The following is a 167,370-nucleotide window of genomic DNA, read 5'->3' as shown; positions in this document are numbered from 1 at the left end:
AGGGATCTTCCGAAAATCCCTTGTAAAAAGATCCGTCAGCTCTGCTTTGAATGATATAGACGTAAAAAGCCATAAAACAAAAAAGCCTCACATTTTATTGTGAAGCTTTTTGCGGACCGGACGGGACTCGAACCCGCGACCTCCGCCGTGACAGGGCGGCATTCTAACCAACTGAACTACCGATCCAAAGTTCTTTCAAAAGAGAACTGCTTTATAAGAAAACTCATTAGCAGTTAGTTTTGCCCTTACGTATTCCGTTTTCGGGACGGCAAAGATAAGGGGAAACATTTTTCAAAAACAAATCTTTCTTAAAAAAATTTCAACCCCTAATTTTACACGCTCAACCCAATGCTATGCCCCAATACCCAAACCGGCAATTCCTTGATTTTGAAAAACCTATTAAGGAACTGTACGAGCAGATTGATGATACCAGGAAATTAGCGGAGAAAAATCCGAAGATCGACTATAAGTCCAATATAGAGCAGCTCGAAGCCGCCATTATTGAAAAAAGGAAGGAGATCACACAGCACCTCACGCCCTGGCAGCGGGTGCAGCTGAGCCGTCACCCGGACAGGCCTTATACATTGAAGTACATCGAGAAAATGTGCACCAACTTCGTGGAGCTGCATGGCGACAGAACCTTTAAAGACGATAAAGCCATGGTAGGCGGCTTTGCCGAGCTCGATGGTGAAACCGTGATGATCCTCGGTCAGCAGAAAGGAACCAATACCAAACTCCGCCAGCTGCGGAATTTCGGTATGGCCAACCCCGAAGGCTACCGTAAAGCACTGCGGCTGATGAAGCTCGCGGAAAAATTCAACAAACCCGTTATTGCCCTGATCGATACTCCGGGCGCTTATCCCGGCCTGGAAGCTGAAGAGCGCGGTCAGGGTGAAGCCATCGCCAGGAATATCTTTGAAATGATCCGCCTGAAAGTACCTGTGATCGTAGTGATCATTGGTGAAGGCGCATCGGGCGGTGCACTCGGCATCGGCGTGGGCGACCGCGTTCTGATGATGGAAAATACCTGGTACACCGTTATCTCTCCCGAAAGCTGCAGTTCTATCTTATGGCGCAGCTGGGAGAAAAAAGAAGTGGCCGCAGAACAGCTTCGTCTTACCGCTACCGATATGAAAGGTTTCGGACTGGTAGACGAGATCGTGCATGAACCACTGGGCGGCGCCCACTGGGATTATACAGAAGCAGCAAACATCCTTAAATCATACCTCGTGAAAAATTTACAGGAAATCAAAAACAAAACACCGGAACAGCGTGTGAACGAACGTATCGAGAAATACGGTCACATGGGATTCTGGGAAGAAACCGCAATGGCAGGCGCGCCCGAACTCGGTAAACGCGAAAGCCCTGAAGATTTACTATAAAACTAAACCTCAAACAACAACACAACAATGTCTGTACGTCAGCAATTACAGGGAACCGGTGTAGCACTGGTAACACCCTTCGGATCCAATTTTGAGATCGATTTTGAAGCCTTGGGAAACGTGATCGAGGCCATGATAAAAGGAGGGGTTGAATACCTCGTAACCCTTGGAACAACCGGTGAAACTCCCACCCTTGATAAGCAGGAGAAGTTAGACATTGTACACTATACTTTTGAGAAGGTAGCGGGCCGCGTACCCGTGGTAGTGGGCATCGGCGGAAATAATACCGCCGAACTGATCAAAGAACTCCATTCTTTCCCGCTCGATAAAGCCGCTGCTGTTCTTAGTGCCGCTCCCTATTACAACAAACCTTCGCAGGAAGGACTATTCTACCATTATAAAGCACTGGCCGAAGCTTCACCCAAACCGGTGATCCTGTACAACGTGCCGGGCAGAACCGGCCGTAATATGGCTGCTGCCACCACCATCCGCCTCGCCAATGAAGTAGCCAATATTGCCGGTATCAAGGAAGCAAGCGGCGATATGCTGCAATGCATGCAGATCCTGCGCGACTGTCCCGACGATTTCCTGGTAGTCAGTGGTGATGATGCACTGGCCCTGCCGCAGATCGCCTGCGGCATGCAGGGCGTGATCAGCGTGGCAGGGAATGCCTTTCCCGGCGATTTCTCCGGCATGGTGCGTACAGCCCTCAAAGGCGATTTTGCGGCCGCTAAACGCATTAATGACCGCCTTATGGACGCATATGAGATCATGTTCGCGGAAAATAACCCGGCGGGTGTGAAAGCTTTCATGCATGAGCAGGGACTGATCGGCAATTATCTCCGCCTTCCCGTAGTGCCGCTGAGCGCCGGTTTGCATAAACAGGTAAAAAACTACCTGGGACATTAAGAATTGTGTAACTTTTGGAAAGTTTTAAAACTTTCCAAAAGTTATCTGCCATGACTAACACCCTGCAACCCGCACACCGGTTACTCCCCATCGACCTGCTCCGGGGTATCGTAATGATCATTATGGCGCTGGATCATGTCAGGGATTATTTTCACATAACCGCCATGACCGCCGATCCGCTGGACCCGGCTACAACCACACCGGTGCTGTTCTTTACACGGTTCATCACGCATTTCTGTGCACCGGTATTTGTGTTCCTGGCGGGGACTTCCGTTTTTCTTGCGGGACAAAAGCTCTCCAAACAGCAATTGTCGGCCCTGCTGCTGAAACGCGGACTGGTATTGATGCTGATGGAAATAGTAATATTCAACCTGCTGTTCTCATTCGACCCTTTATATCGTTTTTTAGGTTTGCAGGTGATCTGGGTAACGGGGCTTTCGATGGTGCTGATGTCGGGCCTGATCTACCTGCGTTTGCGTACGTTGTTTATTATCGGGCTGATAGTGGTTGCAGGTCATAATCTCCTCGACCATTTTAATTCAAAGCCTGGAGAAGTAATCCCGTTATGGTGGGGGATACTGCACCAGCAGTATTTTGCCAATTATGCACCGGGCAGGTTTTTCGGGGTGATGTACCCGCTTTTGCCATGGCCGGGTGTGATGATCCTGGGCTATTGCCTCGGCAGCTGGTATACTTCTGCAGATCCGGCACAGCGGATCAAACTGCTGAAGAAAACAGGCTTGCTGGTAACACTTGCTTTTTTTATCCTTCGCTGGGTGAATATATACGGAGATCCCAATCCATGGACATCACAACATGACCATCTTGCTACTGTTTTATCTTTCTTCAACGTTACCAAATACCCGCCGTCATTACAGTATCTCTGCATTACCATCGGCCCCGCACTGATCCTGCTGGCATGGCTTGAAAAAGCAAAAGGAGCATGGACGAATATTGTAGTTGTTTACGGTCGTGTTCCGATGTTTTATTACCTGCTGCATTTTTTCCTGATACACGTTTTATGCACTATCGCTTTTCTTTTATCCGGAAGGCCGATGGCAGACGCTTTTACAGGCATGATGGCATTCCGGCCAAATGATTTCGGTTTCTCATTGGGTGTGGTTTACCTGATCTGGATCTTTGTTGTGGCTGTATTGTATAAGCCTTGTAAATGGTATGGACAATACAAAGCCGCGCACCGTAAATGGTGGCTGACCTATCTGTAGGAACTTTCTCTTTTTCTCTTGCCGGTTTCACGATAACTTGCCATCAAAAAGAATATGCATACAGCTGGTATCGGTTCAAAAGTAGAGCATCCGCATTTCGGGCGGGGAGTGATCGTAGACAGTGGCACTGAGTTTTATGTGATCTGGTTCAAATCGCAGAACGGAACAAAAAACATCGGTAAGGATTTTGCAGAACTGCGCATCATTGAACAGGCAGACGCAACAGAATCACCCGCTGCAGGCATTTCGCTGGCCGATATTGAAATGGCGCTGAATAATATCCTCGAGCAACGCATGCACGAATTTCAACTGGTTCCCATGGCCAATAAATGGAACGACGGTATGCTGGTGATGCAGCCGAAAGATGATTCCTTACAGGCTAAGGAAATGCCGATCGAAACCTTCTTTCATAAAATAGTAATGGTGCGCGACCGACTCCGCCTCATCGAACAGAAGATCAACGCGCATAAAGTGCTGACCGATGAGGAAAAAGTAGATATCCAGCAATATATTACCGGTGTATATGGCTCGCTTACATCCTTCAATATCCTTTTCAAAGAAACCCATCACCAGTTCAGGGGAGCAAAATAAAAAGAACTGATCAGGAATGATTAATCCCTGATCAGTTCTTTGATCTCATTCAGTTTCATCAATGCTTCTACAGGTGTTAAACGGTTAATGTCTATATCCTGCAGTTTCTGCCGTATCGAATCGAAAGTCTGCGAATGTGCATCGAAGATGGAGAGCTGCATTTTCGGAGCGTTGAGTTGCCTGATATTCTGCTGCAGTTTTTCTTTTGCCGATCCGCTTTCCGATTCATTACCGGATTCATCAACATGTTTGGTCTCCAGCTGTTTTAAGATCTCGTTGGCACGGTCGATGAGTGCTGGAGGCATGCCGGCCATTTTCGCCACATGAATACCAAAGCTGTGCGTGCTGCCTCCCGGTGCCAGCTTACGTAAGAAGATAATGCGGTTGCCAACTTCTTTATTGGTGACATGGAAATTGGCTACGCGCGGCAGCTTTTCTTCCAGTTCATTCAGTTCGTGATAGTGTGTGGCGAATAAAGTTTTAGGAGCGGATGGAGACGCATGCAGGTGCTCTACAATACTCCAGGCGATCGAAATCCCGTCGTAGGTAGATGTACCCCGGCCGATTTCATCCAGCAGTATGAGGCTCCTGCGGGAGAGATTATTGATGATGCTGGCCGTTTCATTCATCTCCACCATAAAAGTAGATTCGCCGCCACTCAGGTTATCGCTGGCTCCCACACGTGTAAAGATCTTATCTGTAAGCGGAACGATTGCCGCAGACGCCGGAACAAAACTGCCCATATGCGCCATGAGTGTGATGAGCGCAGTTTGCCGTAAGATGGCACTCTTACCACTCATGTTCGGTCCGGTGAGAATGATGATCTGTCTGCCCGACGGATCGAGGCAGATATCATTGGTTACATAATGTTCTCCGGGTGGCAGGTTGCGTTCAATAACGGGGTGGCGGCTGTCTTTCAGATCGAGTGTGTCTGCATCTGTCAGCTCCGGTTTCTTATAATTATACTGCAGTGCATTTTCCGAAAAGCATACAAGGCAATCCAGTACGGCCAGTATATTTCCGTTTACCTGGATGGGAGGGATGAAAGCCTGCAATGCCTGCAGCAACTGATCATAGAGCTGGAGTTCAATGGCCAGTATTTTATCTTCTGCGCCGGTGATCTTCTCTTCGTATTCTTTCAGTTCCGGTGTGATATAACGTTCGGCATTGGCGAGTGTCTGCTTGCGGATCCACTCAGGCGGTACTTTGTTTTTATGAGAATTGGTTACTTCAAGGTAATAACCGAATACATTATTGAAACTGATCTTCAGCGATGAAATTCCTGTTTTCTCTGATTCCCGTTGCTGTATATTCACGAGGAATTCCTTACCCCCCGCTGCAATGGCGCGGAGCTCATCCAGCTCTGCGTGCACGCCTGCTGCAATCACACCGCCTTTACCGGCTGCTACCGGCGGCGTTTCCTGCAGCTGCTGCAGGATCTGTTCCACGATGGCATCACAAGGATCCAGCAATGATGCAAGATGCTGCAGGTAAGGTTGTTCCTGCCTGCTGCAGGCTTCTTTGATCAGCGCTACCTGCTGTAAACCCCTGGCCAGCTGCATCACTTCACGTGGATTGATCTTGCGGGCGGGGAGTTTACTTACCAGCCTTTCTATATCGCCGCAGGCTTTCATGGCCTGTGCCAGCTGCTGCCGTAGATCGGGCTGAAGAATGAAATACGCCACGGTATCCAGCCTTTCACGGATCTTTTCCGGTGATTTCAGCGGGAATAACAACCACCTGCGCAGCAAACGTGCACCCATCGGGCTGACGGTATTATCGAGTACTTTCAGCAGGCTTGTGGTCTGATCGCCTCCTGCGGGCAGCAGCTCCAGGTTACGGATCGTGAAGCGGTCCATCCATAAAAAATCATCGCGTTCGATACGCTGGATGGAAGTGATATGCTGCAGGTTGGGATGCTCTGTCTCCTTGAGATAATAAAGGATGGCACCCGCTGCAACAATACCCTGCTGCAGGTTCTCGATCCCATAACCTTTAAGCGACTGTGTCTGGAAATGTTTGAGCAGGCTCTCGGTGGCAAATGCCTCATCGAAGATCCAGCTTTCCATGGTATAGGTATAGAACCTTGTGCCATAAGTTTCCTTGAAATGTTTCTGGTAACTCCGCTGAAAAATGACTTCGGCGGGCCTGAGGCTCTGCAGCAGCTTATCGATATAGTCTGCATTTCCTTCGGCCACAAAGAATTCTCCCGTGGAGATATCCAGGAAAGCCGCTCCGGCATGCGTATCAGTAAAATGAATGGCTGCAAGGAAATTGTTGCTGCCCTGTTCCAGCAGTTTATCGTTGGTAGCTACGCCCGGCGTTACCATTTCCGTAACCCCGCGTTTTACGATCCCCTTTACTGTTTTGGGATCTTCCAGCTGGTCGCAGATAGCAACCCGGTAACCGGCTTTTACCAGCTTATGCAGGTAAGTATCCAGCGCATGGTGCGGGAAACCCGCCAGTTCGCTGGCTGAAGCAGAGCCGTTATTCCTTTTGGTAAGCGTAATGCCCAGCACTTTAGACGCGATGATCGCATCCTCTCCAAATGTTTCGTAAAAGTCGCCCACGCGGAAAAGCAGTACGGCATCGGGGTATTTCTGTTTAATAGCCCGGTGCTGCTGCATTAACGGTGTTTCGGCAGTTGATTTTGACATGGGAGGCAAATATAAATATTGGCAGCGGCCTCTAGGTCACATCTTTCCGGGATGGGGAAAACTGGCGTTTCGGAGAGATTAACAGCACCGGCAGGGGGATGGAGTGCTTTTTGCAGGCGATGGATTCAGTAATAAACCAAACCTGAAATACTATGAAAAAGACAATGTCTGTACTGGCCCTCGCGCTGGTGATGATCTTGAGTTCCTTCACCAACGTACATGCTTCGGCCCTTGCCGAAAAAGCGGCCGTGGAATCGAAAGAAGCCATCAAAGCCCGTGTAGCGGCAATGACCGATGCTGAAAAAGAAGAGCGTGCGAAATATATCAAGGCCCGCGTGGAAGAGATCCGTACAATGGACAAATCCATGCTGAACCGGGCGGAACGCAAAGAACTGCGTAAAGAACTGCAATCCATGAAATACGAGGCAAAAGCGATCGGATCGGGGGGCGTTTATATTTCCCTCGCCGGTATCCTGCTGATCATCTTACTGCTGATCCTGATCCTGTAATAAAGGATTGATTATAAATAAGAAAGGGCCGGCAGTATCTGCCGGCCCTTTGTATTATCGGGAATCCATTAGAAGTTCCTGCCGCCGGCCGGACGTGGCTTAGGCATTTCTTTTCGTGGAATTTTTGCCTCACGTTGCGCTGCATTGTAAGCGAAAGCAGCAACGATGGTTGCGATCTGTTTCAGATCTTCTTCGATCAGGTGATCGTATACGTCCATATTGCTATGGTGTGTACGCTGGTTGTACTCGATAGGATCCTGGATGAACTGGAATCCAGGCAGACCGATCGCATCAAACGACTGGTGGTCGGTACCGCCGGTGTTTGCGATGGTTACGGTTGTGGCACCGAGGTCTTTGAACGGAGCCAGCCATTCGGTGAAGATACCTTTAGCCTGGGCATTACCCTGGAGGTAGATACCACGGATCTTACCGGTACCGTTATCGATATTGAAGTAAGAAGAGAATTTCGCATGAGCAGGGGTTGTCTGCATGGTGCTGATATCGCCGAAGGTATTTTTCACATAACCTCTTGAGCCATGAAGACCTTGTTCTTCACCACCCCAGAGACCGATACGGATGGTCCTTTTCGGCTGAATACCCAGTGTTTTCAGGATACGCATTGCCTCCATCATTACAGCAGAACCTGATGCGTTATCAGTTGCACCGGTACCTGTCTGCCATGAATCGAGGTGACCGCCGATCATTACCACTTCATCTTTCAGCGCAGGATCTGTACCCGGGATCTCGGCAATTACGTTATAGCCCTGGAGATCCTTATCGTAGAATTTGGTTTTTACATCCACATCCATTTTAACCGGCGTGCCAGATTTTGCAAGACGCAGGATGGTGTTGAAATCTTCCAGACCCAGTGCCAGGTCCAGGAAGTTCTCAGGGTCAGTGCCTTTGTAAGCACCGCCGCCCTGTGCGAAAATAGTACCGTCGTGGCTGCGAACACCGCCGCTGCTCAGCAGGGCAATTGCGCCTTCGTTCTTAGCCATTTCTTTCAGCAGAGCCCCAACACGCGCAGCGCCACCGCCGCCACGTGCTGCCATTTGTTCACGCATTCTGCGCATAGCAGCTGTATCAGCCGGGTTTGCAGCCTGTCTTGGAGCCTGAGGCTGTTCAGCGGCCATTTTAGCCAGCTCTTCGTCTGTATACCTGAAAGCATCCGGTTTGAAGCTGTGTTTGTAATCGGTAGGCTGATCCAGGATGATGATCTTACCTTTCAGCTTTCCTTTGTAAGCTTCCAGTGCAACTGTATCTTTTGCAGAGATCACGATCACTTCTGCAGATTTCTGACCTTTGGTACCACCACACCATGCTTTAGGGAAAGCCAGCAGGGGTTTATAATAAGGAGCTGTGATAGCTACATAGCTTTTTTCCAGTTCCCAGCCTTTACCGAATTCGCCGAACGGATCCAGTTTCGCACCGGAAACACCCCAGCTTGTCAGTGCATCCTTCGCATAGTTGGCTGCACGGAAATAGCCGGGTGAATTCATCAGCCTGTTACCGCTTTTGTCGGTCAGGTTAAAGGCAATTTCCATTACTTTGGAGTTCTCCAGCCCTTCTTTACGGATCTTCTGCATCATGGCAGCGTCAATTTTCTCCTGGGCAAGGGCCGCAAATGGCAACGAAAGAGCCATTATTGTGGTGTAGCGACTTAGTTTTCTCATTTTTAAGGTGGTTGTTTAATTAAGGTTGGCCAAAATAACGATTCCTGCTTAACTAAGTAGAGCCATTTTATGAGTGGTTGAGTATAACTTTGCGCCATGCGAAAACTGAGCATGGATGAACTGGGCCGGAAAACGGTAGATGAATTCAGGATGGCCGATAAACAACCGCTGATGATCGTGCTGGATAATATCCGGAGCATGCATAATGTGGGAAGCGTATTCAGAACGGCCGATGCTTTCCTGGCAGAAGGGATCTGCCTCTGCGGTTACACGCCGCAGCCCCCGCATCGCGATATCCATAAAACAGCGCTCGGTGCTACCGAAACGGTGGACTGGCTGTATTTTGCCTCTACGCTTGAAGCAGTGAACGCATTAAAAGAAAAAGGCTATAAAGTATATGCCGTAGAACAGGCGCAGGGAAGTATCTCGCTCGAAGCCTATACCGCTCCGCAGGGAAAACTTGCAGTGGTATTCGGAAATGAAGTGGAAGGTGTGGATGCCGCGGTACTGGCGCAATGTGATGGTTGCATCGAAATCCCCCAGCTCGGTATGAAACACTCCCTGAATATTTCTGTTGCTGCCGGTATCGTATTGTGGGAACTGGTGAAAGGAAATGTAAAAAACAGTTAGGGCAGAAGCAATTTTTAATCAACTTTGAACCGGATATACGTTTAAAAAAATTCAGAGATACGGATAATACCCAGCCTTATCTTTCACCCATATTGCCGATGCCTATGCCCAGCTTTAAAAATTACCTGAGTCTTGTAAAATTTTCCCATACGATCTTTGCCATGCCTTTCGCTATGATCGGCTTTTTCCTGGGCGTGGTTGATGTGAACAGGAGCGATGCAGAGATCGATAAAACCGTACTATTCATCAAATTCCTGCTGGTACTGGCCTGTATGGTTACCGCAAGAAGCGCAGCCATGGCTTTTAACCGCTACCTCGACCGGAATTTCGATGCCCGTAATCCCCGCACCGCCATCCGTGAGATACCCAAAGGCATTATCTCCGCAAACAACGCACTTCGTTTTGTGATCATCAATTGTCTTTTGTTCGTGATTGCTACCTGGTTTATCAACAGGCCATGTTTTTATCTCTCGTTCATTGCCTTGTTCGTGGTGTTGTTTTACAGCTATACCAAGCGTTTTACGCCTTTATGCCATCTTGTGCTCGGGCTGGGGCTCTCACTCGCGCCCATCGGTGCCTACCTGGCAGTTACAGGGGTTTTCAGCCTGCTGCCTGTATTGTTTTCATTAAGCGTGATCTTCTGGGTGAGCGGGTTCGATATTATTTACGCGTTGCAGGATGTAGACTTCGACCGTTCGCAGCAGCTCTATTCCATACCTTCGGTACTGGGTAAATCAAAAGCCCTGCGTGTGTCGGAATTACTGCACCTGTTCAGTGCTTCCTGTGTGGTTGCAGCGGGTATTTATGGTGAATTTCACTGGCTGTACTGGGTTGGTATCGCCGTTTTTACAGGGATGCTTGTTTACCAGCACTCCATTGTAAAACCCAATGATCTCAGTAAGGTAAATATTGCTTTCATGACCGCAAATGGTGTTGCGAGCGTTGTGTTCGGGGTGCTGGTGATTGCTGATCTGTTCCTCGGCTGGTAAACTTTAAATCTCATTATGGCAAGGATACTTTGTATAGATTATGGCGGAAAACGAACCGGGATAGCAGTAACCGATCCTTTGCAGATCATTGCAAGCGGGCTCACCACCATTAACAGCCAGGAGCTGATCCCTTTCCTGAAAAATTACATGCTGTCGGAACCTGTAGAACTGATCCTGATCGGCGAGCCGCTTAATCTCGATGATTCCGATACACATGCCACACCACTGGTCCGCGCAGCGATCGAAAAGCTGAAAAAAGCATTTCCCGCTATTCCGATCCGTACTGTTGACGAACGCTTCACTTCCAAAATGGCATCCAGGGCCATGATCGATATGGGACTGAAAAAGAAAGACCGGCGCAATAAAAAACTGGTGGATGAGATAGCCGCAACGATCATGCTGCAGGAATACATGCAAACTTTTGGAAAGTTCTGAAACTTTCCAAAAGTTATATCTCGTATTTTTGCTGTTTCATTGCAGACTCAAATACACTAAGATCGATGATTCTTCCAATTGTAGCATATGGTGCGGCCGTACTCAGGAAAGTAGCCGCAGACATTACTCCCGATTATCCCGGCCTTGAGCAGCTGATCGCTGATATGTGGGAAACCATGTACGCGAGCAACGGTGTTGGCCTGGCCGCTCCGCAGATCAATAAAGACATACGCCTGTTTGTGATGGACAGTGCGCAGATATTCGACAACCAGGATGAAGATGAGGAAAATAATTATCCCGATGCGCCCGGCACCAAAAAAGTGTTTATTAACGCGCATATTAAAAAACTCAATGGCAAGGACTGGGCCTATAATGAAGGCTGCCTCAGTATCCCGAATATCCGCGAAGATGTGAACCGTCCGGAAGAAGTGGAGCTCGAATACATGGACGAACATTTTGTAAAACATACCGAAACGTTCAATGGCATTACTGCACGCATTATCCTTCACGAGTATGATCATATAGAAGGCAAGCTGTTCATCGATTACCTTAAACCGCTCCGCAGGAAAATGCTGCAGGGAAAGCTGAACGATATCAGCAAAGGGAAATCTAAAGTGAGTTACAAAATGATCTACATCAAATGATGCGTGGCTGTATAGTATTGCTTTTGTTGTCTGTACTCCGCTGTGCAGCGCAGGATACTTCCGTATTCATCAATAACCAGCATGTTACACTGGGAGAAGTGGTGGTGCGGAATAATTTCGATTATAAGAAATTACTTACACAGATCAAAGAAGACACTACGTTCTATAAAGCGTTCCGTAACCTGCGTATCCTGGGCTTTTCTTCGTACAACGATATTCAGATGATGGATAAAAAAGGTGCTGTACAGGCATCTCTTTTCAGCAAAACCCGCCAGAACCGTACAAATGGCTGCCGTACCATGGACGTACTCGAAGAACGTACCACTGGTGATTTTTACAACCGGAAAAAAGAATACAACTATATGACCGCTGAACTATATGCCGGTCTTTTCTTTACCAAGGGAACGGTATGCGGAGAAGATAATATAGTGAAAGGGCATATCATGAACACCGGCAACAAATCGGGTATGGATAAACACAAGGAGCAGCTGAAAATGTTGTTCTTCAATCCCGGTAAGAAAATCCCGGGTATTCCTTTTGTTGGCAATAAACTCGATCTGTATGACGAAACCGCGCATAAATACTACGATTACAAACTCGACGTGCAGGAATACCATGGTACATTATGTTATGTGTTTTCCATCACACCCAAAGAAGGAATGACCAAGAGCGACCGTATCGTGGTAGACCAGATGGTCACCTGGTTCGATCAGAAAACACTTGAAGTACTGGGTCGTACCTATTCACTCAGCTATAAAGCGGGTGTGTATGATTTTGATGTCAGCATGGAAGTGGAAATGGCGCGTTTCCAGGGACTTATCGTACCTAAAATACTCCGCTATAAAGGCAATTGGGATGTGATCTTCAAAAAAAGAGAACGAGCACTATTCACTGCTACGCTGTTTGATTTCAAAAAATAAGGGCCGCAAAAACTGCAACCCTTATACCCCCTGATTATCGAAAAAAAATTATAGTCCGTTCAGATATGTAAGTATTTGCGGCAATGTCTTCTTCTCCGGTGTTACTATATAACGTACCACCGTGCCCACGTCATTGATCTCTTTTATGCCCAGGTAGAAATCCGCACCGATCCTCGTCAGAGAAAGTATGGTGATCTTGCTTTTTAATGGAATGCCCGTTACTGCGAAAGAACGTGATGCATAATCCTGTGGTAACTGAACTACTGTGCGGCTATTGGCAAATACGGCAAATACAACTGTATTCTTATTGGTGAAATTTGGTGGCAGAACTGCTGTTATTTTAGTGGCAGGTAATGTACTGTCGAGATACCTGCATGCCGCAACCCAGCGCAGGTGTTTCGATACAAGTTCGTACCCCTTAAAAACAGTACCGTTGGTGCCGCCGCTGCTGCGCTGGTATGTTTTGATCCAGGAGGTATCGGTATCGGGTATCCAGTCGTGCAATGTATCTATGCGTCTTGTCTGTAATGGCAGCGTTTCTTTTGCATAGAAAACTTTCATGCCCTGTTTGGGATCATCGATGTCGGAATAACGGATGGTAAAGCTGGCATTGGGTGCAAGTGAGATCTCTCTTCCGTCCTGGCTTACGCGGATAAAAAAGGCGCCGGAAGTTTCGAGCAGGTGGCCATTGGAGACAGTGGGTTTGAATGCCTTGATGAAATCCCCTTTGCTTTTCAGCCGGAACAGTTCCAGTCTTACTTTGCCTGAGGCTTTGTTGCTGCCGTCATAACAGCTGCCCGGTGTGAATGCGATCTCCAGGCTGTCGCCGAAATGAAGCGTATCGCCGGTGCTGCAATCGAATTCATTGATCACGAGATCCGGTAATAGGATGCCCGGAAAATCCCATACAGCTGCGTTTGCAGGAATGGATCTCTGCCAGGTGGTATCGTTCAGCGGATTGTTCGGGTAAAGCCCGATATCATTGGATACTTCCTTTTTACAGGCCGTAACCAGGATGCCGATCAGTCCCGCAAGCAATAACGTCTTTTTCATTGTCTTGATGATTACTATATACCAGATACGCTGTGCTTTCACTGCGTTGCCTGTTACCTGTTTAAATTAAAACGCAGGCCTACGGCGAGTCCGCCAAGGCTGAAGCGTTGTTTGAATGATGCGTCGGCTGTGGTCATGCTGCCGAGATTATACCGGAAATAAGGCTCGAAGAAAAGATGGGTATTATCGCCGATCCTTTTCATCAGGCTGATGCTGCCGTATAACCCAAGTCCCAGCCTGCTTTTATACATTCCGCCGGCATCTTTGTTCACAGGCACCGCTGCCAGTGAAGTATCCAGTATCACACCTTCGTACCAGGATGAGAGATTGAAGATCACACCGGCATTGATGCCTACCCTGATATCATTATCTTCTGTGCCGAACTGGTAACCTGCCGTTAAAGGAATATCGATACTGCGGAAACGGTTACGGATGGTATTGTTGCGGTAACCGATCTGCTGCAAAGTGCTGGTATCGCTTACCAGTACCGTATCGCCCGGCGCACGGATGATCTGCCTGGTAGTTACAACCGTTGTTGTTCTGATCTCGTTCTCGGTTCGGTACGTGAACTTTTCATTCATCTGTGTATACTGGATCCCCGTTTTCAGCAAAAACTGATCGCTTAAAGGTTTTACGATGCGGATACCTGCTGTAAAGCCCGGCCGCATACTGGTGCTGCTGTCTTTGCGGGCCATATACTGCGCACTGGCCGATACATTCTGTACCGATCTGAACGCCATGTCAGGAGATGCATACACTTCCAGCTGCCAGTCGGTATTGAAAATGCCGGTACCTGTACCCGGGCAACGATAAGTATTCGGGAAACTTCTCGTATGCGTTACGGCATTCACCATTTCCGGTGCTTCAAAATTATTACGCAGGCTGAACCGGCTGCCATTTACCGTTGCTGCTTCACTGAAATTGAAAGCAGAGTAGTTCGCGTATTCTTCTGCAGCGATAACAGGAGTTTGTTCTGTATAGGATGGTGTGTATTCGTTACCGATGGCGTTGGACAGGAGGGATGCAGGTATTTTGGATGTTTGGGGTATGCCGGAGTGAGGAGAAGTGAGGTGAGGTGAGGTGGCTTGCTGCGCAACGATAAGATTAGGTGCCACAGATGTTTTGTTTGCCTGCATGCCGGTTTCATTCAGGTCGCTTTGCTCATGTGTCCCGCTGTCTTTTCCTGCCGCCGCAGCAGTTATGCTTTCATTTATTTTTGGATCAGTATTACTGTTGTTATTATCTGGTGAAATAGCAGTTGCCATGCCGGTTGCATCCTGCCCGGATTTGCCGGTGAACCAGAAATAAGAACCGGCAACAAGCCCGGCTATGATTGCCGCGAGGGCCAGCCATGCAGCGGGTCTGCGGAATAAGGGTACAGCCCTGCGCCGGTCTTTTTCAGGATGGATCTTATCCCAAAGACCTTCCGGCACAGGCGCAGCGTGCTCCCTGAGACTGTTCCTGATAAAATTATCAAATGGGCTATCTGTCATTTTATACAGCAATTTTTTGCAATTGTAAGATTTGATGTTGAAGCATTTTACGTGCTTTTACCAGCTGGCTTCTGCTCGTTCCGGGCTGAATGTTCAGCATTTCGCCTATCTCTTCATGGCTGTAGCCTTCAATCACGTTCAGGTTGAATACGACACGGTACCCTTCCGGCAACTGACTGATCAGTTTCATCAGGTCGTCTTCTCCCAAATGCGTATAAGCCTGCGGCGGAAGCTGAGGCACATGCGGACCATTCTCGTCTATATCCTTAAACCGAAGCTTTTTCTTTTCAAGATGCCGGATCGCTGTATTGACCACAATACGCCGGATCCAGCCTTCAAAAGACCCTTCAAATTTAAACTGTTCTATGTAGCGGTAAATCTTGATAAAAGCGTCCTGCATGATATCTTCTGCTTCCATGCTGTCATTGGCATATCGCAGACATACGCTCATCATCTTACCCGCATATCGCTCGAAGAGCATACGCTGGCAGTTGGCCTGTTGCCTGATGCAACCCCTGATCAGTTCGTGTTCAGTCAAAGTGAACGTATTTAGTCTTGTACAGTTACACCATAGATACAGGTTTATGGCCGGCCGTTGCCCGGAAGTTCAGATTTATCTTTAATGAGCCAGGAACTGGTCGTGGATATAGTCTACCACACTCACCAGGCTGCCTGTCTGCTGATAAACAGCCAGTTGCCTGTCGGCTCCGGTTCCGGTTTCGAAAATGCCGGGGATATTGGCCAGTACATGCCTGCTGCCGAGGTCGTCTACCACATCATCCACAAAATCGAGCAGTTCATAGATCAGGGCGCGGGTATTCACTTCCGTTTCCTTTCCGAAATCGATCAGGGTTCCGTCTATGCCATAACGGCTTGCCCGCCATTTGTTCTCGTTAATCACGGAACGGTGGTACATCATAAAATTCAGGTTCTGGCTGCGGAGTTTATAGATTTTGGCGCAGATAGCCTGGAAAAGTGCTGCAATGGTAATGGTTTCCTTAATGGTCAGCGGCACATCGCAGATCCTGAATTCTACCGTATTAAAGAAAGGATGAACCCGCAGATCCCACCAGATCTTTTTGGCATTGTCGATGCAGTTGGTTTTGATCAGGAGATTCACATAACCTTCGTAAGCTTCGATATTCTCAAAATATTCAGGGATACCCGTGCGCGGGAACTTATCGAATACTTTGGTGCGGAAAGACTTGTAACCCGTTAACCTGCCTTCCCAGAAAGGGGAGTTGGTGCTGAGTGCATACACGTGCGGGAGGAAATAACGGGCGGTATTGGCTATATGCATGGCCATGCGGCGGTCTTCCATGCCTACATGCACGTGCAGACCAAAGATCAGGTTGCTCCGCGCCGCTTCCTGGAGTTCGTTTACAATCTCGCTGTAGCGCACATGGTCTGTGATCAGCTGGTTTTCCCAGTGACTGAACGGATGCGTACCGGATGCGCCCACCCAGAGGCCCAGGTCGCCGGCTATGGCTGAAATGGTGCCGCGCAGTGTGGCCACGTCTTTGTAAGCCTCTTCAATATCCGCGCAGATATCGGTACCCACTTCAACAACGGCCTGGTGCATTTCTGCCTTTACCTTGTCTTTGATGATCTTCTGGCCTTCCAGCACAATCCGCTGCTCATGGCTTTTGAGTTCACGGCTTTGCGGATCCAGTACCATGTATTCTTCCTCTACGCCAAGCGTAAAATGTTTGTAGTTGATGCTCATGTGCTTCAGATCAGTTTTTGTTTGGCGCTGCTTCGTTTTACATATTCTCCCCAGGTGAGGTTATCAGCACCTGGCACCAGCGATTGTGCTTTCTCAATGGCAAATGTAGCGGCCGTTTCCACCACCCATTCAAAATTATCCTGGCCTACGCTTTTCAGATCGGCATCGGGTGCGGGGTTGCAGAAATCGATGGCATAGGGAACACCGTCGCGCAACGCAAGCTCCACCGTATTGAAATCATAACCGAGATAACGGTTCAGCCGTAATACCAGGTCTTCCATCATTTTCAGCTTCTCGGGCGAAGGGGTGAAATCTGCTGCATAACGCAGGTGATGCGGGTTCCGGGGCTCATAAGACATAATGCGTACGTACTTGCCGCCAATGCAATAGCAGCGGTAATATTCCTCAAAAATGATCTCTTCCTGCAACAGCATTACCAGCTGGCCGGTTTCGCTGTGTTTCTCGAAGAAATCGTCCATGTCGTTCAGTTTATATACATTCTTCCAGCCGCCACCTGCAAAAGGTTTCATATAAGCAGGGAAGCCCACATAACTGAAGATATCATCCCAGTTGAGCGGGTAGGCGAGGTTGCTGAACGACTGATCCGTAGTATCCGCCGGCAGGTCGCGGGAGGGTAGTATTACAGTTTTAGGTACCGGCACACCGATCTTGGTGGCCAGGCAGTTATTGAAAAATTTCTCGTCGGCACTCCACCAGAACGGGTTATTGATCACGGCGGTACCGCAGAGCGCTGCATTTTTCAGGTAGGCCCGGTAAAAGGGAACGTCCTGGCTGATGCGGTCTACGATCACGGCATAGTCGGTGGCTTCGCCCTGCATTACTTTATCGATACGCACAGGTTCAGCGGTGATCCCGTCGATCTGTTTCTGGTTGATCCGTTCAACAAAGGCCATCGGAAAACTTCGTTCCTGCCCGAACAATATGCCGATCTTTTTCATCCGTTTCTTGTTTTAATGTTTAAATAGAAAGGTGTGATATGATTTGCTCTGAAGTTAACAACAAATTTCCGATCCGCAAGCAGGAGGCTTTACCGCTACAAAAAGTTAATGACACCATCTACGGAAGAAGTATTTTCACGTCTTTCCCCTTATTTTTGGCTCATGGCCGTAGCTCCCGCTTTTTATTCGATCCGTACAGAACAACTGACCATTTTTTCGGAATACCTCGAAAGGGAAGTACTGCTGGATGTATATATGCCCCTGCAATTACCGGCGCCGGAAATGATGAGTCTTTTACTGATCAACGATGGCCAGGACCTGCTGCAGATGGGCTTCGATACTATGCTCGACGAACTGGTGTCTGCCGGCACCATAGAACCCCTGATGGCGATCGGTATTCATTGCGGGCCCGACCGGAAAATGGAATACGGAACGGCTTATTCTCCCGATTATAAAGGACGTGGCGCCAAAGCTGCCAGCTATCATAAATTCATCTTTGATGAACTGATGCCCTATATCCGCAAAACCTACCAGGCTCCGTCTTTCCGCGACAAAACCTTTGCAGGATTTTCACTCGGTGCCTTAAGTGCACTCGATATCGTATGGAATCATGCGAGTGAATTCAGCAGGGTAGGTGTGTTCAGCGGCTCATTATGGTGGCGCCGTAAAGGTTATGATGACGGATATGACGATGAAAAAGACCGTTTAATGCACCTGCAGGTCCGTAAAGGTGAAATGGCACCCTGGCTGCAGTTCTTTATTGAATGCGGTACGGCCGATGAAACAGCGGATCGTAATGCAAATGGTGTGATCGATTCGATCGATGATGCGCTCGACCTGATTGTTGAACTCAAAGCCAAAGGCTATACCGATAAACATATCCGTTACCTGGAACTGGAAGGCGGCACGCATGACGTTGCCACCTGGACCATTGCCATGCCCGTTTTCCTGGAATGGGGCTGGGGTAAGAAAAAGGATTAAGCCATTTCCTCTGCCCATTTATCGCGCTCATCCGGCGAGAATTTCCATGGGGCAAAGTTGTTCTCCGTATTGCTGAACATACTGTTCCATTCCTGCGGCGCATTACTTTCTTCCATGACCAGCGAACGACGCAGTTCGAGGATGATCTCCAGCGGGGAAATACTTACCGGGCATTCTTCCACGCATGCATTGCAGGTGGTGCAGGCACGGAGCTCTTCTACTGAAATATAATCGTGCAGTAAGCTTTTGTTATCGTCCTGGAAACTTTTGTTGAGGTTGATGTTCCTGCCTACTTCTTCAATCCGGTCGCGTGTTGCCATCATGATCTTCCTGGGACTGAGCTTTTTGCCGGTGATGTTGGCAGGACAAGCCGCTGTACAACGACCGCATTCGGTACAGCTGTAGGCATCCATCAGGTTGCGCCAGCTGAGATCGAAAATGTCTTTGGCCCCGAAGCGTGCAGGCGGTGCGGCATCTGCCGGCGCGAGTTCTGGTTGCATGGCATACAGTACTTCGTTCTGTACAGCAGGCATATTGTGCATTTTACCCTGCGGTGCCAGTCGTGCAAAATAGGCGTTGGGGAATGCCAGTATAATATGCAGGTGCTTGGAATAAGGCAGGTAATTCAGGAACGCAAAAATACCCGCGATATGCAGCCACCAGCAACTTCTTTCGATCAGGATGAGGCTCTGCTCGCTCATCCCGCTGAATACAGGTACGAGAGCTTTGGAAAAAAAGAAACTGCCGGTCTGGTGATAATGTTCGCTGCCTTTCAGCTGCAGGGCCTGGTCTGTTGCATTGAGAACCAGGAATAAGGTCATTAGTACGATCTCGGTGATCAGGATAAAATTGGCATCGCTTCTTGGCCAGCCATCGAGGTCTTTGCTGATGAACCTGCGCAGTTTCACCAGGTTTCTGCGGAGCAGGAAGATCACACAGGCCAGCAAAACGCCCACTGCAAGGAATTCGAATGCATTGATGAGCCAGTTGTAGAACTGCCCCAGCGGTGCAGCAAAAAGGCGATGTGTGCCAAGTATGCCGTCCAGCACAATTTCCAGCACTTCCACGTTGATAATGATAAAGCCTGCATAAACAACAAAGTGCAGTAAGGCCACCATCGGGTTGCGGAACATTTTTTTCTGTCCGAACGCCAGCAGTAATACATTTTTCCAGCGCTCGGCATTATTGCCTGCAGGTACATCGTCCTTACCCAGGAAAATATTGCGCCTGATCTGGCCCGCTTTTTTTGCAAAAAGCCAAATTGCTGCTGCTGATAACGCTAAAAACAGAACCTGTTGAATATATTGCATACAACCTTGTTAATGCTGCTAAGGTAATGGTTTTAACGAACCTGAAACAGCAGATTTAATCCCGGTTTTTACTCTTGCCGGTATTGTTGTTACATTTGAAAAGAAAAAAAATACATGGCCGATAAAAAATACATCCTGAGCAAAGAAGCGGCAGCGCAAAAGCTGAACCGTATGGCACTGGAACTGGCAGAGCACCTCAACGGAGACCAGGTGCCTGTAGTTCTCATTGGTATCCGCAACAGCGGTATGGTGATCGCTGAAAAGACAGGTGAACTGCTGGCACAGTATATCACTGCGCCGATCACTGTTATTTCAGCTTCGCTCGATAAATCTTCGCCTGCAGAAGTTACCCTGAGTAAAACCATGGATTTTAACGGGCTGCATGTAGTGGTGATCGATGATGTTACCAACAGCGGCCGCACTTTATTATACGCACTCAGGCCCCTGCTCGATGCACATCCGAAAAGCATTCAGACCCTCGTTCTTGTTGAAAGAATGCATAAAATGTTCCCGGTTAAGCCCGATTATGTAGGCTTGTCCATCGCCACCACCCTCGCAGACCATATTGAAGTGGAAGTGGAGAACGGACAGGTTGCCGGTGCTTTTCTCATGTAGTATCTTCATCAATCAATCAGAATATAAAACATATAATATAATGGACGCAGCTATACAGGACAGAGTGAATGCCTGGCTTAACGGTAATTACGACCAGGAGACCAAAAATGCCATCAGTAAAATGCAGCAGGAGAACCCGGACGAGCTGGCCGATGCGTTTTACAGGAGCCTGGAATTCGGCACAGGCGGCCTTCGCGGCATCATGGGCGTGGGAACGAACCGCATGAACCGCTATACGGTAGGAATGGCCACACAGGGTTTTGCCAACTACCTCAAAAAAACGTATGGCGATGCGGAGATTTCTGTTGCCATCGGGCACGACAGCCGGAATAACAGCCGTTTTTTCGCAGAAACAACTGCCAATGTATTTGCCGCAAACGGCATCAATGTATTCCTTTTCGAAGCACTGAGACCAACACCGGAACTGAGTTTCGCGATCCGCAGACTCGGTTGTAAGGCAGGCGTTGTCTGTACGGCCTCACATAACCCGAGGGAATATAACGGGTATAAGGCTTACTGGAATGACGGCGGGCAGCTTGTACCGCCCCACGATAAAAACGTGATCCGCGAAGTGGAAGCGATCACCAATGTGGATGATGTGAAATGGGAAGGCGGATCCAGCAGGATCTCGCTGATGGGAGCGGAGATGGATGAAGCGTATATGTCGATGGTGCAGCAACTCAGCGTATACCCCGAAGTGATCGCGCGCCAGCACGACCTGAAGATCGTTTACACTCCTATACATGGAACCGGTATCACACTGGTACCGGGTGTATTGAAGCGTTTCGGTTTTACCAACGTAACCATCGTGGAAGAACAGGCTACACCGGATGGAAATTTCCCTACGGTGGCGTATCCCAACCCTGAAGAAGCAGAAACCATGAGCATCGGGCTGAAAAAAGCAAAAGCCATGGATGCGGATATATTACTGGGTACCGATCCGGATGCAGACAGGGTGGGTATCGGCATCAAGAACCATAAGGGAGAATGGGTGCTGATGAATGGTAACCAGACAGCGGTTCTGGCATTCGCCTACATGATAGAAGCCCGTAAAGCCAAAGGCATTGCACAACCCAATGATATGGTGATCTCTACCATTGTAACCACCCAGATGATCAATGAAGTGGCAAGGCAGAACGATATTGCCTGCTATAATGTGCTAACCGGCTTCAAATGGATTGCAGAGCTGATCAAGGAAAAGGAAGGCAGCGAACATTATGTGATCGGTGGTGAAGAAAGCTTCGGCCTCATGATCGGCGATCAGATCCGCGATAAAGATGCTGTCAGCGCCGTAGCCCTGATGTGTGAAATGGCAGCTTATGAAAAAGACAAGGGCCGCTCACTCTTCGATAAAATGATCGAACTGTACATCCGCTACGGATTGTATTACGAAGACCTGATCAGCATTACGAAAAAGGGAATGAATGGTCAGAAAGAGATCGCAGCTATGATGGAAGGCTACCGCAGCAACCCGCCAGCAGCGATCGACGGTTCAAAAGTAGTGGAGCTGCTGGATTATGAACTGCAGCAGGGCAAGAACCTTGTTACCGGGGAAACCCGTGCATTGAACCTGCCCAAGAGCAATGTGCTTCAGTTTATCACGGAAGACGGCAGCAAAATATCCGCACGACCTTCAGGTACGGAACCTAAGATCAAATTCTATTTCAGTGTGCATACCACACTTGCAAACAAAGAAGATTTCGATGCACAATATGCTTTGCTGAAAAATAAAGTGAACAGCATCATAGCAGATATGAAACTGAAATAATCATTACCAAAAGCATGCTGCAGTTTATTCCGCAGCATGCTTTTGGTATTATCGCTCTATGATCACCTCTTTGAAGGAGCCATTACTTACTGCTACTTCACCCGTCTTGTTCCCCAACGCATCGAAGAGGAAATATTTAAAGATAAATGTACCCTCGATCATATCCTTACGCTGCGCAGTAACAGTTAACTGCCCGTTCTGAAAGAAATGGTACCTGAACTGGCTGGATGGCGTAGTTTGTTTCGCTTCAATGAAATTGCCATTGAAATTGCTATTCAGTGCATGATTCACGCTTACGGCAGTTGTTCTGGTAAAGTCCGGGATGGTGAAGCGGATCTGCACAGCGCTGTCGGCAGTGATCTGGCGTGAACCGGTGATCACCAGCTCATAGCCACCGGCATTGTCCGGCCTCGACACCGCGGTAACGGGTTCGGCAAAAGAAAGCTGGTTGCCGTTTACGGATGCGGTAAATTCCGGGAAAGTGAGTTGCCTGATACCGTCGTCCTTCTTACAGGAACAAAGCAGGAGGGTTAGTATCGCCGGGAAATAAAAAAGTCGTTTCATACAGTAGAATTGGCCGCAAAATGCATCTCAGGGGGCAGATTTCCTGTGAGAAGACGGATAACCGGCAGAAATGGCATGCGGGCGGCTGTCAGAAAGTTTTTGCATACACAGCAGATGTGCGTTAATTTACACAGACCATTATTTCTTTTCACAAATTCCTTCAACCGGTCTGCCAGATGGATGAACCTGTATATTCGTACCGCTTATGAGACAATACGAAGACACATATCAGCACAAGGGCATGCGTCGCCGGCTGGTGAATGAACTGAAAGAAAAAGGGATTACAGACGAAAGAGTACTCGACGCCATCAATACCGTTCCCAGGCATTTTTTCCTCGATTCGGCTTTTGACAAGATCGCTTACGAAGACCGTGCTTTCCCTATTGGCGAAGGACAGACCATTTCCCAGCCTTATACGGTAGCTTACCAGACCCAGCTGCTCCAGATCAAAAAACTGGATAAAGTACTGGAAATCGGTACCGGCAGTGTCTACCAGGCTACCATACTTGCCGAACTCGGCGCCTGGGTATATACGATCGAAAGGCAGAAAAAATTATATGAGAAGAACAAGCAGTTCCTCTTCAAAAGCAAATATCCCAACCTGAAATTCTTTTATGGTGACGGGTTTGAAGGATTGCAGCCTTACGCGCCGTTCGATAAGATCATCATTACCGCAGCCGCACCCTTCATCCCCCCCAAACTTGTGGCACAACTGAAAGTGGGCGGGTATATGGTGATCCCGGTAGATGAAGGTGAGAACCAGCGTATGCTCAGACTCGAAAAACTGGCCGACGGAACACTCCGCGAAGAAGCATTCGAACAATTCTCCTTTGTGCCGATGCTTACAGGAAAGAACGATTAAATCATAAAACCGGCAGACTTCAGAACAGCTGCAAAGGTTTCAACGAAAAAGCCCCGCTGTTTGAAGAGCGGGGCTTTTTATGTAGTGTAACTTAAGTTTAGTTATTGCCTCCCATCATGTCCATACCACCTGACTGATCTGCCTTGTTGTTCTTACGTTTGAACAGCGTAGCATCGAATTTACCGAAACGGTAGTTGAAGTTCAGGCGAACCACCTGCTGGTCTCTTCTTCTTTCGCTGGTCTGGTTAAAGAACACGCTTTCAGAATAAGATTTGAACACCTGCGTACGGAATACATCATTGATGCTGAGCGTGAGTGATCCGCTCTGTCCGTTCTTCCAGGTCCAGTCTTTACGGATACCCAGATCGAACCCATAACGTGGCAGATTGTAGCCCTGTGCAGTAGATTGCTGGCCACCGCCAAACATCATACCGCCGCCACGTCCGCCGCCACCGCCTGAGTTAGGAGGTAACACGGTTTTAGCCTGGTAGTCGCCGCTGAACTGAACAGACAGCGTTTTGGTGATCTTGAAGTTACTGTTCATTTTAGCGAACCAGCTCACGCGTGAGTTATCGAGATTCTGGCCGGGAACAGATGCATTGATCTTGGAGTTGTACAGGTTAAAGCTCAGTGTAAGATCCCACCATTTGGTTACAGGCATTTTGTTGGTCAGTTCAACACCGTAGGTAATACTGTTATCCGCATTGATGTAAGTGTTGAAATAAGCACTGTCGGTCGGGCTCAGTTCGTTCTTGTCCCTGTAAACATACCTGGTGATCAGGTCTGTGGTATACTTGAAGTAAACCGAAGCCAGGAAGTTGGAACCGCGCTGGTATGCATTGTTATAAGAAACTTCGAATGAATTGGTGAACTCTGGTTTCAGTCCTGCATTACCCATGTTGATGTTCTGCGGATCGCTGTAATCCGGGAAAGGCATCAGCTGGAAGAAGTTAGGACGGTTGATCCGTCGTGAGTAGTTCAGCTGGAAGTCCTGCTTGTCGTCGTATTTATAAGTAATGAACGCACTTGGGAAAAGGCTCAGCGGATAGTTCACTTTAAAGGTTGCAGAATCTGCGCCTGTTGTTTTTAACAGGGTACCTGTATAATTGGAACTTTCTGCACGCAGACCTACCTGGTAGCTCCATTTTTTGATTTTGAAGCTGTATGTGCCGTAAGCGGCAAATACCTGGTCGTTGAATTTATAATTGTTGCTGATCCGTGGTACCAGTTCGTATTTGTTGGTTACGCTGCTGTACCTGTACTGGCTGCTGTTATTGGCGAAATCCCTGATCGCGGCCCTTGCGCCGGCTTCAAATTTGGTATCATCGGTGATCGGGTTCTCATAATCAGCCTGAAGGGTATAAAAACGGTTGGTACCGTTTCCTGCAGTCTGCTGGTGCAGCGGTTCTTGTTTAAGAGAACCGTTCGCTAACCTTGTATAAGTGCTGATCGTAGAAAAATTATCGTTCTTGCTCGAGTTATAGTTCATATCGGCAGAGAAGTTCTCGCCGTTTTTGGCAAAATTGTGTTTATAGCTCAGCTGTGATCCGAAGTTCTCGAAGTTGGAGCGGCTGATATTGCTGATATCATTATAAGAGGTGAAAGCATTGCTGATCGTTGAATCCACGCGCTGCATGTTTTCACTGTTGAACTGGCCTTTATTGTAGTTACCAGAGATCGAGATGGTGTTGCGGTTGTCTACCAGGTAATCAATGCCGCCGCGCATGAAACCGAAATAGCCATTGCTGGTGCTGTTGGTGGTATTGTGCACGCTGCTGGGGATAGTGAGGAAGTTATTCCTGTCGATCACACCATCAGAAATGGATTTGCGCTGGTTGTAGTTACCGCTCAGGGTAATATTCACCTTGTTCTGACGCAGGTTGATATCACCGCCTACATTGAATTTGGCCCTTGAATCGATACCTGCTCTCAGACCGCCGTTATAGCCGGTTTTCTTATTCTTTTTAAGCACGATGTTCAGTATGCCTGCGTTTCCGCCCGATGCATCGAATTTTGCAGATGGGTTGGAGATCAGTTCCACTTTGTCGATGATATCGGCCGGGATCTGGTCCATGGTAAGTGTAGTTGGTCTGCCATCGATGAAGAGCGTAGGTGTGGCATTACGCATGGTCACGTTACCATCGATGTCCACGTTCAGTGACGGGATATTCTTCATGATCTCGGTAGCAGTCTGCCCGGTGCTTACCAGGTTCTTGTCTACGTTGAAGATCTTACGGTCGATGCCCATTTCAAACTGGGGTTTGCTGGCCACAACGGTTACATTGCCCAGGTTGGTGGCATCTTCTTCCATTTTAATATTACCGAGGTCTTTATCGGCCATGCCTGCCATCTGCTGCATACCGCCGCCTTCACCCGGCTGAGGCATTTTTATACCGAAACTTACCTGTTTTTCCTGTGCTTTGTAGTTTAATGCGCTGAGTCTCAGCTTGAAATTACCCATTAACGGAAGATTTTCGAAGCTGAAATCGCCATTTGCCTGAGTGATCATCGTGTTCATGATCACTTCCTTCATTTTCTTGGTAGCTGTATCAAATTTGTTCCCAACGATCTGAACGCTGACACCGTCAATGCCCTTGTTGGTCTTGCTGTCTACGATCTTTCCATACATGTGGCCGATATTGCCGCCACCGTTTCCGGCTCCCTGGCGACCTCCGCCGGGAAACTGGGCTGTGGATGCAAGCCACGTCAATACTGTAACAACCGATAATAAAATTTTTCTCATGGGGTCTTTTGTATGTTATTATGTGGTGCAAAATTGCACACCTTAATGGTTTAATGGCTTTTTCATTATACAAGCGGTAATAAGGCCCGCCTGAATGGACAAAGTGCTATCCCGTTGTGGTACAATCAACCGGCTTTGTCGGTGACTATTGTAACAGGGTGATGAGGACCTGCAGCACACCTATCAGGAATCCCAGCACTCCACCCAGGATTTCCACGAAACGGAATTCCCTGGACATGATTCCCTGCAGTACACCTTCCAGCTTATCTGAAGAAAATCCGGAAACCTTGCTTACCACAATGGCTTCCAGATCGAGTTGCTGCTGAAGATTGCCCATATATTGCTTCATCAGCTCCGGGAACAGCTGCTGCAGTTCGGCCAGGAAAACGGATTTGAGCTGGGTAACGGTCTTGTCGCCGATGAACATGCTGATCACAGGCATTTCCTGGGCGAGCCGGTTGCGGAGAAAATTGTCGATATGGCCTTCTACGAGCGGCATTAACTTATCGATATTCTCCTTATTGGTGATCTTTTCCTCGATTTCCCGGAAGGATAGAAGTTCCTGGCTCACCAGCCGGCCGAGTTTTTCGGCAAACTGTTTCTGTCTTTTCGGGAAAATACCCTGGATGGTTAAACCGAAGATCTTCCGGGGTTCACGCGGGTGAAACAGCATTTTAATGGCTATCCAGTTCGTAAACCACCCGATGAAAGCGGAAATAAGAGGAATAAGGACCTGTGCGTATGTCATGCTTAAAATTTAAAAACCTATAAGAACTGTTCTTATAGGTTTTACCAGGGAGAACGATGGGTTTCGAACCCACGACCTTCAGTGCCACAAACTGACGCTCTAACCAACTGAGCTACGCTCTCCGTTTTATCGGATTGCAAAAGTAAGGGAATTCGGCATTTAATAAAATTGATTTTATACTTTTTTTACCGTCCATCAAAACCTTTGTTAATTGACCGGATCCCCCCGCATGTAAGTCTTTTTTCAGTTAATTTTGGAAACGATCATGCGTTTATGCAAAAAACTTTACGATTTATGAAGAGCAGAAAAGGTTTGTTATCCATTGCTATAGTGTTATTTGGCGGATTATTCTTTGCTTTCAGAAGTACAACCTCTGTTGATACGGATACTATCCTCAGCCAGCGTCAGCAACTTCTGGCGGCTGTGGGAACCCTGCTGGAAAAACAGCATTACAGCCCGAAAGACATCAATGATGAGTTTTCAAGAAAAGTATTCAATAAATACCTCAGCGATCTCGACGGTGACAAAACCCTGTTCCTGAAAGTAGACATCGATTCGCTCCGTAAATATGAAAACACCATCGATGATGAGATCCATGGTTCGGCTATCCGTTTTGCCCCTTCTGTGAGCAATACCTATGATATCCGTTTTAAACAAGCCGTTGCTCTATATAAAGAGATCCTTGCCAAACCCTTCGATTTCACTGCCAACGAAACTGTGGTCATGAACAGCGATAACCTTGCTTATCCGGCAACAGAAGCAGAAAGAAAAGACAGGGTAAGAAAGCAATTAAAATATTATACACTCGAACGTTTTGTAGATCTCCAGGAACAAAGGGAGAAAAACAAAGGTCAGAAAGACTTCGTGGTGAAATCCGATGCAGAGCTGGAAAAAGAAGCGCGTGAGAAAGTGCTGAAAGCGATGGATAAACGTTATGACCGCATCAAAAGTACTTTCAATGAAACGCAGCGTTTCTCTGCTTTCCTGAATGCTATTACCGGTGAAATGGATCCGCATACCGATTACCTGCCACCAACGGAAAAAAGATCTTTCGATGAGCAGATGAGCGGCCGTTTCTATGGCATCGGAGCGCAGCTGGCACAGGACGATTACGGTATAAAGATCGCCAGCATACAAACCGGTGGTGCAGCCTGGAAATCGGGCCAGCTGGCTGTAGGCGATGTGATCATTAAAGTAGGGCAGGGTAAAGCGGACCCGGTAGATGTGAGTGGTTTCGCAACGGAAGATGCCGTAAAACTGATCCGCGGTAACAAAGGCACGGAAGTAGCGCTGACCATTAAAAAAACAGACGGAACCATTAAAACCATATATATCCTCCGCGATGAGATCGTACTCGATGAAACATTTGTGAGAAGCGCGGTGATCGGCGAAGGAAAAGATAAAGTGGGTTACATTTTTGTTCCGGAGTTCTATGCAGATTTTGAGAAGGAAGATGGCAACCGTTGTTCTGAAGATGTGGCCAAAGAACTGGTAAAACTGAAAGCCGAAAACGTAAAAGGTATCGTGATCGATATGCGCAGCAATGGCGGCGGTTATCTGTATGAAGTAGTGCAGATGGTAGGTCTTTTCATCAACCAGGGCCCGGTAGTGCAGGTGCGTGAAAAAGACGGCCGTTCTACCATCCTGAGCGACAGGCAGCCGGGTACTTTATATGATGGCCCGCTGGCGGTTATGGTGAACGAACTCAGTGCATCCGCAAGCGAGATCTTTGCAGCCGCGATACAGGATTACAAACGTGGCATCATCATCGGCAGTACTTCAACTTATGGTAAAGGAACTGTTCAGAAATCCGTACCGTTCGGTAACCGTACCGACCTGTACAGTGCCCGTACCGAGTATGGTGCGATGAAACTGACCTTCCAGAAATTCTACCGTATCAATGGCGGATCAACCCAATTGAAAGGAGTAACACCTGATATCGTGCTGCCTGATCCTTACGAATACCTGAAGATCCGTGAAAAAGACAATCCGGCTTCATTACCATGGGATGAGATCGCACAGGCGCCTTTCCAGGCATGGCAGGGGGATCTTCCTTACGAAACCGTGGTGCAGAAAGAAAATGCCAAGATCAAGCAGAATCCGTCGCTCACCCTGCTGAACAGTAACCTGCAGTGGTTATCAAAAACCAGTGAAGAGCCGGCCAGCCTGAATATCGATAAATACAAACAGCTGCAGAAGCAGATCCGTTCTACCGTTAAGCAGAACGAATCCCTGCTCAAAGCCAGCAAAGACCTGACGGTAGATGCGGTACAGGTAGACAGGGACAAATACTACAATAATCCGGATAAAGCCAAAGGCGATCGTTATCTTGCATGGCTGAAAGCGCTGAAAAGTGATATGTACATCGACGAGACCGTAAAAGTGCTCTCAGAAGTGGTACGTTCACAAACGCAGACTGCTGCTGCAACCAATTAGGCAACGGTAGCGGGCTTTAATGCTGTTATGCTGTTGCTGCTGTGCGATTAACCCTTTGTGTATGACGGATGAAAAAAAATGGTATGCCCTGTATACCAAACCGAGATGGGAGAAAAAGATACATAGCGTGCTCCTGCGCAAGGGTGTAGAGAGCTGGTGTCCCATACAAAGGGTAAAGCGCCAGTGGAGCGACCGCAAGAAAATTGTGGAAGAGCCGCTTTTTAAATCCTATGTTTTTGTGCGCATCAATGAGGCAGAACGAGTAAAAGTGCTCATGACAGACGGCGTGCTCAATTTTGTGCATTACCTCGGGAAGCCTGCTGTGATCAAGGAGGAAGAAGTGAACAGCATAAAAAAATACCTCGCCGAAAAAGATGCACGCATTACCGTACTAACCGAAGAAGGGTTCAGGCAGGATGATAAGATCACCGTTAATTACGGTGTCTTCATGGGCAACCATGGTACGGTGATCCGTGGCGGCCGTAAAAAGGTCTACGTAAAGCTGCAGAGCTTAGGCCAGGTGATCGTTGTAGAGTTTCCTGCTGAATATTTATCCGAGGCTGAAGTCTGAGTTGAATAGCTTTATTATAATGCCCAGTCTACTATTTCGTTCGCCCATTCTTTCCGGTAAGGAGTTGTGATACGGATATAGTTATCGGTATAACCTTCCATCATCCCGTTCTTCTCGAACATTTCGAAGAGTACCTTACGTTTCTGGTTAGTGTGCTGTTGTGTAAAGTATTGCATCTTCATATAAGAAAGATTGCGTAATGTTTTGTTACGTTCGTTTCTTACGGATACAGGGATCACAGGTTTGATTTCCAGGGCTTTGGTCTGATCTCTTTCCGAATAAGTAAATACGTGCAGGTAAGACACATCCAGCGAATGCAGGAAATCGAACGTTTCCTTGAAATGTTCATCCGTTTCACCCGGAAAACCTACGATCACATCCACACCGATGGCGCAATGCGGCATAAGGGTTTTGATCAGGCTTACACGGTCGGCATACAATTCACGTTTATAACGTCTTCTCATCAGCCCGAGGATCTCATTGCTGCCGCTCTGGAGCGGAATATGGAAATGCGGCATGAACTTGTCGCTGTTAGCCACAAAGGAAATAATATCGTTGGTGAGCAGGTTCGGTTCAATGGAGGAGATACGGTAACGCGCGATACCTTCAACCTTGTCCAAGGCTGTAACCAGGCCATAAAAATCCTCGGCATGTTTTCCGCCATCCGGTCCCTTGCCGAAATCACCAAGGTTAACGCCGGTGAGTACGATCTCTTTTACCCCGTCTGCCGCCAGTTTGCGGGCATGTTCCACAACACGGTCAATACTGTCGCTCCTGCTTTTGCCGCGAGCCATGGGAATGGTACAGAAAGAGCAGTTATAATCACAGCCATCCTGCACTTTGAGAAAAGTACGGGTACGGTCGTTCTGGGAAAATGAAGCGGTAAAACCGGTCACATCCCCGATATCGCAGCTGCAGACCTTCGCCTCATCGGTATTGTTTTTGGCCAGTTCCCCGATATGTTTGGCAATATTGAACTTTTCAGCTGCGCCGAGAACCAGGTCAACGCCAGGTATGGAGGCGATCTCCTTCGGCTTCAGCTGGGCATAGCAGCCCGTGATCACCACAAAGCTCTCCGGCGAGCGGCGCTGGATCCTTCTTACGAGGTGACGGCATTCTTTATCGGCATTGTCTGTAACGGAGCAGGTATTGATCACATAGACATCCGCAAGATCATCGAAGCCCTTCTTCTCAAAACCTTCCATTTCCAGCATGCGGGAAAGGGTAGAGGTTTCGGAAAAGTTAAGCTTGCAGCCAAGCGTATGAAATGCCACGGATCGTTTCTTGCTCATAGAACCGCAAAGATAATAAGTCTACGGCAGTTGCTGTGGCCAAATCGCCCGGAGGGCTCCTATAACATTTTCTTAAAATAGGTAATTCCCCCGATGCTTTTTTCCTTTTTACGATTTTAAAGTTATGTTTGCGAGTGTTTTAAAACCAAGACCTAATATGCAGTTTAACAGAATCAATAACATTGTTGGCTGGGCCGTATGTCTGCTTGCCTGCACTGTGTACATTTTAACCGCAGAGGCCGGAGGCAGTTTCTGGGATTGCGGCGAGTTCGTCAGCAGTTGTTTCAAGCTGCAGATTCCTCACCCTCCGGGAGCTCCTTTGTTTGTGATCCTGGGCAGGTTATTTATTGTAATATTCGGGAATAGTCCTGATGGTGCTGCCAAAGCCGTGAATATCATGAGCGCACTGGCCAGTGGATTTACCATCCTGTTCCTTTTCTGGACCATCACGCACTTCGCAAGGCGGATTGTACAGGTTAAAACAAGTGATATTCTCACCAGTTCACAGGCCTGGGCCATCATGGGTGCAGGTGTTGTAGGTGCACTGGCTTATACTTTCAGCGATTCTTTCTGGTACAGCGCAGTGGAAGGTGAGGTGTACGCAATGTCATCTTTCTTTACAGCTATCGTATTCTGGGCCATCCTGAAATGGGAAAACCATGCAGATGAACCCGGAGCCGACCGCTGGATTGTGTTCATATTCTTCCTGATGGGGCTTTCCATCGGCGTTCACCTGCTGAACCTCCTTACCATTCCGGCTATCGTGATGGTGTATTATTTCCGCAGGAGAGCTTCTTTCAATTATGAGGTTATCCGCAAATGGTTCCTCCGTATTACAGTGGTAGGCGGTATCGTGGCCTTTATCGGCGCACTGGTACTGGCAAGCCGCGATGTAAATGAAGAAAGAGGTATGTCGTTCGACGGAACCCTCGCCGGTATGGTGATCATGGGTGTGATCGGTGCTATCGCGCTGCTGTTCCTGACGGAGAAATTCAAAAAAGACAAGAAAGCCTATTATGGCGGTATGTATATTTTCTTTGTGATCGGCTGTGCCATCACAGGTATTGTACAGGTAGGTGTGATCCAGTATACCGTAAAAGTGGCCGGTGCATTCGACAGGTGGTTCGTGAATGATTTCGGCCTGCCGTTCTTCTCCGGATTCACATTCTTCTTTATACTGGTAGCAGCGCTGATCTGGTACGGTTTCCGCTTTGCCGCTAAAAAAGGCTGGGCTTATCTCCGCCTGAGCCTCTGGTGCCTTGCATTCATGCTGGTAGGTTACAGTACTTATGTAACTACCATGATCCGCAGTAATGCAAATCCGTCTGTGGATATGTACAATGTAGACAACCCGATGAGCCTTGTAGGTTACCTGGGTCGTGATCAGTACGGCGATTTCCCGCTGTTGTATGGTCAGAAATACACTGCCGAGCCACGTGTGCTGAACAATGCAGGTATGCGTTACCAGAAAGGCGGTAACAAATATGTGCCAATCGGTGAAGACAAGAAATATGGTTATGCACCGGAAGACAAAATGATCTTCCCGCGTGTATGGGATGCAAGTGATGATCAGAACCACGCTTATTTCTATTCTGTTTATCTCGGTATCAATAAAATGAAAGACGGCAGCTACGAGCGTGCGCCGAACCAGATAGATAATATTAAATTCTTTGCAGGTTACCAGGTGAACTGGATGTATTTCCGCTATTTCATGTGGAATTTCGCCGGTAAGCAGAATGATAATCAGGGAATATTCGATGGTAATGTGCGGGATGGTAACTGGATCACCGGTATCGGACCCATCGATTCCATGCTTTACGGCGATCAGAGCGCTATGCCGGATAGCCTCAAAAACAACAAAGCACATAACAAACTGTTTGCACTGCCGTTTATCCTTGGCCTGATAGGCTTGTTCTACCAGTTCAAAAAACGCGGTGATGATGCTGTGGCCAATTTCCTGATGTTCTTCTTCACAGGTTTTGCCATCGTGCTCTACCTGAACCAGGCCGGATTCCAGCCACGTGAACGTGATTACGCTTATGTGGGAAGCTTCTATGCTTTCGCAGTATGGATAGGCCTGGGTGTGCTGAAAGTAAGGGACTGGCTGAGCAAAGGCCTGTCGCAGGCTACAGCTGCATCCCTTGCAACCGTGATCTGCCTGCTGGCTGTACCGGTACTGATGGCACAGCAGGAGTGGGACGACCATGACCGCAGTAAGAAAGTGCTCGCTCCGGACCTGGCAAGGGATTACCTGGAAAGCTGCGCGCCAAACGCCATCCTCTTTACCTACGGCGATAACGATACTTACCCGCTCTGGTATGCACAGGAAGTAGAAGGCGTTCGGCCGGATATCCGTGTGATCAACTACAGCCTGCTGGGTATCGACTGGTACATCAACCAGCTCCGCTATAAAGTAAACCAGAGCGATCCGATCGATGTGATCTGGAGCGCAGACCAGATAGAAGGTGAAAAACGTAACTATATTCTTTACCGCCCCAAACCAGGCATTCCCGAAGACAGGTACTACGATATGTACGACCTGATGAAGAATTATGCCGGCAGCGATGATCCTGCTAAAATGGAAGACAGGGGCGGCGGAGAAATGGTGAATACATATCCTGTACGAAAAATGTCTGTACCCGTAGACAGGGCAACAGTACTGCAAAACGGCACAGTGAATGCAAACGACAGTATCGTACCTGAACTGCGTTTCGAGATCCCGAAAGCAGCACTCATGAAGAACGACCTGGCCGTACTGAACGTGATCGCAGCAAATAAATGGAAAAGGCCGATCTACTTTACCAATCCATCCGCAGAACTCGGTTTCGACCAGTATATCCGCAGGGATGGTATGAGTTTCCGCCTGGTACCTGTTCAGGGCAGCCGCGTGAACACCGACTGGATGCTGGATAAAGTAACCAACAAATTCCGTTTCGGTAATGCGAATGTGAAAGGTGTTTATTTCGACGAAGAAAACCGCCGTCACCTGAACAGCATCCGTTCTGCATACACAGAACTGGCAATGGACCTCTCTTCTAAAAACCGCAAGGACGATGCTAAAAAAGTGTTGAACCAGGTTGATAAAATGATGGATCCGTCTAATTTCCCTTATGGTCTTACCAGCAGGGCAAACCTCCACAACAGGAACTCACTGCTCTTCCTGGAAGCATGTTATATGGCAGGCGATACCGCACTGGCCAATAAAGTATCAGCTTCCGTGAAGACCGACCTGGAGCAGCAGATCAAATACTACAACTCGCTGAGCGGTAAAAAAGCGGATAACATGGCCGATGAAAAAAGAACGGCAGAAAGTTACCTGCAGGGACTTCAGCAGATGAAAACCATGTATAATCCGGCAATCCAGATCCCGGGGAAAATGATGGCGGCAGAAGATTCTACGCCAAAAAAATAAATCCTGATCCAGGAATATAAGTACAAGGCCGGTCTTTTTTAAAGACCGGCCTTGTTTTTTGTGATTTGAGCTTGTTAATAATGTTGTAACATTCTTTTATGTAGCTTACATCTTATTTCCTGCCAGCCAGGAACAGTTTATCCGTTTTTTACGCTTCCGGCAGTCCGGAACCTTACTTCCGGTGGAATAATAACAAGATCGTTCACGCATCAAATATGTAACAATGATTGGTCACAGATTTATCCGGTTTAATCCCGATGCGCAACAAAAAAGCAAATTTGAACAGTTGCTGGATGTATTCACGCAACTGCTTACCTATACCAACGGAGATGCTTCAGAAGCTTTGCAATGGCTCAATGAACTCGACAGGCAGTACAAGCTTTCAGATGAGGATTATGGTATGGGCGATTTTATCGACGACCTGAAAAACAATGGCTATCTGCAGGAAGATCCGCAGAGCGGGCAGTACAGTATTACAGGTAAATCGGAACAGGCCATCCGCAAGAAAAGCCTGGAAGAGATTTTCGGCAAGCTGAAAAAGAGCAGGCAGGGGAATCACCAGACGTTCAAACCCGGCCAGGGCGACGAGCAGAATTCAGACACGCGGCCCTACCGTTTCGGCGATATGCTGGAACAGATCGATTTCACGGAAAGTATCCGGAATGCGCAGATCAGCAGGGGCGTGGAGCAGTTCTCGATGCATGAAGACGATCTGCAGATCAGGGAAAGTGATTTCAAGACCCAGACTTCCACCGTGCTGATGATCGATATTTCGCATTCGATGATCCTTTACGGCGAAGACAGGATTACCCCAGCCAAGAAAGTGGCGATGGCGCTGAGTGAGCTCATTACTACCAAGTATCCCAAAGACACACTTGATATAGTTGTGTTCGGCAATGATGCCTGGAGCATCGAGATCAAAGACCTCCCTTATCTGCAGGTAGGCCCCTATCACACGAATACCGTAGCAGGGCTCGAACTCGCGATGGATCTGCTTCGCAGGCGTAAGAATCCGAACAAGCAGATCTTCATGATCACCGATGGAAAACCCACCTGTCTTAAAATAGGAGGCCGTTATTACAAGAACAGTTTCGGGCTCGACCGAAAAGTGGTAAACCGCTGCATCAATCTCGCCGCACAATGTAAAAAGCTTAAGATCCCGATCACAACATTTATGATCGCTTCGGACCCATACCTGCAAAGCTTTGTACAGGAGTTCACTGAGATGAATAACGGGAAAGCTTATTTCGCATCACTGGATAAACTCGGTGCTTTCATATTTAAGGATTTCGAGAGCGGTAAACGTAAAACAGTGTATTAAACGATCATTATAAGAAAGTATTCAAACAGGAAAGATGGATATAAAAAAAATAACAACATTAGGAGCGTTAAAGAAAAGTGGCTATACATCTAAAAGTGTGAAAGAAGAGATCAGGGCCAACCTGATCCGCAGTATTAAAAACAGGGAAGAACCTTTTACCGGCATCCTCGGTTACGAGGATACTGTAATACCTGATACGGAAAGGGCTTTGCTGAGCAGGCATAATATCCTGTTCCTGGGTTTGAGAGGACAGGCCAAGACCAGGATGGCCAGGCAGATGGTAGACCTGCTCGACGAATATATTCCCGTGGTAGCAGGCAGTGAAGTGAACGATGATCCGTTACAGCCTTTAAGCCGTTTTGCACGCGATCTTGTTGCCGAATATGGCGATGAAACACCCGTACAATGGCTGCACCGCAGCGAACGTTACGGCGAGAAACTGGCTACGCCCGATGTAAGTGTAGCGGATCTGATCGGCGATATCGATCCCATCAAAGCTGCGAACCTCAAGCTCAGTTTTGCCGATGAAAAAGTGATCCACTATGGTATTATACCGAGAAGCAACCGCGGCATTTTTGTGATCAATGAATTACCCGATCTGCAGGCAAGGATCCAGGTGGCTTTATTCAACATTCTCCAGGAAGGAGACATTCAGATCCGCGGTTTCAAACTGCGCATGCCGTTGGATATCCTGTTTGTGTTTACCGCGAATCCTGAAGATTATACCAACCGGGGCAGTATTGTAACACCCCTGAAAGACAGGATCGAAAGCCAGATCCTCACGCATTACCCCAAAACAATTGAAACTTCTCTTGCCATTACCGAACAGGAAGCAAGCATTACACCAGCACAGCAGGAACTGGTAACTGTAAGCGATCTTGTAAAACGACTGATAGAACAGGTAGCATTCGAAGCACGCTCCAACGAATATGTAGACAAGAAAAGCGGCGTCAGTGCAAGGCTTACCATTGCCGCATTTGAGAATGCAGTGAGCAGCGCAGAAAGACGTGCGATCATCCATAATGAACAACAGACCCAGGTCTGGATCAGCGATCTGTCGGGCATTATCCCGGCCATTACCGGTAAAATTGAACTGGTATATGAAGGCGAACAGGAAGGTCCTTACCAGGTAGCGGTGAACCTGCTCGATAAAGCCATCCGTTCACAGTTTGTACAATACTTCCCCAATCCTGAACTGCTGAAGAAGAAAAGGAATACAGGCAAAAGATCGCAGCAGGAAAAGGAGCCGGAGAACCCTTACAAATCCGTGACCAGGTGGTTTGATGCAGGTAATCATCTCGACCTGTTGATGGATATGAAAGATGATGATAAGATTGCAGCACTTTACCAGGTAGACGGACTGTTCGGCATTGTCAAGAAGTTTTATCCGCATGCAAACGAAAAAGAAAATGCATTGCTGATGGAACTGGTACTGCATGGCCTTGCTGCTTATTCCATGGTGAGTAAAAAAGTGATCGACGGACGTATTGAATTCAAAGACCTGATGGGTAGTATGATGAACCTGGGTGCCTTCAGCGCTCATGACGACGAACATTCCGACCAGGATGAAGAAGACGATTTTCAATAACAGGAATAACTATAAATACAAAGCCACAACAATTTGTTGCGGCTTTGTATTTTATCTGAACAGGTATTCCTGTATTAAATCAGCTCTTTTAATTTTTCCACCACCGAATCGATCTCTGCTTTTGTATTGTGCTTGCAGAAAGAGAAACGGACAGTAACCTGGTTTGGGTTATTGTTGATGGCCCTGATCACATGAGAACCCTGGTCTGCGCCGCTGGTACATGCACTTCCGCCACTGGCGCAGATATGGTTGATGTCGAGGTTGAAAAGGATCATCTCGCTTTTTTCAGTTTTCGGGAAGCTTACACTTAATACGGTGTAAAGGCTGCGTCCCAGCGGATCGCCGTTGAAAGATACACCCCTGATATTCTTTTTCAGCTGCTCCATCATATACACTTTCAGGCTTTTGATGTAACTGCTGTCCTCTTCATAACCGGCGCTTGCCAGTTCCAGTGCTTTGGCAAAACCGATGATACCATAAAGATTCTCTGTGCCCGCCCGCATATTACGTTCCTGGCTTCCGCCGTGTACAAAAGGTTTGATCTTTACATTCTCGTTAATATATAACATACCAACACCTTTTGGTCCGTGGAATTTATGACCTGCACCGGTGATAAAATGTACAGGTGTATTCCTGAGGTCGAACGGGAAATGACCTACTGTTTGTACGGTATCGCTATGGAAAATAGCATTGTATAATTTACAAAGCTCACCAACAGCATGAATGTCGAGCATATTGCCGATCTCGTTGTTGGCATGCATCAGTGTAACCAGGCATTTTTCTTCACTTTCGGCCAGCAGGCGCTCCAGGTCTTCAAGATCCACATGCCCGTTCGGCAGCAGTTTTACATAGCTTAATGCTGCTTCTCCATTGTGATAGAGGTATTCAACTGTATGTGTGGTTGCATGGTGTTCGATCACAGAAGAAATGATATGCCTGCAACCCAGATCACGCACAGCGGCAGTAATGGCAGTATTGCTGCTTTCTGTGCCGCCGCTGGTAAAGAAAATCTCGGCCGGGTGGGCATTCAGCAGTTTTGCAACTGATTTACGCGCATTTTCCACTGCCAGGCGTGACTCTCTGCCATAGCTGTAAATAGAGGAGGGATTACCGAAATGAGTGGTGAAATAAGGCATCATGGCCTCTAGCACCTGCGCATCGAGCGCTGTTGTAGCTGCATTGTCGAAGTAAATTCTTTCCATAGCGCGGCAAAGTTACTGATTTTATAAAATAGACAGGGTTACATCACTTCCTGTATATCCTTCATTATTTTGGCTGCAATATTGGCTGCTGTAGTTTCAAAATTGCTTTCTGCATAAATGCGGATGATGGGTTCGGTATTGCTGGTGCGCAGGTGCACCCAGTCGGTATCGAATTCTATCTTCAGACCATCTTCCGTATTAATAGGTTGCGATTTGTATTTATTCTTGATATGATCGAAGATTTTCACCAGGTCAAAACCTGCAGTGAGCTCGATCTTGTTCTTGCTGATGAAATAATCCGGGTAGCTGTTGCGCAACTGACGTACGGATTTTTCCTCCTTTGCCAGATGTGTAAGGAATAACGCGATACCGATCAATGCATCACGACCGTAATGCAGGTCCGGAACAATGATGCCGCCGTTGCCTTCACCACCGATCACTGCATTCACTTCTTTCATGCGGTTTACTACATTCACTTCGCCTACAGCACTTGGACTGTAAGTACCGCCATGTTTCAGGGTTACGTCTTTCAGCGCGCGGGTAGAAGACATATTGCTTACCGTATTGCCTTTGCGGTTGCGGAGTACGTAATCTGCCACGGCTACAAGCGTATATTCTTCGCCGAAGAGGCTTCCGTCTTCACAAACAAAACAAAGCCTGTCCACATCCGGGTCTACGGCTATGCCAAGGCTTGCATCCTGTTTTTTTACTTCGTTGCAGAGCTGGTTCAGGTGTTCGGGCAGCGGTTCGGGATTGTGTGCAAAACGTCCGTTCACTTCACCATTGAGTATGGTAATGTCTTTCACGCCCAATGCTTTCAGCAATTCAGGAACGGCAAAAGCGCCGCTGCTGTTGATCGCATCCACCACTATTTTAAATTTCGCCTTTTTGATCGCAGCAACATCTACCAGGGGGTAGTTGAGGATCGCTTCGATATGCTGCTGCAGAGCGGTGTCATTCTTTGTATAAGTACCCAGCTGGTCTACACCAGCAAACTGGTAGTCGTCCGCCGCAGCAATTTCGAGTATACGTGCGCCGTCTGCCGCGCTGATGAATTCACCTTTTGCATTCAGCAGCTTCAGGGCATTCCATTCTTTTGGATTATGGCTCGCCGTCAAAATAATACCTCCCGCTGCTTCTTCAAATACAACGGCCATTTCTACGGTAGGAGTGGTGCTGAGGTCCAGGTCAACCACGTTCAGTCCGAGTGCATTCAGCGTGCTGATTACCAGACGCTGTACCATTTCCCCGCTGATCCTGCCATCGCGCCCGATCACTACTTTTTTGCTGCCCGGTTGCTGCAGCAGCCAGGTGCCGTATGCTGCCGTAAAACGAACCACATCCAGCGGACTGAGGGTTTCGCCGGGTTTTCCGCCGATGGTGCCGCGTATGCCTGAAATACTCTTAATGAGTGCCATTTACTGAGGTTTTAGAAGGGTGCAAACATAATTGAAAATTTTTGTTTGCCGTTCAGTTGTAATTTCGCAGTACAAAGGGAATGTATGGTGGATAAAGCGTGGTATAAAGACTGGTTCAATTCGCATTATTATCATTTGCTGTACCAGCACAGGAATGATGAGGAAGCAATGGCTTTTATCAATACCCTTATCGGGTACCTGAAGCCGGCTGCTGCAGCCACAATGCTGGATGTTGCCTGCGGTAAAGGCCGTCACAGCAAGGCACTGGCCGATATGGGCTTCGATGTAACCGGTATAGACCTGTCGCTCGCTTCCATTGAAGAGGCAAAAGCCGATGAGTCGCCTAATCTGCATTTCTACCAGCACGACATGCGCCTGCCTTTCTGGATCAATTATTTCGATTACGCGTTCAATTTCTTTACCAGTTTCGGCTATTTTAAAACAGCGCGGGAGCATGACAATTCCATCCGTACCATTGCGCAGAGCCTTAAACCGGGAGGTATTTTCGTGATCGATTACCTGAATGTGCATTACGCAGAAGAAAGAATGCAGCAATCCTTCACCACCACCATAGAAGAAGTGACGTTCCACATTACTAAATGGCAGGACGATGAGCATTTCTTCAAACAGATCCAGGTAACGGATGATACCAATAAAAGCCCCCGCCACCTCTACACCGAACGGGTGGCCAAGTTCTCACTGGGCGATTTTACCGATATGCTTGCTTACCAGAATATGCAGGTACAGGAAGTTTTCGGCGATTACCAGCTGGGGAGATATGATGTACGGCAATCGCCAAGAATGATCATCGTAGCCAGGAAATAAACAGAAACGATCCGTAATTTTTCCGTGTATACGCCTTGCGTTAACTTTACATAGCTATGATCAATTTTGCCTTGCTGAGCTCCTTTTTCAACAACCTGCTGAACCGGCTCGACGAACTGGACAGGCAGCTGTTCCTGAAGATCAACAGGCAGTGGACCAGCAGCCTGCTCGACGCTGTCTATCCCTGGTGGCGCGAAGCAACTGCCTGGGTGCCTTTATACCTTTTCTTTATCGTTTTTGCCCTGTTTAATTTCGGGAAGAAAGCACTGACCTGGATATTTTTCGCAATCGTAACCGTTGTCATTACCGACCAGCTGAGCAGTACCGTGATCAAACACTGGGTACTGCGCCTGCGTCCGTGCAACGATCCCTATATGGCCACACAGGTTCGCCTGCTGCTGGATCATTGCGGAAGCGGCTACAGCTTTACTTCTTCCCACGCCACCAACCATTTCGGGTTTGCCATGTACGTATTCATTACTACAAGGGCCATTACGGGCAAATGGGGCTGGCTGATGTTCGCCTGGGCGGCTACCATCGCTTACGGGCAGGTTTATGTAGGCGTACATTACCCTGTGGATGTTTTCTGCGGAAGTCTTTTAGGTTGCCTGGTCGGCTACCTGACCGCAACTTTCTTCAATAAAAAAACCGGGCTTGCCGATATCGTCAACCCTCAATCCGGTCTTGCATGATCACCAACCGAACTATGCTGCTTGTCCTTGCGTCCTGCCTGCTGGCCTGGCTGCTGGGAATGATATTCATACCTGTTATGGACATCGATGCCGCCCAATATGCTTCCATCAGCCGGGAAATGCTCGATAACGTCAGCTTCCTGCAGGTGTACGACCTCGGTAAGGATTACCTGGATAAGCCGCCGATGCTGTTCTGGCTTTCGGCCATCAGTATGAAGATCTTTGGTGTGCACGACTGGGCGTATCGTATTCCGTCCATGTTGTTCGCCATGCTGGCGGTGTACAGCACTTACAGGCTTGCGCTTCTTTTTTATAACAAAACCATCGCGCAGCTGAGCGCACTGGTGCTGGCATCCTCTCAGGCTATGTTCCTCCTCATGCACGATGTGCGCTGCGATACGATGCTGATGGGCTGGGTGGCATTCAGCCTCTGGCAGATGGCAGAATGGTATGAGAACAGGAAATGGACCCATTTTCTCGGCGCATTTGCCGCTATTGCGGGTGGTATGATGACCAAAGGCCCGATTGCGCTGATGGTCCCGGTATTTGCATTTGTACCTCATTTTGCTTTACGCAGGGAATGGAAACAGTATTTCCGCTGGGAGTACATACCCGGTCTTTTACTGATAGCATTACTGCTTGTGCCGATGAGTATTGGGTTATACCAGCAGTACGACCTTCATCCCGGTAAAATAGTGAATGGCGTGCCCATTCAGTCGGGGCTTCGTTTTTACTACTGGACGCAAAGTTTCGGCCGTTACACGGGCGAGAACCAGTACCATGAAATGAGTTATTTCACGTTCCTGCTGGAAAATATGCTGTGGAGCTTTATACCCTGGATCATTCTGTTCCTGGCAGGACTGGTTTTTGCCTGCCGTGATATCATAAGGAAAAGGTTCAGGCTGGGTAAAACGGAAGAATGTATTACAACAGGCGGATTTATCCTTACGTATTGCGTGCTGGCAAGGAGCCAGGCACAGCTGCCACATTATATTTTTGTTGTGTTTCCGCTGGCATCGGTTATAACGGCGCGTTTCCTGCACAGCCTGTTATTCACCGAAAACCTGAAAGAATGGAAGAAGCCGGTACTGGTGATACATGCTGTGATCTTTGTACTGCTATGGTGCGCGCTTATAGTGCTGATGACATTCGTATTTAAAAATATTCCCCGGGTTATTGCTGCTGCTGCGGCGGCTGGATTGCTGGCGTTATTGTATATGCTTTTCCGTAACCGTAACGGGGGATTGCCTTTATTGCTGAAAACCGCTTTCTTTACCGTGGCGGGAATCAATATTTTCCTGAACAGTTTCTTTTATCCGAATCTTTTGAAGTACCAGCTGGGAAATACTGCGGCGGCAGTTTTGCAGGAGCAGAAAATAGACCCGGCAAAACTGGTGCAGTATAAGATCATGGAAAGCAGGGCACTGCATTTTTATGCACAGCATATCATCCGCAGAAAGGAAACCGCAGACCAGCTGAGGCCGGATGAAGTGGTACTCACCGAAAAAGACAGTCTTTCTACATTGCAGCAACAATTTCCTGCAATGAAGACTATATTTGAAGGAGAATATTTCGGCATAACCATGCTGACGCTTCCATTTCTGAACCCCGCAACCCGGGAAAAAGAAGTGACGCGCTATGTGATCGCAGACCTGGACGGCAAACCCTGATCTGCTATCGCAACCGCAGACGTCTCCCAAAGGAACTCTGCGACTTAAAAAGAATAATGATAAGATGACAGAAATATTGATCATACTCGGACTGGTTATATTGAACGGGCTTTTTTCGATGGCAGAGATCGCGCTGGTCTCCGCACGTAAGGCAAGGCTGGAAGCGCAGGCAATGAAAGGGGATAAAGACGCCCGCCGTGCGCTGGAAATGGCCAGCCACCCGGATACATTCCTTTCCACGGTACAGATCGGGATCACACTGATCGGCGTACTGACGGGCATTTATTCCGGCGACAGTTTCAAGAAGCCGGTAGACGAATGGTTGCAGCAGTTCTCATCCCTCAAACCATACAGCAGTACTATAGCCACCACTTTAATTGTAGTGGTAGTAACTTATCTCTCACTTGTACTCGGTGAACTGGTTCCGAAACGTATCGGTCTCAGCAACCCGGAAGCCATTGCCAAAACCGCAGCAGGCCCTATGCGGATCGTATCGTGGCTTACATTTCCCTTTATCTGGCTGCTGAGTAAATCTTCGTACGTAATTGTAAGACTGATGGGTGTAAAGGCGAATGAGAACCAAGTAACGGAAGAAGAGATCAAAGCCATCATCAGCGAGGGAACCGAGCAGGGAACGATCGAAGAAGCAGAACAGGAAATTATCGAAAGGGTATTTCACCTGAGCGACAGGAATATTACTTCGCTCATGACCCACAGAAGCGATATCGTATGGATCGAAGCCAATAAAACAGTAGGTCAGGTGCGTAAAGAACTGGCCGATGTGATCCATTCCGTGTATCCCATCTGCGAAGGCAATATTGATCATATCAAAGGCGTGTTATCCATTAAAGACCTGTTCTCAGCGCCAGGGGAGAAGAAAGTAGGGGAACTGATGCGCGATGCCATGTATGTTCCCGAAGGAAATACCGCTTACCAGGTGCTCGAGCGTTTCAAGCAAACCAAAATACACCACTGTTTTATTGTGAATGAATATGGTTCTGTTGAAGGTCTGATCACATTGAATGATATTCTTGAAGCGATCGTAGGGGATATCCCCCAGGAAGAAGACGAAGACTACGAAATTGTGGAACGGGCAGATGGCTCATTCCTGATAGATGCACAGATTCCTTTCTACGACTTCCTGAGCCGTTTTGATAAAACAGAATGGATGATGGAAGGCGACCAGGATTTCGATACCCTCGCAGGATTTATCATCCAGAAACTACAGAAAATACCGGCCACAGGAGATACCATGGAATGGAAGATATTCCGCTTTGAGATCGTGGATATGGATAATCACCGGATCGACAAAGTGCTGGTGTCTGCTACAGAACCACTGGATCTCGATACCTTTTAAAAATTAAAACTGGCCAGGTTTTTCGGGTAATCGAGCTTGTAACTTTTTTCCACTCCGTTCGATTTTACGTGCAGGAGATTGGTCTGGCTGGTTTCGTAATCGTATAAAAGTTTACAGTCGATGTCGGCCGTTTTCAGCGCCGGGATCTTTTCAACCTCAAAATAACACCAGGTGCTTTCCTGTTGCTGCTCATAACCGATAAAGCGGGGATAGACAGCCTGTCCGTTCAGTTTCAGTTTTACCGTCTGGGAAATATACGCAGCCAGCTGACGCTCCATCACGGCCTTATTGGGCGGATTGATCAGATCTATTTTAGCTGTAGAATATTTCTGGATGGTTTTTTCCAGATCGTCCGTGTACACCCGGATGCTGATCTCAACGGTTTCTTCCTGTTTATTGTGGTTCAGGTCTACAACCGAAACAAAATAGGGATGAAACAGCGGTAACAAAATGCCCATCAGCCATTGAACCATTATATTTGCCATTCAGTATTGAATTTTTTACGTTCGCAATCACCATCATTAATTTGAATCTCTCAAATGAACGACTTCGGGTTATATTTTAAGATCGGGTACCAGCATATCGCAGATCTGCGCGGGATCGACCATATCCTGTTTGTGATGGCACTCTGCCTGCGCTACCAGTTCTCCGACTGGTCAAAGATACTGATACTGGTAACAGCATTCACCATCGGTCATTCGATCACACTCGCTTTAAGTGTTTTTAACATAGTGCAATATTCCGTGCGCTGGATCGAATTCCTGATACCCGTAACCATCGTGATCACAGCTTTCAGTAATGTGTTTGTGAAGAAATTCGCTTACCGTCAGAAATTCCCGCTGATCTACTTTTTTGCCCTGTTTTTCGGATTGATACACGGACTGGGTTTCAGCAATTACCTGAAAAGCCTGCTGGGGAAAGACAATAATGTGGTGATGCAGCTGCTGGCGTTCAATGTGGGGCTGGAAGCAGGCCAGTTGCTGATCGTTCTGGCAGTGCTGATCCTGACTTTTATTTGCATAAATATATTTCGTTGCAACCGGAGAGAATATTTATTGTACCTTTCAGGAGGTATTTTTGCAATAGCGTTGCAAATGGCAATAGAAAGAATACCATCATAACTAAACTATAATAATAACCATCAATGAGAAGATTGACCTCCCTTGTTGTAATGGTCTGCGGCGCGGTATCGCTGAATGCGCAGAACATTCTCAACAACCCAACGTCCAATCACGGCAACAAATTTGAGCAGCTGGGAACCATCTTGCCTACGCCAAATGAGTACAGAACTGCCAGCGGTGCACCCGGTCCGAAGTACTGGCAGCAACGTGCGGATTACAACATCAAGTGTGAGCTGGACGAAGCGAACCTGAAACTGAAAGGAAGTGAAACCGTTACTTACTTCAACAACTCTCCGGATGTGCTTACCTATCTGTGGCTGCAGCTGGACGAGAATGAGCACAGTACGGTGAATAATGCCAATTATCAGGCATCCAGCTATATGCAGGGTGTAACAACCGCTACTATTGATAAACTGGCGGAAGAGAAAAAGGACAATGGTTACGGTCATATCATTTCAAAGCTGACCGATGCAACCGGTAAGACACTGAAATATACCATCAACAAAACAATGATGCGTGTTGAACTGCCTGCGCCGCTGAAACCGGGCCAGCAGTTTGTATTCAACCTCGACTGGAGCTACAAGATCTCAGATCGTCTTGCTTTTGGCGGCAGGGGAGGTTATGAATATTTCCCTGAAGACGGCAACAGCCTTTTCACCATGGCACAATGGTTCCCGCGCCTTTGCGTATACAGCGATTTCCAGGGCTGGCAGAACCACCAGTTCACCGGCCGCGGCGAATTTGCGCTTGCATTCGGTAACTATAATGTACAGATCACCGTTCCTGCAGACCATGTGGTACTCGGAACCGGCGAATGCCAGAACTATGCACAGGTATTATCACCTGCACAGCTTGGTCGCTGGAATAAAGCACAGACATCCAAAGAGCCAGTAGAAGTAGTAACACTGGCAGAAGCTGTACAGGCAGAAAAACAAAAGAGCAGCCAGAAAAAAACATGGGTGTTCAAGGCGAATAATGTGCGTGATTTCGCATGGACTTCAAGCCGTAAATACGTATGGGATGCGATGCCAGCCTATGTAGAAGGTAAGAAGATCATGTGTATGAGCGGTTACGCTAAGGAAGCTTATGGTTTATACCGTAAATATTCAACCAAAGCCGTAGCACATACGATCAAATCTTATTCCCAGTTCTCAATCCCTTATCCTTATCCTGTTGCGCAGAGTATTGAAGCCAGCAATGGTATGGAATACCCGATGATCTGCTTCAACAACGGCCGTACCAATAAAGACGGTACTTACAGTGAAGCAACCAAGTACAGCATGCTGGGTGTGATCATCCACGAAGTGGGACATAATTTCTTCCCGATGATCGTGAACAGCGATGAGCGTCAGTGGAGCTGGATGGACGAAGGTCTGAACACTTTTGTGCAGTACCTCACCGAGCAGCTGTTCGATAACAAATATCCTTCACGCCGCGGACCGGCTGCCATGATCGTTGATTACATGAAGAGCCCTAAAAATCAGCTGGAGCCGATCATGACCAACAGTGAGAACATAGCCAACTTTGGTGCGAACGCCTATTCAAAACCGGCAACGGGTCTGAATATCCTGCGTGAAACCATTATGGGCCGTGAACTGTTCGATTATGCTTTCAGGGAATATGCAAGAAGATGGGCATTCAAACACCCGACACCTGCAGACCTGTTCCGTACCATGGAAGATGCAAGCGCTGAAGACCTCGACTGGTTCTGGAGAGGCTGGTTCTACGGTATCGATGCATGTGATATCTCTATCGATTCAGTACGTTATGCCGTATACGATCCTAAAGCTCCGGCCCCTCAGGCAGGCGCAGGCCGCTTCGGTGCGGGCGCAGGTGGACGCGGTAATTTCGGAGGCGCAGGTGGTGCACGCGGTATGGATAAGCCGATGACCACTCCTGAAGACATTTCCAAATTCAGGAACCGTGAAGATAAACGCATTGTGTTTGCAGTAGATGCAGATACCAGCCTGCGTGATTTTTACTGGAGGTATGCAAGAGGCATCGAACCTTACGATTCAGTTACCAAAGTAACAGCCCCTGCATTCACAGCAACAGCACCGGAGCCACTGAGCGAAGCTGATCAGGCAAAATATGCAGATGTAAACCTCTATGAGATCTCTTTCAGCAACAAAGGAGGTCTTGTAATGCCGATCATTGTTGAATTCACTTTTGCGGACGGCACCAAGCAGATCGAACGCATTCCTGCACAGATCTGGAGGGCTAATGAAAATAAAGTGACTAAACTGTTCATGACCAAGAAGAAAGCAACAGCGATCAAACTGGATCCATGGAAAGAAACAGCTGATATCGATGAGTCTAACAACAGCTGGCCGGCAAACGCAGAGCCTTCGCGCTTTAACCTCTTTAAAGCAAGACAGGCAGCAGCCCGTGGTGCAGCATCAGGTGCAGTGAACCCCATGCAGAACGCACAGAAATCGAAATAACCGTTACGATAAAGATTAAATTAAACCGCCTGATGAATTTTCAGGCGGTTTTTTTGTGATCTTTAAGCCCAATTGATCCGGTATGAAAAGATCCATTTACCTCCTGCCATTACTCTTCTTCTGTTTCAAACTGAATGCCGCTTACGTGGATACGGTAAACGTATACAGCAACAGTATGCGCAAAGACATCAAGACAGTAGTGATCAGGCCGCAGTCATACAGTACCGCCAGGAAATACAATGTGGTTTATCTGCTGCATGGTTATGGCGGCAATTACAGCAGTTGGGTTAAAGATGCTCCGCAGTTGCCTGCAAAGGCAGATGAAATGGATGCCATATTTATTTGCCCGGATGGTGGTTTCAGCAGCTGGTATCTCGACAGCCCGGTAGATTCAACCAGCCGTTACGAGACGTTTGTGGCCACAGAACTGGTGCAATATACAGACAGCCATTACAGTACTGCAGCCGGAAGGGAACACAGGGCTGTAACAGGTCTGAGCATGGGCGGACATGGTGCCTTATACCTTGCCATCAGGCATCGTGATATATTCGGCAGCGCAGGCAGTGTTTGTGGTGGCGTGGATACAAGACCTTTTCCCAAAAACTGGAATATGGCCAAAGTGTTCGGAGACCCGGTTACGCAAAAAGAGAACTGGGATCGTAACGTTGTCGTCAACCAGGTAGATCATCTTAAGAATGGTGAGCTGCAGCTGATCATCGATTGCGGAACCGGCGACTTTTTCCTGGCGGTAAACCGTGAACTCCATCAGAAATTACTTGATCTTAAAATAGATCACGATTATACCGAAAGACCAGGTGCACACAATAAAGCATACTGGGGCAACAGCATCGATTTCCAACTCCTGTTTTTCAAAAAATATTTCGACAGAACCACTGCTAAAATTTAATCCTTATGAAACGTTTCGCTCTTCTGCTGATCTCAGTATTATTTACGGGTATGCTCTTAGCTGCAACCGTTGACACGGTATCCATTTACAGCAACAGCATGAAAAAGGAGATTAAAACCGTTGTGGTCAAACCTGCACGGTATGGTTATGATACGCAAAGATATCCTGTGGTATACCTGCTGCATGGTCATGGGGGAGGTTATGCCAACTGGATCACACGTGTACCGCATATACAGGAGCTCGCTGACCGGTTTAATATGATCATCGTTTGCCCTGATGGCGCTAAAAGCAGCTGGTATTATGATAGTCCCATCGATCCGAACTTCCAGTATGAAACTTTTGTAGCGAAAGAAGTTCCGGCCTATATCGACAGCAACTATAAAACCATTGAAGACCGTACAGGCAGGGCTATTACCGGTTTGAGTATGGGTGGCCATGGCGGTATGTTCATCGGGTTCAGGCATGCGGATTTCTTCAGCGCCTGCGGCAGCATGAGCGGCGCCCTGAATACAACAGTGATCACACGTGGTTATAATGTGGAAGAAAGGTTGGGTGATACGGCAACCAACAGGAAATACTGGGAGGACTGGAGTGTAATGAAAGTAATTGAGACCTATCCTAAAGATTCACTGGCTATTATTGTCGACTGCGGCACCGAAGATATGATCGTTGCCATGAGCAGGGCTGCACATGAAAAAATGCTGAAACTGAAAATCCCGCACGATTATATTGAACGCCCGGGCAAACACGACTGGAAGTACTGGAATACAGCGGTAGATTACCAGATGCTGTTCTTCAGGAAACATTTTGATACAGTAAAGAAAAAGAACTGATCTCCGTAAAGCGGGCTTAGTCGGTATACCTGCCGCCTGCAGCGATCCAGTCGGTGATCTTGGTCTGATCTACTTTGCTTAACGGAGTAGCGGGCATAAAAGTAGGTAATCCGTCAACCGCCCTTACCTTAATACGATCGGCGCTGTTCACGATCACACAGTCGTTCGTGAAGTCTTTGCCGCCATTGGCATTAGCGCCGCTGTGGCAATTATTGCAGTTGTTGATCAGCAGCGTTTTAACCGCATTATATAAAGTGCCGGCCTGCTGCAGCGGAACATTTACGGAACCGGCTTTGGAGCAGCCTGCCATATCTTTCACCAGCAGCATATGATCGCCCTGCGAAAGATTGGTAAAAGTAGGAGAGGTCTGGAAACCGCCGCCATCGATGCTGTATGTAAAGCCGATACTACCGGTAGCGTTAACGGTAACCGTACCGTTTTTTACGCAGGGTGATGTGGCAACATAGGTAGACGTAAAACTAATGTTTTTACCAGCGCATGGATTTGTTGGTATAACCGGTGGCGTGGGATCAGCAACAGCAGTATCCTTTTTGCAGGCAGCAATCAGTGCAATGGCCGCCAGAACACCGTACAGCACGGATTTCTTTGTTAGAGCAATCATAAGCAGGGTTTCGTTATTGCAATATACGGAAGGATAGGCATTGCAGGTATACTGCGTTTCTAAGGTAACGGAGCGGCTAATTAACAATAAAATATAGGTGCGGATAATTTAATATGTTATAATATTTTAATATTAAAAACTATGTATTTTTGAGAAATTCCCGTTATGAATAAAGTACACAGGCCAGCAGTTGCTACGATAACTATTTCATATAGTCTTCTTTTTGTGGGATTTGCCGCACTATTACTATTGATGGTATTGCTCAGGTATATGGATCAGAGATACAATCTTGGGATAAGGTTTACAGAATATATACAAATAGGATCCTTAGGGACCGTTACCATAGGACTAATATATAATTCGGTGTCTTTACAATATAATTACTGCCTTAATCAATTGAAACTTGACAGAGAGAAGAAGCGATCAATTTGAGAAAAATAAAACTCTCTTATGATATAACTTCTGCATGGTTCAAAGGAGATATGGCAAATAATGCAGAAATAGCAAGGCGCTTTATTGCTCCTTACAAAGGCGCATTGAAACAGCACGATAAACTGGAAGAATTTAAAATGAAACTGGAAATCTCTTCAGGAATTGAAGAAAGGAGGGCATTGGTTGCAATATTGAATTACTTTGAATGTATTTCTCTTTTACTGGAAGATGACTTAATCGATGAAGCGATTCTTAAAAAATGTTTTAAAACGACTTTTAGAACTTATTATATCAATTTGAAAGAATTTATTGAAGACTGGCAAAGGGGAAATGATGGCGCCAATCACAGGATATTTATAAATTTTGTTGCGTTGGCAAAAAAAATGGAATGAAACGGAGTGACCGCATTTAATTTTGAATTCTAAAAAACAGATTTTATGAATACCAGCGTTTTCAGAGATTTTGAAGGGCTTTAATTAAGTAAGTCACCCGTACTTTCATAGTATGGGTGGCTTTTTCGTGCTATTCATGGGTTCTCGGAAGAATTTAAGAAATTTACTCTTTGATTTAGTTGACGAGCGAAGCGGAGGTAATTGAAGTGATACGAAACTTATTTCGAAGAGCCAAAGCAGCGCTGGCGCAAAGATGAGGCCAACGGCCTGAGCAACAAGAAGCAATGCGGCAAGTGAGGTTACGACCAATAAACAATTTCAGAATAACAGCAACATGCTGTGTTTTCAGGATTCATTTACAGAAGATAAGCCGCCAATGCTCTATCCGACACGTCCATCCCTGACCTTCACCTTCTTACCTGCATTCTTCTTTTCAAAATCCAATACTTCCTTGGGCTTGGGTTTTTCTGCAGGTGCTTTTTTGGTTGCAGTGGTATCGGCAGCGCCCTGTGCGGTTACATTCTTTTTATTCTCCCCGGGAACATAAGGTTCATCCAGGAGATATTTTTCCGTACGCATTAACTGGCCCGATTGAGGATTGAAAAAGCGCCAGGTACCATGTTTCAAAGCCCTGCCCTCCGATTTCACGATCACCTGCTCATATTTGTCAGGATCGATGATATCCTGTACCTGGATGGTATCATAGGCTTTGGCAGGGTTCATGGCCAGCCAGCTTTCTTCATGTTCAATACCTGCAATAGTAAAATAGCGGCATACCCCGTTTTTATAACCCCACTTATAGTTTTCTACGGCAAGCAGATCTCCCATCAGATTGTATCTGCGCCAGGTGCCTTCCTTTGAATTGTTTACAAAACTCCCTTCTTCTTCATAGCCGGGTTGTCCGCGTAACGGTGCAACCTGGACTTTCCATTTTCCCTGTTTTACGCCTTTTACATCGGTACAGTTCAGTGTGTCGCCTTTGTCAGTTAACCGGAAGGTTTTACACTGACTCATACCCCAATGGCCTGTGCCCAGGAAAATAGCTGCAAGAAAAAGGTAACGCATATGCATCGATTGATACTGCAAGTTACCGAATTACCGGCCCGGGGCGGCATTGCAGGTTTTTTTTTAACAGGTCGGGTGGAGTAGCTGTTAAAAGAAAAAGGCCCCTGATCAGGGGCCTTCCGGTATTATGCTTCTACCGCTTCGCGGAGGTATTGTTTTTCTTCCTTGAACGCTGCCCTTGGTTTTAAGCCGAGCAGCTGGAACATCGCATTATCCTCATCAAATGAAGGGTTTGGTGTGGTGAGCAGTTTGTCACCTGCGAAAATGGAGTTGGCTCCTGCCATAAAACAAAGGGCTTGTTCTGCAATACTCATATCTGTTCTTCCTGCACTGAGGCGTACCATGGTAGCCGGCATCAGGATCCTGGCGGTTGCGATCATGCGCACCATATCCCAGATATCCACTTTCTGGTTTTCACCGAGGGGTGTACCCGGGATCGGAACAAGGGCGTTGATCGGCACACTTTCCGGGTGCTCGGGCATGGTTGCCAGCGTATGCAGCATTTTGATCCTGTCATCATGCGATTCGCCCAGGCCAATGATACCGCCGCAGCAAACGGTTACACCCGCTTTACGCACGTTCTCAAGTGTATTAAGACGGTCGTCGTATGTGCGGGTAGTGATGATCTCGCTGTAATGTTCCTTACTGGTATCTAAATTATGGTTGTAAGCATACAGACCGGCATCGGCCAGTTTCTGTGCCTGGTCGCCGGTTAACATTCCGAGTGTGCAGCATACTTCCATACCCATCTCATTTACGCCTTTTACCATATCCAGCACGCGGTCGAAATCGCGGTTGTCGCGTACTTCGCGCCAGGCTGCACCCATGCAGAAACGGGTAGAGCCCGCATCTTTGGCTTTCTGGGCATATTCAAGCACTTCTTCTTTCTTCATCAGGGCCTGTACATTTACGCCGGTGCTGTAACGTGCAGCCTGCGGGCAATAAGCACAATCTTCACTGCAGCCTCCTGTTTTAATGCTGAGAAGTGTACATACCTGCACTTCAGCAGTATCATTGTATTGCCTGTGCAGGGTTGCCGCTTTGTAAACCAGCTCCAGCAGGGGAGTGTCGTATACAGATTTTATTTCTGCAAGTGTCCAGTTATTACGGATGTCGTTTGACATAAGCTCTTATTTGGTTTGGGTTCTCTGTTCTGAATGATTAGATAAAGTTAATCCGGAAGAAAATACGGCTCATCATTTTGTGATATAATTCCTCCATTTATTGATCACACTTTCCATATCCTGCGGTAAAGGTGATTCGAAAAACATTTCTTTTTTGGTTACCGGGTGTATAAAACCAAGCGTTCTTGCGTGCAGTGCGCAACGCGGACATAATTCGAAACAATTGTCTACAAACTGTTTGTATTTGGTATAGATGGTTCCTTTCAGGATTTTGTCGCCACCATATTCCCAGTCGTTGAAAAGCGTATGGCCGATATGTTTCATGTGAACACGGATCTGGTGTGTACGGCCTGTTTCAAGTACACATTCCACCAGGGTTACGTAATTGAATCGCTCCAGTACTTTATAATGCGTGATCGCATGTTTACCTGTTTCACCTTCAGGATAGGCATCGAACATTTTACGGTATTGCCGGTGCCTGGCAATATGCGCAACAATGGTACCTTCATCTTCCGCCACATCGCCCCATACCAGTGCCACATACCTGCGCTGAACGGTATGATTGAAAAATTGCTTGGCCAGGTGTGCTGCCGCATCGCCGGTTTTTGCGAGTACGATCAGACCCGTTGTATTTTTATCGATGCGGTGAACGAGTCCGAACCTCGGCAATGTCTCTTCATCAAGATCAGGATTCTGCTGCAGCAGGTGATAGGCCACGCCATTGAGCAATGTACCGGTAAAATTACCAACACCCGGATGTACTACCATGTTGGGTGGTTTATTCAGTACCATCACTGCATCATCTTCGTAAACGATGTTCAATGGAATATTTTCGGGCTTCAGCTCGGTATGTTCGGGATTGATGAGGCTCATCATCAGGATCTCATCTCCCGGCTTGATCTTGTAATTGCTTTTAACCACTTTGCCGTTCACGGTCAGAAAGCCGGACTCGATGCCGCGCTGCACTTTATTGCGCGTGGCTCCTTCGAGGTGCATCTGTATCCATTTGTCGATCCTGAAAGGCTCCTGCCCTTTATCCACAACAAACGATCTGCGTTCATATAACTGTTCCTCAGGCGTCTCTTCCGGTATTTGCGCTAAATCTTCCGACATGCGGCAAAAATAGCACTTCACCGGGTAATCCGTGTAATTGCATAATTTTGTACCATGTTACAGGAAGTGAAGTTTCAGGACCTTGGCGCCCGTGGTTATCGTGAAACCTGGGATTACCAGGAAAACCTGCTCAGGAACAATACCAACATCAAGGCCGAATCAAGAAAAACAGATGTGCCCGCTCAACTTACCCCAACAAGCCATCACCTGCTTTTTGTTGAACACCCGCCTGTATACACTTTAGGCAAAAGCGGTAAGGAATCGCATGTACTGATCTCTGCCGCAGAACGTGAAGAAAAAGGGATTGAATATTTTCATATCAACAGGGGCGGGGATATCACTTTTCATGGGCCCGGACAACTCGTTGGTTATCCGATTCTCGACCTGGAAAAATTCAGGACCGATATCGGCTGGTACCTGCGTAGCCTGGAAGAAGTTTTTATCCTGACCATGGCCGAATACGGATTAAAGGGCGACCGCAGTCCCGGTGAAACAGGCGTTTGGCTCGATCCGGATCTGCCAGGCAAAGAACGGAAGATCTGCGCTATGGGTATTAAGTGCAGCCGGTGGGTTACGATGCATGGTTTTGCCTTTAACATCAATACCGATCTTGATTATTTCACCTATATCGTTCCCTGCGGGATAGAAAATAAACAGGTTACCTCCTTACAGCAGGAACTGGGAAGGGTAGTAGACGAAGCTGAGGTGAAAGAAAAGGTTTGCAGGCATTTTGAAGACGTGTTCGGTTGCAGACTGGTTACGGATTAATTTTTTTGCAGGTAAAATTTATTCTTCTCCTTCAGTTTGTCATCCTCATAGAGCTCGAAATGAAACCAGCCTGCATGTATAAATGCAGCCTTGTCGAGCGTGAGCGGGCTTTCCCTGATCGTCTTTACCTGGAATAATTCCGTACCGTCTTCTTCAAAGAAAACAATGCGGTAATGATGTTGTTTCAGTTCGGGTAATTGTATCAGCAGCAGCCCTTTTTCGTTGGTATAAACATGCTGGGAAGGTTTCCACATCACTTTGGCCATGAAAGGGCGCCATTGAACTGAATCCGCATCGATGGTGTATAAAGAATCTTTTGTTTTACTGATAATGGAATCCCGGAATTTGATATAGTCGGGGTACTCAAGACTGAACATCAGCTGGTCTTTTTTAAAGATGCGGATCGTTGTTTGCGGTTCTGCAACTTTGGTATCCGGAACCCGGGCAATATAGGAATCCGCAGAAGGAGATTTGGTATCGGTGAAAAAATAAGCACCTCCTTTCAGGACATAGAAAATGCGATAGTATACGGTGATGCCAGGCGGGAATTTCGTATCCACAAAACCATTGGCCGGCAACTCCGGAGAGATGGCGGAGAAAATGGTGCGGAAATTTTTCAGGCTGTCGAATGAACGCTGTACTGCAAGCTGGATGCAGCTTGGGTAAGGGTTTATCCAGCTGATCTGCGTTTTCTGTTTATTCAGTTCACGCACGGTAAAACCGGGAAGAGCCATCTGGGCTCCGGCAACAATCGAAAAACTGATCAGGCAGCAAACAAAAAATAATCGACGCGTTTTCATGGGTATGCAAATATAAAAGCTCAAGCGTTATCAAAAAGGTAATGTGCCGGCGGGCAAAGAACCGTTGCCCTGTAATCCGCCGGTATGTATCAGCAACAAGCGGCTTCCTTCGGGAAATTCTCCTTTACGTGCAAGGTCACAGACACCAAAAAACATTTTGGCGGTATATACGATATCTGTGGGGATTGTTTCTGTTTCCCACAACTCACGCATAAAAGCCAGTAAAGTTTCCGGGCAGCGGGCATAACCGCCGAAATGATACTCATGTATGATCTTAAACGGTTTCTGTTTTTCGTTTTCGTTCAGCATAGACTTTACGGCTTCCGGCATCTCATCATAACCTTTCAGTACGGAAATACCTGTTACCAGCTGCCGTTCTGAAGCAGCTTTTACCAGACCTGCCACTGTTGTTCCCGTTCCTGCTGCGCAGATGATATGCGAATAGAGATCCTTGTTTACAGTATCCAGTATCCCGGCAGCGCCATCGGCCCCGGTTTTCCCCGAGCCACCCTCCGGCACCCATAACCAGCCGGGTTTGCCATACAGCGTCATCACATTCGCAGGTTCCCGGTATTTTTCCCGGGAAAGAAATACAAGTTCCATACCAAAGGCTTTTGCATCCCGTAAAGTATGGGAGAGTTGTGGAGGTTCTTCGCCACGGATAAAACCAACGGTTTTAAGACCCTGTTCCCGGGCTGCAAATGCCGTTGCAACAATATGGTTGGAATAAGCGCCGCCGAAAGTGGCAATGGTGTCTGCACCACTATTGAGCGCCTCTTCCAGGTAATACTGCAGCTTGAACCATTTATTGCCGCTCACAACGGGATGGAGCTCATCAAGCCGGAGCACATCCGCAGTAATCCCTGTGGCCGGAAAGTGCTTTAAAGGGTGCAGGCATATATTTTGATTACGAACTATCATGATATATTTGTTACCCGAACTGAATGTTTTAGCTTCGTTATCCCAAAAACAATCATATGAAACCAACTTTAGTGATATTGGCTGCTGGCATGGCCAGTCGTTATGGAAGCATGAAGCAGATCGAATCTTTCGGTCCTGCCGGCGAAACTATTATGGATTATTCAATTTACGATGCGATACGGGCAGGTTTCGGAAAGATTGTGTTTATTATCCGCGAAGAGTTTGCCGAGCAGTTCAAATCCATCTTTGAACCGAAGCTGAACGGTAAAATAGCCACAGATTACGTATTCCAGCACCTGGAAGATTATACCGGCGGAAGAACGCTTCCTGCAGAAAGGACCAAACCCTGGGGTACGGCTCACGCAGTGCTTTGCTGCAAGGGTAAAGTGAACGAGCCTTTCGCCGTGATCAATGCCGATGATTATTACGGCCGCGATGCGTTTGTAAAAGCATATGATTTCCTTACCACACAATGCAACGAACAAACCTATTGTATCATCGGGTATGAGCTGAAAAAGACGCTGAGCGATAATGGTACGGTAAGTCGCGGTGTATGTGAAGTGGATGCTGATAATAATCTGACCGATATCAACGAGCGTACCAAGATCTATCGTAACGATCAGGGTGTGATTACTTATGAAGATGAAGCAGGCGCACATGAAGTAAGTGAAGACAGCCTCGTAAGCATGAACTACCTGTGCTTCGCTCCCGGTTTTATCGATCTCTGTGAAGAACAGTTCAATGTATTTCTCGATGCCCATATGAACGAACCCAAAGCCGAATTCTTTATTCCTACAGCTACCAAATACTTTATTCAATCTGGTAAAGGAAATGTAAAGGTAATTCCGACTACTGCGCAGTGGTTCGGTGTAACTTATAAGGAAGATGCTCCTTCTGTACAGGCCAGCATTAATGCACTGGTAGCGGAAGGCGAGTATCCGGCTTCGCTTTGGGCGTAGGTTGGCGTAATGAATGTGGAAGAAGAGGGTTGGGTGAGGGCGAAGTGAGGGGTGCCTGCGGCACGGTGAGGAGGAGTGAGGAGTAGGCCGCCCCATAGTCCGCCTCACCCGAGCACAGCTCGCCCTCACCCCGCCCTCACCAATTTCATCAACACGCTCTTTACCGAAAATGCCGTAACCGGAACCAACAAAAAATCCCGTCCAAAACAGACAGGATTTCTTTTATACAGGGTGTTGGATCGTTATTTGGTGTAAGATTTTACATAGAATACGCAGTCTTTCACTTCCGCGATCTGCTGTTTCAGTTGTTGGCCCTTGATGGTACTGCGTGCAGGAAGTTTAATTCTTGAGACAGAAGAGTCTGCTTTTTTGAGGTTATCCACGATACGGTAGATATTCTTCGATTTAACGGCAAATGCTACTCCCTCGGCCTGTGCCTGGCGGGTGCTGAGTACGCCGATCACTTCACCGTTGTTGTTGAGAACTGGTCCGCCGGAGTTACCGGGGTTGGCGCTGATCTGTACCTGGTACGATAATGAATCGCCGTTAAAACCGGTCTGCGCACTCATATAACCCATGCCGAGTACAATATCATTGTCTGTGCGCGGATAGCCCAGTGTATATAATGTTTCACCTAATTCAACATTGCTTTTGCGGATGCTGTAGGGGAGTGATGTGATGGGTTTGAAATCCTTATCGTTGATCTTCAGGATTGCAAGGTCTTTTTCCTGGTCGATATGGAGAATATTGGCCCTGAATTCCTGGCCTTTATTGTTCATGACAATGGCGCCGGAACCTTTCAGTACGTGGGCATTGGTAACGATATAACCTTTTGTATCGATCAGGAAGCCGGAACCGCCGCTGATGAAACGTACATCGGCAGGGATCTTGCTTTTTACTTCGTTGATGATGGAGCCCTGTACCTGCTGGTTGCGTTTAATGTCTGCAATGTCTTTGCCGAGTTGCTCAAGCTGGTTGCCGTTTACGGCAGGACCGAAATAAAGCATCAGGCCGCTGATCACCAGTGCTATGATGCCGCCGACAGATGCGGCAATGGCTGTAACGCGTTTGTATTTGTTCCAGAGCTGGATCACTTTTCCTTTGGCCGACAGTTCTCCGCCCTCGTTGATATCGCCACGCTCGAGCAAACGGGCATGGGCTTCGTGCAGGCTGTGTTTCAGGCTGCGGTGTGAGGCATACATATCCATCTGGTGCAGGAACATGCTATGCTCCACCACCATCTGGTCTATTTCGGGTGTGTTCTTGCGAAGTTCCTCAAAATAGGCGCGTTCGGAGGCGTTCATGTCGCCGCCGAGATACCTTTCGATCGCTTCCATTAATAACATGTCTTCCATAATACTACTCTCCGATATTATATTGCGTAAAGAACAGCTTCTTTAAACGCATTAAACACTTGTATTTCTGGTTCTTGGCATTGTCTGCATTCGTGTAACCGAATTCAGCGGCCAGTTCCTGCATGCCCATTTTCTTCAGGTAATAACCTTCAAGCAGGCTTTTGCAGGGTTCGCCCAGGCTGTTCAGCGCCCGGTCCATCATATCGAAATCCGCATTTCTCTTCTCGTGCATTTCCAGGTCTTCTTCCACAGGCACTGTTTCATCGAGATTGTCTACCTGTCTCGAAAAACGTCCCATCTGTTGTAAACGCTTCAGCCAGAGGCGTCTGCATACGGAATAGAGATAGGTTCTGATCTGGCAGGTAAGTACAAATGACTCATTCTGCGCTTTTTCATAGAGTGCGATCATGGCTTCCTGGAAAATATCCCTTGCATCATCGTAAGAACCATTGTTATTCAGGATGAACGTCTGAATAATGCTGAAATTATCCTTATACAGCATATCTATGGCCCTGGAATCATTGCCGGCCAGTCCTTTCAGTAATGCTTGTTCGTTCGTATCGGCTTTCACTATGTACCTTTTAATACCGTGAGGAGGGTAAAAGTAACCCAAATTAGCCCTAAAAAAATTTTTTGAAAAAAATCGGTTACCCCGGGTTACCTTTTATTATATAGTGGTATTAATGTAAAATTCACTCACAAAAAAAGAACAAAAAAATGAAAAAGCTGTTATTCGTATTAGCACTCGGCGCATTCGCTGCTTGTAACTCAGGTGAAAACAAAGATGCTGCTGCAGCTGCTGCTGATAGCGCACGTATCGCTGACAGCATCAAAGCTGCTGCTGCCGCTGCTACTCCTGATACTACAAAAGTTGATACTACTGTAGTAAAAGTAGATACTACTACTAAAAAGTAATTACACCATCGTTACGTGCACAGGAAAATGTGTTGATGGCCCGCTTGCCGGCCCGGAAGTAACGAGCAGAAATTTTTTCATATGGCAAGCAATCGTTAGAGGCCGCTCCGTTTCCACGGAGGGGCTTTTTTCTTTTATATGCCTGCCCCACTTTTTTATTACTCCGATGCAAACTAAAGTTTGTTAGTAAAAAAAATATCCTTGCATCTGATTTTTGTGTATAGTCTCTTCCTATATTTGACATGCAATGAATAACACAAGTGCAAATACCTTTTATTTTTTCTTTTATTACTTCTTTACCAAAAGGAGCCGGGTGGTATTTGCAAAAGCGTAAGCAATCAACGAATCAAAATACAATCCCGGCCATCAGGTCGGGATTTTTTTATCCCTTAATCCAACAAGAAGAACAGCAACATCAAAATGAACAACAGCATCGCAATACAAGGTTACGAAGGAAGCTTTCACCAGGTGGCGGCACGGCATTTCTTCGGAAAGGACGTAGAAGTATTACCCTGCGCCACTTTCCGCGAAGTGATCAGAACCGCGGAAGACAAAAAACTGTCGGGCGGCGGCATCATGGCCATCGAGAATTCCATTGCAGGCAGTATTCTTCCCAATTACAACCTCATTCAGAAAGCCAAACTGAAAGTGACCGGCGAAGTCTTTCTTTCCATCAGCCAGAACCTCCTGGTAAATCCCGGCGTAAGACTGGAAGATATACGGGAAGTGCACAGTCACCCCATGGCCCTGCTTCAATGCATCGATTTCCTTGAACAGCATAACTGGAAACTGGTTGAAACGGAAGATACAGCTCTCAGTGCAAGACATATCCATAAACACCGCAGTAACCATGTAGCCGCTGTTGCCGGTAAACTCGCCGCAGAACTTTTCGATCTTGAAATCCTCGCTCCCGATATCCATACCCTCAAAAACAATGTGACCCGCTTCCTGGTACTGCAACGCGAAAAAGATGCGGTTGAACCTGAAGACGCTGATAAAGCTTCCCTCTATTTCCAGACCGATCATTCCAAAGGCTCTCTCGCCAAAGTACTGGGTAAAATAGCCGACAATGGTCTTAACCTGAGTAAACTTCAAAGCATGCCCATTCCCGGCAGCAATTTCAAATATGGTTTTTATGCCGATATGGAATTCGATAACAGGAAACAACTGGATAAAGTACTCACTGCCATCAATGCACTGACCATCCAGGTAAAAATGTTCGGGATCTACAAAACAGGAAAAGCAGTAAAAGGATAAGTTATGAACATCACAACAGCAACACGACTGGAAGGAATTGGTGAATATTATTTCTCTCAGAAGCTCCGTGAGATCGAAGGATTGAATGCAGCCGGAAAAGATATCATCAACCTTGGTATCGGCAGTCCTGATCTGCCACCGCATCCCGATGTGGTAAAAGTTCTTACGGAAGAAGCTGCCAGGCCCAACGTGCATGCTTACCAGGGTTATAAAGGTGTACCTGCTTTCCGTAAGGCAATTGCAGGGTGGTACCATACCTGGTATAACGTAGAACTGAATTCCGATACAGAAGTACTGCCGCTGATCGGCAGCAAGGAAGGCATCATGCATATCTGCATGACCTATCTCAGCACCGGAGACAAAGCATTGATCCCCGACCCGGGCTACCCCACTTACAGCAGCGCAGTAAAACTGGCGGGTGGTATTCCTGTAACCTATACATTAAATGAAAATGCCGGCTGGGAACCCGATTTTGAAGCACTGGAAGCTGCCGGACTGGAAAATGTAAAGCTGATGTGGGTGAATTATCCGCATATGCCAACAGGAAGTTTGCCAACGGAGGAATTGTTCCGGAAACTGATCGCGTTCGGTAAGAAGCATCAGATCCTGATCTGTCATGATAACCCTTACAGTTTTATCCTGAACGAAAAGCCGGCAAGTCTGCTGCAGGTGGAAGGTGCAAAAGAAGTAGCTGTAGAACTGAACTCGCTCAGTAAAAGCGCTAATATGGCCGGCTGGCGTGTGGGTATGTTATGTGGCGCGAAAGAAAGGATCGAAGAAATACTTCGTTTTAAAAGTAATATGGACAGCGGGATGTTCCTGCCGGTACAATTAGCCGCAGTGAAAGCGCTGGAGCTCGGGAAGGACTGGTATAGTGAGATCAATGCGATCTATCATAAACGCCGCGAAAAAGTGTGGGAGCTGCTGAACCTGCTCGGTTGCAGTTATTCGGAATCGCAGGCGGGCATGTTTGTCTGGGCACGTATTCCGGCTGGTTATAAGGATGGTTATACGCTGAGCGATAAAGTGCTGTATGATGCCAATGTGTTCATCACGCCAGGCGGCATTTTCGGGCAGGCCGGTAACGGGTATATCCGTGTGAGCCTTTGCGGCAGCATTGAGAAATTCGAAAAAGCAATTGAAAGAATTACCGAAGCCATTGGCAGCGGTGAAAAATAAACTGATGAAAACAAGAACGGTAAGCATCGTGGGAATGGGATTGATCGGCGGATCAATGGCACTGGCACTTCGCGAAAAAGGCTTTGCGGACAAAGTGATAGGAGTTGAATCGAATCCCGCACACGCTGAAAAAGCATTGGAGCTCGGGCTCGCAGATGAAATCCTGCCACTTCATAAAGCAGTGGAAACCTCTGATCTCGTGGTACTGGCCACACCGATCAATGCAGCGGAAACATTATTGCCAGTAGTGCTCGACCTTGCTACCACGCAGGTGATCATGGATGTGGGATCTACCAAAAAAACAATCTGCGAATCTGCCGACCAGCATAGCAGGCGTGGCCGTTTCGTGGCATCGCACCCGATGTGGGGTACAGAGTACAGCGGCCCTGAAGCCGCAGTAAAACACGCATTCGCCAATAAAGCCACCGTAATCTGCAACCGCGAGCAGAGCGATGCCGATGCAGTAGCACTGATCGAAGAATTGTACGGGTTGCTCGGAATGCACCTTGTATATATGAATGCGGAAGAGCACGATGTACATGTGGCTTATGTAAGTCATATATCTCATATCACATCTTTCGCCCTTGCCAATACCGTACTTGAAAAAGAACGCGAAGAGAATGCCATTTTCGAGCTGGCCAGCGGTGGTTTCGAAAGTACGGTGAGGCTGGCCAAAAGCAACCCGGCCATGTGGGTACCCATTTTTATGCAGAACAGGGATAATGTGCTGGATGTACTGAATGAACATATTTCACAGCTCCGTAAGTTCAAAGTGAGCCTTGAAAAAGAGAATTACGCATACCTGGAAGAACTGATAGAAAAAGCCAACGGTATCAGGCGGATCCTGAAATAAATGCCCTGGCAGTGGCAGCAGTTGCTGCAAAATGATCTTTGACAGACTGGTTTATGATAACAGAGAAACAACAGGATAATGCTGCCTGGTTGCCATCAATTGCTTCAAAATGAACGCATTGAAACAAAAAAGCTGTAAAGCCCCCTATAAAAAGTACCTTTGCAGGAAATTTTTTAATACATGATGACATTTGAAGGGTTGGGAATTGATGCAAGATTGATTCAGGCAACCGACGAGTTGGGGTATGTGAACCCAACTGCTATTCAGGAACAGGCGATCCCCGTATTGCTTAGCGGTACAAAGGATTTTATTGGCCTGGCCCAGACAGGAACAGGAAAAACAGCGGCATTTGGCATACCCTTGTTACAGCTTATCGATGCTGCAGCAAAATATCCGCAGGCACTGGTGGTTTGTCCTACCAGGGAATTATGCCTCCAGATCGTAAAGGAAATAGAGCTTTTTAAGAAATACCTGCCTTCTATTTCAGTAGTGGCTGTATACGGTGGTGCTTCCATCGGGCTGCAGATCCGCGACCTGAAAAGAGGTACGCAGATCGTAGTAGCTACTCCGGGCCGTTTGATAGACCTGATCGAAAGAAAAGCGATTAACCTGGAACAGATCAGCTATGTGGTACTCGATGAAGCAGACGAAATGCTGAACATGGGCTTCAAGGAAGATATCGAATTCATCCTGCAGAACACCCCTAAGCGCGAAAGCACCTGGCTGTTCAGTGCTACCATGCCTCCTGAGATCCGTAAAGTAAGCAAACGCTACATGAAAGATCCGGTAGAAGTAACGGTTGGTAAAGTGAACATGGCCAACAAAAGCATCGATCACCAGTATTATGTAACAACTGCACACCACCGTTACGAAACACTGAAAAGGATCATCGATTTCAATCCCGGTATCTATGGTATCATCTTCACACGTACCAAACTGGACGCGCAGGAGATATCAGAAAGACTTACAAGGGAGGGCTACGATATCGATGCCCTGCACGGAGACCTTACCCAGGCACAGCGTGATAAGGTAATGGGACAATTCCGCGATAAAAGCCTGCAGTTACTCATTGCAACCGATGTGGCTGCCCGCGGGATCGATGTTCAGGGCATTACGCACGTGATCAACTATGAACTGCCCGATGACGTTGAAGTATATACCCACCGCAGTGGCCGTACCGGACGCGCCGGTAACCAGGGTATCAGCATCGCGATCGTGCACTCGAAAGAGATGTTCAAGCTGAAGCAGATCGAACGCATCAACAATTCGAAATTCAATAAGCTGGATATCCCGAGCGGAAAAGATGTATGCCGCAAACAGTTCTTCCATTTTATGGATAAACTGCTGTCGGCCGATATCAGCCACGGCGATTATGAAACCTATGTTCCCATGCTTGCAGAGAAATTTGCAGACGTGAGCAAGGAAGAAGTACTGAAACGCGTTGCTGCGATGGAATTCGACCGATTCCTCAAATACTATGAGAACTCTGAAGATCTCAATGTAAGGGAGAGAGACAGGAGCGACCGCGGTAAGAACGACTTCAACAAAAAAGGTTCCCGTAACGATGCTTATGGCGCCGGTAAAAATGAATTCAGAAGCAAAGGCGGTGGCGGATACAGCCGTCTTTTTGTGAACCTTGGTACCAAGGATGGTTTTTACAAATCAAGTTTCCTTCAGTTCATTCTCGATATGAGCGACCTGAAAAAAGAAGTATTAGGTCGTATCGATATGAAAGACATGAACAGCTGGATCGAAATAGACAAAGGCGCAGCAAAGCAGATGATCCGTTCCCTCGACGGAAAGAATTATAAAGGCAGACGCATACGCATGAACGATGCTGAGACCGGTGGCGGTCGGAAACCCAGAAGGGGCGAGGAGTAATCCCGGCTCCTTCAATCGGGTGGTTCGGGCGATGATGGTTAAATAATGTGTTGCAGAAGCTGTTTATCATAAGCCGGTCGGTAACATATTATTTAACCGTAATCATCACCAATAAACCATTCAATCAGAATAATGGAGCAAGCAATCGAACAGGCAACAGGAGTGGAAGGCCTTTTACAGAAACGTCCGCTCATCATCTCAGGTCCCTGCAGCGCAGAAACAGAAGAGCAGGTTGTACAAACCGCTACAAGACTGGCTGCAACAGGCAAAGTAGATATCCTCCGTGCAGGTATCTGGAAACCACGTACACGCCCCGGCAGTTTTGAAGGCATCGGCACCAAGGGCCTGCCCTGGCTGCAGCAGGCTAAAAAAGCCTCCGGTCTGCCCGTAGCTGTGGAAGTAGCAACAGGCAAACAGGTAGAAGATGCATTACACTTTGATGTAGACGTTTTATGGATCGGCGCACGTACTACCGTGAACCCGTTCAGCGTTCAGGAAGTAGCTGATGCACTGAAAGGCGTGGATGTTCCCGTCCTCATCAAAAACCCCATCAACCCCGACCTCGAATTATGGATCGGCGCAGTAGAGCGTGTAGCGAAAGCTGGCATCCGTAATATCGGGCTCATCCACCGCGGGTTCAGTTCCTACGGCAATACCGAATACCGCAATGCACCCATGTGGCACCTGGCCATTGAAATGAAGCGCCGTAACCCGGATATGCTGCTGATCAATGATCCTTCGCATATCTGCGGCAGAAGAGATATTCTCATGGATGTAGCGCAGAAAGCGATTGATCTCGATTTCGACGGCCTGATCATCGAAAGTCATATCGACCCCGATAACGCATGGAGCGATGCCAAACAGCAGATCACACCGGAAAAACTGGGTGAAATGATCAGCTCGATCATCTGGAGAAAAGAAGATATCAATTCCGAAGAACTGCATGCGGCCATGGAAAAAATGCGCCAGCAGATCAACCAGCTCGATGATGAATTACTGCAGTTGCTGGGCCAGCGTATGAAAGTGGCGGATAAGATCGGTCAGTATAAAAAAGACAACGATATCACGATCCTGCAAACCAACCGCTGGAATGCGATCCTCGAAAGAGCATTCGATAAAGGGGAGAAGCTCGGGCTCAGCCGCGAATTTGTTACCAAATACTTCGATGCCGTTCACATGGAAAGCATCAATCACCAGAACAAGATCATGAATTCATAAACCGGTCATGCGTCATTTGTATTGTTGTAAACAGCAGTACAGATGTTGCCCTATATCCATCCGATGAAACACAAACAGTTTTCATTTTCCCGATCAACGGTAGATTATTATTTCAATGCTGCTTTTGCCGACCTGGGCAAACTGGTAGTACAGGAACAGGCGGTGCTACTGACCGACGAGCATGTGTTTGCCGCACATCAGAAAAAGTTCCGCGGCTGGAACACCATCGTGCTCAAACCCGGAGAAGAATACAAAGTACAGCAGACGGTTGACATGGTGATCGACCAGCTGATCGATCTCGGCGCAGACCGGAAAACAACACTCATCGGGGTAGGCGGCGGTGTGATCACAGATATTACAGGTTATGTGGCAGGCATTTACATGCGCGGTATTCCCTGCGGATTTGTACCCACATCCGTGCTGGCTATGGTAGACGCATCGATCGGCGGTAAGAACGGGATTGATGTAGGTGTTTACAAAAACATGGTAGGACTGATACGGCAACCTTCTTTTTTATTGTTCGATTATTCATTCCTGAAAACATTGCCGAGAGCAGAATGGCAGAACGGTTTTGCGGAGATCATCAAACATGCGGCCATCAAAGATGCACCCATGTTCAGACAGCTGCAGCAGCGTAAACTTACAGACTATCGTAAAGACGATCGTTTGCTGGCAACGCTGATAGAGAAGAATGCGCTGATCAAAACAAAAGTTGTGATGAACGATGAATTTGAGCAGGGCGAAAGAAAACTGCTCAATTTCGGTCACACGCTCGGCCATGCGATCGAGAATATGTATGAGCTGAGTCACGGACAGGCAATCAGTATCGGGATGACTTATGCAGCTATTATCTCGCAGCATCTGAACGGATTCGGAAATACAGATGAGCTGGTGGCTTTACTGAAACAGTACGGCCTGCCCACTTATGCGGTTTTCGATAAGGAAGCGGCATTTAAAATACTGCAGAAAGACAAGAAAAAAGAAAAGACCAGTATCAGTTATATCCTGCTGAAGAATATCGGCAAAGGTGTGCAGCAGACCATAGCGTTTGCAGAACTGGAAAAGATTTTAAAACAATTATAGGAAAGGAAATGATAGTATCAGTTGCGCCTTCGCGGATCAGCGGAAGCATACTTGCGGCAGCAGGAAAAAGCAGCATGCAGAGAGCCTGTGCCGCAGCGTTGGTAAGAAAAGGAAAAACGGTGATACAGAACCCCGGCAAAAGCAATGACGACCTCGCTGCGCTGGATGTAATACAAAAACTCGGCGCAGTTGTTAAACAGGAAGCAGACGGAAGTATTACGATTGTATCGGCTGGCGTTGCCCCTGCCAGTGATGAAGTGAACTGCGGAGAAAGCGGGTTAGGCATCAGGATGTTTACGCCCATAGCAGCGCTTGCAACAAAACAGATCACACTGAACGGAAGCGGCAGCCTGTTAACACGTCCCCTGGATTTTTTCGATAACATATTACCTCAGCTGGGCGTCCAGACGCAGTCAAATAACGGCAAACTCCCGCTTGTGATCAAAGGACCATTGCAACCCGCGGATATAACGGTAGATGGTTCACTGAGCTCGCAGTTTCTTACCGGCCTGCTCATGGCTTATGGTGCAGCAGGAGCAGATCATGTGACCATTAAGGTAAATGACCTGAAAAGCAAACCATATATCGATCTAACGCTCCGGGTGATGGAAGATTTCGGCTGGCAGGTGGAAAACCGGAATTATGAGGAATTCGTTTTTACATCAGCCTCTCAAAAAACAGTTCTTGAAACGATCACTTATGCAGTGGAAGGCGACTGGAGCGGTGCAGCATTCTTGCTGGTGGCCGGTGCCATTGCAGGCGATATTACAGTGAAAGGGTTACAGGTAGATTCCACGCAGGCCGACAAAGCAATTCTGCAGGCTTTAGCTGCTGCAGGGTGCAGGCTTTCTGTAAGGCAGGATGAAATAGAAGTAGGACCATTACCTTTGAAAGCCTTCCATTTCGATGCAACCGATTGCCCGGATCTTTTTCCGCCCCTGGTAGCGCTTGCAGCTTACTGCGAAGGAACAACGGTGATTGAAGGTGCAGACCGGCTGACGCACAAGGAAAGCAACCGAGCCATTACGTTGCAGGAAGAATTCGGGAAACTGGGAATAGAGATCAGGCTGCAGGATAACCTGATGCTGGTAACAGGTACCGGCAAACTGAAGCAGGCAGAAGTGCACTCCCATCATGATCATCGGATTGCAATGGCCTGTGCAGTGGCGGCATTAAAAGCCGACGGACCGGTTGTTATTGCTGAAGCCGATGCTATTAATAAATCATATCCCGGTTTCTACGAACATCTGCAGTTACTGGGAGCAACAGTTACTACCATTCAATAAATAAGAATATGAATTCATTCGGACGTTTATTTCGTGTACATATCCTTGGCGAATCGCATGGCCATTGTGCCGGAATTGTGATCGATGGCTGCCCCGCAGGACTGCCGCTCGACGCAGCGGATTTTGTTACGGATATCGAACGCCGCAAAGGCGGATTACAGAAAGGAACAACACCGCGTAAGGAAGACGATCTGCCGGAATTTAAAAGTGGCCTGTTCAATGGACATACTACCGGCGCACCGGTTACAATTCTCTTCGCCAACAATAATACGCGCAGCGGCGATTATGAAAAGCAACGCGCGGTACCCCGTCCCGGTCATGCAGATTTTACAGCGCACGCGAAATATGGCGGTTATGAAGATTTCAGAGGCGGCGGCCATTTCAGCGGCCGGCTTACGGTTGCACTGGTAGCAGCCGGTGTAATTGCAAAGAAACTGCTGGCTGGTATTACAGTTGAATCAACAATCCTGGAAGTTGGTGGTGAAACTGATATCGAAAAAGGATTGCAGAAAGCGATCGATGCGAAAGACAGTATCGGCGGGATTGTGGAATGCACTGTAAAAGGATTGCCTGTTGGTCTCGGCGAGCATTTCTTCGACTCGGTTGAATCACTGATCAGTCATGCTGTATTCGCCATCCCGGCCATACGCGGAATAGAGTTCGGAACCGGTTTTGCCGCAGCCCGCATGTTCGGTACAGATCACAATGATGCTATTACCGACGCAGCAGGTACTACGGCAACCAATCACTCAGGCGGGGTAGTAGGCGGTATCACCAATGGAAACCCGCTGGTATTCCGTATAGCGGTGAAACCCACATCGTCTACACCCAAAGAGCAGCATACCTGGAACCGGGAAACCGGCAATATAGAATCGTTTTCAGTAAAAGGCAGGCATGATCTCTGCATTGCCCTGAGAGTACCGGTAGTGCTGGAAGCAGTGACAGCTATGGTACTTGCAGACCTGATGCTGCTGGAACAAAAGCTCAGCAGGGTGAATCCTGTTCAACCATCCTAATCATTATTGCATATGCATAACTTCCTCGTTAACGCATCCATTCAGTTACTACCGCTTACCACAGACAGGCATCCGTACGAATGGGTGGATGAAGCCATCGATATCATACGCCTTTCAGGTATCAGGCATGATATAGGTCCGTTTGCAACAGTACTGGAAGGAACCTATGCGGAAGTTATGAAAGTGATAGGGGATGTAAATGAACACCTGTGTAACCGCGGCTGTCCTGAATGGATCACCAGCCTGCAGATCCAGATCCGTTCTGCAGGGGATATGACCGCAGATGAAAAAACGGATAAGTACCGGTAATTTTATTTATCGCTGATGAATGCATCATATACACGGTTGCCCCAATAACTGTAACCTGCTTTCTTTTCATATTTTGTACCGCTGAGCAGGGTATGGATAAAGCCATTCCTGGCCACCTGTTCGGTGTGATAGATTTTGCCTTCGGGATTTTCTTTCAGTAAAAAGACAATTCTTTTGTCCGGTGAGATAAAACGGCTGAATGCGGTATCGGCTGAATGCTCAAAGCGAAAACTATTGCTTAAACGTTGCTGCATCAGTTTGCTCCTGTACCAGGTGCCCCCTGTAGGGCTCACAAGCGGCTTGCCGTTATAGATCACCACACTGTCATTGTAAGCGAGTACATTCAGGTGATGTTTTTCCGAAGCACTCAGCCACTGAACCAGTTTGCCGGTATGCATTGAATCTTCATAACCATAATCACTGTCTATAAAACAGATGCGCTCCACGATATCAGGAATGGTTTTCACTGCATCTATATAACCGAAAATAAAACTGCCGCCACTATGACTATTCAGTACAACCGATGGCTGGTAAGCCGTGAACATACCCGTAACTGAATCAACAATACGCCTGATCTCTGCCGGTCCGTTGGGTGTTTGCCTTTTCCAGGCAGGCCAGCTTTTAAGCCGGTTGGCCAGGTAAACTGTTACCAGGTTTTGGTCTTTCATTACCTGCCTGAGGTATCTTGTCTGGGCACCGATATGCTGGATATCATAATGCCAGTCGTCTCCCGCAACCATTTTCTTACCCTCGGTCCATTCAATACTATTACCATTGGGCAGCGCAAAAAACACCAGTGTAGTGCTTTTTGCAGGGTCCATTACCGGCAGATCAATTTTTATGATCACCTGATTTACCGGATTATCCAGCCGGATTTCAGTTGCCTGTGGGGGAGATGAGACTTTTTGGCGTGCCCCGCAACCTTGGAAAACCAACACACCCGCCAGGAAAAATACAGCTATAAACAGCCGCTGCCAGCCATTCCAAACCCCGGAATTAGTTCTTCGATCAGAGGGTGTTTTTATTAACATATTGATAATCAATTAATTATTTTTAATCGAATTGAAATTTTAAGAAATTAACCTCTATTTTGGCATGGTGTTTGGCAAGCCTGCAAGAAGTTTTAAGCCCGCAGGCTGAAAATGCTTACAAACCAAAACTTGCAGGCCGGAAGTTCACTGAAGGCCTGAAGTTAATATAATTATGAAAGGAATCATTTCTCTTCTTGTTGCCATCTTTTTGGGCATTACCGGCTTACAGGCGCAGCAGCTGCCGTCGGCCGGCGATACCTCTTACTGCCTGGCGCCGGAATATTTTAATGTTGCTCCGCCCGTAGTTACTAAAACATATATGGGCATTGCCAGCTTTTACAGCGCTCACCTCGACGGTACCAAAACCGCCACGGGTGAGACCTTCCGTAACAGCAAGTTCACAGCTGCCAGCAATCATATGCCGCTGAATACCTGGGTACGTGTTACCAATCTGAATAACGGGAATTCTGTTATTGTACGCATCAACGACCGCATGCACCCGAGAATGAAGAAAAAAGGCCGGGTAGTAGACCTCAGCCGCGCTGCTGCAAAAGCGCTCGACTTCATGAAAAAAGGCCTCACCAAGGTAAAAGTGGAGGAGGTTCCGGCAGGCACCATAGACTAGGTGCAAAACAAGATATAGGATAATTATTAAAAATGAGTTAATGCCTGTACTTTTGTATTCATAACTAAAAACTTCTGTATGAAGAAAATGTTCTTGTCTACAATTGCACTTGCACTGGCTGCTGCTTCATTTTCACAGGTTTCTGTTTATAAAAAAAGACCCACTCTGGGGATCAATTTTATTTTACAGGACATGAACACGGTTGCAGCCATTGAGAAAAGCTCCATCGGATCTGTATTTAATAACAAGCAATGGACCAAGCTCCGGGATATGAGCCCCGGTCTGAGCATCCAGTATTTCGAAGGAATTACAGACCATCTTGATTTTATGGCTACACTTGGCGGTTCATTCACCAAGTATCCTTTCTACGCTAAATCCGGAATCCAGCAATCGAATAACAGCCGCTTCCTGCTTGAAACAGATGCGAATGTGAACGTTAAATTATTATCCGATAAATACTTCATGGTGCCTTACCTGAGGTTCGGTATCGGTGCCTCTATGTATGGCGGTACCTATTTTGCAGCATATGCACCAGCCGGTGCAGGTCTGCAGTTCAACATCGGCGAAGGAACTTTCCTGAATGCCCAGATGACTTACAAGGCAGCCGTTTCATCACTCGCTGTTAACTACCTGACCTATTCTTTCGGTGTTGCTTCCCCGCTTACCAGCAAAAAACCAGCACCGGTAGTTGTAACCCCACCGCCTCCGCCGCCACCGGTTGTAACCGACAGGGATGGCGATGGTATTCCTGATACCCAGGATAAATGCCCTGATGTACCGGGTACAGCCAAATACAATGGTTGCCCTGTTCCTGATACCGATGGCGATGGCATCAATGACGAAAACGATAAATGTCCTACCGTTAAAGGAACCGCTAAATACGATGGTTGTCCTGTTCCTGACACCGATGGCGATGGCATCAACGATGAAGATGATAAATGCCCTACCGTTAAAGGCGTGGCACGTTACCAGGGTTGTCCTGTACCAGACAGGGATAACGATGGCGTAAACGATGAAGAAGATCGTTGCCCTGATGTGCCGGGTACAAAAGAAAACTACGGTTGCCCTGTTGTAAAAGAAGAAGTGACCAAGAAAGTGAATACCAGCGCGAAGAATATCTTCTTTGTAACCAACAGCGATAAACTGATGCCTAAATCATTCAAGGCGCTGGATGAAGTTGCTGCTATCCTGGCCGAAGACAAAGCACTGAAACTGGATATTGAAGGTCATACCGATATTACCGGTGGCGACAAGATCAACGTGCCATTGAGCGAAAAACGTGCGAAAGCGGTATTTGATTACCTGTCTAAAGCAGGTGTTGATGAATCCCGTATGACGTCCGCTGGTTTCGCATCAAGCAGGCCGATCGCAGATAACAAGACTGCAAAAGGCCGTGCGCTGAACAGAAGGGTGGAAATGAAGCTGAAATACTATTAATCGCTAACAGCACAATTGTTATAAAAGAATGCCGGCGCCCAGCGCCGGCATTCTTCATTAGGGCAGTTGAATAGTATTGAAAAGCATCACTTTCTTAAAAACACCTTTTGCATTGCGGAATTCACGGCGGATAAACTGCTGGTCTTTTTTTGAATACCAGATCACCGACATGGATGGACCTTTCCCCGATGTAACCTTCCAGCAGGGCAGTAAAGTATGATCTGGAAGAACAAGTGTATCTGACCCGGTCACCTGCAGAGAAGTAAAGAACTCAAAATGATTCTTACCGGGATTTAGTGACCGGTAGGTGGCCTGGTAACCTTCTTTCAATGGTAATAAAGAAAAGATCAGGTCTTCCATAGGAGCGAGCAGGGAAAGCGGAACTTCTTTGTCTTGCCGGATTACCGAATCGGCATAACGAATAGTAGTACGAACCGATGTGCCGTTGAAATCTATCGACTCCTTATACCCGGCACTGGCAATATCGGACCGGTATTGCAGAGGCATCAACGTTTTGGCATCGAAAAAGCTGGTATCGTAATCGGTACCTTTCTCATTACTGTATTGCTGGATAAAGATGTAAACAGCTTTACCCGCAAGCGTTATAGTACTTACCGTTCTTGTTTCAAGCGCAACAAATTTTGTCTTGCCGTCGGGCATTTCCCAGTACAGCAGGTATTGCGATTGTTGCGGCTGTATGTTGCGTAAAGGCAGAGTCTGCCCCAGGTGTAGCGTATCTGTTTTGCCTGCTATGCTGAACAACGGCGTCAACAGGAAGAATAAAAGATATTTCATGGAGTGAATGATTGGAATGAACTGTTTTGTTATTACATACTGAAACCGAGTTTGATCTTATACCTGTAACGTCCGGCAAACTCCTGCTCCAGTTTCAGTACCTCACGGGTTTTCTTGCTGATCCAGAATACTTCATGATTGTTCTTGCTGTTGTGTTCCAGCAGCCAGCAGTCCACTTTCTGCTGATCATAACCGGTAAGCGCAGCACTTCCTGTAACGGTATAGGGCACTTTTTGTGGTGCACTGAAACCCGGATCGTAATAGTTGATCATGAACGTGGTGTTATTGCGGAACGGCAGCTGTGGAAACACTTCCAGATCGAGGTGCCAGTTCAGGAAATACTCGCCTGTGGCTTTGGTGAAGGCAGAGAAACGTTTCAGGTTCACGGAATCTTTATCGGCAGCATCCGTTTTTTTACCGCCGATCGTCATTTCTTTTTTCAGGAAATCGAAAGTTGCCTTACCGGTCTGTTTCCACCAGCTCTCGTGGTACAGCGTAGAGAAATCTTTACTGTCGCATACCGTATAAGCAGTATGGCTTACACTGTCTTTGTCTTCCCATTCCTGAGTAACACTGATCGCATTACGGCCTTCGTACTGAAGCAGATCAATTTTGCGGGTCCACAGCGAATAGAGTTTGCGGGTACTGTCTTTGCCCATTTTAAAATAAACAAGCCAGCGGTGGGTGCCGGGTATCAATACGCGGGTATTCAGATCGGAAGCTTTCACATACACGGTATCCGAAGCTTTGAGTGAAAATGTGCTGAGCAGTAAACATACTGCAGGGATCAGTTTTTTCATAAAGTAGGGTATTAATGAATACCGAAATTGGACTGTATCTTTAAATGCATGCTTGTTCATTCAATGGATGGAAGTTTTCGTTCAATACAATGAATGATTTTTTTAATCCGGTCATCGGTTTAAAAATCAGGCCCATCGGTTGAAACTGCATGCATTACCCTGTGCTGAATAACTATTTTTGAAATTATGACGGAACAGAAGCAACTGCCACTGGGCCGGATCCAATGGATGATCTGGCTGTTATTGTTTGCGATCAATGTATTGTCGCTGCTCCAGTATGATGTATTATCACAGGCACTCAGCTACTCGGCCATCAATGTCTCTGCCAATGTATGCGTGGTTTACCTCAATGCCCTGGTACTGATACCGGTGTTTTATGAACGGAAACGAAGACTGGTCTATGTGCTGCTCGTATTGCTGATGCTTGGTATTGTTGCCGCATATAAGTACACAGCTTTGACCACCATCTACAATACATTTTACGCAAAGAAGCCGGAACCTTTTAAATGGAGCAATGTATTATCGTCCTTCACGTCTATGGCGCTGATCTATTTTGCAAGTGTGCTGTTCTACATCACCCTCAGGTATTTCAGGCTGCGCCAGAAGCAGGAGCAGCTGCAGAAGAAACAGGCCGAAGCTGAACTGGGTTTGCTGAAAGCACAGGTACAGCCGCATTTTCTCTTCAATACCCTGAACAACATTTATTTTATAGCGCAACGAGAATCACCTGCAACGGCAGCATTGCTGGAAAAGCTGTCCGATATCATGCGTTATTTTGTAGACGAGGCGCCGAAGCAGCAGATCGAACTGAAAGATGAATTGCTGTTCATCCGCAATTATATCAACCTGGAAGAAATGCGCATGCGTTATCCGATGCGGATCTCACTTAATGTAAATGAAGAAATACTCAGCCAGGTATCCGTACCGCCGATGTTACTGATACCGCTGGTGGAAAATGTGTTCAAACATGGCATTGATAAACGCAGGGAAGATAATTTTATAGAACTGACGGTTGAACGAAAAGACAAACGGTTGTATATCACAGTTGAAAATCTTTACCTGCAACTGCCGGTAAACGGGCAGACAGGCGGCTTGGGATTAAGCAACCTGCGCAGCCGGCTGGAACTTTTATACGGGCCGGATTTTTCGCTGGAAACGTCGGTAAAAGGTCAGCATCATTTTTCTTACTTAAACTTTCCGTTGTGAACAGGATCACCTGCATGATCGTAGAAGATGAGCCGCATGCCATGCAGCTGCTGGAAGATCATATTGGCAAAACGGCCCTGCTCGATCTCCGTTCCTGTTGTTACGATGCCGGAGAAGCACTGGCTTTTCTGGCCACCAATAAAGTGGATGTGATCTTTCTCGATATCAACATGCCTTTACTGAGCGGACTCGAAATGGCAGCCATGATTGCCCCCGATCAGAAGATCATTTTTACTACAGCCTACTCGGATTATGCGCTGGATAGTTTTGAATTTCATGTGATCGATTACCTGCTCAAACCCGTTACTTTCAGGCGGTTTATGCAGGCAGTCAGCAAATTGCGTGCTTCATTGCCGGCACCGGCAGGAGAGGGTAGTGTTGTTGCAGAACCCGCACCGGAAGAAACCAGTGCCGATCATATGTTTGTGAAAAGCGGCCGCCAGCTGCACAAGATACAGTTCAGTGAGATCAGGTATATAGAAGCCATGAAAGAATACCTGCGCATCGATACTGGTAAAGAAAAAGTACTGGTTTATAAGCGGATGAAGGAAATGGCACTGTTGCTTCCGGCGTCTTTTGTGCGAGTGCACAACTCTTATATCGTGAACATGAACCATGTCAGCAGTGCCGATGCAGCAAGTGTTACCGTAGCGGGTACCGTATTACCCGTAAGTGCAGGTTACCGTGATGGTTTTATGACGAGGATCAGGCATTATCTGGTGTGATGGAAGATAGGAGGATAGAGGGCCGAAAGTGAGACAGACGTCTCCCGCATTCTTGTCCGTGCAGACGTCTCCCGCATACATGTCCCTCGCAGATGTCTCCCGCATACATGTCCCTCGCAGATGTCTCCCGCATACATGCCCCTCGCAGATGTCTCCCGAAGGGGACTCTGCGAATCAACGCCTGCCTAATTCTATGATCCTGCAATCCCGTATATCTTTCCCGTCGATCACAAAGCGGATCAGCGTGCGCATGGTATGCCAGCCTTGTCTGCCGGCAGCACCCGGGTTCATATATAGGCATTCCACTGCCGGGTCGTACATCACGCGCAGGATATGGGAATGGCCGCTGATAAAAAGTTGCGGTTTTCTTTCCCTGATCAGTTTTTTTGCCTGTGTATTGTACCTTGGCGGATAGCCGCCGATATGCAGCATCATAACGGATACGGCTTCACATTTCCATTCCAGTAGTTCAGGATATTCGTTCCTGATTTCCCTGTCGTCTATATTGCCATAAACGCCGCGTAATGGCTTGAAGGCGCGTAATGCATCCGCTACCTGCATATCGCCGAAATCACCGGCGTGCCAGATTTCATCACAATCAGAAAAATGACTGAATACAGCTTCGTCGAGAAAACTGTGCGTATCAGATATCAGGCCGATCTTCATCATACATTAAGCTGTTGAAAATGATGCAGGTTAATCTGCAAGATCATCTTTTTTCAATTGTTCGAAAACGAGCAGTACCCCGGGTACCTGGCAGGGTTCCTGTTCATAATCGGCCAGGCTGAAATAACGGATCGATCCGATCTCTGCAGCAGCAACAGGCTCCTGCAGCAGATCACATAAAAAACATTCCTGTTCCATTTGTATGCCTTCCGTTTCCCCGTAAGCCGGTGCGGAAATATGGCAGTAATAATGCAGCATGCCTGGTTCGAGGTTCAGCGAGAGTTCTTCGCGGATTTCCCTGATCAGCGAAAGTTCAGCTGTTTCGTCATTCTCTGTTTTGCCACCCGGCAGGTAAAATGCTTTTTTCTTATTGCTGAAAGCCAGGAGCAGCTTCCGGTTACGGAGCACAACCAGGCCGCTTGTATGTAGTTTTTTAACGCTGCTCATAACTGAAATTAAAGTACATTTATATCAGATTGCAACAATATGCCATTTCACCGCAATTTCACCTACTGGATCGATAAAAGAGTGTGGAAGTATTATTTTCTCATGCTCTCACTGCAGCTGTCTAAGTAATCTTACCACAGCCTTGTCACACTCATGTATTGATTTTTACCAGTATTAAAATGTATTCCCATGCCACATTACCAGATACGCGGATCGGTTCCGCATAAACGTCATACCCAGTTCCGCAAGCCCGATGGCGGTCTTTATTCCGAACAATTGTTTTCTACAGAAGGATTCAGTAACGATTATTCCCTGCTCTATCATATTCATCCGCCCACACAGATCATACATACAGATGAACCTGTTAATATAATGCCCCGGGTAGCTGAAGAGAAAATGCTCAAACACCGCAGTTTTGAAGGATTTCATATCAAACCACAGCAGGACTACCTGCAGAGCCGTAAAGCAGTACTCGTTAACAACGATTGTCATATCGTGCTGGCTGCACCGCAGGAAAGCATGAACGGATATTTCTTTAAAAACGCCGATGCAGATGAAATGATCTTTGTGCATGAAGGCAGCGGCAGGCTGATCACACAATACGGACAGCTTACATTCGCATACGGCGACTACCTCGTGATCCCGCGCGGCACCATTTACCGGATCGAATTCGATGGAGCGGATAACCGTCTTTTCATCGTGGAAAGTTTCAGTCCTATCAGGTATCCCCGCCGTTACCAGGGGCGTTACGGCCAACTGCTCGAACATTCGCCTTTTTGCGAACGCGATATCCGCACACCGGAATGGTTCGAAGCAATTGATGAAGCCGGCGACTTCCTGATCAAAGTGAAAAAGAAAGGAATGTTGTACGGCCTGCATTATGCACACCATCCTTTCGATGTGGCAGGCTGGGATGGCTGCTGCTATCCCTTCGCTTTCAGTATACATGATTTTGAACCCATCACCGGCCGGGTTCACCAGCCACCGCCGGTGCACCAGACTTTCGAAGCGAACAATTTTGTGGTATGCAGCTTCTGCCCGAGATTATATGATTATCATCCACAGGCCATTCCTGCACCTTACAATCACAGCAATATCGACAGCGATGAAGTGCTGTATTATGTAGATGGCGATTTCATGAGCCGCAAAAATGTAACAAGGGGCATGATCACACTGCACCCCGCCGGTATACCCCACGGACCGCATCCCGGCGCAGTGGAGAAAAGTATCGGTAAAAAAGAAACAGCGGAGCTTGCGGTGATGGTAGATACATTTCATCCTCTGCAGTTAACCCAGGAAGCACTCGAGATCGAAAATCAAGGGTATACGATGAGCTGGGCGGAGTAGGAGTGGGAGTGGGAGTGAGGGCGAAGTGAGGATGGGTGAGGGGTGAGGAGGATCGGGGCAACAGCGCCCTGCCTCCCCCCTCACCGAAGCGCAGCTTCCCCCACTTCGCCCTCACTCAAGTATAGCTCCCCTCACCGAAGCGCAGCTTCCCCCCACTTCGCCCTCACTCAAGTATAGCTCCCCCTCACCGAAGCGCAGCTTCCCCCCACTTCGCCCTCACTCAAGTATAGCTCCCCCTCACCGAAGCGCAGCTTCCCCTCACTTCGCCCTCACTCAAGTATAGCTCCCCTCACCGAAGCGCAGCTTCCCCACTTCGCCCTCACTCAAGTATAGCTCCCCCTCACCCAAGCGTAGCTCCCTTTATAATAATCCTCACCATATCCAGAAAAGTCGTAACTTATAGCCAATAAAATGCATTGCTATATGATCAAATTCAATGAGATTAAAATCGGAGACTATGTTCGTGCAGCGTATGAAGGCAAAGAATGGGAAGGTGAAGTTGTAAGACTGAACAGTTCTGAAAAGCAGGTCTGCGTACAAACAGATGTGCAGGAGTTCTGGTTCGATGAGGAGCATCTTTTCCCTATTCCGCTGAATGAGGCATCGCTGATGGCGCTTAATTTCTCCAGGCAACCTAATGACGATGGTACTGTAAAGTACATGAAAGGACCGTTCAGGATCGTTGCACCGTCGGCAGATGACTTTTCGCACATTGAAATGTGGTACCGCGAAGACCGCCGGCATCATCCCGATGTGCATTTCATCCACCAGCTGCAGAATCATTATCTCGACATGACCAAAGTACATCTTACCCGCGAAGCTGTATTCTGATCACTGCAGTTTATATTGTTTCAACCGGGAACCCGCAACAGCGGGTTCCTGTTTAAAAGAAAAATTGGAAGTATATTTTGTAGTCCACTATATTTGTAGACTTTTAAATCAAAACAGGAATATGAAAAAAATATGGGCCGCATCGGCTTTGTTGATCTCTCTGGGCGCAGCCGCACAACAAGGCGGAGCTTTTTCGGTAGACGGGAATTATCGTGTTGAACTGCCGGTAAAATGGGTATACCTCACTTACCGTGGTGCAGAAGGCAAAAATGTAACAGACAGCGTACAGGCAACTGCGGATAGTAAATACCACTTCGCAGGCAAAATAGCAGAGCCGGGCCTGGCAACTTTACGTGTGAAATACGAGCCTAATACAGACGGTACACCACGCAAAATACGTACATCACGTGATTATGCAGCGGTATATCTTTCGCCTGCAAAAATCGATATCAGTTCCGTAGATTCTTTCAGCAATATCTCGGTGAAAGGATCTGCCGCGCATGATGAATATGTAAAGATCAATGCGGCGCTGAAACCATATAACGCCAGAATAGATGCACTGATGCCTGAGTATATGAAAGCCAATTCTGAAAAGAACGAAGACGCGAAAAGTGCAGTAGTTGGCAAGATTCAGAACATCCAGAAAGAAAGCAAACAGGAATACCTGAAATATGTAAAGGCAAATCCGTCATCACCCATTGCGCTGTACGCAGTTACGCAGTATGCTGGCTATGACATTAACGAGCCGTATGAAATTGAAAAACTCCTGAACTCACTTTCTCCGGAGAATAAAAATTCTGCTTCGGGAAAGAGCCTGGCAGACCGTGTTGAGATCAGCAAAAAAACGGCGATCGGCAGGCCGGCGCTGGAATTTGTGCAGAACGACACACTGGGTAAACCCGTAGCTCTTTCTTCATTAAAAGGCAAATACCTGCTGGTAGATTTCTGGGCAAGCTGGTGCGGACCATGCCGCGCGGAAAACCCGAACGTGGTTAAAACCTACCAGGCCTATAAAGACAAAGGCTTTACCGTACTCGGCGTAAGCCTGGATCAGCCGGATGCGAAAGACAAATGGCTGAAAGCGATTCACGACGATAACCTTACCTGGACCCATGTTTCAGACCTCAAGTACTGGGACAATGAAGTAGCCAAATTATACGGTATCAGGGCTATCCCTGCCAACCTGCTGCTCGACCGCGACGGCAAGATCGTGGCGAAGAATCTCAGGGGCGAAGACCTGAAGAAGAAACTGGCCGAACTGTTACCATAAGGATAAGTCCGATATACATGAAAACCGGAGGTGTTGCATAAGCAACACCTTTTTGCTTTAACATCCTTTGCTTATCTTCAAAAATAAAAGCATGTTCCTGCGTCGTATAATGTTTTTGCAGCTGGCCTGTATCTGTTTTACAGCGCTCCGGGCGCAACAGTTCGGTGGCAACAGGCCTGGAATAAAATGGATGCAGATCAATTCCGATACGGCGCGTATCATCTTCCCGGAACAGGCGGCCGGAAAAGCGCAGCGTATCGCTTCCGTGGTGCATGAACTGCAGAAAAACCATACTTCGGGGATCGGCAGCACGCTGCGCAAGATCAATATTGTGCTGCAGAACAAAACCCAGGTCTCGAATGGTTTTGTGGCACTCGCTCCTTACCGGAGTGAATTTTACATGGCGCCGGTACAGAATGCATTTGAACTGGGTGCGGTTGATCCGCAGGTGAGCCTTTCCGTACACGAATTCAGGCACGCACAGCAATATGGTAATTTCAGGGAAGGGTTGTCGCGGGTCGCTTCCTTCGTTTTTGGCGAAGAAGGACAGGCTGTAGCCAATGCAGCAGCGGTGCCCGACTGGTTTTTTGAAGGGGATGCCGTGTTCAATGAAACTTCTTTTACAGGGCAGGGCAGGGGAACACTGCCCCTTTTCTTTGCGGGTTACCGTTCTCTGATGGAGTCGGGCTATAGTTATAATTACATGAAACTGCGCAACGGCTCCTATAAGAATTATGTGCCCGATCATTACAATCTCGGTTACCTGCTGGTAGCTTATGGCCGCAACCGTTTCGGAAATGATATCTGGAAATCTGTTACTGCGGATGCAGTCCGGTTCAAACCTCTTTTTTATCCTTTCCAGGGTGCTGTTAAACGACATACGGGGTTACCGTTTGATCGCTTCGTGAATGAAGCCCTCGGCTATTACCGGCAACAATGGGAAAAGGAAAAAACACCGGCACCTGACTGGCTCACGCCTGCAGACCGGAATAAGGTAATCAATTATAATTATCCCTATATAACGAAAGACGGATCGCTGATCGTGCTGAAAAGCGGCTATGACCGGATCCCTGCCTGGTACCGTATTGGCTCAGACAGGAAAGAGCAGCGCATTGCAGTAAGAGGCATCGCAGTGGATAATTATTATTCCTACAATAACGAACGCATGGCATACTGCACCTGGAAACCCGATCTCCGCTGGGGGAATACAGATCATAACCAGGTAAACATTTATGATATAAAAAATGACCGCCGTATAAAAGTGGGTAATCCCGGCGCGTATTTCTCCCCTGATATCTCACATGCAGGTGATAAAATAGTGGCAGCGCAAAGTGGTTCCGATTCGGCCAGCCTCGTACTGATAGAGGTAAAGGACGGGATACCCGAAACCATCATAAAAGGGGAAGGCCAGGTCTTTTCATACCCTAAATTTTCTGCGAACGACCGGGCTGTTTACTGGATAACGAGGAACGGACAGGGAGCGATGGCACTCAGAAAAACACAACTGGGTTCGGGAAAGGAAGAAACACTGCTTCCGTTCAGTAACCGCATCATCGGCTTCCTGCAAGTGCAGGGCGATACCCTGGTATTTACAACCACGTATAAAGGCAGGGATGAGATCTGGGCGCTGATAGACCGCCAGCCTGCGGAAGGCCCTTTCAGGATGGCATCTTATTCGGCAGGCTTATACCAGGGCACGGTTACCGGTAACCGTGTAGTGGCTTCTGCCTTTACTGCCGATGGCTACCGGCTCGCAGGCATCCCTGCATTATGGGAGAGGGTCGTGTTTGAAGATGAACTGTCGGCAGCTTATGTGCCTGCGGCCTATAACCGGTCGTTGCATCATTTATTCGATACGGCAGTTTTCCCGGAAAGAACGGTGATGCCTTATAAAAAAGGATATAACCTGCTGAACCTGCACAGCTGGCGGCCTTACTACGATCATCCCGAATATTCTTTTACTGTTTATGGTGAAAATGTACTGAATACCTTCCGTTCGGAACTGGCATATATCTATAACAGCAACGAACAAAGTCATGCAGCTTCCTATACCGGTATTTACGGCGGAACTTTCCTGCAGCCGCTTTTCGGAGTGAGGCATACCTGGCAGCGGAGCGGACTTGCGGCCACATCACCCACAGCAACATCGCTGGTGAACTGGAATGAACTGACAGCTTATGCAGGTCTGCGGTTGCCATTGAATCTTACGGCCAATAAACGCTTCAGTAATCTCACGCTGCAGGCAACACTGAATACGGAGCAGCAGCGCTGGACCGGTGTGGCAAAAACAATTTTCCGCAATGCAGATTTCAACTACCTCGAAACAAGACTGCAGTATAGCAGCCAGGTGCAGCAGGCCGTGCAGCATATATACCCGCGCTGGGGTCATGCGCTCGGATTGCAATACCGTTCCATCATCAGTAAATACGAAGCCAGGCAGGCCATGGCAACAGCAGCGGTATACCTGCCGGGAATGATGCCGGGTCATAGTCTGGTGATTACCGGAGCGGTACAGGGCAGGGATACGATGCAGCAATATTATTTCGATAACAATTTCCCTTTTTCGCGTGGATACCGGGGGATAGATTTCCCGAGAAGCTGGAAGCTGGGAATAAACTATCATTTTACACTGGCTTACCCGGATGCAGGCTTCGGGCAGATCGTTTATATAAAGCGGATCCGTGCAAATGCATTTTATGATTATACCGAAGGGAAAAGCCTGCGAACGGGGATTGTTTACCCGTTCGGAACGGCAGGCGGGGAATTGTACCTGGATACACGCTGGTGGAACCAGCAGCCGGTTACTTTCGGATTGCGTTACAGCAGGCTGCTGAACAGGGAATACGTAGGGGTTACCCGGCCCGACGTCTGGGAATTTATCCTGCCCGTAACCTTGTTCAGGTGATCAGGGGTAAATAAATGATTGATTTCATGTATATTTGCACCCGGAAAACAGGCTTTTTAAGCAGTTTTCCACATTTTTCAGTTTTTTTTACACGAAATTTTCATATTTCGGTTGCATTTTAATATCTTTGCAGCCCCAAAAATCGTATGTCAAAACAACCACTGATTAAACAAGATGGCGTAATACTGGAAGCTCTGAGCAATGCTATGTTCAGGGTGAAGTTGGAAAACGGCCACGAAATACTGGCAACCATCTCAGGTAAAATGAGGATGCACTATATCAGGATTTTGCCTGGTGATAAAGTGGGAGTAGAGATGAGTCCATACGATCTGAGCAGGGGAAGGATCATATTCAGGTACAAATAATTAAATGCCGGGTGGAGACACCTGGCGGGAAAGCGCAAAAAACAACGCAATGAAAGTCAGAGCTTCTATCAAAAAACGTAGTGCAGATTGCAAGATCGTGAAGAGGAAGGGGAAGTTGTATGTAATCAACAAGAAAAACCCTCGTTATAAGCAACGTCAGGGGTAATTATCCGTTGATCGCATGGGATGATGCGTTCAGCTCATTTAAAAGTTTAAAATTTTAATTTAATATGGCTCGTATTGCCGGTATTGACTTACCAAAGAACAAAAGAGGCGAGATTGGTCTGACCTACATTTTTGGTATCGGTCGCTCAACTGCTCAGTATATTTTAACCAAAGCTGGTATTGATTTCGATAAGAAAGTAAACCAGTGGAATGATGACGAGCAGACTGCTATCCGTAACATCATCAATGCAGAATTCAAGGTTGAGGGTGCGCTGCGTAGTGAGGTTTCTATGAATATCAAGCGTCTGCTGGATATCGCCTGCTACCGTGGTCTCCGTCACCGTAAAGGTCTGCCGGTTCGTGGTCAGCGTACTAAAACCAACAGCCGTACAAGGAAAGGTAAGCGTAAGACAGTTGCCGGTAAGAAGAAGGCAGCTAAGAAATAATAATTGAGTCGTGAGTATCATAAGGTGCTCACGACTTCTTTATAAAATCCGGTTCAGCTTGGATCTCCCGATATGATCGGGAAGGAGAGTGAAGCGGTTCCCGAGCTGATCGGGATTTTTCATTGTTAAACCATTCCCGTAGAGCCGGGATGATTACCTCAAAAAGCAAACATGGCAAAACCACAAAAAGCGCAGAACAGTGCAAAAGCTGCTGCCAAGAAAAGGATCGTAAAAGTAGATGCAGCCGGTGAAGTGCGTATCTCAGCAACATTCAACAACATCATTATCAGCTTTACCAATAAGTCTGGCCAGGTTATCAGCTGGAGCAGCGCAGGTAAAATGGGCTTCAGGGGTTCTAAAAAGAACACTCCGTATGCAGCTCAGATGGCAGCGGCAGATGCAGCAAAAGTTGCACTGGAAGCTGGCCTGAAACGTGTTGACGTATTCGTGAAAGGCCCGGGTGCCGGCCGCGAAGGTGCGATCCGTTCTATCGCTCAGTCTGGCGTTGAAGTAACTTCTATCAAAGACGTTACTCCTTTACCGCACAACGGCTGTCGTCCTCCTAAACAACGTAGGGTTTAATCGTTGAAACAGCCTTAACCGGCAACTTCAGCATTATTATAATCAAGGATGCATCATTGATTTTAGATTTTTAGGATGATGCATCGACACTAAAAAATCGCAAAACAAAACAAATGGCACGTTACACAGGTCCCAAGACCAAAATCTCAAGAATCTTCGGTGAGCCGATCTTAGGCAATGGCAAATGGCTCGGAAAGAACAGCAACCCTCCCGGTCAGCACGGAGCGGCACGTAAGCGTAAAACACTGGGTGAATACGCACTGCAGTTAAGAGAGAAACAAAAAGCAAAATATACTTACGGATTGCTGGAGCGCCAGTTCCGTAAAACCTTTGAAGAAGCGCAGCGTCTGAAAGGTGTAACCGGTGAAAACCTGATCAAATTACTGGAAGCGCGTCTGGACAATACAGTATTCCGTATGGGACTTACTGCAAGCCGTCCTGAAGCAAGGCAGCTGGTAAGCCACAAACATATCACTGTGAACGGTGAAGTAATGAACGTACCTTCTTACTCCTGCAAACCAGGTGATGTGATCGCTTACAAGGCGAAAAGCGCTGATAATTCTTCAGTAACCAGCAAGAGCCGCGGAAAAAATCCTAAATTCAGCTGGTTAGACTGGAATGAAGGTGACAAAAAAGGCACATTCATTACATACCCTGAGCGTGAAAGCGTTCCTGAGAACATCAAGGAGCAGCTGATCGTTGAGTTGTACTCTAAATAATCGTGGAACGTAAGCCGGTAGCAGTATAAGCTGTTGCCGGTTTGCGGATTACGAAAACCCATTATCCCGGAGCCGGAAGGTAAAGGGCAACAAACCCGTAAAAAACAAGTTTTAATATGGCCATATTAAGCTTTCAGAAGCCTGACAAGATCGTTTTACAAAAAGCAACAGATTTTGAAGGACAATTTGAATTCCGCCCTCTCGAGCCAGGCTACGGTCTGACCATCGGAAACGCTCTTCGCAGGGTGTTACTGAGCTCTCTGGAAGGTTTTGCTATCGTTGGTATCAAAATCGAAGGTGTAGACCACGAGTTTGCTACTATGAAAGGTGTAACAGAAGATGTTACCGAAATCATCCTCAACCTGAAGCAGGTGCGTTTCAAGAAGCATGTAGAGCACGATGTAGCCAACGAAAAGATCGCTTTATCCATTAAAGGCCGTTCTGAATTCACTGCCGGTATGATCGGTGAGCTGTCTCAGAACTTCCAGGTAATGAATCCTGAACTGGTGATCTGCACCATGGATCCTACCGCTAAAATGGATATCGAACTGACCATCTCCAAAGGACGTGGCTATGTTCCGGCTGAAGAGAACAAGATCAAAGATGCTCCTTTCGGATACATCGCAATCGATTCTATCCATACCCCGATCAAGAACGTGAAATACGGTATCGAGAACTATCGTGTGGAACAAAGGACCGATTACGAGAAACTGATCCTGGATGTGGCTACAGATGGTACCATCCATCCTGAAGATGCTGTTAAACAGGCTTCACGTATCCTGATCCAGCACCTGATGATCATCACAGACGAGAATATCACTTTCGATAACAAAGAAGATAAGAAAGAAGATGTTGTTGATGAGCATGTACTGCAACTGCGTAAAGTATTGAAAACACCACTGGAAGACCTCGATCTTTCCGTACGTGCCTTCAACTGCCTGAAAGCAGCCAAAATCAACAGCCTGAGCGAACTGGTTCAGTACGAGCAGGAAGACCTGATGAAATTCAGGAACTTCGGTCAGAAATCACTCTCTGAAATTGAGCAGGTGCTTACTGAAAGAGGTCTGAGCTTCGGCATGGATCTGAACAAACTCGGTCTGGATAACCTGGACAACTAAACAAACCACCTGCCGTATTATAAACAGCAGGTTTATTCCTAAAATATCTTGCAATTCCTGACACGGTGCAAGATCTAAAACAAACAAGTCATGCGTCACGGAGACAAAATCAACAACCTGGGTCGTAAGAAAGCGCACAGGGAAGCCCTGCTCGCCAACCTGGCCAGCCAGCTGATCACACACAAACGTATCGTAACTACTTTGGCAAAAGCTAAAGCACTGCGTACCTACGTTGAGCCGCTGATCACCAAAACCAAGAAAAGCGACGACAAGGAAACCATTATGCACCAGCACAGGGTAGTATTCAGCTATCTGCAGGACAAAAGCGCTGTAAAGGAACTCTTTACCGTGATCGGTCCTAAAGTAGCCGGCCGTCCAGGTGGTTACACCCGTATCCTGAAACTCGGCATTCGTCCGGGTGATAACGCAGAGAAAGCCATGATCGAACTGGTTGATTTCAACGAGATCTATGGTAAAACTGTTGCGAAAGCAGAAGAGCCGGCTAAGAAAACACGTCGTAGCCGTGCTAAGAAAACTGAAGTTGCTGCTGAAGAAGCACAGGTGGTTGCTGAAACCCCTGCTGCAGAAGCTCCTGCAACCGAAGAAAAGACTGCTGAATAATCAGAGGATAACAGCTCTTTATATTAAAAGGCAAGACTTTTCGGTCTTGCCTTTTTTTAAGCGTACCCTGGAAAAAAATATACCGTTTTTTGAAAAGGATGAACTTTTTTTGCATCGTAAAACAGAATAATTAGCAATGCCCCACACAAAACAACCCGCTGTTCTGGTATTGGCCGATGGTCATGTTTTTTACGGCCAGGCTTTTGGAAAAACCGGAACAACAACCGGAGAGATCTGCTTCAATACCGGTATGACCGGTTATCAGGAAGTTTTTACTGATCCGAGCTACACTGGTCAGATACTGATCATGAACAATGTGCATATCGGTAACTATGGTGTCAAAGACAGTGATGTTGAAAGCAACACCGTTAAGATCCGCGGATTGATCGCCCGTAACCTGGAAGAGCAATTCAGCCGGATTCAGGCTAATGGTGATGTGGACAATTACCTCAAAGCCAACAATATCGTTGCTATCGAGGGTGTGGATACCCGCGCACTGGTTGCACATATCCGTACCAAAGGTGCCATGAACTGTATTATCTCATCCGAGATCACAGATGTTGAACAACTGAAGGCCGAACTGGCCAAAGTACCCGATATGGATGGTCTCGAGCTCTCCAGCACCGTTAGCACTACCGAAGAATACGAACTGGGCGATGCCGCTGCTGAACTTAAAGTTGCAGTGCTCGATCTCGGGGTTAAGAAACATATCCTGGAATGCCTGGTTCAGCGCGGTGCACACGTACGTGTGCACCCTGCCAAAACCCCGCTCAGCCGCCTGAAGGAATTCAACCCGGATGGTTATTTCATCTCCAACGGCCCCGGCGATCCGGCTGCCATGGATTATGCGATCACTACAGTGAAAGATATCCTGGAAGAAAATAAACCTGTATTCGGAATCTGTCTCGGTCACCAGTTGCTGGCACTCGCCAATAATATTCCTACATTTAAAATGCACCACGGTCACAGGGGACTGAACCACCCTGTTAAAAACATCATCACCGGCCAATGCGAGATCACTACGCAGAACCACGGTTTTGGTGTAGATCCTGAAGCGGTACGCAAGCATCCGGATGTGGAGATCACGCATGTGAACCTGAACGACGAGTCTATCGAAGGTATCAGGCTGAAGCATAAACCTGCTTTCAGCGTACAATACCACCCGGAAAGCACACCAGGTCCGCACGACAGCCGTTACCTGTTCGACAACTTTGTAAGCATGATCAGGGAACACAAACAATAGCCCTGGTTTTGAATCTCATACAGAGCCGCAGGATAGCATCCCGCGGCTCTTTTTTTTATTGTATTTTCGGGTAATGAAAATCGCGATCATCAACGGACCCAACCTTAACCTGCTGGGAACCAGGGAAACACATATATACGGTAACAGCAGTTTCGATCAATACCTGGAACGGTTGCGTACCTTGTTCCCGGAGATCACATTTCATTATTTCCAGAGCAATATAGAAGGAGAACTGATCGATGAGCTGCAGCGGACAGGCTATGATTTCGACGGGATCGTACTGAACCCGGCCGGTTATACCCATACATCCGTAGCTATCGGCGATGCGATCGCTGCCATCAAAGCGCCGGTGATAGAAGTTCACATCAGCAATGTGCATGCAAGGGAAGAGTTCCGCAGGCTGTCTCATGTGTCGGGCAAGGCAGCAGGGAGCATCATCGGACTGGGGCTGAAAGGTTATGAGCTGGCCATCAGGGCATTAACAGATCAAAAAGACTAAGGTCTCCGCACCAATATCATGAACAGGCAATATTCAAAAATGGTCTGGTGGCTGATCGGTATCAGCGCGCTGGTTAAGCTGATCGCTTCATCCCTGCTTGAACTGGGGAATGATGAAGTGTATTACTGGACCTATGCGCTTCAGCCCGACTGGAATCATTTCGATCATCCGCCCATGGTAGGCTGGCTGATCCGCGTTACTACGTTCAACCTGCATTGGGTAAGTGAAGTTTCATTGCGCCTCGGCGCTGTTCTCTGTGCCGCCCTGTCTACCCGCATCATCTTCAAACTGGGTAAATTACTGGCAGGAGCCAGACTGGGCTGGTATGCGGCTTTACTGTACACCTGCTGCGTATATACAGGCTTTATATCAGGATTGTTCATTCTCCCGGATTCACCACAGATGCTTTTCTGGACAGCCGCACTGTACCTGATGGCACATCTGTTCATTAAGAATGCCGATCAGAAAACGAGTGTATGGATCCTGCTCGGACTGATGATCGGTCTTGCTGCATTGTGTAAAGTACATGCACTGTTCCTCTGGGCCGGCTTCGGATTATTCCTGCTTATAACGAACAGCCGGTGGCTGCTCAACTGGCGCTTCTATATTGGTGTGCTGGTTACCGCAATTTGTATTATCCCCATCGTTTACTGGAATATTGAAAATGATTTCATCACCTATCGCTTCCATTCGGAAAGGGTAACACATACTTCGCTGCAATGGGATATGCTGGGCCGTGAGATCGGTGGCGAATTTGCTTACCAGAACCCGGTGGTTTTCATACTGACCGGCATTGCTTTATTTGCATTACTCACCAGGCGTATTCGTTTCGGTACCAAAAAGGTGAAAACCTGGCTGCTCTGCATGAGTATTCCGATGATCCTGCTTTTCTGGACTGTGGCGCTGTTCAATCCTACATTACCACACTGGAGCGGGCCGGGATATATTCCTTTGTTTTTCGTTGCTGCACTGTTTCTGGAACAGCGTTCCCGGCAGGTATTCCCCGTTGCGCTTACGGTAGCCTTTACGCTGGTGCTGGTTACGCTGATTAGCGGTATCGGTATGATCAGGCTGGCACCGGTTAATTTCGGAAGCCATGAGAAACAGAATTACGGCGAATATTGTCCAACACTCGATATGAGTGGCTGGAAAACATTCAGCGCCGATTTCAGTGCATTGGTGCAGAAAGATATTGCTGCCGGGAACATGAAAGCGAATTCACCCATCATCACAGACAAATGGTTTCCAGGCGGGCACCTGGAATTTTATACCTCAAGGGCCTCGGGGTTACGTTTATTAGGCGTAGGACAGTTGCAGGACCTGCACAAATTCGCCTGGCTGAACAAAGTACGAACACCGTTATTACAGGGTGATGATGCTTATGTCATCGTTCCATCCAACCTGCCTTTCGATCCTGCAGCAGCGTACGGTAAATATTTCACGAAGATCGAAGCCCCGGTTGTGATCAACCAAATGAGAAGTGGTGGTATTGTCCGTTACTTCTATGTCTACAGGATGAAGCAGTGTAAAATAGTGCCGCCTGCTGTTATGTAAATCTGATGTAAGATCATTTAGATGCCGGCTTCGCAGTATCTGCCGGGGATTTGAAGATGATATCATTTTCCTTCCTGCCAAACAGGCTCTCAAAATCCCTGCGGTAGGAGATACTCGCGCCCTGCCTGTTACGACGGCCATAAGCAGCCCCTGAAGTAATATCAAGACTGTTTTTACTGAAAATGATAGCGCGCAGCTTTCTGTCTTTCGACAGGATGATCTCGATATTCAGATCAGGCAGCCATTGGAAATTACCGTTCTGCACCGCAGATGTATTGCCGAGGTTGAAATCGAAATCGCCGCCGAAGGTTACGATCACATTGTTATTAAAGAAACTTTTACCCAGTTTGAAATTGACGCGCGATCTGTCGAGACGATTGGAATTTGCACTGATACCCGCATTCGGATCTATCACACTGGCACTACTGTAAACCGTTGTACCCAGGTCGAAACGGAGGCTTTTGTCGCCCGTTAATTTATACAGCACATTCGAGAATACCTTGTTCACTTCCTTGGTAAGGATCTGTGATAATGTGTTAACCCCGATCGTTGTAAGTGAATATGGGTTGGTGCCTGTTGTACCCGCGCGCTCGCCTACCGGGTAGAACGAACCTACGGCAATAAGAAATGCTACCTGTTTCAGCATTTCATTCTGATCGCGTTCTATCCTTGACACATATTTGTCGAACTCGCTGTCTGTTTTCGCCGGGCTGCCCTGCGGGAAATCGAGTTTGAACGTGATATCCGGCTTCAGCAGTTTATCCCTGAGCTGTACCACTACATATACATCGCCACGGTATGCTTTTACGGCGCCGCTGAAGGTATTATCTCCGATGAGATCGCTGAGGCTTACGCGTTCGGCCGTGTACTGCGCATCGATGTGCACATCGGCATTCATCGGGTCGCCGGTCCATTCTATATAATTACCCGCATCGGGAAGCAGCGCAAACGGCTTCCGTACAAGGCCCTGCAGGTTGAAATCATAATTACCACGTTCGATATTGTATCGGCCTCGGATCGATAAGGGGTCTGTTGTACCTGCTTTGATCCGCAGCCTGCCGCTGCCGGTTGCCTTGATCACATCGCCCGCAAGATCATCCAGGATCACATCGATATCGGTCTGGTTGGTGGCTGTAATGTCAAGATCCACGGAAAGGTTGAAGTCGCTTTTTTTACTCACTTCCACCATTTCAGTTCCGTATTGTTTGAACACGATAAAGTCTGCCGTACCGCTTTCCCTGCTCACACCGTTTGGAATGAATATATGCGAGCTGTCGTTCGATTCTGCAACAATGGTCATTTTAGCGGCTGTCTCCGGCCCTTTAAGGCTCAGTGTGGCTTTACCGATCGCTTTTCCGTAGAACTGCTGGTTGTCTTTCAGTTTGGTATCGATCAGCAGGAGCTTAGGTGTTGAAAGGTCGAAGTCGAAGGCCATGTTCTTAAAGCCCTTTTCGAACAGCTTGCCTTTCACCGTTCCGGTGTTTTTATACCGGTCTTTGATCGTGAACTCACCGAAGTTGATACCATCTTCTTCAAACCGGATATCCGCGGAATCGATGGTATAATACACCTGTGTGTAATTCACTTTCATACCTGCCTGCCGCAATTTCACACGGCCTGCAAGTACCGGTGCTGAAGGATTTCCGCTGATGCTGAGTTTTCCGGTTGCCTGTCCTTTGAGTTCGGTGAACAGATCGCCCAGGAACATGTGCAGGATGTCGATCCGGGTATTGGCAAGATCGATATCCGTCTGCAATGGCTGGTTGATGCTGTCTTTCAGGTTATACGAACCTTTGGCCGCAAAGCGATATGCCGGGTTGTTGGATCGTATATCCCAGGGGATGATGCCCGTTTTGCTGTCGTAACCCGAGATCACGGTAACCAGCCCGATCGAATCATTGTTCATCCGGAACTGCTCCACATTCAGTTTTGCATCTGCCCTGAATTGTCCGAAGAAATCACTGAGTACTACTGTTCCGCCCGCTACGCCTTCGAAATGAGGGTCTTTGATAAAGAGCGAAGTGATATCGCCCAGGATCACATTCTTCAGTTTGGCTACCAGGTTGCTGGTATTGCCGCCGTCTTCCTCTTCCGTTACCACTGAAATCTCCTGGAAGCCCTGCACGAATTTGATATTGCGGGCGCTTACAAAATGTGTTCTTACGATGATCTCGCCTTCTTTTTCAATATTCCATTTCTTATCATTCAGCACAAATGAAGAAGGACGGAACTGTATGCGTACGCCGTCTTCCAGCGTGTATACGTCGGCATAGAGGTCCGCATCATTCAATGTATTGTCTGCACTGGTCTTTATCGATACAATGGAATGATCATCTTTTGAAATGATGTTCAGCTTGGTATTCGGGAAACGCATACTGTCGCCCAGCTGTATACTGCTGATCTCGCCGTTGAGCGACAGCGTATCCATATTGCCTGCACCTTTCAGTTCTATACCATTTACCGTATAAGTATCGAACCTGCCATATGGTACCAGCATCCGTATTTTCAGTTCGTTCCTGCGTGTATCCACGGAGCCTTCAATAGATGCATCATTGAACCCGCTTAACTTTTTACTGAGCACTTTCAGGTATGGTTCAATATAATTGGTGGTTACCGATATATTGAACTGCTGATTCACTGGCGTGTTCTGCGGCGGTTTTACATAAGTTGGGAAATAATGATTCAGGAATGCCTGAAAGCTCGCCGGCAGTTCAAGGATACTGAAACTGCCATAGATCGCCGCATTGAAATCATTACTCGCAAGGCGCAGGTATTTTACACTGTCTGCATAATTGGATGTGAGCGATAATGAGTCGAAGCTGATCTGTGTATCATCCCTTTTTACATTCGCACTCAGGAATTTCGCCGTGCCGAGGAAGTTATCGATGTTGCTGCCGGTAAAGTTAACGTCGATCAGGCCCGACAGGTGGATCGGGTCTTTCGCGAACTTCAGTTCCTGCATGTTCAGCTCAACAAGATCGCCCAGCATGTTGAAGCTCGGCTGGTCTTTGGAAAGATCGATCTGAACAGAACTGGTGAAATTCAGGTTCGGATCGTTGATCTTCACTTCACCGCTGAAATATTTACGCTGGAAGGTTCCGTCGGTGGTAATGTTCTTATAGGTGTACCCGTTAAAATCGAGCGAAGATATATCTCCGTTCAGCGATGTTTTCAGCTTCTCTAATGTAAAGCTGGAGCCCGTTACTTTTCCTTTGAAGTCTACCAGGCCGAGCTGTGTATTGTTCAGGAATTTGCCAATGTTGAAGCGCGTGGTCTCTATAAAACCGGTATAGGCCGGTTCGCCTCTTCGCGGCAGCTGCATGCTGATATTGGTTCGCAGCCCGCCTAACTGTGAGCTCAGAACACCTGCTGCGGTGAAGTTATTGATCGTACCGTTGAAATTACCGCGGTAAAGCAGGTTGCCCAGCGCTGCAAAATTTGGCTGGGTGAGATCTTTGAGCATCGGTACAAATATCGCGAGGTCTTTGCTGTTGGTCTGTATGGTGCCGTTGTTGAAACTGATCTTTGTTGTGTTGATATCCGGCAACCCTTTCATAGCCAGCGAACCATAAATATGTGTTGTGCTCCCGCTTCTTGCAGAAAAATTACTGATGTTGAAATTATCTACCGTGCCGTTAAACTTCCCGCTGAGTATAAGCTCACGGTTCCAGTCTTTCAGCTCGGGTGCGAAGTAGGCGATATCATCGGTATGGACCCGCGACTCTTTAAAGTTCGCCTCCATCACCACATTGGTAATGTACTCGCCGAAGTCTTCGTTGAAATCTTTGAACTTCATGGCATAATAATTACCCAGCCTGCTGCGGTTGGTCTGCAGGTCGAGCGCAGCCAGTTCCATGATCTGCGGGGTGAGCCTGAAGTCTGTCTTCAGCTTTTTCACTTCCAGCCCGCAACGGTCTTTTACAGAGAGGTTGATCTTAGCCCTTAAGGTATCTTTGATAAAAGCGATATTGGAAAGGGTCCCGGTAAGTTTGGTAAGCTGTATATGCGCGCCATCGAAATGTTTTACCGGTACATCTTCGTCCGAATCAAGGAAGAGGCTTCCGTTGGTGATCTTCAGGCTGGCGAGCTTCATGATCATGTCACCTTCGTTGAAATACATGCCGGTATCCGGCAGCGCTGCTGTTTTTCTTTTCAGTGAATCAGGGCGCAATGGTGTTAAGCCCTGTATGGAGAGGTACGGTTTATCGAGTGCGAGATCGTTGAGCAGGAATATGCTTCTTTTCAGGTCTATCGTTTCTGCATCAAGCAGCATGCTGCCTGCCCGGGCTTCCATACGTTCCCCGCGCCAGCGGTCGTTGCTGATGAAACGTACATTTTTAAGATCCAGTTTTTTCAGGTTCAGTTCTATACCGCCGCCACTGCTTTTTTTCTTTGGTGATGGGGAAGGAGAAGCGAAGTAATCTGCAATGAACTGGTAGTTCCATACTGAATCGCTGCGCTGAAGTTTAATAACGGCATCTTCAAGACCGATGTATTTCAATACGGCTTTGTCGCGCAGGAAGAACCAGTCTGTGATACGGACTTTTAACTGGCCGGCATAAAGGATCGTGTCTTTCTGCTTATCGCGAACCAGCGTTCCTTCCATGTTCAGCCTGTTGAAAACGGAGAGGCTCACTTTGCGGATACTGACTTCCGTGCCCAGTCCCTTCGACAGCTTTCTGGTTGCTATACCCACAAGCCAGTTCTGCACCAGTTCTGTCTGTATGGCAATAAATACCAGCAGAATAAGGGCAATGATAACGAGCAGGGTGCGGCGTAGTATTTTTAAAAAGCGCTTCAGGACGGGTTTGGTTTATTTTACTTACATAACAAAAATAGGTATTCGTTCTTTGAAGGCAAATTCAATACCAAACTTCATACCGCTGCCGGTCAGGGCTGTTTGATCTCGCCCTTTTTTACTTTTTCCAGGTATTCGAGGCTGCCGCCTTTCGGAATGCTGAGCGCAACCCAGCGGTCGCTGCGTAGGGCTTTCCCGATCTGTACGATCTGGCCTACATGGTAGGGATAATGCGCCAGCTGCCGCAATATGGCATCATAAACATATAACGGCTCTGTACGGATAGTCACAGTTTTGGTCAGATCTTCCGGTGTGAGGCTCTCGAGTGTTTCGAGCAGCTTGTCCCAGCCTTCATTCCATAAACGGAGTATTTCTTCTTTGCTGCGCAGTGCTGCATCAAATTCTTCATCGCGTTTGCGCCATTCCTTTTCGCCGTCTTCCGTGAGGAAATTGGTCCAGCGGCTAAGCATATTGCCGTGCATATGCTGTATGATCATGGCGATGCTGTTGGCCTGTTCCGACTGCTGCACAAGCAGGTCCTGCTCATCCAGCTGGTTCAGTGTTCTTTCGCCCAGGTCCCTGTAATTGCGGAAACGTTTGATCGTGTCTTTCAGAAATCCCTGTCCTAACTCCATTGTTTACTATTTACTGTTAAAAACCAGCAACCGAATCATCGCCGCGTTTATCGGCTACTGCTTCCCGTTTGCCATTCAGTATCCTGATCCCTTCCGTGCGGCCGATGCCTCCTCTTTCTTTCAGTTTATAACCCATTGCTTCCAGCTGTTTTTTCGTTTCAGCAGAAAAGTCTTTTTCCACGCTTACCTCATCCGGGAACCACTGGTGGTGGAATTTGGGTTTATTGATCGCATCATCGAGGTTCATGTTAAAATCGATCAGGTTTACCAGTGCCTGGTACACCGATGTGGGAATGGTTGTACCGCCCGGCGTGCCGATGGTGAGGTATGGTTTATTGCCTTTCAGTACCAGGGTTGGCGTCATGCAGCTGAGCATTCGCTTGCCCGGTGCGATGGCATTGGCTTCGCCGCCGAGTGCGCCGTACATATTGGGTACGCCTGGTTTGGCGCTGAAATCATCCATTTCGTTATTCATGAGGAATCCTGCACCACCTACTACGGTTTTGCTGCCATAACCTCCGTTGAGCGTAGTGGTTACCGCTACCATATTTCCTTCTGCATCCATGGTGCTGAGGTGTGTGGTCTCTTCACTTTGCGGGATCTGCCCTGCTTTCACATTGGCGCTTACACCTGCTTTATCCGGATCATAATCTGCCATACGCTGTTTCAGGTATGCATCGCTGGTTAACGTTGCCACCGGTACTTTCCAGAAATCAGGATCGCCCTGGTGCTCGGCCCTGTCGGCATAAGCGCGGCGTTCTGCCTCGATCATCAGCTGCACCGATTTTACTGTCTGGAACTGGTATTCTGAAACGGGGAATGATTCGATCATTTTCATCATCTGCGCCAGCAGGATACCTCCGCTGCTGGGTGGTGCAAAGCTGATGATATGGTGACCACGGTAATTGAACTCGATCGGTTCTCTCAGTTTGGCCGTATAATTTTTCAGGTCTTCTTCCGTGATGATGCCCTTGCCACGCTGCATTTCCTCAACGATCAGCCTGGCGGTTTCGCCCTGGTAGAAACCTTTGGCACCGTCTTTCTGCATCCTTTTCAGGGTTGCGGCCAGTTCCGGCTGCACCAGTGTATCGCCGGCTTTCCACTTGCCTTCTTTGGTAAAAGCAGTAGGGCGCGTACTGTATTTCAGGAAAGACTCACGGGCTGAGTTCAGTCCGGATGCTTCACGTGCGGAGATCACATAACCTTTTTCCGCCAGGTCGATGGCGGGCTGCACCAGTTGGGTAAAAGGAAGTTTGGCATAAGGTAAGGTGGCAAAAAGCCCGGCTACCGTTCCGGGGATACCGGAAGCGAGATGACCGTTCTGGGAGAGATTCAGCTGGGCATTGCCGTTCCTGTCAAGGTACATGTCCCTGGAAGCCGCAGCAGGAGCTGCTTCACGGTAATCGAGACCTACGATCTCGCCGTCTTTTTTCCTTCCAACCAGGAAACCTCCGCCGCCGATATTACCGGCTTCAGGGTATACAACTGCAAGTGCAAGCTGCGTGGCAATGGCTGCATCAAATGCATTGCCCCCTCTTTTCATAATGGCAGCGCCCACCTGACTGGCAAGCGGATGCGCGCTGGATACCGCTGCTTTACTGAACGTACCTTTTTTTACAATCGTGTACTTGTAAGGATCTACCGCTTTACCGGCTCCAACGATCTGGGCCTGTAATGCCTGGCAAAGGACCAGGGCTGCCACCCATATGACAAGAGTCTTTTTCATAGGTGAAAATTAATTGCTTTTTACAAGAATCGGCACAATGATTTATAAAAGGCTGTGTAAAAAAAATGCTCGAATTATAACAGCGCTACTTTCATTCTTTGTTACATTCACGCCTTATATGATTTATATGAAAAAAATACTTACTGCATTTTTGTTCCTGGCAGCTGTAAAAATGGTTGCTGCACAAACCCTGCAGAGTCCGGAACAGTTCCTCGGTTATAAAGTGGGAAGCAAATACACAAGGCATTACCGCATTGTAGATTATTTCAGATCAGTAGCGCAGGCAAAACCGGCCATGGTGAAGCTTGAGAAATACGGCGAAACCAATGAAGGCCGGGAACTGATGATGGCTTTCATCTCTTCCCCCGAAAATATACAGCAGCTGGATGCCATCCGTAAGAATAACCTTGCAATGGCCGGTCTCGGCGATAAAACAGCCGCCATGCGTGACGCACCTGTGATCGTATGGCTCAGTTACAACGTGCATGGTAATGAACCTTCTTCTTCGGAAGCGGCGATGCTTACATTATATGCATTAACGGACCCGAATAACCAGCAGGCGAAAGAATGGCTGCGGAATACAGTGGTAGTAATAGATCCCTGTATCAATCCCGATGGCCGCGACCGTTATGTGAACTGGTTCAATTCAATGGTAGGAACGCATTTCAATGCAGATCCGGCCTCCCGCGAACATTCAGAACCATGGCCGGGCGGCAGAAGCAACCATTATAATTTTGACCTGAACCGCGACTGGGCCTGGCAGACACAGATAGAGACCAGGCAACGGCTGAAAGTATACAACCAGTGGCTCCCACAGGTACATGTGGATTTCCATGAGCAGGGCTATAACGCACCTTATTATTTTGCTCCTGCCGCAGAACCCTTCCACGATGTGATCACCCCCTGGCAGCGCGATTTCCAGGTAATGATCGGGAAGAACAATGCAAAGTATTTTGATACCAATGGCTGGCTCTATTTCACTAAAGAAAATTTTGATCTGCTGTATCCTTCTTACGGCGATACATATCCTATTTACAATGGTGCTATCGGCATGACCTTCGAGCAGGGCGGACATAGCCGCGGAGGTCTTGCAGTAGCAACCTCTTCGGGCGATACACTCACACTTACAGATCGTGCAACGCATCACTATACAACAGGTCTTTCAACCATCGAAACGGCTTCCGCCAACAGGGAAAAACTCATCAGTGAATTCAGGAAATTCTTTGATGACGGCCGGAATGGTAAAGTAGGAGAATATAAAACATATGTGCTTACCGATAAAGACCCCAATAAACTCCGTGCGGTAGCACAATTGCTGGCACAGAATGGCATTGCATATGGTAATGTAAGCGAAAAGAATTTCAGGGGACTCAATTATGTAACCGGCAAAGACGAGGCTTACGCGGATGAAGGCTACAACCTTGCTGTAAGTGCCTACCAGCCACATGGTGTAATGGTAAAAGTATTGATGGAACCTAAAACCATGGTAGCGGATTCCAATACGTATGATATTACTGCATGGAGTGTTCCTTATGCTTATGGTGTGAAAGCCTATGCACTGAAAGAAAAACTCGATGTAAGCAGTTCATGGAAGGATAACAGCATTGTCACGGATGTAAACGCATCTTATGGTATGCTGATCCCTTATACATCTTTTAACGGATCCCGCTTGCTGGCGCAGCTGCTGAAAAACGGTGTGAAAGTCCGTTTCGCGGAAAAACCATTTACCTATAAAGGAAAAACATATAACCGTGGTACGCTCATCGTGATCAAAACCAACAATGCCGGAAACTGGAGCGCAGTTGTAAATGCCGCCTGCCGCCAGTTCAATATACAGGCGGATATTGTTGAAACAGGTATGATGGATAAAGGTGCGGATTTCGGATCGCCGGATACAAGGCTCATCGCGAACGCACCGAAGATCGCAGTATTCACAGGCGAGCAGGCATCATCGCTGGGGGCAGGTGAAGTATGGCATTTCTTCGATAAAGTGATCGATTATCCTGTGAGCATGATCAACGCTGCAGATGCAGGCCGTATAAACCTGAAAAATTATGATGTGCTGGTGATCCCCGATGGTTATTACAGATCGCTCAGCGAAAAATCCATTTCCGACAAACTGAAGGATTTCGTAAGAAGCGGCGGAAAGATCGTTGCACTGGAAGGCGCGGTATCTGCACTGGCTTCGGGCGACTGGGGTATTAAAGTAAAAGAAGATAAAAGTGATGATAAAGGGGAATATGCAAATGTGAAGAAATATGGCGACAGGAATACTTCTTCGCTGAGCGGATCTATACCAGGCGCTATTTATAAGATGGAACTGGATAACACACATCCACTTGCATTCGGTTATCCCGATTATTATTTCACCCTGAAACAGGATGCAACCCTGTTTGAATTCATGAAAGACGGCTGGAATGTGGGCGTAATGAAAAAAGACGCTTACGTAACTGGTTTCGCCGGTGTTAAGATCCGCAGCAAACTGAAAGACGGAATGCTCTTCGGTGTGCAGGATATGGGAAGCGGCAACGTGGTTTACCTGGCCGAAAACCCGCTGTTCAGAAGTTTCTGGGAAAACGGCAAAATGTTATTCGCAAATGCAGTGTTCCTTGTAGGTCAGTAATGATCAATTTATAATGAGGTGCGGTAGGGTGTTAACCATTCATACCGCACCTCTTTGTTTTTAGAAATGCTTCCCTAATTTCGTTTCTACCAAAAGAACCGGGTATCATGACCAGATCTTCAGTAAAATTCAGGATAAGAACAGTAATATTAAGCGGTGCGATGTTGTTGTCGCTCTTGTCGGTAGCACAACAGTCCCGGATAAGGAACAGCGCGGACATCTACATGCAGATGAAAAAGCTCAATGTATTGGGAACGGTACTGTATGTTGCCGCACATCCGGATGATGAGAACAACACTTTATTACCTTACCTCGCCAAAGAACGTCTTTACAGAACTGCCTACCTGAGTCTTACAAGAGGAGAAGGTGGTCAGAACCTGATCGGGCCTGAGCAGGGTGTGGAATTAGGACTGATCCGCACACAGGAGCTGCTGGCAGCGAGGGCTATGGACGGAAGCGAACAATATTTCACCCGGGCTTATGAATTCGGGTTCAGTAAAAGCTCAAAAGAAGCTTTGACGTTATGGAACCACGATGATGTATTGAGTGATGTAGTGCTGGCCATACGCAAACTCCAGCCCGATGTAATTGTTGCCCGTTTCCCGCCCGATGCAAGGGCAGGCCACGGACACCATGCCGCATCAGCGATCATTGCAGCCGAAGCTTATAAAGCAGCTGCAGACAGCACAAAATTCCCGGAGCAGCTGCGCGTGATGCGATTAAAACCCTGGAAAGCCAAAAGACTGGTATGGAACAGTTTTAACTTCAGCGGCGCCGATGCAGCACCCACAGCCGGGCAGGTAAAAATGGATGTAAGCGCCTACAATCCTTTCCTGGGCGAAAGCTACGGCGAACTTGGCGCAGAAGCCCGTACCATGCACAAAAGCCAGGGCGAAGGCCGGCCGAGACGCAGGGGAAAACTGTATGAATTCTTTACGCATGTAGACGGCGACAGTGCAGCAACAGACCTGATGGATGGCGTGGTAACAAACTGGTCTAAGATCGAAGGCGGGGAAAAAATAGCGCAGCTGATCAGTTCAATGATTGCGGGCTATAGAATAGATAAACCGGAAGCCTCGGTTCCTGCCCTTGTGGAATTGTACAAACAGGTACGGCAGCTGCCCGAAACTACCTGGCAAAAACAAAAATTGCAGGAGCTCGCCCGGCTGATACAGGATTGTGCAGGGCTTTATGCCGAAGCGGTAACAACGCAGGCGACAGTGCTCGAACTCGATAGTGTTAAAGTAAATGTACAGCTCGTAAAAAGGAATGATGTAAAAGCAACGATCAAAAGCATCCAGTTTAGCGATCCGCGCCGGCAACTGACGCCAGGGCAGGAGATGGAAACCGGTAAAGCATACGGTTATGAATTCATAGCGCCTGTAGGAAGAGCGTCCAGCCAGCCATACTGGTTGTTCCAGAAACGTATAGAGAATATGTACAATGTTCCGGTAATGAACTTTATCGGTGATTCCTGGAGCGCACCTGTTCTTACTGCAACGATGAAAGTGGAAATAGAAGGTCTTGCACTGACCATTACAGAACCTGTAAATTATAAGTATACCGATCCTACCAGGGGTGAACTCTTTCAGCCGCTTGCGGTAGCGCCGCGTGTATCCATGTATCTCAGCCCGGCCGTATTGCTGCTGAATGTAAAAGACGATAAGAACAAACAGCGTGCAGACTCCATGCTCCATATCGTATACAATTCAAACTTTACCGCTAAGCAAATTCCTTTTACAGCCTATATACGCCAGGATTCCGTGCGTACGGTTTTCCGCGACGAACCACGCGATTTTGAAAAAGGTAAACAGTATGTGATCGATGTGCCCGCAAGCACTTATTACAACCCGAAAGGAAAGATCAATTACCTGGAAGCGAGCCTGTCTGCAAAGGTGGGAGGAAAGGATATGGTGTTCAGCGATTTCTTCAAGAAGATCTCATACCCGCATATACCTGATATGTATTATGCTTTCAGGGATAATATCAAAGTGATCGACAGCGAAATAAAAGTGAAAGGCTCGAAAGTGGGTTATGTTGCCGGTTCCGGCGATGTGATCCCTGAATCGCTGAAACAGCTCGGGTTTGATGTGAAGATCCTCACAGATGCAGACATTACCGATGACAACCTGAAACAATTCGATGCCATCGTAACCGGTGTAAGGGCTTATAACATGAACGAATTCCTCACCAACAAATACGACGTGATGATGCGGTATGTAGAGAATGGCGGGAACCTCGTTGTGCAATATAACCGCAACCTGATGGTGGGTGCAGTGCCCGCACGTATCGGTCCTTATCCTTTTAACATCAATTCATCATTGCGTGTAACGGAAGAAGAAGCGGAAGTGAAATTCCTGCTGCCGGGGCATACGCTATTGAATTATCCGAATAAAATCACACAGGAAGATTTCCGCGACTGGATCCAGGAAAGAAGTACTTACCAGGCAGACCAGGCAGACAGCAGGTACCAGGCGCCACTCGGCATGCACGACAGCAACGAGAACGAGAGCACAGGCAGCCTGATTACCGCGCCATATGGAAAAGGTAATTTTGCTTACGTGAGCCTGGTATTGTTCAGACAGCTGCCGGCGGGCAATCCGGGAGCATTCCGTTTACTGGCAAACCTTGTGGCAATGCCTAAAAACAAATAAGTATGCAACCGAGAAAAAGAATAGGAGTAGTGACCTTGCTGCTGATAGGATTGGGGCTTGGCTATCTGATCAAAAATGTAAAAATAGGGCTGATCATCGGCCTCGGACTGGGGCTGCTTGCCGGCGGATTACTGAGTTCACGTAAATAAAACAACCGTAGTGGAAAAACCTGTTAAAACACCGCTTTTCTCATCCTGGCGAGGCTGGTACGTGTTTGTGATCGCAGTACTGGTGCTGCTGGTAATATTTTTCGCATGGTTCACTAAATATTTCTCATGAGCAGCATCGATTGGATTGTACTGGTAGTAACACTGGCAGGTATCATTGCTTACGGTCTTTATAAAAGCCGTACCTCAAAGAACCTGGAAGGATATTTCCTGAGCAACAGGAGTATGCCCTGGTACCTCGTACTGCTGAGTATTATGGGAACGCAGGCGAGTGCGGTTACTTTCTTATCGGCACCCGGACAGGCATTTACAGACGGAATGCGTTTCGTGCAATACTATTTCGGCTTACCACTTGCGATGGTGGTGCTGTGTATCACGTTTGTACCATTGTTCAACCGGCTGAAACTATTCACGGCATATGAGTTCCTGGAACAGCGCTTCGATCTTAAAACGAGAACATTCACTTCATTTCTTTTCCTTCTGTCGAGAGGCTTGTCAACCGGTATCAGCATCTACGCACCATCAATCATTCTTTCGTCGCTGATGGGCTGGGATATTTTCTGGACCAATCTTGTCATGGGCGGAGTACTGATCATTTATACCGTAACCGGAGGTGCAAGAGCCGTGGCTTATACACAGCAACTGCAGCTGGTGATCATTTTCACGGGTATGCTGATCGCCGGATACCTCATCGTACACTATCTGCCTGAAGGGGTAGGTTTTACCGACGCCTTGAAAGTAAGCGGCGCTTCAGGTAAACTGAATGTGATCACAACAGGGATCTCGGAAAAAGGATTCGACTGGAAAGACAGGTATAACCTGATCAGTGGCGTGATCGGAGGTTTCTTTCTTGCATTGTCCTATTTCGGAACAGACCAGTCGCAGGTGGGCCGCTACCTCACTGCAAAAGATACAACAGAAAGCCGGTTAGGCCTATTGATGAACGGGCTTGTAAAAGTTCCGATGCAATTCTTTATCCTGCTGCTCGGTGCATTGCTGTTCACTTTTTACCAGTTCAACCCGGCACCGGTATTCTTTAACAAGGCCGTAGAAGAAAGGGCCATGCAAACGCCTTACAGGGATTCGTTACAGGTGTTGAAGAATAAATTCGATTATCATCAGGCCATCCAGCAGCAATGGAGCCGTGATTATACGATCGGGAAACGCGAAGAACTGAAAGACAGCATAGGTAAAGGCGCGGCAGCTATCAGTAAAGTACAGCAGGAATACAGGGCAGTACTGAAGAAAGCGGTTCCCGGCGCGGATAACAACGATACCAATTATATTTTCCTCCGGTTTGTGGTGGATTTTCTGCCCACCGGCCTGATCGGATTACTGATCGCCATCATATTCCTCGCAGCATGGGGTTCCATCGCAGCAGCATTGAACTCACTGGCTTCCTGTACCATGGTAGATTTTCATCTCAGGCTGGGAAGTAAAAAAGGAGCGGAGACCGGTATCAAAACAGACGCAGAATGCAGGCGTGAATACCGGCTCTCAAAATATTACACCCTTGCCTGGGGGGTGTTCTGTGTAATGACAGCAGAGCTGGCCAGTGGTATGGGCAGCCTGATAGAAGCTGTAAACGTATTGGGTTCCTTATTCTACGGTGTGATACTCGGGATATTCCTGGTTGCATTTTATATGAAAAAAGTACAGTCCGCTGCCGTTTTCACTGCTGCCATTGTCGGCGAGATCCTTGTGATCGCAGCGTTCATCATGGACAAATACAATATCATCGGGCTCGGTTTTCTCTGGCTGAATGTATTGGGCGCGGTTGCCGTGGTGCTGCTCGCCTGGGTACTGCAGCAATTCCCTTTTATGCAGAAAACTAAAACCGCTCCGGTCGTGTAATTACGTATTTTCGGTCTATGACAGAACCTTTCCCGGTTGCAGATTGGGTGCAGGCAGCCAATCTCTATGAAGTAAATCTGCGGCAATACACACCTGAAGGAACATTCAATGCCTTCGCTTCGCATTTACCCCGGTTGAAAGATATGGGCGTTGAAATCCTCTGGCTTATGCCGGTAACACCTGTCAGCATCAAAGGGCGACAGGGTAGCCTGGGCAGCTATTATGCCTGCAGCAGTTATACAGATGTAAATCCGGAATTCGGCACCCTTGATGAACTGAAAGAACTCGTTGCCGCCGCACACCGGCATAGGATGAGAGTGATCATCGACTGGGTGGCCAATCATACCGGCCAGGATCATCACTGGACAATCGAGCATCCCGAATGGTATCTCAAAGATGATGCAGGGAATTTCACGGAAAAGAACGGCTGGAAAGATGTGATCGATCTTGATTTTACCGCACCGGGTTTACGCGATGCAATGGTCGGTGCGATGAAATTCTGGATCGAAACCTGTAATATAGACGGATTCCGCTGCGATATGGCGCATCTTGTACCGCTCGATTTCTGGCGTGAAGCCAGGATTGAATGCGATAGCCTTAAATCGCTCTGCTGGCTGGCTGAATGCGAACAGGTCGATTATCATGAGGTTTTCGATATCACTTATGCCTGGTGGTGGATGCATGTTACGGAGCAATACAGGGCAGGCGAAGCAAAACTGGATCTGATCCGGGATGTACTGCATGCCTATTCAGAATATCCCGCAGCTGCATTGAAATTATTCTTTACGTCTAACCACGATGAGAACAGCTGGAACGGTACCGAGTACGAAAAATACGGCGATACCGCAAAAGCCTGGGCCGTGTTTGCTTTAACATGGGAGCGAAGCCTGCCTTTGTTGTACAGCGGCCAGGAATTACCCAATTATAAAAGATTATTATTCTTTGATAAAGACCCGGTCAACTGGTCGGCACCGGTAACATTGCATGACTTCTATAAAACATTATACACACTGCGCCGCACCAATAAAGCGATCGGTGCTGGAGAAACAATATTACTGCCTGCTGCAGACAATAATGAACTGATGATTTACCTCAGGCGTTATGAGCATGAAGTAGTGCTGGTATTACTCAATGTTTCTGCAAAAGACCGCATTAGCTGTGAACTGTCGCACGAATATCTTACAGGAAACTTCCGCAATCTCTTTTCAGGACTCCGGTTCAGTTTCAATGGAAATCCCTCTTTTGAATTACAGGCAGGCGAATATTTTGTGTATGTGAAAGAATAGTGGTCCTGTCAATAAATCATAAAAAAAGCGGTTGTAGTTGTACAACCGCTTTTTAGTATCGTTGATCTGTTCTGTTAATCGTCGCCCAGGCTTACAGGGTAAGTGTAAGAACCTTCAAAGCCGGGATACAGCCCGTCGAAACGAACGGTTCCTCTTTTGATCACTGCAAGTACTTCTTTCAGTTCATCCAGGCTTTTGATCTCTTTACCGTTGATACCGGTGATCACAAAACCATCCTGCATACGGCTTTTCTTCAGCAGGCCTTCACCTACTTTTTTAACCAGTACACCACCGGCGATCTCATTAGCGGCAGCAATTTTCTTGTCTACATTCTCAAGTGTTCCGCCCAGCTTTTCGATCACGCTTGCGTTTTTAACCACTTCAGTATTACCTGCCTTGTTCTTCAGTACTACATTGATCGTGCTTTCCTTACCGCCACGGGTATAGGTAAGTGTGATCTTATCGCCCGGTTTGAAACGTGCAACCTGTTCCTGCAGTTCGGGGCCGCCGGTTACAACAATATTGTTGATCTTGGTTACCACATCGCCTTTTTTCAATCCGGCAATGGCAGCTGCGCCACCTTCAGGCACATCGGTAATATAAACGCCCTCGCCTTCTTTCAGCGCAATACCCAGTTCCTGCTCCAGCTGCCTTTTCTCAGCATCGGTCATGTTTTCCAGCGGCGGGTAATTGATACCGATATAGGCACGCTGAACAGTACCGAACTTTACAATATCCGTTACGATCTTCTTTACAATGTTTACAGGAATCGCATAAGAATAACCTGCATAAGAACCGGTTGGTGATGCAATGGCAGAGTTGATACCGATCAGTTCACCTGATGTGTTGATCAGCGCACCACCACTGTTACCAGGGTTTACCGCAGCATCTGTCTGTATGAACGATTCTACCGGCGCCTGGCTTTGCTGCCTGTTGATACCGATGGAACGCGATTTGGCGCTTACGATACCTGCTGTAACGGTTACATCAAGGCTCAACGGATAACCGATCGCCAGTACCCATTGTCCGAGTTTCACCTCATCGCTGTTGCCATATACAAGATAGGGAAGGCTTTTACCTTCGATCTTGATCACCGCAATATCGCTGCTGGGATCGGAACCGATCACTGTTGCCTTATATGATTTCTTGTTGGCCAGTGTAACGTTGATCTCGTCTGCGCCATCTACTACGTGGTTATTGGTTACGATATAACCATCTTCCGTAATCAGCACACCGCTGCCGCTGGCTGCCTGCTCCGGTATGATCCGCGGACCTCCGAATACATCGCCGAAATCATCACCGAACAAATCGGCAAACGGGTTGCGGCGCTGCTGCCTGCTATTGCTGACCTGGCGTGCTTTTGTTTTCGTTTTGATATGCACAACTGCCGGCGTGGCTGTAGTTGCTGCCGGAGTAAAATCTACCGTTACGGCCGGGGTATTTCCGTTGTTAAAAAAACCTGCATAGTTCACCGGCAGCTTTCCGGGCTCCTGTACGCCCGCATGCTGGTAAGCCGCATATTTTCCATAACCCCAGATGCTGACTACTGCTGTACATGCACTGATCGCCACAGTAGCTAAAATGTTCTTGAGATTCATATTCTGATTGTTTTAATAAAATGCCCTGGTTCAAATTGTATGCCTTTCTGATAGCAAATAAACGAAGCTGTTTAATTGACAGTTCGTCCCGTAAATGCATTTAACAAATGTTTTACGGCAACTGTCGTAGATACACTTCTTAGCCTGCAAAAAAGACAGTACGCTGATGACTGAGCGTTTGTTTAAAGATACTATAATCCCATCAGAAATGCCATGGTGTCTACACCATCGGCATAGTCGGTCAGCCCGGGTTGCTGCGCTTTCCCGAATGGAATACCGTCTCTGCCTGCCACGCACTGGATTTCTTCGCTGGCGGAAAGGGTAGCGAGCACCTGTGCCTTGTCTGTATAGAAGGTGTAATGCACCTGGCTGACCGGTGAAAAAGGAGAACTGTTCTCCGTAAGGATGATGGAATCGTTATTCATATAATACTTGCTTCCCATGATCAGCAGTGCGAGGTGATAATCGTAGTTATGCTTGTATTTGTGATAATCTGTAAAGTACGCGTACTTCCGCAGTACATCGAGTAACGGAACGAAATCATAATTCTCCGGAACGTAGAGCTGCGTGATGTTTCGGCATCCCAGTCCGAAATACCACTGGATATCGTCGGCCAGTGCATTCAGTTCTTCCAGGGTTTCTGTTCCGTCGAGCACGGCAACCGAAGTTCTGTTCCGGCGGATGATATGCGGATAACGGCCGAAATAATACTCGAAATAACGCCCGGAATTATTACTGCCGGTGGCAATGTATGCATCGCAACCTTTCAGCTGCTCGGCGAAAGACACCACATTCTGCACGGTGATCTCCCATTCGTACAGTTTTTTTACGAGGTAGCGGATCAGCACTTCATCTTTGGAAGAAGGTTTGATCACCACCTGGTGGCCGCTGATGAACACCGACAGGAAATCATGGAAACCTACCAGCGGGATATTGCCGGCCATGACCAGTCCTACGGTTTTCGGTGCCGGCTGTTCGTCGGGCACCTGGTAAGATGCGGCCCAGGTATTGAGTTTCTGCAGGTCCAGGAATTGGTCGCAGATACCGGCTACAGCCGCGTCTATAAACTCGGGAATGAACCAGGCATTTTCGCGGTAAGCCCGCTCTTTTACTGCCTGCCAGTCCATATCCTCACTACGCATATGGTTGCCCAGGCGAACCATTAATTCAATTCGTTCTTGTAAAGTCATTTGTCAGCCGTATTTTTGACACTGCAAATGTAAAATCACAAACTGAACAAACCTGTATTAATATGGCAATCAAAATAACAGAAGAGTGTATCAACTGCGGCGCCTGCGAGCCGGAATGTCCGAATAATGCGATTTATGAAGGCGGAGTAGAATGGGCTATTGCAGACGGAACAACCATCAAAGGCAGTTTTGTACTGATGGATGGCAGCACCGTAGACGCAGACCAGCGCTTCGAACCCTTGAGTGTAGATACTTATTATATCTCCCCGAACAAATGTACCGAGTGCCAGGGTTTCCATGAAGAACCGCAATGTGCGGCCGTATGTCCGGTAGACTGCTGCGTGCCTGATGAAATGTACCAGGAAACAGTGGAAGAATTGCTGGCGAAAAAGGACAAAATGCACATTTGATGCACATTCCGGTGTGCGAAAGTTTAACAGTTAAAACTTGCAGAAAAGCGGCCACTGTAGTAGCTTAGACATAAGTAATTGTTGCCAGGAAAAGACAACAACCAGTAACGGCGGGTGATATTTCCCGTCAACGTGAGGTGAAGGGACGGAAGCTCCTTCACCTTTTTGTTTGTTTAAAACGGATGTTAATTTTCCATCTGTATACGCTTAATAACGTATTTGAGTTCCCCTGATCCTGCAACTCCCTATATTTGTCAGATAAATCCACAGACAGAATGAAGAAGAAAATAGCACTGGTAACAGGCGGTCTCAGCGGCGAAGCGCAGATCAGCTACAAAAGCGCGGTTACCGTCGGAAATAATGTAGACAGGGAAAAGTTCGATGTATACCGTATTGATATTAACCCCGAAGGCTGGTGGTATGAACCCGCCGACGGCAGCGCGCGTTCCAAAGTGAACAGGGATGATTTTTCGGTAACGGATAACGGAAACCAGGTACATTTCGATGCAGTACTGCTTTGTATCCACGGAACACCCGGGGAAGACGGAAAATTACAGGGCTATTTCGACATGCTCGGTTTACCTTATACCAGCTGTGATGCAGCTACTTCAGCACTTACTTTCAATAAAAGATATACTGTGGCAGTGGCCGCATTCGGCGGCATCAATGTGGCCAAATCGATGCACCTGTTCAGCCACACACCGGTAAGTCCGGATGCAATACTGGCCAACCTCAGGCTGCCTGTATTCGTAAAACCGAATAACGGCGGCAGCAGCATCGGTATGAGCAAAGTGAATACTGCCGCAGAACTGGCACCCGCACTGGAAAAAGCATTCAGAGAAGATACACAGGTGCTGGTAGAAGAATTCATCAGCGGCCGTGAGTTTACCATCGGGGTATTCAAATCAAAAGGAAATACCCGTGTATTGCCGATCACAGAGATCATTACCGGTAACGAATTCTTCGATTTCGAGGCCAAATATCAGGGCAAAAGCCAGGAGATCACTCCCGCACAGATCGATGCAGGCATGCAGCAACAGCTGGAAGCAGCTGCAAAGCGTGCTTATGAAGTACTGAACTGCCGCGGCGTGGTACGGATCGACTTTATTTACAATACTGAAAGAAACGAGCCATATATGCTGGAAGTGAATACGGTTCCTGGCCAGAGTGAAGCCAGCGTAATACCGCAACAGGTACGCGCCATGGGCATGAGCCTTACCGATTTCTACTCCGCAGTGATAGATGAGGCTTTCAGCAACAGGTAATTATTTTTTGACAGGAACGAGGGGTTGTTTACATTCAATTATTAAAATCATCGCCGACAAGTGTTCAAATTCATAACAGAGAAACCACTTTGGGTCAATATCCTCGCAGGTGTTGCAGTGATCTTTTTGCTGATCCTGCTCTTTTTCGGTTTACTGGGCTGGTTCACCGGCTACGGTAATTATGAGAAAGTGCCGGCTGTAACAGGACAAAACGTTGTAGCTGCCCAGAAGCTGCTTGAGGATAAAGGTTTCGATGTGGTGATCCAGGATTCGGTATTTGTAGATAGTGTTCCGAAACTGGCAGTTACCCGCCAGTCGCCTGAAGCCGATGCAACCGTAAAATCCGGCAGGACTATTTATCTTACCATTAACAGGATGGTACCGCCACAGGTGGAAATCCCGAATTTTTCCGGTTATTCTATCAAGAGTGCAGAAATGTACCTGCAGAGCCTGGGGCTTAAACTCGGTACTGTTACTTATAAACCCGATATCGCCCGAAACTCCGTGCTTGAGCAGTTGTATAACGGTGCACCCCTTGCACCCGGAACAAAAGTGCCGCTGGGCAGTACCATCAGCTTTGTTCTTGGAAGCGGTGTTGGAGGCAGTGATATAGATGTGCCGGATGTGATCGGGATGACCTTGCAGGAAGCCCGCAGTTACCTGGCCACCGTAAATGTGAACATCGGCTCAGTAGTACCCGTTGGCGCAGTGCGCGATTCTGCCAACGCATTTGTGGTGAAACAAACTCCAGCTCCTTTATCGGAAGGAGTAGGCCCTCAGGGCGAACGCGTGCCGAACAAGATCAGGCAGGGGCAGGTAATGGATCTCTATATCAGCGCCACTCCTCCAGCTCGCGACACCACACTCACACCCATGAGTAATAACTGATAACAACCTATTTACCATCTCTTACAATAAAACCTATGCAAACAATTACCGTAAACGAGCTCAAAGCTAAAATAGACGCCGGCGAACAGGTAAACCTGGTAGACGTGCGCGAACCGCATGAAAATGCAGAATTCAATATCGGCGGCATCCTGCTGCCATTGGGTAAAGTGCAGACCATGCAGGTTGATGAAATAGAAGACCTGAAAGATGCTGAAGTATATATTTATTGCCGCAGCGGAAACCGCAGCGGACAAGCCTGCCTCATTCTCGAAACCATGGGTTTTTCCAATGTTGTGAATGTAACCGGCGGTATGCTGGCCTGGCAGGAGCAGATCGGCAGATAGATCAACCGGAATAACGAATAATATAAAAGCAGAAGCCACCCTCGCAGGTGGCTTCCTTGTTGGTTGGTGGAGGTTACAAACCGATGTTCAGACCAAACACAAAATTGGTTCCGGCCATTGGATAGTAACCGTTTTCCGTAACGGTTGCACCACCACTGATATAGTTATAAGTAAAGCCATTCGGCTCATATTGTTTGTTAAACAGGTTGTTCACCTGGGCAATTACACGGCAGTCGCGGAATAACCTTGTATTCACCTGCCAGCTCAATCGCGCATCCTGTACAAAGAATGCATTCAGTTTGCGGTTTTCGTTTTGTGTATTGTCCATATATTGTTTACCCACCCATTTGCTTACCAGGCTTAAAGTAAGCTGCTGAACAGGTAATACATTCAGGGTAAGTCCACCCACTACGGCAGGCGAGTAGGAGATATTGGTATTGCGGTGTGCGATCGCGTCCTGCCCGTTTGTATCATAGTTGTCGATGTATTCTGTAAATGAACTGATCTTATTCCTGCTGAACGCGATGTTGGCAGCAACATTAAAATGATCAGACAGTATAGCGCTGCCCTGCAGTTCCAGTCCTAAGCGGTAACTGTAGGGAACATTGATCCGGGTACTCGCGCCTACATCATTGATCTTGCCCGTCAGTACCAGCTGGTTCCGGTAATACATATAATATACATCAGCAGCAAAACGGAAACGGCTGTTTTTCTTTTCAAAGCCAAGCTCGAAATCGTGCATGGTCTCCTGTTTGGGCTGGTTCAACGGGCTCGCCTGGAAATCATCGCGGTTCGGCTCCTTGTTGCCCAGTGCATAACTGAAGTACAACTGCATGCCATTGCGTGCATAAGTGATACCGGCTTTCGGGTTGATGAAATTGAAATTACGGTTCACCAGCAGCTGGGGGTTACCCTGGAAGCCATTCATGGTATGATTGACATTACGGTATTGCAGATCTGCAAAAGAAGTAAAATACCTTCCGAGCTGGTGTTGCCATTTTGCATAGAAGTTCACATCTTTCTTAACGGCATCATAATCATAATAACGGTAATCTTTAGGTGCACTGCTTAACTGGATCCAGGGAAGCGTACCAAAGTGTGTACCGTCATAACGCGTCCAGCCGCCACCAAAAGTGAACTCATTGCCGCCGTTCTTATGGCGGAGCGAAAAAGTCTGGCCATAAAAATAGTTATCGAGCCAGCGCTGACGCACGAGATCAGAAGAGGTGATGGTTGTACCGCCGATAGTAACATTCGGTAAGCCATATTTCGAAAAAGCCGCATCTGCTTTATATTCTTCGTAATAACCATATCCTCTTGTAAGGAACGCAGCTGTATTGAACGACCAGGTATTGCTGAACGCATGGTTGAAGAAAAGCTGGTAGTGGGTCTGTGTGTAGTTGTCGGTCTGGTTATCATAAGGAGCACCGCTTTTCTCAGTTCCTGCAGGATTGTTGGTACGATCCGTATGCAGCAGCGATTCTGCCACACCATACCAGGCCTGGTAGGTTTTCTCCTTACCGGAAAACAGGTTGAAACGGAGTGAGGAACGTTTGTTCATCCAGGCTGTGCTCAGGTAAAAAGAGCTGAGGTCGCTGGTGGCGCGGTCGATATAACCATCGCTGGATATTTTACTCAAACGCGCATCAATGGTGAAATGACCGTCGATCAGGCCGGAACCGGCTCTTACGGTATTTTTCCAGGTATTGAAAGAACCAAAACTGTTATTGAACTCGGCATAGGGTTTTTCATTGTACTCGTTGGTGGCAAGGTTCAGTGTTGCACCGAAAGCACTGGCACCGTTGGAAGAAGTACCCACGCCGCGCTGTACCTGTATGCTGTTGACCGAAGATGCGAAATCGGGCAGGTTTACAAAAAAAGTTCCCATGCTTTCCGCATCGTTATAAGGAATGCCATTCAGCGTAACGTTGATACGGGTGGCATCCGAGCCGCGGATGCGCATAGCCGTATAACCAACACCGTTTCCGGCATCCGCATTTACCACTACGGAAGGGGTCTGGTTGAGCAGGAAAGGAATGTCCTGCCCCAGGTTGTTTTTACTGATCTCTTCTTTACTGAGATTGGTTTTGGCAAAAGGCGCTTTGTCGGACGCCCTTACCGCTTTTACTTCCAGCGGCTCCAGGTAAAGCACAGCGGGTTCGAGTGCGATGTTCAGTTCGGTTACCGCATCTTTTACCGCCAGCTCCTGAGAAAAAAACTGGTAACCGATACTTGACACTGCCAGCCGGTAACTACCCGCACCGACCCTGCTGAACAGGAAATGCCCGGTTTCATCGGTTACGGTACGGATACTTCCCAGTGAAATACTGGCGCCAGCCAGCGGAACACGGGATTGTTTGTCTGTAATAATGCCTTTTACAAGCATCTTGTTTTGCGCAAGGGCAAAAAGGGTGAGGAATGCCAATGACATTGTTCCCAAAAACTTTTTCATTCTGAATCTTTAAAAGTTAATAATGGGAACAGGGATTGAATAGCTACAGCCAGGAGGGACTACAGAAAAAATGTACACCTTCCCTTCGCAGGAATTACCCTGTTCAGGTTCAACGGGTATTATCTCAGCCCTTACCGCCATGCGTGCACTCATGGCGGCAGAGCACCCCGAGGAATGATCCGCTGCAAAAATAGATAATCATAAAATCAATCCCAACTGTAACTTTAATTTCAGGATTCCGTTATAAATAAAATGAAGTTCGCCCCCATGAAGAAAATATTGCTCGCATTCCTGGTCATCGTAACCGGAGCCGTATCAGAAACGGTCCATGCGCAAAATGAAAAAAATCTTGTATATGATGCCAATGCCCAGGTGCGGTCCGTTGGCAGCTTTACCGGGATCGAGGTATCCGGAGCTATCGATCTTTACCTGTCGCAGGGCGGGGAAGATGCTGTGGCGGTAAGTGCCAGTTCCGATGAGATCATGAACCGGATCCGTACCGAAGTAAGAGGCAGTGTATTACATATCTATTTCGATGCCAAGGGCTTAAACTGGAAATCCTGGGGCAACCACAAAATGAAAGCTTATGTTACTTTCAGGAAAATAGACCGGGTAGAAGCTTCCGGAGCCTGTAACGTGAAGTTCACGGAAAAGGTGAAACTGGATGAACTCTGGCTGGAAATGTCGGGCGCCAGCGACCTGACCGGTGAGGTGATCACCAGCAAGCTGAGGCTCGATGCCAGTGGTGCTTCCAAGATGAGCCTGGCAGGAACAGCGGAAAAAACCAATATCAATGCTTCCGGCGCGAGTGAGATCAAAGCATACGATCTGAAGATCGACTATTGTAAACTGGATGCCAGCGGTGCTTCCGGCATCCGCATCACGGTGAATAAAGAATTGAGTGCCAGTGCCTCAGGTGGTAGTTCCATCTACTATAAAGGTACAGGTCTGATCAGGGATATCAGTGCCAGCGGTGGTGCTACGGTAAAACGGAGAGACGATTAACCGTAGCGCCATTTCCGGCAGATAACGGCCTTTGTAATGTATAACAGCTTCATTACAAAGGCCGTTTGTTTTAAGCCCGCTAAATTATTTTGCGAATACTTTCAATAATATTTGGCTGCTAAATTGCATACCCTTACTTTTGCAATCCAATACATCGCGAGGTAGAGCAGCGGTAGCTCGTCGGGCTCATAACCCGAAGGTCGGAGGTTCGATCCCTTCCCTCGCAACAGAGAAAAGGCCCTCCTGAGGGCCTTTTTTAATTAATGGCGTTTAATCGTTAATTTACCGGTACCATGAAAGCGGGATTTGTAAACATATTCGGAAAGCCGAATGCCGGCAAAAGCACCCTGCTCAACGCGCTGGTAGGTGAGAAAATGGCTATTGTGTCTTCCAAAGTGCAAACTACCAGGCATCGGATCAAAGCTTTTCTGAACAAACCAGGTGAGTACCAGGTGATCTTTTCAGACACGCCCGGTATCATCGACCCGAAATATAAACTCCATCAGCGCATGATGGCGGCAGTGAAAAGCGCCCTTGAAGACGCCGATATTGCCCTGCTCATCGTGGATGCCAACGATAATTTCGAAGAATGTGATGCTATTTTCCAGTCGCTGAAGCTTAGCATACCCTGCCTGCTGGTCCTGAACAAGATCGATGCAGCGGCCAATGGTAAGATCGCGGAAGCGGAAGCTTTTTTCGGACAACGGCCTTATTACAAGAAAATAGTAAAGATCGGGGCGCTACAGAAGATACACCTGGATAAGCTGTTGAATGCCATTCTGTCGCTTTTGCCTGAGTCGGCTCCTTTCTATGACGAGGACGACCTGAGTGATCTGCCTACTAAATTTTTTGTAGCAGAGCTGATCCGAGAAAAGATCTATGAACTTTTCGGGGATGAAATTCCTTACCACACCGCGGTGATGGTAAATGAGTTTAAGGAAAAAGATACCCTTGTAAAGATCCAGGCCGATATCATCGTTCAGCGGGAAACCCAGAAAGCGATCATCATCGGAGATAAGGGGAAAATGATCCGGCAGATCGGTACCAGTGCCCGTAAAGACATTGAAGCATTTATTGGCCAGAAAGTATTCCTGGAGTTGTTTGTGAAGGTAAGACCCAAATGGAGGGATAATGAGATGCAATTGAATGAATATGGATATAAATAATTGATTATTAATTTATTGTAAATTATAATTGCGATTTAATTTGATCCATTTCAGGCAAGAAGAAAGATTGAAACGCCATGTTTAAGTTAGGTAGGAATAGAATTTGACGCATAAAGCCTGGAAAAAAATTAATTTATTTTTTATTTTTTCAATATGATCTGATTTTCAATTTGTTGAAAGGTTATATTGAATCATATATCGGAATAGTTATGAAGAGTTATACAGTTGCGATCGTTGGTCGCCCGAATGTTGGAAAAAGCACTTTCTTTAACCGCCTGCTGGAGAACCGCAAGGCTATTGTAGATGATGTGAGTGGTGTTACCAGGGATCGCCAGTATGGTATTGCCGACTGGAATGGTAAAGTATTCAACCTGATCGATACCGGGGGATTTGTTTCCGGCAGCAGCGATGTGTTTGAAACGGAGATCCGCAAGCAGGTACGCATAGCCATCGATGAAGCCAATGCGGTTATATTCATGGTAGATGTGGCAACCGGTATCACGGACCTGGATGAGTCTGTGGCCGACCTGCTGAGGCGCTCGACCAAGCCGGTTTATGTGGTAGTTAATAAGGTCGACAATGGTACGAGAGAGCTGGAAGCAACAGAGTTCTATAGTCTTGGGTTTGAACATAACTTCTTCATTAGCAGTATCTCTGGAAGCGGAACTGGAGAATTACTTGATGCTATTACGGCCGATATCGAACCGGTAGACGTGGAAGAGGCGATGCGCGAAAGCGAAGTGCCTAAATTCGCAATCATTGGTCAGCCGAACGTTGGGAAATCGTCCCTTCTCAATGCACTGATCGGCGAAGAGCGTACCATTGTAAGTGATATTGCCGGCACTACCCGTGATACCATCCATACCCGTTATAATCTCTTTCAGAAAGAATTTATCTTAATCGATACTGCTGGTATCCGTAAAAAGAGCAAAGAGAAGGATGACCTGGAGTTTTACTCTATTATACGTGCCATCCGCGCTATGGATGAAGCTGATGTATGCCTGCTGTTGCTCGATGCAGACAAAGGAATCACTGCCCAGGACGTAACGATCTTCAGCCTGGCTGCACGGAAAGGAAAAGGGATCGTGGTATTGGTTAACAAGTGGGATCTCGTTGAAAAAGAGACGAATACAGCCCGTGATTACGAAAAAAACTTGAAGCAAAAACTGGCCCCTTTCTCTGATGTACCTGTTCTTTTTATCTCGGTGCATGAGAAAACGAGGATCTTCAAAGCCATTGAACTGGGACTTGAAGTGTTTGAGAACAAGAAACGTAAAATCCCTACTTCCCAGCTGAATGATGTAATGCTGAAAGCCGTGCAGGCTTATCATGCCCCGGTAGTGAGAGGCAATACGGTGAAGATCAAATATGTGACACAATTACCGACACATGTTCCTTCATTCGCTTTTTTTACCAACTACCCGGACGATATCAAACAGCCTTACCGTAACTACCTCGAGAACCAGCTGAGGACCCAGTTTAACTTTAAAGGGGTGCCGGTTAGAATATTTTTCAGAAAGAAATAATTTTTTTTCGTTAAAACTTGCTTAATTGACAGCGGCAATTATCTTTGCGCCGTATTTAAAACGTATTAAAAAAACAAGTACAATGAAAAAAGTATTCGCAATCTTAGCTGTAGCTGGTGTTATGGCTGCTTGTAACTCAGGTGAAAACAAAGATGCTGCTGCTGCTGCTGCTGATAGCGCACGTATCGCTGATAGCATCAAAGCTGCTGCTGCCGCTGCTGCTCCAGTTGACACTACTCACGCAGACACTACTAAAGCTGCTGCTGACACAACTAAGAAATAGTATTTGTTTTAAAAATATTACTTCTTGCAAGAAGGTCCTCCCGGTTTACCGGGAGGATTTTTTTTTCCAGGTTATGCCAAATCTGCCTTTTTATAGCGGATGGCACCAATATTGAATTAATTTTACCGACTGGATAATTGGCTGTAGTCCGGCTGCCAGGTGACATATTGACCATAAAGTAAGTTATGTTGAAAGAGAAATTGTTTTTCAGATCTGAAGATGATACGGATTTTATGCCCATCATTCCTATCAATGAGAATGATAGTGAACTGGACAAACCGCTGATAATCCCGGAAACCCTCCCCATACTTCCGCTCAGGAATACTGTGCTGTTCCCGGGTGTGGTATTACCGATCACGGTAGGGCGCGACAAAAGCATCAAAGCGGTAAACGATGCCTACAAACTGGATAAGCTGGTAGGCGTGGTTGCGCAGAAAGATGTGGAGATCGAAGATCCCGAGCCGAAGGATCTCTGTAAAATCGGTACAGTTGCCAAAATTGTGAAGCTGATCAAAATGCCGGACGGCGGAACTACGATCATTATCCAGGGCCGGAAACGTTTCGAGCTGGAGCAGATGGTTAGTGTAGATCCTTATTTCAGGGCATCGGTAAAGTTGCTGGAAGACCCCGAAGTGCCGGAAAAAGAAGATTTCGAAGCTTATATCAGCAGTATCAAGGACCTGGCTACCCAGATCATCCAGTTATCGCCCAACCTTCCTACGGAAGCAGCGATCATCCTGAAAAATATCGAGAACCCGTCTTTCCTCATCAATTTCGTAAGCAGTAACCTGAACAGTGAGCTTGATGAAAAACAGCTCCTGCTGGAAATCGCAGATGTGCACGAACGCGCTGAAAAGCTGGTGCATATCCTGCAAAGAGAACTCCAGTTTGCCGAGCTGAAAGACAAAGTGACCAATAAGACAAGAACAGAAATAGATAAACAGCAACGGGATTATTTCCTGCAACAGCAGCTGAAAAGCATCAAAGAAGAGCTGGGTGGCGACTCCAATGAAAGGGAGATCGCAGAGATGAAGAAAAAGGCCGAGGGCAAAAAATGGCCGGAAGCGGCAAAGACGCTTTTTCAGAGTGGCATTGCCAAACTGGAGCGGATGCATCCCACCACACCGGATTACTCAGTGGTGTACAACCACCTCGACCTGATGCTCGATCTGCCCTGGGAGGATTATACTGCAGACAACTATGATCTGAAAAATGCCAAAAACGTACTCGATACAGAACATTATGGCATGACCAAGATCAAAAGCCGCATCCTGGAATACCTGGCCGTACTGAAACTGAAAGGGGATATGAAAAGTCCTATTCTTTGTTTTCTCGGGCCTCCCGGTATCGGTAAAACATCACTTGGGCGTTCCATTGCACATGCGATCGGGCGTAAGTATGTGCGGGTGAGTTTTGGCGGTCTGCATGATGAGAGCGAGATCCGCGGTCACCGGAAAACCTATATCGGTGCCATGCCGGGCCGGATCATACAGAATATCCGTAAGTGTAAATCTTCCAACCCGGTGATGATACTGGACGAGATCGATAAGATCGGCAGCGATTTCCGTGGCGACCCTTCTTCTGCATTACTCGAAGTACTGGATCCGGAACAGAATCATACATTCTATGATAATTACCTGGAACTGGAATACGACCTCAGTAAAGTATTGTTTATCGCTACTGCCAATAATCTGCAGAATATTCAACCTGCCCTGCGCGACAGGCTGGAGATCATTGACCTGAGTGGTTATGCGGTAGAGGAAAAAGTGGAAATAGCCAAACGACACCTGCTGCCTAAACAAAAAGAAGCACATGGGCTCGGTAAGGTAAATTTCAGGATTGCGGATAAAGTACTGGAGAAAGTGGTAGAGAATTATACCCGTGAAAGCGGAGTGCGTGAACTGGACAGGCAACTGGCTTCGATTATGCGCTACCAGGCCAAAGAACTGGCCCTGAAAAACAAAGTAAAACCGACCCTGACGGCGGCAGATGTGGAAAAGATCCTCGGTCAGCCCCGTTATTCCAACGAAATATATAAAACCGCCAACCTGCCTGGTGTGGCTGTAGGACTTGCATGGACTTATGTAGGCGGCGATATTCTCTTCATTGAAACCCTGCTCAGTGATGGTAAAGGCGAACTGAAACTCACCGGTAACCTCGGAAATGTAATGAAGGAAAGTGCGAGCACGGCCCTGAGTTACCTGCAGGCCAATGCAAAAAAATACGGTATCGATCCGGCAGATTTCCAGAAGAAAAGTATTCATATACACGTACCGGAGGGAGCTGTTCCGAAAGACGGGCCAAGTGCAGGTATTACCATGCTCACGTCACTGGCCTCCGCATTTACAGGCCGCAAGGTGAAACCTTACCTGGCGATGACCGGTGAGATCACGCTGCGCGGACAGGTATTGCCTGTGGGCGGCATCAAGGAAAAGATCCTGGCAGCGAAAAGGGCCGGGTTGAAAGAAATTATCCTTTGCTGGCAGAATGAAAAAGATGTGAACGAGATAGACAGTGATTTTATCAAAGGCGTCGAGTTCCATTATGTGAAGACGATGCAGCAGGTTACCGAACTTGCGCTGGTATAACTGAAAGAAATCAAAGCAATCCCCGTATCATCCCGGTACGGGGATTTTTATTGCCGCATCCCTCTGTAAAATCGCTTAGATTTGATCAGGGATCCTCTATTATGCATTACCGCGTCCTGTTTTTTTTCCTGCTGCTTTCCGGTTACGGACATTCCCAGACCCTGGGAGGCAACGCGGTATTCAATTTCCTGAACCAGCCGAATACTGCACAGCTTTCCGCATTGGGTGGTGTGAACATTTCTGCAATCGGCAAGGATGTGGGCATGGCTTTTCATAATCCAGCCTTACTGAGAGAAAACATGCACGGTCAGGCTGATCTCTCATTCAACTCTTTTTTAGCAGGCATTACCGCGTATAGTTTTACAAGTGCTTTCAGGTGGAATGCCGCCAATACCAACATAGGTTTCGGGGTGAATTACCTGAATTACGGAGAAATGACACAGACCGATGCTTCGGGAATCGTGGGCGGATCGTTCAGGCCGCGGGATTATGTGGTGCAGGCTATGGCATCGAGGCAGTATAAAGACAACTGGTGGTATGGTGCAACTTTGAAATTCATTTATTCAGGTTACGGGCAATACAGTTCTTCCGGAATTGCTGCAGATGTTGCCGTTACTTATTATGACCCGGAAAAACAGGTGCAGGCAGGGGTAGTGGTTAAAAACCTGGGCACGCAGTTAAAAACCTATGATGGCAGCAACCGTAAGGAAGAATTGCCTTTCGACCTGCAGGCCGGCGTTACGGCAAGGTTGAAAAATGCACCGTTACAATTTTCGCTTACGGCACACCATCTCCATCGCTTCAATATTCATTACAACGATACTGCTTTCCGTGCTTCCGAAGGAGATCCGCAATATAGGGAAGGCACTACGTTGCAACAGGTGTTTTCGCACCTCGTGCTTGGGGCGCAATTATTCCTTCATGAAAAAATTGAAGTAGATGCAGGATATAATTTTCTCCGCCGGCAGGACCTGAATGCTTATAACATGACAAGCGGCCTCAACGGATTTAATCTGGGAATAGGGGTGCTGCTGAAAAAAGCGCGCTTCCGTTATGCGACGGGCTTTTACCAGCAGCAGCTTTTCCACCAGCTTTCGCTGAACATCAGCTGGAAAGGAGAAGGGCTGTAACGCCAGGTATACAGCCCTTCGATAAATTTCGCCGCAGAAAAGAACGTTGCGAAGCACGCTTCTGCAATTTATATGGAGTTCATTGATTGATTATCTCCCAACCCTTTTCGGAAGCACCGCTTTTGGCTGCTGCTGTTCCTGCGGTTTGTTGGCCGGTTGTGCGGGTGGAATATTCACTGGTTTCTTTGTAGGATCTACCGGTGGTTTATTACCCGGTTTGTTCTTCGGATCTTCGATCTTGATCTGTGATTCCGGGGGAGCAATATCTTCCGGTTTGATCTCCCTTGGCACTTCATAATCGTTGGAACTGCCGGTACCTACATCTTCACCTTCACCGCCGAGTATCGGAGTAGTGCCATTTACATAGTCGATGATGAGGTCATTGGTCATGGATTCAGGTTTCACAAAAGTGAGGCGTGTATCGAGTCCGCAATTGGCATCTGCTGCAGATTTACCATAGAAGTAAGCCCAGATCGGCATAGCGGCACGCCCGCCCTGGCCATTCAGGCTCTGCGCATCGAAGTGCACAAAACGATCGTCGCAACCAACCCATGCGCCTGCGAGCAGCTGTGGGGTATAGCCCATGAACCAGCCATCGCTGTTTTCGTTGGTGGTTCCGGTTTTACCTGCCACTTCCACTCCGCCCGGCATATCATAACCCCATACACCGCGACCGGTACCGATGGTCATTACGCCCTGCATCATTTTAATAACAGAATAAGCGGTTACATCACTGATCACTTCTTTACGTTGTGGTGTAAAAGTGGCCAGCACATTACCATTCCTGTCTTCAATGCGTGTGATGTACATCGGTTTCACATTGAAGCCACGGCCGGGGAACATACTGTAAGCCTGCATCATTTCAAAGAGTGAGATCTCGCAGGAACCCAGTGCAATGGAAGGGTATGGTTCTATTTTAGTTTTGAGGTCGCATTTTTTCAGGAAGTCTACAAAACGTTTGGCGCCATTGTTACCGGTATTATCCAGCTGTTTCATGATATAAGCCGAAGCACAGTTACGCGAAAACGCAAGTGCATTGGCCATCGGCATGGAACCGCCTTTGCAGGATCTGCTGGTGGCAGGTACTAATCCGTAACCTCCGAAACTCTGCTGCTCATCATATACAATTGTATTCGGTGTGAAACCCGCTTCTTCAATTGCAAGACTGTACAGAAGTGGTTTCATGGTAGAACCTACCTGTCTGCGTGTATTGAAATTTGCGTGATCGTATTTGAAAGTCTTAAAGTCGATACCACCAACCCATGCTTTCACCGCACCGCTTACAGGGTCCATGGCCATAAAGCCGGCCTGTAACATCTGGCGGTGGTATTTGATCGAATCATAAGGTGTCATTACCGTATCCTTACCCCTGGTATTATTCCAGGCAAACACATGCATCGGTGTTTTCTGGTCGAAGGTTTTGCGGATATCTTCGTCGCTCATGCCTTCCTTTTTCAGGTTGCGCCAGCGGTCACTTTGCCTGATATTGGATTCGAGTACATTTTCAAAACCTTTCCATACGGTTCCTTTTTTGATATTTTCCTGGCTGTTGAAAAGCTTTTGCATATAACTCATATGCTTGGCCACCGCTTCTTCCGCATAGAGTTGCATGCGCGGATTGATGGTGGTGTAGATCTTCAGGCCATCGCGGTAAAGATTATAACTGTCGCCATTGCTTTTCTTGTTCTCCTTACACCATTTCTTCATATCCTCGCCTAATACCATCCTGAAGTAGGGGCCAAGACCATTATTCTCATCCAGTTTTTTATAATTCAGGGTGATAGGGGTCATCTTTAACCGGGCAGCCTCTTTCTCTGTAAGGTAATTACTGCTGACCATACGATTCAGTACCAGGTTCCTCCTGTCGAGCGCCTGTTTGGGATTACGGCGTGGATTGTACAGTGAGGGTCCGTTCACCATACCCACCAGTACGGCCGCTTCTTCCACACTGAGGCGATCCGGCTCTTTCTGGAAGAAAGTCCTTGAAGCATTGCGGATACCATATACGTTATCGCCATAAGCTACCGTATTCAGGTATAATGTAGCGATTTCTTCCTTGGTGAAATTGCGTTCGAGTTTAACGGCAATGATGGATTCCTTCACTTTCTGCAATACACGCAGGAAAATATTCCGGGTATTCCAGTTATTGGTAAAGAGGTTCTTTGCTGTTTGCATGCTGATGGTACTCGCACCACCTTCGCCGCCGAGATAAAAGAAGGCGCGGGCCAGTGAACGTGGGTCGATACCGCTGTGATCGTAAAAGCGTTTGTCTTCCGTTGCCACCAGCGCGTTGATCACATGTTTGCTGATGTCCTTATAGTCGGCATTAACCCTGTCTTCAATATAATATTTTCCCATCGGTGTGCCGTCCTCCGCATATACCTGGCTGGCCAGCGAAGCGGTTGGGTTCTCGATGTCGTCAAGATCTGGCATGGCACCAAGCCAGCCCCAGTTGATCATGAGCAGCAGGAGGATGAAGAAGGCAAATCCTCCGAAAAAAATACGCCAGAATATTTTTACAGGTTTCGACATAATCAGATGTTATATATGATGCAGTGGGAACAGTTGTAAAACTATAAAACAGTTTCACAATCCGTTTCAACTATGCGTTAAAATTATTCAGGAATGATCTTTTGCATGAACGCGCGGTAACCTGCTATGTCTTTGTTGTTCTTTAACTGTTCCAGGTTCGCTGCGTTGATGATGATAAAACTGTATTTATCGGCCGGCAACCACGGTACAATCCTCGTTTTGGCTTCCGGTTTCACATTTTCAATATAAGATACGGCAATTCCGGCACTGGTGAACGGCCCCATCAGCACGAGGCTGGTGGTCTGATCAAGTGTTACCGTATTACTTGGGATCCGCTGACGGCTGTAACGTTCCTGGTTATAACGGTTGAATGCATTTCTTCCTTCGCTTACAAACACCGGGTCTACCTTGTCGAGAATGATGGCCACATAATGAGAATCCAGCGGGTTGAATGCGTAAATCCCGTTACTGATCACTCCTGCTGCCGTTGCACCCGGAGTTGCAGTAACACCCGAACCTTTTATCTGCTGTGGTGTTTTGGTCCCGGCAATACTGTCCTTGCCTGCAGAAGCGATGGTTTGCTGCGGAACGTTTTTATCTTTCAGCGGCGGGATCACGGCTACTGTATCTTTTGCTACCGGGGCCAGATCCAGGGCTTTGCCATCTGCGGTCAGTCGTGTACCCAGCGAATCTTTCTTCACAGGCGCCATGGCCGTTACCGGCGTGTTCAGATCTACGCCACGGGTAACCAGGTCTTCCGTGCGCTCGATCTGCAGGTTGGTAAGGTGATTCTCTATTTCCGCCCTTCGTTTCAGTACATCGATCATGGTCAGCGCTTTTTCTGCCATCGGAGTTTTAGGAAATGCGGATGCGAGGTATTGGAGCCGGTCGATCGCTGTACTGTCTTCACGTTGTTTCACGTAATAAATGGACTCGATGTACAGCATCTGCGGTGTCCAGTATGTTTTGCCGTATTGCTTATCTGCCTTCTCCTTGGCTTCCCTGGCCTGTGCAAACCTGCCCTCTATGAACATGCGGTACACAGATTCATATTCTTTGGTAGCGGCATCTGCCTGTTTGCCGGCCGGAACGGCACTGAGTTGTGCTGTATATTTTCCCGAAGGATAATTGCTGCGTAGGGCCGACCGTACAGAATCGGCTTTCGCGATCGCGTCTGTTTTCTGGTATGCGAGCGACAGCTGGAACAATACCTGTTCCGTTTCAGGAATGCCGGGGTATCTTTTTAAAAGTTCTTCGTACAATGCAATGGCAGAAGGGTAGTCGCCCAGCTGATTCTGGAAGATCACGGCATTTTCCAGTAATGATTTTATGATCAGGCCTTTTGCGCTAAGCCGCTGTTCGTCGGTCAGCGGAATATCTTTCATCAGACTCTCCATCGTCGGCTCGTTGTTTGCTGCGGCACCGGCTTTTACTTCTGCCAGCGGAGAGATTTGCTGCTGACCGAAAGCGCGGTCGATGGCATTCTGGCGGCGCCAGTTATCCGTATTCGGCCTGTTGCCCCAGCGCGTTTTGAACTCAGCTGCACCGCGGGTTTTAACAGATGTATTCAGGAAATAGAATTCATTGCCGCCATTGCCGAAAAGGTCCGAAGCCACAGGTGCCGCATTGGCTGCGAGCGATGCATTGGTGAGTGCCGCTTCTTCCTTCAACCCCTGTTCTTTTCTTAACTGACGCAATACTTTTCTTACAGCATCTTCACGGTCGTTCGGTTGAAGAAGGGCCAGCTGCTGCAGGCTGTCTTCGCGGTTTACCGCCAGCTGGTTGCGCGTGATCACATGCAGTGCCGGTTTCCTGACCAGGATCCGCTGCTGGTCTGATTCACCCAGTAATTTGGTTTCAACACTATCGTAAAAACGGGATGCGGCGATATAGGTTTTATTATCGTAGTTCAGGTCGCCGAGTAAAAGGAAGGCCAGCTGCTTTTGCGCAGGATTGTCGTTGCCTGCGGCGATGCTTTTCAGCAGCAGTTTCTGGGCTTCCGGATAATTTTTACGCTGCAGTTCCAGTTTGGCTGCAGAATAATAAATGATATCACGGTAGTCGATGTATTTATCGCGTTTTGCCATTTTGAGCAGTTCATCAATATACTGCTGTAATGAATTTTCATTCTTTCCGCTTGCTATTGCTGCCATGTTGAGGCGGGCATGTACTTCCATCAGCGGGTCAACGGTATGGCGGATAGAGCGCTCATACAGGTCATTGGCCTCGGTATTCTTATCAGCCAGCGCATACAATTGCGCCGCCAGGAATTCCCAGCGTGCAGCCGATTGTTTTACCGGCGCATTGGGCAATGCTTTTACCAGATAAGCGGCAGCACTGTCGTACACCTGCTGTTTGTAAAACCAGTATGATAGCATTTCATACAATGGGGCATGTAAACGTTGCGGGAAATTGGGATCTGCTCTCAGTATTTCCAGCAATCCGGCTGCTTCGGATAATTTACCCTGTTCGAGGTAAGTGCGGGCCTGCCAGATAAAACTTTCGTTACGGCTCGGACGTGTGGTGGTTACTTTTTTCCAGAAACTGCGCTTTTCGTTCGTTGCAACGGTGAAAACGCCGTTGGTATTGCTGCTGTTGCTTCCGAGCAGCAGGTCATAATCGCCGTCCTTGGGTGCATATGCGTAATTGATGTACTGGAAAACTGCTGTAGCCGAATCAAAATCCTTACGCAGCAGATAAGCTTTCCCGAGCAGAACGTACATATTGTCTACCCAGTCGTTCCGCAGGTCATGCAACAGTATGCCGGCATTGCATTTATAGATCACCGAATCGATCTGGTCTTTCGCGGTAACATCCAGGCTGTAATCATAAAAGGGGAGGAGGCGGGTATAATCATCTTTGTTCGCATCCCTTGCCCGGGTAATGATATCGTTTACTTTATTATTCGCATTGAAATAATAATTGAAACGGGTCACTGTATTATTATAGATCCGTTTGGTAACAGGGAATTTGGAATTGCCTGTTTTTTCCGCAGGAAGTGTCCGGTTCTCATAAGGTTTGGGTTTAGCAACCTCTATAGTGGTGTTAGGTTGCGCACCTGCAAACAGGAGAAAAGCAAACAGTGAGCAGAACAGGCTGCCCGCTTTGGCAAAAAGATCCATCCGGAAAGTTGTAAAAAGCGGTTTCAGGTACATAAAATGTGTCTAAAATTACAGCTATTTCCTGATTGAAGGCCTTCTAAAGCAGATTGATTATTACCTTTATGCTGATTTAACAAAATGGCGACTCCCGAAAACAACAGTACACTCAGAAGATTGCGCAACCGCTACAGGCTTGTGGTGATGAACGATGATACTTACGAAGAAGTGATCACGTTTCGTCTGTCGCGCTTAAGCGTTTATATTGGTATGAGCACCGTCTTTGTGCTGCTCGTGGGGCTTACCATTGCCCTGATCGCATTTTCGCCCCTGAAATATTATATCCCCGGCTATGGTACCCGCGAAAGCCGTACTGCGCTGCAGGCGCTGAAGATCCGGACCGATTCCCTGGAACAGGCCATCCGTTATAAGGAACAGTATATCGACGGGATCCGTAAAGTGCTTACCGGCACCACGCCTTCACAGCTCGACACGATTCCCGATGTGATCCCTAAAACCGAGCCTACAATCGAATAGTTCCATGCGGCAACAGGATTCCCGTAACTGGATACGTTATACCGGCCTGGCCAGCCAGCTGGTTGCAGGTTTATTACTCACCGGTTATGCCGGTGTGTGGCTGGATAAACGGATCGATGCGGCTAAACCGGTCTTTGCGTGGTTATTACCATTATTGTTACTGATCGGGATGCTGGTTAAAATTGTAAAAGACAGTTCTGTAAAACATGATGACAAAAATTAATAAAAACCCTGTTGTACCCGTTATACTGGTGTTTATCTTCGCCAATGCTGCCGCACTTGTATGCAGGAACCTGCTCGCCAAAGCACGCATCGATTATGAAGTATTGCTGGTAGCCAACCTGCTGCTTTTTATAGCTAGCCTGCTGAGCCTTTATCTGCAGCATAAGTCAGCGAAAGCAAAAAATCCGCATGTGATGGTACGGAGTACCATGGCTGCCATGGGCCTGAAACTGTTTGGACTGGGTGCAGCATTGATCGTATATATTTATAAAGCCGGCCCTGCAAGAAGTACGAATGCCATTTTTGTTGCCATGGGATTGTATGTACTATATACCTGGCTGGAAGTAAGGATCACTTTAAAGGCGAATAAAAAGAAGCATGCCGGTAACTGAGCATCCGATGCAGGCGCTGGCATTGTTCCTGCCGGATGGCGCTTTTGAAAAAGTGGTTGAATATATTCACCATTATAAAGTGCACCTGACTGTAAGCCGGCAACGTAAGTCGGTTCTCGGCGATTACCGCCATGCCGCCTGGCACCGCAATCACCGTATCAGTGTGAACGGCAACCTCAACAAATACGAGTTCCTCATCACATTATTACATGAAATAGCGCACCTGCTTACGTTTGAGCAGCATCGTAACAAGGTAGAGCCGCATGGTAAGGAATGGAAGCAGTTTTACAGCAGGCTGCTGACCGATTTTGTACGGCTGAAGATCTTTCCACCCGATATCGAACAGGCTTTGCAGCGATCTATCCTCAACCCGGCCGCAACTGCCAACGGCGAAACGGAGTTGTTACTGGTTCTCCGTAAATACAATCCCGTTCAGAAAGCAGGTTATATGCATGTGGCAGATGTGCCGGAAGGTTCCCTGTTCCGGATGGATAATGGCCGGGTCTTCCGTAAAGGCCCCATCCGCCGTAAAAGATACGATTGTGTGGAAGTAGCTACCGGACTGCATTACTCATTCAGCGCGGTAATGGAAGTGCGGGTAGTGGAAGGGTAGTTACATAAAAAACAAAGCCCGTCCTTACGGACAGGCTTTGAAATATAGTGATTGCAGGATTATGCAACAGCTTTCTTCACCAGGTCAGCAGCTTCGCTCAGCAGGATAGCCGATTGAACTTTAAGACCGCTTTCATCGATCAGTTTTTTCGCTTCAACAGCGTTGGTACCTTGTAAACGTACGATGATAGGGATTTCGATATTACCCAGTTTGTTGTACGCTTCGATCACACCGGCAGCAACCCTGTCGCAACGAACGATACCGCCGAAGATATTGATCAGGATCGCTTTTACGTTCGGGTCTTTCATGATGATACGGAAACCGGCTTCTACGGTTTGTGCGTTGGCAGTACCACCTACGTCGAGGAAGTTGGCTGGCTCACCGCCGCTCAGTTTGATCATATCCATGGTAGCCATGGCCAGACCGGCGCCGTTTACCATACAACCTACGTTTCCGTCGAGCTTAACAAAGTTCAGGTTATACTGACCAGCTTCAACTTCAGTAGGATCTTCCTCTGAAACATCGCGCAGCGCAGCTACATCTGCATGGCGCATCAGGGCGTTGTCGTCGATGTTCATTTTACAGTCAACCGCAATGATCTTTTCATCGCTTGTTTTGAACAGCGGGTTGATCTCCAGCATACCGCAATCCAGCCCAACATAAGCGTTGTACAGGTTGGTAACGAATTTCACGCAGTTTTTGAACGCTTCGCCGCTCAGGCCGAGGTTGAAAGCGATCTTTCTTGCCTGGAAACCCTGCAACGGGCCACCAGGGTGTACCCACTCTTTAAATATTTTATCGGGTGTATTATGGGCTACTTCTTCGATATCCATACCACCTTCTGTACTGTACATGATCACGTTCATACCGGTTGCACGATCCAGGAGGATGGAGAGGTAGAACTCTTTTACCGGGTTAGGACCAGGATAGTAAACGTCCTGTGCAACCAGGATCTTGTTCACTTTTTTACCAGCAGCGCCTGTCTGAATGGTAACCAGGGTACCGCCGAGCAGGTTTTTGGCAATTGTTGCCGCATCTTCTGCACTTTTGGCAACAGCCACACCGCGCTGTTCTGTTCCTTCGATCTTACCTTTTCCGCGGCCGCCGGCGTGTATCTGGGCCTTGATCACGGCAAAATTGTTGCCGGTTTGGGTTTTGATCTGACGATAAGCTTCTTCTGCTGCCATTACTGTATCAACCGCAATGCCTTCCTGTACGGGTACATTGTATTTTTTCAGTAATTCCTTGGCCTGGTATTCGTGAAGGTTCATACGTTGAAAATTTCCGGCGAAGATAAGAGAATCCTACATTCATATTATCGCCTTTATTATTATTGTTGTAACATTAATTTGCATAATTTTACGCCGTCCTTGAATTATCTTCAAAACCTAAAATGAAAAGTATATGAAAAAAACATTGTTCGCACTGGCAGGCATGGCGCTGCTGATGGGTATTTACTCTTTTGTTCCTAAAGCGGATACTTATAATGTGAACGTTGATAAGAGCCGCATCGACTGGATCGCTTCCAAAAAGAACGATTTCCACACAGGTGCTTTCCCTCTCAAAAGCGGACAGGTTGTTCTTGAAGGCAATAAACTGAAGGGTGGTAAATTCGTGATCGACCTGGCTAACCTGAAAGTAACGGACGCAGCGGGCGACAGACTTGCAGGCCACCTGAAAAACGCAGATTTCTTCGATGTTGCCAAATTCAACGAAGCTACTTACGAGATCACAGGTGTAAATTATACCAGCGATAATACAGCTGCCCTCACCGGTAACCTGGTGCTGAAGGGTGCAAGCTTCCCTGTTAACCTGACTGCCAACATCCGCAATGCTGATGATAAGGCTTTCTTTGCAGAAGCTTTCTTCAGCCTCGACAGAACTGCTTTGGGTATTACTTACAACGGCCCTTCAAAAGATGTGCAGATGGCAGTACACATCTTCGCAAACAAATAATTTATTCTCAGCGATATCTGCGGCCCCGCCTTTTACGGCGGGGCTTTTTATTACAATACGCTCTGTATTGCATCACGTTTGTATATTAGTGCCATGAGAAAGATCTGTCTCCCCCTGTTTTTCCTCCTGGCTTCCTGTGCTACCGGTAAAAGAGTATTGAACGTTAAACCTGCCGGTGCCGGTTTAAGCGGAACCGCGTTTTATAACCTCGCTGCCAGCTGGAAATGGAAACAGCGCGATTCTCTTGCGGTAAAGGAGATATTGTCGGGTAATTACCCTTCGTTCCTGCAGCAGTTTGCCCGTATCGATGTGGAGATAGACGGAACTGAAGGGAAAAAAATCAAAGCCCATTATTATGTAGCGCCGGATTACCTGGCAGTGGGCAACAGCAAGGACTGGGCGCGTATTCCGCTTACACCCATGGCGGCCCAGGTTATTGCAGATAGTTTTCATTGTTTTCTGCCAACACGTAAAATTGTGGATGATATTTACCGCCAGGCTGTTGTTAAACTCGACCCGGTTCCTATGTATGCTTTCAGAGACAGCAGCGTTACCATGTGGCAGCATCACCTCATTATCGAAGGGCAGCGTGGCGGACGTAAAGGCCTGATTGCAGGTATAAAAAAAGATGTGGTATTATCCGGTAAAGTGAGTCGTGATGCAAGACCCGACCGTGAAGCAATCTATGGCTGGCATAAACCGGATGGTAAAGCGATACAGCCCTTATACACTGGTCATATCAACTGGTGGGTAGATTACAGTCATGGCATCAGGCTGGTATACCGTACGATCTGGGTGAACGGGAAGCCGATGGATTATACCGATGTACTGAAAGATCCGTCGCTGCGCGGATTGCTTTGCGATGAAGGTGAAGGCTGTGATTTTTACCGGTACTAGAGATAACGTTCTTCAATGATCTGCTTATGATGAAGCAAATGTCCGAAGATCATAAATGCCAGTGCATTTGCCGTGGTTTTGTGATCGCTGGATATGCCGGCATAGGCGAGCTGGTGTTCCTGTAATGAAGCAAGGAAAAGATCTGTTGACCGGCGCAATGCGCTGAATTCTTCTTTCAGTGAAGCAAATGTTCTGGCCGATGCTTCAGCGTTTTCGGCAAAACTGTTCTCATCGAAAGACGGGTTGGGCGTGTTGTCTTTTCTTGAGATCCGGAGTACGCGGTAAGCAAAGATCCTTTCCGTATCCATCACATGCTGCAGTACTTCTTTCAAGGTCCATTTATTGTCTGCATAACGGTAGTCTGCTTTTTCTTCGGGAAGATTTTCATAGAATGTGAGCAAGGCTGCCGAATGATTGCTGATCGCTTCGGATACGTCCCGGGCATCAACAAGCGAAATATATCTTCCGAAATAAGGTGCGTGATCGGTTGAAAGCGGTCTGGACATCAGTTGTTGTTTTGGTTGGTTTGTTGCTGCGAAGAAATATGAATAATCTCTTTTGCCATTGTTTTTTTAGCCTGGTCTGCAGCCTGTACTGCATTGTATGCATTGGCAATTCCACCTGTTCTGGACAGGTTGCCGAACGGTACAGGAACGGGATCGCCGCCCGGTTTGAGGCTAACCTCTTCCGGTGCCGGGATCAGTACAGATTGCTCGATGATCTTTTTTACCTGTACCGCAGTCAGTTCGGGATAGTAGGAGCGGAGCATTGCTGCTATGCCCGTTACAACCGGTGCAGACATACTTGTGCCCTGCAGGTTCCCATATTCATTCCTGCCGGGAAGTGTTGAATACATTTTCACACCCGGTGCATATACATCCACATTCTTCCTGCCGTAATTACTGAAATCACTGGTAATGGTTCCCGTGATCTTCGGATCACTGCTGGCACCTACATTGATGAAGTTTGTTGCAGTGCTGTTCCAGGCTTTCAGCCACGGATTGGGGAAACCGGTTTTCACATCCAGGTTATATCCTTCATTACCGGATGCATGAACGATCAGCACATCTTTATTTTCTGCGTATTTTACTGCACTGTCTACCCACATTTTTTCCGGTGAGAAATATTTGCCGAAACTCATATTGATGACCCTTGCGCCGTTATCTACTGCATAACGGATGGCCAGTGCAACGTCTTTGTCGTATTCATCACCGTCTGGCACCACACGCAGTATCATCAGCTTTACATTATCTGCCACACCATCTATGCCAATTCCATTGTTACGTTCTGCTCCGATCAGGCCGGCTACGTGCGTGCCGTGCATTGGTGTTGGCCCCATTACATCATTATTACCGTAAAAACGGTCGTTGAAATTGCTGTAATCATCCTTTACAATATCCGCACGCGGATCGCGGGGTGGTGCATCTTTGGATTCGAACGACAGTTTCTTGCCCTCTACATATTCTTCCAGCTGGTTGAGAATGCTGGCATTGCTTTCATTTTCCCGGTCGCTTGCAGAGATACCCAGTAAACGGATCCCGGTCAGATATCCGAGTTTGGCTTCTTTTCCTGTGCGTGTCTGCGGCTGAAATTGCTCCAGTTTTTCACAGGTAAATTCTTCGGTTCCCATTTCTTTACGTAACACTTTATCGTGCCGCTTCAGGGCTTTGCAGGTTACATCCAGGATGGCCACTTCCATCTGTTCTTCAGCGCTGAAATTGAGTTCGCCGCTGGCGCGGAGCCAGGTATGGTATGCTTCCTTTTCGGCTGTGGTAAAACCTGTGGTATCTGGTTTCTGCTGGAATTTGTCTTTCCAGCGGTGATATACGCGTGATCTTTCATCGGGCGCCCTTTTAATGCTGCGCCCATCTTTACCGCCAAGGAAATTCCAGCCATACACGTCATCTATATAACCATTACCGTCATCATCGATACCGTTGCCGGGAATTTCGCGCGGGTTGCGCCAGAGTACATGTTTGAGGTCTTCATGTGTGGTATCTACACCCGAATCGAGCACGGCAACGATCACAGGTTGCGACGGGCGCTTCTTTTCACGGAGATAATCATAGGCTTTGCCTAGGCTGATGCCATAAAACGAATCCTGCCCGCGGTCAAGCTGATACCAGTTCTTAGGAACCGGCTGTGCATGGCTGCAAACGAAAAAAAGTGGCACGGCCACAATACTCAAAACAATCCCACGACGCATGATACAGTGTACATTTCTTTCTATACAAATATGAGCAATGATAATGATAATATAATACCCCGCCCGGAGTTTTAGGAAAATGTTAATGCCACTCCGTCTCTTGTCGCCTTCTCCTGTTTTTGTTAACAATCCTCTAACAGGCTGAGGAAAAGCGCAGTAAATGTGTAAAAGCTTCAACAGGTAACCAGCCAGTTGATACTCCAGACCATGATGGCATGAGAATTTTTAGTTGAAAGGAAATCAATATTCATCTAAAACCTAAAAACATTGTTATGAAAACAATATGGACTAAACTCAAAAAAGGAGCAGCCCTGGCATGTACAGCTTTAACGGTTGCATTTATTTTTGCAAGCTGCGAAAAAGATGAGGTAAATGCTGGCATTACGTACAACCTCAGCGGTAATGCAACATCAGGCCAGGTAATACCTGTAGGCAGCAGCACCAGTAACGGTACGGCTACCATTACCGGTACTTATAATTCTACTACCAAAGTAATGAGTTATACTACTGCCTGGAGTAACCTGACCGGCGGACCTGTTGCAGGTGGATTTTTCAGCGGTGCGGCAGGTCAGAACGGTAGTTCTGTGTCTGTATGGACACTCGGCAGTGGTCTGAACAATTCCGGCAGTATTTCAAGCAGCATTACACTTACCAACGACCAGGAAGCACAATTGCTGAATAATAACTGGTATTACCTGCTTTCTACTTCCAGCAATATTTCGGGCGAAGTAAGAGGCCAGGTAACAGCAACAAGGGAATAAGCCGGCTAAATCCTGAACAAAACAAACACCCGCACAGGTTAACCTGTGCGGGTGTTTTGATGAATAAGGTTGTTCTTTAGCTTCCGCCGAATACTTTTTTCAGGATATCCGTTGTTCTTGCCACAGGATCTTTGCGGATATGTTTTTCTTCAGAAGCAAGCTGGCTGAAGATCCCCGAAAGCGCACGTTCGGTTACATAGGCCGAAAGGTCGGGGTTGATCTTCTGCAGGCTTACTTTATTGTAGGTAGTGATGAGCGTATTCCAGTATTTGGTGGCATTCACTTTTGCGAGGGAGCTCTCGATCACAGGTCTGAAGGCTTCTGTAAGCTGTGGTGTGGTTTTGCCTTTGAGATAAACAGTTGCTGCCGAATCTGATCCCTTCAGTATACCCAGCGCATCCTGAAAACTCATTTGTTTGATGGCGGAAGTGAAGATCGGCGCTGCACTTTTACAGGCATCTTCCGCAGCGCGGTTCATAGACAGGATCGCTTCATCCACCTGGCTGCCAAGGCCGATTTTACGCAGGGTGCTTTCTACTTTCTGCGCTTCCGGAGGCAGTAATATCTTGAGTGCGGCGTTGGCAAAGAAACCGTCGGGTTTGGATAACAGTGCGGTTCCTTTCTGCGTTCCTACGGCCAGCGCTTCTTTCAGTCCGGCTACAATATCGTCGTTGCTGAGTCCGGCACCGCTGCCGCCTTTCAGTACATTACCGAGCGTACTGTTGCCTGCAGAATCTTTTTTTGTTACTTTTTTGATAAAGCCCCCGAGTCCCTGGGCATTGAGCCCGGTAGCCAGTGCTGAACCGAGCAGGAGGATAATGAACTGTTTCTTCATAAATAAAAGAGATATCTTAAACGATAGAATGCCTCAAAAATAGCGAGAAACGGCTGCGGTGTATGTGAACGATTTGCTATAATCGGTTCCTGCTTGAAAAGCTGCGGTATTCTTATTACCTTCAGAGCATAAAACTATTTGTTATGAGACCGGTAATGTATCTGCTTGCTCTTTGTACTGCCTGCCTGTTTGTGTTGCCCGGAAAACTCCATGCGCAGACAACAACCTATATCATTCTGAGGCATGCCGAAAAAGACACAACTGCACCCGGTTCCACAGCCATGCAGGCCGATCCGCCGCTGAGTAAAAAAGGGCAGGAACGCGCCCAGCTGTTGCTGGATGTATTGAAGGAATACAAACCCGATGCGATCTATTCCACCAATTATGCCCGTACAAAAGCGACCGTAGCGCCGCTCGCCAAAAAATTCAATAAGGAAGTTCAGATCTACGATCCGCGTAACCTGGGAGCATTTGCCGGACAGCTGGCTAAAGAAGAAGGAAAAACCATCATTATCGTAGGCCATTCCAATACAGCGCCTGCCCTGGTCAATTTCCTCATCAAGGAGAAGAAATACGAGCCGCTCGATGAGAGCATTTACAACCAGTTCTGGGTGGTAACCATGCTGCATGGTATGGGCTCTGCCAAAGCGATTACTTATTAGCCAGTTGCATATACACATACAAAGCATATCCTGCCGCAGAAACGTTCCTGCGCACGGGGAATGCCGTTATGGATGCAATAAGCCAATAATCCAATACCTTTGCGCACTTTATTATGAAATACGAGAAGGAAATCAACAGGCGCAAGACATTCGCCATTATATCGCACCCGGATGCCGGTAAAACCACGCTTACGGAGAAATTGCTGCTGTTCGGTGGTGCAATCCAGACTGCCGGTGCCGTAAAGAGCAACAAGATCAAGAAACATGCAACGAGCGACTTTATGGAGATCGAACGTCAGAGAGGTATCTCGGTGGCTACTTCCGTAATGACTTTCGAATACAACGATACGCTGATCAACCTGCTGGATACGCCCGGTCACAAGGACTTTGCGGAAGATACTTACAGAACCCTTACGGCGGTGGACAGTGTGATCCTGGTGATAGACAGCGTGAACGGGGTAGAAGACCAGACCCGCAGGCTGATGGAAGTATGCCGCATGCGCGATACACCGGTGATCGTATTCATCAATAAAATGGATCGCGACGGAAAGAACCGTTTCGACCTGCTGGAAGAGATCGAAGCTGAGCTGAAATTATCCCTGCACCCGATGACCTGGCCGATCAACAGCGGTAAGGAATTCAAGGGCGTATATAATCTCGATGCAAAAAACCTGCGTCTATTTACCGCCAGCACCAAAGCCGATGACGATGATACCATTGCCATCAGCGATCTTTCCGAAAGCCTGCTCGATGAAAAAGTAGGTGAGCGCGATGCGGAGCAGCTGCGTGAAGATGTGGAGCTGATCGATGGCGTTTACGGTGCACTCAATGTGAACGATTACCTGCAGGGAAAAGTAGCACCCGTATTTTTCGGTAGCGCCGTAAATAATTTCGGGGTGAAGGAAATGCTCGACACGTTCATTCATATTGCACCCGTACCACGCAGCCGCGAAACTTCGGCCCGTACAGTGGATGTGGGTGAGGATAAATTCAGCGGTTTTATCTTTAAGATACATGCCAACCTCGATCCCAAACACCGCGACCGGATCGCGTTCATGCGGGTGTGCAGCGGCAAATTCGAAAGAAATAAATATTACCATCATGTACGGCTGGACAAGGATATGCGGTTCAGCAACCCGTACAGCTTTATGGCCCGCAGCAAAGACATCATTGAAGATGCTTATGCAGGTGATGTGGTAGGCCTGTTCGATACGGGAAACTTCAAGATCGGGGATACACTTACGGAAGGAGAGGATTTTTATTTCACAGGTATACCTACATTCTCCCCGGAGATCTTCAAGGAACTGGTGAACAAAGATCCCATGAAGACCAAACAGATGGAAAAAGGTGTGAGCCAGCTTACAGATGAAGGCGTGGCCCAGCTCTTTACACAGTTTGGCGGGAACAAGAAGATCATCGGTTGTGTGGGTGAACTTCAGTTTGAAGTAATCCAGTACCGTCTGCTGCAGGAATATGGCGCAGCCTGCGAATTCAGAACGCTGCCGTTCTACAAAGCCTGCTGGCTCACGAGCAAAGACCAGAAAAAACTGGATGATTTTCTCCGGTTCAAACAACAGAATTCAGCAGAAGACAAAGATGGCAACCCTGTATACCTGGCCCAGAGTGAATGGTTCCTGAATACCGAGATCACCAATAACCCGGATATACAATTCCATTTTTCAAGCGAAGTGCATAAATAAATTACCGGATGCAGCAGACCAGCACTGATCTCATTATCATTGGCGGCGGTCCTATCGGACTGGCCTGCGCGCTGGCTGCCAAAAACAATGGTCTGGGTTACGTAGTGCTGGAAAAAGGCTGCCTTGTGAACTCGCTCTATCATTATCCGGTGAACATGACATTCTTCTCCACTTCTGAAAGACTGGAGATCGGCGGCATCCCCTTTGTGAGCAACCAGCCGAAACCCGGGCGGAATGAAGCACTGGAATATTATCGCCGTGTTGCTGTAGCAGCTAAATTGAATATCCGACTGTTCGAAAAAGCAGAAACAATTGTAAGAGAGAGCGGGCAATTTGAAATAAACACATCAGCCGGAAATCATTTTACCGCAAAGTATGTGATCATTGCCACCGGTTTTCATGACCTGCCTTATTTACTGAATGTTCCGGGTGAAGAGCTGCCTAAAGTAACACACTATTATAATGACCCGCATTTTTATGCCTTTCAGAAAGTGCTGGTAGCAGGAGCCAATAATTCAGCTGTGGATGCGGCGCTGGAAACCTGGCGTAAAGGTGCCGATGTTACCATGGTGATCCGGAAAGGAGAGATTGGAAGAAGGGTAAAATACTGGGTGAAGCCGGATATCGAGAACCGCATCAGCGAAGGCTCCATCAAAGCCTATTTTAATTCTACAATTACCGCTATCCGCGAAACGGAAGTGGATATACAAACACCAGACGGACCTGTTACCATTGCCAACGATATGGTAATCGCTGCTACAGGCTACCAGCCCGATCTGCCTTTTCTCCGTAAAGCAGGGATTGAGCTTTCGGCAGATGAAACCCGTAAACCGGCATATAACCCGGATACGCACGAAACCAATGTGCCCGGTATCTATCTTGCAGGTGTGATCTGCGGCGGGATGGACACGCATAGTCTTTTCATCGAGAATTCGAGAGAACACGCTGAGAAGATCATCAGTCATATTATCGCTGCTAAATAATACATACAAATGGAATTATTTCAGACAGAACGGCTATTCATACGCCGGTTTACACCAGGCGATGCCGATGATTTTTACAGTTTCAACGGCGATCCTGAAGTGATGAAATATATCCGCCCCGCAAAAGACCGTGAAGGCTGCGATGCGTTTCTTGCGGAGAACATCAGTTTGTATGATCCGGGAAATGTAGCAGGACGTTATTTTACCGGCGAAAAAGAAACAAAGCGTTTTGTCGGCACATTTTCATTACTGCAGATTCCCGGTGAAGACGGTATGCATATCGGCTATGGCCTGCTGCCGGCATTCCAGGGTAAAGGATATGCGCTTGAAATGCTGATGGGTGGAACAGATTTTTTCTTCCGCAACAGGCCCGATCCTTTCCTGATGGCCATCACAGAAAAAGAAAATACCGCTTCACAGAAAGTGTTACGGAAAGCAGGTTATATGTTTCATGCAGATCTGCAGCAGCATAAACCCTTGTATATGTATCGTATTGCCCGGCCTCTCAGTGAACAACCGGCAGTGTGATCGTAAACACCGCGCCTCTGCCTTTACCTTCGCTGCAGGCGGTTACTTCGCCACCATGACGCCGGAGAATTTGCCTGGTAAGGTATAACCCCAGTCCGGTAGACTTTTCCCCGGCCGTTCCGCTTTGTCTTTTTCCGGAGAATCGTCCGAACAGATCTGCAGTATCTGCCGGGTTGAACCCGATTCCTTTATCTGAGATCCGTATAAAAGCTTCTTTCCGGCTGTTAAGTCCGGCTTCTATCTCAACAATGTTGCCCGGATGCGAGAATTTTACGGCGTTGCCAATGAGATTGCTGATGGCCTGACATAAAAGATTGGGGCTGCAATAGAGCATGGTTTGTGGCAGATCACCCGTTATGATCTGTACATTTTTTTCCTTAGCCTTGAATTGATGCTGTTCAACCGCATCCTGTATAACCAGCGCCAATGCTTCCGCATGATCGGTATTGAAGGCGGCGGGATGGCCGAGACGCAGCATCTGCAGAATATCTTCGAGTAATTTCAGCTGTTGCCTTGCTGTCTGCTTCATAGTGGCAGCATGTTTTTTTGTGCGCGACAGATCCGTTTCAAGTTCTATCAGGTGTGCAAGGCTGTCGAGCGTAGCCAGCGGTGAACGGATATCGTGAGAGAAAAGGGTAACGAGTTCGCTTCTTTCCTGTAATAGTTTATCCTGTTCATGAAGGGTATGCTGGATTTCTTTCAGTAAGAGGCCGGCTTCATCTGTATAATTAACGGGAAGTTCGGGGAGTTTCTCTTTTTTAACATAATCGCTCAAAGCCGACTGTGCCTGGTTGAGCGGCCAGAGCAATCCGCGCAGAGCCAGCAGCGTAGCAGCGGTAGCAGCCAGAGTGGCAAAAAGAGTGGTGAGAACTACCTGCCAGCCCGTAAGCTGAATAAAACCGGAACTGATCACAATGATGAGTACGATCAGCGGAATATGAATACCGATAAATGCAATAAAAAGAAATTTTGCAGTATAACTACGGGATAAAAAAGGAATGCCGGAAACCGCTTTGTAAACGTTCTTCATGCAGGTCAGTTATTGGACAGCCTAAATTAGGAAAAAATGTTATGTGGCTGTATATCTCATAAAGCTGCTTTTCTCTTGTTCAGCAATTTGAGGTAATTTTGCCGCTTATGAAAGTGCGAAGCTTAAAGAAAGACAAGGTTAATATCATTACCCTTGGCTGCAGTAAAAACCTGGTTGACAGTGAAGTGCTGAGTGGCCAGCTGGCAGCGAATGATATTGCCGTGGTGCATGAAAATAAAAAACTGGACCACAATATCGTGGTGGTGAATACCTGCGGCTTTATCGACAAGGCCAAGGAAGAAAGCATCAACACCATCCTGGACCAGGTTGAGCTGAAACGGAGGGGAAAACTGGATAAAGTATATGTGACCGGCTGCCTGAGTGAGCGTTACCGCGGCGACCTCGAGGCGGAAATGCCCGAAGTGGACGCCTGGTTCGGAACCATGGAATTACCCCTGATCCTGAAAAGATTCGATGCTGATTATAAAAAAGAGCTGGTAGGGGAACGTTTTTTGAGCACACCGCAACATTATGCTTACCTGAAGATCAGCGAAGGCTGTAACCGTACCTGCTCATTCTGCGCTATTCCGCTGATGCGCGGACAGCACGTGAGCCGCACTATAGAAGACCTGGTTGCCGAGGCGGAGAGTCTTGTGAAAAAGGGTGTGAAAGAGATCATGCTGATTGCACAGGAACTGACCTATTACGGACTGGATATCTACAAAAAGAGGGAATTACCACGTTTGATGAATGCGCTGGCAGATGTGAAAGGGCTGGAATGGATCCGTCTGCACTATGCTTACCCAAGTAAATTCCCGATGGAGATACTGGATGTAATGCGCGAGCGCGATAATATCTGCAAATACCTGGATATGCCTTTGCAGCATGCCAGCAATAACATGCTCAAAGCCATGCGCCGCAACATTACCCGCGAGGAAATGACCGAACTTATCCACGAGATCAGGAAACGTGTACCCGGCATCTGCCTGCGAACAACGCTGATCGCAGGTTTTCCGGGAGAAACACAGGATGATATAGAAGAATTGAAATCATTCCTCGCAGAACATCGCTTCGACCGCGTAGGGATTTTCAATTACAGCCATGAGGAAAATACCAGCGCATATGACATGACGGATGATGTACCTGCCGAAGAAAAAGCAGCACGTGCGCAGGAAGTGATGGAAGTACAGCAGGAGATCAGTTATGAAAAGAACCAGGAGAAAGTAGGCAAGGTGTTCAAAGTACTGATCGACAAAAAAGAAGCCGGACGTTACCTCGGCCGCACAGAATTCGACAGCGTGGAAGTGGATAATGAAGTGGTGATCCATTCGAAGAAAAAACTGCAGATCGGAGATTTTGTACAGGTTAAGATCACAAAAGCATACGACTACGACCTGGAAGGGGAAGTAACAGAACCATAAGGTTCAGCAAAGAAAAAGGCTTTATTGTTGCAGTAAAGCCTTTTTTATTAGACACAGGTGAAGGGTGGGTACTATTTTTTCAATACAATAAAAAAAACAGTATGAGCATCGATAATATCATGCAGCAGGCGGCAATTGCTTTCCAGCAATACCGGGAAACAAAAGCAGAACAGAAAGCAGTTTTCCTGGAAACGATCGCGGCCAATATGGAAGCGGCAGGTGCAGCACTGATTGGGCAGGCGGCAGAAGAAACACATTTGCCCCAAGCCCGGCTGGTGAGCGAACGGGCACGCACTACCATGCAGCTCCGCATGTTCGCAGCGCTGTTGCGTGAAGGCAGCTGGGTGGAAGCAACCGTTGATACCGCTGATGCCACTGTTAATCCGGCAAAGCCAGACATCCGCAAAATGCTGATTCCTTTAGGACCCGTAGTGGTATTCGGGGCCAGCAATTTTCCATTTGCCTACTCCACAGCTGGCGGAGATACGGCAAGTGCGCTGGCTGCGGGTTGTGCTGTTGTTGTAAAAGCACATCCAGCTCATCTCAAAACCTCGCAGCTGGTGCACAAGGCGATAAAGGATGCCATATTCAGTTCCGGAATGCCGCCGCATGTATTCCAGCATGTGGAAGACGGTTCTTTTGAAGCAGGAGAGTCGCTGGTAAAACATGCAGCTACCGCGGCCGTTGGCTTTACCGGTTCTTTCGCAGGTGGTAAGGCATTGTATGATCATGCTGCCGCCAGAAAAAATCCGATACCGGTTTTTGCAGAAATGGGCAGTACCAATCCCATCATACTTTTACCCGATACCCTCGAAAAAAATGCAGAAGAACTGGCCAGGCAATACATTGCATCGGTTGTATTGGGCATGGGGCAATTCTGTACCAATCCCGGGATTGTACTGGGCATAGAAAGCGAAGGACTTTCCCGTTTTATAGCAGAAGCCGAAAAAGAGATCGCAGCTGCAATTCCGCAGCCCATGCTGCATGAAGGCATTTACAAAGCGTATCACGCAAAAATGGAAAAAGCCTTACAGCAGACCGGTGTAAATGTAGTTGGGCATAGTAGTACAGAACCGGGAGCCGGAGAAGCCTGGCCTACACTGGCGGAAACAGATGGTACCGCATTCCTCTCAAATCCTTTGCTGCATGAAGAGGTATTCGGCCCCTATGCTATCATAGTGCGTTGCACGGATCTGGATCAGTTGCAGAAAGTATGGCGTTCACTTGCAGGACAACTCACTACTTCGCTCATGGGAACCGAAAAAGATTTTACCGAACATGCTTCCATGCGCGCGCTGGCTGAAAGTATTGCAGGCCGCATCATTTTCAACGGAGTACCAACCGGCGTAACGGTATGCAACAGTATGGTGCATGGCGGCCCTTTTCCTGCCACTACAGATAGCCGTTTTACCGCAGTAGGTATCAATGGTATTAAAAGATGGGTAAGGCCTGTCTGTTACCAGAACTGTCCCCAAACTTTACTGCCGCCTGCATTGCAGAACGGAAATCCGCTCGGGATCTGGCGGCTGGTCAACAATGAATGGACGCGTTGATGTGATTATAACTGTAATGCTGTAATGCGTTTTTTCGTCTGCAATGAAACGAATACAGTGATCAGCGCGGAAAGGATAAAATAAGCCGCAAGTGAAGGAACCAATCCTTTTGCATGCGCTGAAATACCAAACCAGTCGCCTGTCAGGTATAATACCGAGCAGGCATACACATCTTTTAAAAGTTCCCATATCCACGCAAAGGGGTGCAGGTCCATCAGTTCAGTGAACGCATATACACAAAGGAAAATAAAGCCGCCATACACAAAAATACCCGGGCTGCCGATGCTGGTGATGTTGGCAAAAAGATAACTCACGAAAAGCAGCAGCAGCATGAATTGTATCCAGGTCCAGCCCATGAGCAGCCTGTTTGTGGAGGGTTCATACTTATCGAAACGGTATACATCTTCGATCTTGTGAACAGGGAAACGTTCAGCTACATCGGCCGGACGCCAGCCTGTGGGCATCAGCCAGATCCGGAATTTGTCTTTCAGATGTCGGGTATACCAGGCATCCCTGAACAGTAATCCCACATGCATGAAATTAATCCGGATCGGGTTCCAGGTCTGAACGGGTCTTGTAATACCGTATACCGCAGGAACGGTTTCCAGTTCTTCCTGGTAAGTACCGAAAAGTTTGTCCCAGATGATCAGGATCTGACCATAATTCTTATCTAAATATTCTTTGTTGATGGCATGATGCACCCGGTGATGCGAGGGTGTAACAATGATCTTTTCCAGCCAGCCCATACGGCGAATATGTTCCGTATGATACCAGAACTGCGCAAACAGATGCAGCGGTGCTACAACGGCAATCACCTGTTCGGGCACACCGAGCAATGCTGCGGGTAAGAGGAACACGGTAAATAATCGCACAAAAACAGAGATGCTTTGTCTTAAGGCGCAGGCCAGGTTGAAATCCTCGCTGCTGTGATGGATCAGGTGGTTATTCCAGAAGATATTGTATTCATGACTGATTCTGTGCACCCAGTAACCGGAAAGGTCGAGCGCGAGAAAAGCGATCAGGTAAGTGAGAAAAACCGGCGGGGTCTGAACCAGTGCAAGATGAGCGAGCATCCAGTGATAGCTGATGATGGCAATGCTCAGTCCGAGCACATCTTTGGTTACATTAGTAATGCCGGAACTGAGACTGGATAACATGTCCATACTGCGTACGGTCTCTTTGCCACGGTACCAGCCATACCATTTCTCCAGCAGGACGAGCCCGAGGAAAACCGGCATGGCAATCAGCAATATTTTTCCGTAAGTCTCCATGTAATGTACAGGGGTCTGGTAAAACAAATGTAATGAAAATCGGCAGGCGCGGCATATCCCTGGAACCCAGCTTTTCCACGGTATTGATTCCCTGCTTTTGACGGGAATCTTAATCCCATTGTTTTCCCTGACAGACAGGATTCCTGCAACAAAATGCTATTCAATGCAATATTTTGCGGTATTTTGTTGGCGATTAATAAAACGACGTATGCAAATCATTATCATAGGCGGTGGAATCATCGGTTTAAGCAGTGCCTGGTACCTCAGGGAAGCAGGGCACGAAGTAACGATCATTGACAAGTCGGGCATTAACGGCAACTGTTCCTATGGTAATGCGGGTTATGTATGTCCGAGTCATTTTGTGCCGCTGGCCACACCCGGTATTGTGAAACAGGGGCTTAAGTGGATGTGGAATTCTTCCAGCCCGTTCTATGTACAGCCGCGGTTGAGCAGGAGCCTGATAGAATGGGGTACCCGTTTTATGCGTATTGCTACCCCGGAGCATGTGGCAAAATCTGCCATTCCGCTGCGCGATATTGCATGGATCAGCAGGTATGCTTATGAAGACTGGTGTAAACTGCCCCAGTTCAATTTTGCTTATGAGCATAAAGGACTGCTGGAAGTATTCCAGACACAGGCTGGTGCAGACCATTCTGCCCATCTGGTGGAACGTGCGCATCAACTCGGGCTCACTGATACGGCCTACCTCAGCTATGACCAGTTGCAGGAACTTGAGCCGCACACCGAGATCAAAGCGATGGGAGCCATCTGGTTCCGCTGCGACGCGCATCTTTACCCCAATAAGCTCATGAACCAGTTGCAGGAAGACCTCCGGCAAAAAGGCGTGCGTTTCTGCATGGGTGAAGAAGCAATCGGTTTTGAAAGTAACAATGGAAATATTACCCGTGTAAAAACGGATAAAGACATCTATAATGCCGATACTGTTATTGTGGCAGGCGGAGCCTGGAGTCGCCAGCTGGCTGAAAAAATGGCTGTGAAGATCCCGATGGTAGGCGGCCGGGGGTATTCGGTTACGCTGGAAGACAGTCCTTATAAACTCAATCACCCGGCCGTACTGGTAGAAGGCCGTGTAGCACTGACGCCTATGGATGGCAACAAGATCCGCTTTGGCGGCACCATGGAAATCACGGCAACCAATACACCGCCGCGCCTGAAAAGGGTACAGGGTATCCTGGATGCAGTAAAACGTTTTTACCCGCAGTTCAATGTACCGATGCCTTCGGTAGAGAATATCTGGTATGGTTTCAGGCCCTGTTCGGCAGACGGACTGCCATACCTTGGCAGAACCCGCAAATGGAAAAATGTAGTGATGGCAACCGGGCATTCGATGCTGGGACTGAGTTTGGGCGCAGGTACGGGAAAACTAGTGAAGGAGATCGTGGAGGAGGAGAAACTTAGCATGGATATTGCTCCCTTCCATCCCGACCGGTTTGCTTAGCCGGGCCGCTGCCTGATTTATTATTTGAATGGAAACGGTGGTTGGCAGTAAATTGTAATTTTGCGGCTTATGATGAAGTCTACTTCTCTCCATGTACCCTATGGCAGTACAGGTTATTTTTCCAGAACAGTTTCAGATTACCTGCATCGTGAGCCGGCCCTAAGCCCTTTTTACAGGCACCAGCCCGATCTGGAAGGTATTAAAGCCGCAATAGCCGCAAGGAAGAACTTTGCCACACCCAGAACATTACTGAAAGAAGTACTCCTCAGTCAATACGAAGGATTACCTGTTTCCGGAGAACTTGCGAAGAACATCGGGCTGCTGGAAAATGAGAATACCTTCACCATCACTACGGCACATCAACCCAATATATTTACCGGTCCTCTTTACTTTATCTATAAAATATTACATGCCGTAAAACTCGCCGCCGAACTGAATGAACAGATCAGCGATGCCCGTTTTGTGCCAGTTTATTACATGGGGAGTGAAGATGCAGATCTGGAAGAACTTGGCTATATTAATGTTGGCGGGCAAAAACTGGTATGGGAAACCAAGCAAACCGGTGCGGTTGGCCGCATGAAAGTAGACAAGGCGCTGATCAAGATCCTGAATGCAATACACGGACAGGTTGGTGTATTGCCGCACGGTGAAGAACTGATCAGTCTGTTGCAGCAATGTTATACGGAGGGAAAGACCATCCAGCAGGCAACCCTTGAACTGGTGAATGCGCTGTTTGGTTCTTACGGGCTGGTAGTGCTCATCCCTGATCACGCCAGATTGAAAACCGCTTTTCATGATGTAGTGAAAAAAGAGCTGGAAGAAGGTTTTTCACACCGCCTGGTAGCAGATACCATCGACCGGTTAAAGAGCAACTACAAAGTGCAGGCAGGAGGAAGGGACATCAATCTTTTTTACCTGCTGGATGATAAAAGAGAACGGATAGAAAAAGAGGCGCAGGGTGATAAATACGATGTGAAAGCACTGGATCTGTCGTTCTCGAAAGAGGAAATACTGCAGGAATTGCAGCAGCATCCTGAACGCTTCAGTGCCAACGTAATTCTGCGCGGCGCTTTCCAGGAAACGGTATTGCCCGATGTTGCATTCATAGGCGGAGGCGGAGAACTGGCTTACTGGCTGGAACTGAAAGATGTTTTTGATGCAGTGAATGTACCTTATCCCGTTTTGGTGCTGCGTAATTCCTTCCTGTTGTTATCTGAAGAACAACTGCATAAAACAGAATCATTGGGCTTTACGCCGGATGAGTTATTTCAATCAGAACACGAACTGATGAATCGTCTTGTCGGGCGTCATTCGGATCACCAGCTGCAGTTAACGGACGAGATCAGCGAAGCTGAGAATTATTACCACAAGCTTGCAGGGCTGGCCGGTAAGATCGATGCCACACTGGTGCCGCATGTAAAAGCATTGCAGGAAAAAGCCATCAGCCGTTTACAAGAGCTGGAGAAAAAAATGCTGCGGGCAGAAAAAACGAAATTCGACACACAGCAACGTCAGCTGCAGACCTTACGTGCGCAAGTCTTCCCTGGCAATAACCTCCAGGAAAGAGTAGAGAATATGGCTTTATGGTATGCCAAATACGGCCGAAGCTGGCTGAACCTGATCCTCGATCAATCGGAGGGGTTGCGCCAGGAATTTACCATACTTACGGTTGCCGGTAACGGAAAATAATTGTTTACTGATCGAAGCCGTTGTTCCAGTCCTGCTTTAATCTGTTCACTTTTTCGTTCACTTCGTTGTTGAGCTGGGCTTTGTATGCATCCATTGCAGCAGCTACGGTCTGATCTGTGCTGCCGATGATCTGTGCAGCGAGAATACCTGCATTCTTGGCCGCATTCAGGGCTACCGTTGCCACAGGAACGCCGTTTGGCATCTGCAGGATAGACAGTACAGAATCCCAGCCATCGATTGAATTGGAAGATTTGATAGGAACGCCGATCACAGGTAATGAAGTAATGGCTGCAACCATCCCCGGTAAATGCGCCGCACCACCGGCCCCGGCAATGATCACCTGTAAACCTCTCGCTCTCGCACCTGTGGCATAATCAACCATCCGTAACGGGGTTCTGTGTGCAGATACTACGGTAAGTTCAAAAGGAATATTGAAATGTTGCAGCATTTCAGCAGCAGCCTGCATGATGTTCAGGTCGCTGTCGCTTCCCATAATAATACCTACGATTGGTTGTGATGTTGCCATAAGATTGAAATATGCACGCAAGATAATTGTAAATGCGCAATAGCTGAACAGGCTTTATTGTCAAGGTCTGAACGGGATATTGTAAGCCGCTATTCCACGCAATACCGGCTCTGCTTTTGTATCGTTTATCCTGATCCGGATCCTGTCGGTTTCCTGCCCCTGAAACACGGCTATCTTTTTCCTTCCGATGGTACTGCCTTCAAAAACGGTCTGGTATGCTGTACCGTTACGGCAATCTATGCTGAAAGAGATCACTCTTTGACCGTAAGAGATCATTTCTTCCAGCACCAGTGTATTGATCTTTTTCTTTTCCTTCAGTTGAATTTCGATCACGGTTCCCTGTTGTTTACCCGATGCCCACCAGGTATCGATATTATGGTCTGTGAGCAGTTTGAGTCTTGCCTGGTTACCTGTATTGGCTTTAAGCCGGCTTCCCTGCAGCAGGTCATCTTTGAATGCCTGTTTTACCAATGTGGCAAGCCCCATCAGTGCGGCCGAATCTGCTTCGTGGATATGACCGCGCATGTCGGGCGGTACATTGAGCAAAAGGTTCCCGCCGTTACCTACGGAGTGCAGGTAGATATTGAATAGTTCTGCCGGCTGTTTTACTTTGCTGTCTTCACTGCTCCTGTAAAACCAGCCCGGCCTGATCGACACATCGGCTTCTGCAGGGATCCAGTTCCTGCCATACATATTACCGCGGTTAAGCGTGTCTTCCGGTGGTGCGCCATGACCTCTTTTAAAACCGGCTGTATCCAGCAGGTTCCAGTTGGTGCTGCCGATCAGCCCTTTTTCATTACCCACCCAGCGTGCGCCCGGGCCGATATCGCTGAATATGACCAGGTGTGGCTGCAGGCTGAATGCGGCTGCTTCAAAACGATTAAAATCATAGACCTGTTTACGTCCGTCCGGCCCTTCGCCATTGGCGCCATCCCACCATAATTCAAAAAATGGCCCGTATTGTGTGAGCAGCTCCTTCATGGTGGCAATGTATACATCGTTATAGGCGGGTGTTCCGTAAGCAGGATGATTTCTGTCCCAGGGCGAAATATAAACGCCCATTTCAATCCCCTCCAGCCGGCAGGCTTCTGATAGTTCTTTCAGCACATCTCCTTTGCCATTCTTCCAGCTGCTTTCCCTCACGGTGTGTGTACTTTGCCTGCTGGGCCAGAGACTGAAACCGTCATGGTGTTTGGCGGTTATGATAATACCTTTGGCACCGCTTTGTTTTGCAATACGTGCCCACTGGCGGCAATCCAGGTCGGAAGGGTTGAAATCGGAAGGTTTCTCCTTGCCATCGCCCCATTCCTTATTGGTAAATGTGTTGGGCCCGAAATGCATGAAAAGATAAAATTCCTTCTCATGCCATTTCAGCTGGTCTGCTGATGGTAACGGCAGAACAGGCTTGATTTTCTGCGCCGGCAAACTGGCGGCGAGAAAACAGAAGAGCAGACTAAGACAGGTTCTCACGTGCGTATTTGCTTTAAAGATAAGCTTCGGCCCCGATGAACCGTTGTTTATTTATTGCAGTTGTCGCTTGTATAACTGAACGGTATTCTCATAACCCAGGTAAAGTGCATCACAGACCAGTGCGTGACCGATACTTACTTCATCCAGCCATGGGATCTGTTGTTTGAGATACTGCAGGTTGGTCAGATCAAGGTCATGACCGGCATTCAGGCCCAGGCCAAGTTCTTTTGCTCTTGCGGCCGCAGTGAGATAAGGAGCTATGGCAGCTTCTTTGTTACCTGCTGCAAAACCATGGGCATAAGCTTCCGTATAGAGTTCAATGCGGTCTGCGCCTGTCAGCATAGCGCCTTCCACCATCGCCACTACTGGGTCTACAAATACGGATACGCGTATGCCGGCATCTTTAAACAGCCTGATCACGGTTTCCAGGTAATCCCTGTTGCCAACCGTATCCCAGCCATGATTGCTGGTAAGCTGCCCCAGTGCATCCGGAACCAGTGTAACCTGGTGTGGCTTTGTTTCCAGCACCAGATCGATAAACGACTGTTCTTTGGGGTTGCCTTCAATATTGAATTCGGTAGTAATGATCTTCCTTATATCTCTCACATCCTGGTAGCGTATATGCCGTTCATCGGGCCGGGGGTGTACCGTTACGCCATCTGCACCAAAACGTTCTGCATCCGTTGCAGCTTTCACCACATCAGGATTGTTGCCGCCCCTGCTGTTCCTTAAAGTAGCGAACTTATTAATGTTCACGCTGAGTTTCGTCATGGGGTAAAGGTATTGAGTTTTGAGAAATACGGGAGAAAGTGCGGTGGGATGGGGAGAAGGCGAGGTGAGTGGGGGTGGGTGAGGGAGAAGTGAGGGCGAAGTGAATGCGAAGTGAGGGGACATAAAAAAACGTCCCGGAGGACGTTTTTTTATGTTTGTATTATAGTATAAGTTTTCCTCACTCACCCTCACCGGAACGCAGTTCCCCCTCACTTCGCCCTCACCCCTACAATAAAAAGTTCAGCAAATTCTTCCGCCCATACCGGCCCCAGTCGGCCATGGCTTTCTGCATGGTTGAGGTTAATTCTTTATAGTCGGTCTTCTTCAGTTTGCCGGGAGCAGGCGGCATGAGTTTTTCGTTTTTAGGCTCTATCATTTCCAGTTTGGTAGCCATGATGGTGAGGTTGAGCCTTGGAACCGCGATACCCATGATCATACCGGGCAGGTTACCATAAGAGAGCGGGCCGCCGCTTACAGGGATCTGGTCGGTATAGAAAGCGATGATGTAAAGCGTGTCCAGGATAAAACCTACTGCTTTACGGCATTCGAAACCGGCAATGTCGCGGGTCTCATTGATCAGCTTCCAGTCGATCTTGCGGATAGAATCCGACAGCAGGAAATTCTGTTCGTATACTTTCTGCTTTTTCTGGAATGTGCCTGCATTCAGGTCGTTGTAAACGATGTCATCGATAGTACGGTCTTCACCCCAGAAATTATTGGCGGTTGGCTCATCGCTGTCGCGGCCTTTTTCATAACGTGTTTTGCCGTCTTTAAAATAAAGATTGAAATAAGTGGTCTGGAACTTGGGGATCTTATCCTTGAAGTTATCGTACCATGAATCCCCTTCGATCTCCTTATGGATATTCAGTTTTTTCTCAAATTCGATCTTACCCTGGGTAATGAACTGTGTCTGCGCGCCTGCTGCAAAAGCAAACAGGGTGAAAAGTATTACAAGTGCAGATTTCATATCGGTTATTTATAAGTATGTATGCGTTAGATAAATGGATGATTAGTCTTCGTCCTCGTTTTGCTTTTTGTTCTTGTTGAACTTCCAGCGGAGCGATAACATAACATAGTTCCCTACAGTAGTATAGGTGTTCTGCGTAATGAAGTTGCTGTTGATACTTCTGCTGAAACCAATACGCTGGTTCAGGATATCATTCACAGAGAAAATAGCAGTGATGTCCTGTTTCTTGAAGAGTTTTTTCTCCAGTGATGCATTCCAGATAAAAGCATTGGTGCTTCTTTCTGATGCAGACAGTTTCTGCCTGAAGTTGGCATCGATATCCGTATTCAGTACCCAGCCTTTTACCGCACTTACGTTCAGTTCGAAATAGATCGTCTGGATCCAGTATTCAGTTACACTTCCGGAGTTAACGGAGGACTCTGAATGGTTGAATGTTGGATTATAAGACAGCCAGGCATAGAATTTCTTTTCTACGGATTTGTTCAGGCTTAATGATGGTGTAATGCTGTATGAGTTTGTTACGTTCTCTTTTGAATTGATAAAGCTTTTATAGCGGCTTCCGTTGAAACGCGGACCGAAACTGAAATCGAGTTTCAGGGCTTTGATCTGGCGGCCATAAGAGAGCTGTGTATAATAGTCGTAGTTGCCGCCCACATTCACCGTCTGGTTGGTCCTTTTACCTTTATCATCCACATCGCTTCTCGATGTAAATGCATTTTCAGTGAAGTTATAACTGGCATAGAAATAAATATTCCTGTTGGTCAGCACTTTGTATTCACCCAGGTTGAGGCTGAAACTGTGACGGAATGCCGGTTTCAGGTTCGGGTTACCGATAGTCAGGTTCAGCGGATCGATGTTGTTCAGGATCGGCTGTAACTGGCTCAGCGAAGGTTGCTGCGTGTTACCATTATAGTTCAGGTTGAAATTACCGGTCTGGGAAAACTTCCAGCGGAAGTTGGCACTCGGGAAGAAATTGGTGAAGTCGCGCGCAAATGAAGAATCCTTATAGATATTGGTCTGCTTCAGCGACAGCTCCTGTACGGCAAGACCTGCACGAACCGTTACTTTTTTATTGATATAGTTAAAGGTCAGGCCTCCGCGATGTGAAGTGTTCACATACTTGAAGTGGTTACTGAACAGCAGGTTCAGTGAATCATATTTACCTGCCTTTTTTTCAAAAGAGCGGCTGTCCTGCTCGCTGTTGCTGGTATTGAAAGTATAGTTCAGGTTCAGCGACATTTTTTTGCTCAATGGCTGGATATAGCTGGCCAGCGCCTGGATTGAGCTGGAAGAATTCTCCCCTGTTTTACGCTGATCGATCAGTTGTGAAGAATCGATAAAACCCGCCGGATTGTAATAATCCGTCCTGTTGGTGAGGTACCCGTCGCTGTTTGATGTATTTCTTGTAAAACCGGTACTGATAGTGAATGAACGTGTGCCTGCTTTGTTCAGTGTTTTTTTCAGGAAAATATCTGCTTTCAGTGCGCTGTTGTCGCCCTTTGAATAGTTATTCCGCCTGCTGGTATTTACAGTGTCGAACTTGCTGTTCAGGTATTCACCGTTACGGAGCGAGTTCTGCTCAGACCTGCCCCATGAACCTCTTGCATTAATGGTAAGGGTAGTGCTCGAATCGAGTTTCAGCTCGTTTTTGGTATTGATGGTATGCTTCAGCCTGCTGCTCTTGTTCTGCTGGTAGAGGTTATTGTAATAAACACTGTCCGGCAGGATATAGGTAGACTCTGTAAGACTTTCGCCTGCCAGGTTCTGGTGGTTGTAGGTATAGTTATTGGTGATATTGCTTTTCAGCTTGCCGAATTTCTTATTGTACATCAATGACCCCTGCAGGTTCTCAGGGATACCCTGTGTATTGTAGCTGCTGAATTCATCGCCTTCGGAATACATATACATATCACCGCCGTCCATTACAGTAGTAACATTGCCGAAATCCTGCATTTCTTCCCAGCTCATTCCGTTACGGCCTGTTCTGTCGGCCGTTAAGTAAGCGCCTGCTTTCATGGTGCTGGTGAAACGGTTGGCGGTTGCTTTGGCCTGGTAATATTTATTGAAATCAGTGCCCGCCTCCACTTTTCCGAAATAACCTTTTTTGGCATCTTCTTTCATAACGAGATTGATGGCTTTCTGTTTTTCACCATCATCAATGCCCGTAAGTGTTGCCTGGTCGCTTTTTTTATCGAATACCTGTACCTGGGCCACGTCTTTGGAGTTCAGGTTCTGGGTTGCCATGGTGGGATCGTCGCCGAAGAACTCATCGCCATCCACATATACTTTCTGTACTTTTTGTCCCTGTGTGGTGATTTCACCTTTACTGTTAACGGTCATGCCGGGCAGCACTTTCAGCAGGTCTTCAACGGTAGCGCCCGGTTTAACGCGGAAGCTGTCTGCCATATAAATGGTAGTATCGCCTTTGATCCGGATAGGAGCGATGGTCTGTTTAACGATCACCTCCTGCAAAAGATGCGCTTTTGTATTCAGGGCAATCCTGCCCATATCCAGCGGTGTCTGTGAGAGCACAACCGTATCGATCATTTCTACATAACCGGGATAACTAACCATCATCAGGTATTTACCGGCAGGTACTTTGGCCTCAAAATTGCCTTTTACATCGGCACGGAGGTATTTTACCAGCACGGAATCCTTCGCCCTTTGAAGGGTGATGACAGCGTTGTAAAGATGTTGTTTGCTGACAGTGTCTGTAACATTCCCCTTAACGACAGATTCCTGTCCGTACGAGTAAGCGCATAGGAATGCACAAATAATTGTGAGAAAAGCAGCAGTTTTCTTCATAGTTTTAAGCAGTTAAACAGTTGGATGCATTTTCATGCAAAATCCATAAACTTGGGTGAACGTTCTAAGGAAAGCGCCCAAATTTATGTTAAACATATTCCTAATCTTTTTAAAGAGTGATGTATGGCTTCAAATGCTGATGAAAGACAAAAAGATGCCTTGCATGCAAAAAATAACCCCCGAATAAGAGAATCGGACGTCCGAAAGGTTGGAATAACTGCGTCACTTAAATATGAAGAACAGCATTTTATAGATACACGGCAGCCCGTCTGGAACTATTCGCGGTTCACCGATGATGCTATTGCCAATTTTCAAAACGGGACACATTATAATCTTTACGAATACTTCGGCAACACACAACTCGAAGTACTGAATACACCCGGCACTTATTTCGCCGTATGGGCTCCCAATGCTACGTATGTAAGTGTGGCCGGTGATTTCAATAGTTGGAACCGGCAATCGCATCCGTTAAGTGTAAGGCAGGACAGCTCCGGCATCTGGGAAGGATTTATTCCGAACATAGGAAAAGGTGTTGCCTATAAATATCATATCCATGGCTACAAAGGGATCAGACTCGACAAAGGCGATCCTTTTGCGCATTTCTGGGAGCTGAGACCTGCAACCGCTTCCATCACCTGGCAAACGGATTATGCATGGCAGGATGCAGGCTGGATGGAGAGCAGGGCAGCACATAATGCTTTGAATGCACCTTTTTCGGTATATGAAGTGCATCTTGGCAGCTGGATGCGGCCCGATAAGAATAATGAGAACGCCTATAACACCTATGACCAGGCAAGGGAGCGGCTGGTGCCTTATGTAAAGAAAATGGGCTTCACTCATGTTGAGTTCATGCCCGTGATGGAACATCCTTACGATGGCAGCTGGGGTTACCAGGGTGCAGGATATTTTGCACCCACATCCCGTTTCGGTACCCCGCAGGAATTTGCAGCACTGGTAGATGCTTTACACCAGGAGGGGATTGGCGTGATCCTCGATTGGGTGCCGTCGCATTTTCCGTACGATGCACACGGGCTTTTCATGTTCGATGGTACCCATACTTATGAATATGCGGATATGCGTAAAGGTTATCATCCCGACTGGAACTCTTATATATTTAATTATAAACGCGGAGAAGTAAAATCCTTTCTCATCAGCAGTGCACGTTTCTGGTGCGATCGTTTTCATGCAGACGGACTGCGTGTGGATGCGGTAAGTTCTATGCTCCGTCTGGAATACAGCCGTGAGGAAGGGGCCTGGGAGCCGAACGAGTTCGGTGGCAACGGCAATATAGAAGCGATCGCATTTGTGAAAGATCTCAACGAAACCTTATACCGCGATTTTCCCGCCATACAGGTAATTGCGGAAGAAGCGACAGACTGGCCACGCATCAGTAAGCCAACTTACGAGGACGGGCTAGGCTTTGGTATGAAATGGATGATGGGCTGGATGCACGATACACTGGATTATTTTAAGGAAGATCCGATCTACAGGCAATTTCACCAGGATAAATTCACCTTCAGCATGATGTATTTTTATGATGAACATTTCATGCTGCCCTTAAGTCATGATGAAGTAGTGCACGGCAAAAGCCCCATGCTGTATAAAATGCCCGGCGATGAATGGCAGAAATTTGCCAACCTGCGTTTGCTGTATACTTATATGTTCACACATCCCGGCGCCAAATTGCTTTTTATGGGCAATGAGTTCGGGGCAACAGCAGAGTGGAATTATAAAAGCGAGCTCCAGTGGGAATTGCTGAAATACGACAGCCATGCAGGCATGCAGTATTGCGTACAGCAGCTCAATCATCTTTACCGTTCGCAACCTGCATTATATGAGAAACAATTCAAGCCTGACGGTTTTGCCTGGGTAGACCTGAACCACAGGAGCGAATCCGTGATCGCCTACCAGCGTAAAGGAAACGATCCGGAGAATGATCTGCTCATCATACTGAATATGACACCCGTTGCAAGGCCTGGCTGGCAGATCACTGTACAGGGTAATAAAACCTGGAAAGAACTGTTCAATAGTGATTCAAAAAGTTTCTGGGGTACCGGTGATTTACAGAATCCTGCAATTACAGCAAGTCCGGCAAACGATGGCGGGCAGTTGCTGAACCTCAACCTGCCGCCTTTGGCCGCTATTGTGCTGGGATAACAAATTTTCGGACTGCTGTAACAAAGCCGCTGCCGGTCCGTTACAATAAAAAAAGAGTATGAAAAGAATAACCCTTGCATTGATCTGTCTCCTTTCGATCACCTCCTTCACCTACAGCCAGGAAAAAGTGGTGTATGGCGAGAATGCTGAAAAAAGATCAGTAGACGCTTTTCACGGTGTGGAAACATCGGCCGGAATTAAAGTAGTGCTGACCAAAGGCTCAAAAGAAGAACTGGTAATAACCGCCAGCGATGCCGAGATCATCCCCCAGGTGAAAACAAGAGTAGAAAATGGCGTTCTGCGTGTAACACGGGTACAGGACGACTGGAAGTTCTGGAAAAAATGGAAGAACTGGCAGATCACCGTATATGTATCGTATAAAGATATTGACCAGATCAAATGTTCGAGCGGCGCCAGTGTGCATGCAAGCGATCTTGACCTGAACCGCCTGGCCGTTAAAATGAACAGTGGCGGAACGCTTAAACTCTCCGGGAAAGTACAATCCCTCTCCGTAGACGGCAACAGCGGCGCACAGTTCGGAAGTTATGACCTGGTTGCTGAAAACTGCAAAGTAGATGTGGATAGTGGCTCAGGTGTGAATGTAACCATTACCAAAGAGTTATCGGCAGATGCCAGCAGCGGTGCATTTGTGCGTTTCAAGGGCGAAGGGCTGATCAGGAATATTCACGTGAGCAGTGGTGGTACTGTGAAGCGGATGTAAAATAAACTTTATACGCATTTAAACGTTTACGCCTTCTTAAGAATATTAAGAAGGCGTAATTTTATTTAAAATTGAAGAGAAATGGAAAAGCGGTCAAATCATGTCATTCCATCGCCTGCAGGATGGCCGTGCATAAATTCTATATCAATGATCTGCTAAAGCCCGTTTTATATGTTCTGGTTAAGAATAAATTCTCTCCACGAAATTTATTAAAAGAAAAAAGGTGAATTCATAACAGCTGACATTGCTGAAAGTTATATTGAAACAATCACCATTCCTGAATATGTAAAGGAGATCAGGCGAGCGTTGAATAAAATCATACCGGTAATACAATCCTGAACGTTGTACCCTTACCTGCTTCACTCCATTTTACAAAAAGCTGGCCTTTATGGTATTCCTCAACAATTCTTTTGCTGAGTGAAAGGCCGAGTCCCCAGCCCCTTTTTTTGGTAGTGAATCCCGGCCTGAATACTTTTTTCACAATGTTCTTCGGGATGCCTTTGCCGGAATCGGTTACATCTATTATAAAAGCGTGCGCGAGTGAAGTGCAGGTGATGGATATTTCGCCGTTCCCTTCCAGTGCATCCAGTGCATTTTTGATCAGGTTTTCCATAACCCAGTCGAACAGCGGCGGACTAAGCAAAGGATATGTTGTTGTTCCTGTATGATGAAAAGCGAATACTACATGCTTACCCGTACGCTTTTTCATATACTCGATGATATGCGAGATCTGAGGCACAGGATTGCTGCGCTCAAGTTTTGGCTGACTTCCGATTTTGCCGAACCTGTCTGTAATCAATAACAACCGGTTAACATCTTTACTGATCTCAGGAACGATCTTATCATTGACCGTATCTTCTTTCAGGATTTCCAGCCAGCCTTCCAGGCTCGATACCGGCGTGCCCAGCTGATGGGCCGTTTCCTTTGCCATGGCGGCCCATAATTTGTTCTGTGTATTCTGATAACTCGTGCTGATCGCTACCAGCGCAATGGTAATAAATAATGCAACAATGATCAGCTGTACTATAGGATAGAGCCTTGCTTCTTTCAGCAACGTACTTTCACCGTAATAGTAATGATTGGCAGTATAGGGCGTATCCTTTAACACCAGTATAATCGGAAACCTGTTGTACCTTTTAAACTGCAGCAGTTTTTCCCGGAGATAAAGCGGATTGTCTTTTACAGTAGCAGAATCGAGATTGCGGTAATTGCCTGTGATGCTGTCTCTCTCGTTGGTCTCAATAATCGGGATCTGCGTATTTTCTGTAGAGATCCTGGTTGCAAGGTTGATGCTGGCCGTATCGGCTGAATTCAAAATGGTCCTTTGTGCCTCTACCCATGCTTCCACGTTTTTTCTTTCTTCATGAGCAATCTTCCCCGCTACGTAACGCGAATAAAAAATAGTACCGCTTACCACAATAATGGCAATCACTACAAGTATTATTTTCCAGTTAAGCCAGGATGGGATCATGGTTCTAAAAATACAGCTTTTGTGTCAGCGTTAGATTGTCTCAATGTGCAGATAATAAAAAAGCAGTCCATGCGGACTGCTTTCAGATATATATAGGGTAACGATATGACTAACCGAACAGACCGCCTTTTTTCAGTGTTTTCACACCTTCGCCAATCTTGAAACCATTATTATAGATCTCGATCTTGTAATCGCCGATGAGGTATTTATCATTCTGCCTCCAGTCGAAGCTAACAGGTATATTTCTTCCCTGCTCGTAGTTAACGGTTACTTTGCTGGTGAAAGATTTTGAACCTTCTTCCCTGGTCTGGAAAGACCCACCTTCAGAGATCACTTTACCATCTGGTGCGGTAACTACTACAAAAATATCTTTGCTGCCACTTGGTGTAACCCTGTTCTGATCGAGATTGAAAGAAATACGCATTACATCAGCTCTTTTTGCGGTAGAAGTTTCTTTTTCTTTACCGCTGCTGTTTACCTTCAAAGCAGCGATGCCGATATTGGAAGCGTGCAGGGTAGAAGCCACATCTACTTTTTCTTCGAGTTGTTTCTTCTCGGTTTTGGTAGTGTTCAGGTTCTCTTCCAGGTTCTGTTTATCAGTGGTGAGTTGTGTTTTTTCGGTAGTGAGCTGCTGGTTGGATGCAGTCAGTACCTGGTTTTCACCTTTCAGTTTTTCAATTTCGGCAAACAGTCCGTCTACTTTCCCATTCAGCTCGCCGATCATTTGTTTGGCCTGTGCAAGCTCAGATTCGCTGGCATTTTTTTTCTTCAGGATGCCGGCGATATTGCTTTTTAATTTCTGAATTTCAGTGCCTCTGTCTGCAAGTGCTCCCTGTAACTGTATATTTGACTGCGTAATGGAATCGGCTTTGGCTGAGACTATTACGAACTCCTGCTGGATCGCATTGCGTGCACTGTCTACATTACCGATTTTATTTTCAAGCATAGTAACGGTTTCATGAGTCCTGCTTTTATCATAGATGATATAGCCCCATGTACCGATCAATGCGGCGATCAGCACGCCGTAGATTACTTTACGATTGTCTTTCTGCTGAGGCTGATTAGAAGATGAGGTTGCTTGTGGGTAGCTCATAAATATTCAATTTAATGTTAAACGTGTTTTTAAATGTAAGATGATATGCTAACAGATTTATTACTACTTGATATTGAAACAGTGCCGCAGGCAGCGTCGTTTGAACAACTCGATCCTGACTGGCAGCAACTATTTCGGGACAAAATATCTAAAACCGTGCCAGAAGGGGAAGAACCCGCGGTTCTGTACCGGAAAAAAGGCGGAATTCTGGCAGAATTCGGTAAAATCATTTGTATCTCAACGGCTTTCTTTTATTACGATGAAAAGCAAAACCGGAGCCTTAAAATAAAAAGCATCTCCGGTAACGATGAAAAAACAGTACTGGAAGAGTTCACGGTTCTTTGCGACCGGATGCACCGCCATAACCGCGACTTTCGTTTTGCAGGGCATAATATCCGGGAATTCGATATCCCCTATATCTGCCGGCGTATGCTGGTGAACGGGCTGCAGTTACCGGATTATCTCCGGTTGCACGAGCGTAAGCCATGGGAGGTGAAAATGTTCGATACATTGAGCTGGTGGAAATTCGGCGACAATAAAAATTATATATCCCTCCACCTGCTCGCTTCCGTACTGGGAATACCTACTTCCAAAACAGATATGGATGGCAGTATGGTGCAGGATGTATATTATAAAGACAATGACCTGCCGCGCATTGTGGAGTACTGCCAGCGCGATGTGATCGTGACCGCCGGCGTGATCCTGCGCTTTCAGAACCAGCCGCCCCTGCAGCCGGAACAGGTAACGGTGGCCGGTTAAACTGTTGATTGATTTGTTTACAACTTTCTGCCTGATTTAGAAGCAGGTAAAGGATATTTGCAGCCATGTCGGCAGAAAAGATCATCGGAGAATGGAAAAAAGGAACTTTCAAGCCTGTATACTGGCTGGAAGGTGAAGAACCTTTTTTTATCGACCAGGTTATGCATTACGCAGAACACAAGATCCTGGCAGAAAGCGAAGCAGGGTTTAACCTTACTATTTTTTATGGGAAAGATGCCGCATGGACTGATGTGGTAAATGCCTGCAGGCGTTACCCGATGTTCTCGGAAAGACAGGTGGTATTACTGAAAGAAGCGCAGCAGATGCGGGATATCGATAAACTGGAAGGTTATATCGAGAACCCGTTGCCCTCTACCGTATTTGTGGTCAGCTACAAGGATAAAAAAGTGGACGGCCGTTCCAAATTGTCCAAGCTGCTGAAGCAGAAAGGAGAAATGCTCACCACAAAAAAAATGTACGACAGCCAGCTGCCTGAATGGGCTAACCAGATGGTACTGCATCATGGGCTGGGCATTACACAGAAAGCGCTGCTGTTACTGGTAGATCATATCGGCAACGACCTGAGCCGTATCCAGAATGAAATAGAAAAACTGGCTGTGAACCTGGGGCCACGCAAGAACATCACGGAAGATGATATCGAAAATTATATCGGTGTAAGTAAGGAATTCAATGTATTTGAGCTGCAGGATGCAGCGGCTAAAAAAGATATGGCCAAAGCTATCCGGATCATCGGGTATTTTGAAGCAAATCCTAAAGCAGCTCCGATTCAACTGGTGCTGCCGGCGCTCTATAATTTTTTCAGTAAGGTGTTCATGTTGTTCAGCATGCAGGGGCAGGATGAGAAAACGATCGCATCGGCCCTGGGGGTGAACCCTTATTTCATGAAGGATTACCTGGCTGCAGCCAAACGCTACGATTACCGTGGGGTAGAAAACATATTGCTCCTGTTGCACCAGTACAACCTGAGAAGCATCGGTATCCACGACAGCGGCACATCAGACGCCAGCCTGATGAAAGAACTTATTGTAAAAATGATGGCTTAAAAGCTCAGGCGCCTGCAAGAAAATCAAGAGAGCGTTGTCTGTCGAGCGCCAGCTGGTTCTTCAGCTCGTCGAGCCCGTTGAATTTCACTTCGCCCCGCAGGTGATGTAATACACGGACCTTCAGCGTCTGGTCATAAATATCAGCCGAGAAGTCGAAAATATTCACTTCGATCACGCGTTTTTTACCATCTACGGTAGGCCGGACGCCGATATTCATCATACCTGAATATTGCTGATCATTCACGATTGCATGCACTACATAAACACCATTACCCGGAATCAGTTTATCTTCTGCCGCAACATGCAGATTGGCGGTAGGATAGCCGATGGTACGGCCGAGCTGGTTGCCTTTTACAACCGTCCCTTCGAAGAAATAAGGATAGCCGAGAAATGCATTGGCCGTTTCGATGTCGCTGGCGGCAATGGCATGGCGGATGCGGGTAGAGCTGACTGTGATCTCGTTGCAGAGCGCTTCCGGAATTTCCTTTACCAGAAATCCAAGTGATGCGCCAAACTGCTCCAGCAGCTGGTAATTGCCTTCGCGCCCTTTTCCAAAACGGTGATCATAACCAATGATAACGGTATGTGGTTTAAAATAGCGGTACAGGAATTCAGTAATATAATCTTCCGCACTCTGGTTGGAAAAATGATGATCGAAAGGAACTACTACCAGGTGGTCAACACCGGCAGCTTCGAGCAGCGCAATCTTTTCTTCGGGGGTATTCAGGAGCCTGATATCACCGGGGACGGAAGAGACGATCTTGCGCGGGTGGGGATGAAAAGTAATGATTACCGTTTCGCCGCCTATGCGCGCCGCTTCTTCCCGGAGCTGTGCAATGATCTGCTTATGCCCCTGGTGGACCCCATCGAAAGTGCCGATTGTAACAACCGCATTGCGGAATTCCGGTAATGACTCCAGTTCACGATATACCCTCATAGCGGCGCAAAAATAAGGCAGCCGGAGCACTTTCTGCTGAAGTATGACCCATTTAATCCCTGCTTGCAATTGCTCTATGTGTTACATTTGCAGTTCAAATATCAATATTCCTCCATGTCTCTCTATTCTCAACGCGGTGTTTCGGCTCAGAAGGAAGAAGTGCATACTGCTATCCGTAAGCTGGACCAGGGACTGTACCCGCATGCATTCTGTAAGATCTATGCTGATTTTTTATGTGGCGATGATGCCTGGGTCAATATCATGCATGCCGATGGTGCAGGTACCAAAAGTATCCTGGCCTACCTCTACTGGAAGGAAACCGGCGATGCTTCTGTCTGGAAAGGAATTGCACAGGATGCGGTTGCCATGAACCTCGACGACCTGCTTTGCGTAGGCGTAACTGACAATCTCCTGTTCTCATCCACCATCGACCGTAATAAATTGCTCATCACCGGTGAAGTACTGGAGCAGGTTATCAACGGCACACAGGAATTCTTCGATACGCTCCGCGGTTATGGTGTGAATATTCACTACCTCGGCGGCGAAACGGCCGACGTAGGAGACGTGGTGCGCACCATTGCCGTGAACGGAACCATGACGGCCCGCTGGCCCAAAGACAAACTCATCACCAACGAAAAGATCGCCGCCGGCAATGTGATCGTTGGTTTTGCAAGTGCAGGGAAAGCCAGTTATGAAGCAGCTTATAACAGTGGACTGGGCAGTAACGGTCTTACCAGCGCCCGTCACGATGTGCTCAGTAAATATTATGCAGAAAAATACCCCGAGACATTCGAGCCCAAACTGAACAGCGAAGTAGTGTATATCGGAAAGAACGGCATGACAGATACCATTGATGTTCCCGGTTATGGAGATCATACTATCGGGCAGTTGCTGCTGAGCCCTACGAGAACTTATGCGCCACTGATGAATGTGCTGCTGGGTAAATATTTCAATGAGATCGCCGGGGTGATCCATTGCAGTGGCGGCGGCCAGACCAAGTGTATGAAATACCTGCCGGAACCATTACGCATCATCAAAGACAATCTTTTCGAACCACCGGTGATCTTCGGCCTCATCCAGTCGAATTCAGGGGCCGATTACAGGGAAATGTACCAGGTATTCAACATGGGGCATCGTCTGGAGATCTTTACAGATGAAGCAACAGCCGGCGGAATGATGGAAGAAGCCGCAAAACTGGGTATTGAAGCGAAGATCGTAGGCAGGGTGGAAGAAGCAGAAGCAGCGGAACTGATCCTGCGCGGTGGCTTTGGAGAGATCTCTTATCAATATTAACAGATCTATAATACCGCACCTTCTTATTTAAAGGGAGCAGCGGGATAAAAATCCGTTTACAATCAGTAATTTAGCTTTATGTCAGAAACAGTAGTATCCATACGGAATGCCAATATATACCAGGGCAGTAACCTGGTGCTGCAGGATGTGAATTTTACCATTAACAGGGGAGAATTCGTATACCTCGTAGGTAAAACAGGTACGGGCAAAAGCAGCCTGCTGAAAACCCTGTACGGTGAGTTGACCTTAACAGAGGGCGTGGCGTCAGTGGTAGGTTTTGACCTGAAGGCGATGGACTGGAAAAAAGTGCCGTTCCTGCGTCGTAACCTGGGCGTGGTATTCCAGGATTTTCAGTTACTGACCGACAGAAATGTGCATGAGAACCTGAAGTTCGTACTCAAGGCAACGGGCTGGCAGGACGAGCGCCTGATAGAGGAAAAGATCAATGATGTACTCGATAAGGTAGGGCTTAAAAGCAAGGGCTTTAAAATGCCGTTCGAAATGAGCGGTGGTGAGCAGCAGCGTGTGGATATTGCGCGTGCACTGCTCAACTCACCCAAACTGATCCTCGCCGATGAGCCAACCGGAAACCTCGATCCGGAAACCAGTGATGAGATCATGCAACTGCTGATCCAGATCGCAAAGGATTACGGAACGGCGGTGATCATGGCAACTCACGATTTCATCGTAATTAACCGTTACCCGAGCCGTATTCTCAAAACAGAAAAAGGCCACGTGATCGATAGTGCTGCGCAGGTACAGTAAGTATGAACTTCAACAGGAATTAAATACAGGGAGCTTCGGGCTCCTTTTTTGTGAAATAGAGTGATGGCGGGTGAGGGGCGTGGGGCCATGTTGGTCGCCTGACCGACAAATAACGGTACCAACCTGAAGGTTGAAATATATAAACAGCTTCAGAAATAGCAAGTGCGTGCTGCGCTGAGTCCCCTTCGGGAGACGTCAGCGGAGGCAGCGTAAAATC

At 47.4% G+C, this 167,370-nt stretch carries 144 protein-coding genes, 3 tRNA genes and 1 riboswitch; of the genes, 95 read left to right on the top strand and 52 right to left on the bottom strand.

Annotation, left to right across the window (positions count from 1 at the left end; all coding sequences use genetic code 11):
- Positions 1-112: 112 nt before the first annotated feature.
- Positions 113-186, bottom strand: a tRNA-Asp gene (locus B5D42_RS14535).
- Positions 187-353: 167 nt separating this feature from the next.
- Here B5D42_RS14535 and B5D42_RS14530 point away from each other — a divergent pair.
- The 4 genes from B5D42_RS14530 to B5D42_RS14515 are packed head-to-tail and all read left to right on the top strand — an operon-like array spanning position 354 to position 4,108.
- Positions 354-1,382 carry an acetyl-CoA carboxylase carboxyltransferase subunit alpha gene (locus B5D42_RS14530; protein ID WP_078832243.1) on the top strand — a complete coding sequence of 343 codons (1,029 nt, stop codon included), beginning with the start codon at positions 354-356 and terminating at the stop codon, positions 1,380-1,382.
- Between the two features lie 27 nt (positions 1,383-1,409).
- Positions 1,410-2,291: a 4-hydroxy-tetrahydrodipicolinate synthase gene (gene dapA / locus B5D42_RS14525; protein WP_078832242.1), complete on the top strand. Its 882-nt coding sequence runs from the start codon at positions 1,410-1,412 to the stop codon at positions 2,289-2,291.
- Between the two features lie 50 nt (positions 2,292-2,341).
- Positions 2,342-3,517, top strand: coding sequence for an acetyltransferase domain-containing protein (locus B5D42_RS14520; RefSeq protein ID WP_078832241.1), 1,176 nt, complete (start codon positions 2,342-2,344; stop codon positions 3,515-3,517).
- Between the two features lie 54 nt (positions 3,518-3,571).
- Positions 3,572-4,108, top strand: coding sequence for a DUF8685 domain-containing protein (locus B5D42_RS14515; protein WP_078832240.1), 537 nt, complete (start codon positions 3,572-3,574; stop codon positions 4,106-4,108).
- A 20-nt stretch (positions 4,109-4,128) separates the two neighbouring features.
- On the opposite strand, the gene mutS is transcribed toward B5D42_RS14515, so the two are convergent.
- Positions 4,129-6,765: a DNA mismatch repair protein MutS gene (gene mutS, locus B5D42_RS14510; RefSeq protein WP_078832239.1), complete on the bottom strand. Its 2,637-nt coding sequence runs from the start codon at positions 6,763-6,765 to the stop codon at positions 4,129-4,131.
- 152 nt (positions 6,766-6,917) lie between these two features.
- On the opposite strand from mutS, the gene B5D42_RS14505 reads away from it, so the two are divergent.
- On the top strand, positions 6,918-7,274 hold the full coding sequence (locus B5D42_RS14505; RefSeq protein WP_078832238.1) for a hypothetical protein: 357 nt from the start codon (positions 6,918-6,920) through the stop codon (positions 7,272-7,274).
- 68 nt (positions 7,275-7,342) lie between these two features.
- Here B5D42_RS14505 and B5D42_RS14500 read toward each other — a convergent pair whose 3' ends face one another.
- Positions 7,343-8,947, bottom strand: a complete 1,605-nt coding sequence (locus tag B5D42_RS14500) for a M28 family metallopeptidase (protein WP_078832237.1) — start codon at positions 8,945-8,947, stop codon at positions 7,343-7,345.
- Between the two features lie 96 nt (positions 8,948-9,043).
- On the opposite strand from B5D42_RS14500, the gene B5D42_RS14495 reads away from it, so the two are divergent.
- From B5D42_RS14495 to B5D42_RS14475, 5 genes are all read left to right on the top strand, one after another.
- Positions 9,044-9,577: an RNA methyltransferase gene (locus B5D42_RS14495; protein WP_078832236.1), complete on the top strand. Its 534-nt coding sequence runs from the start codon at positions 9,044-9,046 to the stop codon at positions 9,575-9,577.
- A gap of 104 nt (positions 9,578-9,681) precedes the next feature.
- Entirely contained in the window at positions 9,682-10,566 is an 885-nt protein-coding gene (locus B5D42_RS14490) for a UbiA-like polyprenyltransferase (protein WP_078832256.1), read from the top strand.
- Between the two features lie 15 nt (positions 10,567-10,581).
- Entirely contained in the window at positions 10,582-11,001 is a 420-nt protein-coding gene (gene ruvX / locus B5D42_RS14485) for a Holliday junction resolvase RuvX (protein ID WP_078832235.1), read from the top strand.
- Positions 11,002-11,066: 65 nt separating this feature from the next.
- Positions 11,067-11,645 carry a peptide deformylase gene (def, locus tag B5D42_RS14480; protein ID WP_078832234.1) on the top strand — a complete coding sequence of 193 codons (579 nt, stop codon included), beginning with the start codon at positions 11,067-11,069 and terminating at the stop codon, positions 11,643-11,645.
- On the top strand, positions 11,642-12,565 hold the full coding sequence (locus B5D42_RS14475; protein WP_078832233.1) for a hypothetical protein: 924 nt from the start codon (positions 11,642-11,644) through the stop codon (positions 12,563-12,565). The genes def and B5D42_RS14475 overlap by 4 nt, the downstream gene beginning before the upstream one ends.
- Before the next feature lie 48 nt (positions 12,566-12,613).
- On the opposite strand, the gene B5D42_RS14470 is transcribed toward B5D42_RS14475, so the two are convergent.
- The 5 genes from B5D42_RS14470 to B5D42_RS14450 form a co-directional block, all read right to left on the bottom strand.
- Positions 12,614-13,618, bottom strand: a complete 1,005-nt coding sequence (locus B5D42_RS14470; protein ID WP_139367176.1) for a hypothetical protein — start codon at positions 13,616-13,618, stop codon at positions 12,614-12,616.
- 53 nt (positions 13,619-13,671) lie between these two features.
- Complete coding sequence (locus tag B5D42_RS14465) at positions 13,672-15,111, bottom strand: outer membrane beta-barrel protein (RefSeq protein ID WP_078832231.1); 1,440 nt, start codon at positions 15,109-15,111, stop codon at positions 13,672-13,674.
- A 1-nt stretch (position 15,112) separates the two neighbouring features.
- Entirely contained in the window at positions 15,113-15,649 is a 537-nt protein-coding gene (locus tag B5D42_RS14460) for an RNA polymerase sigma factor (RefSeq protein ID WP_078832230.1), read from the bottom strand.
- An 81-nt stretch (positions 15,650-15,730) separates the two neighbouring features.
- Positions 15,731-16,837 carry a carboxylate-amine ligase gene (locus tag B5D42_RS14455; protein WP_078832229.1) on the bottom strand — a complete coding sequence of 369 codons (1,107 nt, stop codon included), beginning with the start codon at positions 16,835-16,837 and terminating at the stop codon, positions 15,731-15,733.
- A 5-nt stretch (positions 16,838-16,842) separates the two neighbouring features.
- Entirely contained in the window at positions 16,843-17,796 is a 954-nt protein-coding gene (locus B5D42_RS14450) for an ATP-grasp domain-containing protein (RefSeq protein ID WP_078832228.1), read from the bottom strand.
- 162 nt (positions 17,797-17,958) lie between these two features.
- On the opposite strand from B5D42_RS14450, the gene B5D42_RS14445 reads away from it, so the two are divergent.
- On the top strand, positions 17,959-18,777 hold the full coding sequence (locus tag B5D42_RS14445; RefSeq protein ID WP_078832255.1) for an alpha/beta hydrolase: 819 nt from the start codon (positions 17,959-17,961) through the stop codon (positions 18,775-18,777).
- Here the strand turns inward: B5D42_RS14445 and B5D42_RS14440 are convergent.
- Positions 18,774-20,087, bottom strand: a complete 1,314-nt coding sequence (locus B5D42_RS14440; protein WP_078832227.1) for a 4Fe-4S dicluster domain-containing protein — start codon at positions 20,085-20,087, stop codon at positions 18,774-18,776. The genes B5D42_RS14445 and B5D42_RS14440 overlap by 4 nt on opposite strands.
- Before the next feature lie 114 nt (positions 20,088-20,201).
- On the opposite strand from B5D42_RS14440, the gene B5D42_RS14435 reads away from it, so the two are divergent.
- Together B5D42_RS14435 and B5D42_RS14430 are read left to right on the top strand one after the other, a co-directional pair.
- Positions 20,202-20,702, top strand: a complete 501-nt coding sequence (locus B5D42_RS14435; protein ID WP_078832226.1) for a phosphoribosyltransferase family protein — start codon at positions 20,202-20,204, stop codon at positions 20,700-20,702.
- 40 nt (positions 20,703-20,742) lie between these two features.
- Positions 20,743-22,470, top strand: coding sequence for a phospho-sugar mutase (locus B5D42_RS14430; RefSeq protein ID WP_078832225.1), 1,728 nt, complete (start codon positions 20,743-20,745; stop codon positions 22,468-22,470).
- A gap of 48 nt (positions 22,471-22,518) precedes the next feature.
- Here B5D42_RS14430 and B5D42_RS14425 read toward each other — a convergent pair whose 3' ends face one another.
- On the bottom strand, positions 22,519-23,034 hold the full coding sequence (locus tag B5D42_RS14425; RefSeq protein WP_078832224.1) for a hypothetical protein: 516 nt from the start codon (positions 23,032-23,034) through the stop codon (positions 22,519-22,521).
- A 205-nt stretch (positions 23,035-23,239) separates the two neighbouring features.
- Between B5D42_RS14425 and B5D42_RS14420 the strand changes: the two genes are divergently transcribed.
- Positions 23,240-23,896, top strand: a complete 657-nt coding sequence (locus B5D42_RS14420; protein WP_078832223.1) for a protein-L-isoaspartate(D-aspartate) O-methyltransferase — start codon at positions 23,240-23,242, stop codon at positions 23,894-23,896.
- A 97-nt stretch (positions 23,897-23,993) separates the two neighbouring features.
- Here the strand turns inward: B5D42_RS14420 and B5D42_RS14415 are convergent, their stop codons facing one another.
- The 3 genes from B5D42_RS14415 to B5D42_RS14405 all read right to left on the bottom strand — a co-directional run bounded on the left by B5D42_RS14415 (position 23,994) and on the right by B5D42_RS14405 (position 27,509).
- The gene (locus B5D42_RS14415; RefSeq protein ID WP_078832222.1) at positions 23,994-26,639 is read right to left on the bottom strand and encodes a TonB-dependent receptor; all 2,646 of its coding nucleotides are present in this window, start codon (positions 26,637-26,639) and stop codon (positions 23,994-23,996) included.
- Between the two features lie 145 nt (positions 26,640-26,784).
- Positions 26,785-27,387 (bottom strand): DUF445 domain-containing protein, encoded by a 603-nt coding sequence (locus tag B5D42_RS14410; protein ID WP_078832221.1) that lies wholly within the window; start codon positions 27,385-27,387, stop codon positions 26,785-26,787.
- A gap of 48 nt (positions 27,388-27,435) precedes the next feature.
- Positions 27,436-27,509: transfer RNA gene (locus tag B5D42_RS14405), tRNA-His, on the bottom strand.
- A 172-nt stretch (positions 27,510-27,681) separates the two neighbouring features.
- Between B5D42_RS14405 and B5D42_RS14400 the strand changes: the two genes are divergently transcribed.
- Both B5D42_RS14400 and B5D42_RS14395 read left to right on the top strand, forming a co-directional pair.
- Entirely contained in the window at positions 27,682-29,823 is a 2,142-nt protein-coding gene (locus tag B5D42_RS14400) for a carboxy terminal-processing peptidase (RefSeq protein ID WP_078832220.1), read from the top strand.
- Between the two features lie 61 nt (positions 29,824-29,884).
- Positions 29,885-30,394, top strand: a complete 510-nt coding sequence (locus B5D42_RS14395) for a UpxY family transcription antiterminator (RefSeq protein WP_078832219.1) — start codon at positions 29,885-29,887, stop codon at positions 30,392-30,394.
- Between the two features lie 14 nt (positions 30,395-30,408).
- On the opposite strand, the gene mtaB is transcribed toward B5D42_RS14395, so the two are convergent.
- Complete coding sequence (mtaB, locus tag B5D42_RS14390; RefSeq protein ID WP_078832218.1) at positions 30,409-31,686, bottom strand: tRNA (N(6)-L-threonylcarbamoyladenosine(37)-C(2))-methylthiotransferase MtaB; 1,278 nt, start codon at positions 31,684-31,686, stop codon at positions 30,409-30,411.
- Between the two features lie 157 nt (positions 31,687-31,843).
- Here mtaB and B5D42_RS18190 point away from each other — a divergent pair, with 157 nt between their 5' ends.
- From B5D42_RS18190 to B5D42_RS14375, 3 genes are all read left to right on the top strand, one after another.
- The gene (locus B5D42_RS18190; RefSeq protein ID WP_245825702.1) at positions 31,844-35,098 is read left to right on the top strand and encodes a protein O-mannosyl-transferase family; all 3,255 of its coding nucleotides are present in this window, start codon (positions 31,844-31,846) and stop codon (positions 35,096-35,098) included.
- 223 nt (positions 35,099-35,321) lie between these two features.
- Entirely contained in the window at positions 35,322-36,419 is a 1,098-nt protein-coding gene (locus B5D42_RS14380; RefSeq protein WP_078832216.1) for a vWA domain-containing protein, read from the top strand.
- Between the two features lie 34 nt (positions 36,420-36,453).
- Positions 36,454-38,007: a sigma 54-interacting transcriptional regulator gene (locus B5D42_RS14375; protein WP_078832215.1), complete on the top strand. Its 1,554-nt coding sequence runs from the start codon at positions 36,454-36,456 to the stop codon at positions 38,005-38,007.
- 74 nt (positions 38,008-38,081) lie between these two features.
- Here B5D42_RS14375 and B5D42_RS14370 read toward each other — a convergent pair whose 3' ends face one another.
- Both B5D42_RS14370 and glmM read right to left on the bottom strand, forming a co-directional pair.
- Positions 38,082-39,209: a cysteine desulfurase family protein gene (locus tag B5D42_RS14370; protein WP_078832214.1), complete on the bottom strand. Its 1,128-nt coding sequence runs from the start codon at positions 39,207-39,209 to the stop codon at positions 38,082-38,084.
- 38 nt (positions 39,210-39,247) lie between these two features.
- Positions 39,248-40,627: a phosphoglucosamine mutase gene (glmM, locus tag B5D42_RS14365; RefSeq protein ID WP_078832213.1), complete on the bottom strand. Its 1,380-nt coding sequence runs from the start codon at positions 40,625-40,627 to the stop codon at positions 39,248-39,250.
- A gap of 84 nt (positions 40,628-40,711) precedes the next feature.
- Between glmM and B5D42_RS14360 the strand changes: the two genes are divergently transcribed.
- From B5D42_RS14360 to B5D42_RS14345, 4 genes are all read left to right on the top strand, one after another.
- Complete coding sequence (locus tag B5D42_RS14360; protein WP_078832212.1) at positions 40,712-41,452, top strand: class I SAM-dependent methyltransferase; 741 nt, start codon at positions 40,712-40,714, stop codon at positions 41,450-41,452.
- 56 nt (positions 41,453-41,508) lie between these two features.
- On the top strand, positions 41,509-42,144 hold the full coding sequence (locus tag B5D42_RS14355) for a phosphatase PAP2 family protein (protein WP_078832211.1): 636 nt from the start codon (positions 41,509-41,511) through the stop codon (positions 42,142-42,144).
- On the top strand, positions 42,141-43,814 hold the full coding sequence (locus B5D42_RS14350; protein ID WP_078832210.1) for an ArnT family glycosyltransferase: 1,674 nt from the start codon (positions 42,141-42,143) through the stop codon (positions 43,812-43,814). The genes B5D42_RS14355 and B5D42_RS14350 overlap by 4 nt, the downstream gene beginning before the upstream one ends.
- 64 nt (positions 43,815-43,878) lie before the next feature.
- Positions 43,879-45,171 (top strand): hemolysin family protein, encoded by a 1,293-nt coding sequence (locus B5D42_RS14345; protein ID WP_078832209.1) that lies wholly within the window; start codon positions 43,879-43,881, stop codon positions 45,169-45,171.
- Here the strand turns inward: B5D42_RS14345 and B5D42_RS14340 are convergent.
- On the bottom strand, positions 45,168-45,656 hold the full coding sequence (locus tag B5D42_RS14340) for a DUF6702 family protein (protein ID WP_078832208.1): 489 nt from the start codon (positions 45,654-45,656) through the stop codon (positions 45,168-45,170). The genes B5D42_RS14345 and B5D42_RS14340 overlap by 4 nt on opposite strands.
- 54 nt (positions 45,657-45,710) lie before the next feature.
- Between B5D42_RS14340 and B5D42_RS14335 the strand changes: the two genes are divergently transcribed.
- From B5D42_RS14335 to B5D42_RS14320, 4 genes are all read left to right on the top strand, one after another.
- Positions 45,711-46,292, top strand: a complete 582-nt coding sequence (locus B5D42_RS14335; protein WP_078832207.1) for a HupE/UreJ family protein — start codon at positions 45,711-45,713, stop codon at positions 46,290-46,292.
- A 23-nt stretch (positions 46,293-46,315) separates the two neighbouring features.
- Entirely contained in the window at positions 46,316-48,736 is a 2,421-nt protein-coding gene (locus B5D42_RS14330) for a M1 family metallopeptidase (protein ID WP_078832206.1), read from the top strand.
- A gap of 82 nt (positions 48,737-48,818) precedes the next feature.
- Positions 48,819-49,643: an alpha/beta hydrolase gene (locus B5D42_RS14325; RefSeq protein WP_078832205.1), complete on the top strand. Its 825-nt coding sequence runs from the start codon at positions 48,819-48,821 to the stop codon at positions 49,641-49,643.
- A 5-nt stretch (positions 49,644-49,648) separates the two neighbouring features.
- Entirely contained in the window at positions 49,649-50,476 is an 828-nt protein-coding gene (locus B5D42_RS14320; RefSeq protein WP_078832204.1) for an alpha/beta hydrolase, read from the top strand.
- A 16-nt stretch (positions 50,477-50,492) separates the two neighbouring features.
- On the opposite strand, the gene B5D42_RS14315 is transcribed toward B5D42_RS14320, so the two are convergent.
- Complete coding sequence (locus B5D42_RS14315) at positions 50,493-51,098, bottom strand: hypothetical protein (RefSeq protein ID WP_078832203.1); 606 nt, start codon at positions 51,096-51,098, stop codon at positions 50,493-50,495.
- A 428-nt stretch (positions 51,099-51,526) separates the two neighbouring features.
- Between B5D42_RS14315 and B5D42_RS14310 the strand changes: the two genes are divergently transcribed.
- Positions 51,527-51,922: a DUF4760 domain-containing protein gene (locus B5D42_RS14310; protein WP_139367175.1), complete on the top strand. Its 396-nt coding sequence runs from the start codon at positions 51,527-51,529 to the stop codon at positions 51,920-51,922.
- A gap of 381 nt (positions 51,923-52,303) precedes the next feature.
- On the opposite strand, the gene B5D42_RS14305 is transcribed toward B5D42_RS14310, so the two are convergent.
- The 3 genes from B5D42_RS14305 to B5D42_RS14295 form a co-directional block, all read right to left on the bottom strand.
- Entirely contained in the window at positions 52,304-52,987 is a 684-nt protein-coding gene (locus tag B5D42_RS14305; protein WP_078832201.1) for a toxin-antitoxin system YwqK family antitoxin, read from the bottom strand.
- A 125-nt stretch (positions 52,988-53,112) separates the two neighbouring features.
- Positions 53,113-54,111 (bottom strand): biotin synthase BioB, encoded by a 999-nt coding sequence (bioB, locus tag B5D42_RS14300; RefSeq protein WP_078832200.1) that lies wholly within the window; start codon positions 54,109-54,111, stop codon positions 53,113-53,115.
- A 72-nt stretch (positions 54,112-54,183) separates the two neighbouring features.
- Complete coding sequence (locus B5D42_RS14295) at positions 54,184-55,224, bottom strand: RluA family pseudouridine synthase (protein WP_078832199.1); 1,041 nt, start codon at positions 55,222-55,224, stop codon at positions 54,184-54,186.
- A gap of 54 nt (positions 55,225-55,278) precedes the next feature.
- On the opposite strand from B5D42_RS14295, the gene lipB reads away from it, so the two are divergent.
- Positions 55,279-55,992: a lipoyl(octanoyl) transferase LipB gene (gene lipB, locus B5D42_RS14290; protein WP_078832198.1), complete on the top strand. Its 714-nt coding sequence runs from the start codon at positions 55,279-55,281 to the stop codon at positions 55,990-55,992.
- On the opposite strand, the gene B5D42_RS14285 is transcribed toward lipB, so the two are convergent.
- Complete coding sequence (locus B5D42_RS14285) at positions 55,989-56,792, bottom strand: hypothetical protein (protein ID WP_139367174.1); 804 nt, start codon at positions 56,790-56,792, stop codon at positions 55,989-55,991. The two genes, lipB and B5D42_RS14285, sit on opposite strands and share 4 nt — an antisense overlap.
- A 30-nt stretch (positions 56,793-56,822) precedes the next feature.
- The gene (locus B5D42_RS14280; protein WP_139367173.1) at positions 56,823-57,713 is read right to left on the bottom strand and encodes a 1-aminocyclopropane-1-carboxylate deaminase/D-cysteine desulfhydrase; all 891 of its coding nucleotides are present in this window, start codon (positions 57,711-57,713) and stop codon (positions 56,823-56,825) included.
- 56 nt (positions 57,714-57,769) lie between these two features.
- Between B5D42_RS14280 and B5D42_RS14275 the strand changes: the two genes are divergently transcribed.
- Positions 57,770-58,672, top strand: coding sequence for a sugar phosphate nucleotidyltransferase (locus B5D42_RS14275; protein WP_078832195.1), 903 nt, complete (start codon positions 57,770-57,772; stop codon positions 58,670-58,672).
- Between the two features lie 242 nt (positions 58,673-58,914).
- Here the strand turns inward: B5D42_RS14275 and B5D42_RS14270 are convergent, their stop codons facing one another.
- Positions 58,915-60,027: a S1C family serine protease gene (locus B5D42_RS14270; protein ID WP_176113023.1), complete on the bottom strand. Its 1,113-nt coding sequence runs from the start codon at positions 60,025-60,027 to the stop codon at positions 58,915-58,917.
- Between the two features lie 4 nt (positions 60,028-60,031).
- Entirely contained in the window at positions 60,032-60,598 is a 567-nt protein-coding gene (locus B5D42_RS14265; protein WP_078832254.1) for an RNA polymerase sigma factor, read from the bottom strand.
- Between the two features lie 146 nt (positions 60,599-60,744).
- Here B5D42_RS14265 and B5D42_RS14260 point away from each other — a divergent pair, with 146 nt between their 5' ends.
- From B5D42_RS14260 to B5D42_RS14215, 10 genes are all read left to right on the top strand, one after another.
- Complete coding sequence (locus B5D42_RS14260) at positions 60,745-60,942, top strand: hypothetical protein (protein WP_078832193.1); 198 nt, start codon at positions 60,745-60,747, stop codon at positions 60,940-60,942.
- A 420-nt stretch (positions 60,943-61,362) separates the two neighbouring features.
- Complete coding sequence (locus B5D42_RS14255; RefSeq protein WP_078832192.1) at positions 61,363-62,199, top strand: prephenate dehydratase; 837 nt, start codon at positions 61,363-61,365, stop codon at positions 62,197-62,199.
- Positions 62,200-62,202: 3 nt separating this feature from the next.
- Positions 62,203-63,378: a pyridoxal phosphate-dependent aminotransferase gene (locus B5D42_RS14250; RefSeq protein ID WP_078832191.1), complete on the top strand. Its 1,176-nt coding sequence runs from the start codon at positions 62,203-62,205 to the stop codon at positions 63,376-63,378.
- Between the two features lie 4 nt (positions 63,379-63,382).
- Positions 63,383-64,231, top strand: coding sequence for a prephenate dehydrogenase (locus B5D42_RS14245; RefSeq protein WP_078832253.1), 849 nt, complete (start codon positions 63,383-63,385; stop codon positions 64,229-64,231).
- Positions 64,232-64,411: 180 nt separating this feature from the next.
- Complete coding sequence (locus B5D42_RS14240) at positions 64,412-66,112, top strand: DEAD/DEAH box helicase (RefSeq protein ID WP_078832189.1); 1,701 nt, start codon at positions 64,412-64,414, stop codon at positions 66,110-66,112.
- 132 nt (positions 66,113-66,244) lie between these two features.
- Positions 66,245-67,330: a chorismate mutase gene (locus B5D42_RS14235; protein ID WP_078832188.1), complete on the top strand. Its 1,086-nt coding sequence runs from the start codon at positions 66,245-66,247 to the stop codon at positions 67,328-67,330.
- Positions 67,331-67,393: 63 nt separating this feature from the next.
- Complete coding sequence (aroB, locus tag B5D42_RS14230) at positions 67,394-68,413, top strand: 3-dehydroquinate synthase (protein WP_078832252.1); 1,020 nt, start codon at positions 67,394-67,396, stop codon at positions 68,411-68,413.
- A gap of 8 nt (positions 68,414-68,421) precedes the next feature.
- Complete coding sequence (gene aroA, locus B5D42_RS14225; RefSeq protein ID WP_078832187.1) at positions 68,422-69,699, top strand: 3-phosphoshikimate 1-carboxyvinyltransferase; 1,278 nt, start codon at positions 68,422-68,424, stop codon at positions 69,697-69,699.
- Between the two features lie 8 nt (positions 69,700-69,707).
- Entirely contained in the window at positions 69,708-70,715 is a 1,008-nt protein-coding gene (locus tag B5D42_RS14220; protein WP_078832186.1) for a chorismate synthase, read from the top strand.
- 12 nt (positions 70,716-70,727) lie between these two features.
- Complete coding sequence (locus B5D42_RS14215) at positions 70,728-71,024, top strand: thiamine-binding protein (RefSeq protein WP_078832251.1); 297 nt, start codon at positions 70,728-70,730, stop codon at positions 71,022-71,024.
- 2 nt (positions 71,025-71,026) lie between these two features.
- Here the strand turns inward: B5D42_RS14215 and B5D42_RS14210 are convergent, their stop codons facing one another.
- Positions 71,027-71,872, bottom strand: a complete 846-nt coding sequence (locus B5D42_RS14210; protein ID WP_139367172.1) for a hypothetical protein — start codon at positions 71,870-71,872, stop codon at positions 71,027-71,029.
- A 355-nt stretch (positions 71,873-72,227) separates the two neighbouring features.
- On the opposite strand from B5D42_RS14210, the gene B5D42_RS14205 reads away from it, so the two are divergent.
- Positions 72,228-72,680 (top strand): septal ring lytic transglycosylase RlpA family protein, encoded by a 453-nt coding sequence (locus B5D42_RS14205; protein WP_078832184.1) that lies wholly within the window; start codon positions 72,228-72,230, stop codon positions 72,678-72,680.
- Positions 72,681-72,758: 78 nt separating this feature from the next.
- The gene (locus B5D42_RS14200; protein WP_078832183.1) at positions 72,759-74,117 is read left to right on the top strand and encodes an OmpA family protein; all 1,359 of its coding nucleotides are present in this window, start codon (positions 72,759-72,761) and stop codon (positions 74,115-74,117) included.
- A gap of 57 nt (positions 74,118-74,174) precedes the next feature.
- Here the strand turns inward: B5D42_RS14200 and B5D42_RS14195 are convergent, their stop codons facing one another.
- Together B5D42_RS14195 and B5D42_RS14190 are read right to left on the bottom strand one after the other, a co-directional pair.
- Positions 74,175-74,912, bottom strand: coding sequence for a DUF3108 domain-containing protein (locus B5D42_RS14195; RefSeq protein ID WP_078832182.1), 738 nt, complete (start codon positions 74,910-74,912; stop codon positions 74,175-74,177).
- A gap of 32 nt (positions 74,913-74,944) precedes the next feature.
- Positions 74,945-75,712 carry a DUF3108 domain-containing protein gene (locus B5D42_RS14190; protein ID WP_078832181.1) on the bottom strand — a complete coding sequence of 256 codons (768 nt, stop codon included), beginning with the start codon at positions 75,710-75,712 and terminating at the stop codon, positions 74,945-74,947.
- Between the two features lie 186 nt (positions 75,713-75,898).
- Between B5D42_RS14190 and B5D42_RS14185 the strand changes: the two genes are divergently transcribed.
- Both B5D42_RS14185 and B5D42_RS14180 read left to right on the top strand, forming a co-directional pair.
- The gene (locus B5D42_RS14185) at positions 75,899-76,918 is read left to right on the top strand and encodes a sensor histidine kinase (protein WP_078832180.1); all 1,020 of its coding nucleotides are present in this window, start codon (positions 75,899-75,901) and stop codon (positions 76,916-76,918) included.
- Positions 76,915-77,643, top strand: coding sequence for a LytR/AlgR family response regulator transcription factor (locus B5D42_RS14180; RefSeq protein ID WP_078832179.1), 729 nt, complete (start codon positions 76,915-76,917; stop codon positions 77,641-77,643). The genes B5D42_RS14185 and B5D42_RS14180 overlap by 4 nt, the downstream gene beginning before the upstream one ends.
- A 174-nt stretch (positions 77,644-77,817) precedes the next feature.
- On the opposite strand, the gene B5D42_RS14175 is transcribed toward B5D42_RS14180, so the two are convergent.
- Both B5D42_RS14175 and B5D42_RS14170 read right to left on the bottom strand, forming a co-directional pair.
- A complete protein-coding gene (locus tag B5D42_RS14175) occupies positions 77,818-78,312 on the bottom strand; it encodes a metallophosphoesterase family protein (protein ID WP_078832178.1) in 495 nt (164 codons plus the stop codon).
- A 27-nt stretch (positions 78,313-78,339) separates the two neighbouring features.
- A complete protein-coding gene (locus B5D42_RS14170; RefSeq protein WP_078832177.1) occupies positions 78,340-78,756 on the bottom strand; it encodes an NUDIX hydrolase in 417 nt (138 codons plus the stop codon).
- A 189-nt stretch (positions 78,757-78,945) separates the two neighbouring features.
- Here B5D42_RS14170 and B5D42_RS14165 point away from each other — a divergent pair, with 189 nt between their 5' ends.
- The 14 genes from B5D42_RS14165 (at position 78,946) to B5D42_RS14100 (ending at position 92,421) form a co-directional block, all read left to right on the top strand.
- On the top strand, positions 78,946-80,103 hold the full coding sequence (locus tag B5D42_RS14165) for a homogentisate 1,2-dioxygenase (RefSeq protein ID WP_078832176.1): 1,158 nt from the start codon (positions 78,946-78,948) through the stop codon (positions 80,101-80,103).
- A gap of 423 nt (positions 80,104-80,526) precedes the next feature.
- Positions 80,527-80,934, top strand: coding sequence for a hypothetical protein (locus B5D42_RS14160; protein WP_078832175.1), 408 nt, complete (start codon positions 80,527-80,529; stop codon positions 80,932-80,934).
- 121 nt (positions 80,935-81,055) lie between these two features.
- Positions 81,056-82,204, top strand: a complete 1,149-nt coding sequence (locus B5D42_RS14155) for a TlpA disulfide reductase family protein (protein ID WP_078832174.1) — start codon at positions 81,056-81,058, stop codon at positions 82,202-82,204.
- 91 nt (positions 82,205-82,295) lie between these two features.
- Entirely contained in the window at positions 82,296-85,109 is a 2,814-nt protein-coding gene (locus tag B5D42_RS14150) for a TolB-like translocation protein (RefSeq protein WP_139367171.1), read from the top strand.
- Positions 85,110-85,255: 146 nt separating this feature from the next.
- On the top strand, positions 85,256-85,474 hold the full coding sequence (gene infA, locus B5D42_RS14145) for a translation initiation factor IF-1 (protein ID WP_026752042.1): 219 nt from the start codon (positions 85,256-85,258) through the stop codon (positions 85,472-85,474).
- A gap of 4 nt (positions 85,475-85,478) precedes the next feature.
- Positions 85,479-85,640 carry a type B 50S ribosomal protein L36 gene (gene ykgO / locus B5D42_RS14140; protein WP_441295785.1) on the top strand — a complete coding sequence of 54 codons (162 nt, stop codon included), beginning with the start codon at positions 85,479-85,481 and terminating at the stop codon, positions 85,638-85,640.
- Positions 85,641-85,704: 64 nt separating this feature from the next.
- Positions 85,705-86,085, top strand: a complete 381-nt coding sequence (gene rpsM, locus B5D42_RS14135) for a 30S ribosomal protein S13 (protein WP_078832172.1) — start codon at positions 85,705-85,707, stop codon at positions 86,083-86,085.
- A 171-nt stretch (positions 86,086-86,256) separates the two neighbouring features.
- On the top strand, positions 86,257-86,667 hold the full coding sequence (rpsK, locus tag B5D42_RS14130; protein ID WP_078832171.1) for a 30S ribosomal protein S11: 411 nt from the start codon (positions 86,257-86,259) through the stop codon (positions 86,665-86,667).
- A gap of 113 nt (positions 86,668-86,780) precedes the next feature.
- On the top strand, positions 86,781-87,386 hold the full coding sequence (gene rpsD / locus B5D42_RS14125) for a 30S ribosomal protein S4 (protein WP_078832170.1): 606 nt from the start codon (positions 86,781-86,783) through the stop codon (positions 87,384-87,386).
- A 116-nt stretch (positions 87,387-87,502) separates the two neighbouring features.
- A complete protein-coding gene (locus tag B5D42_RS14120) occupies positions 87,503-88,504 on the top strand; it encodes a DNA-directed RNA polymerase subunit alpha (protein ID WP_078832169.1) in 1,002 nt (333 codons plus the stop codon).
- 90 nt (positions 88,505-88,594) lie between these two features.
- Positions 88,595-89,125, top strand: a complete 531-nt coding sequence (gene rplQ / locus B5D42_RS14115; protein WP_078832168.1) for a 50S ribosomal protein L17 — start codon at positions 88,595-88,597, stop codon at positions 89,123-89,125.
- A 136-nt stretch (positions 89,126-89,261) separates the two neighbouring features.
- Positions 89,262-90,368, top strand: a complete 1,107-nt coding sequence (carA, locus tag B5D42_RS14110) for a glutamine-hydrolyzing carbamoyl-phosphate synthase small subunit (RefSeq protein WP_078832167.1) — start codon at positions 89,262-89,264, stop codon at positions 90,366-90,368.
- A gap of 73 nt (positions 90,369-90,441) precedes the next feature.
- Positions 90,442-90,867: a type II 3-dehydroquinate dehydratase gene (gene aroQ, locus B5D42_RS14105; RefSeq protein WP_078832166.1), complete on the top strand. Its 426-nt coding sequence runs from the start codon at positions 90,442-90,444 to the stop codon at positions 90,865-90,867.
- Positions 90,868-90,885: 18 nt separating this feature from the next.
- Positions 90,886-92,421, top strand: coding sequence for a glycosyltransferase family 39 protein (locus tag B5D42_RS14100; RefSeq protein WP_078832165.1), 1,536 nt, complete (start codon positions 90,886-90,888; stop codon positions 92,419-92,421).
- Positions 92,422-92,434: 13 nt separating this feature from the next.
- Here the strand turns inward: B5D42_RS14100 and B5D42_RS14095 are convergent, their stop codons facing one another.
- From B5D42_RS14095 to ggt, 3 genes are all read right to left on the bottom strand, one after another.
- Positions 92,435-97,132, bottom strand: coding sequence for a translocation/assembly module TamB domain-containing protein (locus B5D42_RS14095; protein ID WP_078832164.1), 4,698 nt, complete (start codon positions 97,130-97,132; stop codon positions 92,435-92,437).
- Positions 97,133-97,311: 179 nt separating this feature from the next.
- On the bottom strand, positions 97,312-97,854 hold the full coding sequence (locus B5D42_RS14090; protein ID WP_078832163.1) for a DUF1572 family protein: 543 nt from the start codon (positions 97,852-97,854) through the stop codon (positions 97,312-97,314).
- Positions 97,855-97,870: 16 nt separating this feature from the next.
- Positions 97,871-99,580, bottom strand: a complete 1,710-nt coding sequence (ggt, locus tag B5D42_RS14085; protein ID WP_078832162.1) for a gamma-glutamyltransferase — start codon at positions 99,578-99,580, stop codon at positions 97,871-97,873.
- Positions 99,581-99,707: 127 nt separating this feature from the next.
- Between ggt and B5D42_RS14080 the strand changes: the two genes are divergently transcribed.
- From B5D42_RS14080 to B5D42_RS14060, 5 genes are all read left to right on the top strand, one after another.
- Complete coding sequence (locus tag B5D42_RS14080) at positions 99,708-102,203, top strand: M14 family metallopeptidase (protein WP_078832250.1); 2,496 nt, start codon at positions 99,708-99,710, stop codon at positions 102,201-102,203.
- 107 nt (positions 102,204-102,310) lie between these two features.
- The gene (locus B5D42_RS14075; RefSeq protein WP_139367170.1) at positions 102,311-104,857 is read left to right on the top strand and encodes a PIG-L family deacetylase; all 2,547 of its coding nucleotides are present in this window, start codon (positions 102,311-102,313) and stop codon (positions 104,855-104,857) included.
- Between the two features lie 2 nt (positions 104,858-104,859).
- Positions 104,860-105,006: a glycine zipper family protein gene (locus B5D42_RS14070; RefSeq protein ID WP_139367169.1), complete on the top strand. Its 147-nt coding sequence runs from the start codon at positions 104,860-104,862 to the stop codon at positions 105,004-105,006.
- Positions 105,007-105,132: 126 nt separating this feature from the next.
- On the top strand, positions 105,133-106,878 hold the full coding sequence (locus tag B5D42_RS14065; RefSeq protein ID WP_078832161.1) for a sodium:solute symporter family protein: 1,746 nt from the start codon (positions 105,133-105,135) through the stop codon (positions 106,876-106,878).
- A gap of 17 nt (positions 106,879-106,895) precedes the next feature.
- Positions 106,896-108,164 carry an alpha-amylase family glycosyl hydrolase gene (locus tag B5D42_RS14060; protein ID WP_078832160.1) on the top strand — a complete coding sequence of 423 codons (1,269 nt, stop codon included), beginning with the start codon at positions 106,896-106,898 and terminating at the stop codon, positions 108,162-108,164.
- A 74-nt stretch (positions 108,165-108,238) separates the two neighbouring features.
- On the opposite strand, the gene B5D42_RS14055 is transcribed toward B5D42_RS14060, so the two are convergent.
- Both B5D42_RS14055 and B5D42_RS14050 read right to left on the bottom strand, forming a co-directional pair.
- Positions 108,239-109,762 carry a trypsin-like peptidase domain-containing protein gene (locus B5D42_RS14055; protein ID WP_078832159.1) on the bottom strand — a complete coding sequence of 508 codons (1,524 nt, stop codon included), beginning with the start codon at positions 109,760-109,762 and terminating at the stop codon, positions 108,239-108,241.
- A gap of 191 nt (positions 109,763-109,953) precedes the next feature.
- Positions 109,954-110,952, bottom strand: coding sequence for an acyl-CoA reductase (locus tag B5D42_RS14050; RefSeq protein ID WP_078832158.1), 999 nt, complete (start codon positions 110,950-110,952; stop codon positions 109,954-109,956).
- 62 nt (positions 110,953-111,014) lie between these two features.
- Here B5D42_RS14050 and B5D42_RS14045 point away from each other — a divergent pair, with 62 nt between their 5' ends.
- The 4 genes from B5D42_RS14045 (at position 111,015) to B5D42_RS14030 (ending at position 113,859) form a co-directional block, all read left to right on the top strand.
- Positions 111,015-111,362: a 4Fe-4S dicluster domain-containing protein gene (locus B5D42_RS14045; protein ID WP_078832157.1), complete on the top strand. Its 348-nt coding sequence runs from the start codon at positions 111,015-111,017 to the stop codon at positions 111,360-111,362.
- A 275-nt stretch (positions 111,363-111,637) separates the two neighbouring features.
- Positions 111,638-112,627, top strand: coding sequence for a D-alanine--D-alanine ligase (locus B5D42_RS14040; protein ID WP_078832156.1), 990 nt, complete (start codon positions 111,638-111,640; stop codon positions 112,625-112,627).
- 60 nt (positions 112,628-112,687) lie between these two features.
- Positions 112,688-113,515 carry a PASTA domain-containing protein gene (locus B5D42_RS14035; protein WP_078832155.1) on the top strand — a complete coding sequence of 276 codons (828 nt, stop codon included), beginning with the start codon at positions 112,688-112,690 and terminating at the stop codon, positions 113,513-113,515.
- A gap of 35 nt (positions 113,516-113,550) precedes the next feature.
- A complete protein-coding gene (locus B5D42_RS14030; RefSeq protein ID WP_078832154.1) occupies positions 113,551-113,859 on the top strand; it encodes a rhodanese-like domain-containing protein in 309 nt (102 codons plus the stop codon).
- A 73-nt stretch (positions 113,860-113,932) separates the two neighbouring features.
- Here B5D42_RS14030 and B5D42_RS14025 read toward each other — a convergent pair whose 3' ends face one another.
- Positions 113,933-116,311, bottom strand: coding sequence for a TonB-dependent receptor (locus B5D42_RS14025; protein ID WP_078832153.1), 2,379 nt, complete (start codon positions 116,309-116,311; stop codon positions 113,933-113,935).
- A 63-nt stretch (positions 116,312-116,374) separates the two neighbouring features.
- Positions 116,375-116,491, bottom strand: a riboswitch (TPP riboswitch).
- Positions 116,492-116,578: 87 nt separating this feature from the next.
- Here B5D42_RS14025 and B5D42_RS14020 point away from each other — a divergent pair.
- From B5D42_RS14020 to porQ, 7 genes are all read left to right on the top strand, one after another.
- Positions 116,579-117,316 carry a head GIN domain-containing protein gene (locus tag B5D42_RS14020; protein WP_176113022.1) on the top strand — a complete coding sequence of 246 codons (738 nt, stop codon included), beginning with the start codon at positions 116,579-116,581 and terminating at the stop codon, positions 117,314-117,316.
- Between the two features lie 155 nt (positions 117,317-117,471).
- A tRNA-Met gene (locus B5D42_RS14015) sits at positions 117,472-117,543 on the top strand.
- A gap of 66 nt (positions 117,544-117,609) precedes the next feature.
- The gene (era, locus tag B5D42_RS14010; RefSeq protein ID WP_078832151.1) at positions 117,610-118,482 is read left to right on the top strand and encodes a GTPase Era; all 873 of its coding nucleotides are present in this window, start codon (positions 117,610-117,612) and stop codon (positions 118,480-118,482) included.
- Positions 118,483-118,691: 209 nt separating this feature from the next.
- Positions 118,692-120,008 carry a ribosome biogenesis GTPase Der gene (gene der / locus B5D42_RS14005; RefSeq protein WP_078832248.1) on the top strand — a complete coding sequence of 439 codons (1,317 nt, stop codon included), beginning with the start codon at positions 118,692-118,694 and terminating at the stop codon, positions 120,006-120,008.
- Positions 120,009-120,033: 25 nt separating this feature from the next.
- On the top strand, positions 120,034-120,291 hold the full coding sequence (locus B5D42_RS14000; RefSeq protein ID WP_078832150.1) for a hypothetical protein: 258 nt from the start codon (positions 120,034-120,036) through the stop codon (positions 120,289-120,291).
- Between the two features lie 185 nt (positions 120,292-120,476).
- Positions 120,477-122,879, top strand: coding sequence for an endopeptidase La (gene lon, locus B5D42_RS13995; RefSeq protein ID WP_078832149.1), 2,403 nt, complete (start codon positions 120,477-120,479; stop codon positions 122,877-122,879).
- Positions 122,880-122,980: 101 nt separating this feature from the next.
- Positions 122,981-124,009: a type IX secretion system protein PorQ gene (gene porQ, locus B5D42_RS13990; protein WP_078832148.1), complete on the top strand. Its 1,029-nt coding sequence runs from the start codon at positions 122,981-122,983 to the stop codon at positions 124,007-124,009.
- Positions 124,010-124,099: 90 nt separating this feature from the next.
- Here the strand turns inward: porQ and B5D42_RS13985 are convergent, their stop codons facing one another.
- Positions 124,100-126,541, bottom strand: coding sequence for a transglycosylase domain-containing protein (locus B5D42_RS13985; RefSeq protein ID WP_078832147.1), 2,442 nt, complete (start codon positions 126,539-126,541; stop codon positions 124,100-124,102).
- 83 nt (positions 126,542-126,624) lie between these two features.
- Positions 126,625-129,696: a type IX secretion system periplasmic lipoprotein PorW/SprE gene (porW, locus tag B5D42_RS13980; protein ID WP_078832146.1), complete on the bottom strand. Its 3,072-nt coding sequence runs from the start codon at positions 129,694-129,696 to the stop codon at positions 126,625-126,627.
- An 84-nt stretch (positions 129,697-129,780) separates the two neighbouring features.
- Between porW and B5D42_RS13975 the strand changes: the two genes are divergently transcribed.
- Genes B5D42_RS13975 through B5D42_RS13960 form a run of 4 tightly spaced genes read left to right on the top strand, consistent with a single transcriptional unit; the run spans position 129,781 to position 131,403 of the window.
- Positions 129,781-130,176: a hypothetical protein gene (locus tag B5D42_RS13975; RefSeq protein WP_078832145.1), complete on the top strand. Its 396-nt coding sequence runs from the start codon at positions 129,781-129,783 to the stop codon at positions 130,174-130,176.
- A 4-nt stretch (positions 130,177-130,180) separates the two neighbouring features.
- Positions 130,181-130,399 carry an AtpZ/AtpI family protein gene (locus B5D42_RS13970; protein WP_078832144.1) on the top strand — a complete coding sequence of 73 codons (219 nt, stop codon included), beginning with the start codon at positions 130,181-130,183 and terminating at the stop codon, positions 130,397-130,399.
- Complete coding sequence (locus tag B5D42_RS13965; protein ID WP_139367168.1) at positions 130,383-130,790, top strand: hypothetical protein; 408 nt, start codon at positions 130,383-130,385, stop codon at positions 130,788-130,790. The genes B5D42_RS13970 and B5D42_RS13965 overlap by 17 nt, the downstream gene beginning before the upstream one ends.
- Positions 130,777-131,403 carry a SprT-like domain-containing protein gene (locus tag B5D42_RS13960; RefSeq protein ID WP_078832142.1) on the top strand — a complete coding sequence of 209 codons (627 nt, stop codon included), beginning with the start codon at positions 130,777-130,779 and terminating at the stop codon, positions 131,401-131,403. The genes B5D42_RS13965 and B5D42_RS13960 overlap by 14 nt, the downstream gene beginning before the upstream one ends.
- A gap of 59 nt (positions 131,404-131,462) precedes the next feature.
- Here the strand turns inward: B5D42_RS13960 and sucC are convergent, their stop codons facing one another.
- A complete protein-coding gene (gene sucC, locus B5D42_RS13955; RefSeq protein ID WP_078832141.1) occupies positions 131,463-132,674 on the bottom strand; it encodes an ADP-forming succinate--CoA ligase subunit beta in 1,212 nt (403 codons plus the stop codon).
- Positions 132,675-132,807: 133 nt separating this feature from the next.
- On the opposite strand from sucC, the gene B5D42_RS13950 reads away from it, so the two are divergent.
- The gene (locus B5D42_RS13950) at positions 132,808-133,359 is read left to right on the top strand and encodes a YceI family protein (RefSeq protein ID WP_078832140.1); all 552 of its coding nucleotides are present in this window, start codon (positions 132,808-132,810) and stop codon (positions 133,357-133,359) included.
- A gap of 93 nt (positions 133,360-133,452) precedes the next feature.
- On the top strand, positions 133,453-134,256 hold the full coding sequence (locus B5D42_RS13945) for a hypothetical protein (protein WP_078832139.1): 804 nt from the start codon (positions 133,453-133,455) through the stop codon (positions 134,254-134,256).
- On the opposite strand, the gene B5D42_RS13940 is transcribed toward B5D42_RS13945, so the two are convergent.
- A complete protein-coding gene (locus tag B5D42_RS13940; RefSeq protein WP_078832138.1) occupies positions 134,253-134,762 on the bottom strand; it encodes a DinB family protein in 510 nt (169 codons plus the stop codon). The two genes, B5D42_RS13945 and B5D42_RS13940, sit on opposite strands and share 4 nt — an antisense overlap.
- Positions 134,762-136,462, bottom strand: coding sequence for a S8 family peptidase (locus tag B5D42_RS13935; protein WP_078832137.1), 1,701 nt, complete (start codon positions 136,460-136,462; stop codon positions 134,762-134,764). The genes B5D42_RS13940 and B5D42_RS13935 overlap by 1 nt, the downstream gene beginning before the upstream one ends.
- Positions 136,463-136,734: 272 nt before the next feature.
- On the opposite strand from B5D42_RS13935, the gene B5D42_RS13930 reads away from it, so the two are divergent.
- Positions 136,735-137,223 (top strand): CHRD domain-containing protein, encoded by a 489-nt coding sequence (locus B5D42_RS13930; protein WP_078832136.1) that lies wholly within the window; start codon positions 136,735-136,737, stop codon positions 137,221-137,223.
- 76 nt (positions 137,224-137,299) lie between these two features.
- On the opposite strand, the gene B5D42_RS13925 is transcribed toward B5D42_RS13930, so the two are convergent.
- Positions 137,300-138,058 (bottom strand): DUF4197 domain-containing protein, encoded by a 759-nt coding sequence (locus tag B5D42_RS13925; RefSeq protein WP_078832135.1) that lies wholly within the window; start codon positions 138,056-138,058, stop codon positions 137,300-137,302.
- Between the two features lie 143 nt (positions 138,059-138,201).
- On the opposite strand from B5D42_RS13925, the gene B5D42_RS13920 reads away from it, so the two are divergent.
- The 4 genes from B5D42_RS13920 (at position 138,202) to B5D42_RS13905 (ending at position 141,931) form a co-directional block, all read left to right on the top strand.
- The gene (locus B5D42_RS13920; protein ID WP_078832134.1) at positions 138,202-138,720 is read left to right on the top strand and encodes a SixA phosphatase family protein; all 519 of its coding nucleotides are present in this window, start codon (positions 138,202-138,204) and stop codon (positions 138,718-138,720) included.
- 113 nt (positions 138,721-138,833) lie between these two features.
- The gene (locus B5D42_RS13915) at positions 138,834-140,420 is read left to right on the top strand and encodes a peptide chain release factor 3 (protein WP_078832133.1); all 1,587 of its coding nucleotides are present in this window, start codon (positions 138,834-138,836) and stop codon (positions 140,418-140,420) included.
- 8 nt (positions 140,421-140,428) lie between these two features.
- Positions 140,429-141,403 carry a YpdA family putative bacillithiol disulfide reductase gene (locus tag B5D42_RS13910; RefSeq protein WP_078832132.1) on the top strand — a complete coding sequence of 325 codons (975 nt, stop codon included), beginning with the start codon at positions 140,429-140,431 and terminating at the stop codon, positions 141,401-141,403.
- A gap of 9 nt (positions 141,404-141,412) precedes the next feature.
- The gene (locus B5D42_RS13905) at positions 141,413-141,931 is read left to right on the top strand and encodes a GNAT family N-acetyltransferase (RefSeq protein WP_078832131.1); all 519 of its coding nucleotides are present in this window, start codon (positions 141,413-141,415) and stop codon (positions 141,929-141,931) included.
- On the opposite strand, the gene B5D42_RS13900 is transcribed toward B5D42_RS13905, so the two are convergent.
- On the bottom strand, positions 141,909-142,961 hold the full coding sequence (locus B5D42_RS13900) for a sensor histidine kinase (protein ID WP_078832130.1): 1,053 nt from the start codon (positions 142,959-142,961) through the stop codon (positions 141,909-141,911). The two genes, B5D42_RS13905 and B5D42_RS13900, sit on opposite strands and share 23 nt — an antisense overlap.
- Positions 142,962-143,068: 107 nt before the next feature.
- Between B5D42_RS13900 and rimO the strand changes: the two genes are divergently transcribed.
- Positions 143,069-144,382 (top strand): 30S ribosomal protein S12 methylthiotransferase RimO, encoded by a 1,314-nt coding sequence (gene rimO / locus B5D42_RS13895; protein WP_078832129.1) that lies wholly within the window; start codon positions 143,069-143,071, stop codon positions 144,380-144,382.
- Between the two features lie 23 nt (positions 144,383-144,405).
- Complete coding sequence (locus B5D42_RS13890) at positions 144,406-145,935, top strand: aldehyde dehydrogenase (NADP(+)) (RefSeq protein WP_262507790.1); 1,530 nt, start codon at positions 144,406-144,408, stop codon at positions 145,933-145,935.
- A 5-nt stretch (positions 145,936-145,940) separates the two neighbouring features.
- Here the strand turns inward: B5D42_RS13890 and B5D42_RS13885 are convergent, their stop codons facing one another.
- A complete protein-coding gene (locus tag B5D42_RS13885; RefSeq protein WP_078832247.1) occupies positions 145,941-147,206 on the bottom strand; it encodes a sterol desaturase family protein in 1,266 nt (421 codons plus the stop codon).
- A gap of 208 nt (positions 147,207-147,414) precedes the next feature.
- Here B5D42_RS13885 and B5D42_RS13880 point away from each other — a divergent pair, with 208 nt between their 5' ends.
- Together B5D42_RS13880 and bshC are read left to right on the top strand one after the other, a co-directional pair.
- Positions 147,415-148,665, top strand: a complete 1,251-nt coding sequence (locus tag B5D42_RS13880; RefSeq protein WP_078832127.1) for an NAD(P)/FAD-dependent oxidoreductase — start codon at positions 147,415-147,417, stop codon at positions 148,663-148,665.
- 69 nt (positions 148,666-148,734) lie between these two features.
- Positions 148,735-150,354 (top strand): bacillithiol biosynthesis cysteine-adding enzyme BshC, encoded by a 1,620-nt coding sequence (gene bshC, locus B5D42_RS13875; protein ID WP_245825700.1) that lies wholly within the window; start codon positions 148,735-148,737, stop codon positions 150,352-150,354.
- 4 nt (positions 150,355-150,358) lie between these two features.
- Here bshC and purE read toward each other — a convergent pair whose 3' ends face one another.
- From purE to B5D42_RS13850, 5 genes are all read right to left on the bottom strand, one after another.
- Entirely contained in the window at positions 150,359-150,880 is a 522-nt protein-coding gene (gene purE / locus B5D42_RS13870; protein WP_078832245.1) for a 5-(carboxyamino)imidazole ribonucleotide mutase, read from the bottom strand.
- 60 nt (positions 150,881-150,940) lie between these two features.
- On the bottom strand, positions 150,941-152,350 hold the full coding sequence (locus B5D42_RS13865) for an alpha-L-fucosidase (RefSeq protein WP_217698834.1): 1,410 nt from the start codon (positions 152,348-152,350) through the stop codon (positions 150,941-150,943).
- A gap of 51 nt (positions 152,351-152,401) precedes the next feature.
- Positions 152,402-153,121 (bottom strand): pyridoxine 5'-phosphate synthase, encoded by a 720-nt coding sequence (locus B5D42_RS13860; protein ID WP_078832126.1) that lies wholly within the window; start codon positions 153,119-153,121, stop codon positions 152,402-152,404.
- A 226-nt stretch (positions 153,122-153,347) separates the two neighbouring features.
- Positions 153,348-154,088 carry a GLPGLI family protein gene (locus B5D42_RS13855; protein ID WP_078832125.1) on the bottom strand — a complete coding sequence of 247 codons (741 nt, stop codon included), beginning with the start codon at positions 154,086-154,088 and terminating at the stop codon, positions 153,348-153,350.
- A 42-nt stretch (positions 154,089-154,130) separates the two neighbouring features.
- Positions 154,131-156,893: an outer membrane beta-barrel family protein gene (locus B5D42_RS13850; RefSeq protein WP_078832124.1), complete on the bottom strand. Its 2,763-nt coding sequence runs from the start codon at positions 156,891-156,893 to the stop codon at positions 154,131-154,133.
- 123 nt (positions 156,894-157,016) lie between these two features.
- Between B5D42_RS13850 and glgB the strand changes: the two genes are divergently transcribed.
- Complete coding sequence (gene glgB / locus B5D42_RS13845) at positions 157,017-159,050, top strand: 1,4-alpha-glucan branching protein GlgB (protein ID WP_078832123.1); 2,034 nt, start codon at positions 157,017-157,019, stop codon at positions 159,048-159,050.
- Positions 159,051-159,108: 58 nt separating this feature from the next.
- The gene (locus B5D42_RS13840) at positions 159,109-159,771 is read left to right on the top strand and encodes a GIN domain-containing protein (protein WP_078832122.1); all 663 of its coding nucleotides are present in this window, start codon (positions 159,109-159,111) and stop codon (positions 159,769-159,771) included.
- 316 nt (positions 159,772-160,087) lie between these two features.
- Here the strand turns inward: B5D42_RS13840 and B5D42_RS13835 are convergent, their stop codons facing one another.
- The gene (locus B5D42_RS13835) at positions 160,088-161,242 is read right to left on the bottom strand and encodes a sensor histidine kinase (RefSeq protein WP_078832121.1); all 1,155 of its coding nucleotides are present in this window, start codon (positions 161,240-161,242) and stop codon (positions 160,088-160,090) included.
- A 109-nt stretch (positions 161,243-161,351) separates the two neighbouring features.
- Positions 161,352-162,335: a DUF8428 domain-containing protein gene (locus B5D42_RS13830; protein WP_078832120.1), complete on the bottom strand. Its 984-nt coding sequence runs from the start codon at positions 162,333-162,335 to the stop codon at positions 161,352-161,354.
- A 45-nt stretch (positions 162,336-162,380) separates the two neighbouring features.
- Here B5D42_RS13830 and B5D42_RS13825 point away from each other — a divergent pair, with 45 nt between their 5' ends.
- Both B5D42_RS13825 and holA read left to right on the top strand, forming a co-directional pair.
- Complete coding sequence (locus B5D42_RS13825; RefSeq protein ID WP_078832119.1) at positions 162,381-163,094, top strand: ribonuclease H-like domain-containing protein; 714 nt, start codon at positions 162,381-162,383, stop codon at positions 163,092-163,094.
- Between the two features lie 65 nt (positions 163,095-163,159).
- Positions 163,160-164,158 (top strand): DNA polymerase III subunit delta, encoded by a 999-nt coding sequence (gene holA, locus B5D42_RS13820; RefSeq protein ID WP_078832118.1) that lies wholly within the window; start codon positions 163,160-163,162, stop codon positions 164,156-164,158.
- A gap of 4 nt (positions 164,159-164,162) precedes the next feature.
- On the opposite strand, the gene B5D42_RS13815 is transcribed toward holA, so the two are convergent.
- On the bottom strand, positions 164,163-165,095 hold the full coding sequence (locus B5D42_RS13815) for a bifunctional riboflavin kinase/FAD synthetase (RefSeq protein WP_078832117.1): 933 nt from the start codon (positions 165,093-165,095) through the stop codon (positions 164,163-164,165).
- 114 nt (positions 165,096-165,209) lie between these two features.
- Here B5D42_RS13815 and B5D42_RS13810 point away from each other — a divergent pair, with 114 nt between their 5' ends.
- Positions 165,210-166,388: an AIR synthase related protein gene (locus tag B5D42_RS13810; RefSeq protein ID WP_078832116.1), complete on the top strand. Its 1,179-nt coding sequence runs from the start codon at positions 165,210-165,212 to the stop codon at positions 166,386-166,388.
- 78 nt (positions 166,389-166,466) lie between these two features.
- Positions 166,467-167,153 (top strand): cell division ATP-binding protein FtsE, encoded by a 687-nt coding sequence (locus tag B5D42_RS13805; protein ID WP_078832115.1) that lies wholly within the window; start codon positions 166,467-166,469, stop codon positions 167,151-167,153.
- The last annotated feature ends 217 nt before the right edge of the window (positions 167,154-167,370 follow it).

It is taken from the genome of Sediminibacterium ginsengisoli, from assembly GCF_900167075.1.
GTDB classification, from domain to species: domain Bacteria; phylum Bacteroidota; class Bacteroidia; order Chitinophagales; family Chitinophagaceae; genus Sediminibacterium; species Sediminibacterium ginsengisoli.
Note: the sequence above shows the minus strand (reverse complement) of the source record. Positions and strands in the feature narration are given on the sequence as shown.

Coding starts and splice junctions, on each gene's coding strand:
- B5D42_RS13810 (WP_078832116.1), top strand. CDS start 165,210: ATGTCTCTCTATTCTCAACGCGGTGTTTCGGCTCAGAAGGAAGAAGTG.
- B5D42_RS14380 (WP_078832216.1), top strand. CDS start 35,322: ATGATTGGTCACAGATTTATCCGGTTTAATCCCGATGCGCAACAAAAA.
- B5D42_RS14040 (WP_078832156.1), top strand. CDS start 111,638: ATGAAGAAGAAAATAGCACTGGTAACAGGCGGTCTCAGCGGCGAAGCG.
- B5D42_RS14345 (WP_078832209.1), top strand. CDS start 43,879: ATGACAGAAATATTGATCATACTCGGACTGGTTATATTGAACGGGCTT.
- B5D42_RS14315 (WP_078832203.1), bottom strand. CDS start 51,098: ATGATTGCTCTAACAAAGAAATCCGTGCTGTACGGTGTTCTGGCGGCC.
- B5D42_RS18190 (WP_245825702.1), top strand. CDS start 31,844: ATGCAGTTTAACAGAATCAATAACATTGTTGGCTGGGCCGTATGTCTG.
- carA (WP_078832167.1), top strand. CDS start 89,262: ATGCCCCACACAAAACAACCCGCTGTTCTGGTATTGGCCGATGGTCAT.
- aroQ (WP_078832166.1), top strand. CDS start 90,442: ATGAAAATCGCGATCATCAACGGACCCAACCTTAACCTGCTGGGAACC.
- B5D42_RS13950 (WP_078832140.1), top strand. CDS start 132,808: ATGAAAAAAACATTGTTCGCACTGGCAGGCATGGCGCTGCTGATGGGT.
- ykgO (WP_441295785.1), top strand. CDS start 85,479: ATGCCGGGTGGAGACACCTGGCGGGAAAGCGCAAAAAACAACGCAATG.
- porQ (WP_078832148.1), top strand. CDS start 122,981: ATGCATTACCGCGTCCTGTTTTTTTTCCTGCTGCTTTCCGGTTACGGA.
- B5D42_RS14175 (WP_078832178.1), bottom strand. CDS start 78,312: ATGATGAAGATCGGCCTGATATCTGATACGCACAGTTTTCTCGACGAA.
- lon (WP_078832149.1), top strand. CDS start 120,477: ATGTTGAAAGAGAAATTGTTTTTCAGATCTGAAGATGATACGGATTTT.
- B5D42_RS14465 (WP_078832231.1), bottom strand. CDS start 15,111: ATGACAGATAGCCCATTTGATAATTTTATCAGGAACAGTCTCAGGGAG.
- B5D42_RS13970 (WP_078832144.1), top strand. CDS start 130,181: ATGCGGCAACAGGATTCCCGTAACTGGATACGTTATACCGGCCTGGCC.
- B5D42_RS14470 (WP_139367176.1), bottom strand. CDS start 13,618: ATGAAAAAGACGTTATTGCTTGCGGGACTGATCGGCATCCTGGTTACG.
- B5D42_RS14250 (WP_078832191.1), top strand. CDS start 62,203: ATGAACATCACAACAGCAACACGACTGGAAGGAATTGGTGAATATTAT.
- B5D42_RS14080 (WP_078832250.1), top strand. CDS start 99,708: ATGAAAAAAATACTTACTGCATTTTTGTTCCTGGCAGCTGTAAAAATG.
- B5D42_RS13915 (WP_078832133.1), top strand. CDS start 138,834: ATGAAATACGAGAAGGAAATCAACAGGCGCAAGACATTCGCCATTATA.
- B5D42_RS14515 (WP_078832240.1), top strand. CDS start 3,572: ATGCATACAGCTGGTATCGGTTCAAAAGTAGAGCATCCGCATTTCGGG.
- mtaB (WP_078832218.1), bottom strand. CDS start 31,686: ATGAGCAAGAAACGATCCGTGGCATTTCATACGCTTGGCTGCAAGCTT.
- B5D42_RS14415 (WP_078832222.1), bottom strand. CDS start 26,639: ATGAGAAAAATTTTATTATCGGTTGTTACAGTATTGACGTGGCTTGCA.
- B5D42_RS14350 (WP_078832210.1), top strand. CDS start 42,141: ATGATCACCAACCGAACTATGCTGCTTGTCCTTGCGTCCTGCCTGCTG.
- B5D42_RS14160 (WP_078832175.1), top strand. CDS start 80,527: ATGATCAAATTCAATGAGATTAAAATCGGAGACTATGTTCGTGCAGCG.
- B5D42_RS14185 (WP_078832180.1), top strand. CDS start 75,899: ATGACGGAACAGAAGCAACTGCCACTGGGCCGGATCCAATGGATGATC.
- bshC (WP_245825700.1), top strand. CDS start 148,735: ATGATGAAGTCTACTTCTCTCCATGTACCCTATGGCAGTACAGGTTAT.
- B5D42_RS14430 (WP_078832225.1), top strand. CDS start 20,743: ATGGACGCAGCTATACAGGACAGAGTGAATGCCTGGCTTAACGGTAAT.
- aroB (WP_078832252.1), top strand. CDS start 67,394: ATGAAACACAAACAGTTTTCATTTTCCCGATCAACGGTAGATTATTAT.
- B5D42_RS14360 (WP_078832212.1), top strand. CDS start 40,712: ATGGTGGATAAAGCGTGGTATAAAGACTGGTTCAATTCGCATTATTAT.
- B5D42_RS14375 (WP_078832215.1), top strand. CDS start 36,454: ATGGATATAAAAAAAATAACAACATTAGGAGCGTTAAAGAAAAGTGGC.
- B5D42_RS14255 (WP_078832192.1), top strand. CDS start 61,363: ATGAACAACAGCATCGCAATACAAGGTTACGAAGGAAGCTTTCACCAG.
- B5D42_RS14325 (WP_078832205.1), top strand. CDS start 48,819: ATGAAAAGATCCATTTACCTCCTGCCATTACTCTTCTTCTGTTTCAAA.
- B5D42_RS14450 (WP_078832228.1), bottom strand. CDS start 17,796: ATGAAAAAGATCGGCATATTGTTCGGGCAGGAACGAAGTTTTCCGATG.
- B5D42_RS13960 (WP_078832142.1), top strand. CDS start 130,777: ATGCCGGTAACTGAGCATCCGATGCAGGCGCTGGCATTGTTCCTGCCG.
- B5D42_RS13835 (WP_078832121.1), bottom strand. CDS start 161,242: ATGATCCCATCCTGGCTTAACTGGAAAATAATACTTGTAGTGATTGCC.
- infA (WP_026752042.1), top strand. CDS start 85,256: ATGTCAAAACAACCACTGATTAAACAAGATGGCGTAATACTGGAAGCT.
- B5D42_RS14070 (WP_139367169.1), top strand. CDS start 104,860: ATGCAACCGAGAAAAAGAATAGGAGTAGTGACCTTGCTGCTGATAGGA.
- lipB (WP_078832198.1), top strand. CDS start 55,279: ATGTTACAGGAAGTGAAGTTTCAGGACCTTGGCGCCCGTGGTTATCGT.
- mutS (WP_078832239.1), bottom strand. CDS start 6,765: ATGTCAAAATCAACTGCCGAAACACCGTTAATGCAGCAGCACCGGGCT.
- B5D42_RS14075 (WP_139367170.1), top strand. CDS start 102,311: ATGACCAGATCTTCAGTAAAATTCAGGATAAGAACAGTAATATTAAGC.
- B5D42_RS14335 (WP_078832207.1), top strand. CDS start 45,711: ATGAACGACTTCGGGTTATATTTTAAGATCGGGTACCAGCATATCGCA.
- B5D42_RS14020 (WP_176113022.1), top strand. CDS start 116,579: ATGAAGAAAATATTGCTCGCATTCCTGGTCATCGTAACCGGAGCCGTA.
- B5D42_RS13805 (WP_078832115.1), top strand. CDS start 166,467: ATGTCAGAAACAGTAGTATCCATACGGAATGCCAATATATACCAGGGC.
- B5D42_RS13830 (WP_078832120.1), bottom strand. CDS start 162,335: ATGAGCTACCCACAAGCAACCTCATCTTCTAATCAGCCTCAGCAGAAA.
- B5D42_RS14030 (WP_078832154.1), top strand. CDS start 113,551: ATGCAAACAATTACCGTAAACGAGCTCAAAGCTAAAATAGACGCCGGC.
- B5D42_RS14505 (WP_078832238.1), top strand. CDS start 6,918: ATGAAAAAGACAATGTCTGTACTGGCCCTCGCGCTGGTGATGATCTTG.
- B5D42_RS13825 (WP_078832119.1), top strand. CDS start 162,381: ATGCTAACAGATTTATTACTACTTGATATTGAAACAGTGCCGCAGGCA.
- B5D42_RS14440 (WP_078832227.1), bottom strand. CDS start 20,087: ATGCAATATATTCAACAGGTTCTGTTTTTAGCGTTATCAGCAGCAGCA.
- B5D42_RS13935 (WP_078832137.1), bottom strand. CDS start 136,462: ATGCGTCGTGGGATTGTTTTGAGTATTGTGGCCGTGCCACTTTTTTTC.
- glmM (WP_078832213.1), bottom strand. CDS start 40,627: ATGGCACTCATTAAGAGTATTTCAGGCATACGCGGCACCATCGGCGGA.
- B5D42_RS13885 (WP_078832247.1), bottom strand. CDS start 147,206: ATGGAGACTTACGGAAAAATATTGCTGATTGCCATGCCGGTTTTCCTC.
- B5D42_RS14285 (WP_139367174.1), bottom strand. CDS start 56,792: ATGAAAACGCGTCGATTATTTTTTGTTTGCTGCCTGATCAGTTTTTCG.
- B5D42_RS14520 (WP_078832241.1), top strand. CDS start 2,342: ATGACTAACACCCTGCAACCCGCACACCGGTTACTCCCCATCGACCTG.
- B5D42_RS14340 (WP_078832208.1), bottom strand. CDS start 45,656: ATGGCAAATATAATGGTTCAATGGCTGATGGGCATTTTGTTACCGCTG.
- B5D42_RS13925 (WP_078832135.1), bottom strand. CDS start 138,058: ATGAAGAAACAGTTCATTATCCTCCTGCTCGGTTCAGCACTGGCTACC.
- B5D42_RS14410 (WP_078832221.1), bottom strand. CDS start 27,387: ATGACATACGCACAGGTCCTTATTCCTCTTATTTCCGCTTTCATCGGG.
- B5D42_RS14045 (WP_078832157.1), top strand. CDS start 111,015: ATGGCAATCAAAATAACAGAAGAGTGTATCAACTGCGGCGCCTGCGAG.
- B5D42_RS13940 (WP_078832138.1), bottom strand. CDS start 134,762: ATGTCCAGACCGCTTTCAACCGATCACGCACCTTATTTCGGAAGATAT.
- B5D42_RS14445 (WP_078832255.1), top strand. CDS start 17,959: ATGGCCGTAGCTCCCGCTTTTTATTCGATCCGTACAGAACAACTGACC.
- B5D42_RS14370 (WP_078832214.1), bottom strand. CDS start 39,209: ATGGAAAGAATTTACTTCGACAATGCAGCTACAACAGCGCTCGATGCG.
- B5D42_RS14120 (WP_078832169.1), top strand. CDS start 87,503: ATGGCCATATTAAGCTTTCAGAAGCCTGACAAGATCGTTTTACAAAAA.
- B5D42_RS14215 (WP_078832251.1), top strand. CDS start 70,728: ATGCATAACTTCCTCGTTAACGCATCCATTCAGTTACTACCGCTTACC.
- B5D42_RS14435 (WP_078832226.1), top strand. CDS start 20,202: ATGGCCGATAAAAAATACATCCTGAGCAAAGAAGCGGCAGCGCAAAAG.
- B5D42_RS14165 (WP_078832176.1), top strand. CDS start 78,946: ATGCCACATTACCAGATACGCGGATCGGTTCCGCATAAACGTCATACC.
- B5D42_RS14280 (WP_139367173.1), bottom strand. CDS start 57,713: ATGATAGTTCGTAATCAAAATATATGCCTGCACCCTTTAAAGCACTTT.
- B5D42_RS13910 (WP_078832132.1), top strand. CDS start 140,429: ATGCAGCAGACCAGCACTGATCTCATTATCATTGGCGGCGGTCCTATC.
- def (WP_078832234.1), top strand. CDS start 11,067: ATGATTCTTCCAATTGTAGCATATGGTGCGGCCGTACTCAGGAAAGTA.
- B5D42_RS14170 (WP_078832177.1), bottom strand. CDS start 78,756: ATGAGCAGCGTTAAAAAACTACATACAAGCGGCCTGGTTGTGCTCCGT.
- B5D42_RS14245 (WP_078832253.1), top strand. CDS start 63,383: ATGAAAACAAGAACGGTAAGCATCGTGGGAATGGGATTGATCGGCGGA.
- B5D42_RS13860 (WP_078832126.1), bottom strand. CDS start 153,121: ATGACGAAACTCAGCGTGAACATTAATAAGTTCGCTACTTTAAGGAAC.
- B5D42_RS13975 (WP_078832145.1), top strand. CDS start 129,781: ATGGCGACTCCCGAAAACAACAGTACACTCAGAAGATTGCGCAACCGC.
- glgB (WP_078832123.1), top strand. CDS start 157,017: ATGGCTTCAAATGCTGATGAAAGACAAAAAGATGCCTTGCATGCAAAA.
- dapA (WP_078832242.1), top strand. CDS start 1,410: ATGTCTGTACGTCAGCAATTACAGGGAACCGGTGTAGCACTGGTAACA.
- B5D42_RS13880 (WP_078832127.1), top strand. CDS start 147,415: ATGCAAATCATTATCATAGGCGGTGGAATCATCGGTTTAAGCAGTGCC.
- B5D42_RS14270 (WP_176113023.1), bottom strand. CDS start 60,027: ATGGAAGACATGTTATTAATGGAAGCGATCGAAAGGTATCTCGGCGGC.
- B5D42_RS14330 (WP_078832206.1), top strand. CDS start 46,316: ATGAGAAGATTGACCTCCCTTGTTGTAATGGTCTGCGGCGCGGTATCG.
- B5D42_RS14260 (WP_078832193.1), top strand. CDS start 60,745: ATGAAAAAGCTGTTATTCGTATTAGCACTCGGCGCATTCGCTGCTTGT.
- aroA (WP_078832187.1), top strand. CDS start 68,422: ATGATAGTATCAGTTGCGCCTTCGCGGATCAGCGGAAGCATACTTGCG.
- B5D42_RS14100 (WP_078832165.1), top strand. CDS start 90,886: ATGAACAGGCAATATTCAAAAATGGTCTGGTGGCTGATCGGTATCAGC.
- B5D42_RS14395 (WP_078832219.1), top strand. CDS start 29,885: ATGACGGATGAAAAAAAATGGTATGCCCTGTATACCAAACCGAGATGG.
- B5D42_RS14495 (WP_078832236.1), top strand. CDS start 9,044: ATGCGAAAACTGAGCATGGATGAACTGGGCCGGAAAACGGTAGATGAA.
- B5D42_RS13900 (WP_078832130.1), bottom strand. CDS start 142,961: ATGAAGAACGTTTACAAAGCGGTTTCCGGCATTCCTTTTTTATCCCGT.
- bioB (WP_078832200.1), bottom strand. CDS start 54,111: ATGTCAAACGACATCCGTAATAACTGGACACTTGCAGAAATAAAATCT.
- B5D42_RS14200 (WP_078832183.1), top strand. CDS start 72,759: ATGAAGAAAATGTTCTTGTCTACAATTGCACTTGCACTGGCTGCTGCT.
- B5D42_RS14490 (WP_078832256.1), top strand. CDS start 9,682: ATGCCCAGCTTTAAAAATTACCTGAGTCTTGTAAAATTTTCCCATACG.
- B5D42_RS14050 (WP_078832158.1), bottom strand. CDS start 110,952: ATGACTTTACAAGAACGAATTGAATTAATGGTTCGCCTGGGCAACCAT.
- sucC (WP_078832141.1), bottom strand. CDS start 132,674: ATGAACCTTCACGAATACCAGGCCAAGGAATTACTGAAAAAATACAAT.
- B5D42_RS14025 (WP_078832153.1), bottom strand. CDS start 116,311: ATGAAAAAGTTTTTGGGAACAATGTCATTGGCATTCCTCACCCTTTTT.
- B5D42_RS14235 (WP_078832188.1), top strand. CDS start 66,245: ATGGAGCAAGCAATCGAACAGGCAACAGGAGTGGAAGGCCTTTTACAG.
- ruvX (WP_078832235.1), top strand. CDS start 10,582: ATGGCAAGGATACTTTGTATAGATTATGGCGGAAAACGAACCGGGATA.
- B5D42_RS14320 (WP_078832204.1), top strand. CDS start 49,649: ATGAAACGTTTCGCTCTTCTGCTGATCTCAGTATTATTTACGGGTATG.
- B5D42_RS14240 (WP_078832189.1), top strand. CDS start 64,412: ATGATGACATTTGAAGGGTTGGGAATTGATGCAAGATTGATTCAGGCA.
- B5D42_RS14150 (WP_139367171.1), top strand. CDS start 82,296: ATGTTCCTGCGTCGTATAATGTTTTTGCAGCTGGCCTGTATCTGTTTT.
- B5D42_RS14530 (WP_078832243.1), top strand. CDS start 354: ATGCCCCAATACCCAAACCGGCAATTCCTTGATTTTGAAAAACCTATT.
- B5D42_RS14455 (WP_078832229.1), bottom strand. CDS start 16,837: ATGAGCATCAACTACAAACATTTTACGCTTGGCGTAGAGGAAGAATAC.
- B5D42_RS14400 (WP_078832220.1), top strand. CDS start 27,682: ATGAAGAGCAGAAAAGGTTTGTTATCCATTGCTATAGTGTTATTTGGC.
- B5D42_RS14155 (WP_078832174.1), top strand. CDS start 81,056: ATGAAAAAAATATGGGCCGCATCGGCTTTGTTGATCTCTCTGGGCGCA.
- B5D42_RS13850 (WP_078832124.1), bottom strand. CDS start 156,893: ATGAAGAAAACTGCTGCTTTTCTCACAATTATTTGTGCATTCCTATGC.
- B5D42_RS13965 (WP_139367168.1), top strand. CDS start 130,383: ATGATGACAAAAATTAATAAAAACCCTGTTGTACCCGTTATACTGGTG.
- B5D42_RS14420 (WP_078832223.1), top strand. CDS start 23,240: ATGAGACAATACGAAGACACATATCAGCACAAGGGCATGCGTCGCCGG.
- rpsK (WP_078832171.1), top strand. CDS start 86,257: ATGGCAAAACCACAAAAAGCGCAGAACAGTGCAAAAGCTGCTGCCAAG.
- B5D42_RS14090 (WP_078832163.1), bottom strand. CDS start 97,854: ATGGAGTTAGGACAGGGATTTCTGAAAGACACGATCAAACGTTTCCGC.
- B5D42_RS13945 (WP_078832139.1), top strand. CDS start 133,453: ATGAGAAAGATCTGTCTCCCCCTGTTTTTCCTCCTGGCTTCCTGTGCT.
- rpsD (WP_078832170.1), top strand. CDS start 86,781: ATGGCACGTTACACAGGTCCCAAGACCAAAATCTCAAGAATCTTCGGT.
- B5D42_RS14425 (WP_078832224.1), bottom strand. CDS start 23,034: ATGAAACGACTTTTTTATTTCCCGGCGATACTAACCCTCCTGCTTTGT.
- rplQ (WP_078832168.1), top strand. CDS start 88,595: ATGCGTCACGGAGACAAAATCAACAACCTGGGTCGTAAGAAAGCGCAC.
- der (WP_078832248.1), top strand. CDS start 118,692: ATGAAGAGTTATACAGTTGCGATCGTTGGTCGCCCGAATGTTGGAAAA.
- B5D42_RS13905 (WP_078832131.1), top strand. CDS start 141,413: ATGGAATTATTTCAGACAGAACGGCTATTCATACGCCGGTTTACACCA.
- B5D42_RS14205 (WP_078832184.1), top strand. CDS start 72,228: ATGAAAGGAATCATTTCTCTTCTTGTTGCCATCTTTTTGGGCATTACC.
- B5D42_RS14295 (WP_078832199.1), bottom strand. CDS start 55,224: ATGTCGGAAGATTTAGCGCAAATACCGGAAGAGACGCCTGAGGAACAG.
- B5D42_RS14355 (WP_078832211.1), top strand. CDS start 41,509: ATGATCAATTTTGCCTTGCTGAGCTCCTTTTTCAACAACCTGCTGAAC.
- B5D42_RS13855 (WP_078832125.1), bottom strand. CDS start 154,088: ATGAAATCTGCACTTGTAATACTTTTCACCCTGTTTGCTTTTGCAGCA.
- B5D42_RS14190 (WP_078832181.1), bottom strand. CDS start 75,712: ATGAAAAAACTGATCCCTGCAGTATGTTTACTGCTCAGCACATTTTCA.
- B5D42_RS13920 (WP_078832134.1), top strand. CDS start 138,202: ATGAGACCGGTAATGTATCTGCTTGCTCTTTGTACTGCCTGCCTGTTT.
- B5D42_RS13985 (WP_078832147.1), bottom strand. CDS start 126,541: ATGTCGAAACCTGTAAAAATATTCTGGCGTATTTTTTTCGGAGGATTT.
- B5D42_RS14475 (WP_078832233.1), top strand. CDS start 11,642: ATGATGCGTGGCTGTATAGTATTGCTTTTGTTGTCTGTACTCCGCTGT.
- B5D42_RS14275 (WP_078832195.1), top strand. CDS start 57,770: ATGAAACCAACTTTAGTGATATTGGCTGCTGGCATGGCCAGTCGTTAT.
- porW (WP_078832146.1), bottom strand. CDS start 129,696: ATGTACCTGAAACCGCTTTTTACAACTTTCCGGATGGATCTTTTTGCC.
- B5D42_RS14195 (WP_078832182.1), bottom strand. CDS start 74,912: ATGAAATATCTTTTATTCTTCCTGTTGACGCCGTTGTTCAGCATAGCA.
- B5D42_RS13815 (WP_078832117.1), bottom strand. CDS start 165,095: ATGAGGGTATATCGTGAACTGGAGTCATTACCGGAATTCCGCAATGCG.
- B5D42_RS14220 (WP_078832186.1), top strand. CDS start 69,708: ATGAATTCATTCGGACGTTTATTTCGTGTACATATCCTTGGCGAATCG.
- B5D42_RS14055 (WP_078832159.1), bottom strand. CDS start 109,762: ATGAATCTCAAGAACATTTTAGCTACTGTGGCGATCAGTGCATGTACA.
- B5D42_RS14305 (WP_078832201.1), bottom strand. CDS start 52,987: ATGCGTTACCTTTTTCTTGCAGCTATTTTCCTGGGCACAGGCCATTGG.
- rimO (WP_078832129.1), top strand. CDS start 143,069: ATGAAAGTGCGAAGCTTAAAGAAAGACAAGGTTAATATCATTACCCTT.
- B5D42_RS14060 (WP_078832160.1), top strand. CDS start 106,896: ATGACAGAACCTTTCCCGGTTGCAGATTGGGTGCAGGCAGCCAATCTC.
- rpsM (WP_078832172.1), top strand. CDS start 85,705: ATGGCTCGTATTGCCGGTATTGACTTACCAAAGAACAAAAGAGGCGAG.
- B5D42_RS13930 (WP_078832136.1), top strand. CDS start 136,735: ATGAAAACAATATGGACTAAACTCAAAAAAGGAGCAGCCCTGGCATGT.
- B5D42_RS13840 (WP_078832122.1), top strand. CDS start 159,109: ATGAAAAGAATAACCCTTGCATTGATCTGTCTCCTTTCGATCACCTCC.
- purE (WP_078832245.1), bottom strand. CDS start 150,880: ATGGCAACATCACAACCAATCGTAGGTATTATTATGGGAAGCGACAGC.
- B5D42_RS14500 (WP_078832237.1), bottom strand. CDS start 8,947: ATGAGAAAACTAAGTCGCTACACCACAATAATGGCTCTTTCGTTGCCA.
- holA (WP_078832118.1), top strand. CDS start 163,160: ATGTCGGCAGAAAAGATCATCGGAGAATGGAAAAAAGGAACTTTCAAG.
- ggt (WP_078832162.1), bottom strand. CDS start 99,580: ATGAAAAAGACTCTTGTCATATGGGTGGCAGCCCTGGTCCTTTGCCAG.
- B5D42_RS14065 (WP_078832161.1), top strand. CDS start 105,133: ATGAGCAGCATCGATTGGATTGTACTGGTAGTAACACTGGCAGGTATC.
- era (WP_078832151.1), top strand. CDS start 117,610: ATGAAAGCGGGATTTGTAAACATATTCGGAAAGCCGAATGCCGGCAAA.